Annotated in this window: 223 protein-coding genes and 4 pseudogenes (2 of these 227 cut by a window edge); 110 read left to right on the top strand and 117 right to left on the bottom strand. The window is 64.4% G+C overall.

Annotation, left to right across the window (positions count from 1 at the left end):
* A protein-coding gene (locus tag ACNJYD_RS21660; protein ID WP_439363251.1) for a tripartite tricarboxylate transporter substrate-binding protein crosses the window boundary here: on the top strand, positions 1–171 show its 3' end. It extends 795 nt beyond the left edge of the window; only the last 171 of its 966 coding nucleotides appear in the window; its start codon lies off the left edge, out of view; its stop codon occupies positions 169–171.
* Positions 172–306: 135 nt separating this feature from the next.
* Here ACNJYD_RS21660 and ACNJYD_RS21655 read toward each other — a convergent pair whose 3' ends face one another.
* From ACNJYD_RS21655 to ACNJYD_RS21645, 3 genes are all read right to left on the bottom strand, one after another.
* Complete coding sequence (locus ACNJYD_RS21655) at positions 307–2,166, bottom strand: ABC-F family ATP-binding cassette domain-containing protein (protein WP_439363250.1); 1,860 nt, start codon at positions 2,164–2,166, stop codon at positions 307–309.
* 46 nt (positions 2,167–2,212) lie between these two features.
* On the bottom strand, positions 2,213–2,386 hold the full coding sequence (locus tag ACNJYD_RS21650) for a hypothetical protein (RefSeq protein ID WP_172786477.1): 174 nt from the start codon (positions 2,384–2,386) through the stop codon (positions 2,213–2,215).
* 214 nt (positions 2,387–2,600) lie between these two features.
* Complete coding sequence (locus ACNJYD_RS21645) at positions 2,601–2,855, bottom strand: sulfur globule protein precursor (protein WP_172786478.1); 255 nt, start codon at positions 2,853–2,855, stop codon at positions 2,601–2,603.
* Between the two features lie 315 nt (positions 2,856–3,170).
* On the opposite strand from ACNJYD_RS21645, the gene ndk reads away from it, so the two are divergent.
* Entirely contained in the window at positions 3,171–3,593 is a 423-nt protein-coding gene (gene ndk, locus ACNJYD_RS21640) for a nucleoside-diphosphate kinase (RefSeq protein ID WP_025035862.1), read from the top strand.
* Between the two features lie 41 nt (positions 3,594–3,634).
* The gene (locus ACNJYD_RS21635) at positions 3,635–4,495 is read left to right on the top strand and encodes a TerC family protein (RefSeq protein ID WP_172786479.1); all 861 of its coding nucleotides are present in this window, start codon (positions 3,635–3,637) and stop codon (positions 4,493–4,495) included.
* A gap of 61 nt (positions 4,496–4,556) precedes the next feature.
* Here the strand turns inward: ACNJYD_RS21635 and ppx are convergent, their stop codons facing one another.
* The 4 genes from ppx to ACNJYD_RS21615 form a co-directional block, all read right to left on the bottom strand.
* Complete coding sequence (gene ppx / locus ACNJYD_RS21630; RefSeq protein WP_172786480.1) at positions 4,557–6,059, bottom strand: exopolyphosphatase; 1,503 nt, start codon at positions 6,057–6,059, stop codon at positions 4,557–4,559.
* Between the two features lie 15 nt (positions 6,060–6,074).
* Positions 6,075–8,264, bottom strand: a complete 2,190-nt coding sequence (locus ACNJYD_RS21625) for an RNA degradosome polyphosphate kinase (protein WP_172786517.1) — start codon at positions 8,262–8,264, stop codon at positions 6,075–6,077.
* Between the two features lie 144 nt (positions 8,265–8,408).
* Entirely contained in the window at positions 8,409–9,086 is a 678-nt protein-coding gene (locus ACNJYD_RS21620) for a chromosomal replication initiator DnaA (protein ID WP_439363249.1), read from the bottom strand.
* Between the two features lie 91 nt (positions 9,087–9,177).
* Positions 9,178–9,720: a CDP-alcohol phosphatidyltransferase family protein gene (locus tag ACNJYD_RS21615; RefSeq protein ID WP_172786482.1), complete on the bottom strand. Its 543-nt coding sequence runs from the start codon at positions 9,718–9,720 to the stop codon at positions 9,178–9,180.
* 155 nt (positions 9,721–9,875) lie between these two features.
* On the opposite strand from ACNJYD_RS21615, the gene purM reads away from it, so the two are divergent.
* On the top strand, positions 9,876–10,949 hold the full coding sequence (purM, locus tag ACNJYD_RS21610) for a phosphoribosylformylglycinamidine cyclo-ligase (RefSeq protein WP_172786483.1): 1,074 nt from the start codon (positions 9,876–9,878) through the stop codon (positions 10,947–10,949).
* Positions 10,949–11,602: a phosphoribosylglycinamide formyltransferase gene (gene purN / locus ACNJYD_RS21605; RefSeq protein ID WP_439363248.1), complete on the top strand. Its 654-nt coding sequence runs from the start codon at positions 10,949–10,951 to the stop codon at positions 11,600–11,602. Before purM ends, purN begins: the two co-directional genes overlap by 1 nt.
* Positions 11,603–11,822: 220 nt before the next feature.
* Here the strand turns inward: purN and ACNJYD_RS21600 are convergent, their stop codons facing one another.
* The gene (locus tag ACNJYD_RS21600; protein WP_024338088.1) at positions 11,823–12,029 is read right to left on the bottom strand and encodes a cold-shock protein; all 207 of its coding nucleotides are present in this window, start codon (positions 12,027–12,029) and stop codon (positions 11,823–11,825) included.
* A 378-nt stretch (positions 12,030–12,407) separates the two neighbouring features.
* Between ACNJYD_RS21600 and ACNJYD_RS21595 the strand changes: the two genes are divergently transcribed.
* Positions 12,408–13,565, top strand: a complete 1,158-nt coding sequence (locus ACNJYD_RS21595) for an autotransporter outer membrane beta-barrel domain-containing protein (RefSeq protein ID WP_439363247.1) — start codon at positions 12,408–12,410, stop codon at positions 13,563–13,565.
* An 18-nt stretch (positions 13,566–13,583) separates the two neighbouring features.
* Here ACNJYD_RS21595 and ACNJYD_RS21590 read toward each other — a convergent pair.
* A pseudogene (locus tag ACNJYD_RS21590) lies at positions 13,584–14,623 on the bottom strand (LysR family transcriptional regulator).
* Positions 14,624–14,694: 71 nt separating this feature from the next.
* Between ACNJYD_RS21590 and ACNJYD_RS21585 the strand changes: the two are divergent.
* The 5 genes from ACNJYD_RS21585 (at position 14,695) to ACNJYD_RS21565 (ending at position 18,290) form a co-directional block, all read left to right on the top strand.
* A complete protein-coding gene (locus ACNJYD_RS21585) occupies positions 14,695–15,312 on the top strand; it encodes a hypothetical protein (protein ID WP_439363246.1) in 618 nt (205 codons plus the stop codon).
* Positions 15,299–15,919: a GNAT family N-acetyltransferase gene (locus ACNJYD_RS21580; protein WP_439363245.1), complete on the top strand. Its 621-nt coding sequence runs from the start codon at positions 15,299–15,301 to the stop codon at positions 15,917–15,919. Before ACNJYD_RS21585 ends, ACNJYD_RS21580 begins: the two co-directional genes overlap by 14 nt.
* Before the next feature lie 25 nt (positions 15,920–15,944).
* A complete protein-coding gene (locus ACNJYD_RS21575; RefSeq protein ID WP_172786489.1) occupies positions 15,945–16,508 on the top strand; it encodes an isochorismatase family protein in 564 nt (187 codons plus the stop codon).
* 30 nt (positions 16,509–16,538) lie between these two features.
* Positions 16,539–16,709: a hypothetical protein gene (locus ACNJYD_RS21570; RefSeq protein WP_212257567.1), complete on the top strand. Its 171-nt coding sequence runs from the start codon at positions 16,539–16,541 to the stop codon at positions 16,707–16,709.
* A 198-nt stretch (positions 16,710–16,907) separates the two neighbouring features.
* Positions 16,908–18,290: an aspartate aminotransferase family protein gene (locus ACNJYD_RS21565; RefSeq protein WP_172786491.1), complete on the top strand. Its 1,383-nt coding sequence runs from the start codon at positions 16,908–16,910 to the stop codon at positions 18,288–18,290.
* Between the two features lie 118 nt (positions 18,291–18,408).
* Here ACNJYD_RS21565 and rnd read toward each other — a convergent pair whose 3' ends face one another.
* Positions 18,409–19,557, bottom strand: coding sequence for a ribonuclease D (gene rnd, locus ACNJYD_RS21560; RefSeq protein ID WP_439363244.1), 1,149 nt, complete (start codon positions 19,555–19,557; stop codon positions 18,409–18,411).
* 356 nt (positions 19,558–19,913) lie between these two features.
* Positions 19,914–20,813 carry a LysR family transcriptional regulator gene (locus ACNJYD_RS21555; protein WP_439363243.1) on the bottom strand — a complete coding sequence of 300 codons (900 nt, stop codon included), beginning with the start codon at positions 20,811–20,813 and terminating at the stop codon, positions 19,914–19,916.
* Between the two features lie 103 nt (positions 20,814–20,916).
* Between ACNJYD_RS21555 and ACNJYD_RS21550 the strand changes: the two genes are divergently transcribed.
* A complete protein-coding gene (locus ACNJYD_RS21550) occupies positions 20,917–21,906 on the top strand; it encodes a zinc-dependent alcohol dehydrogenase family protein (protein ID WP_439363242.1) in 990 nt (329 codons plus the stop codon).
* 131 nt (positions 21,907–22,037) lie between these two features.
* Here ACNJYD_RS21550 and ACNJYD_RS21545 read toward each other — a convergent pair whose 3' ends face one another.
* From ACNJYD_RS21545 to ACNJYD_RS21530, 4 genes are read right to left on the bottom strand one after another with little or no spacing between them, the layout of a single operon-like run.
* Positions 22,038–23,372: an ABC transporter substrate-binding protein gene (locus tag ACNJYD_RS21545; RefSeq protein WP_172786495.1), complete on the bottom strand. Its 1,335-nt coding sequence runs from the start codon at positions 23,370–23,372 to the stop codon at positions 22,038–22,040.
* A gap of 11 nt (positions 23,373–23,383) precedes the next feature.
* The gene (locus ACNJYD_RS21540; RefSeq protein WP_439363241.1) at positions 23,384–24,253 is read right to left on the bottom strand and encodes a carbohydrate ABC transporter permease; all 870 of its coding nucleotides are present in this window, start codon (positions 24,251–24,253) and stop codon (positions 23,384–23,386) included.
* Complete coding sequence (locus ACNJYD_RS21535) at positions 24,250–25,200, bottom strand: carbohydrate ABC transporter permease (protein ID WP_439363240.1); 951 nt, start codon at positions 25,198–25,200, stop codon at positions 24,250–24,252. The genes ACNJYD_RS21540 and ACNJYD_RS21535 overlap by 4 nt, the downstream gene beginning before the upstream one ends.
* Position 25,201: 1 nt before the next feature.
* Complete coding sequence (locus tag ACNJYD_RS21530; RefSeq protein WP_172786498.1) at positions 25,202–26,053, bottom strand: phosphodiesterase; 852 nt, start codon at positions 26,051–26,053, stop codon at positions 25,202–25,204.
* A 191-nt stretch (positions 26,054–26,244) separates the two neighbouring features.
* Between ACNJYD_RS21530 and ACNJYD_RS21525 the strand changes: the two genes are divergently transcribed.
* Both ACNJYD_RS21525 and ACNJYD_RS21520 read left to right on the top strand, forming a co-directional pair.
* A complete protein-coding gene (locus tag ACNJYD_RS21525; protein WP_439363239.1) occupies positions 26,245–26,778 on the top strand; it encodes an REP-associated tyrosine transposase in 534 nt (177 codons plus the stop codon).
* 322 nt (positions 26,779–27,100) lie between these two features.
* The gene (locus ACNJYD_RS21520; RefSeq protein WP_439363238.1) at positions 27,101–28,354 is read left to right on the top strand and encodes an IS110 family transposase; all 1,254 of its coding nucleotides are present in this window, start codon (positions 27,101–27,103) and stop codon (positions 28,352–28,354) included.
* Between the two features lie 212 nt (positions 28,355–28,566).
* Here the strand turns inward: ACNJYD_RS21520 and ACNJYD_RS21515 are convergent, their stop codons facing one another.
* Positions 28,567–30,039 carry a protein adenylyltransferase SelO gene (locus tag ACNJYD_RS21515; RefSeq protein ID WP_439363237.1) on the bottom strand — a complete coding sequence of 491 codons (1,473 nt, stop codon included), beginning with the start codon at positions 30,037–30,039 and terminating at the stop codon, positions 28,567–28,569.
* A 197-nt stretch (positions 30,040–30,236) separates the two neighbouring features.
* Here ACNJYD_RS21515 and aspS point away from each other — a divergent pair, with 197 nt between their 5' ends.
* Positions 30,237–32,009, top strand: a complete 1,773-nt coding sequence (gene aspS, locus ACNJYD_RS21510; RefSeq protein ID WP_439363236.1) for an aspartate--tRNA ligase — start codon at positions 30,237–30,239, stop codon at positions 32,007–32,009.
* 180 nt (positions 32,010–32,189) lie between these two features.
* On the opposite strand, the gene ACNJYD_RS21505 is transcribed toward aspS, so the two are convergent.
* A complete protein-coding gene (locus ACNJYD_RS21505) occupies positions 32,190–34,163 on the bottom strand; it encodes a hypothetical protein (RefSeq protein ID WP_439363235.1) in 1,974 nt (657 codons plus the stop codon).
* 246 nt (positions 34,164–34,409) lie between these two features.
* Here ACNJYD_RS21505 and ACNJYD_RS21500 point away from each other — a divergent pair, with 246 nt between their 5' ends.
* Positions 34,410–36,719: an NADP-dependent malic enzyme gene (locus ACNJYD_RS21500; RefSeq protein ID WP_172788477.1), complete on the top strand. Its 2,310-nt coding sequence runs from the start codon at positions 34,410–34,412 to the stop codon at positions 36,717–36,719.
* A 357-nt stretch (positions 36,720–37,076) separates the two neighbouring features.
* Entirely contained in the window at positions 37,077–37,529 is a 453-nt protein-coding gene (locus ACNJYD_RS21495; RefSeq protein WP_212257578.1) for a DoxX family membrane protein, read from the top strand.
* Positions 37,530–37,733: 204 nt separating this feature from the next.
* Here ACNJYD_RS21495 and ACNJYD_RS21490 read toward each other — a convergent pair whose 3' ends face one another.
* The 4 genes and pseudogenes from ACNJYD_RS21490 to ACNJYD_RS21475 form a co-directional block, all read right to left on the bottom strand.
* A complete protein-coding gene (locus ACNJYD_RS21490) occupies positions 37,734–38,285 on the bottom strand; it encodes a dihydrofolate reductase (RefSeq protein WP_439363234.1) in 552 nt (183 codons plus the stop codon).
* A gap of 7 nt (positions 38,286–38,292) precedes the next feature.
* The gene (locus tag ACNJYD_RS21485) at positions 38,293–39,312 is read right to left on the bottom strand and encodes a polysaccharide deacetylase family protein (protein ID WP_212257580.1); all 1,020 of its coding nucleotides are present in this window, start codon (positions 39,310–39,312) and stop codon (positions 38,293–38,295) included.
* Positions 39,313–39,478: 166 nt separating this feature from the next.
* Positions 39,479–40,026: pseudogene (locus ACNJYD_RS21480) on the bottom strand (glutathione peroxidase).
* 90 nt (positions 40,027–40,116) lie between these two features.
* The gene (locus tag ACNJYD_RS21475) at positions 40,117–41,679 is read right to left on the bottom strand and encodes a L,D-transpeptidase (protein ID WP_439363233.1); all 1,563 of its coding nucleotides are present in this window, start codon (positions 41,677–41,679) and stop codon (positions 40,117–40,119) included.
* Between the two features lie 208 nt (positions 41,680–41,887).
* Here ACNJYD_RS21475 and ACNJYD_RS21470 point away from each other — a divergent pair, with 208 nt between their 5' ends.
* On the top strand, positions 41,888–42,436 hold the full coding sequence (locus ACNJYD_RS21470) for a CreA family protein (protein ID WP_439363232.1): 549 nt from the start codon (positions 41,888–41,890) through the stop codon (positions 42,434–42,436).
* A 10-nt stretch (positions 42,437–42,446) separates the two neighbouring features.
* On the opposite strand, the gene ACNJYD_RS21465 is transcribed toward ACNJYD_RS21470, so the two are convergent.
* The gene (locus tag ACNJYD_RS21465) at positions 42,447–42,656 is read right to left on the bottom strand and encodes a hypothetical protein (RefSeq protein ID WP_439363231.1); all 210 of its coding nucleotides are present in this window, start codon (positions 42,654–42,656) and stop codon (positions 42,447–42,449) included.
* Positions 42,657–43,072: 416 nt separating this feature from the next.
* On the opposite strand from ACNJYD_RS21465, the gene ACNJYD_RS21460 reads away from it, so the two are divergent.
* On the top strand, positions 43,073–43,237 hold the full coding sequence (locus ACNJYD_RS21460) for a hypothetical protein (protein WP_172788485.1): 165 nt from the start codon (positions 43,073–43,075) through the stop codon (positions 43,235–43,237).
* Positions 43,238–43,268: 31 nt separating this feature from the next.
* On the top strand, positions 43,269–43,631 hold the full coding sequence (locus ACNJYD_RS21455) for a hypothetical protein (RefSeq protein ID WP_025035902.1): 363 nt from the start codon (positions 43,269–43,271) through the stop codon (positions 43,629–43,631).
* A 12-nt stretch (positions 43,632–43,643) separates the two neighbouring features.
* Here the strand turns inward: ACNJYD_RS21455 and ACNJYD_RS21450 are convergent, their stop codons facing one another.
* Together ACNJYD_RS21450 and ACNJYD_RS21445 are read right to left on the bottom strand one after the other, a co-directional pair.
* Positions 43,644–43,889 (bottom strand): DUF6719 family protein, encoded by a 246-nt coding sequence (locus ACNJYD_RS21450; RefSeq protein WP_172788486.1) that lies wholly within the window; start codon positions 43,887–43,889, stop codon positions 43,644–43,646.
* Positions 43,890–43,955: 66 nt separating this feature from the next.
* Positions 43,956–45,425 (bottom strand): PLP-dependent aminotransferase family protein, encoded by a 1,470-nt coding sequence (locus ACNJYD_RS21445; RefSeq protein WP_212257583.1) that lies wholly within the window; start codon positions 45,423–45,425, stop codon positions 43,956–43,958.
* 75 nt (positions 45,426–45,500) lie between these two features.
* Between ACNJYD_RS21445 and ACNJYD_RS21440 the strand changes: the two genes are divergently transcribed.
* The 7 genes from ACNJYD_RS21440 to ACNJYD_RS21410 all read left to right on the top strand — a co-directional run bounded on the left by ACNJYD_RS21440 (position 45,501) and on the right by ACNJYD_RS21410 (position 52,124).
* Positions 45,501–46,226 (top strand): pyridoxamine 5'-phosphate oxidase family protein, encoded by a 726-nt coding sequence (locus tag ACNJYD_RS21440; RefSeq protein WP_212257584.1) that lies wholly within the window; start codon positions 45,501–45,503, stop codon positions 46,224–46,226.
* Between the two features lie 54 nt (positions 46,227–46,280).
* Positions 46,281–47,558: an ArgE/DapE family deacylase gene (locus tag ACNJYD_RS21435; RefSeq protein WP_212257585.1), complete on the top strand. Its 1,278-nt coding sequence runs from the start codon at positions 46,281–46,283 to the stop codon at positions 47,556–47,558.
* A 345-nt stretch (positions 47,559–47,903) separates the two neighbouring features.
* Complete coding sequence (locus ACNJYD_RS21430; protein ID WP_212257586.1) at positions 47,904–48,713, top strand: alpha/beta hydrolase; 810 nt, start codon at positions 47,904–47,906, stop codon at positions 48,711–48,713.
* A gap of 34 nt (positions 48,714–48,747) precedes the next feature.
* Complete coding sequence (gene kynA, locus ACNJYD_RS21425; RefSeq protein ID WP_172788491.1) at positions 48,748–49,587, top strand: tryptophan 2,3-dioxygenase; 840 nt, start codon at positions 48,748–48,750, stop codon at positions 49,585–49,587.
* Between the two features lie 8 nt (positions 49,588–49,595).
* The gene (gene kynU, locus ACNJYD_RS21420) at positions 49,596–50,798 is read left to right on the top strand and encodes a kynureninase (RefSeq protein WP_212257587.1); all 1,203 of its coding nucleotides are present in this window, start codon (positions 49,596–49,598) and stop codon (positions 50,796–50,798) included.
* A 171-nt stretch (positions 50,799–50,969) separates the two neighbouring features.
* Positions 50,970–51,368 (top strand): PaaI family thioesterase, encoded by a 399-nt coding sequence (locus tag ACNJYD_RS21415; protein WP_212257588.1) that lies wholly within the window; start codon positions 50,970–50,972, stop codon positions 51,366–51,368.
* A gap of 150 nt (positions 51,369–51,518) precedes the next feature.
* Positions 51,519–52,124 (top strand): GNAT family N-acetyltransferase, encoded by a 606-nt coding sequence (locus ACNJYD_RS21410; protein WP_172788494.1) that lies wholly within the window; start codon positions 51,519–51,521, stop codon positions 52,122–52,124.
* A gap of 85 nt (positions 52,125–52,209) precedes the next feature.
* Here ACNJYD_RS21410 and ACNJYD_RS21405 read toward each other — a convergent pair whose 3' ends face one another.
* The 3 genes from ACNJYD_RS21405 to ACNJYD_RS21395 form a co-directional block, all read right to left on the bottom strand.
* The gene (locus ACNJYD_RS21405; protein ID WP_172788495.1) at positions 52,210–52,509 is read right to left on the bottom strand and encodes a hypothetical protein; all 300 of its coding nucleotides are present in this window, start codon (positions 52,507–52,509) and stop codon (positions 52,210–52,212) included.
* Positions 52,510–52,603: 94 nt separating this feature from the next.
* Complete coding sequence (locus ACNJYD_RS21400; protein WP_172788496.1) at positions 52,604–53,290, bottom strand: DUF2161 domain-containing phosphodiesterase; 687 nt, start codon at positions 53,288–53,290, stop codon at positions 52,604–52,606.
* 98 nt (positions 53,291–53,388) lie between these two features.
* Positions 53,389–54,069, bottom strand: coding sequence for an SDR family oxidoreductase (locus ACNJYD_RS21395; protein ID WP_260383456.1), 681 nt, complete (start codon positions 54,067–54,069; stop codon positions 53,389–53,391).
* A 118-nt stretch (positions 54,070–54,187) separates the two neighbouring features.
* Between ACNJYD_RS21395 and ACNJYD_RS21390 the strand changes: the two genes are divergently transcribed.
* Entirely contained in the window at positions 54,188–54,907 is a 720-nt protein-coding gene (locus ACNJYD_RS21390) for an SGNH/GDSL hydrolase family protein (RefSeq protein WP_439363230.1), read from the top strand.
* Between the two features lie 15 nt (positions 54,908–54,922).
* Here ACNJYD_RS21390 and ACNJYD_RS21385 read toward each other — a convergent pair whose 3' ends face one another.
* A complete protein-coding gene (locus tag ACNJYD_RS21385) occupies positions 54,923–55,681 on the bottom strand; it encodes a tyrosine-protein phosphatase (protein WP_439363229.1) in 759 nt (252 codons plus the stop codon).
* Positions 55,682–55,751: 70 nt separating this feature from the next.
* Here ACNJYD_RS21385 and ACNJYD_RS21380 point away from each other — a divergent pair, with 70 nt between their 5' ends.
* Positions 55,752–56,078, top strand: a complete 327-nt coding sequence (locus ACNJYD_RS21380; protein ID WP_439363228.1) for an MliC family protein — start codon at positions 55,752–55,754, stop codon at positions 56,076–56,078.
* A 110-nt stretch (positions 56,079–56,188) separates the two neighbouring features.
* On the opposite strand, the gene ACNJYD_RS21375 is transcribed toward ACNJYD_RS21380, so the two are convergent.
* On the bottom strand, positions 56,189–56,392 hold the full coding sequence (locus ACNJYD_RS21375) for a DUF2735 domain-containing protein (RefSeq protein WP_172788500.1): 204 nt from the start codon (positions 56,390–56,392) through the stop codon (positions 56,189–56,191).
* Between the two features lie 539 nt (positions 56,393–56,931).
* On the opposite strand from ACNJYD_RS21375, the gene ACNJYD_RS21370 reads away from it, so the two are divergent.
* The 5 genes from ACNJYD_RS21370 (at position 56,932) to ACNJYD_RS21350 (ending at position 61,445) form a co-directional block, all read left to right on the top strand.
* Positions 56,932–57,966, top strand: a complete 1,035-nt coding sequence (locus ACNJYD_RS21370) for a glutamine synthetase beta-grasp domain-containing protein (protein ID WP_172788501.1) — start codon at positions 56,932–56,934, stop codon at positions 57,964–57,966.
* A gap of 195 nt (positions 57,967–58,161) precedes the next feature.
* A complete protein-coding gene (locus ACNJYD_RS21365; protein ID WP_439367499.1) occupies positions 58,162–58,863 on the top strand; it encodes a GrlR family regulatory protein in 702 nt (233 codons plus the stop codon).
* An 18-nt stretch (positions 58,864–58,881) separates the two neighbouring features.
* Positions 58,882–59,565, top strand: a complete 684-nt coding sequence (locus tag ACNJYD_RS21360; RefSeq protein ID WP_439363227.1) for a substrate-binding domain-containing protein — start codon at positions 58,882–58,884, stop codon at positions 59,563–59,565.
* Between the two features lie 32 nt (positions 59,566–59,597).
* Complete coding sequence (locus ACNJYD_RS21355) at positions 59,598–60,419, top strand: tetratricopeptide repeat protein (RefSeq protein WP_439363226.1); 822 nt, start codon at positions 59,598–59,600, stop codon at positions 60,417–60,419.
* A gap of 321 nt (positions 60,420–60,740) precedes the next feature.
* Positions 60,741–61,445 (top strand): GrlR family regulatory protein, encoded by a 705-nt coding sequence (locus ACNJYD_RS21350; RefSeq protein ID WP_212257593.1) that lies wholly within the window; start codon positions 60,741–60,743, stop codon positions 61,443–61,445.
* A gap of 9 nt (positions 61,446–61,454) precedes the next feature.
* Here the strand turns inward: ACNJYD_RS21350 and ACNJYD_RS21345 are convergent, their stop codons facing one another.
* Positions 61,455–61,781 (bottom strand): hypothetical protein, encoded by a 327-nt coding sequence (locus ACNJYD_RS21345; protein WP_439363225.1) that lies wholly within the window; start codon positions 61,779–61,781, stop codon positions 61,455–61,457.
* 504 nt (positions 61,782–62,285) lie between these two features.
* Here ACNJYD_RS21345 and ACNJYD_RS21340 point away from each other — a divergent pair.
* The 7 genes from ACNJYD_RS21340 to ACNJYD_RS21310 all read left to right on the top strand — a co-directional run bounded on the left by ACNJYD_RS21340 (position 62,286) and on the right by ACNJYD_RS21310 (position 65,419).
* Positions 62,286–62,468: a hypothetical protein gene (locus ACNJYD_RS21340; RefSeq protein ID WP_172788470.1), complete on the top strand. Its 183-nt coding sequence runs from the start codon at positions 62,286–62,288 to the stop codon at positions 62,466–62,468.
* A gap of 125 nt (positions 62,469–62,593) precedes the next feature.
* Positions 62,594–62,854: a hypothetical protein gene (locus ACNJYD_RS21335; RefSeq protein WP_439363224.1), complete on the top strand. Its 261-nt coding sequence runs from the start codon at positions 62,594–62,596 to the stop codon at positions 62,852–62,854.
* 27 nt (positions 62,855–62,881) lie between these two features.
* The gene (locus tag ACNJYD_RS21330; protein ID WP_439363223.1) at positions 62,882–63,103 is read left to right on the top strand and encodes a hypothetical protein; all 222 of its coding nucleotides are present in this window, start codon (positions 62,882–62,884) and stop codon (positions 63,101–63,103) included.
* A gap of 231 nt (positions 63,104–63,334) precedes the next feature.
* Complete coding sequence (locus tag ACNJYD_RS21325; protein WP_439363222.1) at positions 63,335–63,703, top strand: hypothetical protein; 369 nt, start codon at positions 63,335–63,337, stop codon at positions 63,701–63,703.
* A 317-nt stretch (positions 63,704–64,020) separates the two neighbouring features.
* Complete coding sequence (locus tag ACNJYD_RS21320; RefSeq protein WP_439363221.1) at positions 64,021–64,506, top strand: hypothetical protein; 486 nt, start codon at positions 64,021–64,023, stop codon at positions 64,504–64,506.
* Between the two features lie 99 nt (positions 64,507–64,605).
* Complete coding sequence (locus ACNJYD_RS21315; RefSeq protein WP_212257625.1) at positions 64,606–64,878, top strand: hypothetical protein; 273 nt, start codon at positions 64,606–64,608, stop codon at positions 64,876–64,878.
* A 136-nt stretch (positions 64,879–65,014) separates the two neighbouring features.
* Positions 65,015–65,419, top strand: a complete 405-nt coding sequence (locus ACNJYD_RS21310; protein ID WP_212257597.1) for a VOC family protein — start codon at positions 65,015–65,017, stop codon at positions 65,417–65,419.
* A 192-nt stretch (positions 65,420–65,611) separates the two neighbouring features.
* Here ACNJYD_RS21310 and ACNJYD_RS21305 read toward each other — a convergent pair whose 3' ends face one another.
* The 9 genes from ACNJYD_RS21305 to ACNJYD_RS21265 all read right to left on the bottom strand — a co-directional run bounded on the left by ACNJYD_RS21305 (position 65,612) and on the right by ACNJYD_RS21265 (position 72,210).
* Positions 65,612–65,938, bottom strand: coding sequence for a GcrA family cell cycle regulator (locus tag ACNJYD_RS21305; protein ID WP_439363220.1), 327 nt, complete (start codon positions 65,936–65,938; stop codon positions 65,612–65,614).
* Positions 65,939–65,977: 39 nt separating this feature from the next.
* Complete coding sequence (locus tag ACNJYD_RS21300; protein WP_439363219.1) at positions 65,978–66,154, bottom strand: hypothetical protein; 177 nt, start codon at positions 66,152–66,154, stop codon at positions 65,978–65,980.
* Positions 66,155–66,298: 144 nt separating this feature from the next.
* Positions 66,299–66,610: a hypothetical protein gene (locus tag ACNJYD_RS21295; protein ID WP_172788510.1), complete on the bottom strand. Its 312-nt coding sequence runs from the start codon at positions 66,608–66,610 to the stop codon at positions 66,299–66,301.
* A gap of 143 nt (positions 66,611–66,753) precedes the next feature.
* Complete coding sequence (locus ACNJYD_RS21290; RefSeq protein ID WP_212257599.1) at positions 66,754–66,969, bottom strand: dodecin family protein; 216 nt, start codon at positions 66,967–66,969, stop codon at positions 66,754–66,756.
* A 271-nt stretch (positions 66,970–67,240) separates the two neighbouring features.
* Positions 67,241–67,411: a hypothetical protein gene (locus tag ACNJYD_RS21285; RefSeq protein ID WP_172788512.1), complete on the bottom strand. Its 171-nt coding sequence runs from the start codon at positions 67,409–67,411 to the stop codon at positions 67,241–67,243.
* Positions 67,408–68,727, bottom strand: a complete 1,320-nt coding sequence (locus ACNJYD_RS21280; protein ID WP_439363218.1) for an amidase — start codon at positions 68,725–68,727, stop codon at positions 67,408–67,410. The genes ACNJYD_RS21285 and ACNJYD_RS21280 overlap by 4 nt, the downstream gene beginning before the upstream one ends.
* A gap of 100 nt (positions 68,728–68,827) precedes the next feature.
* A complete protein-coding gene (locus ACNJYD_RS21275) occupies positions 68,828–70,351 on the bottom strand; it encodes a TRAP transporter large permease (protein ID WP_439363217.1) in 1,524 nt (507 codons plus the stop codon).
* Positions 70,348–71,043 carry a TRAP transporter small permease subunit gene (locus ACNJYD_RS21270; protein WP_306557873.1) on the bottom strand — a complete coding sequence of 232 codons (696 nt, stop codon included), beginning with the start codon at positions 71,041–71,043 and terminating at the stop codon, positions 70,348–70,350. Before ACNJYD_RS21270 ends, ACNJYD_RS21275 begins: the two co-directional genes overlap by 4 nt.
* 39 nt (positions 71,044–71,082) lie before the next feature.
* Positions 71,083–72,210 carry a TRAP transporter substrate-binding protein gene (locus ACNJYD_RS21265; RefSeq protein ID WP_439363216.1) on the bottom strand — a complete coding sequence of 376 codons (1,128 nt, stop codon included), beginning with the start codon at positions 72,208–72,210 and terminating at the stop codon, positions 71,083–71,085.
* 313 nt (positions 72,211–72,523) lie between these two features.
* Between ACNJYD_RS21265 and ACNJYD_RS21260 the strand changes: the two genes are divergently transcribed.
* The gene (locus ACNJYD_RS21260) at positions 72,524–72,658 is read left to right on the top strand and encodes a hypothetical protein (protein ID WP_439363215.1); all 135 of its coding nucleotides are present in this window, start codon (positions 72,524–72,526) and stop codon (positions 72,656–72,658) included.
* 77 nt (positions 72,659–72,735) lie between these two features.
* Here the strand turns inward: ACNJYD_RS21260 and ACNJYD_RS21255 are convergent, their stop codons facing one another.
* The gene (locus ACNJYD_RS21255; protein ID WP_439363214.1) at positions 72,736–73,074 is read right to left on the bottom strand and encodes an H-NS histone family protein; all 339 of its coding nucleotides are present in this window, start codon (positions 73,072–73,074) and stop codon (positions 72,736–72,738) included.
* Positions 73,075–75,686: 2,612 nt separating this feature from the next.
* Between ACNJYD_RS21255 and ACNJYD_RS21250 the strand changes: the two genes are divergently transcribed.
* From ACNJYD_RS21250 to ACNJYD_RS21240, 3 genes are all read left to right on the top strand, one after another.
* Complete coding sequence (locus ACNJYD_RS21250) at positions 75,687–76,037, top strand: PilZ domain-containing protein (RefSeq protein WP_172788517.1); 351 nt, start codon at positions 75,687–75,689, stop codon at positions 76,035–76,037.
* A gap of 955 nt (positions 76,038–76,992) precedes the next feature.
* The gene (locus tag ACNJYD_RS21245; RefSeq protein WP_172788518.1) at positions 76,993–78,273 is read left to right on the top strand and encodes an amidohydrolase family protein; all 1,281 of its coding nucleotides are present in this window, start codon (positions 76,993–76,995) and stop codon (positions 78,271–78,273) included.
* 336 nt (positions 78,274–78,609) lie between these two features.
* Complete coding sequence (locus tag ACNJYD_RS21240; protein WP_439363213.1) at positions 78,610–79,440, top strand: hypothetical protein; 831 nt, start codon at positions 78,610–78,612, stop codon at positions 79,438–79,440.
* Positions 79,441–79,546: 106 nt separating this feature from the next.
* Here the strand turns inward: ACNJYD_RS21240 and ACNJYD_RS21235 are convergent, their stop codons facing one another.
* Positions 79,547–80,278, bottom strand: a complete 732-nt coding sequence (locus tag ACNJYD_RS21235; RefSeq protein WP_439363212.1) for a DUF3750 domain-containing protein — start codon at positions 80,276–80,278, stop codon at positions 79,547–79,549.
* Positions 80,279–80,408: 130 nt separating this feature from the next.
* Here ACNJYD_RS21235 and ACNJYD_RS21230 point away from each other — a divergent pair, with 130 nt between their 5' ends.
* The gene (locus ACNJYD_RS21230) at positions 80,409–80,651 is read left to right on the top strand and encodes a hypothetical protein (RefSeq protein ID WP_439363211.1); all 243 of its coding nucleotides are present in this window, start codon (positions 80,409–80,411) and stop codon (positions 80,649–80,651) included.
* Between the two features lie 163 nt (positions 80,652–80,814).
* On the opposite strand, the gene ACNJYD_RS21225 is transcribed toward ACNJYD_RS21230, so the two are convergent.
* Complete coding sequence (locus ACNJYD_RS21225) at positions 80,815–81,708, bottom strand: LysR family transcriptional regulator (protein ID WP_439363210.1); 894 nt, start codon at positions 81,706–81,708, stop codon at positions 80,815–80,817.
* A 97-nt stretch (positions 81,709–81,805) separates the two neighbouring features.
* Between ACNJYD_RS21225 and ACNJYD_RS21220 the strand changes: the two genes are divergently transcribed.
* On the top strand, positions 81,806–82,285 hold the full coding sequence (locus ACNJYD_RS21220; RefSeq protein ID WP_439363209.1) for a GlcG/HbpS family heme-binding protein: 480 nt from the start codon (positions 81,806–81,808) through the stop codon (positions 82,283–82,285).
* A gap of 122 nt (positions 82,286–82,407) precedes the next feature.
* Positions 82,408–84,030 carry an ABC-F family ATP-binding cassette domain-containing protein gene (locus ACNJYD_RS21215; RefSeq protein WP_439363208.1) on the top strand — a complete coding sequence of 541 codons (1,623 nt, stop codon included), beginning with the start codon at positions 82,408–82,410 and terminating at the stop codon, positions 84,028–84,030.
* A 248-nt stretch (positions 84,031–84,278) separates the two neighbouring features.
* Here the strand turns inward: ACNJYD_RS21215 and ACNJYD_RS21210 are convergent, their stop codons facing one another.
* A complete protein-coding gene (locus ACNJYD_RS21210; RefSeq protein WP_439363207.1) occupies positions 84,279–85,370 on the bottom strand; it encodes a type II asparaginase in 1,092 nt (363 codons plus the stop codon).
* 357 nt (positions 85,371–85,727) lie between these two features.
* Positions 85,728–85,976, bottom strand: coding sequence for a hypothetical protein (locus ACNJYD_RS21205; RefSeq protein WP_172788524.1), 249 nt, complete (start codon positions 85,974–85,976; stop codon positions 85,728–85,730).
* A 203-nt stretch (positions 85,977–86,179) separates the two neighbouring features.
* On the opposite strand from ACNJYD_RS21205, the gene ACNJYD_RS21200 reads away from it, so the two are divergent.
* Positions 86,180–86,644 carry a cupin domain-containing protein gene (locus ACNJYD_RS21200; protein WP_212258436.1) on the top strand — a complete coding sequence of 155 codons (465 nt, stop codon included), beginning with the start codon at positions 86,180–86,182 and terminating at the stop codon, positions 86,642–86,644.
* A gap of 6 nt (positions 86,645–86,650) precedes the next feature.
* On the opposite strand, the gene ACNJYD_RS21195 is transcribed toward ACNJYD_RS21200, so the two are convergent.
* Together ACNJYD_RS21195 and ACNJYD_RS21190 are read right to left on the bottom strand one after the other, a co-directional pair.
* Complete coding sequence (locus ACNJYD_RS21195) at positions 86,651–87,613, bottom strand: alpha/beta hydrolase (protein ID WP_439363206.1); 963 nt, start codon at positions 87,611–87,613, stop codon at positions 86,651–86,653.
* A 108-nt stretch (positions 87,614–87,721) separates the two neighbouring features.
* Positions 87,722–87,886: a hypothetical protein gene (locus ACNJYD_RS21190; RefSeq protein WP_246571633.1), complete on the bottom strand. Its 165-nt coding sequence runs from the start codon at positions 87,884–87,886 to the stop codon at positions 87,722–87,724.
* 240 nt (positions 87,887–88,126) lie between these two features.
* On the opposite strand from ACNJYD_RS21190, the gene ACNJYD_RS21185 reads away from it, so the two are divergent.
* A complete protein-coding gene (locus tag ACNJYD_RS21185) occupies positions 88,127–88,330 on the top strand; it encodes a hypothetical protein (RefSeq protein ID WP_175422601.1) in 204 nt (67 codons plus the stop codon).
* 27 nt (positions 88,331–88,357) lie between these two features.
* On the opposite strand, the gene ACNJYD_RS21180 is transcribed toward ACNJYD_RS21185, so the two are convergent.
* The 3 genes from ACNJYD_RS21180 to ACNJYD_RS21170 all read right to left on the bottom strand — a co-directional run bounded on the left by ACNJYD_RS21180 (position 88,358) and on the right by ACNJYD_RS21170 (position 90,986).
* On the bottom strand, positions 88,358–89,479 hold the full coding sequence (locus ACNJYD_RS21180; protein WP_212258440.1) for an HD-GYP domain-containing protein: 1,122 nt from the start codon (positions 89,477–89,479) through the stop codon (positions 88,358–88,360).
* A gap of 68 nt (positions 89,480–89,547) precedes the next feature.
* On the bottom strand, positions 89,548–89,877 hold the full coding sequence (locus tag ACNJYD_RS21175) for a PilZ domain-containing protein (RefSeq protein ID WP_172788528.1): 330 nt from the start codon (positions 89,875–89,877) through the stop codon (positions 89,548–89,550).
* The gene (locus tag ACNJYD_RS21170; protein ID WP_212258442.1) at positions 89,877–90,986 is read right to left on the bottom strand and encodes a DUF2336 domain-containing protein; all 1,110 of its coding nucleotides are present in this window, start codon (positions 90,984–90,986) and stop codon (positions 89,877–89,879) included. Before ACNJYD_RS21170 ends, ACNJYD_RS21175 begins: the two co-directional genes overlap by 1 nt.
* A gap of 298 nt (positions 90,987–91,284) precedes the next feature.
* Here ACNJYD_RS21170 and ACNJYD_RS21165 point away from each other — a divergent pair, with 298 nt between their 5' ends.
* Both ACNJYD_RS21165 and ACNJYD_RS21160 read left to right on the top strand, forming a co-directional pair.
* Positions 91,285–92,232 (top strand): helix-turn-helix domain-containing protein, encoded by a 948-nt coding sequence (locus ACNJYD_RS21165; protein WP_439363205.1) that lies wholly within the window; start codon positions 91,285–91,287, stop codon positions 92,230–92,232.
* A gap of 50 nt (positions 92,233–92,282) precedes the next feature.
* The gene (locus ACNJYD_RS21160; protein ID WP_212258446.1) at positions 92,283–92,873 is read left to right on the top strand and encodes an NADPH-dependent FMN reductase; all 591 of its coding nucleotides are present in this window, start codon (positions 92,283–92,285) and stop codon (positions 92,871–92,873) included.
* Between the two features lie 7 nt (positions 92,874–92,880).
* Here ACNJYD_RS21160 and ACNJYD_RS21155 read toward each other — a convergent pair whose 3' ends face one another.
* Both ACNJYD_RS21155 and ACNJYD_RS21150 read right to left on the bottom strand, forming a co-directional pair.
* Positions 92,881–94,962 carry a methyl-accepting chemotaxis protein gene (locus ACNJYD_RS21155; RefSeq protein ID WP_212258448.1) on the bottom strand — a complete coding sequence of 694 codons (2,082 nt, stop codon included), beginning with the start codon at positions 94,960–94,962 and terminating at the stop codon, positions 92,881–92,883.
* A gap of 85 nt (positions 94,963–95,047) precedes the next feature.
* Positions 95,048–95,488 carry a DUF1810 domain-containing protein gene (locus ACNJYD_RS21150; RefSeq protein ID WP_212258450.1) on the bottom strand — a complete coding sequence of 147 codons (441 nt, stop codon included), beginning with the start codon at positions 95,486–95,488 and terminating at the stop codon, positions 95,048–95,050.
* A gap of 191 nt (positions 95,489–95,679) precedes the next feature.
* Between ACNJYD_RS21150 and ACNJYD_RS21145 the strand changes: the two genes are divergently transcribed.
* The 3 genes from ACNJYD_RS21145 to ACNJYD_RS21135 all read left to right on the top strand — a co-directional run bounded on the left by ACNJYD_RS21145 (position 95,680) and on the right by ACNJYD_RS21135 (position 98,167).
* Complete coding sequence (locus ACNJYD_RS21145; protein WP_246571668.1) at positions 95,680–96,630, top strand: DUF2778 domain-containing protein; 951 nt, start codon at positions 95,680–95,682, stop codon at positions 96,628–96,630.
* A gap of 66 nt (positions 96,631–96,696) precedes the next feature.
* Positions 96,697–96,954, top strand: a complete 258-nt coding sequence (locus ACNJYD_RS21140; RefSeq protein ID WP_036000273.1) for a hypothetical protein — start codon at positions 96,697–96,699, stop codon at positions 96,952–96,954.
* A gap of 121 nt (positions 96,955–97,075) precedes the next feature.
* Complete coding sequence (locus ACNJYD_RS21135) at positions 97,076–98,167, top strand: TRAP transporter substrate-binding protein (RefSeq protein ID WP_212258454.1); 1,092 nt, start codon at positions 97,076–97,078, stop codon at positions 98,165–98,167.
* 131 nt (positions 98,168–98,298) lie between these two features.
* Here the strand turns inward: ACNJYD_RS21135 and ACNJYD_RS21130 are convergent, their stop codons facing one another.
* The 6 genes from ACNJYD_RS21130 to ACNJYD_RS21105 all read right to left on the bottom strand — a co-directional run bounded on the left by ACNJYD_RS21130 (position 98,299) and on the right by ACNJYD_RS21105 (position 103,495).
* Positions 98,299–99,081 (bottom strand): ABC transporter ATP-binding protein, encoded by a 783-nt coding sequence (locus ACNJYD_RS21130; protein ID WP_212258456.1) that lies wholly within the window; start codon positions 99,079–99,081, stop codon positions 98,299–98,301.
* Positions 99,069–100,124 (bottom strand): dihydrodipicolinate synthase family protein, encoded by a 1,056-nt coding sequence (locus ACNJYD_RS21125; RefSeq protein WP_172788538.1) that lies wholly within the window; start codon positions 100,122–100,124, stop codon positions 99,069–99,071. The genes ACNJYD_RS21130 and ACNJYD_RS21125 overlap by 13 nt, the downstream gene beginning before the upstream one ends.
* 6 nt (positions 100,125–100,130) lie before the next feature.
* Positions 100,131–100,952, bottom strand: a complete 822-nt coding sequence (locus tag ACNJYD_RS21120; RefSeq protein ID WP_172788539.1) for a GNAT family N-acetyltransferase — start codon at positions 100,950–100,952, stop codon at positions 100,131–100,133.
* Positions 100,939–101,976 (bottom strand): NAD-dependent epimerase/dehydratase family protein, encoded by a 1,038-nt coding sequence (locus ACNJYD_RS21115; protein WP_172788540.1) that lies wholly within the window; start codon positions 101,974–101,976, stop codon positions 100,939–100,941. The genes ACNJYD_RS21120 and ACNJYD_RS21115 overlap by 14 nt, the downstream gene beginning before the upstream one ends.
* A 17-nt stretch (positions 101,977–101,993) precedes the next feature.
* Positions 101,994–102,764: an ABC transporter permease gene (locus ACNJYD_RS21110; protein WP_439363204.1), complete on the bottom strand. Its 771-nt coding sequence runs from the start codon at positions 102,762–102,764 to the stop codon at positions 101,994–101,996.
* An 83-nt stretch (positions 102,765–102,847) separates the two neighbouring features.
* On the bottom strand, positions 102,848–103,495 hold the full coding sequence (locus ACNJYD_RS21105; protein WP_172788542.1) for a TetR/AcrR family transcriptional regulator: 648 nt from the start codon (positions 103,493–103,495) through the stop codon (positions 102,848–102,850).
* Between the two features lie 100 nt (positions 103,496–103,595).
* Here ACNJYD_RS21105 and ACNJYD_RS21100 point away from each other — a divergent pair, with 100 nt between their 5' ends.
* The 5 genes from ACNJYD_RS21100 (at position 103,596) to ACNJYD_RS21080 (ending at position 107,178) form a co-directional block, all read left to right on the top strand.
* Positions 103,596–104,612 carry an ABC transporter substrate-binding protein gene (locus ACNJYD_RS21100; RefSeq protein ID WP_439363203.1) on the top strand — a complete coding sequence of 339 codons (1,017 nt, stop codon included), beginning with the start codon at positions 103,596–103,598 and terminating at the stop codon, positions 104,610–104,612.
* A gap of 392 nt (positions 104,613–105,004) precedes the next feature.
* Complete coding sequence (minC, locus tag ACNJYD_RS21095; RefSeq protein ID WP_439363202.1) at positions 105,005–105,703, top strand: septum site-determining protein MinC; 699 nt, start codon at positions 105,005–105,007, stop codon at positions 105,701–105,703.
* A gap of 21 nt (positions 105,704–105,724) precedes the next feature.
* A complete protein-coding gene (gene minD, locus ACNJYD_RS21090) occupies positions 105,725–106,540 on the top strand; it encodes a septum site-determining protein MinD (protein ID WP_036022837.1) in 816 nt (271 codons plus the stop codon).
* On the top strand, positions 106,537–106,818 hold the full coding sequence (minE, locus tag ACNJYD_RS21085; RefSeq protein WP_172788545.1) for a cell division topological specificity factor MinE: 282 nt from the start codon (positions 106,537–106,539) through the stop codon (positions 106,816–106,818). Before minD ends, minE begins: the two co-directional genes overlap by 4 nt.
* 174 nt (positions 106,819–106,992) lie before the next feature.
* On the top strand, positions 106,993–107,178 hold the full coding sequence (locus tag ACNJYD_RS21080; protein WP_172788546.1) for a hypothetical protein: 186 nt from the start codon (positions 106,993–106,995) through the stop codon (positions 107,176–107,178).
* Positions 107,179–107,199: 21 nt separating this feature from the next.
* Here ACNJYD_RS21080 and ACNJYD_RS21075 read toward each other — a convergent pair whose 3' ends face one another.
* Together ACNJYD_RS21075 and ACNJYD_RS21070 are read right to left on the bottom strand one after the other, a co-directional pair.
* Complete coding sequence (locus ACNJYD_RS21075) at positions 107,200–107,448, bottom strand: hypothetical protein (protein WP_212258781.1); 249 nt, start codon at positions 107,446–107,448, stop codon at positions 107,200–107,202.
* A gap of 113 nt (positions 107,449–107,561) precedes the next feature.
* Positions 107,562–107,954 (bottom strand): hypothetical protein, encoded by a 393-nt coding sequence (locus ACNJYD_RS21070; protein ID WP_212258465.1) that lies wholly within the window; start codon positions 107,952–107,954, stop codon positions 107,562–107,564.
* Positions 107,955–108,081: 127 nt separating this feature from the next.
* Here ACNJYD_RS21070 and ACNJYD_RS21065 point away from each other — a divergent pair, with 127 nt between their 5' ends.
* The gene (locus ACNJYD_RS21065; protein ID WP_172788548.1) at positions 108,082–108,864 is read left to right on the top strand and encodes an SDR family NAD(P)-dependent oxidoreductase; all 783 of its coding nucleotides are present in this window, start codon (positions 108,082–108,084) and stop codon (positions 108,862–108,864) included.
* Position 108,865: 1 nt separating this feature from the next.
* Here ACNJYD_RS21065 and ACNJYD_RS21060 read toward each other — a convergent pair whose 3' ends face one another.
* Positions 108,866–109,096, bottom strand: coding sequence for a DUF6894 family protein (locus ACNJYD_RS21060; RefSeq protein WP_025035960.1), 231 nt, complete (start codon positions 109,094–109,096; stop codon positions 108,866–108,868).
* 481 nt (positions 109,097–109,577) lie between these two features.
* The gene (locus tag ACNJYD_RS21055; protein WP_212258466.1) at positions 109,578–110,639 is read right to left on the bottom strand and encodes a hypothetical protein; all 1,062 of its coding nucleotides are present in this window, start codon (positions 110,637–110,639) and stop codon (positions 109,578–109,580) included.
* A gap of 344 nt (positions 110,640–110,983) precedes the next feature.
* On the opposite strand from ACNJYD_RS21055, the gene ACNJYD_RS21050 reads away from it, so the two are divergent.
* Positions 110,984–111,580 (top strand): L,D-transpeptidase, encoded by a 597-nt coding sequence (locus tag ACNJYD_RS21050; RefSeq protein ID WP_172788550.1) that lies wholly within the window; start codon positions 110,984–110,986, stop codon positions 111,578–111,580.
* Between the two features lie 47 nt (positions 111,581–111,627).
* Here ACNJYD_RS21050 and ACNJYD_RS21045 read toward each other — a convergent pair whose 3' ends face one another.
* Entirely contained in the window at positions 111,628–112,056 is a 429-nt protein-coding gene (locus tag ACNJYD_RS21045) for a COG4315 family predicted lipoprotein (protein WP_212258467.1), read from the bottom strand.
* A gap of 118 nt (positions 112,057–112,174) precedes the next feature.
* Positions 112,175–112,639, bottom strand: coding sequence for a MarR family winged helix-turn-helix transcriptional regulator (locus ACNJYD_RS21040; RefSeq protein ID WP_172788552.1), 465 nt, complete (start codon positions 112,637–112,639; stop codon positions 112,175–112,177).
* A gap of 103 nt (positions 112,640–112,742) precedes the next feature.
* On the opposite strand from ACNJYD_RS21040, the gene ACNJYD_RS21035 reads away from it, so the two are divergent.
* From ACNJYD_RS21035 to ACNJYD_RS21015, 5 genes are all read left to right on the top strand, one after another.
* On the top strand, positions 112,743–114,665 hold the full coding sequence (locus ACNJYD_RS21035) for an FAD-binding monooxygenase (RefSeq protein WP_439363201.1): 1,923 nt from the start codon (positions 112,743–112,745) through the stop codon (positions 114,663–114,665).
* A 143-nt stretch (positions 114,666–114,808) separates the two neighbouring features.
* Positions 114,809–115,861 (top strand): SH3 domain-containing protein, encoded by a 1,053-nt coding sequence (locus tag ACNJYD_RS21030; protein WP_439363200.1) that lies wholly within the window; start codon positions 114,809–114,811, stop codon positions 115,859–115,861.
* 167 nt (positions 115,862–116,028) lie between these two features.
* A complete protein-coding gene (locus ACNJYD_RS21025; RefSeq protein WP_172788569.1) occupies positions 116,029–116,310 on the top strand; it encodes a hypothetical protein in 282 nt (93 codons plus the stop codon).
* A gap of 129 nt (positions 116,311–116,439) precedes the next feature.
* Positions 116,440–116,646, top strand: coding sequence for a hypothetical protein (locus ACNJYD_RS21020; RefSeq protein ID WP_018322958.1), 207 nt, complete (start codon positions 116,440–116,442; stop codon positions 116,644–116,646).
* 47 nt (positions 116,647–116,693) lie between these two features.
* The gene (locus tag ACNJYD_RS21015) at positions 116,694–116,993 is read left to right on the top strand and encodes a hypothetical protein (RefSeq protein ID WP_246571638.1); all 300 of its coding nucleotides are present in this window, start codon (positions 116,694–116,696) and stop codon (positions 116,991–116,993) included.
* Positions 116,994–117,002: 9 nt separating this feature from the next.
* Here ACNJYD_RS21015 and ACNJYD_RS21010 read toward each other — a convergent pair whose 3' ends face one another.
* Positions 117,003–117,347 (bottom strand): DMT family transporter, encoded by a 345-nt coding sequence (locus ACNJYD_RS21010; protein ID WP_212258471.1) that lies wholly within the window; start codon positions 117,345–117,347, stop codon positions 117,003–117,005.
* A gap of 148 nt (positions 117,348–117,495) precedes the next feature.
* Positions 117,496–118,161 (bottom strand): O-methyltransferase, encoded by a 666-nt coding sequence (locus tag ACNJYD_RS21005; protein ID WP_439363199.1) that lies wholly within the window; start codon positions 118,159–118,161, stop codon positions 117,496–117,498.
* A 98-nt stretch (positions 118,162–118,259) separates the two neighbouring features.
* On the opposite strand from ACNJYD_RS21005, the gene ACNJYD_RS21000 reads away from it, so the two are divergent.
* Together ACNJYD_RS21000 and pdxY are read left to right on the top strand one after the other, a co-directional pair.
* The gene (locus ACNJYD_RS21000) at positions 118,260–118,892 is read left to right on the top strand and encodes a TetR family transcriptional regulator (RefSeq protein ID WP_172788556.1); all 633 of its coding nucleotides are present in this window, start codon (positions 118,260–118,262) and stop codon (positions 118,890–118,892) included.
* Between the two features lie 58 nt (positions 118,893–118,950).
* Complete coding sequence (gene pdxY, locus ACNJYD_RS20995; RefSeq protein WP_439363198.1) at positions 118,951–119,769, top strand: pyridoxal kinase; 819 nt, start codon at positions 118,951–118,953, stop codon at positions 119,767–119,769.
* 4 nt (positions 119,770–119,773) lie between these two features.
* Here pdxY and ACNJYD_RS20990 read toward each other — a convergent pair whose 3' ends face one another.
* Complete coding sequence (locus ACNJYD_RS20990; protein WP_439363197.1) at positions 119,774–121,084, bottom strand: hypothetical protein; 1,311 nt, start codon at positions 121,082–121,084, stop codon at positions 119,774–119,776.
* Between the two features lie 243 nt (positions 121,085–121,327).
* Between ACNJYD_RS20990 and ACNJYD_RS20985 the strand changes: the two genes are divergently transcribed.
* Complete coding sequence (locus ACNJYD_RS20985) at positions 121,328–121,531, top strand: hypothetical protein (protein ID WP_439363196.1); 204 nt, start codon at positions 121,328–121,330, stop codon at positions 121,529–121,531.
* 21 nt (positions 121,532–121,552) lie between these two features.
* Here ACNJYD_RS20985 and ACNJYD_RS20980 read toward each other — a convergent pair whose 3' ends face one another.
* Positions 121,553–121,903: a zinc ribbon domain-containing protein YjdM gene (locus tag ACNJYD_RS20980; protein ID WP_100234511.1), complete on the bottom strand. Its 351-nt coding sequence runs from the start codon at positions 121,901–121,903 to the stop codon at positions 121,553–121,555.
* A 403-nt stretch (positions 121,904–122,306) separates the two neighbouring features.
* Here ACNJYD_RS20980 and ACNJYD_RS20975 point away from each other — a divergent pair, with 403 nt between their 5' ends.
* From ACNJYD_RS20975 to ACNJYD_RS20955, 5 genes are all read left to right on the top strand, one after another.
* Positions 122,307–122,711 carry a VOC family protein gene (locus ACNJYD_RS20975; RefSeq protein ID WP_212258483.1) on the top strand — a complete coding sequence of 135 codons (405 nt, stop codon included), beginning with the start codon at positions 122,307–122,309 and terminating at the stop codon, positions 122,709–122,711.
* A gap of 45 nt (positions 122,712–122,756) precedes the next feature.
* The gene (locus ACNJYD_RS20970; RefSeq protein WP_439363195.1) at positions 122,757–123,404 is read left to right on the top strand and encodes a cell envelope biogenesis protein TolA; all 648 of its coding nucleotides are present in this window, start codon (positions 122,757–122,759) and stop codon (positions 123,402–123,404) included.
* Between the two features lie 128 nt (positions 123,405–123,532).
* Entirely contained in the window at positions 123,533–124,066 is a 534-nt protein-coding gene (locus ACNJYD_RS20965; protein WP_439363194.1) for a helix-turn-helix domain-containing protein, read from the top strand.
* Between the two features lie 242 nt (positions 124,067–124,308).
* On the top strand, positions 124,309–124,590 hold the full coding sequence (locus ACNJYD_RS20960) for a hypothetical protein (protein ID WP_172788634.1): 282 nt from the start codon (positions 124,309–124,311) through the stop codon (positions 124,588–124,590).
* A 321-nt stretch (positions 124,591–124,911) separates the two neighbouring features.
* A complete protein-coding gene (locus ACNJYD_RS20955; RefSeq protein ID WP_172788635.1) occupies positions 124,912–125,418 on the top strand; it encodes a hypothetical protein in 507 nt (168 codons plus the stop codon).
* Between the two features lie 184 nt (positions 125,419–125,602).
* On the opposite strand, the gene ACNJYD_RS20950 is transcribed toward ACNJYD_RS20955, so the two are convergent.
* Entirely contained in the window at positions 125,603–126,607 is a 1,005-nt protein-coding gene (locus tag ACNJYD_RS20950; protein WP_439363193.1) for a hypothetical protein, read from the bottom strand.
* A 236-nt stretch (positions 126,608–126,843) separates the two neighbouring features.
* Here ACNJYD_RS20950 and ACNJYD_RS20945 point away from each other — a divergent pair, with 236 nt between their 5' ends.
* Complete coding sequence (locus ACNJYD_RS20945; protein ID WP_172788636.1) at positions 126,844–127,134, top strand: hypothetical protein; 291 nt, start codon at positions 126,844–126,846, stop codon at positions 127,132–127,134.
* A gap of 140 nt (positions 127,135–127,274) precedes the next feature.
* Here the strand turns inward: ACNJYD_RS20945 and ACNJYD_RS20940 are convergent, their stop codons facing one another.
* From ACNJYD_RS20940 to ACNJYD_RS20915, 6 genes are all read right to left on the bottom strand, one after another.
* Positions 127,275–128,123 (bottom strand): phasin family protein, encoded by an 849-nt coding sequence (locus tag ACNJYD_RS20940; protein WP_439363192.1) that lies wholly within the window; start codon positions 128,121–128,123, stop codon positions 127,275–127,277.
* 9 nt (positions 128,124–128,132) lie between these two features.
* The gene (locus ACNJYD_RS20935) at positions 128,133–129,335 is read right to left on the bottom strand and encodes a calcium-binding protein (protein WP_439363191.1); all 1,203 of its coding nucleotides are present in this window, start codon (positions 129,333–129,335) and stop codon (positions 128,133–128,135) included.
* 280 nt (positions 129,336–129,615) lie between these two features.
* Entirely contained in the window at positions 129,616–130,944 is a 1,329-nt protein-coding gene (locus tag ACNJYD_RS20930) for an IS1182 family transposase (protein WP_212257604.1), read from the bottom strand.
* A gap of 223 nt (positions 130,945–131,167) precedes the next feature.
* On the bottom strand, positions 131,168–131,683 hold the full coding sequence (locus ACNJYD_RS20925; protein WP_439363190.1) for a ParB N-terminal domain-containing protein: 516 nt from the start codon (positions 131,681–131,683) through the stop codon (positions 131,168–131,170).
* A 224-nt stretch (positions 131,684–131,907) separates the two neighbouring features.
* Positions 131,908–132,804, bottom strand: a complete 897-nt coding sequence (locus tag ACNJYD_RS20920) for a hypothetical protein (RefSeq protein ID WP_439363189.1) — start codon at positions 132,802–132,804, stop codon at positions 131,908–131,910.
* A gap of 537 nt (positions 132,805–133,341) precedes the next feature.
* The gene (locus ACNJYD_RS20915; protein ID WP_439363188.1) at positions 133,342–137,112 is read right to left on the bottom strand and encodes a vitamin B12-dependent ribonucleotide reductase; all 3,771 of its coding nucleotides are present in this window, start codon (positions 137,110–137,112) and stop codon (positions 133,342–133,344) included.
* 768 nt (positions 137,113–137,880) lie between these two features.
* Here ACNJYD_RS20915 and ACNJYD_RS20910 point away from each other — a divergent pair.
* Positions 137,881–138,777: a DMT family transporter gene (locus tag ACNJYD_RS20910; protein WP_260383506.1), complete on the top strand. Its 897-nt coding sequence runs from the start codon at positions 137,881–137,883 to the stop codon at positions 138,775–138,777.
* 19 nt (positions 138,778–138,796) lie between these two features.
* On the opposite strand, the gene ACNJYD_RS20905 is transcribed toward ACNJYD_RS20910, so the two are convergent.
* The 5 genes from ACNJYD_RS20905 to ACNJYD_RS20885 form a co-directional block, all read right to left on the bottom strand.
* Positions 138,797–140,596, bottom strand: a complete 1,800-nt coding sequence (locus ACNJYD_RS20905; protein ID WP_212258504.1) for an adenylate/guanylate cyclase domain-containing protein — start codon at positions 140,594–140,596, stop codon at positions 138,797–138,799.
* Between the two features lie 8 nt (positions 140,597–140,604).
* Positions 140,605–141,576, bottom strand: coding sequence for an ABC transporter substrate-binding protein (locus ACNJYD_RS20900; RefSeq protein WP_212258512.1), 972 nt, complete (start codon positions 141,574–141,576; stop codon positions 140,605–140,607).
* A gap of 379 nt (positions 141,577–141,955) precedes the next feature.
* Complete coding sequence (locus ACNJYD_RS20895; protein ID WP_212258513.1) at positions 141,956–144,214, bottom strand: CHASE3 domain-containing protein; 2,259 nt, start codon at positions 144,212–144,214, stop codon at positions 141,956–141,958.
* Positions 144,211–144,627, bottom strand: a complete 417-nt coding sequence (locus tag ACNJYD_RS20890) for a response regulator (RefSeq protein WP_172788646.1) — start codon at positions 144,625–144,627, stop codon at positions 144,211–144,213. The genes ACNJYD_RS20895 and ACNJYD_RS20890 overlap by 4 nt, the downstream gene beginning before the upstream one ends.
* Before the next feature lie 230 nt (positions 144,628–144,857).
* Positions 144,858–145,592 (bottom strand): BA14K family protein, encoded by a 735-nt coding sequence (locus ACNJYD_RS20885; RefSeq protein ID WP_172788647.1) that lies wholly within the window; start codon positions 145,590–145,592, stop codon positions 144,858–144,860.
* A gap of 242 nt (positions 145,593–145,834) precedes the next feature.
* Here ACNJYD_RS20885 and ACNJYD_RS20880 point away from each other — a divergent pair, with 242 nt between their 5' ends.
* Positions 145,835–146,242 (top strand): NADH:ubiquinone oxidoreductase subunit NDUFA12, encoded by a 408-nt coding sequence (locus ACNJYD_RS20880; RefSeq protein ID WP_212258514.1) that lies wholly within the window; start codon positions 145,835–145,837, stop codon positions 146,240–146,242.
* A 435-nt stretch (positions 146,243–146,677) separates the two neighbouring features.
* Here the strand turns inward: ACNJYD_RS20880 and ACNJYD_RS20875 are convergent, their stop codons facing one another.
* Entirely contained in the window at positions 146,678–147,364 is a 687-nt protein-coding gene (locus tag ACNJYD_RS20875) for a DJ-1/PfpI family protein (protein ID WP_212258515.1), read from the bottom strand.
* Between the two features lie 103 nt (positions 147,365–147,467).
* Between ACNJYD_RS20875 and ACNJYD_RS20870 the strand changes: the two genes are divergently transcribed.
* Positions 147,468–148,406: a GlxA family transcriptional regulator gene (locus ACNJYD_RS20870; protein WP_172788650.1), complete on the top strand. Its 939-nt coding sequence runs from the start codon at positions 147,468–147,470 to the stop codon at positions 148,404–148,406.
* A 69-nt stretch (positions 148,407–148,475) separates the two neighbouring features.
* Here the strand turns inward: ACNJYD_RS20870 and bla are convergent, their stop codons facing one another.
* Positions 148,476–149,360 (bottom strand): class A beta-lactamase, encoded by an 885-nt coding sequence (bla, locus tag ACNJYD_RS20865; RefSeq protein ID WP_439367498.1) that lies wholly within the window; start codon positions 149,358–149,360, stop codon positions 148,476–148,478.
* A gap of 98 nt (positions 149,361–149,458) precedes the next feature.
* Between bla and ACNJYD_RS20860 the strand changes: the two genes are divergently transcribed.
* On the top strand, positions 149,459–150,355 hold the full coding sequence (locus ACNJYD_RS20860) for a LysR family transcriptional regulator (protein WP_439363187.1): 897 nt from the start codon (positions 149,459–149,461) through the stop codon (positions 150,353–150,355).
* 55 nt (positions 150,356–150,410) lie between these two features.
* Here ACNJYD_RS20860 and ACNJYD_RS20855 read toward each other — a convergent pair whose 3' ends face one another.
* The gene (locus tag ACNJYD_RS20855; RefSeq protein ID WP_439363186.1) at positions 150,411–151,418 is read right to left on the bottom strand and encodes a Na+-dependent transporter; all 1,008 of its coding nucleotides are present in this window, start codon (positions 151,416–151,418) and stop codon (positions 150,411–150,413) included.
* A 182-nt stretch (positions 151,419–151,600) separates the two neighbouring features.
* On the opposite strand from ACNJYD_RS20855, the gene ACNJYD_RS20850 reads away from it, so the two are divergent.
* Positions 151,601–152,650: a DUF2155 domain-containing protein gene (locus ACNJYD_RS20850; RefSeq protein ID WP_439363185.1), complete on the top strand. Its 1,050-nt coding sequence runs from the start codon at positions 151,601–151,603 to the stop codon at positions 152,648–152,650.
* An 11-nt stretch (positions 152,651–152,661) separates the two neighbouring features.
* On the opposite strand, the gene aat is transcribed toward ACNJYD_RS20850, so the two are convergent.
* The 10 genes from aat to ACNJYD_RS20800 form a co-directional block, all read right to left on the bottom strand.
* Positions 152,662–153,342: a leucyl/phenylalanyl-tRNA--protein transferase gene (aat, locus tag ACNJYD_RS20845; RefSeq protein WP_439363184.1), complete on the bottom strand. Its 681-nt coding sequence runs from the start codon at positions 153,340–153,342 to the stop codon at positions 152,662–152,664.
* Between the two features lie 56 nt (positions 153,343–153,398).
* Positions 153,399–154,514: a sensor histidine kinase gene (locus ACNJYD_RS20840; protein ID WP_439363183.1), complete on the bottom strand. Its 1,116-nt coding sequence runs from the start codon at positions 154,512–154,514 to the stop codon at positions 153,399–153,401.
* Positions 154,511–154,951, bottom strand: a complete 441-nt coding sequence (locus ACNJYD_RS20835; protein WP_172788656.1) for a response regulator — start codon at positions 154,949–154,951, stop codon at positions 154,511–154,513. Before ACNJYD_RS20835 ends, ACNJYD_RS20840 begins: the two co-directional genes overlap by 4 nt.
* Entirely contained in the window at positions 154,948–156,474 is a 1,527-nt protein-coding gene (locus ACNJYD_RS20830) for a sensor histidine kinase (RefSeq protein ID WP_172788657.1), read from the bottom strand. The genes ACNJYD_RS20835 and ACNJYD_RS20830 overlap by 4 nt, the downstream gene beginning before the upstream one ends.
* 104 nt (positions 156,475–156,578) lie before the next feature.
* Positions 156,579–157,937: an acetyl-CoA carboxylase biotin carboxylase subunit gene (accC, locus tag ACNJYD_RS20825; protein ID WP_172788658.1), complete on the bottom strand. Its 1,359-nt coding sequence runs from the start codon at positions 157,935–157,937 to the stop codon at positions 156,579–156,581.
* Positions 157,938–158,021: 84 nt separating this feature from the next.
* Positions 158,022–158,510 carry an acetyl-CoA carboxylase biotin carboxyl carrier protein gene (gene accB / locus ACNJYD_RS20820; RefSeq protein WP_212258524.1) on the bottom strand — a complete coding sequence of 163 codons (489 nt, stop codon included), beginning with the start codon at positions 158,508–158,510 and terminating at the stop codon, positions 158,022–158,024.
* Positions 158,511–158,545: 35 nt separating this feature from the next.
* Positions 158,546–159,013, bottom strand: coding sequence for a type II 3-dehydroquinate dehydratase (gene aroQ, locus ACNJYD_RS20815; protein WP_212258526.1), 468 nt, complete (start codon positions 159,011–159,013; stop codon positions 158,546–158,548).
* A gap of 225 nt (positions 159,014–159,238) precedes the next feature.
* Complete coding sequence (locus ACNJYD_RS20810; RefSeq protein WP_172788660.1) at positions 159,239–160,120, bottom strand: DUF1236 domain-containing protein; 882 nt, start codon at positions 160,118–160,120, stop codon at positions 159,239–159,241.
* Between the two features lie 208 nt (positions 160,121–160,328).
* Positions 160,329–161,096, bottom strand: coding sequence for a DsbA family protein (locus ACNJYD_RS20805; protein ID WP_172788661.1), 768 nt, complete (start codon positions 161,094–161,096; stop codon positions 160,329–160,331).
* Positions 161,097–161,192: 96 nt separating this feature from the next.
* Positions 161,193–162,593 (bottom strand): M48 family metalloprotease, encoded by a 1,401-nt coding sequence (locus ACNJYD_RS20800; RefSeq protein ID WP_212258531.1) that lies wholly within the window; start codon positions 162,591–162,593, stop codon positions 161,193–161,195.
* Positions 162,594–162,798: 205 nt separating this feature from the next.
* On the opposite strand from ACNJYD_RS20800, the gene ACNJYD_RS20795 reads away from it, so the two are divergent.
* The 3 genes from ACNJYD_RS20795 (at position 162,799) to ACNJYD_RS20785 (ending at position 166,053) form a co-directional block, all read left to right on the top strand.
* Positions 162,799–163,986 carry a pyridoxal phosphate-dependent aminotransferase gene (locus ACNJYD_RS20795; protein WP_439363182.1) on the top strand — a complete coding sequence of 396 codons (1,188 nt, stop codon included), beginning with the start codon at positions 162,799–162,801 and terminating at the stop codon, positions 163,984–163,986.
* A 90-nt stretch (positions 163,987–164,076) separates the two neighbouring features.
* Entirely contained in the window at positions 164,077–164,634 is a 558-nt protein-coding gene (locus tag ACNJYD_RS20790; RefSeq protein ID WP_172788700.1) for a biotin transporter BioY, read from the top strand.
* An 84-nt stretch (positions 164,635–164,718) separates the two neighbouring features.
* A complete protein-coding gene (locus ACNJYD_RS20785) occupies positions 164,719–166,053 on the top strand; it encodes a dicarboxylate/amino acid:cation symporter (RefSeq protein ID WP_172788664.1) in 1,335 nt (444 codons plus the stop codon).
* Between the two features lie 81 nt (positions 166,054–166,134).
* Here the strand turns inward: ACNJYD_RS20785 and ACNJYD_RS20780 are convergent, their stop codons facing one another.
* A complete protein-coding gene (locus ACNJYD_RS20780; RefSeq protein ID WP_212258535.1) occupies positions 166,135–167,367 on the bottom strand; it encodes an NAD(P)/FAD-dependent oxidoreductase in 1,233 nt (410 codons plus the stop codon).
* A 66-nt stretch (positions 167,368–167,433) separates the two neighbouring features.
* On the bottom strand, positions 167,434–169,770 hold the full coding sequence (locus tag ACNJYD_RS20775; RefSeq protein ID WP_439363181.1) for an Rne/Rng family ribonuclease: 2,337 nt from the start codon (positions 169,768–169,770) through the stop codon (positions 167,434–167,436).
* Between ACNJYD_RS20775 and ACNJYD_RS20770 the strand changes: the two genes are divergently transcribed.
* The 5 genes and pseudogenes from ACNJYD_RS20770 to ACNJYD_RS20750 form a co-directional block, all read left to right on the top strand.
* Entirely contained in the window at positions 169,705–170,652 is a 948-nt protein-coding gene (locus ACNJYD_RS20770; protein WP_349628430.1) for a hypothetical protein, read from the top strand. The two genes, ACNJYD_RS20775 and ACNJYD_RS20770, sit on opposite strands and share 66 nt — an antisense overlap.
* Before the next feature lie 615 nt (positions 170,653–171,267).
* A complete protein-coding gene (locus tag ACNJYD_RS20765) occupies positions 171,268–172,563 on the top strand; it encodes an N-acetylmuramoyl-L-alanine amidase (RefSeq protein ID WP_439363180.1) in 1,296 nt (431 codons plus the stop codon).
* Between the two features lie 291 nt (positions 172,564–172,854).
* Positions 172,855–175,362 (top strand): penicillin-binding protein 1A, encoded by a 2,508-nt coding sequence (locus ACNJYD_RS20760; RefSeq protein ID WP_172788668.1) that lies wholly within the window; start codon positions 172,855–172,857, stop codon positions 175,360–175,362.
* Positions 175,363–175,531: 169 nt separating this feature from the next.
* Positions 175,532–176,663, top strand: a protein-coding gene (gene prfB / locus ACNJYD_RS20755) for a peptide chain release factor 2 (protein WP_260383522.1) whose coding sequence is annotated in 2 segments (ribosomal slippage) — positions 175,532–175,600 and positions 175,602–176,663 — 1,131 coding nt in all. Because the reading frame shifts where the segments join, the coding sequence is not laid out codon by codon here.
* Positions 176,654–177,547, top strand: a pseudogene (locus ACNJYD_RS20750) (NAD(P)-dependent oxidoreductase); the annotation flags it as partial. The gene prfB and the pseudogene ACNJYD_RS20750, both read left to right, overlap by 10 nt.
* A gap of 455 nt (positions 177,548–178,002) precedes the next feature.
* On the opposite strand, the gene ACNJYD_RS20745 reads toward ACNJYD_RS20750, so the two are convergent.
* The 3 genes from ACNJYD_RS20745 to ACNJYD_RS20735 are packed head-to-tail and all read right to left on the bottom strand — an operon-like array spanning position 178,003 to position 179,329.
* Positions 178,003–178,323, bottom strand: coding sequence for a hypothetical protein (locus ACNJYD_RS20745; protein WP_439363179.1), 321 nt, complete (start codon positions 178,321–178,323; stop codon positions 178,003–178,005).
* Positions 178,317–178,811, bottom strand: a complete 495-nt coding sequence (locus ACNJYD_RS20740) for a hypothetical protein (protein ID WP_439363178.1) — start codon at positions 178,809–178,811, stop codon at positions 178,317–178,319. Before ACNJYD_RS20740 ends, ACNJYD_RS20745 begins: the two co-directional genes overlap by 7 nt.
* Entirely contained in the window at positions 178,808–179,329 is a 522-nt protein-coding gene (locus ACNJYD_RS20735) for a hypothetical protein (protein ID WP_439363177.1), read from the bottom strand. The genes ACNJYD_RS20740 and ACNJYD_RS20735 overlap by 4 nt, the downstream gene beginning before the upstream one ends.
* A 309-nt stretch (positions 179,330–179,638) precedes the next feature.
* Between ACNJYD_RS20735 and ACNJYD_RS20730 the strand changes: the two genes are divergently transcribed.
* Complete coding sequence (locus ACNJYD_RS20730; RefSeq protein WP_439363176.1) at positions 179,639–180,646, top strand: ABC transporter substrate-binding protein; 1,008 nt, start codon at positions 179,639–179,641, stop codon at positions 180,644–180,646.
* A 160-nt stretch (positions 180,647–180,806) separates the two neighbouring features.
* Here ACNJYD_RS20730 and ACNJYD_RS20725 read toward each other — a convergent pair.
* Both ACNJYD_RS20725 and ACNJYD_RS20720 read right to left on the bottom strand, forming a co-directional pair.
* Positions 180,807–181,467: pseudogene (locus ACNJYD_RS20725) on the bottom strand (SOS response-associated peptidase).
* 15 nt (positions 181,468–181,482) lie between these two features.
* On the bottom strand, positions 181,483–181,896 hold the full coding sequence (locus tag ACNJYD_RS20720; protein WP_172788674.1) for a hypothetical protein: 414 nt from the start codon (positions 181,894–181,896) through the stop codon (positions 181,483–181,485).
* Positions 181,897–182,252: 356 nt separating this feature from the next.
* Here ACNJYD_RS20720 and ACNJYD_RS20715 point away from each other — a divergent pair, with 356 nt between their 5' ends.
* Positions 182,253–182,693: a hypothetical protein gene (locus ACNJYD_RS20715; protein WP_175421760.1), complete on the top strand. Its 441-nt coding sequence runs from the start codon at positions 182,253–182,255 to the stop codon at positions 182,691–182,693.
* Positions 182,690–182,890 (top strand): hypothetical protein, encoded by a 201-nt coding sequence (locus ACNJYD_RS20710; RefSeq protein WP_439363175.1) that lies wholly within the window; start codon positions 182,690–182,692, stop codon positions 182,888–182,890. The genes ACNJYD_RS20715 and ACNJYD_RS20710 overlap by 4 nt, the downstream gene beginning before the upstream one ends.
* 179 nt (positions 182,891–183,069) lie before the next feature.
* On the opposite strand, the gene ACNJYD_RS20705 is transcribed toward ACNJYD_RS20710, so the two are convergent.
* From ACNJYD_RS20705 to ACNJYD_RS20685, 5 genes are all read right to left on the bottom strand, one after another.
* Positions 183,070–183,612 (bottom strand): hypothetical protein, encoded by a 543-nt coding sequence (locus ACNJYD_RS20705; protein WP_439363174.1) that lies wholly within the window; start codon positions 183,610–183,612, stop codon positions 183,070–183,072.
* The gene (locus ACNJYD_RS20700; protein ID WP_439363173.1) at positions 183,609–184,805 is read right to left on the bottom strand and encodes an MFS transporter; all 1,197 of its coding nucleotides are present in this window, start codon (positions 184,803–184,805) and stop codon (positions 183,609–183,611) included. Before ACNJYD_RS20700 ends, ACNJYD_RS20705 begins: the two co-directional genes overlap by 4 nt.
* 82 nt (positions 184,806–184,887) lie before the next feature.
* Positions 184,888–185,214, bottom strand: coding sequence for an ArsR/SmtB family transcription factor (locus tag ACNJYD_RS20695; protein ID WP_439363172.1), 327 nt, complete (start codon positions 185,212–185,214; stop codon positions 184,888–184,890).
* A gap of 266 nt (positions 185,215–185,480) precedes the next feature.
* Complete coding sequence (locus ACNJYD_RS20690; protein ID WP_439363171.1) at positions 185,481–186,836, bottom strand: peptidoglycan DD-metalloendopeptidase family protein; 1,356 nt, start codon at positions 186,834–186,836, stop codon at positions 185,481–185,483.
* A gap of 111 nt (positions 186,837–186,947) precedes the next feature.
* Positions 186,948–187,646, bottom strand: a complete 699-nt coding sequence (locus ACNJYD_RS20685) for a peroxiredoxin (protein ID WP_439367497.1) — start codon at positions 187,644–187,646, stop codon at positions 186,948–186,950.
* A 195-nt stretch (positions 187,647–187,841) separates the two neighbouring features.
* On the opposite strand from ACNJYD_RS20685, the gene ACNJYD_RS20680 reads away from it, so the two are divergent.
* Positions 187,842–191,648 (top strand): YhdP family protein, encoded by a 3,807-nt coding sequence (locus ACNJYD_RS20680; RefSeq protein WP_439363170.1) that lies wholly within the window; start codon positions 187,842–187,844, stop codon positions 191,646–191,648.
* Positions 191,649–191,775: 127 nt separating this feature from the next.
* Here ACNJYD_RS20680 and ACNJYD_RS20675 read toward each other — a convergent pair whose 3' ends face one another.
* The 4 genes from ACNJYD_RS20675 to tyrS form a co-directional block, all read right to left on the bottom strand.
* A complete protein-coding gene (locus tag ACNJYD_RS20675; RefSeq protein WP_439363169.1) occupies positions 191,776–193,470 on the bottom strand; it encodes a methyl-accepting chemotaxis protein in 1,695 nt (564 codons plus the stop codon).
* A gap of 359 nt (positions 193,471–193,829) precedes the next feature.
* Complete coding sequence (locus tag ACNJYD_RS20670; RefSeq protein ID WP_172788704.1) at positions 193,830–194,273, bottom strand: DoxX family protein; 444 nt, start codon at positions 194,271–194,273, stop codon at positions 193,830–193,832.
* A gap of 216 nt (positions 194,274–194,489) precedes the next feature.
* Positions 194,490–195,761, bottom strand: a complete 1,272-nt coding sequence (locus tag ACNJYD_RS20665) for an MFS transporter (RefSeq protein ID WP_439363168.1) — start codon at positions 195,759–195,761, stop codon at positions 194,490–194,492.
* A 56-nt stretch (positions 195,762–195,817) separates the two neighbouring features.
* Positions 195,818–197,071, bottom strand: a complete 1,254-nt coding sequence (tyrS, locus tag ACNJYD_RS20660) for a tyrosine--tRNA ligase (protein WP_172788683.1) — start codon at positions 197,069–197,071, stop codon at positions 195,818–195,820.
* A gap of 166 nt (positions 197,072–197,237) precedes the next feature.
* Between tyrS and ACNJYD_RS20655 the strand changes: the two genes are divergently transcribed.
* The 3 genes from ACNJYD_RS20655 (at position 197,238) to ACNJYD_RS20645 (ending at position 199,459) form a co-directional block, all read left to right on the top strand.
* Entirely contained in the window at positions 197,238–198,341 is a 1,104-nt protein-coding gene (locus ACNJYD_RS20655; protein ID WP_439363167.1) for an anhydro-N-acetylmuramic acid kinase, read from the top strand.
* A gap of 112 nt (positions 198,342–198,453) precedes the next feature.
* Complete coding sequence (locus ACNJYD_RS20650) at positions 198,454–199,131, top strand: glutathione S-transferase family protein (RefSeq protein ID WP_439363166.1); 678 nt, start codon at positions 198,454–198,456, stop codon at positions 199,129–199,131.
* Between the two features lie 4 nt (positions 199,132–199,135).
* A complete protein-coding gene (locus ACNJYD_RS20645) occupies positions 199,136–199,459 on the top strand; it encodes a DMT family transporter (RefSeq protein WP_172788686.1) in 324 nt (107 codons plus the stop codon).
* A 10-nt stretch (positions 199,460–199,469) separates the two neighbouring features.
* Here ACNJYD_RS20645 and ACNJYD_RS20640 read toward each other — a convergent pair whose 3' ends face one another.
* Together ACNJYD_RS20640 and ACNJYD_RS20635 are read right to left on the bottom strand one after the other, a co-directional pair.
* Positions 199,470–200,117 (bottom strand): alpha/beta hydrolase, encoded by a 648-nt coding sequence (locus ACNJYD_RS20640; RefSeq protein ID WP_025036034.1) that lies wholly within the window; start codon positions 200,115–200,117, stop codon positions 199,470–199,472.
* A 347-nt stretch (positions 200,118–200,464) separates the two neighbouring features.
* Positions 200,465–201,298 (bottom strand): LytTR family DNA-binding domain-containing protein, encoded by an 834-nt coding sequence (locus tag ACNJYD_RS20635; RefSeq protein ID WP_439363165.1) that lies wholly within the window; start codon positions 201,296–201,298, stop codon positions 200,465–200,467.
* 195 nt (positions 201,299–201,493) lie between these two features.
* Here ACNJYD_RS20635 and ACNJYD_RS20630 point away from each other — a divergent pair, with 195 nt between their 5' ends.
* From ACNJYD_RS20630 to ACNJYD_RS20590, 9 genes are all read left to right on the top strand, one after another.
* Positions 201,494–202,684 carry an acyltransferase family protein gene (locus ACNJYD_RS20630; protein WP_439363164.1) on the top strand — a complete coding sequence of 397 codons (1,191 nt, stop codon included), beginning with the start codon at positions 201,494–201,496 and terminating at the stop codon, positions 202,682–202,684.
* 52 nt (positions 202,685–202,736) lie between these two features.
* Positions 202,737–203,876 (top strand): cysteine desulfurase family protein, encoded by a 1,140-nt coding sequence (locus ACNJYD_RS20625; RefSeq protein ID WP_439363163.1) that lies wholly within the window; start codon positions 202,737–202,739, stop codon positions 203,874–203,876.
* Positions 203,877–203,989: 113 nt separating this feature from the next.
* On the top strand, positions 203,990–205,486 hold the full coding sequence (gene sufB / locus ACNJYD_RS20620; protein WP_172788690.1) for a Fe-S cluster assembly protein SufB: 1,497 nt from the start codon (positions 203,990–203,992) through the stop codon (positions 205,484–205,486).
* 67 nt (positions 205,487–205,553) lie between these two features.
* Positions 205,554–206,306, top strand: a complete 753-nt coding sequence (gene sufC, locus ACNJYD_RS20615; RefSeq protein ID WP_172788691.1) for a Fe-S cluster assembly ATPase SufC — start codon at positions 205,554–205,556, stop codon at positions 206,304–206,306.
* Between the two features lie 12 nt (positions 206,307–206,318).
* Positions 206,319–207,623, top strand: coding sequence for a Fe-S cluster assembly protein SufD (gene sufD / locus ACNJYD_RS20610; RefSeq protein WP_439363162.1), 1,305 nt, complete (start codon positions 206,319–206,321; stop codon positions 207,621–207,623).
* On the top strand, positions 207,620–208,867 hold the full coding sequence (locus ACNJYD_RS20605; protein ID WP_212258581.1) for a cysteine desulfurase: 1,248 nt from the start codon (positions 207,620–207,622) through the stop codon (positions 208,865–208,867). Before sufD ends, ACNJYD_RS20605 begins: the two co-directional genes overlap by 4 nt.
* The gene (locus ACNJYD_RS20600; RefSeq protein ID WP_063683732.1) at positions 208,864–209,235 is read left to right on the top strand and encodes an SUF system Fe-S cluster assembly protein; all 372 of its coding nucleotides are present in this window, start codon (positions 208,864–208,866) and stop codon (positions 209,233–209,235) included. Before ACNJYD_RS20605 ends, ACNJYD_RS20600 begins: the two co-directional genes overlap by 4 nt.
* Positions 209,236–209,345: 110 nt before the next feature.
* Complete coding sequence (locus ACNJYD_RS20595; protein ID WP_025036042.1) at positions 209,346–209,687, top strand: HesB/IscA family protein; 342 nt, start codon at positions 209,346–209,348, stop codon at positions 209,685–209,687.
* A gap of 167 nt (positions 209,688–209,854) precedes the next feature.
* Positions 209,855–210,274: a TfoX/Sxy family protein gene (locus ACNJYD_RS20590; RefSeq protein ID WP_439363161.1), complete on the top strand. Its 420-nt coding sequence runs from the start codon at positions 209,855–209,857 to the stop codon at positions 210,272–210,274.
* Between the two features lie 88 nt (positions 210,275–210,362).
* Here the strand turns inward: ACNJYD_RS20590 and ACNJYD_RS20585 are convergent, their stop codons facing one another.
* The 3 genes from ACNJYD_RS20585 to ACNJYD_RS20575 all read right to left on the bottom strand — a co-directional run bounded on the left by ACNJYD_RS20585 (position 210,363) and on the right by ACNJYD_RS20575 (position 214,383).
* Complete coding sequence (locus ACNJYD_RS20585) at positions 210,363–211,430, bottom strand: GGDEF domain-containing protein (protein WP_439363160.1); 1,068 nt, start codon at positions 211,428–211,430, stop codon at positions 210,363–210,365.
* A gap of 166 nt (positions 211,431–211,596) precedes the next feature.
* Complete coding sequence (locus ACNJYD_RS20580; protein WP_439363159.1) at positions 211,597–213,105, bottom strand: DEAD/DEAH box helicase; 1,509 nt, start codon at positions 213,103–213,105, stop codon at positions 211,597–211,599.
* A gap of 300 nt (positions 213,106–213,405) precedes the next feature.
* A complete protein-coding gene (locus ACNJYD_RS20575) occupies positions 213,406–214,383 on the bottom strand; it encodes a helix-turn-helix transcriptional regulator (RefSeq protein ID WP_439363158.1) in 978 nt (325 codons plus the stop codon).
* A 201-nt stretch (positions 214,384–214,584) separates the two neighbouring features.
* Here ACNJYD_RS20575 and ACNJYD_RS20570 point away from each other — a divergent pair, with 201 nt between their 5' ends.
* The 5 genes from ACNJYD_RS20570 (at position 214,585) to ACNJYD_RS20550 (ending at position 219,225) form a co-directional block, all read left to right on the top strand.
* A complete protein-coding gene (locus ACNJYD_RS20570; RefSeq protein ID WP_439363157.1) occupies positions 214,585–216,099 on the top strand; it encodes a caspase family protein in 1,515 nt (504 codons plus the stop codon).
* A gap of 93 nt (positions 216,100–216,192) precedes the next feature.
* Positions 216,193–216,408 (top strand): hypothetical protein, encoded by a 216-nt coding sequence (locus ACNJYD_RS20565; RefSeq protein WP_439363156.1) that lies wholly within the window; start codon positions 216,193–216,195, stop codon positions 216,406–216,408.
* Between the two features lie 77 nt (positions 216,409–216,485).
* The gene (locus tag ACNJYD_RS20560) at positions 216,486–216,878 is read left to right on the top strand and encodes a hypothetical protein (protein WP_439363155.1); all 393 of its coding nucleotides are present in this window, start codon (positions 216,486–216,488) and stop codon (positions 216,876–216,878) included.
* Between the two features lie 153 nt (positions 216,879–217,031).
* Positions 217,032–218,279, top strand: coding sequence for an FAD-dependent oxidoreductase (locus ACNJYD_RS20555; RefSeq protein WP_439363154.1), 1,248 nt, complete (start codon positions 217,032–217,034; stop codon positions 218,277–218,279).
* A gap of 178 nt (positions 218,280–218,457) precedes the next feature.
* Positions 218,458–219,225 carry an outer membrane protein gene (locus ACNJYD_RS20550; RefSeq protein WP_212258596.1) on the top strand — a complete coding sequence of 256 codons (768 nt, stop codon included), beginning with the start codon at positions 218,458–218,460 and terminating at the stop codon, positions 219,223–219,225.
* Between the two features lie 111 nt (positions 219,226–219,336).
* Here ACNJYD_RS20550 and ACNJYD_RS20545 read toward each other — a convergent pair whose 3' ends face one another.
* The 4 genes from ACNJYD_RS20545 to parE form a co-directional block, all read right to left on the bottom strand.
* On the bottom strand, positions 219,337–220,107 hold the full coding sequence (locus ACNJYD_RS20545) for an SDR family NAD(P)-dependent oxidoreductase (RefSeq protein WP_212258597.1): 771 nt from the start codon (positions 220,105–220,107) through the stop codon (positions 219,337–219,339).
* Positions 220,108–220,127: 20 nt separating this feature from the next.
* On the bottom strand, positions 220,128–220,313 hold the full coding sequence (locus ACNJYD_RS20540; RefSeq protein WP_172789131.1) for a hypothetical protein: 186 nt from the start codon (positions 220,311–220,313) through the stop codon (positions 220,128–220,130).
* 276 nt (positions 220,314–220,589) lie between these two features.
* Entirely contained in the window at positions 220,590–221,372 is a 783-nt protein-coding gene (locus ACNJYD_RS20535) for an outer membrane protein (protein ID WP_172789132.1), read from the bottom strand.
* Positions 221,373–221,810: 438 nt separating this feature from the next.
* Positions 221,811–222,782: the final stretch of a DNA topoisomerase IV subunit B gene (gene parE / locus ACNJYD_RS20530; RefSeq protein ID WP_260383545.1), read on the bottom strand. The gene runs 1,071 nt beyond the window's last position; the window shows 972 of its 2,043 coding nt (coding positions 1,072–2,043); its start codon lies off the right edge, out of view; the stop codon is at positions 221,811–221,813.

Below are 222,782 nucleotides of genomic sequence, written 5' to 3'. Positions count from 1 at the left end.
GCGCTGCAGACCGCGCTTAAGGATCCCGCGCTGATCGCCCGGTTCAACGACATCAACACCGAGCCGGTGCCGCAGGACAAGGCGACGCCGGAGGCGTTAGGTGCGATGCTGACGAGTGAGATCGACCGCTGGGCCCCGATCATCAAGGCGGCCGGGCAATACGCCGATTGAGCTTTTGCGACCCGCGAGGCTTGCCGGGCCGAGCGGGTAAAAAGCAGCTTGTTCAAAGGCTAGTTCGCCGGTGCCATAATGCCGGTACTGTGCATGGGGTTGTTTTGCACGTTTGGTTGGCGCGCGGTGGAGGCGCTAACCCGCCGCCTCGTCGAATTGCGCGCTCGCCTCCAGCCATTGCTCCTCGGCGCGCGCCAGCGCGTCGGCCGCGTTCGCGCGCGCCTTCGACAGCTGCGCGGCCTGCTTGGGATCACGCGTGAAGATGTCGGGCAGGGCCAGCGCCGTGTCGATCTTGGCGATGATCTCGCTGACGCGCGCGATCTCGGCCTCGGCTTCGGCGATGCGCTTCTTCAGCGAGCCGCGATTGTCCACTCTTGGACGCAGCGGCTTCTCAGGCGGCGCGCTGCGCTCGCGCGGGGCTTCGGCGTTGCGCGTCGACAGCACCAGGCGGCGATACTCGTCGAGATCGCCGTCGTAATTGGTGACGGTGCGATCGGCGACGATCCAGAGCCGATCGGCGCAGGCCTCGATCAGATAGCGGTCGTGCGAGACCATGATCACCGCGCCGGGAAACTCGTTGATCGCTTCCGCAAGCGCGCCGCGGCTGTCGATGTCGAGATGGTTGGTCGGCTCGTCCAGGATGATCATGTTCGGTCCGAAGAAGGTCGCAAGCCCCAGGAGGAGGCGCGCCTTCTCGCCGCCTGACAATTTGCCGGCCTTGGTGTCGGCGGCCTTGCCGGAGAAGCCGATCGCGCCGGCGCGGGCGCGCACCTTGGCCTCGGGCGCATCGCCCATCAGCTTGCGGACGTGATCGTAGGCAGAGGCGTCTTCGTTCAGCTCATCGAGCTGATGCTGCGCGAAATAGGCGATCGACAGCTTGTCGGCGCGCGTCACTTTTCCCGAGAAAGGCGCGAGCCGTCCGGCGAGCAGTTTCACCAGCGTCGACTTGCCGTTGCCGTTGGCGCCCAGCAGCGCGATGCGGTCGTCATTGTCGATGCGCAAGGTGACGCGGCCCAGCACCGGGCTCGCCGGATCGTAGCCGACCGAGGCGTTGTCGACGGCAATGATCGGCGGCGACAAGATCTTCTCCGGCGCCGGGAAGCTGATCTCCCGCACGTCCTCGGTGACCAGCGCCGTGATCGGCTTCAGCCGCTCCAGCATTTTCACGCGAGACTGTGCCTGCCGGGCTTTCGATGCCTTGGCCTTGAAGCGGTCGACGAAGGCCTGGAGGCGGGCGCGCTCGGCCTCCTGGCGCTTGACCGCCTTGGCATCGAGCAGCTCGCGCGCGGCGCGCTGCTCCTCGAACGAGGAATAAGACCCCTTGTAGAGCGTGAGCTTGCCGCGCTCCAGATGCAGGATCTGGTCGACCGAGCTTTCCAGGAGGTCGCGGTCGTGGCTGATCACGATCACCGTGCGCGGATAATGCGCGAGGTGATCCTCCAGCCACAGCGTGCCTTCGAGGTCGAGATAGTTGGTGGGCTCGTCGAGCAGCAGAAGGTCGGGCGCCGCGAACAGCGTTGCGGCGAGCGCGACGCGCATGCGCCAGCCGCCGGAGAATTCGGCGCAGGGGCGGAGCTGATCGGCGGCGGAGAAGCCGAGGCCGGAGAGAATCGCGGCCGCGCGGCTCGGCGCCGAGTGGGCGTCGATGTCGACGAGGCGGGTCTGGATCTCGGCGATGCGGTGCGGATCGGTCGCGTGCTCGGCCTCGGTGAGCAGCGCGTCGCGTTCGAGGTCGGCCTTGAGCACGACCGAGATCAGGCTTTCGGGGCCGTTCGGCGCTTCCTGCGCCAGGCTGCCGATGCGCCAGCGCGGCGGCAGGGTCACCGAGCCGTGCTCGGCCGCAAGTTCGCCGCGGATCACCTTGAACAACGTCGACTTGCCGGTGCCGTTGCGTCCGACCAGGCCGACGCGCGATCCGGGCGTGATCTGCACGGAACTCTGGTCGATCAAAAGGCGTCCGGCGAGGCGGATGGAGAGGTCGTTGATGGCGAGCATGCGGCCTTGTCACCGCAAGGCGCGTCGAACGCAACCCGTTTTTCCGTCAGTGCGTCTCGCGTTCACGCCGCCGCAGCTCGTTCAGGAGCTGCTCGAGATGGGTCGGAAGGCGCGGCTCGGGCCGGAGGCTCTGCTGCAGCCGTTCGCCCACGGCATCGCAAATCGAGCGGCTGGTGCGCCGGTCGATCTGTTCGCTGTCACTGGCAAAAGGCCCAGCCATCGCAAGGTTCCGTGTTCTCGAAGTAAAGACACGGTACCAAGTCATTGCCGGCGAAATGGTTTCGCCGGCTGTAGGGAATGCCGGACATTCTCGTAAAAATTGTATGAGCTGCGCCTTGTCCGCTCAAAGGCAAAGCCCCGGCGAGGGGGCGCCGGGGCTTCTCTTGGCAGGTACCGTGGGGGGCTTAGGTACCCTTCGAAAGGTGCTGACGGGTTCAGTAGCAGCGGTTGATCAGCCGCCAGCGGGGTCCCCAGGGGGTCGGGACCAGCCGGCGCACATAGCAGCCGCCATAACCGTAGGAGACGGGAGCATAGTAGCGCGGACCGCCCCAGCGGTAGCCGCCGTGCCAGCCGCCACCGCCATGCCAGCCCGGGCCGCCGCCATGCCAATGAGCGGAGGCCGAGGTCGGCGCCAGCGCGGCACCGAGCGCAACCGCGGCGACAGCGGCAAGCGAAAGTTTCCTCAACATGGTGATCTCCTCAAAACTGCCCGGCGCGGGGGAATCCGCGTCGATGGAAAGGCCTCCGAAACGGTCCGCCTGACGATCAGGCTTTGGTTTCGATGGAGCCACCTTACGCTGGCGAAGCTGAACCGGACCCTCACGGCGGTTTCAGATTGGGTTCATCTGGGTGAAATTGTTGTCATCCAAGCCGAAATCGGACGCCGGCCGCCTGCGGCGAAGCGCCTGTGAGGCCGTTTCGGCGGTCGCTTGCCGTCCGGCAAAGGCGCCGATATAAGCCCCGCAACTCGACAACCACCCGCCTTCTTCCCCAAGGACAATATTATGGCCATCGAACGCACGTTCTCGATCATCAAGCCCGACGCGACCGAGCGTAACCTGACCGGCGCGGTCAACGCCGTGATCGAGAAGGCAGGCCTGCGCATCGTGGCGCAGAAGCGCATCCGCATGACCAAGGAGCAGGCCGAGACCTTCTACGCCGTCCACAAGGCGCGCCCCTTCTTCGGCGAGCTCGTGGCGTTCATGACCTCCGGCCCGGTCGTGGTTCAGGTCCTGGAAGGCGAGGGCGCGATCGCCAAGTACCGCGAGGTGATGGGCGCGACCGATCCGTCCAAGGCCGCCGAGGGCACCGTGCGCAAGCTCTACGCCAAGTCGATCGGCGAGAACTCGGTGCACGGTTCGGATGCGCCGGAGACCGCCGCGATCGAGATCGCGCAGTTCTTCTCGGGCAACGAGATCGTCGGCTGATCCAGCCGGCAGGTTAGAAACAACGGGCGAAAGGACTCATTGTGGACTGGCTCTGGCAGATCTTCGATCCCGCTACGATCGGGGCATTCTTCACCCAGTTCCGCAACGAGATGGCTGCGCCGACCTTCTGGATCGCGGTCGGCAAGATCATCTGGATCAACATCCTGCTCTCCGGCGACAATGCGCTGGTGATCGCGCTCGCGTGCCGCGGCCTGTCGCCGCGGCATCGGCTGTGGGGCATGATCTTCGGTGCCGGCGCAGCGGTGATGCTGCGGATCATCTTCACCGGTATCGTCGCCACACTGATGGAGTTGCCGTATCTCAAGCTGGTCGGCGGCCTTGCGCTGATCGTGATCGCGGCCAAGCTCCTGGTGCCGGAACACGATGACGATGACGACGTCGACGCTGCCGCGCATCTGTGGCAGGCGATCCAGATTGTCGTGGTCGCCGACATCGTCATGAGTCTCGACAACGTCATTGCGGTCGCCGCCGCGGCCAATGGCAGCGTGCCTCTGCTGATCCTCGGCCTTGCCATCAGCGTGCCGCTGATCGTCGCCGGCGCGGCGCTGATCATGGCGCTGCTGGAAAAGCTGCCGGTCCTGGTCTGGGCTGGCGCGGCATTGCTCGGCTGGATCTCGGGCGAGGTGATCGCGACCGATCCCGGCGTCGCGCCGCGACTGCACGCGCTGTTCGAGGGCCCGTTCGGCGCCTCGCTCGACGCCATGCTGGGGGTATTCCGCATCCCGCCGCAATTCGGCCATGGCGGGGCCGGCCCCGAATTTCTCTGCGCCGCACTCGGCGTCCTCGTCGTGCTGGTGGTCGGCACCATCTGGCGCCGGCGCAGGCTGACCGCCGTCGCGCTGGCATCCTCCGAGCAGCACGCCAAGGCTTCGGCGGAATAGAGTTTTCCGAGGATTGCTGTTCAGCTCTCCCGCAGGGAGAGGCGAGCACTCGCCGCCATTGTCAGCGCCGCACGATCGATCCCGAGCGGCCGATCAGGCGGGCGAGCTGACGGAAGCGGCTGCCGACGCGATCGGCGACGAGGTCGCCGAGCCGGTGCTCGAACACCAGCATCAATTTGCGGCCCTGGCTGCGGAAATGCGTGGCGGGCAGCACGCCGGGACGTGCGGCCGAGATCAGATGCGCGACGCGGAATGCAGCGCCCAGGAGGCGCGCGCGTTCGAGTTGCGCCGGCGTCAGCAGCTCCTGCATGGTGGCCGGCGGCTGGTTCTCCTCGCTGAGGCCGGCATAGCGATAGAACACCGACAGGCCGACGAAGGCGCGTTCGGTGTGGGTGATCGCGCCGAAATTGCCGTTGACGACGAGGCTGAGCGTCTGTTCGCCGCGATGATCGGGATGCACGCGCCAGCCGATGTCGGAGAGCAGGCAAGCGGTGTGGCGGAGGCGACGGTCCTCTTCCGTCTCGCGCAGCTTGACGACGCGCACCAGGCGGTCGGTCCAGGCGATCAGCTCCCGCGCGTGTTTGGCTGAACGCGACAGCAGCTGGTTCAGCTCCTCGGCCGCGCAGATCAGCCCGTCCTTGGTCCGTTCGGACTCCGACAGCTTCTCGTGCAGCAGGCCCTCGCGCACGCCGAAGGTCGAGAACACGATCGTCTTGGGTTTTGCGACCCGGATGATGTGCTCGAGCACCAGCGCCGCATAGGTGAGGAGAGGGCGCCGCGCATCGGCGACGATCTCGATGTCGGCAAGCATGTTGGCGGCGGCGAGGCGCCGCAGGCGGCGCGAGAAGTCGAGCGCTTCAGCAGCCGGGATGGAATAGCCGTGCATCACCTGGAGCGGATAGCCGCTCTGGATGATGTGGATGCGCGCGAGCGCGCGCCAGGTGCCGCCGACGGCGTAGAAGGTGCGGCCGCGGCCTGCAGTCAGCTGCGGCACCTCGTCGATCTCCTCGCGCACGATGCGATCGGCACGCTTGAGCGATTTGTGCGCGAGATCCTGGAGCGCGAGACCGCCGAGCGGCAACGTCACGCCGCTGCGCACCGCGTTCCTGCGCACGTCGATCAGCTCCAGCGAGCCGCCGCCGAGGTCGCCGACGATGCCGTCGGGGAGGTGGATGCCGGAGATCACGCCGAGCGCCGAGAGCCGCGCCTCCCGCGGGCCCGACAGGATCTCGATCTTCACCGCGCAGATGCGCTCGGCCTTGGCGATGAAATCAGGACCGTTGGAGGCGTCGCGGCACGCCGCGGTCGCGATCGCGAACACGCGTCCGACCTGCATCACCCGGCAGAGCGCGCGAAACCGTTTCAGCGAGGTCAGCGCCTTGTCGACGGCGTCGGGCGCAAGCAGGCCCGTGCTCTGCACCTCGCGTCCGAGGCCGCACAGCGTCTTCTCGTTGAAGATCGGGATGAGGCTGCGCGCCAGCGCCTCGTAGACGACGAGGCGGACCGAGTTGGAGCCGATGTCGATAACCGCGACGCTCGAGCCGCGCTTGCGCGGCCGCTTCACGTCGCAAATCCCCGATCAGGATTGATGGCGTTCGTTCCGGCGCGTGAGACGACGCGGCGAGGATTCCTTGAGCGACTTTCCACGGCCAGACAGACTCGGATTCGTCATGAAGTAGTTGTGGACGTTGAAAGGCTCCTCGCCCTTCGCGGTCTTCATACGCGTTGAAGACCCATCCGGCAACAACTGCCAGCTCTGCTCATTGTCCTTCAGGTTCGCGACCATAATCTGTTCGAGAACCTGCTGATGCACCGTCGGATTTTGCAGCGGACACAGCACCTCGACGCGGCGGTCGAGGTTTCGCGGCATCATGTCGGCAGAGGAGATATACACAGCCGCTTTCGCGCTCGGCAGGCCCTGGCCCATGCCGAAGCAGTAGATTCGGCCATGTTCCAGGAAGCGGCCGATGATCGACTTGACGCGGATGTTCTCCGACAGGCCGGGAATGCCGGGCCTGAGGCAGCAGATACCGCGCACCACGAGCTCGACCTGGACGCCGGCCTGGGACGCCTCGTAGAGCGCATCGATGATGTCGGGGTCGACCAGCGCATTCATCTTCATCCAGACCGCGCCCGGACGGCCGTGCCGCGCATGCGCGGTCTCGCCCTGGATGTGCTCGATGATGCGCTTGCGCAAGGTCAGCGGCGACACGGCCATCTTTTCCAGATCGCTCGGCGCGGCATAGCCGGTGATGAAATTGAACACGCGTGCGGCATCGCGGCCGATGGTCGGGTCCGAGGTGAAGTAGGAAAGGTCGGTGTAGATGCGCGCGGTGACCGGGTGATAGTTGCCGGTGCCGGTGTGGACGTAGGTCGTCAGGCTGCCGCCCTCGCGGCGCACCACCATCGAGAGCTTTGCGTGCGTCTTCAGTTCGAGGAAGCCGTAGACGACCTGCACGCCGGCGCGTTCGAGATCGCGCGCCCAGCGGATGTTGGCTTCCTCGTCGAACCGCGCTTTCAGCTCGATCAGTGCAGTGACGGATTTGCCGGCTTCAGCCGCTTCGGCGAGCGCGCGCACGATCGGTGAGTTGTTGGAGGTGCGGTAGAGGGTCTGCTTGATCGCGACGACATCGGGGTCGCGCGTGGCCTGCTGCAGGAACTGCACGACGACGTCGAACGACTCATAGGGATGATGGACGATCAGGTCCTTCTGCCGGATCGCGGCAAAGATGTCACCGCCATGCTCGCGCACGCGTTCGGGATGGCGCGGCACGTAAGGGGTGAATTCGAGGTCGGGGCGGTCGAGCCGGGTCAGCTGCGAGAGCTCGTTCATCGCCTGCACGCCGTCGACCAGGAACACCTCGTCGTCGGCGGCCGAGAGCGCGTGCTGCACGAAGCTGCGCAGCTCCTCCGGCATCTTGGCGTCGATCTCGAGCCGGATCACCGATCCGCGGCGGCGGCGCTTCAGCGCGGTCTCGAACAGGCGGACGAGGTCTTCGGCCTCTTCCTCGATTTCGAGCTCGGAGTCGCGAATGATCCGGAAGGCGCCATGGCCGTGCAGATTGTAGCCGGGGAACAGGCGATTGATGAACAGGGCGGTGGCCTGTTCCAGCGAGATCAGGCGCACCGTGCCCTCCGCCGGCAGGCGGATGAAGCGGTCGATCTTGCCGGGCATGCGGATCAGCGCGTTCATCTGCTTGCCGTCGGCGGCGCGCGTGAGGTGCAGCGCGATGGTGAAGCCGAGGCTCGGAATGAACGGGAAGGGGTGGGCCGGATCGATCGCCAGCGGCGTCAGCAGCGGGAACACGTTGTTGAGGAAGTAGTCCTCGATCCAGGTCCGTTCAGCCTTGGTGACGTCCTTGCCGTCGACCAGCACGATGCCGACATCGGCCAGCGTGCCGCGCAGGTCGCGCCAGATCGCCTGCTGGTCGGAGGCGAGCTGGGAGACGGTGCGGTTGATCAGCGCGAGCTGCTCGGACGGCGTCAGGCCGTCGGGGCTGCGTTCGGCAATGCCCTCGCGCACCTGGGCCTTGATGCCGGCAACGCGGACCATGAAGAACTCGTCGAGGTTATTCGCCGAAATCGACAGGAATCGCACCCGCTCCAGCACGGGGTGGCTGGGGTTGACCGATTCCTCCAGGACGCGGCGGTTGAAATGCAGCCAGGACAGCTCGCGGTTGATGAACCGCTCGGGGCTGGACGCGATTGCCGGGAGGCCCTCGGTTTCCGGGGCTTTCTCTTTGGTTTCAAGAGCTTGCGCAGAGTCCATCAGAAGTCGGTCCATCCAGTTCACCCAATTGCGACTTAAGCGCAAAATCGGCGGGAGCATGTGTTAGAGCGATGACGTTTCGATGACATTGATGTTCCGCCGCCGCCCCGCGTCAAGCGGGCTTCAGGGAGGCCTGCGAGCCGGTCAGGCGTCCCGGAGCAGCTCGGCGGCCAGTGCCCGGGTGACGGGACGGCCGAGCCGCAGGGCTTCGCTGTCGAGCAACTCGATGGCCCGCCGGGCGGCGGCCGAGGACCGTTCCAGGCGGTTGGCGAGGTAGCCGACCACGCTCTCGTCCACATTGAGCTGGCGGTCGGCGCAGAACTTGACGATGAGGCCGCGGAACAGCTGGTCGTCGGGCAGCAGCAGCGTGACCACCGGAACGGCCCGCAGGCGCGAGCGCAGGTCGCGAAGCTCGATCTGAAGCGCGGCCGGTGCCTCGCGCCCGGTGAAGAGGAGGTAGGCGCCGTCCTCGCGGCCGAGATTCATCAGGTGAAACAGGGCGCGCTCGTCGAAGTCCCCAGCCTTGAGATCCTCGACCACTAGCGCGCCGGTGGCGAGCGCGCCGGGCACGGCCGCCGCGGTCAGCGCATTGGCGGTGGTCGAACGGGCGCCAGCGTCCTCGGCCCAGATCGCGGCGAGATGGCTCTTGCCGCTGCCCTCCGGGCCCGCCAGCCACATGATCCGGTTCGGCCATTCCGGCCAGCTGTCGATCAGGCCGAGACCGGCCGCGTTGGCGGGGCCTTCGAGGAAGTTGTCCCGGCTGAGGCTCTCCGCATGCGGAAGTGCAAACGCCAATTGTCGGGGATGAACGCGGCCTGCCACGCTTGCTTTGCTCCATGCCGGCGCGCCGGCCGGTTCGAAGAGAATTCGATTTGATCGAGCGGAGATGGCCTTTACGAGGCCGCTTCCACTTTCATTTGGCCTCGATCGTGCTCATGTGCCGCAGCCACTCGACGAGATAGAGCGACACGGAGGAGAGCGTGAGGACCGTGACGAGACCCATCAGGATGATATCATAGGGCGCGGGCTTGAAGCCGAAGGCAAGCGCCGCCAGCACCAGGGCTGCGAACGCCACTTGCGCGACCGTGTTGAGCTTGGACACTTTCGACGGCTTCATCTCGACCGGCCGGTCGAACAGCCAGGACACGATCACGGCGGCGACGATCATGATGTCGCGCGAGACCACCAGGATCACGATCCAGCGCGGGATCGCGCCCCAGATGCCGAGCGCCATGTAGATCGAGACCAGCAGCGCCTTGTCGGCGAGCGGATCAAGCAGGGCGCCCAGCTCGCTCGTCATGTTGAAGCGCTTGGCCAAGAACCCGTCCACGGCATCGCTGATGCCGGCGATGAGGAAGACGGCGAACGCGACCTCCATTTGGCTCGATACGATGGCCCAGACGATGATCGGGACCAGCATGATGCGGCCCAGGGTAATGATGTTTGGAATACTCACGCAGCGCTTCCCGGCACCGGTTCTGACCTCAAATCCGGCCCGTTGCAGGCTGAACCGGTTGATATGTCTACATAGTATAGCGGGGAGCGCCATGCGAGCCATTGCGCGTCCCCGGAATTCGACGTAACCAGCCGCAAACCCACTGGAAATCGGGCATGACCGACCGCAAAAACGGCCTCACTTACGCCGATTCAGGCGTCGATATCGACGCGGGCAACCGCCTGGTCGACCTGATCAAGCCGATGGTGCGCGCCACCGCACGGCCGGGCGCCGATGCCGAGATCGGCGGCTTCGGCGGCCTGTTCGACCTCAAGGCGGCCGGCTTCAAGGATCCGGTCCTCGTGGCCGCGACCGACGGCGTCGGCACCAAGGTCAAGATCGCGATCGAGACCGGGCTGCATGGCGGCATCGGCATCGACCTCGTCGCCATGAGCGTCAACGACCTCGTGGTGCAGGGCGCCGAGCCGCTGTTTTTCCTGGACTATTTCGCCTGCGGCAAGCTCGACCCCGAGGCCACTGCGGCGATCGTCGCAGGCGTTGCAGAAGGATGCCGCGAATCCGGCTGCGCGCTGATCGGCGGGGAAACCGCCGAGATGCCCGGCCTCTACAAGGACGGCGACTACGACCTCGGCGGCTTTGCCGTCGGCGCCGCCGAGCGCGGTACGTTGTTGCCGCGAAAGGACATCGCCGCGGGCGATGCCGTGATCGGTCTCGCTTCGTCCGGCGTGCATTCCAACGGCTTCTCGCTGGTCCGCAAGATCGTCGAGCAGTCGGGCCTCAGCTTCGAGGCGCAGGCGCCGTTCGCGCCGGTGATGACGCTCGGCGGCGCGCTGCTGACGCCGACCAGGCTGTACGTCAAATCCTGCCTGCGCGTTATCCGGGAGACCGGCGCGGTGAAGGGGCTCGCCCACATTACCGGCGGCGGCTTCACCGACAACATCCCGCGCGTGCTGCCCAAGCACCTCGGCGTCGGCATCGATCTGGCACGCCTGCCGGTGCTGCCGGTGTTCAAATGGCTGGCCGCGCAGGCCGGCATTGCCGAGCTGGAAATGCTGCGCACCTTCAATTGCGGCATCGGCATGATCGCGATCGTCGAGCCCGACAAGGTCGACAAGGTGATCGAGGTCTTCACCGACGCCGGCGAGACCGTGGCGCAGCTCGGCACCGTGATTCCGGCCGAGGGCGAGCACCGCGTCGTCTATAACGGCCATCTCGACATGGCGCTGTGATGAAGCGCCGCGTCGCCATCCTGATTTCCGGGCGCGGCTCCAACATGGCCGCCTTGATCAGGGCAGCCGCTGCCGCCGATTTTCCGGCGGAGATATCGCTCGTCATCTCCAACAAGGCCGATGCGCTCGGCCTCGAACGTGCCCGGGCGGGCGGCGTGACCACGGAGGTGATCGAGAGCAAGCCGTTCGGCAAGGACCGCGCCGGCTTCGAGAAGGTGCTGCAGGCCGCGCTCGACAAGCACGGCATCGAGCTGATTTGTCTGGGCGGCTTCATGCGCCTGTTCACGGCCGAGTTCACAAAAGCCTGGTATGGGCGGATGCTCAACATCCATCCGTCGCTGCTGCCGTCGTTCCCCGGCCTCGACCCGCACGGCCAGGCCCTGCGCGCCGGCGTCAAGCTGTCCGGCGCGACGGTGCACTTCGTCATCCCCGAGACCGATGCCGGCCCGATCGTGATGCAGGGCGCGGTTCCCGTCAGCGACCACGACACTGCGGAAACGCTGTCCGAACGCATCCTCGAAGTCGAGCACCGCATCTATCCCGAGGCGCTGCGGCTGCTCGCGACCGGCAAGGTCCGGATCGAGGGCGATGTCTGCAAGACGGCGGGAAGCGCGGCGTCGGAGAATTTCTTGGTTGCGCCGGTGGTGCGCTGAAGAGCCGCCCCGTCCCGTCATTGCGAGGAGCTCTTGCGACGAAGCAATCCAGAATCGCTCCGCGGAAAGATTCTGGATTGCTTCGCTTCGCTCGCAATGACGGAATATGTGGCGCGTGCGAGCCGAACCATGAACCTACGCGCAACGGGCGAGCCCCCAAACAAGATCCCCCGGCAGAGCCGGGGGCAACGTCATGATCGCTCGCTTGCCGCGAGAGACATCAGGAAACCTTGAGGTTTTCCGCGGACGACTTGCCGCGGTTCTCCACGAGGTCGAATTCAACCACCTGGTTCTCGTTGAGGGTGGAGAGTCCGGCACGCTCGACCGCGGAGATGTGGACGAACACGTCCTTGTCGCCGCCGTTCGGCTTGATGAACCCATAGCCCTTGGTCGGGTTGAACCATTTGACGGTGCCCTTTTGCGGCATCGCTCGTCTCCTCCACTAGATATAAAAAAGACGCGGCCGCTTTTCGCGTGCCACGCCACAAACGGTCTTCCGGAAGTCTGTTCGAGTCTTGAGGCGCAATGTCGCGAAACGCACAGCCAAGCGGCCAATTCCGATTGTGACCGATATTGCAACATGAAAATCGTCGCCTAGCAAGCCGCGCGGGGATTTCAAGACCAGGCCAGCTGCCTTCAAGCGCAATTTGCGACCTGTGGCAGCAGAACCACAATCAGTGCAATAGCCTTGGCCGTCATGCGCCGACCGGTTGACCCCTCGTGGCAGTTCGGCACAAATCGCCGCTAGCGCCGCAGACCGTGTTGCATTTTTGCGCGCCGCCACTTCGCTACGGGATTCATGGTCATGCGCTGCGCCGCGCAGCTCTCCGGGACACGGCAGACGATCGGGCTGGACCGCGTCCGCCGGATCGCCGCTGCGCTTGCGATGGCGTTTGCGCTGGTCGTGACCATGGCGGCGGTGAGCCCCAGCTTCGCGCAAAGCCCGACGCCGACACCCACCCCGACACCCACCCCGACGCCGACGCCGATTCCGTCGCCGACCTCGACCAATCAGGATCGGTCAGCCGGCAACAGCGCGCTCAATCTCGGCTCGGGCTTTCTGGAGCGGCTCGGCAACCAGGCATCCGGCGGCGTCAACCGGGCGTTCCGCACCAATCCGGGCGGCGGCGGTGCCTCGGCGGGCACGGAAGATCCCCGCTACCGCACCTGGTTCGAGGGCTACGGCCTCTCGGTCCGGACTGATGCGCAAGGCGATTTCGTCGGCGACAAGCGCAAGACCTTTGGCGGCGTCGCCGGTTTCGGCGCGCGGCTCGCACCCGGCGTCAACATCGGATTCTCGGTCGACCACAGCCACACCGACATCGACGTGCCGCTGGCGCTGCAATCCGCAACGCTCGACCTGACCCAGCTCGGCTTCAGCGGCTCGGTCGACAAGGGCCCGTGGACCTGGGCCTTTGCGGTGGTGCACGGCTTCGGCAAGGTCCATTCCAGCCGCGACACCGGCCTTGGCCTTGCGACCGCGGGCTATCGCGCCGCCGTCGACGGCGCGCTGACCGAGATCAGCTATTACTGGACCAAGGACCAGATGCGCATCGTGCCGAAGGGCGCGCTGGAATATGTGCGCGCCACCAGCGCCTCGTTCAGTGAGTCCGGCGGGCTCGACCCGCTCAACGTCGGCGCGACGGCGCTCTCGCGCGCGCGCATCATGATCGGGGCGGAGATCGGCCGCTACTTCATTATCGACCAGAAGATCCTGGACCTCTCGGCCTACGGCAAGTTCGTCGACAATTTCCACCAGGACCTGGGATCCATCCAGGTCAGCCTGGGCGCCCAGAACATCATCGTTCCCGGCATCGGCGAGAGCCGTTACGGCGCGGATGCCGGTGCCTCGGCTTCGCTCAGCCTGACCAACGTGGCTCGGCTCTACGTCAATTACGACGGCAAGTTCCGCAACGAGCTCACCTCGCACCAGGGCACAATCGGCTTCGAATACAAATGGTGAGCTGACGCTCGCCTGCGTTCAGGTCGGCGCCGTCGCCACATATCCCGTCAAGCCAAAGCCCTCGCGCGCCGCCGTCATCATCGGCACCAGCGCGTTCGGATGGATGAACTCGTCGCGGAAGCAGGGATAGGTCCTGGGATCGAAAATCTTCTTCAGCCAGTCGACCACGATCTTGTGGCGCTCGGAGGTGCGAAACTCCTTGTGATAGGTGAGCCAGAGATCGGCGTGGTGGCTGACGCCGAGGTCGACGGCAACGAGCGGCGCGCCGAGCGCGATCGACACCGTCGGCAGGAAGCCGATGCCGGCGCCGCGCTCCACCGCATAGAGCACGCCCACCGACGAATTGGTCTTGATCCCGACGATGCCCTCGAGCGACTTCAGCCCGAGCACGCGGGCATAGGCGCCGTCGTCGACCTGCGGCGCGCTCTGCTTGATGATGCGGTGGTTGTTCAATTCGGCGAGCGTTGCCGGCACGCCGTAGAGGCTTTCATATTCCTTGGAGACGAAGGGATAGATGTGAAGGCGGCCGAGCTTGGCGACGATCAGATCCGGATTGGTCGGCGGTTCGAGCTGGATTGCGATGTCGGATTCGAGCCGCGCGACGTCGGCCTGCTCCATTGCGCAGCGCAGATCGACGGTGATCTTGCGGTAGGTCTTCTGGAAATCGATCAGCCGCGGCAGGATCCAGAAATTGCCGGGGCCTTCCGTCACGGCGACGCGCACGGTACCCGAGGTGTCGTTCGATGTCCGGGCGGCGCGGCGGAAGACGTTGAAGGCGTGACGCTCCATATGCGTGACGTCGGCGATCATCGCATTGCCTTCATCGCTGAGCGTCAGCCCGCTCTGGTCGCGCAGGAACAGCTTGCAGCCGATGCTCTCCTCGAGCCGGTCGACGCGGCGCATCAGCGTTGTGGAGGTGAGGCCGAGCTCTTCGGCGGCATTCCGAAAACTTTATATTTTGCGCACGCTAAAAACAGCTTCAAATCATCCCAGGACGTGCCCAGGGCTTCTTCACGGTGCTGCATCATCGCAGCACCCCGGTGCAATAACTGCTGCATACTCCTGATCCCCAACCGCTAAGCTCGTCGTCATAGCGGGGCATGAAAGCCTTGAACGATAGAGGCGTGATATGAGTATGGAAAGGGGCTCGTTTGCCGCAAGACACGATTTCGATGCCCTGCCTCTGAGCCCGGACATCGACGTCCGCTGTGCGCAATTTTCCGAAATTGGGGCGCTTTCGGAGATGGCGCACCGGCTGGTGCCGGGCGTGCAGATCGGGACGGCGGAGCTTGCCAAATATTACCTTTTCGATCCCCAGAGCATCCTGACATTCAGCCGCAAAGGCAAGCTCGTCGGCGGCATGGCGTTCCTGTTCCTCAATGATCGCGGACACGACGCGCTGCTGCTCGACGAGATTTGCCTCACTGCGCCCGAGACGCGCTATCTCGCATCGGCGGACGACGACGTCGCCGCCATCTACATCTGGGCGATCGCGGCGACGGGCCGCGGCATCGCCGGTCTCGGCAAGGCCGCGGCGCATCTGCGGCAGATAAGGTTTCGCAGTGCGGACTGCTATGCGCAGCCGTCAACGGTGGCTGGACGCGACATCATGAAGGCGACAGGCTTTGCACCTGTTCCGAGCTTTCAACCCGACCTTTGGTGCTACGAGCGGCCCTGGCATCGACGGCCGCTGCGCATGCCGGGTGCGATCATCCAATCAAGGAGCTTTGCAGATGCACGGTACTAGGATTCCTGTCGCCACGCCCTGTTCCCGCGCCATCACCATCCGCCTCGCGCGCGACCCAAGCGATCTCATGCTGGTGACCGCCATCCGCTCGGCGGTCTATCTCGCCGAGCAGGATTGTCCGTTCGAGGAGGAGTTCGACGGCAACGACATGGTCGCCGCGCATTTCATCGGCTTCGTCGGCAACGAGCCTGCGGGCTGCCTGCGGGTGCGCTTCTTCGGCGATTTCGCCAAGGTGGAGCGGCTTGCGGTGCGTCACCAATATCGGCGCTCCCGCGTCTCCTTCAAGCTGGTGCACGCCAGCGTCGATTATGTGAAGCGCAAGGGCTTTCGCAAGATCTACGGCCAGGCGCAGGACCGGCTGGTCGATTTCTGGGCCCATTTCGGCGCCAAGCCGCTCGGTCACAACCGCAAGATCACCTTCTCGGATTTCTCCTACACGGAGATGCTGCTGGAGGTCGAGCCGGGCCCGGACGCCATCACGCTCGACAGCGATCCCTATGTGATCATCCGTCCCGAGGGCGATTGGGACCGGCCTGGCGTGCTCGATGCGTCGGCCGGGCGGGCAGTGACCTCACCGCTGCGGGACCTCGCTCTCGCCGACCGCTGAAATAGGTGCAGCTGCGCGCAACACGATGCTGGTTTCCATGCACGATGATCCGCCGATCCTGGTCTGTGCGGATCTTCAGGTCGAGTACCTGACCCCCGGCCGCCGCCACGTCATCCGTGACGGCGATGCGACGATGGCGCGCTGCCTGGAACTTCTGACGCTGTGGCGCAGCAATCTGTGGCCGGTGATGCATCTGAAGCGCATCGCGCAGGCGGCCTGGTTCAATCCGTCATCCAGGCTGACCGATTGGATCGCAGAGGCCAGGCCACGGCCGGGCGAGATGACGTTCGAGCACCCGCTGCCGTCCGCCTACAGCTCGTCGCGGTTTGTCGGCCACATGTCCGCTATCGGCGCCATGCGCTGCATTCTGGTCGGCTTTTCCCTGGACGAGACCATCCTGGCCACCGCCGTCGAGGGGTTTCACCGCAGCCATCGCTACCATGTGATCGATGACGCCGTGGCTTGCCGGCAGCCGGGCACGGACGATGCCGCCGCCTACCGGCATGCGGTGGTGAATGTCATCGCGAATTTTGCTACAATCCAGTCCAGCGCCGAACTGATCAGAACCAGCGGCGCCGTCGCGGTGTAGGCGTCCGCGGCCGGTCGATGGGGTTGAGAATTGTCGCGGGGAGACGAGCTCAAGGAGCTGGTGAGCGATCTGTCGCATGCCGCCGAGAAGGCGCGCAGGCTGGGGCTGCCCACGACGGTCTACTTGCTCTCGATGGCGCTGGTGGAGGTGAGGGAAGCCGTTGCCGCCAGCGACGAAGGGGACGACGGCGGCGCGGCGTGAAAGCTGCCCGGCCCGGCTTCTGCGATCCGTGGTGCCGTCATGTGCGGCTTTGTGCATCCCTGCTGAGCGCTTGCCGCCGACGAATTGGCGTTGCAAGTTTCGCGTCGTGGCAATAGCCACGTACTTAAGACAAGCACTTGCCATCGAGTGATGACGCCGGCCGAGCCGGCGGCGTGACGCTTTCAAGGATCTTCGCAAATGTCCATGCTGCCCAATTCGCAAGAGGCCCGGGATGTAGCCTATCAGCTCCATCCCTACACCAATGCGCGCACCCATCAGCAGGCCGGTCCCCTGGTGATCGAGCGCGGCGAGGGGCCCTATGTCTTCGACGCGTCGGGCAAGCGCTATTTCGAAGCGATGGCGGGCCTGTGGAGCGTCGGGCTCGGCTTCAACGAGAAGCGGCTGGTCGAGGCGGCGTACAAGCAGATGCAGGCGCTGCCGTTCTACCACACCTTCTCCGCTAAATCGCACGGTCCCTCGATCGACCTCGCCGAGAAGCTGGTCGCGCTCGCGCCTGTACCGATGAGCAAGGTGTTCTTCACCAATTCCGGCTCGGAAGCGAACGACACGGTGTTGAAGCTGATCGCCTATCGCTCCAATGCGCTTGGCCAGCCCCAGCGCAAGAAGGTGATCAGCCGCCTGCGTGCCTATCACGGCGTCACCATCGCATCCGCCAGCCTGACGGGCCTGCCGAACAACCACCGCTCCTTCGACCTGCCGCTGCCGAACATCCTGCATACGGGCTCGCCGCATTTTTATAAGGACGGTGCCCCCGGCGAGAGCGAGGAAGCCTTCGCCACGCGCCGGGCCGAGGAGCTCGACGCGCTGATCCAGAAGGAGGGGCCGGATACGATCGCGGCCTTCTTCGGCGAGCCGGTGATGGGGGCGGGCGGCGTCGTCGTGCCGCCGGCGACCTACTGGGACAAGATCCAGAAGGTGCTGAAGAAGTACGACATTCTCCTGGTCGCCGACGAGGTAATCTGCGGCTTCGGCCGTACCGGCAAGATGTTCGGCTGCGAGACTTACGGCATCGAGCCGGACGCGATGGTGGTCTCCAAGCAGATCACCTCGAGCTATTTCCCGCTGTCGGCGATCATCCTGAACGACCGCATGTTCGAGCCGATCGCGGACGAGAGCAACAAGATCGGCGTGCTCGGCCACGGCTTCACCGCCGGCGGCCATCCGGTCGGCTCGGCGATTGCGCTGGAAAACCTCAAGATCATCGAGGAGCGCGGCCTTGTCGCGCACGCGGCCGAGCTCGGCGCCTATATGCAGGGCCGCTTGCGTGAGCTTACGAGCCACCCGCTGGTCGGCGAGGTCCGCGGCGTCGGCATGATCGCCGCGCTTGAGCTCGTGCTCGACAAGGGGCGCAAGACCGCCGCCAGCACGCCGGGCGCCGTCGGCGGCATCGCCAGCCGCATGCTCCAGGAGCGCGGCGTGATCTCGCGCAACATGCTCGATGCCATCGCCATCTGCCCGCCGCTGATCACGACCAAGGCTCAGATCGATGAGCTGGTCACCGCGATCTCAGGCGTGCTGAACGACATGAAGAGCGAAGTGGCGAAGCTGACGCCGGCGTAGGGGCTCTCTCCCCGTCATTGCGAGGAGCCCTTGCGACGAAGCAATCCAGACTGCCACTGCGGAAAGATTCTGGATTGCTTCGCTGCGCTCGCAATGACGCTGTGGAAACAGCGGCCGCCTACGCCCGCTGCACCCCGATCACGCGGCCCTTCTCGATCGCCAGCGCCAGCTCGCCGCGCTTGAGCTTCAAGGCGGCGTCGCCGAACAGCTCGCGGCGCCAGCCGCGCAAGGCGGGGACGTCGGCCTCATCGTCCGCCGCGATCTCTTCGAGATCGTCGACGGTCGCGATCACCTTGCTTGCGACTGCGTGGCGTTCGGCGGTCATCCGCAAGAGCACCTTCAAAAGCTCGACGATGGCCGCGCCGTTGGAATTGTTGCGCGGTTTCTCCAGCTTGGGCAGCTTCGTGAAGTCCCGCGCGAGCCCACGCTCGACCGCGGCGATGATGTCCGCGCCCCATTTGGACTTCTCGAACCCCTTCGGCACCGAGCGCAGATGCGCGAGCTTCTCCAGCGTGGTCGGCGCGTGGGTCGCGATGTCGGTGACGGCTTCGTCGCGCAGCACGCGGCCGCGCGGCACGTCGCGGCTCTGCGCCTCCTGCTCGCGCCACGCCGCGACCTCCATCAGCACCGCGAGGTCCTTGGGCTTGCGGACCCGCGTCTTCAGCCGTTCCCAGGCGCGCTCGGGGTGGAAGTCATAGGTGCGGGGCGAGGTCAGGACCTCCATCTCGATGGAGACCCATTCGCTGCGGCGGCGTTTCTTCAGGTCGGCGTCGAGCGCGGCGAAGACGTCGCGCAAATGGGTGACGTCGGACACCGCGTAATGCATCTGCTCCTTGGTCAGCGGCCGGCGCGACCAGTCGGTGAAGCGGTGGGTCTTGTCCGGGCGGTGGCCGGTGACCTTCTCGACCAGCGCGTCATAGGCGATGCTGTCGCCGTAGCCGAGCACCATCGCAGCGACCTGGGTGTCGAACACCGGGTGCGGGATGATGCCCGCCTGGTGCCAGATGATCTCGATGTCCTGGCGGGCGGCGTGAAACACCTTCAGCACGCCCTCGTTGCCCATCAGCTCGAAGAACGGCTTGAGATCGATCCCCTCGGCCAGGGCGTCGATAACCACGGCTTCCTCGGCGCTGGCCATCTGCACCACGCACAGCAGCGGGTAATAAGTGGTCTCGCGCAGGAACTCGGTATCGACTGTGATGACGGAGTGCTTGGCCAGCCGGCTGCAGGCAGCCGCGAGGTCAGCGGTGGTGGTAATCAAATCCATGAACGGCCCATGACACTGAATACAGCCGTTCTGCCGAAAGTGCTGTGATGTCAAGGGGCTCTAAGCGAATTCGAGCCTTGCATCGGGCCGGAATCGTCCCTTTCCGACCAAATTCCTATTCGTAACGGACCCGCTGCGAGGGTTTTCGCGCGCAGGGCAGCGCCACCACGATCACGCACATGGCGACCAGCGCCAGTCCCAGGAACTCGAAAACCAACAGATCCACGGCGAAATCTCCAGAAACATGGATAGATTTGTCGGGGCTGCGTTGAGGGTCTGTTAATTCTCGTGGTTACCGGCGGCAGGCCGGGCCGGATGGTGGATGGAGGGTTAATGGCGGCGCGCCGCAGCCATGGTCATGCCATCAGCTTCGGCAGGCCGGCCGCGAGCATGTCCACGGCCGCGCGCACCTTCGGCGGCAGCCGGGGCGAGCGCGGCCAGAGCGCGTGGCACTCGTAGAGGAATTGCGGCTGACTGCTGAAGAGACTGACGAGCGCACCAGTATCGAGGCGCTCGCGGACCAGCCAATAGGGTAGCCACGCGAGGCCCATGCCTTGCGCCGCGGCATCGGCAATCGCCTCCAGATCGTCGAACCTCAGCCGGCCCGATGGCATGATCTCGCGCGGAATGCCGCCCTCCTGCGCAAACAGCCACGGCCGGACACGCCCCGAGCCGCGATAGATGATCGCTTGATGGTTGGCGAGATCGTCGAGCGATTTCGGCTTGCCGCTCGTGCGCAAATACGACCGCGCACCACACACCACCATGCGCTGGCTTGCGATGCGCCGCGCGATCAGACCGGACTGGTCGTCGAGATCGCCGGTCCGGATTGCCAGATCGTAGCCGGCCTCGACAATGTCGGCGATCGGATCGCCGAACGAGAGGTCGAGCTCGAGATGCGAATGTTTCCGCGCCAGCCTCATCAACAAGGGCGCGATGCAGTGCCGTCCCAGCAGGGCCGGCATGGTCACACGCAGTCGGCCGCGCGGCTCGGACAACTGGTCGGCAACGACGCTATCTGCGGCTTCGGCCTCGCTCAGCACCGCGCGGCAGCGTTCGTAATAGGCCTGGCCGGCGTCGGTCAGGCTCTGGCGCCGCGTGGTGCGGTTGAGGAGCCGTGCACCGAGGCGTTCTTCGAGGAAACGGACGTGCTTGCCCACCATCGGCCCCGACATCTCCAGGGCGTCGGCCGCGGCCGCGAAAGAGCCGAGGTCGACGGCCCTGACGAACACGGCCATGCTGGTCAGGCGGTCCATGATTGAAAACTCCTGGTTTCGACTGTTCAGTTGTTTGAGCGATTTATTCCTTTCGCGCGGACCGGCATAGCTCCATTCGGTTCAACTGTTTTGGAGTGCATCCATGGCCCGCGCCGTTCGCTTTCATCACCATGGTGGTCCCGACGTGTTGCGCATCGAGACCGTCGATGTCCCGCCGCCGGCATCGGGCGAGGTGCAGATTAGGGTCAGGGCACTCGGCCTAAACCGCGCCGAGGCCCTGTTGCGAAGGGGGACCTATATCGAGCGCGCGACTTTTCCGTCGGGGCTGGGCCTGGAGGCGACAGGCATCGTCGAAGCGGTCGGGGATGATGTGACCAGCTTTGTGCCAGGAGATGTCGTGAGCATCGTGCCGCCTCTGTCGATGGTGCGATGGCCGGCCTATGCCGAGCTCGCGACGTTTCCGGCCGAACTCGTCGTGAAACATCCGCCGGCGCTCGGCTTCGAAACGGCGGCTGCCGTGTGGATGCAGTATCTGACGGCCTACGGCGCTTTGGTTGAAATCGCCCGACTTGGCCGAGGCGACGTCGTTGCCATCACCGCGGCATCCAGCAGCGTCGGAATCGCGGCCATTCAGATTGCGAACCGGGTCGGCGCGACGGCGGTCGCGCTGACACGGACCTCGGCCAAGAGTGGGCCTTTGCGCGATGCCGGCGCTGCCCATGTCGTCGCCTCGGACGAAGACGATATTCGGGCGCGGCTGGAGGCGATCGCCGGATCAAACGGGGTCCGCGTCGTCTTCGACGCCGTCGGCGGTCCCGCGTTCGAGCCGCTGACCGCGGCCATGTCGCCGGGCGGAATCCTGATCGAATACGGCGGATTGAGTCCCGAGCCGACGCCGTTTCCGCTTCTCAACGTGTTGACCAAGAGCCTGGTGTTGCGCGGCTACCTCGTACACGAGATCATCCGCGATCCCGTGCGCCTTGCGCAGGCAAAGGCGTTCATTCTCGACGGGCTGTCGGATCGCACGTTGCAGCCGGTCATCGCCAGGACGTTCCGGTTCGAGGACATCGTCGAAGCGCATCGCTTCCTGGAGTCGAACGATCAGTTCGGCAAGATCGTGGTGACGATCTGATGAGGGGACCGTAAGGGTGATTAGCCGAAGGCGTAATCCACCGCTGTCCATATCCGCAGACGCGGAAGAGGTGGGTTACGCTGCGCGAACTGCGCTTCGCGCTTTCGCGCAGCTAACCCACCCTACGACGATCAGGGCAGCTTCAGCGACGTCTCCGCGTTGTACGGCTTCAGCGTCTCGTCGGCGGCCTTCTGGGCGGCGGCGAGGGCTTCCTTCGGCTGCTTCTTGCCGTTGAGGACCAGCATCACCTCGTCCTCGAGGTTCTTGCGGACCGGCACGGTCTTGTAGGTCGCAAACCACGGCTTGGCGACGTCGAGCTGCTCGACGGCGGTCTTGGCGTCCGGGTTCTTGCCCAGGAATTCGACCATCTCCGGCGTCTTGTAGGCGGCCATGTTCGGCGCGAAATAGCCGGTGGCGCGGCTCCACCAGCCGCTCTTTTCCGGCGAGGTCATCCACTTGATCAGCGTCCAGGCGGCCTTCTGCTTGTCGGCCTCGAGGCCGGCCGGCATGATCAGGGAGGCGCCGCCGATCGGCACCGCGTTGCGGACGTTGCGCGGAATGAAGGCGACCTTGTAGGCGAACTTGGCGTTGTCGCGCACATAGGTCAGCGAGCCGGTCGACAGCATCATCATCGCGGCGTTACCGGAGATGAAGGAGGTGCTGACGGCGGGGCCGGGCGTGGCGCCGGGCGTATGCACCTTGTGCTTATAGATCAGGTCGTTCCACCAGGAGAGCGCGCCCAGCATCGAGGGCGTGTCGTAATAGACCTCGCCGCCGAACTCCTCGTTGTAGTAGCGCCCGCCATTGCTCATGGTGAGCGTTTCCATCATCCAGCCGCAATAGTCGTAGGCGCAGGGGATCGCGATGCCCCATTGGGTGACCTTGTCGCCCTCGCGCTTGGTCAGCTTCTTGGCCCAATCGGTGAGCTCGGCCCAGGTCTGCGGCGGCTTGCTCGGATCAAGGCCGGCTTCCTTGGCCTTGTCGGCGTTGATGTAGAGCAGCGGCGTCGAATTGTGGAAGGGCACGCCGTAGACCGAGCGGTTGATCACCGCGTTGCCCTGCAGCGCCGGGAAGAACTGGCCGAGGAACTGCTCTTTGGTGATGCCGTCCGCCTTGATCAGCGCATCGAGGTTGGTGAGCTCGTTCTCGATCTGCATGTCGAGCAGGAAGTTCGCCGACATGATCACGGCTGCCGGCGGCTTGCCGGCCTTGATCGCGGCGCGCGTCTTGATCAGCGTGTCGTCGTAGGAGCCGGTGTAGACCGCGGTCGCCTTGACGTCCGGATGGGTCTCGTTGAACTCCTTGATCAAGGTGCCCATGTCGCGGGCGAGCTTGCCGTCGACGGGGACGGGGAAGAACAGGTCGACCTCGGTCGGACCTTCGCCGGCGAGAGCCGGAAAGGCGAGGGCGCCTGCCATTGAGCCGGCCATGGCGAGGCCAAGCACGATCCTGCGGGAGAACAGCATCGGAAAATCTCCTATTTGATGCCTGAGGTGACGAAAGAGCTGATGAAGCGTTTCTGGAAGATCAGGAAGGCGACGAGCAGCGGCGCAATCACCATCAGCGCGCCCGCGGCGATGGTGCCCCAGGCCTGCGTGCCTTCGGCGGTCTTGGTGAAGACGGAGAGGCCGACCGTAAGCGGCCGCTTGTCCGGCGAATTGATCACCATCAGCGGCCACAGGAAGTCGTTCCAATGGCTGGTCACGGAGATGATGGCGAAGGCCGAGAAGCTCGGCATCGACAGCGGCACGTAGATGTGGCGGATGCGCTGGAACAGGCCGGCGCCGTCGATCAGGGCGGCGTCTTCCAGCTCGGTCGGAATGGCTTCGAACGCCTGGCGCATCAGGAAAGTGCCGAAGGCCGAGGCGAAGAACGGCATCATCACGCCGGTGAGCGTGTCATAGAGCCCGAGCTGCGCCACCAGCGACAGGTTCGGCACGATCAGCAGCACCGGCACCAGCATCAGCTGCATCAGGAACAAATAGAAGATCAGCGTCTTGCCGGCGAATTCCAGGCGCGCGAAGGCAAAGCCGGCCAGCGTGATCGTGACGAACTGCACCAAGAGGATGCCGGTGCAGATTATCGTGGTGTTGATCGTGTAGCGCGGGAAATCGCCGATCTCCCAGGCATCCCTGATATTGTCGAGCGTCGGCTTCAGGCTCGGCATCAGTTCGGCCATCGTGTTGATGCCGTCGGAGGCCGGGCGCAGCGTCGCAACGCCCATCCACAGGAACGGGATGAGCCAGACCATCGCGAGCAGCACTGTCAGCGCAAAGCCGAGCTTGGGCGTGATCTCGCCGCGGGTGGCGAGCGGAGCGTCCTTCCACAGCGTATCGATCAGCTTCATGGCCCGCCCTCGCGGTTGGCCATCGTGCGGAAGGAGAGCGCGGTGAGGCCCATCAGCGCGGCGAGCGTCAGCAGCGTTGCCGCCGAGGCCTTGCCGATGTCGTAATGCTCGACCGCCTGCTGGTAGATGTAGAACAGCACGAGGTTGGTCGCGTTGGACGGCCCGCCCTGGGTCATGACGAAGACGTGGTCGACCTGCGTCACCGCATTCAGCGTGGCGATGACGGTGACGAACAGGAAGGTGGGCTTGAGCTCCGGCAGGATGATGTGGCGCAGGCGCATGTAAGGCCCGGCGCCATCGAGATGCGCCGCCTCCATCACGTCCTCGGGCACGGCCTGGAGGCCGGCGAGGAAGAACAGCATGTAATAGCCGGCATTCTTCCAGATCGTGATGACCATGATGGCGTAGAGCGCGATGTCGGGGTCGCCGAGCCAGTTCGGCAGCACCGGAAGCAGCCGGCCGATGTAATAATCGAGCAGGCCGACATTGGGCAGGAAGATGAACAGGAACAGCGCGGAGGCCGCGACCATCGGGATCAGCACCGGCAGGAACAGCGCGGCGCGCAGTGCGCTGGTCACGGCGTGGGTGCGTGACAGCGCCAGCGCGAACAACAGCGCAAGCGCGATGCTCGGCACCGCCGTGCCGAGGGCGTAGATCAAATTGTTGACGACGGCGCCGGTGAAGGCGGGGTCGGCGAGCACGGCGCTGATATTGTCGAGGCCGACGAAACGCACCGGCGCCTTGGGCGTCGCGCGCTGATAGAGCGCGTCGATGAGGACGCGTCCCATCGCGCCATAGGTGAACAGCGCGAGGAAGACCAGCGAGGGCAACAGCAGCAGATAGGCCGGCAGCGAGGTCTTGAAGCGCTCCATGAACCGCTTCAGGACGTTGAGACGCGGTGCCGCCGACGTCGCGACCGGGAGAGCCGCGGGTTCAGCGAGGCTCATCTCATCGCGCCGGGAAATTGAGTGCATAGTCGCGGCCGTCCACTCCTGCCGGTGGTTCGAAGGGGAAGCGCAGACTTTCGTCGAGGAAATCGTGGCTGTGCACGACGAGGTTCTCGTCGTCGATCAGCACGACGCCATAGGCCGGCGGCTCGTGGCTGGCGAGATGCTCGCTGGCCGCAACGTCGAGCTCGAACCAGACCTGGTGGTTGGTGCCGCGCAACGTCGAGAACGGGATCTTGCCGTAGCTGCCGAAGATCGGCCGGTGCACATGGCCGAAGAAGAGATGGCGGATGCGCGCGCGATAGGGCGCTATCACCTCGGCGAATTCGGCGCTCTGCTTCAGCGCGATTTCGTCCATGGCGTGGACGCCGACCGGGAAGGGCGGATGGTGCATGAACACGACGAATTCTTGCTCGGCGGGGGCGGCCGCGAGCGTATTCGCCAGCCAGCCGAGGCGCTTTGCGCACATCTCGCCGGCATGGCTGGTCTCGTCCAGCGTGTCCAGGAAGACGAACAGGCCATGCTCGGTGGTGCGCGTGCCCTGCACGAAGCCGTTGGCATCGCGCGGCGCGGCCTTCAGCGCGTCGAGGCAGATGACGCGCTTGTCGTGATTGCCGACCATCGCGATGTAGGGAATCTTCAGCGCCGCCATCGCCTCGGCGAAGTTGGCGTAGGACTCAGCCTCGCCCCAATGGGTGAGGTCGCCGGTCACGACGGCGAACGCAGCGTCGGACTGGTGCTTGTTGATGTCGGCAATCGCCGCATCCAGCCGGGCGCGCGGATCGAGCCCGTAGAGCGTCAAGCCGGGGTTCGCGAGGTGCGTGTCGGTGAGGTGGATGAACTTGAAGGGCATGGCGCGCCTGAGTCGGGACGGTTGGAGGATGGCGCCTCCGGCAAGACGGCGCTGTCAGCCCGTTAGAGCGCGTGTGTTTCAGTTTGATGACAGCGGTTCCCGTGTCCACAAGCGCCCGTGTCGTAGGGTGGATTAGCCGAAGGCGTAATCCACCACTGTGAGCCAACCTCAAGTTGTGCTATCGATGGTTGATGCCTGACTATCGCCGCGCATTCATCCCCGGAGGACGCTGGTTCTTCACCGTGAACTTGCTTGATCGGCGGAAATCTCTTTTGACCGAGGAGATCGAGAGCTTGCGGGACGCAGTCGCCGCAACCCGCCGGAGCTATCCTTTCGAGATCGATGCTTTCGTGGTCCTGCCGGATCATCTCCACGCGATCTGGAAGCTGCCGCCGGGCGATGCCAATTTTTCTGTGCGTTGGCGATTGATCAAGGCACGGTTCGTCAAAGCACTCCCGGCGACCGAGCGTCGGAGCGCAGTCCGTGCCGCGCGCAACGAACGCGGTATCTGGCAACGCCGGTTCTGGGAGCATGTCATTCGCGATGAGGCCGACTTCGCTCGCCATGTCGAGTATTGCTACTACAATCCCGTCAAGCACGGGCACGTGTCGAAGGTTTGCGACTGGCCGTACTCGTCGTTTCATCGCGACGTGCGGGCGGGATTGTTTCCGGAGGATTGGGGCGGGGACGTCAGGATCGCAGGCGAGTTCGGTGAGAGGGCATGATCAGCGTCAGTCTGTAGGGTGGATTAGTGAAGCGTAATCCACCTCTTCACTTTCTGCTCGGTGGGAATGTGGTGGATTACGCCTTCGGCTAATCCACCCTGTACCCTTGTGGGGTTCGTGGCGGCCTTCGGATGTAGACTGGCCGTCCGGGCCGATCCGCCGGGAGCAGCCTTGTCCACCTGTGCCTCGAGCACCGACGTAGGAACCGCGCCCCGGCGGAGCGACCGCGATCGAGATCCGGTAGGAGGTCGCGCCAAGAGCGCCGGTACAGGGACTGATCAGGATCGTGGTGGCCCGCCTTGCGAGCAAGGAGGTCTCAACAATGATCGAAGATGTACGCTGGTTCGTCGGGATCGACTGGGCAACGCGGAGCCATAGCGTTTGCCTGCTGGATGCCGCGGGAAGACAGGTTGCGCAGCACGAGTTCGACGATGGCGGCGCCGGGCTGACGGAGTTGCGTGACTGGCTGCTGGAGAAGACCAAGGCCGCACCGGGACAGATCGCCGTGGCGATCGAGATGCCGCACGGCCCGGTGGTGGAGATGCTGCTCGAGCACGGGTTTGCGGTGTTTGCCATCAATCCCAAGCAACTGGATCGCTTCCGCGATCGCTTCACGGTGGCCGGTGCCAAGGACGACCGCCGCGATGCTCATGTGCTCGGCGCCTCGCTGCGCACTGACCGTGCTGCTTTCCGTCGGCTTGTGGCAGACGATGCGGCGATGATTGAGCTACGGGAGTGGTCGCGCCTGGCGGACGAACTGCAGCAGGAACGCACGCGGCTTGCCAACCGCTTGCGTCAGCAGTTGTGGCGATATTATCCCCAGGCCACCAAGTTGACCGACGATGTCGCCGACGAATGGTTCCTGGCGCTTTGGCAGAAGGTGCCGACCCCCGCCAGTGCGGTCAAGGCCAGCGAGAAGGCCATCGCAGGTGTTCTCAGGGACTATCGTATCCGCCGTCTCAATGCGGCGACGGTGCTCGGGACTTTGCGCGAGGCACCGCTGTTCGTGGCCCCCGGCACGACGGAGGCAGCCTGCGCTCACATCCGCAGCCTGGCGGCACGTCTGCACCTGGTCAATCGGCAGATCAAAGAGGCTCATCAGAACCTGGACCGGCTATGTGCCGAGTTCGAAGGAGAGGAGAAGCCGTCGGGGCAGAGCTCGGAGCAGTGCGACGTGACGATCCTACGCTCCTGGCCAGGAATCGGCAGGATCAATCTCGCCACACTGCTCGCCGAGGCCGCAGAGCCCCTGCGCAGACGAGATTACCATGCTCTGCGCGCCTTGGCAGGGGCTGCGCCGGTGACGCGGCAAAGCGGCAAACAACGCTTCGTGATCCGCCGCCTCGCCTGCAACAGGCGGCTACAGAGCGCCGTCCATCACTGGTCGCGTGTCGCCATCCAACACGACGCTGCCAGCAGGCGACGGTATGATGCCTTGCGCAGAAAAGGACACGGTCACGCGCGGGCTCTGCGCAGCGTGGGAGATCGCTTGCTTTTTGCCCTGTGCACGACGCTCAAGCGACAGACCCCATACGATGCGGACCATAACGGCACAAAGAACTCCGCGAACGGGTGAGCCCCATTCCTTTGTTCGGCCGGGCGACCATTCCTTCGTCCCGACCTGCCGAGCGCCAGAGCGCCGCCCGCAGATGCTGTCCAGGATGCCGAAGGCACCGGCAAAGCCGGCGCGCAGCGTCCTGGACTGCATCGAGCACGGCGCTACCATATTGCCCTATAAGGACGTTCCCCTTGACCAAGGGTAGGAGGTCCTACGCACCGAGTTTGTCGCTACGTCCCGCAGAACGTCTGCAGCACCCGCTGGTCCGGCAGCGGCGGATCGGCGTAGGCCGCATACTCTGGCTGATCCTCGTAGGGCCTCACCAGCACCTTCACCAATTCCTCGAACGGCGCGTAATCGTCGTCGTTCACGGCGGCCTGGATCACGGCCTCGACGCGGTGGTTGCGCGGGATGAACATGGGATTGACCGCGTGCATGGCCGCTTGCCGTTCGGCGGCGCCTTGCGGCTCCAGCGCGATGCGCGCGCGCCAGCGGCCGGCCCATTCGTCGAAGGCTGCGGGCTCCATGAACTGCGCGCGCACGTCCGCAGCCTCATCACTAGCGGCATCACCCAGCTTGCGGAAGGTGAGGGTGAAGTCGGCCTGGTTCTTCGCCATGGCATCCAGCAGGTCCTGGATCAGCGCTTCGTCGCCGTCACGCTCGGTGAACAGGCCGACCTTTTTGCGCAGGCCGGCCTGATAGGCGGCGCTGAACTGATCGGAGAACGCGCCGAGAATATCCTGCGCCTCGGCGACCGCCTTCTCCTGCTCGTCCGAAAACAGCGGCAGCAGGCATTCGGCGAGCCGGGTCAGATTCCACAAGCCGATGCGCGGCTGGTTGGCATAGGCGTAACGGCCCATCTCGTCGATCGACGAAAAGACCTGCGCGGGATTGTAGGCGTCCATGAAGGCGCAGGGGCCGTAGTCGATGGTCTCGCCCGAGATCGAGCTGTTGTCGGTGTTCATCACGCCATGGATGAAGCCGACCAGCAGCCAGCGCGCGATGAGCTCGGCCTGGCGCGCGACGACTGCGGCGAGCAGGTCGTGATAGGGCCGCTCCGCATGCAGCAGGTCCGGGTAGTGGCGCGTGATGACGTGATCGGCGAGCCGGCGGATCGCCTCGGTGTCGCGGCGGACGGCGAAGAACTGGAAGGTGCCGACGCGGATGTGGCTGGCGGCGACGCGGGTCAGCACCGCGCCGGGCAGCGCGGTCTCGCGGATGACGTGCTCGCCGGTGACGACGGCGGCGAGCGAGCGCGTGGTCGGGATGCCCAGCGCATACATGGCTTCGCTGACGATGTATTCGCGTAACACCGGCCCGAGCGCCGCACGGCCATCGCCGCGGCGGGAGAACGGGGTGGGGCCCGAGCCCTTGAGCTGGATATCGCGGCGGACGCCGTCCTTGTCGATGACCTCGCCGAGCAGGATGGCGCGGCCGTCGCCGAGCTGCGGCACGAACTGCCCGAACTGGTGGCCGGCATAGGCCATGGCGATGGGATCCGCTCCGGCGGGAACCGTCTTGCCGGCCAGGATCTCGGCACCATCCGAGGTCTCCAGCCGATCAGGATCCAGCCCGAGCTGGACCGCCAGCGGCCGGTTCAGCTTGATCAGCCGGGGCGCGGCGACCGGGGTCGGCGCGACGCGCGCGAAGAAGTTTTCCGGCAGCGCCGAATAGGAGTTCTGGAAGGGGAAATGCACCGTCATGACCTCAAGATAGGGCTGGAACGGGCATCGGCAAAGGCTCCGGGCCCGATAAGCCAAAAATGGGCCCCTGAGGTCCAAATCAGGGCGTTCCCTTGGTTGCCGCCCCCGTCCTCCCGGGGTAAACCCTGCCGCAACTTCGGACCGGCCATCACGGGCCGTCCGATTCGCTTCCTTCAGACATCGATTTTGGGACGACCATGCATCGCTACCGGTCACATACATGCGGCGCGCTCCGCGAGAGCAACATCGGCGAGACCATCCGCATCTCCGGCTGGGTCCATCGCGTCCGCGACCATGGCGGCGTGCTGTTCATCGATTTGCGCGACCATTACGGCCTGACCCAGTGCGTGGTCGATCCGGACTCGCCGGCGTTCTCGCTGGCGGAAAAGCTGCGCTCGGAATTCGTGGTCAAGATGGACGGCAAGGTCCGCCGCCGCCCCGAAGGCACCGACAACGATGATCTGCCGACCGGCAAGGTCGAGGTCTATGTCAGCGAGATCGAGGTGCTGGGACCGGCCGGCGACCTGCCGCTGCCTGTGTTCGGCGACCAGGAATATCCCGAAGACATCCGCCTGAAGTACCGCTTCCTCGACCTGCGTCGTGAGAAGCTGCACCAGAACATCATGACCCGCGTCGAGATCATCAAGTCGATGCGCCGGCGCATGGAGGGGCAGGGCTTCTTCGAGTTCAACACCCCGATCCTGACCGCGTCCTCGCCGGAGGGCGCACGCGACTTCCTCGTCCCGTCGCGCATCCATCCCGGCAAGTTCTACGCGCTGCCGCAGGCGCCGCAGCAGTACAAGCAGCTGCTGATGATGTCGGGCTTCGACCGCTATTTCCAGATCGCGCCCTGCTTCCGCGACGAGGACCCGCGCGCCGACCGTCTGCCCGGCGAGTTCTACCAGCTCGACGTCGAGATGAGCTTTGTCACCCAGGAAGACGTCTTTGCGGCGATGGAGCCGGTGATCACGGGCGTCTTTGAAGAGTTTGCCAAGGGCAAGCCCGTCACCAAGGGCTGGCGCCGCATTCCGTTCGCCGAGGCGCTGCGCAAGTACGGCAGCGACAAGCCGGACCTGCGCAACCCGATCGAGATGCAGGACGTCTCCGAGCATTTCCGCGGCTCCGGCTTCAAGGTCTTCGCGCGCATGCTCGAAGATCCCAAGAACCAGGTCTGGGCGATCCCGGCACCGGGCGGCGGCAGCCGCGCCTTCTGCGACCGCATGAACTCGTGGGCGCAAGGCGAGGGCCAGCCCGGCCTCGGCTACATCATGTGGCGCGAAGGCGGCGAGGGCGCCGGCCCGCTCGCGAACAATATCGGGCCCGAGCGCACCGCCGCGATCCGCGCGCAGCTCGGCGTCAAGGAAGGCGATGCCGCCTTCTTCGTCGCCGGCGATCCCGACAAGTTCTGGAAGTTCTCAGGCCTTGCCCGCAACAAGGTCGGCGAGGAGTTGAACCTCACTGACAAGGAGCGGTTCGAGCTCGCCTGGATCGTCGATTTCCCGATGTACGAGTACAACGAGGACGACAAAAAGGTCGACTTCTCGCACAACCCGTTCTCGATGCCGCAGGGCGGCCTGGAGGCGCTGAAGTCGCAGGATCCGCTGACCATCAAGGCGTTCCAGTACGACATCACCTGCAACGGCTACGAGATCGCCTCGGGCGGAATCCGCAACCATGTGCCCGAAGCCATGGTGAAGGCGTTCGAGATCGCAGGTTACGGCGAGCAGGAAGTGGTCGAGCGTTTCGGCGGCATGTACCGCGCCTTCCAGTACGGCGCGCCGCCACATGGCGGCATGGCCGCGGGCGTCGACCGCATCGTGATGCTGCTCTGCGGCACCACCAATCTGCGCGAGATCTCGCTGTTCCCGATGAACCAGCAGGCCATGGACCTCTTGATGGGCGCACCGTCGGAAGCGACGACGAAGCAGCTCCGCGAGCTGCACATCAGGGTGAACCTGCCGCAGAAGTGAAGCTCTTACCTCTTCCTGCTTGTCCCGCCGAAGCTTCAGCGAAGGCGGATGCAGGGAGAGGCCACGCCCTCTCCACATCGTCATTGCGAGCGCAGCGAAGCAATCCTGAATCTTTCCGCGGAGGGACTCTGGATTGCTTCGCTGCGCTCGCAATGACGGGGAGAGAGCTGCGCTTCTCTCCTACAGCCCCGTCGAGGCCTCGATCCTGAACTGCGCCAGCGCGATGATCGGTTCGTGGTCGAGGACATCGACCAGCTGAAGCACCGGTAGCGTGCCGAGCGGTGTCAGCCTGATGCTCAGTGTTTGCCCCGAGGTCTCGACGAAACCGGCGAGTGCATCGACCGCGACCTTGGCATCGAGATTGGAGGCCGCGATCTTCTCGCCCTGGGCCCGGATCATCGCGACGATGGCGCTGCGCGCGGCGTCGCGGCTGACATTCTGCATGCGCGCGAACTGGGCCACGACCAGATCGACCACGCCGCGATCGCGCAAGGAGAGCTCGATGGCGCCGGTCTCGACCTGCGCCAACTGCTCCATAGCCTCGGACGGGTCCGTCGTGGTGAAGAGGTCGCGCGGCACCTTGGCAAGGGCCACGCTCAGCTGCGCCCTGGCGAGGTTGCCGAGATCGAGCGTGGCGGGGGCGAGCGCGAACGCGCCCGACGATTCCGTCCAGGCCGCGCCGAGATCGAGGTCGATCGCGAGCTTGTCCACGCCTGCCACGATCAGCGGCTGCAGCGCCGGATTGGCGGGATCGGTCGGCGTGACCATTTTCACGACCAGGCTGGCCCTGCTCGGGATCGATCCGACCAGCTGGCCCCAGTTCATGCTGATCGTGTCGATGGTGATGGGCTGCCGCGCGTTGTTATGGGGCGCCACCACGCCCTTGATCTCGGCGCCTTCGAGCACCCGGAACAGGCCCAGCATCTGATCGGGCGAGGGCGGCTGACCGTGCTTGCTGAGGCCGGCCGCCCAGCGCATCAGGTTTGCCGCGCTGAACGATTTCAGCGCGAAGCGCTCCATCTTGAACTGCCCTTGCGGAGACGGCGTGTCGACGCCTTCGACTGCGAATTCGCCGTCGCTATATCTGACCGCCTTGATCCTGGCCGTTCCCTGTGGAAGGCCCATCGACGTCGCGCCGATCTCGATCCGACCAATGCGAAGACCCTCATAGAACCCGGCGAGCTTCTCCATCATCTCGCGCGATTGCGCGGCGGTCGCGACGACCGACCGGTCCGTCGGCACGAGTGCAACGATCTCGGCCGGCCGGAATTTGGAGGGCTGCACCGCGATGTCCTCGAAATTGATCCCGTCGATCTCCATCCGCAGGCCCTTGGTCGATTTGAGCACATAGCGGCCGGCCGAAATCTGCCGGTAGATGCGGTGATAGCTGTCGTCGCCGGCTTTCTGCGGGTCGAGCGCGGCGGCGACCGCGGTCGCGTCGAAATCGTTGATGATGATGCTGGAGAGGTCGCCGGTCAGCTTGTCCTGCTTGCCCGGCTGCGGCACGTCGATGGTGAAGACGGCGCGATCGGCCTTCATCGCCTCGACCTTGCCGCGCTTGAGAGTCTGGACCGCCAGCCCGGAATAGGTGATTTCGCCGCTTCCAGCGGCGCTGCCGCTCGCGTCGAAGGTCATCGTCAGCGTCGGAGCCGTGACGGACGATGCCGTGATGCTCGAATATTGTTCGAGCACATAGCGATAAATGTCGATCAGGGAGCGGTCCGTCGGCGGATTGCCGCCGCGAATGGGGCCGGCATAGTCCCGCAGAGTGAGCTGCGGGATCTTGTAGGATGCCTTCAGCTTCGCGGCGCCGACCTGGTCCAGGGCGACTTCGAAACCGCCGACCTCGATGATGTCGGCCGAGAAGCTGGTATCGTCGATCAGGCGAACGCCGGTACCCTTGATGCCAGTAATCTTGATCTGCGCTTGCGGCTGGCCGGCGGGGGTGATGGCGATGTCCTCGATCGTCAGCGTCCGGGTCGCGAGCTCGAAGGTGATCTTGCCATGGCTCGCCTTGCCGCCGCCCGAGCGGATCTGCTCGAACGCCGCCTCGACCTCGCTGGTCGCCCGATGCTGGACATAGAGGTTGAAGCCAAACCATCCGCCCGCGCCGAGCACGGCTGCCACGATCAGGCCGATCAGGATTCGCTTCATTCCCAGCTCCAGTTGCTCATTTTGCACCGCGCAACCTGCCATATTCAGAAAAAGTCGCGCGGTCCAGGGAAAGCTATGCTTTTCAAATATTTGACGGCGCGCCCTGTTGATGGGGGCGCAATCGGATGTTGCCACCGAGGCGCCCGGCGTGCTTCATCGCCCTTCCATGACCCGGAAATACGGTTCGCTTGGACAGCGGCCCCGGATCATGCATTTTGAGGCCGGTAACGCGAGGCGAGACACCGCATGTCGTCCTATTCTGATGATCTCCACCAGGCGGCGCTCGCCTACCATCGTCTGCCGCGCCCTGGAAAGCTCGAGATCCAGGCAAGCAAGCCGCTTGCCAACCAGCGCGACCTCGCGCTGGCCTATTCGCCGGGCGTCGCCGCGGCCTGCACCGAGATCGCCAAGAACCCGGCTGAAGCCGCGACGCTGACCACCCGCGCCAACCTTGTTGCCGTGGTTTCCAACGGCACCGCGGTGCTCGGCCTCGGCAATATCGGCCCGCTGGCCTCCAAGCCGGTGATGGAAGGCAAGGCGGTCCTGTTCAAGAAATTCGCCGGCATCGACGTGTTCGACATCGAGATCGCCGCCGACACCATCGATCGCGTGGTCGAGACCGTGGCCGCGCTCGAACCGACCTTCGGCGGCATCAATCTGGAGGACATCCGCGGACCGGAATGCTTCGAGATCGAAGCGCGCCTGAAGGAGCGCATGAAGATCCCGGTCTTCCACGACGACCAGCACGGCACGGCCATCATCGTCGCCGCCGCCATCACCAACGGTCTCCGCCTGAACGGCAAGAAGCTGTCCGACGTCAAGATCGTGGCCTCGGGGGCAGGGGCGGCCGCGATCGCGACGTTGAACCTGCTGGTCTCGATGGGCGCGCAGCGCAAGAACATCTGGGTCTGCGACATCGACGGCCTCGTGCATGAAGGGCGCAACACCTCGATGGACCGCTGGAAGGCGGTCTATGCGCAGAAGACAGACAAGCGCACGCTCGCCGACGTCATCGGCGGCGCCGACATCTTCATCGGGCTCTCGGCACCCGGCGTGCTCAAGCCGGAGATGGCCAAGGCGATGGGCGACAAGCCGCTGATCATGGCGCTCGCCAATCCGACACCGGAGATCATGCCGGAAGAGGCGCGCAAGGCGCGGCCCGACGCCATGATCTGCACCGGACGCTCGGACTACCCGAACCAGGTCAACAACGTCCTCTGCTTTCCTTTCATCTTCCGCGGGGCGCTCGACGTCGGCGCCACCGCGATCAACGAGGAGATGAAGCACGCCGCCGTCGAGGCCATCGCGCAGCTCGCGCGCGAAGCGCCGTCGGATGCCGTCGCGCAGGGCTTCGACACCGGCGAGACGCAGGGCTTCGGTCCGGGCTCGCTGATTCCGAGCCCGTTTGACCCGCGCCTGATCCTCCGCATCGCGCCGGCCGTGGCGAAGGCGGCGATGGAATCGGGCGTCGCGACGCGGCCCATCACCAATTTCGACGAGTACAGGGCGCTGCTCGAGCGCTTCGCCTTCCGCTCCGGCCTCGTCATGAAGCCGATGTTCGCCAAGGCCAAGACCCAGCCGGTGCGCGTGATCTATGCCGAAGGCGAGGACGAGCGCGTGCTGCGCGCCACGCAAGTCGTGCTGGAGGAGAAGCTGGCGCGGCCGATCCTGGTCGGCCGTCCTTCGGTCGTGGAGGCGCGCCTCAAACGCTTCGGCCTCTCGATCAGAGCGGGCAAGGATTTCGACCTGGTCAATCCCGAGGACGATCCGCGCTACCGGTCCTACGTGCAATCCTATGTCGAGGTCGCCGGCCGCCGTGGCGTGACGCCGGATGCGGCGCGCACGGTGGTCCGCACCAACAATACGGTCATCGCGGCGCTTGCGGTGACGCGAGGCGAGGCGGACGCGATGCTCTGCGGCGTCGAGGGCCGCTATATGAGCCATCTGCGCCACGTCCGCGAGATCGTCGGCTTCTCGCCGGGGATCAGCGACTACGCGGCGCTGGCGCTGCTGATCACCAGCAAGGGCGCCTTCTTCATCGCCGACACGCAGGTTCGCCCCAACCCGAGCGCGGAGGAGCTCGCCGAGATCGCCTCGCTCGCCGCGGTCCACGTGCAGCGCTTCACCATCAAGCCCAAGATCGCCTTCGTCTCGCATTCGGATTTCGGCAGCTACGACACCGAATCCTCGCGCAAGATGCGGCGGGCGACGCAGCTCTTGAGAGAGAAGCATCCGGAGATCGAAGCCGACGGCGAGATGCAGGGCGACACCGCGCTCTCCGCCACTGCGCGACGAATGGTGCTGCCGCACTCCAAGCTCGAGGGTGAGGCCAACATCCTGATCATGCCGACCCTGGATACCGCCAACGTCGCCTATCAGATGATCAAGTCGCTGGCGGACGCGCTGCCCGTCGGCCCGATCCTGGTCGGCCCGGCGCGCCCTGCGCACATCCTCACCCCCTCGGTAACGGCGCGCGGCATCCTCAACATGACCGCAGTTGCCGTGGTGGAAGCGCAGGAACGCGCCTCGCGGCAGCAGCCGACGTTGTTCACGTAAGGGCCGGGCTCTCACGGCGCTGGAGGTGCAATCCCTTCTCCCCTTGCGGGAGAAGGTGGCATAGGCGGCCTTCGGCCGCCGTTCTCAAGGATGCCGAAGCGAAGCTTCGGCTATGGCGCCGGATGAGGGGTTGTTTCCGCGAGTCCGGATCTCGCGAGTTTCCCCCATGCTGATAGATACCCCTCATCCGTCTCGCCGCTTCGCGGCGAGCCACCTTCTCCCGCAAGGGGAGAAGGGAAGAAACCGCCACCTTTGAATTCCTTTCAGCTCGCCATTTCCCCGTTTGAAAAGCCCAAACGGACTCTCCATAATCCCTTCAAGCGTTCCGTGCGGTAGCGCTTTGCCAAGAGGCCGATCATGCCAGCGTTCGTGACTTTCGGGCGAATCCTGTTCGCCGTGCTGTTCATCTACACGGGCGCGACCAAGCTCTTTGCCATGCAGGCGACCGCCGACGTCATCGCCGCCAAGCTCGTGGTGCCCGACATCATCGCGCCTTACGCCAAGCAGATCGAGACGGCGACCGCCATGACGACGCCGCAGCTTTTGGCGATCGCGATCGGCGGGCTCGAGATCATCGCAGGGCTGATGATCGCGCTGAATTTCGGCGCGCGTTTCTTTGCCATGCTGCTGATCGTCTACGTCGCCGTCGCGACCGTCCTGTTCTACGATTTCTGGAACATGGCGGCTCCCGACAACGCCAAGATGCTGGTCGACGCGCTCAAGAACCTGTCGATCATCGGCGCGCTCTGCATGATCATCGGCTACGGCCGCACCACGCGTCCGGCCGAAGCGGCCTACGGCGACGTCTAGCGGTCAAATCCGCTCTCGGCGGCGCGCGGCGCGGGTGTGGCGCTGCAGGCGGTCTCGATATGGTGGGGGGGCGGCTCGGCTGATTCCGCACAAGAAAGCAGCAAGGTACGCAATGGTATTCTATTGCCGGTACTGTGCATGGGGTTGTTTTGCCAGTTTGAATCGGAGCCTTCGGTGTGAGCGACGTCGGGTAATCCCGAGAGGCTAACCCGGCCGCCACGGAGTCACGGTCACCTCATGCGCCGCGTCGAGCAGGTACGGCGCGCCCGGCTTCATCCCGTGCGCAGCCAGCACGTCATGCGGCGTATGCTGGGGCACGCTGATGAAGCATCCTTCGCCGCCGGGCAGCCGCACATGCGGAGCCTCCGACAGCCAGAACGTGTCGTAGCGGTCCATGAACATGTCGAACACGACCGGGCCGCCGATGATGGCGACCATGCCGGAGGCGACGTCGGCGAAGGCGCAGGCCTGTTCGAAGCTCGCATGCGCCGGATTCCACAGCGTCGCGTTCGGCATCTCCGGATCGACGGTGAGGTCCCTGATCTTGCGGGTCAGGATCAGCCGCTTGCGCTTGGCCGAGTTCGGCTGTTGCTCGTGCGAGTTGCGGCCGTGCACGATCAGCGCGGCGCGATCCAGCGCCTGCTCGAAGAACAGCTTGTCGCCTTCGAACTTCAGGCTGTCGGGCATGACGCGACCGGCGTCGGCAAGCATGCCGTCCGCCGAGACGATGACGTAGCCTTCGAAGCGGAAAGACAATGGCCTTCTATTCGGAAACGGTCGTCACCACGGAATTGACCGGGCGCTGGCTCACCGTCGGCAGCTTGATGTCCTTGAGCAGCTCCTGGTCGTATTCCGGCAGCGTCGAGACCGGGAACTTGGCGCGCATCGCCACCACCTTGTAACCGCCGGCCTTCAGCCGCTTGAGCAGCTCGGGCAGCGCCTCCGCGGTGTGCTTCTGGAAATCGTGCATCAGGACGATGCCCTTGCCCCTGGTCTCGAGCTTCTTCATCACGGTCTCGACCACCTTCTCGGGCTTGGAGGCCTTGAAGTCGAACGAGTCGATGTCGCAGGAGAAGATGCCGACATTGCGGTTGCCGAGATAGGTGACCATCTCCGGCGGATGCTGCAGCGCCGGGAAGCGGAAGAACGGCGCAGGCGAGATGCCGCCGAGCGCCCACTTCACCGCCGCAAAACCCTTCTCGATCTCGTCCTTGCGCTGCGCGTCGTTGAGCTTCTTGTTGTTGAGGTTGGCGTGCGACCAGGTGTGGGCGCCGACGGTGTGCCCGGCTGCGTAGACCTGCTTCAGGATCTCCGGCTCATAGGTCGCGTGCTTGCCGATAGTGAAGAAGATTCCGGTGGTGCATTCGTCCGCGAGTGCCTTCAGCACGGCGGGCGTGTTCTTCGGCCAGGGGCCGTCGTCGAAGGTCAGCACCACCTCCTTGTCGCGCAGGAAGTCGAGCTCCTTGAAATGCTCGAAGCCGAAGCCGGGACCGCCCGTGGTGTCGATCTCGACGGTGCGGGCGACGCCGAGCGCACCCGGTGTGTTGCAGGCCGCGCGGGCCGGCTGCGGCGCCTGTTTCGGCGGGGGCGGATTGACGAAGCCCGCTGGCGCCGCAGCCGCTGCTGCGGGCGCTGGAGCTGCAGGGGAAGTTGCAGCTGGTGTTGCCGCCGGCGCGGCTTGCGCTGCGGCTGCGGGCTTCGCGGCCGGCGTCTGCGACCATGCGGCGCCGGTCATCGCCACCGACACCGCACCTGCTAAAATCAGTCCTGCCGCCACACGCATGGTGTTGTCCTCGAGATTGATCCCGTTGTTCCGCCGCGGCTTTTCGCCTGCGGCCAAAACCGTCCTGCCCCAAACTCATCCTAGCCTAGATGGTGGGCCATCGCCATTGCAACGGCTGTTTGATGTCCCACCGCAATTGTGCCCAACCGGATGGCGTGCACCTGCGTCACGTGTCGGCCAGGGTTCTGGCAATGGCAGTCTTGATCCGCGTGTCGGCCGGCTCGACGGCGGATGGAAACACCTCGGCGATATAGCCGTCGCGGCCGATCAGGTACTTGTGGAAGTTCCAGCGCGGAACTTCCTTTGGTCGAGCCTCGGCGGCCCATTTGTAAAAGGGGTGCGCTCTCGCACCGACCACCGCCGCCTTGGCCGTGATCGGGAAGGTAACACCATATTGGTGGTGCGCGGTCTGCGTGATTTCGCTGGTACCGCCGGGCTCCTGGCCACCGAAATCGTTGGAGGGCACGCCGATCACGGTCAGCCCCCGCCCGCGAAACTCGTTCCAGATCTCCTGCAAACCGGCATCGAGGCCGTGTTCACCACCAGCAGCGGTTTGCCGGTGAACGCTGCGAGGCGGATGTCGTCGCCTGACAAAGCGGGGAAGGAGAACGCGTAGGCCGAGACCCGGCTCATCCCGCCATCAGCGAGGGCGCGCGTGACAGGCGCGAATGCGCCTGCAAGCGTGACGCTCAGCACGGTCCTGCGATTCATCATGACGGCGTCCCCCGAGACGATCCGAGGGCAGATTACTCCGCCACTGCGACCTCACGCGTCAACACCGCGTTATCGAGCGCTGCGTGCGGGCTAGTACAGGCGGACGATGAAGTCGGTGCCTTCGCCGGTCTCGCCCTGGTTGATGCCCTGGTCGGAAACGATGATTGAGCCGCCTGACGTCAGCATCTCGTTGATCTTCGCCATCGTCTCGGTGGGGACCGAGATGCGGTCGAGGGCTTCAGCCGGGCTGTCCGGCGTCACCGCCGGTTTTGCGGCAACGGGGATCACGGCTGCGCCGCGCTGGCGGCGCGCTAAGCGGCTGTCGTCCTCGCGCGCCGCGGAACGGGCGGAGACGGGCAGTGACACCACCGACCAGCGCAGCGCGTTGGCATCGGCCTTGTCGAGTTCGGCGGTGAACACATGCGTGCCGAGCGGCCGGTCGCTCGCGGCAATCGTGACGGGCACCTCGAACAGCGGCGCAAAATTCTGCCGCACATAGAGCTTGGAATCCTTGCGGCTGATGAAGACGGCAATCTGGCCGGCCCGCTTGGGCGCGTCCGTCTTCGCCGCCGCCGCAGGATCGGCAACGCGGCCCTCGTCCTTCTTCGCATCGGGTGCGGCGGCGAGCGCCGGTGCATTGGCCTGATTGGGCGTCTTCGCGGAGTCCACCGCCTCGGTCTTGGCCGGCTCGGTCTTGACGGTCTCGACCTTGTCGGCGGACTTGTCGTTGCTCGCCGGCTTGGCCGCTTCTTCCGATTGGGGCTTGGCCGCTTCGGATGCTTCGGCCGTCTTGACCTCGGCGGCCGGTGCGGCGGCTTGCTCGTGCGCAGCCGCATTGCCGGTGGTCACGTCCGACAACACGGCGTGGCCGACGGAGGTGCGCAGCTCGAGCACGCTCTCGGCGCTGGCCGTCTTGGTCTCGACCGGCTCGGCTTCGGCCGTGCCTTTATCGGCCTTGTCGGCGACATTGGTCTGCGGCGCGAGGCTCGCGGCGGGCTGCGGCGGCACGCGCATGGAGGCGAGCAGGGGATGGGAGAAGCTTTGCGGCGACATCTGGCCGGGCGCCACGATCACGCGCGCGCCCATCCTGGTCCAGTTCCACATCTTCATCGCGAACGCCATGGGCATGCGGATGCAGCCATGCGAGGCCGGATATCCCGGCAGCACGCCGGCATGCATCGCGACGCCGGACCAGGTGATCCGCTGCATGTACGGCATCGGCGCGCCGCTATAGATGTTGGAATGATGGAATTTGTGCTTCTGGATGACGCTGAACACGCCCATCGGCGTCGAGTGGCCCTTCATGCCCGTCGACACCGGTGATTCCGCGAACACGCCGGTCTTGTCGTAGACCGTCACCTTCTGCCGCTCGATCGAGACGACGATGACGAGCGGGCCTTGCGGCTTGGTGCCGGCTTCCTTCTCGACGACTTCCTTCTTGCTTGCGGCGCCGCGCTTTTGCGGCTTCTGGCGCGGTATTTCGGGAAGTCGCTCCTGCCGGGCGTAGTAGGACCCGTCGGAATAGTCGGTCCAATAATAAAATGCTGCGTCTGCCTGGCTGGTCGCGCCGATCGCGCCCGCCGCCGTCAAAATGGCGACCTGCCACAGCCGTACCGGCTTGGCAGAAGAACCCGACCCGTTCACGCTGTTCATCCTCGAATCCATAATCCAAATCAGACGTTAGTCTTCGCAAAGGGGATACGCGTTCACCAGCAGCGCGGTTCTGCCATCAGCTACTTTTGTTCAAGGCGTAGCAAAAAAGCCTCACGGAGCGGTAAACGGCGGCCGCGTCCCCCCTCCGCCGCCTTCCTGACCGCCGTTTGCGTTCCTACATTGCGGGGACTTGTTACCGGAGACCTTCATGTCATCTCGTTTCCCCGGTCTTTCCAGCATCCGCTTGAAAGCCCTCGCTTTATTCCTCCTGGCTTTGATCGCGCCAACGGCGTCGGCATCCGCGGCCGATGAGCCCGATCTGATCTTCCGCCGCTCCACCGTGTTCAAATGGGTGAGCCCGAATGACAAGCTCGCGACCTATGGTCTCGACGATCCCGAGGTCGAGGGCGTCGCCTGTCATTTCACGGTGCCGGAGAAGGGCGGCTTCAAGGGCTGGCTCGGGCTCGCCGAGGAGGTCTCGGACATCTCGCTGGCCTGTCGCCAGATCGGTCCGATCAAGTTCAAGCACAAGATGGAGCAGGGCGACGACATGTTCCGCCAGCGCCGGTCGCTGTTCTTCAAGAAGATGCAGATCGTGCGCGGCTGCGACACCAAACGCAACGTGCTGGTCTACATGGTCTATTCGGACAAGCTGATCGAAGGCTCGCCCAAGAACTCGACCTCGACCGTGCCGATCATGCCTTGGGGACCGGCGGACGCAAACGTCCAGAAGTGCGGCGAGTTCTTCACGCAGTGACGCGCGTCGTTCACTCCTGTGACGCGGTCGCGTTCACCCGGTGGCGATCGCGCGGCGCAGCAAGCCGCGACCCGGTCAGCCGCACAAATGTCTGCGGCGCCGCCTCGAAGCCCCGGCTCGATTGCAGTGCCATTGCGCCGGCGCTGCCGCGAATGATTGGTTGATCTCCGCGATCCGTCGGTGGATTTTCATCGCGCGGCGTTGCGCGATTTCCCGCCATCATGGCCATCCCTCACGTGAATGCGCCCGATGATCCGGGCGTCTCGGTTTCGATGGCTTGGGTCGTCGTTGAACCAACCCCGGTTCAACAGGATCCAGCCTTCTTTTGCCCGTCCTTTCACCAGAAAAACGTAAAATGCGTGTGAAGCGCGCGCGGCGGCGACATGACGACAGCTGCGCGGGGCGCATATCCGTACCGGCATCGGAACTTAGCGGGCGACTTTGACCTGCCGTGAGACCTGTCTGAAATAACTGGCATTTTCCGAGAATTGTTTCGTCGCCGCGGCCGGGACGAAACAATTCTCACGAAGACGAAACCATTTTCAGCTTTTCGCGCATCACGCGCGAAACCGCCCCTGGTTATCAGGCTCATAACGACGACGTTGCACCGCCGGCCACCGAATTGGAACACACATCATGCGCGCGCTCAGCTTCATCCTTGCTTTCGGTCTCGTTCTCGCCGGCCCCTCATTGGCGGGTGCGCCCGATGGCAATCTCCCCGGTGTCGGCACCTTCCAGTACAGCGGCTCGCCCGTTGCGGTTCCGGCCGCTCAGCCGATCATGATCGCTGCGCGCTTCTGACCGCACACAACAACAGCCGGCATAGCCCATCATGTTGCTTCGTCTCTGCGCCGCAGCGTTCGTGTCCCTTCTGACGATCAGCTCCGTTCAGGCGCAGGTCCGCTCACCTTCCAGGCTACCCGATCCGCGCGGCGAATTCGTTCGCCAGTGCGCGCCGCGCATGCTCGGCCGCTGGGAGCATCCGGAGGAGGTTTGTGGCTGCCTGCACGATCACGCCGCCGCGGCCGTCGAGGATCGCGATCTGCGCGAAGCGCTGCTGCGGGGCATCAGCGAGACCGGCGTGCCCACCATCGAGACCGATTGGGTGCCGGCCTCCAAGCAGAGCGAGATCGGCCCGACCTTCACCAAGATCGCCAAACCGACCCTGCAATGCATGTTCGATCCGGCGAAATAGCTTCCCGGATCCTCACTTCGTTTTCGGTCCGTGCCGCGGCACGCAGGAGCTCGTGCGCGAGACTCCCTTATCGGTCATCTTCGCGCCGCGCACTTCCCTGACCTGGCCGGCGGGGCAGGTTCCGTCATCCACGAGCACACGCTGGCCGAGCTTGAGATCGCCGATGTCCTGCTCGCGTCCGATGGTGGCGGCGCTTGCGGTCGAGGCAAGCGCGATGGCGATCAGCAACGAAAGGCAGGTCGCGTGGCGCAGCGGCATGATGTGAGGTCCCGGATCGATGCCGCAATCTAGGGAGCGGCGGGCGATTCTGATAGTGAAGCTTCGTCACGCGCGGCGGGCCGATTTTCCCCTTGCGCCCAATGCCGCGCGCGATTCCCTTGCGAGACGTTCGGCGGAGGCCACGAGCTGTGGCATGGGATGTCCGGAAAATCCCAGCACGAAGCCGGGGAGGGGACGCCCGCGCGAATAGGTGTCGGCCAATAGCCAGCCTTCGGCGCCGGCCGCCTGCTTGGCATGCGCCGCAACCGCCGGATCGACGGCAGGATCGAACCGGGCGACAAGATGCAGGCCCTGTGAGGGTACCGGCACCGAAAGCGCGCCGTCGGATGCGACTTCCAGCGTCTCGGCGAGCACGTCGCGAGCCTCGCGATACAGTTTTCGCACGCGCTTCAGGTTCGCGGCGAAGGCGCCGGAATTGAGCATGTCCGCCACCGCGCCCTCCATCAGTGTGCCGGGAAAGCGGTCGAGCGCCGCGCGCGCTGCCGTCACGTCTGCGATCAGACGTTCGGGCAGGGCGCAATAGCCGATGCGCAGGCCCGGAAACAGCGTCTTGGCAAACGTGCCGAGATAGATCACGCGCTGGAGGCGATCGATGCCGGCGAGCGACATCAGCGGCGCGCCGTCATAGCGGAACTCGCTGTCGTAATCGTCCTCGAGCACGAATGCGCCGGCCTGCTTCGCCCAGTCCAGAAGCTCGAGCCGCCGCGGCATCGACATCTGCACGCCAAGCGGAAACTGGTGCGATGGCGTGACGTAGGCCGCACGTGCGGACGGCGCCGCGATCCGGCCTTTGGCGACGCGCATCCCGTGCTCGTCCACCTGGACAGGCACGGTGCGATAGCCGCAATGGGCGATGGTTTTTCGGGCGGCGGGATAGCCCGGGTCCTCGCACCAGACCTGGTCGCTGGATTTCAGGATCGCGCTCAGCACGATGCGCAGCGCGTGGAGCGTGCCAGAGGTCAACATGATCTGGTCGGGATCGCAACGCAATCCGCGCGCGGACAACAGATGGTCGGCGATCGCCACACGCAGCTCGCGGCTGCCGCGAGGGTCGCCATAATGCAGGTGCTCCGATCCGAATGCGCGCATGCGGCGGCCGACGAAAGCGCGAAAGCGCTGCACGGCGCGTTCGTCGATATGGGTACAGCCGAGCGCAAACGCGCCCTGCTTTGGCGCTTCGAGAACCACCTTCGGCTTGTTGGGCTCGGCGGCGCGCTTGGGGATACGGGCCGCGACGAACGTTCCGGAGCCGACCGTTGCGTCGGCAAAGCCGTCGGCGATCAGGCGCTCATAGGCGGTGACGACGGCGTTGCGGCGGAAGCCGGTCTGCCTGGCCAGCGTCCGCGACGGCGGCAGCGGCTCGCCCGGCTTGACCAGACCGGAGACGATCATCTCGCACAGCGCCTGATAGAGCCGGTGCGCGGCGGATGCGCCGGCCGTGACGTGAGGGCCGGCGAGGTCGAGCGGAAGCTCGGGCTTGGCTCGGGAGGATGAATTGGTCGGAATTTTTTGCATGGAATTGGAACTATCGCAGACCAAATGCGCCGCTACAACTGCTCCGGATTTTCTTCCATCCGAGCAGGAGCGGCCGTGAGCCAGACCGAGACCTCGACTTCCTATCCGACATCGGCACGCAACCAGGTGAAGCGCCGGCACGACCGCGGCTTCTATGATCACGACACGGTTCATCGCATCCTGGATTCCTCGATGCTGTGCCACGTCTCCTACGCGATCGACGGCCAGCCCTATTGCACGCCGACTTTCTTCTGGCGGCAGGGCACCAAGCTCTACTGGCACGGATCGAGCGCCAGCCGCATGCTGCGCAACCAGAGCAGGGGCGAGCGCGTCTGCCTGACGGTCGCCCATCTCGACAGCCTCGTGCTGGCGCGCTGCGGCTTCAACCATTCCGCCGACTACCGCGCCGTCATGGCGTTCGGCACGGCCTATCTCGTCACCGACCCCGATGAGAAGGAGCGGGCGGTGATCGCGATGGTCGATCGCTTCTTCCCGGATCGCACCGCCGGCCTGCGACAGAGCACCACACAGGAAATCAAGGCAACGTCGTTCATCGCAATGGAAATCGAGGAAGCTTCGGCCAAGATCCGGAGCAAGGGTGTCGCCGACGACGATGAGGACTATGCGTTGCCGATCTATGCGGAGCGCATTCCGGTCCGCACCGTGCTCGGCGCCCCGGAACCGTGTCCGCGCCTGCTCGATGGTGTGAGCCGGCCTGCGACGCTGAACGGCTATTCCGAAGGCCGGCTGCTCGAAGATGCATTGCGGGATGCATATTTTCTGGAGTACCCGAACGGCTGAAATCGGCTAGTTTGCGCGCTCCTTGGGACCATTGGAATGTCTGGAGTCGCCCGAATGAATGCCGAAACGCAGCAGAGGATTCTTGACGCCGTCGACAACGGCTTCGAAGCTCAGCTTGCAACTACAAGCGATTTCGTCGCGATCCCTTCGACCCGCGGGGCGGAGGGACCCTGCCAGGACATGATCGGCGATCTCCTGCGCGAACGCGGCTACGAGGTCGACGACTGGCATATCGATGTCGAGGATTTGAAAGATCTGCGCGGCTTCGGCCCGATCGAGCACGACTTTTCGAAGGCGCGATCCGTGGTGGGCACTTACCGCCCGCGAACCAATGGCGGCAAGTCGCTGATCCTGCAAGGGCACTGCGACGTGGTGCCGGCGGGTCCGCTCGAATTGTGGGATACGCCGCCATTCTCGCCGGTCATCAAGGACGGCAAGATGTTCGGCCGCGGTGCCTGCGACATGAAGTCCGGGACGATCGGTGCGCTCTATGCGCTGGACGCGATCAAGGCGGCTGGCTTCAGGCCGACGGCGCGGATCCATTTTCAATCGGTGATCGAGGAGGAGAGCACCGGCGTCGGCGCACTGTCCACCCTGCAGCGCGGCTATCGCGCGGACGCCTGCTTCATTCCGGAGCCGACCGGCGGCAAGATGGTGCGATCGCAGGTTGGCGTGATCTGGTTTCGCCTCCGCGTGAAGGGACACCCGACCCACGTTGCCTTCGCAGGCTCCGGCGCGAATGCCATCATGGCGGCGTATCACCTGATCCAGGCGCTGCAGAAGCTCGAGATCGCATGGAACGAGCGCGCCAAGGCCGACCGTCACTTCAAGACGATCGACCATCCCGTCAACTTCAACGCCGGCGTCATCAAGGGCGGCGACTGGGCCTCCAGCGTGCCGGCCTGGTGCGATGTCGACTGCCGGATTGCGGTGTTGCCGGGCTGGTCGATCGCCGATCACCAGAAGGAGATCATGGCCTGCGTCGCCGCCGCTTCGCGCAACCACCGCTTTCTCGCCAACAATCCGCCGCAGGTCGAGTGGTCCGGCTTCCTCTCGGAAGGCTATGAGCTGACCAACGCTAGGGAGCCTGAGGCTGCGTTCGGCAAGGCCTTCAACGGGGTCTATGGCGGCACGCCAGAGGATCTCGTCTTCACGGCACTGACCGACACGCGCTTCTACGGCCTCAACCACGGCATCCCGAGCCTCTGCTTTGGCGCCAGCGGAGGCGAGATGCACGGCTTCAACGAGTTCGTCGATCTGGATTCATTGAAGAAGGCGACCAAGGCGATGGCGCTGTTCATCGCGGAATGGTGCGGGCTGGAGAAGGCGTAGGCCTCTCCGCCGTCATTGCGAGCGCAGCGAAGCAATCCAGCATCTCTCGGCGGCGGCAGCCTGGATTGCTTCGTCGCTGCGCTCCTCGCAATGACGGAACGGCGGTTAGGTCCTCATCCTGAGGAGCTTGCGGAGCAAGCGTCTCGAAGGGTGAAGGCACGGCCGGTGGCCTCGCCCTTCGAGACGCCGCTTCGCGGCTCCTCAGGTGAGGAGAAACATCTTGCCGCCCTGTGCCCGAAACACGGGCTTCGCCAACTCCTTTAAGCTTAAAAGAAAGACTAGGATAGCGGGCGTCCCGGTGGCAGACTGGCGTCCGGTTCGTCGGACGAGTCCTCGGGAGCAACGATGCGCGATTGGGATGACGCTTACGCCAATTCGGCCCATATCCCGGGCTCGGACAAGATGCAGGCGCTGTGGGCGGAGCGGGCGGCGGCCTACCGCGCCGGGCTGAAGGAATTTCGTCCCGACATCGCCTACGGCGCCGGCGAGCGCCAGAAGCTCGACCTGATCCTGCCTGACGGCGACAGCAAGGGCCTCGTCGTCTTCGTCCATGGCGGCTACTGGATGCGCTTCGACAAGTCGGCCTGGACCGACCTCGCCGAAGGTGCGCGCCATCATGGCTGGACGGTGGCGCTGCCGAGCTACACGCTGGCGCCGGCTGCACGCATCTCCGATATCACCGCGGAAATCACCGCCGCGATCGCCAAAGCCGCATCGCTGGTCTCAGGGCCGATCCGGCTCGCCGGCCATTCCGCCGGCGGCCATCTCGTCACGCGCATGCTGTGCGACGACAGCCGGCTCGAGTCTGCTGTCTTCAACCGTATCGCCGGCACGCTCTCGATCAGCGGTCTGCATGATCTGCGTCCGCTGCTCAAGACGAAGATGAACGACACGCTGCGCATGACCATGGAGGAGGCGAGCCTCGAAAGCGCGGCGCTGCATCTGCCGCGGGGGCATTCGCCCGTAACGGCCTGGGTAGGCGGCAGCGAGCGTCCCGAATTCATCCGCCAGTCCGATCTGATGGCCAATATCTGGACCGGCTTCGACGTGCCGACGCACCTCGTCATCGATCCCGGTCTCAACCATTTTACCGTGATTGACGGGCTGAAGGAGCCGTCCTCGCCGATCACTGCCCGCCTGATCGGCCTCGACTGAGCAAAGCCGGGAAGATCGATCGAAAGGACCCGCCATGACGTCCCGCGATTACGATCCTGCAAGCGAAGGCGCCGAGACCGATTTCGCCCGGCGCATGTCCTATGGCGACTACCTTGCGCTGGATGCGATTCTTGGCGCGCAGCACCCGCTGTCGGAGGCGCATGACGAGATGCTGTTCATCATCCAGCATCAGACCACGGAGTTGTGGATGCGGCTCGCCATCCACGAGCTCAGCGCTGCGCGCCGCGCGATCGCCAAAGACGAGGTTGCCCCCGCGATGAAGATGCTGGCGCGGATGTCGCGCATCTTCGAGCAGCTCAACAACGCCTGGGACGTACTCCGGACCATGACGCCCAGCGAGTATACCCGCTTCCGCTCGCAGCTCGGTCAATCCTCGGGGTTCCAGTCACGCCAGTACCGGCTGATCGAATTCCTGCTCGGCAACCGCAACCACGCCATGCTGAAGCCGCACGCGCACGATGCCGAGACGGTCAAGCTGCTCGAAGCCGAGCTCGCGACGCCAAGCCTCTATGACGAGGTGCTGCGGCTCGCCGACCGCAACGGGCTCAAGATGCCTGCGGCGGTGCTGGCGCGCGACGTTCGCGAGACGCACAGCTTCAACGAAGGCGTGCTGCAGGCCTGGCGTATCGTCTACGAGGCGCCGGAGACGCACTGGATGCTCTACGAGCTGGCCGAGAAGCTGGTCGATTTCGAGGACTATTTCCGGCGCTGGCGCTTCAACCACGTCACCACGGTCGAGCGGGTCATCGGCTTCAAGCGCGGCACCGGCGGCACCGGCGGCGTGAGCTATCTGAAGCGCATGCTCGAGGTCGAGCTGTTTCCCGAGCTCTGGCGCGTGCGTACAATTCTGTAGGGATGTCCATGACCAGGCTTCGCGTCTACGACGACACCAAAGCGTTGTTCCATCTGCCTGACGGCCTGATCTATCTCGACGGCAATTCGCTCGGTGCGCTGCCGCTGGGCGTTGCCGAGCGCGTCAACCGCGTGATCACCGAGGAGTGGGGCAACGAGCTGATCCGCGCCTGGAACACCGCAGGCTGGTATGTCCAGCCGCGCCATGTCGGCGATCGCATCGCGCGGTTGATCGGTGCGGAGGCCGGCTCGGTGATGGTCGGAGACACGCTGTCCCTGAAGGTCTATCAGGCTCTCGCCGCCGCGCTCGACATGACCCCGTCCCGCAAGATCGTCCTGTCGGACACCGGCAACTTCCCGACCGACCTCTACATGGCCGAGGGCCTGATCGCGACGCTTGGGCGCGGCCATCAATTGCGTCTGGTGGCACCTGAGGAGATCGAGGGTGCGTTGTCCGACGAGATCGCCGTTCTGTACATCACCGAGGTCGACTACCGCACCGGCCGTCGCCACGACATGGCAAAGCTCACCGCGAGAGCGCACGCGCTTGGCATCGTCACCCTCTGGGATCTCGCCCATTCCGCCGGCGCGCTGCCGGTCGATCTCGCCGGGAGCGGCGCCGATTTCGCCGCGGGGTGTACCTACAAATATCTCAACGCGGGCCCCGGTGCGCCGGCCTTCCTCTATGTCGCGCCGCGTCATGCCGACAGCGCGCGCGCCGCTCTGTCGGGCTGGATGGGCCACGCAAAACCGTTTGCGTTCGAGCTTGCCTATGCGGCCGCGGGCGGCGTCGAACGCATGCGCGTCGGCACCCCTCCGGTGCTCGCCATGGCGGCGTTGGAGGCCTCGCTCGATATCTGGGACAAAGTCGATATCGCGGAGGTTCGTGCGCGTTCGCTGGCGCTGGGTGATCTCCTGATCAGTGAAGTCGAGCGCCATTGTCCGCAGCTCAAGCTCGTCACCCCGCGCGATCATGAGCGCCGCGGCTCGCAAGTCTCGTTCGCCTTCGACGGCGGCTACGCCGCGATGCAGGCCCTGATCGCCCGTGGTGTCATCGGCGATTTCCGCGCGCCTGACATCATGCGGTTCGGCCTGACGCCGCTCTATGTCGGAGAGAATGAGATCATCCGGGCGGCGGAGATCATCGAAGAGGTGATTTCAGGGGAAGTGTGGCGACGGCCGGAGTACCAGGTGGTGAACGCGGTGACGTGAGGCGGTCTCGTGCCCCGGACGCAGCGCAGCAACGCTTCGCGTTGCTGCGCGTCCGGGACACGAGAGTATGGCATTGCGTGAGGACGTCAGCACCGCCATTACCTCGGACGTCATTGCTTCGCCGCGCGGGGCAATTCACGCTGAACCAACAACCAATTGGGAGCAGTTCCGATGACGCCGCTCGAGAAACTTAAAGCGATGAAGATGCCGTTCGCCGAGCTCAAGGGCGTCGAGTTTGTCGAGGCGGAGAAGGACCGCGTAGTGGCGCGGATGACCGTCCGGGCCGATCTCTGCACGCTGCACCACACCATCCACGGCGGGGCCGTGATGGCGCTGGCCGATTCCGTCGGCGCGGCGGCGACCGTGATCAATCTGCCCGAGGACGCCAAGGGGACGACCACGCTGGAGAGCAAAACTAATTTCATCGGCGGGGCAAAGGAGGGGGCCACAATCATCGCTACTGCCACCCCGGTGCACCGGGGCCGGCGGACCCAGGTCTGGACCACCCGGCTGGAAACCGAGGACGGCAAGCTGGTTGCGGTGGTGACCCAGACGCAGCTGGTGCTGTGACTACAGCATTTTGATTCTATTAACGAATTAGTCGCGTTGGTGCCCGAATCTTGGGCAGGTTCCCGTCTTGAAAATCATGGTGCGATGCACAATATTGGGGGCCTAGGGATTCGAACGCCTCCTCGAGGGACACCAAGAGGAGTTTCTGACGTGGTACTTGAAGACACCGTCCGTACCGTTCCCGGCTATGTACGGACCTTGATCCAGCAGGAAGAATTGCCGCTCCTGCGCGATCACCTGCTGAGGCTCGATGCCGCCAGCCGGCACGACCGTTTCAACGGCTTTCTCGACGACAGCTTCATCGAGCGCTACGCCGCCCGCTGCGCCGAGGACGGCACCGTGATCGTTGCCTATATGGTCGACGGCGTGGTGCGCGGTGCGGCTGAGCTGCATCCCCCGGAGGACGATTCCTTGCCGGAGGTCGCTTTCAGCGTGGAAGCCTCCGCGCGCCGCCAGGGCGTCGGCACCGTGCTGTTCCGCCGCCTGATCGCGGAGGCGCGCTGGAAGGGCTACAAGCGGCTGCGCATCACGACGGGTGCCGAGAATCACGCGATGCGGGCGCTCGCCAGGAAGTTCGGGGCCCATCTGGCTTTCCGCCACGGCGAATCGACCGGCACGATCGACCTCGCCAAGACGCCCGAGGCCGAGCTTGCCGATCTGGCGGCCTCGCCGTTCACGGCCGGACGCGCTCTTCTCAGCTTCAACAGCACGTGCTGGAAGCTGATCTCGAGCATGTACGGCAATCGGGCTGCATAGCCCGGAAATTGCGCACAGGAATCACAAAGCGGACCGGCCAGGCCGGTCCGCTTTCGTGTTCCGTGCGATGAGATGAAATGGATGCTCAGCTGCGTGTGGCGGCGCCGAAGCGGCGGACAACGCGGCGTTCGACCACCACGGAGCGCTGCGCGCCCTGTTCGCCGGCGATCACGCGCGTCGCCGTGATGCGGCTGTTGGCGCGGGCCTGCTTCTTCACCTCGGCCTGGACGACGTCGAGCGGCATCCCCATCAAGGCTGCGGCGATCTCGGCCTGCTGCGCCTGGTCGTCGGTGATGCCGATCGCAGCGAAGATCGCCTCGTCGAGGGTCGGAGGATCGTGGCGCACGCGCCGTGTGCCATATTTGGTATTCCAGTCTGCGCTCATAACGGCCTCATTTCGATGCCGGATACCTAGTGCCGCCAATGTTGCATTGCAATATGGAATCGGTGTGGCATCTCAGCTATGCACCGGTCTGGTGTCACAGCGGTGACGCAGCACCTGCGCCGACCTCCACCCGTTGCTGGGGCCAACGCTTCAGGGCGGCGTGTCCGGCTTCGGTGAGCCGGTAGATTCCCCGCTCAGCGCGTTCGAACCAGCCATACACATTGTTAAGCAAGATCTTGCCGGCATCGGGGCAGCGTTCGCGCAGCGCGCGCACCTGTTTCGGCCCCTCGGCAAGCGCCGCCGCGCAGGCCAGCGCCTGCTGGCGATAGGCCGTCATGATCGGTGCGCGGGTGCTGCCGCCAAGCACGGGATCGCCCTGGCGGCGCTGATGCTCGGCAACCAGACGCGAGCGCACCTTCGGCTCGCGGCGCGGCGCCGCGGTCGGCGGCTTCACTAGCACTTCGACCTGGCCGCGATCGGTCACGCCAAGCATGCCGAAGCCGAGGCGGCGGCAGAGATTGCGATAGCGCGCATCGCTCTCGCGCCCCTTGCCGCGCGCGGACATCTTCGCTGCGATCCAGACCTCGTCGCCGGCCGGCGCGCGATCGACCGCCTGCAGGATCAGCTCGAGATTGAAGGCAAGCTTGAGCTCGCCGATCACCACGACGGGTGGATCGCCGGCGCTGAGGCCGACGAGATCGCAGCCGCCGATCTCGCCCTTGACCGTGAAGCCGAGCTCTTCGAGGAAGCGTTTGACGGGGAGGTAAAGCGCGGTTTCCAAGGGACGTCCGATCGGAGAATCAGTTGCAGACAGTCTAGAGCCTTCTCGGCCCCTATTGAATCGGAGCCGATGTCTCTAACTGTCGGATCGGAACGCGATTAGACCCGGCCGCCGACCGGGACCAGCGCGCCGGTGACGCCGCTGGCGGCATCGCTGGCGAGGAACAGGATAACTTCGGCGAGTTCCTGTGGCGTCACCCATTTGGAAAAGTCCGCCTTCGGCATGTCGGCGCGGTTGGCCGCGGTATCGATGATCGAGGGCAGGACGGCATTGACGGTAACCTTGCCCTTCCACTCGTTGGCGAGCGCCTCGGTCAGGCGATGCACGCCGGCTTTCGACGCAGCATAGGGGCCCATGCCGCTGCCGGCCTGCAGTGCGCCCATGGCGCCGATATTGACGATGCGGCCGGCCGGGGACTTGGCAAGGTGCGGCAGCGCCGCGCGCGAGGCGTTGAGCGCCGTCAGGACGTTCAGCGCGTGCATGCGCTGCCACGTCGCGATGTCGCCGTCGCCGACGGTCTCGAAGGCGAAGCCGCCGGCGATGTTGATCAGCGCGTCGAGCCGGCCGAAATGCTTCGCCGCCGCATCGACGGCATTCTTCGCTTGCCCCGCGTCGGACAGGTCGACACCGCCCATCACGATGCGTTGGGGCGTCTCTGATAATTGCGAGGGCGCATGATCGATCCCGGCAATCCGCGCGCCGCGGGACCGTGCCATCTCCGCGACGACTCTGCCGAGTGCGCCGAGCGCGCCAGTCACGACAACTACTTTCCCCTGCACGATTGCTCTCCATCGTTATCCTTCACTGACTATTGCGCGGGGTGGATTGCGCTTGCAATGGCGGCAACATCAAGACTGGGCTACAAATGCAACTTTAGATCGTTGAGGAGGTCATTGCATGTCTGACAATTTGCCAACCGTCGAATTTCCCGCTGCGATCGTCGACCTGACATATCCGCTGATGCGGCTCCGACAGGCGTTGGGAGACAAGGGACCAGTGCGCATCGTCGCCATGGGCTCGTCGTCAACAGCCGGACGAGCCGACGTCGTCCCGTATCCCTATAGGCTGGAGATGTATTTGCGGCAGTATTTCAAGGATGTGGTGCCGCGGCCGGACATCCGGATTGACGTCCTGAACCGGGGCAAGGGCGGCGAAGAGGCAACCGAAGAGCTTGGACGCTTCGATGTCGATATTTTTCGTGATGATCCGGCATTGGTCATCTGGCAGGTCGGAACCAACGCGGTCTTTCATAACGACAAGTATGACTTGGATATCGTTGCTGGGGACATCAGGAAGGGTCTGGCGCAATTACGCGCTCGCGGCTTCGAGGTTCTGGTGATCGATCCGCAATACGTGACGAAGATGCTTTGGGATGACCGCGCCGAGCTCGCTGACAAGATGGTCCGGCTGATCCGCGAAGCTGCCAATGAGGCAAGTGTGAATTTGTTTCGGCGTTGGTCGCTGATGCGGCACTGGCACGTGCAGAACAATGTCTCGTTCGATCAATTGATCGACACGAGTGATCCCGACAAGCTGCACCAGAACGATTGGAGCACCCAACAACTTTCCTTGGCGCTCAAGAATGCCATCATCAAAGCCCTCGGGCCGATGGCCTGAGGCTACCGCCGCGGGTCACGCCTGCAGATAACGCTCCTTCAGTGCGGTGCGCTCAGCCGTGCCGAGCTTGAGCCCGTCGCGCAAATAGGTTTCGAGATCGCCATATTCGCTGCCGACCGCTTCGAAAGCGGCCGCCAGGTAAGAGGCCTCGACGCTGCCGATCGCGTCGAGGACATCGGCGGGCAGATCGGAGGCGTTCGACGGGTCGCGCTTGTAGTGCCGGTTGGTCAAGAGGTAGTCCTCCGCAATGACATCGTCCGCCACGCCCAGCGCGTGCAGGATCAGCGCGCTGGCAAAACCGGTGCGGTCCTTGCCGGCGGTGCAGTGGATCACGAGCGGCGCGCGGTCTTCCAGCAGATGGCCGAACAGCGCGCGGTAGCTGTGGGTGTTGTGGCGGACATAGTTGCGGTAGGACTCGCGCATGAGCTCGAGCGCCACGGCCGCGATCAGCGTGCCCTTCGCGAGCTCGGCGCGCAGCGCGGCCACGACGGTCGGCTCGATCGGCAGCGAATGCACCGTGATCTCGTTCACGACGCAGATGCCGGCCGCGCGCTCCTCGACACCGCGGAAATCGAAGGCGCTGCGCACGCCGAGCGCGCGGACGATCTCGACGTCGGCCGCGGTGAGCTGGCCGAGATGGTTGGAGCGGAAAATGTGCCGCCAGCGCGTGGTGCGGCCATCGGCGGTCGGGTAGCCACCGAGGTCGCGGAAATTGCTGGCACCCTGGAGGGCGAGATGACGGGCAGGGGAGTCCTTGAGGGAGGAGTCTTGCATGGGATCAGCTTGGGTTATGGTTCCACCGGATGCACGTTCGGCATCTTGCGGTCTATTACAGGGGGCGATCATGGGCCGGCACAAGGCCATTGTTTTGACGGTCAGCATGCTGGCGGGCGGAATGCTCGGTGGGCGGCAGGCCGATGCGCAGACCTTCCAAACCTATCGCTGCGCCGATGGTACGCAGTTCATCGTCGGGTTTTATGACGGCGACAAGCGCGCCTTTCTCCAAATCGACGGCGAGCCGGTCGCGCTCGCCAAGCGGCTGGCGGTTTCGGGGGCGCGCTATTCGGGGGCGGGAGTTGCGCTGAGGATTCCCAAGACCGGCCCCGCTACGGTCAAGCATCTGAAACGGCCGGTTACCGCCTGCGCGGTGGTCGAAAAGTCCGGGATCTAGCCCGGGGGCGCCTGGAATCGAAAAGGGCCGAAACGCCGTTGTTTCGACCCTTGTTCAAACTGTCGCCGGCCGCTTGCGAGAGCCTGGCACTGTCGGACCAGCAGCTGGCATCAGCGTTCCCATTTGGGCTTGGCTTCGTCCACCGCGTCCTGGTGGTACCAGCTATCGCTGCAGATCGAGACGTTCGCTGGCAGCGAAGCCTGATCGGCGGGAAAGCGGGTCTCGCCATAGCGGCGTCCCGCGAGGGCCGCACGGCCGCCGACGGGGAATTGATAGATCTTTGCAGATCCGTGACTCAGACCATTGTTCATCATTGCGATTCTCCTTGGTCGAAGCGCCTTGGCCTCCATGGTGCGCCCGACTCGTTCGATTGTGGTTACTGGAATCCCCATATCGGCCCCTCGTCCCGGATTGGAAAGTGCTGAAAAGGAAATCAGTTTCCGCCCAATTTGTAGGCAGGCAGCCTTCTGCATCCTCCAAGGCACGCTGCCGCTGACCAACGCGTGGGCCATTCCGAAGGTTGCTGGGGAGGGGTGGGGGAGTTTGCGAAAGTTACCGGACGTTGATGCGCGTTTCATCGGCAGCGCGCGGGGCGGTGTCAGCTGCTTCTGAATCGGGCGTTTTCCGCGGGATTTTTGCAGTGCAGCTTCACGTCAAGGTGCGCGGCTATGACGCACGGTGCCGTGGAGGCCTCGCCCGCGGCGAGGAGGAGCCGGAAGCAGTGGAAAACAGCCCGTTCTGCGGCCTTTTGGCACGCTAAATGCTTGGGAAGGGCCGGCCGATGATGGCCGGGTACAAAACGTGCGGGGGCCGCCAGGCCCCCAACCTTTCGCATCATCTACAGAGAGGCTCAATGACCAAGTACAAGCTCGAGTACATCTGGCTCGACGGATATACGCCGACTCCGAATTTGCGCGGCAAAACTCAGATCAAGGAATTCGCGTCGTTCCCGACGCTCGAGCAGCTTCCGCTCTGGGGCTTCGACGGCTCCTCGACCCAGCAGGCCGAAGGCCACAGCTCCGATTGCGTGCTGAAGCCGGTCGCCGTGTTCCCGGACGGTGCGCGCACCAACGGCGTGCTGGTGATGTGCGAAGTCATGATGCCCGATGGCAAGACCCCGCACGCCTCCAACAAGCGCGCCACCATCCTCGACGACGCCGGCGCCTGGTTCGGCTTCGAGCAGGAATACTTCTTCTACAAGGACGGCCGTCCGCTCGGCTTCCCGACATCGGGCTATCCCGCGCCGCAGGGCCCGTACTACACCGGCGTCGGCTTCTCGAATGTGGGCGACGTCGCCCGCAAGATCGTCGAAGAGCATCTCGACCTCTGCTTGGCCGCCGGCATCAACCATGAAGGCATCAACGCGGAAGTCGCCAAGGGCCAGTGGGAATTCCAGATCTTCGGCAAGGGCTCCAAGACCGCTGCCGACCAGATGTGGATGGCCCGCTACCTGATGCTGCGCCTGACCGAGAAGTACGGCATCGACATCGAATTCCACTGCAAGCCGCTCGGCGATACCGACTGGAACGGCTCGGGCATGCACGCCAACTTCTCGACCGCCTATATGCGCGAAGTCGGCGGCAAGGAGTATTTCGAGGCGCTGATGGCCGCCTTCGAGAAGAACCTGATGGACCACATCGCCGTTTACGGCCCGGACAACGACAAGCGTCTGACCGGCAAGCACGAGACCGCGCCGTGGAACAAGTTCAGCTACGGCGTTGCCGATCGTGGCGCTTCGATCCGCGTTCCGCACTCCTTCGTCAACAACGGCTACAAGGGCTATCTGGAAGACCGCCGTCCGAACTCGCAAGGCGACCCCTACCAGATCGCTTCGCAGATCCTGAAGACGATCTCGTCCGTGCCGACCGACAAGAAGGCCGCGGCCTAAGATCCTCCCGGCCCGGGCTGGGGGGCTGGCCCGGGTTGGCATTCAATCCGCCGGAGCGACAAGCTCCGGCGGATTTTTGCATTGTGATGACAGCTGTTCCTCTGCGTGTCGGCCCCGGCGCCGCGAAACTTGTCCATCGCCGCCGAAAGCGGGATAGAGTGCGTCCGGATGCGCGCAGAGCCGGGGACACGGCTGGTGTTTGAAGGCTTCTACAAGGTGAAATTTCAGCTCGGCGATTCCATCGGCCGCAGCGTAATGCATGCCGGCAATGGCAAGATGCTCGGCGGCAATTCGGCTTTCGCCCATATCGGCAGCTACGAGAAGACCGACAGCGGCGTCGACGTCGTCATCAAGACCGTCCGCCACAATCCCGATCCGAGCTACCGCGCCATGGCCGGCACCGACGATGCGACCCTGATCGCGAAGGGCTGGGCCGACGGCGATCTCTATCGCTTCAAGGGCGAGCTCAAGGAGCTGCCGGGCGTGCCGTTCCAGTCGCTGATGACGCCGATCACCGAGGAGGAGGTGCCGATCGCGGGCGGCGTCGGCGAAGCCGGCATCAGCGACGGTCTTTACTCCATCCACCTGCGCATGCTCGACGGCCTCGACGGCGGGCTCACCGGGGTGATGCTGCTCAACCAGGGCCGCATCCTCGGCGGCGATGCGGCTTTCTACTATCTCGGCAGCTACACCGCCGCGAAGGGCCGCTGGAAGGGCCAGATCCTCAACCAGGAGCACACGCCGGCCAAGGACGATCCGATCTTCGGCGGCCACGAGGTCGGCATCGGCTTCTCCGGCAGCTACGACGCGGAGCAGGCGGTGCTGGAGGCAGCGGCGCTGGCCGGCAAGCGATCCTTGCGCCTGACCGCTGCGCTCAAGCTGATGCATCGCGCCTGATCGCGTCTGGAGCTATCAATGGAAAATGTCCGCATGCTCTCGACGCTCGGCCTGATGGGCGCGATGCGGAGCCTGTCCACCGCCTTCGAGGCCATCAGCGGCATCCATGTCGATGCCGATTTCGCGCCGACGCTGGCGCTGCTCAAGCGGTTGCGCGCGGGCGAGGCCGCCGACCTCGTCATCCTCACCCGCGAAGGGCTCGACGAGATGATCGGCGAAGACCAAGTGGTGGCCGCGAGCGCAGCGGATCTGGCGCGCTCCTTCGTCGGCATCGCGGTGCGGGCAGGGCAAGGACACCCCGACATCGCCAGCGAAGCCGCGCTACGCCAGGCGCTGCTCGCCGCGCGGTCCGTCGCCTATTCGCGGCTCGGCGCAAGCGGCGTGTACTTCGCCCAGCTGATCGAGCGGATGGGCATCGCGGCAGAGATCAACGCCAAGGCCAGCATCGTCGAGCAGGGATTTACCGCCGAGCGGCTCGTGACCGGTGAGGCTGACCTCGCCGTGCAGCAAATCAGCGAGCTGAAGCAGGTCGGCGGCATCGAGGTAGTCGGCCCGATCCCGCGCGAGCTGCAGACGCCGGCCGTGTTCTCCGCCGGCCGCATGGCGAATGCGAAACATGCCGGCGCCGCGGACCGCTTGCTGCGCTATCTGGCATCGCCTGAGGTCGCCCCCGTCCTGCGCCAATCGGGACTCGAGCCTTGAATTTGCCGAGCCACAGACGCAACGTGACGATCATGCGGACTTACCTCCTTGCCATGCTGCTGGCCTTCGCCGCGCCCCTGACGGCGCAGGCGCAATCGGCCGATCTCGTGTTGTGCGACCGACTCGCCGCCGATCCCAGCGATCCCGACAAGCCGGCCGACGTGAAGGGCGTCGCGGAGATCGCGTCCGCCGACATCGCAACCGCGGTCAAATTCTGCAGGCAGGCGGCCACCGCCTCTCGCCGCGCGATGTTCGAGCTCGGGCGCGCTTATGCGGCCAACCGGCAGACCGCAGAGGCGATCGCGGCCTGGCGCAAGGCGGCCGACAAGGGATCCAGCGCGGCCATGGTCGAGCTCGGCGTGCTCTACGGCACCGGCGCCGGTGTCGCCAAGGACGAGGCGCAGGCGCGAAAGCTGTTCGAGAAGGCGGCGCAGGCCGGCAACCCGCGCGGCGTCAGCAACCTTGCCGCGCTCGGCAGTGCAGGCGGCGCGGCGCCGGCCGACCCCGCCCAGGCTCGCGCGCTGCTCGGCAAGGCCGCCGAGACCAATGCGGAGGCGCAGTACCAGCTCGGCCTGATGCTGTCTGAAGGCGATGGCGGCGCAAAGGACGACGTCGCGGCGCGCGCGCTGTTCGAGAAGGCGGCGGCGCAAAACCATCCCGGCGCGCTGGAGCGGATGGGGGCCTTCGCGCAGGAAGGCCGCGGCGGTCCGAAGGACAAGGACGCCGCCAAGGCCTATTACGAGCGCGCCGCAGCGCTCGGCGACGAGGACGCCAAGAAGGCGCTGGAGCGCATTCGCTGTCCCTATGCGATCAAGGACAAGCAGGGCAAGCTCGTCACCACGCTGTGCTTCTGATTGATCGCGCTCCCTTCAAGAGCGGCCAGTCGCAATGGGCGCGCATCGGGCAGGTGAACATCGGCCCTCATCCGGGCCGCTAAAAACAAAACTCCGAAAACAACCCCATGCACAGTAGGGCCCCCGCTGAAATCACAGCGAAATTCGCGCTTGCGGATTTTACGAAGTTCGTTTGACCCGTCGGGCAAAACAGGGGTATAGTGGTATCATGGCCACCGACGTTTTCGAGCAGGGCCCCTGCGCGGAAAGGCCGGATGGAATCGGTGCGGCAGCGGTGCTAGGTAGCCCTCGATTCCATATTGATTTTGCGGGCGAATTGCATTGCTGGACGGGCTCTACAAGGTTGAATACGGCGTCAACGATGCGTTCGGCTGCAGCATCATGTGCTTGCATGACGGCAAGATGCTGGGCGGCAATTCGGGCTTTGCGCATCTCGGCACCTATGTCGAGCGCGACGGCGAGATCATCGCCCAGGTCATCACCGAGCGGCACAACCTGGACCCCAGCTACAAGCCGCTGATGGGTGCCGACGTCGCCTCGATCCGGGCGCGCGGCCGGCTCTACGGCAACCAGATCCGTCTCGAGGGCGGCGCCGACACCATGCCTGGTGCCAGGTTCTGGGCCAATCTCACGCGCCTCGACGACGAGGGCTTGCCGCCGAGCGGTGCGGTCGGACCGGGCGGCATCGCCAACGGGCTCTATGGCATGAAGCTGAGCGCCCTCGACGGCGTCGATGCCGGATTGTCCGGCGTGATGCTGCTGATCGACGGACGCATCCTCGGGGGCGATGCGTTCTTCTACTATCTCGGCTCCTATTCCTCGGCGGACGGCCGCTGGAAGGGCGAGATGCTGAACCAGGAGCACACGCCGGCGAAAGGCGAGAACCCCGTGTTCGGCGGCCTCGAGGTCGGCATCGGATTCTCCGGGACCTGCACGGAAGACAGCGGCGAGCTCGAAGGCATCGCGCTCGCGGGAAAGCGAAGCTTGCGACTTGCGGCGTCGCTCAAGCTGATGCGAAGGGCGTAGGGCGCACACTCATTGGCATCGGATGTCCGCTTCGTGAGCTGCATGCCTCGGGTTGGCTAGGTGCGGGTAGACCCATTCCTTCCGCCCGTATCGCAGCAAGCTGTCGGTATGCCTTGCCTGGCGTCCCAGATCAGCTGCTAGATCAGCTTTCAGAACGGCGTCGTTCTCAACGGCAGCAAGCCGATCGAAGGCAACTGCTCTTTCAAGGTCAAGGCTCCAGTGCAGTGGCAATTCCTTGCTCGACTGGCGATTAACCTGCATCAGCAACTCTTCAAGAATGGAAGGAAAGCAGCAGTTCGCAAGGAACGGCTCGGAATAAGCCTTGTTGCCCGACATCGATGACACATGTCCCTCCCTCGACTAACCCGGCCAGCACTGCTGACCGGGTTTTTCCTGCATGGAGAGACCACCGACCCCTGCGGCTCTGCTGTCGCGCGGACTTTCTCGGTTAAGGGCGCGCTTGGTATCACCATCCCGCCGTCCGTCCTTGTGAGCGCCGAAGCCATCAATTGACATCTCCCCTTGGCTGGTGGCTGACCTCCGCTCTGCTCGTCGCATTGTCCGCTTCCGAGGTGAGCAGTGGCGTCATGCACACCGCGAGGCATCCTTTGTCGTCGCCTCGCTGTCCAGCACGTCGTTTTTCGGGCTGCTCTTTGGTTTAATTCTCGCCCCAAAGCACTTCACGGGAAGAATTATTTATCCTAGATTTAATACACGTTAATTATTGGGAATATTAAATACGGTAAATCACGAGCATACCCGAGGAACTTTTGGCCAGGGCGTTGCGCTTGCAAGTGCCCTAGGGCCCAAACTCGTTCTATTCGTACGGAGCCGGCTGGCATGGATCGAGAATACCTTGACGCGTTGTCCATGGATGAATTGTGGGCGCTGCACACGCAGGTCGATCAGATCCTCGCGGCGAGACTCGTTGCAGAAAAGCGCGAGCTCGAACGGCGGCTCGATCAGCTCGGCCAAGGAGCAAACTCGAACGAACCGGCGAAGAACTCCCCGGCGAAGCACTAGGACGCGAAGCCGGTTTTTAGCGGGACTCGGGGGTTTGTTATATTTAGTGATTGAACTCGATTAACTTTATTTAATTTACTCAGATTGGCGGACGTGTTTAATTGCAAGAGTCATGAGGAGGCGCGATGTCCTCATACGAACACGACGACCGGCGCGAGTTTTTGAAGACCTGCGGAAAATTCGCCGCCGTAACTCCTCCTGCCGTGACCATGCTGATGTCGACATCAACTCGGTCGCAGCGTCTGGCGGGGAGGGCGCGGGGTCCCACGAACACCATCATCACAAACACGGTGAGATTAGCTGAGGGTCGCTCCGGGGCGCGGCTTGCCGCTCCATCTCTTCTCGCGACGAAATCAGTGGGGAACGTGCTCAGGGTCGAACCCTAGGTACGTCGCCACGCGGAGGACCCGGCCATGGGTGGTCTCCACCATATCCAGACTTCCTCGTCGGCCCCGCGGGCCGATCTCTTCAAATCGGCCAAGGTGCCTGCGGGCAATCCTTGGGCGGATGCTGCTGCCGCTGCTGCTCTTCTTCGTCACCGTTTCGAAGCGCTCGCTTCTCAGCTCGCCGAACGGGAAGCGCTTCGCGTACGAGTGCTTGAGGCTGAGCAGAAGCACGACCCGAAATTGATCTGATGAAAGGCTGGGCCGGGCATCAGTAAGCGCCGTTTAGCGCATAATGAACTCGGCCACTTTCAGCTTCTGGCGACCTATTGGCCTCTGAAGAGTGTTGCCGCGCCAAAGAGTAGGGCGCATTGGAGGCAGATATGCTCAGGTCGGTGATCAAGTCTACGGTCATAGCAACGTTGTTGATCACCCTGATTGGCCCGCCGGTCATCACCCAGGCCTTTGGCCACGGGAGCGGTGGTGGTGGTGGCGGCGGTGGTGCCGGGGGCGCCGGCGGTGGTGCTGGTGGCGCTGGAGCTGGCGGTGGTGCCGGTGGGGCTGGTGGCGCTGGTGGTGCTGGAGCTGGTGGCAGTGGTGGCGGTGGCGCTGGTGGTGCTGGAGCTGGGGGCAGTGGTGCCGGCGGCGCTGGGGGTGCTGGAGCTGGTGGCAGTGGTGCCGTCGGCGCTGGTGGTGCTGGAGCTGGCGGCGGTGGTGCCGGCGGCGCTGGTGGTGCTGGAGCTGGCGGCGGTAGTGCCGGTGGTGCTGGTGGCAGTTATGGCGGGGGCCATCATGATGCTGGTGCATCCAGCTTGCCCTATTCCAGCCGGCTCGGCACGAACATGCAGCTGATTCAAAGGAGCAAGGCCCGGTCTGGTGGTGGCTGGATTCGTGAGGATACTTTTTATCCCTTCCGCGGACCCGCGCCCCGGCTGCGGTGGGATATGTGGAGGCACGCGGCGCCCGTGTCTGACCTCCACAGGCTTCACAAGGCTCAGCGAACAAGGGTCGGGCCGCACGACATGCGGAAGATTCTGTCGGGCCAGAAATCTGTGCAATCGTTCGGGACGCGAACCTCATTGGACGCGCGTCGCGGGGAGGGCGATGCGACGGCTAGCCGCCGACCGGTAAATCGTTCACGAGTCGAAGTACAGGTAGCGCCGCCATCCTTGATCGAGCGTAAGGAAGAGCAAACGACTGGCGCGGCGCCGGTAGATGCGTCGGCGGATGTGGTCAAGATCACCCCGCCAGCCGCGATCGAGCGCGAAAGCGAGCAAACGATCGGCGCGGCATTCGTAGATGCCTCGGCGGATGTCGCTCAAGTCAACCCGCCCTCCGTTATTGAACAGTACGACGCGTCGACAACGCTGTCACTCGACGGGCTGGTAGCGATGATGATGGCACTCGTCGCACTTGGTATCCCATTGCTCCTTCACCATAAGGATGCCCGACGCGTGTTGGCCTATGCTGCGACGCGTCGCTCCGAAGCACGGCTCGACGATGCTCGCCCCGTCTACTTACTGTGTCCACCGCGGATCGAAGCCGATCCCGATCTTGAATCTAATTGGGAAGCGTCCGTGAGAAACGTTCTCAACACAATAAAAGAGGCTGAGGTCGAGATGGCTTCCTCACGACAGCTCCGAAAACCCGCGTGAAGCCCTCCCTGAGTTTGTTGACGCTGATCGTGCCTTTGAGGTTTTGGGAGACCTACCCGTCGCCTAAACAGGTGCGTCGATGCCGGATTGTCCGGCGTGATGCTGCTGATCGACGGGCGCATCCTGGGAGGCGATGCGTTCTTCCACTACCTCGGCTCCTATTCCTCGGCGGATGGCCGCTGGAAGGGCGAGATGCTGAACCAGGAGCACACGCCGGCGAAAGGCGAGAACCCCGTGTTCGGCGGCCTCGAGGTCGGCATCGGAGTCTCCAGGAGCTGCACGGAAGACAGCGGCGAGCTCGAAGGCATCGCGCTCGCAGGGAAGCGAAGCTTGCGGCTGGCAGCCTCGCTCAAGCTGATGCGACGGGCGTAGGGCAAGTGCTCACGAACATCGGATGCCGGCGTCGTGAGGTGAAGCAGGCCTGATGGGTCGCCCTCGCCAATGTCAGCAAGCGGCCCGATGCCAAGTTCGGCCAAATTGAGAGATCGACTGAGCTTAGGAGAGAAGGATGCTATTGAAAGCGAAAGTGGCCGCCCGCCTTCCAGCCAAGGATCTGGATCGGGCTCGGGCGTTTTATTCCGAAAAACTCGGCCTTGAACCGATCGAACAGCGCGAAGGCGGATTGCGCTATGTCTGCGCAAATGGCGAGTTTGCGATATTCGTCTCAGCTGGCACGCAATCCGGCACGCATACGCAAATGGGCTGGGAAGTCGAGGATATCGAAGCAACAGTGCGCGAGCTTCGCGCGCGGGGAGTCAAATTCGAGGAATATGATCTGCCTGGTCTGAAGACGGTCGAGGGGATTGCCCAAATAACCGGGAACTACCCCAGCAAGGGCACCGGTGAGCGAGGTGCGTGGTTCCGCGACAGCGAAGGCAATCTTCTTGGGATCGGTCAGCCAATACGTTCCTGACGGGCGGCTGGTGCGTAGTTGGCGCTCGAGGCGATCGGCAGCGCGAGCGCTGCCTTCAACGAAGGGCGCGATGGCCCTAACAAGCCTGGCCAATCTCGCGGTGGGTATTGATCCGAGCGTTCGCAGAACGCGTCGTTGGTGGCTGCGGCGGGCCGGAGATTGACGGGAGCGCAAGGACTTCGCGGTGAGCTCTTAGCTAGTGTTTCTGACCGCCTCAGCCAGAACGGCGTAAAGCTGCTGCCTGCTGAATTCCTTTGTCTGCTTCCTCTCTGCTGTATTCGATGACACCTTCTGCGCGATTGGACGGGCGCAGGCTGCCGACGACGGCCTCAGCTTCGGGGCCGGCCTTATCTGGGGCCGTGCTGTGGGCGGCTTGTGACCGCGCTTCAGGCCCAGACGATTCAGCATACCGCAAACCGCGTTACGACTGCAGCCGAGATGGCGCGCAATCTGCGCCGCGCTCTGTCCTGCGGACCAGAGCCTTTTCAGAAGCGCTATGTCTTTCGCATCCCATCCCATGAAACATATTATAACACCGACTGCCGGACCCGGGCCAGTCTAGTCTTCTTCCGGCTCGCGCACGACCGCCGGTTCATCATCATCGTCTTCCTCCTCGTCGTCCTCGTCTTCATCGTCTTCATCGGGATCCCGGGGCGGCATCACGATGTGCATCAGCGTGAGTAGTGTCCAGCCGATCGCTCTGGTGGAAACTGCTTCGGAGGTGTGTTGCTTCATGCCTTTGTGCTCCTCGACAAATACGTGCGCTCGCAAATTCTTGGCCGGCTCATTCAGGTGGCAGGGCTCGATCGCCGCAAGCGCGATGCAGATCAGGTTGATTGCACCATCAGCGGGCGTCAGGCTAACCGGCAGCGTTTTCGGCTACTTGATGCCCGAGGACCCATTGGGCTCTATGTTCACCAAAACCTCGCCGGCAGAGATTTCGGGAACTCCAAGATCGAGGTCGGGTAGACTGGCTTGAACAAATGCCAGTATCTTGGCGTTCGCTGCGTTGGCGCTTTCGCGGTCGTCAAATATCATGACGGCGATGCCGACACCGTCGCCCGCATCCAGCACATGGTAAGATCTGAATCCCGGCGATTGCCTCAGGATCTCACCAACGCCGCTCTTTGCGCGACGAGCGGCGTCCGCTACCGAACGAACCTTGCTGTACTTGCGAATGACCATGTACATGGGGCACCACGTGCCATACGCCCAATCGCATCAAAGCATTTCGGTCGCGCTCGGACTAGTGCCAACTTCCGCGATGGACCTCGCGTCCGGCCGGGCGGACCGCGCAACGCGCCTTGCCAATGAGCCATCCTCGGTGCTGAGGCTCAGGAGCCCTCGAACTTGAACGATACGTTGAGCTTGGCGCGATAGGCCTCGACCTTTCCCTTGTCATCCAGTTGCATATCGAGCTTGACGACCTCTGCAACGCGAAGATCCCGGAGAGATTTAGCAGCTTGCTCGACCGCATTGGCGGCCGCCTTCTCCCATGAGTCGGTGCTGGTACCGATCAGTTCAATGACCTTGTAGATGCTATCGGGCATGTTCGTCCTCCTAATCGGCAGGAGCAGGAAGTGTAGCATCAGGAAATCGACGCTGATACGCCCAACGGATGCCGCGGAAAAGGTCCGACTGCCTGTCACTTTCCTGTTCGACCCAAGGAAGAACTCGGGTTGTCCTGGCGGGGATTGCGTTCGCATTTCAGCTCGTAGGATGGGGTGAGCCCTTGCGAAACCCATCATGCTTCGTCGCATATGGTGGGAGCGATGGGTTGCGCCGGCGCTCCACCATTCTACGCGCCGGCCAGACCGGCAGTCAGCGGAGACCGCCGTTCATCCGCAAGGATCGCACGAAATCGATCACTGCCAGCGCCATGACGCTGACAACAATGATGATGAGCGGGATGGCCTTGATCCAGGCCACCAGGATTCCAAGAAACGCCAGGACAAGCGCAAGGCCGATGATCCCGGTGATCACATTGGTCATCGCATCTTCCTTTTCGCCGCACCGGGAGCCGATTTCGCCCCGGCGCTCGGGACTTTGCACCGAGTGCCACTAGCCCTGACAAGCCAGTGCGCCGTGCGCAAGAGGCGGGCATCGTTTCCGCGGCGGCCGACAAGCTGAACGCCCAGCGGAAGACCGGTTTCGGAGCTCATCAACGGCAGGCTGATGGCGGGCACGCCGAGATAGGTCCAGAGCGTGCAGAAAATCGGGTTGCCGGTCGTCTCAATTCCGGGCGCCGCGCCGGGGGCTGCGGGCGTCAGGATGGCGTCGTATTCGTCAAAGATATGGTCCAGCGCCTGATTGAGCGGCGCAATCCCGGACAGTGCGTTGCAATAATCCACCGCGAGATGCGTGCGACCGCGCTCGATCGCCTGGCGCAGCCGGGTGCTCAGTCTGTCGCCGCCCCGTTCGTAGTCGCGCCGCAGATTGTGCGCCATGTCGACTTCCATGATGATGCCATGCATATCGACGGCCTTGGCGAAGCGAGGGCCAAGCTCGACTTCGCTCGACGCGTCACCCAAAATCTCGATGAGCTCGGCAAAGGCATCCCGCGTCACCGGCTCGGCCTGATCCCAGACCGGAGAGTGAACGAAGGCAAATCGCGGCGGTAACGGCGGCTCGCTCGCCGCTACGGCGGTGAATGGCGGACACGCAACGGGCCGGGTGTCCGGATCCTCCTGGTCGAAGCCGACCAGGACCTCGGCGAGCAGGGCCACGTCCTCGACGCTGCGCCCAAACACGCCGACATGATCGAGCGTGCGCGACAATTCGAGCGCGCCGCTGCGCGGAATCAGGCCATGCGTGGGCTTGAAGCCGACCACGCCACAGAAGGCGGCAGGACGGATCACGGAGCCGTTGGTCTGCGAGCCGATGGCACCTGGTGCCATCAGCGCCGCAACGGCCGCGGCGGAGCCCGAGGACGATCCGCCGGGCGTGTGAGCCGTATTGTGCGGATTTCGCGTCTTGCCGGGATTGTAGTACGCGTACTCGGTGGTCACCGTCTTGCCGAGGATCACGGCTCCTGCCGCCCGCAGACGCGCCACGGCCGCCGCATCGCGACGCGGCGTGCGTCCGGCCCACAGGTCCGATCCGAATTCCGTCGGCATGTCGCCAGTGTCGAAGATATCCTTGATGCCCAAGGGCACGCCATGCAGCGGGCCTACGGCCTTGCCGTGCTTGCGATGATCGTCGGCTGCCTCGGCCTGCCGCATCGCGTGGTCGCGATCGAGGAACGCCCACGCATGGATGTCGTGATCAACCTCATCGATGCGCTTGAGGCAGTCGCCGACAAGTTCCACCGAGCTGAACCGGCCCTCGCGGATGCCGGCCGCAGCTTCGGTGAGACGCAGCGCGCAGAGACTCATCTCGCCTCGTCCTCAATTCTGCGAAAGCTCGTTCTCATAGCCGGGACCAGTAGTTCGGCAGCCAAAGCGCCATGCCCGGAAAGATATACATGAGCACCATGAACGCCACCACGATCCAGATGTAGGGCATCACGCCCGAGAAGATCTGGTTGATCGTCACATGCGATGGCGCGACACCCTTCAGGTAGAACGGTGCCATTGCCACCGGCGGCGACAGGAACGAAGTCTGCAGGTTCAACGCGACCATGACGCCGAAGAACAGCGGATCGATGCCGAACTGCTTCAGGAGCGGCAGGAAGATCGGCAAGAAGATGATGATGATCTCCGTCCATTCCAGTGGCCAGCCAAGCAAGAAGATGATCAGCTGGGCCACCAGCATGAACTGCCACGCCGAAAGGCCGAGGCCGACGACAAATTGCTCGATATAGGCCTGCCCTCCCAGCAACGCGAATGCCGAGGAGAAGATCGCCGAGCCGACGAACAGCCAGCAGACCATTGCCGTGGTGCGGGCGGTGAGGAAAACCGACTCCCGCAGTTTATCCATGGTAAACGCATTGTTCGGAAGCAGCGCGCACATGACGAGGATCGTCAGGCCCGCGGCGGCGATAGGGACTGCGTTCAAGCGCGGCAGGCCGAAGTAGCGAACGCCGATCAGCCAGACGACAACGGCCGTCATGATCACGGCGTAGCTGCGCAGGATGAGCAGGTTGTGGCGCTTGGAATAGTCCGCGCCATAGCCGATCGCGAGCAGCAGCGCGCCGAAGGCGCCGATCGCCGCCGATTCGGTAGGAGTGGCCAGTCCTGCAAAGATCACCGCGAGCACGACGAAAGTCAGGATCGTCAGCGGCATGAACGATACCAGCACTTCGTAAAGCACGGTGCCAAGCGGCGCGCTACGCTCCTCCTTCGGCAATTTCGGCGCGAGCTCCGGTTTCCACGTCGCAAGTGCCATGATGTAGACGAGGTAGGCGGCGGTCAGGCCGAAGCCGGGAATGAAGGCGGCAAGATAGAGCTTGATGGGAGAAATGCCTGCGGTTGCGGCATACAGGATCAGCATCACGCTCGGCGGAATCAGGATGCCCAGGGTGCCGCCGGCGCAGATGACGCCCGACGCCAGCTTGTTGTCATAGCCTGCGCGCAGCATTGCCGGCATCGCCAGCAGGCCCATCAACACGACCACCGCACCGACGATTCCGGAGGCAATGCCCCATAGGGCGCATACCACCATGGTCGCAAGGGCAAGCGAGCCGGGCAGGCCGCCGATCGCAAGCTGGAGGGCGCGGAACATGCGATCGAGAATATTCGCCCGATCAATGATGTAGCCCATGAAGGTGAAGACCGGGACCGAGATCAGGACGTCGTTCGACGAAACCTCGAAGGCCTTCTGCACCAGCAGCGTAAATACGCGATTGGACGTGAGCTCCTGGCCTGGCACGTAGTACGCGTAGAAACCGAAGCTGACGCCCATCGCCATCAGCGTAAAGGCGATCGGGAATCCCAGCACGATCAGAAAGATGAAGATGATCAGCATCGAAATGCCGAGTTGGGGATCGGTCATGCCGAGCCCCCTGTGCGGACGGACGGAGCCTGCCGGTCATGCTCGGCCAGATATTGCTGTTGGTGCAGGATGACCGTTTCCATTTCCTCGACGTCATGCAGTCGCTGAGGCCATTGGCCGTCGCGGATGCAAAGGATGCATCGGATGATCTCGGCGACGCCCTGGATCAGGAGCAGCGTGCCGGCGAGGGGGATCAGTGCCTTGAGCGGAAAGACCGGGATGCCGGCCGGACTGAAGACGCTCACTTCGCGAAAGCGTACCGACATCGAGGCGTAGTTGAAGCCAGCATAGACCAGAGCGAGAACGCCCGGAAGAAAGAACAGGACGAAAAGAACGAGGTCGATCGTCGCCTGGGTGCGTGGCGCCCACGTCCTGTAGATGAAATCGCAGCGCACGTGATTGTTGCGCGCCAGCGCATAGGCACCCGACATCAGGAAGAGGCCGCCATAGGTGATGTAGCTGAAATCGAAAGCCCATGTGGTGGGTGCGTTCAAGGCATAGCGGACGAAGACCTCGTAGGTTACCGACATGCTGAGAATGAGGATCAGCCAGGCGAATGCCTTGCCGACCCAGGTGCTGAGTTCGTCGATGAAGAAGAGGAAATTTCTCATGCGAGCTTGGCCCGCGGCGAGTAGCACATCCGGATGTCCCCCAACCAATTTGGTGCCCGGGCGGCGCTTGCACAGCGCCACCCGTCATCATGCAGCGTCAGTGCTGCGCCGCCGAGGTCGTCACGCCTTGAGGACCCCCGGGAAGTGATGCTCGAAGGCGCCGCGGTAGTCCGTCGCGTTGTTCATGTTGTAGTAGACCACGCGGCGCACCCATTCCTTCTGCGAGTCCATGACCTTCTTCATGAACGGATCCGAGCCGAGCTGGGCGATCAGACCGTCCCACGCCTTGATCTGGGCGTCGAACACCGACTTCGGTGTCCGCTGGACGTTGACCTTGTCTTTGTTGATCAGCTCCTGCAGGTCCTTCGAATAGTAATCCATGGCTTTCCATTCGTTGGCGGAGGACACGGCTTCGGCGGCGTATTGCAGGTTCGCCTGCTGTTCCTTCGGCAGCGCGTTGAATTTCGTCCGGTTGAACATGATCTCGAAATATTCGGTCGCCTGATGATGGCTGCCCATCATGTAGTTCTTGGCGACATCCTGCGCGCCGAAGCGCCGGTCGGAGGTCGGATTGTTGAACTCGAACCCGTCGATCACGCCGCGCTCCATCGCGGGCACGATCTCGCCACCGGGCAGCTGCGCGACGGATGCACCCATCGCCTGGAAGAGGTCGGCGGCCAGGCCCACCGTGCGATACTTCAAACCCTTGAGGTCATCGGCGCTGGTGATGGGCTTCTTGAACCAGCCGAGCGGCTGGGTCGGCATCGGCATGGCGAAGAAGCTCTTGATGTTGACGTTCATGATCTTGGTCTGGAGCTCCTCGAACAGCTCCTTGCCTCCGCCGTTGTGGATCCAGCCGAGGCCTTCGTTGGCGTTGAAGCCGAACACCGGGCCGGTACCGAACAGCGAGGCGGCCTTGTGCTTGCCGTACCAGTAGACAGTGACCGTGTGTGCAGCGTCGAGCTGGCCGCCATGAACGCCATCGAAGACCTGGAACGGGTGCACGACCGAACCGCCGACGAGATAGTCGATGCGCAGCCGACCTCCGGCCATCTCGTTGACGCGCTTCACATAATCCTCGGCCATCTCGTTGAAGACATCGGCCTTGCCCCACGAGCCCTGCATCTTCAGGGCCACCGTTTGCGCCCGACTGACTTGCGGCATGGCAATGGTGGCGGCGCCGGCCGCGCCGGCCGTCAGCAAGAATTTGCGACGAGTGGTTCTGGTCTTCTCAGCCTTTGAGCTCATGGACGTCCCTCCCTGGCGGCCTGGTTGTTCGAACGCGCTTCAGTGCGCTTGTCGTTGTTAACCGCTGGAGGTATGCCGCATTCCAGCGACTTTGATCACAGTTTGGACGCATGGCCGGCGTCCGACAAGCGCACCGGTGTCGCACAATTGGTCTTAGGCGACTCCATTTCATCTGTTGGCAGCCGATATCCTCGCGCTTGTCGCAGCGCAGCAAAGATGCAGCCGGACGTCCGCCATTGGCGCGACCGGCGAAAGGCGAGAACCCCCGCGTTCGGCGGCCTCGAGGTCGGCATCGGATTTTCAGGAACCTGCAATGAAGACAGCGGCGAGCCTCGAAGGCATCGCGCTCGCGGGGAAGCGAGGCTTGCGGCTGACAGCCTCGCTCACGGCAAATCAGGTCCAGCACGCGCTGGGCACGCTGGGCGCATCAAAGGCCGAAAGTCGATAGGCGACTTTCGGAGGCGCAAGGCTGAAGAAGCAGTACTTCTTTGCGCTAGCCGTTTTTCAGCGCACGAGACCGCGGCGCTAAATTCGTCTGCCGCCTTTGAGCGAAGACCGCTCGATCAAGAAATCGTCTAATTTCCGGCCGCATCGAAGCTGCGGTTGCAGCCAGCGAGGTGGCCTACCGCGACCCGACCACGTTTCTGCGGGGTTGTTCGGATTACGATACTTGGGCCGGACCGGCGGGTAGGGACGACGCTTACGATCGAACCGTATGGCCTCGTTGGCGAGTCCAATCTTGTGGAGCCGTTCCTCCAATCGTGCTTTTTGCACCAGGATTTTCTCAGTAAGGCTGGCCGTAACCTGCTGGTGAACTATCCAGAGCTCGTCAAGCGAGAGCGAGTTGAATTGCGCGGCATTCATGGCACAGATCCGGTTCTGGTGAGAAGGCCAGTCACACAAGCCGTAAAATGAAGGGACAGACAACCCGACATTTAAAAATTAGCCGTACAATCCACATTAAAGTGCGAGGTAGCAGGGAGAAAGGCGCGACGGCGGTTATATCGTGGCGGAACATTTAATTGGGTGAGGACAAGGACGCGGGCGACGCTCGGCGCTTGCGGGTGGCTCGATTTCTTCGCTTTTGCAGCCTGCTAGAGCTGGACCGACCTATTAATTTGGATAGCCGAGGGCAAAATTAATCATCGCATCGCCCAATTTAAGCCGCATGAGAGCCCATCTTGCCGCGAAGGCTTGTGCCGGATGGGGGCAACACCGGGAGTTTTCGATGTCCGGTCATTTGCGATTCTGCTTTGCCAGTTTGGTTCTTGTTGGAGCTGTTTCGGCGGCACCTGCGTCCGCCAATCCCATCACCGACCTGTTCAATACTGGTCCTCGCGAGCCCGCTGCAACGTCGCCGGTGCAGCCAGAATGCTTGCTGCGGCCCGGCAACTCGTCTGGCCCACGCCAGCGCTGGATGTATCGGCGGGACGGCCATCGCAAGTGCTGGTTCCTGGCCGAGGGCATCGCAGTCGTGCGAAAGTCGGTTCGTGATCGCGCGGCGAAAGGCGGCGCCAGTCCCGACAGGAATGAGGCTGGGCGGCACAGGCAAGGCCCGGTGATTGATGCGCGCGCGGAGTTACTGAGGTCGGCACCGGCCGAGGGGACTTCGGCGACGCCGCCGGCGCTCGAACTCAAAGTAGCTGATGCCGCTTCGGAGCTCAGTACGCGCGCCGCCCCGACCTGGGCGGCTTCCATCGCGGAGCTCGCTGCGCCCGAACATTCAGTGCCTGGCCAAGCCGATGTAAAGCAGCCTCTCGCGGCGAGGCCCATCGCTGACGCAGGGCCTTCGTCGGATCCGCCGGCTATCGCGATCAGCGTGGTCGAGGAGGAGCGGAGCTCGGCGCTGCCCTGGTTAGGCGTGCTGCTGATGGCGCTGGGGGGCCTGTCAGTCTTAAGCTCGAGCCGCATACTTCGGGACGCGGTGCGATTGCGCCCACCGAGAGTGCGATACGCCGGGCACGTTACCTGACGCGCCGCCACGAGATCCATGATTCAGGAGTTCGAAGTCGAACGGGAATCCGTGCGACCGCTCCATCCTGAATTGACGGCGGATCTCGCCGCCGAGTTAGCTTGCGGCCCTTGCTCCGCGACCTAGTCCGACACGCCGCCTTCTGAGTGTTCTGGCCTCTACGCGTCGGAGCTTGCTTCGAAGCTTTTCAACCTCTCTAAGCTCCGCCACGAGTGCGTGGAGTCGCTCGCTCAAAACAGCACAAGTATAAACTTGACGCATACTGGACATGGCACGCCTCGAGGCAGTTCATAAAAAGAGAAAAGACAAAATTCAGTGGCCGAAGTTCAGTGAGTCAGAGCAGTGGCCGCCAAATGTTCCCAATACTCCGCCTCTGCGAGCAGCTTCCAGCTTCTCTCGGGATAGCGCGCGGCACTCTGTCGGCAAAGCAACGCCATTGCGCGAAACCGGCGGGCAACTTCCATTCCAACCTCCCATTATATTTTGTTTTCAACATATTGTTTAATGTTGTGCTGGAGTCATCATCATTATCGGTCATAATCAAAATTATCGTTTAAGGGCAGTCAACTAGGGTTCCTCAGGCGAATTAACGGGCATTTGTTTCGGTTCGGAGTTCAGATCGGTTTCGAATGCGACGTGCGACGTGCTGCGTTCGCGTTGCCAGTTGAAGCGCCTCGCCACGCGATTGTGCGCTCGTCAGGAGCCTGTGGCGCAACAACACAATTGTGTTGATCAGACTATCGGTCGGGTCTGCGCGAGTTCTCAGACAGCGGCGAGGCGAGGAGAGTGGGACCTCAGGTCGGGCACCGGAACAAAGTACTCCAAATTAGCCGACCCTCGTCAGCTCAATGCCACGCCGCCAGAGCGGCCTCCCTGGCCAGAAGCCTCCCGAAAATCCCGAGTCCGAGGTTTGCGGAAGCGTTCCACTGCTCCATGGCCTGAAACCATTTGGACAGCGAAATCGGAGACTTTGACACGCGCGAGCCGTTTGACTTGGACCTGCGAGGGATCCAATCGCAAGCCCAACCTCACGAACGCATGGCGTCGATCGCATGGGCGATTAGGACCGCTGCACTGACGCCGATGAGAACGACGAGCAAAAGAGTGAATAACACGTTCGCCTCCAATGTCTGGAATTGAACGCGCTCATTCGTGCACAGTCAAAATCAACCGGCCGAGATTATTAATTTCGGCTTTGGGCTGAGGATTCACGGTAACGCTTGCGTCCGTTGTCGGCCCTATCGATGGAATGCCATGAACAGAAGAACCCCGACAACGCACGCCGCGAGTGAGAGCAAGTAAATACCCACGGCAATCCCCGACTCATCACAAATCAGCATTTTGATTGGAACTCGCATCATTGCGCGGGTCAAGTGCGAGCGGCTCAACAAATTATTTAATCAATTAAATAATGCCGAAGTCAGCCGGATGTGATTTAATTTCAGGTCCCGACGTCGCGCGAGAAAGCGCATTTTAGGTTGGCTTCTTCATTCGGAGTCTCGCCATGATCGAACGTCGTGCAATGAAGCGGATAGCGATCAACCGGGCGGCGCGGCTGTCATTCGGTGAAATCATTGGGACTCATCCCTGCATGGTGCGGGACATCAGCGCCTTGGGAGCCTGCATCTCCACGCCGTACTACATATTCGCGAACGAATTTGCGCTGTCGTTCGACAGTCACTCCGGGATATTCGTCTGTCGCGTTGTTTGGAGGAAGGAGACGCTTTGCGGGGTCCGCTTTCTTCTGCGACACTGCTCGCCGAACTTAGAGAATGATTCCAGCATCACTGCACTCGCAGCGCGACTTGGCCCCCGGATGGTGTGCGGCAATGGGCCCGTTTCCGCTCACCTTTAGCGTTGCGCTGCACAGCACGCCTCTTTCGGACTTGAGAAGGCTTAGTCTCGATCAATCGTCGCAAGGCGCCGCTCGTGACCACGGATATTCGGCTCCGAAAAAAACCGGCCAGCAGTGCTGACCGGGTAAGTCAACTTGGGAGGAGAGCAAGGATCGCCATCGATCTCCGACAATGAGGCGAATTCCTCGTCGTTCCTGTACGGTTGCGGGGTTTCCACCGCCCGTGAAGGCTCCCTGATGCAGGTTAAGCTCTCCTCGGCCCCAGTCGGAAGACACACTTCTGCGACTCTGTATCGCCGATTTCGACCCGAAGCAGACGAAGGCGTGGAAAGGTACCCGAGGGCCGAGCCCATCGAGGGGGGCCTTGGAATTGACGGGAGCGCAAGGACGTTCGTGGTGAGCTCTTAGCCAGTGTTTCTGACCGCCTCAGCCAGAATGGAGTAGAGCTGCTGCCTGAAGCGACGGCACCGCGCAAGCATCAGCAGTCGCGCTCAAACATTGGGTGCCGGTAGTGGACACCATTGGGTTATTTCGAAGCCGAAGACCTCGTTTCGTGCTCGACGTCACTTTCGATTTCCAGCCATGGCTAGTCCAGGGAAGCGGCTGTTCGACGCTGTAAATGCGTTTGATGGCGATAAGAAGAGGGGCTGCTGTTCATAGAGTAACATTCGCCTGCATGTCGCCTCGTGGTCCATGCCTGACCTCCGCCGGATCGACGAAATGACTAGGCCCCGGTGCGAGCGCTCGCTTAGTCGATGCTTGTCGAAGAAGGTTCATCTGAGGATAGAAAAATTTCGCAGCTCCTCAACGCGGGCGTGTGGTCATAGGATTGGATCACCCGGGCGACGAGGCCCGAGCTCCAACGGCATCCTTTTTGGTTTCGGACGCGGCGCCGGTCGCCGATCCGCGCGTCAAGGTTTGCCTTTACCAACAAAAGCACAGAGGGGGGACCATCATGCCTGCGTTGTCACGCCGCGATTTCCTGGCACTCTCGACATCAGCCGCAGCCGTCGGGCTCGCCGCGCCCGCGCGCGGGACGATGGGGCCGAACGACAAGTACGACCTGGTGATCCGCGGCGGCGAGGTGCTCGACCCCAGCCAGTCGCTGCGCGCCAGGCGCGATATCGGCATCCGCTGGGGCGTGATCGAGGCCGTCCAGGAGACGATCCCCGCCGAGCGCGCGTTGAAGAGCATCGACGCCTCGGGCAAGCTCGTGATGCCCGGCCTGATCGATCTGCATTGTCACGTCTATCCCTACGGCTCGGCCATCGGCATTCCCGCCGACGAGCTGGTCCAGTTCCAGGGCACGACGACCGTCGTGTCGGCGGGCGATGCCGGCGTCAACAATCTGGCGGCGTTGCGCCGTTTCATCGTGGCCCAGACGCGGGCTCGGATGTACGCCTTCGTCCACATCGCCAATAACGGCCTGTCCGCGTTCCCCGTCGCCGAGCTCTACAACATCGACACCGCGCAGACCGAAGCCTGCGCCATGGCGCTGGCCGAGAATTCGGACTTCCTCCTCGGGGTCAAAGTGCGCATGTCGGAAAACGTGATCTTCAAGCACGGGCTCGAGCCGCTCAAGCGCGGCATCCAGGCCTGCGAGATGTGCGGCTGGCCGGCGAAGATGATGGTGCATATCGGCGGCGTCGAGTCCAAGGAGCTGATGTCGCAGATCCTCGACTTGATGCGCCCGGGCGACGTGCTGACGCACGCCTATTCGGGCGCCCCGAACATGTCGAGCGTCTTCACGAATATCGTCCAGGACGGCAAGCTGCTGCCTGCGGCCCTGGCAGCCAAGCAGCGTGGCGTGCTGTTCGACGTCGGACATGGCGGCGGCAGCTTCGATTTCACCGTGGCGGAAGTGGCGATCCCCGGCGGATGCGCTCCTGATACCATCTCGTCCGATATCCACGTCTTCTCCGGCAATTCGCCGGGCATTCCCTTCCTGCCCAACGTGATGAGCAAGTTCATGCTGCTTGGCTTCACGCTGGAGCAGGTCGTCGCAATGGCGACGACGGCGCCGGCGAAGATCATCAATCGCGCGCCGAAGATCGGAACGCTGCAGGTCGGTGCGCCCGCCGACGTCGCGATCATGGAGCTGGTGGAGGGACCGGTCAGCTTCGTCGACACGCGCAACAACAGGAGGGAAGGGAAAGCCCAGCTCAAGCCGATCCAGACCGTCATCAACGGCGTGCCCTTCGGGCGGCCTTATCAGGCGCCGTTCTCGGTGAGATAGAGTCGGCGCCGGTCTCGAGCCGCTTCGGGAAATGTCTGCACGTCGAGAACGGCAAGCCGCCGCTCAGCGCGGCGCACTGTTCGCCGTCGGGCACGGCGGCGGCAGTGTCGATTTCGCCGGGGCGGAACTGCTGAGGCGGCCTTGAGCGATAGCCGACTTTGGCGTTGAGCCGATTTGTTCCGGGTGCTATGTTCGAGCGACATCATTGCCCTTAGGGCTGATGGGACGGGCGGGTTATCAGGCTTACGGACTGCCGCCTGCCAATTTGGAAACTGGAATATTCTAGCCATAGGCCCCGCCTCCGGACGCATTTCAAAGTCGGCCGGAGAATGTTGATTGACGTCATTTTCCTCCGTTCTTCCCATTGACTCGGAGGCGGGCTTTTTTGTCCAACTAGAAAAAGCCATCGCCATGTCTACTTTCAGAAGCCGAGCCCGGTGCGCGGCAGGTAGTGGCCGTTCAAGCGCAAGGCGAGTTTGCAGCTACTTTTTGGCGTGCATACTCCAAGCCGCCTGCGTCGTTCCTTTCGCGAGTACCGCGTCCGCGCAATGCGCAGCCCGCGATGTCTTGCAGAACCGGCTGAAGCCCAAGTCGCACTCGGCCCCAGCGTCCGAACAGCCTATCAGGTCCGCTCGTGACGTTGCGACCTGGAAGACGATCACGATAGGTACCTTCGCCAACTCACTTACCTTGCGCAACGAGCTCGCTAGCAAGGGCTGCAGTGTCGGTGGTCAGGCTGCAGAAATCCTTGCTCGGCCGGCGTTCACCGTTAGCTCTCAGAAGACAAATGTCGAGCTCGTCCATTTATCACCTGCGCAGCTTGGGTTTACCTTCGACACCGTGACCCTGGCTAACGTATACGCACGCGCCCAGCAGGTCGGCCTTAAGCTTGCTGCGGCCGAAGTCGGCCCGCAATTGCGCATCCAATATTTCGACCAACCTGTCGGCGAATTTCTAATCATCGGAATGGAGCCGATCAAGACATGGAGCGGCGAGCCGATTATTCTGAATGTGGCAAATGGCGGCGCCGGATTGATCCTAATCGGCCAGGATGGTCGAGCCGAAGCGGATATACCCGTGACCTCTCGTTTCATTTTCGTCCGATCCCATCAACCGGCAGCTAGCAGCGAAGTCGTCGGATCAGTCGCAGCATTTTTGCCGCCGTGAACGGATTGAGGCCGCCTTAGTGTCGAATGACGGCTTATGATCCGTTGGCGAGTTTCGATGCTCCTAAAAATGGCCAGCTTGTTAGGCATCATGGGATCTCTGCCTCCTAGAGCCCAGGCGTCACCCCGAAGCGGCCAAGCCCAGGCAGCTTGAGCGCCGGGCGTCGGATATCGAGACCGAGCACGGCGCCGAAGAAATTGATCTCCAAGCCTTCGACCCAGCCGACGGAAAAGCCAACATATCCGGCAAGCGAAGCATAGATACCCGTGCCGGACGCCGTCAGGCCGACCCACTTACCCGTGTACGGGAAGTCCTTGCCGATCGCGGTCGGCGGCAGCACGGCCCTGAGCTCGGGGACGGCATCGAGGGCCGCCTGCACGAAGGTGTTCGAGTTGGGACCGGGCCAGACGCTATAATCTCCATAGGACCGAAACTGGTAGTTTTCGATCACGTATCGGATTTTGGGGATCAGCACCTCGGCGCGCTCTCCGTTGACGGCCACAATGGTTTCTGGCGCAGCGCCGAACCACCGCCCGTCCGGAGCGAAGCCGTTGGTGCGGATTGGTTCGCCCCACGCCGTGTAGTCATAGCGGGTGTAGGTCGGGGCATTTTTCTCCTTGACGACGATCCAGGTGTGAACCGCGAAGATGCTGCGCCACCGCACCGTTCGCGCCCCGAACACCCGTATGACGGCTTCGGGATGATCGGCAGCGGGAAGCAGAAGACCTGCGCTCGACCGATCGGCGGTTTGCCAATTCTGGCGGCCATCGCCCAGCCAGAAATATCTCACCGCCGACGCGGCCAGCGGTGCCAAGACAAGGAACAGAAAGATCAGCAAGGGCTTCTTCAAGGGAGTGATGCGGCGGACGTTTGACAAACCATATAGTTCGCATGAATGCCGCCGCCAGAGCCGAAGGCGCTGAGATCAGGTGGTTGTTCCGCAACCGCAGCAGGATTGGAGCACGCGCATGGACATGAAGGAAGCTGCGGCGATGACGGAAGCCTCCGGCTTGGCAGCCAATCAGGACGGCTTGGAGCAGATCTCAAGCCCGCGGCCAGGTTCCGGAGCGGCCAAGCCACAACCCGGCTCGCCTTCGCTGGATTCCGCCAGGCGATGGGCTGACCGGTTGCGCGAGGTCACGATGAAAGCGCCTCTACGGTCGCTGTTTGTCGCTTTCCTGGCCGGAGTGTGGATCGCGCGCCGGCGGTAGGAGCTATTAGGATGGGTAGAGCGCCAGCGAAACCCGTCGCGCTCCCTCATATGCGACGAAGCGTGATGGGTTTCGCAAGGGCTCAACCCATCTACGGGTTATTGGAATCAAGGTGAATTGTGGTGCACGGGTGCAGCGCCGGCCCTGCATCATGAGCCGCAACTCATATCCGCAGGGCAGACAGACGTGCTGCTAGGAAGTCCATCGTGGCGCGAATGCGCCGCGGCAACGCGCCGGCGCTCGGCTTGATCCAGACGATCTGGAGCGGAATCGGCGGCGGCTCGTGACCGACCAGGATTTGCTCGACGACGCCTTGCTCGATGAGCCTGCGCACCTGCCAGAGCGGAGCGAGGCCGATGCCGAGCCCGGACGCGACGGCCGCGTTGCGTGCCGCGGCACTTTCCGACCGAAAGCGGCCCTGGACCTCGATGGGTCTTCTGTTGCTGCCAAAAGCCCATCTGTCATCTTCGCTTGTCAGCAACACGCATTCATGGTGGATCAGGTCGCGCGGATGCTCGGGACGGCCATGGGCCGAGAGATAGGCCGGCGAGGCGAAGACAGCCCAACTCAAGCCACCGAGCCGGCGCGCCCGCAGGTTCGAGTCCGGCAGCGTGCCGATGCGGATGGCAAAATCCAGCTTCTCGGCGACGAGGTCGACACGCTCGTCAGACAGCACGAGTTCGATCTCGACGTCCGGATGTCGCGTCAGGAACTGGCTCACGACGGGTGCGACATATTCGGGGCCGAACAGGCTCGATGTGCCGATGCGGATGATGCCGGCAAGCCGTTGGTCGCTGGCGAGCAGATCTTCACGCGCTGCGTCGATGGCGGTGAGTGCCAGGCGGATGCGGCCGGCAAATTCCAGGCCGGTCGTGGTCGGACGCAGGCGCCGCGTCGTTCGCGACACCAGCTCGACGCCGAGGTCGGCCTCGAGCCGCGCCAGCGATCGGCTCACGGATTGAAGCGATTTGCCGAGACGCGTGGCTGCGGAGGTCAGGCTGCCCTCGTCGATGATGCTCAGAAACGTCGCGTAATCCGCAAACGAGGTCACGGTCATTCTCCCGGAAAGTGAGAGAATATATCAATCGTTCCGGACATTATCACGGCGGCCATGATGTGTTGTGAGAGGGCACCCGATGACCAGGAGCTCCGCCATGACGACACCAAACGCCTCTTCCGCAGCAGCGCCCCTCGCAGCCCTGACGCCTCTCTATGGCGCCCCGATCACGCTCGACGAGGCGAGGCTCGTCGCCGATGCCGCGCGCGCGGAAGCGCAACGTCATGGCTGGCCGATGGTAATCGCCATCGCCGATAGCACCGGCGAACTCGCTCTCTTGTACCGTCTCGATCAGGCCCAGCACGGCAGCGTGCTCGTGGCGCAGCAGAAGGCGAAGACGGCGGTCGATTTCAGGCGGTCGACCGCGGCTTTCGAATCCGCGCTGGCCGATGGCGGTCTTCACCTGCGGCTGCTGGGCATGACCAATCTGACGCCGTTGGAAGGCGGCCTTCCGATCCTGCGTGACGGCAGGGTGATCGGTGCGATCGGCGTATCGGGCATGCAATCAACCCAGGACGCGCAAGTGGCCGCAGCCGGTCTTGCGGCCATGCAAGCCGTCGAGGTCTCCAGGTCTTAAGCTTGGGCCGGATTGCAGCCATGTCGCGCTGGCGGGGGAAGAAATCCGTACCCCGCCGGGCTTCCCTTGGGCGGGGTCATGCCCTATGACGCTGCAACGCAAAAATCCCCCAAAAGACACTCATGATCCGCCTCGACAATGTCAGCAAGCAAGCCGGCCACCAAATCCTGTTCATCGAAGCCTCCGCGGCCCTCAACAAGGGGGAGAAGATCGGTCTCGTCGGACCGAACGGCGCCGGCAAGAGCACGCTGTTCCGGATGATCGCCGGCGAGGAACTGCCCGACGAGGGGCAGGTCTCGACCGATCGCGGCATCACCATCGGCTATTTCAACCAGGACGTGGGCGAGATGTCCGGCCGCAGCGCGGTGGCCGAGGTGATGAACGGGGCTGGTCCCGTCAGCGAGGTCGCGGCCGAGCTGCGCGCGCTCGAGGCCGATATGGCCGACCCCGACAAGGCCGACCAGATGGACGAGATCATCGCCCGCTATGGCGAGGTGCAGCACCGGTTCGAGGAGCTGGACGGCTATGCGCTCGACGGCCGCGCGCGCGAAGCGCTCTCCGGCCTCGGCTTCAGCCAGGAGATGATGGACGGGGACGTCGGCAAACTCTCCGGCGGCTGGAAGATGCGCGTGGCGCTGGCGCGCATTCTCCTGATGCGCCCCGACGTCATGCTGCTCGACGAGCCGAGCAACCATCTCGACCTCGAAAGCCTGATCTGGCTGGAAAAATTCCTGCACGATTACGAAGGCACGCTGCTGATGACCTCGCACGACCGCGAGTTCATCAACCGCGTGATCTCCAAGGTGATCGAGATCGACAGCGGCTCGCTCACCACCTACACCGGCGATTACGAATTCTACGAGCAGCAGCGGGCGCAGAACGAGAAGCAGCAGCAGGCGCAGTTCGAGCGCCAGCAGGCCATGCTCGCCAAGGAGATAAAGTTCATCGAGCGCTTCAAGGCGCGCGCCTCGCATGCGGCGCAGGTGCAGAGCCGGGTCAAGAAGCTCGACAAGATCGAGCGCGTCGAGCCGCCGCGGCGCCGCCAGAGCGTCGCGTTCGACTTCCTGCCGGCGCCGCGCTCCGGCGAGGACGTCGTGGCGCTCAAGAACGTGCACAAGGGCTATGGCTCAAAGCGCATCTATGACGGGCTCGACTTCATGATCCGCCGTCGGGAGCGCTGGTGCGTGATGGGCGTCAACGGCGCCGGCAAGTCGACGCTGCTCAAGCTGGTGGCCGGCGCGAGCGAGCCGGACCAGGGCACGGTGGCGCTCGGAGGCAGCGTCAAGATGGGCTATTTCGCCCAGCATGCGATGGATCTGCTCGACGGCGAGCGCACCGTGTTCCAGTCGCTGGAGGACGCGTTTCCGACCGCGGGGCAGGGCTCCTTGCGTGCGCTCGCCGGCTGCTTCGGCTTCTCCGGCGACGATGTCGAGAAGCGCTGCCGCGTGCTCTCGGGCGGCGAGAAGGCGCGCCTCGTCATGGCCAAGATGCTGTTCGATCCGCCGAACTTCCTGGTGCTGGACGAGCCCACCAACCATCTCGACCTCGCCACCAAGGAAATGCTGATCAATGCGCTGTCGGATTTCGAGGGCACCATGCTGTTCGTCTCGCACGACCGGCATTTTTTGGCGACGCTGTCGAACCGCGTGCTGGAGCTGACGCCGGAGGGCATCCACCAATATGGCGGCGGCTACACCGAATATGTCGCGCGCACCGGGCAGGAGGCTCCGGGGTTGCGGAGCTAGTGAGGGGGCCGCGGACCTTGCAATGACGGAGCTCTGGTAGGGTGGGCAAAGGCGCAATTCGCGCCGTGCCCACCATCTCATTCTGAGCTGCGGCAGATCGTGGGCACGCTTCGCTTTGCCCACCCTACGAAATCCGACTGTGTAGCCCGGATTTCGCGATCGCCTACCGCAAGATCTCGCGCAGCACTTCGCCATCAACGCCGTGCGGTCTGTGATGACCGCCGCTTCAAGCGAGCGTAGCCGACGCACTAGTAGGCGTAGAACATCCGCTGAATGTCCTTGGTGTCGGTCGTCTTGGTCAACGCCAGCATCAGCAAAATGCGCGCCTTCTGAGGATTGAGCGTATCCGAGACGACGAAGTCGTGCTCATCGTCCTTGGCCTCGCCATTGCGCGCGACGATGCCGTTGCCGACACGGCTGCTGCGAACGATCACAACGCCCTTCTTGCGGGCTTCGTCCAGCGCCGGCTCGACCGCGGGGCGGGCCAGGCTGCCGTCACCCACGCCGGCATGCACGACCCCCTTGGCGCCGGCGGCGACAAAAGCGTCGATCGCAACCCGGTTCATGTTGGCGTAGCCGTAGACGATGTCGACCTGAGGCAGGACATCGAGGTTGGACACGTCAAATTCGGAATCCGCCGTGTGCCGGCGGGTTGATTGCCGATAGAAATACGGCTTGTTGCCCTGCATGTAGCCGAGAAAGCCGAGTTCAGGCGTGCGAAAGGTGTCTGCCGTGGACGTGTTGTTCTTGGTGACGTCGCGCGCGGCGTTGATCTGATCGTTGAGGGCGACGAGCACGCCCTTGCCGACGGCTTCTTCACTGCCTGCGAGGATCACCGCATTGAAGAGGTTGATCGGGCCGTCCGCGCTGATCGCTGTCGACGGCCGCATCGCGCCGACGACGACCACAGGCTTCTTGCTCTTGACGACCAGATTCAGGAAATAGCTGGTTTCCTCGATCGTATCGGTCCCGTGCGTGATCACGATCCCGTCCACGTCGTCCTGCGCGAGGAGCGTATTGACGCGCTTGGCGAGCTTCAGCCAATAATCATTGTTCATGTTCTCGCTGGCGATCTGGAAGACCTGCTCGCCCTTGACGTTGGCCACCGTTTTCAACTCGGGGACGGCGTTCAAGAGGGTCTCGATGCCCACCGTGGCTGCGGTATACCCGACGACGGTGGTGCTGCTCGCCCCGCTGCCGGCGATCGTGCCGCCGGTTGCGAGAACCATGACGTTGGGCAGGCCAGGGCCTCTGGCGTTGGCAACGTCAACAATCATGAGCAGCGCAAAGAGCACGCTCATTGTCGCCATCATGTGATCACGCACGCGGAACTGCAACATCTCGCCCATCCTTTGCTGGAAGCCTCGTCGATGCGCCCCGGTTCGCTCAGCGTTGCATCATCCGTCAGCCGCTGCGTTCTGTCTAGGGTCGCGAGGAGTTTGCTTTACGCGCACGGCGCGTGCCGGAAAACTGGCGGCGGGGAAGGCACAAGAAGCAAATGGCCGGGAGGTCTAAAGCGCGATGCGATCGGGATGAATCGTCATCGCGCTTTAGCTTATTGTTTGAGCATGATCTTTTCGGAAAACCGCTACGCACTTTTTCGGATCATGCTCTCGCGCGAAGACGCGCTTCTGCCCGGCCATGACGGCATTTCGTTTGTGATGGCTCGCTGAAAAAGCCGGGAACGGACTGCGCGCTTACGCGCTGGTCTCGCACTTCTTCATGAAGCTGTTCTTGGCGGCGCCGGCGAGCGGCTTACCGTCGGAGCCGACGGCCTTGGGGGCGCAGGCATCTTCCTTGCACTTCTTCAGGAACGAGGTCTTGGCGGCGCCGGCCAGCGGCTTGCCGTCCTTGCCGACAGCCTTGCTTTCGCAGGTTTCTTGCGCAAGGGCCGAGCCCGCTGCAAAGCTGGCAACGATCGCAGCGAGGAAAATCCGCTTCATCATGGGGGTCTCCTAAGCCAGAAATGGCCGGGAGATTGGAGCCGCAAATCGTGGCGCAATCAAGCAGGATGAGCACCGGCCGCCCGCTCGCCCCGCTGATTTTTGCGCTTCGAGCGCGGAAGATGTCGCCTCTGTTGCACTGCTCGCTGACCTCATCGGGTGATCCTGCTAGCGTCGGTCCCTCGAGATGGAGAGGAAGCATCGTGATGGACGCCGCGATCCCGCACGACCAGGGCGCCGCTGAGCGGCATTCGCACCTCGTTCGCCCCCAGGACATGGATTGGCAGAAGACACGCTTTCCGGGCTGCGAGGCCAAGACGCTGCTGTTCGATCGCGGCACGGGGCTGATGACCGCCTTGATGCGCTTTGCGCCGGGATCGGTGCTGCCCGATCACGAGCATGTCGGCATCGAGCAGAGCTGGGTCATCGAAGGTGCGCTCGTCGACAAGGAGGGCCCGGCCAAGGGCATTGCCTGCAAGGCCGGCGAATTCATCTGGCGCGAGGCGGGCAGCCGGCACGCCGCCTGGTGCCCGGAGGGCGCGTTGATCCTGGCGATCTTCCAGGTGCCGAACAAGTTCTTCGAGGCCGACGGCCGCGTGGTCGATGCCGCCGGCCAGGATTGGGACGAGGTCTGGGGGCACACCGCGGCGCAGCGGGCGCAGAGCGCCTGATCGCCTTCACACGCCGCGCACGAGCAGCGCCTTGAAGTCGGCCCGCGCGCGCTGGGCTTCGGCGCGCGCGGCGTCGGAGGCGTCGCCCATGCCGAAATAGCCGTGGATCAGGCCGGGGCCCTCATGATGCTTGACGCGGACGCCGGCCGCTTCCAGCGCCCGCGCATAGGCCGCGCCTTCGTCGCGCAGGGGATCGAACCAGGCGGTGGTCACGACCGCGGGCGCGACGCCGGCCAGCGATGCGGCCCGCAGCGGCGAGACGCGCCAGTCGCCGGCGTGCGCGGGATCGGCGAGATAGTGGCCGCAGAACCATTCCATGGTCGCGCGTGTGAGGAAGTAGCCCTCGGCATTCTCCGCCCGCGAGGGATAGCGCGCGTTCTCGCGCGCATCGGCATAAGCGCCGACGACGTCGGTGACCGGATAGACCAGGAGCTGCGCGGCGAGCTTGATGCCGGCATCGCGGCAGGCGATCGCGGTCGTCGCAGCGAGATTGCCGCCGGCGCTGTCGCCGGCAACGCCGAAGCGCTTTGCGTCACCGCCAAATTCCGCGATGCGGCCAAACAAGTCGCTCACCGCGGCGAAGGCATCCTCGAAGGCGCCGGGAAAGCGCGTCTCGGGCGGACGTCGATAGTCGACGGAGACGACGACCGCGCCGGTCTCGATCGCAAGGTTGCGCGCCTGCCGGTCGTGGGTTTCGAGATCGCCCGCAACCCAGCCGCCGCCATGGAAGAACACCACCGTCGGTGCCGGCGTGGCGCCGACCCGGTAGACCCGCGCAGGAAGCGGACCGGCGCCGCCTTTCACCTTGATATCCTCGACGCTATCGACGGGCGGCGGCGGAATGGCCGCGCGCGAGGCAGCGAGTGCGCGCAAGGAATCGCGGGCGCTCTGTGGCGTCATGACCGTGGGATCGCGCATCGGCATGAGCGGAATGATCTGGGCGATGACGGGATCGAGCGGTGCGGCCATGGACTTCCTCACAGGGTTCTTGGTCTTGCTTGGTCATTAGCATAGGTTTTGCGCGCCGCATCGGCAACCGGTGGTCTGTCGCAACGCCGGACGAGCGGGCAGGGAGGTTCACGAGGTGGAATTCGAGACGCTGGTCCAGTCGCGCCGCAACGTGCGTGGCTTCAAAAACACGCCGGCGCCGCGCGCGGTGATCGCACCCGGCAGGTCGACATCGCCATGCGCTCCGACATTGTGCGCGAGGTCGCCAAGATTCCGGAAGGACGAGGTCATCATGAGCGTCGCGATGGGCTATCCCGACGACAGCTTTGCCGCGAACGCAGTTCGCTCGGACCGCGAGCACAACCACGAGTTCGTGCGTCACGTGGGTTTTGCCGATTAGCGCGAGCAAGAGGAGATTATTCTCTGGCGGAAATTTTTTTGGTGCGGCGTCGCGAGTGGCCTCTTGCAATCTCGAAGTTGCGGGAGGAACAATATGCGGACTGAGAGGTTTGTTGCTGGCGCGAGGGAATTGACATGCGGCGGCTGGCTAGCCTGGTTCGGCGGTTCTTCGGTCCGCGATTGCGGCACAAGATCGATGATGATCCAAGTCTTCCTTTCACACCCGAAGAGTTCGGCCGACTGATTCGCAGCGGCCGGCACGAGGACATGAAGCTGCTGGCCGACGGGCTGGCCTGCCGCTCCATCCCGCGCCGCGCCAGCTATCGTGCGACGCATTAAGGCGGCGTTCGAGACGGGGTACAGCGCTCACCGTGTGAGCGCGACCTGCTTGAACGAGCGGACCAGCGCCTTTTCCAGCTTGCCATTCATCCCGCACAGAACGTCGTAGGCCTCCGCGCGCGGCATGGTCGGCTTGTAGTGCCGGTGCTCGATCAGCGCTGCGAAGATGTCCGAGATCGTTAGAATCCTGACGATATCGCCAATGCTCTCGCCGCAGAGCGCATCGGGATAGCCGCTCCCGTCCAGATACTCGTGATGGTGGCGAACGGCATCGAGGATCTCCCGCGAGATTCCGTCATGGTCCTTGAGAAAGTCGTAGCCGGCGGCCGGATGCGTTTCGATCAGCGCGCGTTCCGTGGCATCGAGGCGACCAGGCTTGTCGAGCACCGCGAGCGGAATCTGCGCCTTGCCGATGTCATGGAACATGGCCGCCGAGTAGAGACGTTCCAGGTCGGCCCTGCCGACGCCAAGGCTCAGTCCGAAGTCGATGGCGAGACCGGTCACCAGTAGGCAGTGCTGATAGGTTCCTTCGTGGTGGCGCCGCACCGTCATGAGCCACTCGGTCAGGCCCTGCCGGGTGATGCGCTCGGCGATCTGGCGACCGGCCTCCTTGGCACCATCGACATCGAGCGGCTGGCCCAAGGTGACAGCCGCGAACATCGATGCGATCGCGGTCGCTGCGGTCTCGACGGCGTTGTCGGATTGCAGCGTATCGCCTGACGAAGCGGACGGCCCGTCGGCCGGATCGGCCAGTGCCGCCAGCAGCTTGGTCCGGCCGACCGTGCTGGGAAGGACCAGCGTCGCCCCGAGCGCATAGGCCTGGGAAATGCAGACGTGGGAGGTGTGCTCGAGCAGGAAGATGCGCTTCCCGACCTTCGCCAACTTGGCAGCCCGCTGCTTGATGGCGGCGATATTGTCGACGTCGCGCAGCTCCGCGCGAATGACGATGGCGACCGGTGTCTGCGACAGCCTGGAATCGGCATCGAGCCGCTCGCCTGCAATGGCGAACCTCTCCTGGAGGATCGAGCAGATGCCCGAGAGCTTGTCGGACGTGTCGGCCAGCACGTGCAGGAGGGGACGAGCCGTTGCCGTCGTTCGGATGCCGGCGTCACCATTGACGGAGCCGGATCTGGTTCGCGCGTCTTGCACGGTCTGACCTGGATTGCGACTATCTGGATGTGAAAACTGCGGGTGGAACCTTCGAATTCTATTTGCCTCTATTTGACCTGGACCGCGTTCTGCCCGGGCGCTGGTGCGCCGGCAGATTTCTTCTTGCCGTCAACGGTAATGAAATGGACGCCGGCGGTGGTGCCGTCGATCCAGACCAGCTCGCAGCGCCGGTAGGCGAGGCCTGTCGACGACAGCACCATGAAGAATTCCTTGGCCTTGAGCACGTCGAGCGTGCCCTCGACCTCGACCTTCGCGCCCGTCTGCGATACGTCGAGCAGGACGCAGCTGCGCCGCCAGGTGCCGTCGGACCCCATGAGATTGACCGGCTGCCTGTGGTCCAGCTTCACGCGGGCGGCTTTTCGACCGTCGAACTTCATCAGCTAACCCCCATGTTCTTTGCGTCCCGATGACCCCGACCGCTCTCCTTGGCGTTTGCAGCAATTTCGCCCCAACGCACCGTCCACTGGCTGGTCGACAGCAGCAACGTCTCGAAAATGTGCTGTGCGCGTCCGCGCTCGGCGAAGGAAAGCCGCGTGCCGCAGCGGTTGCTCAGGATGGCGAGCGTGGTCTGCCAGTTCAGCCGCGAGGCGCGGCAGGCCATGACGAGACCCTCGCAATCCTCGTCGGTGATGACATGCTCGACGATCTCGATGGGAGTCCCCGACAGCACCGACAGCGCCGTAACGAGGTTGGCAGTCTCGCCGCGAATGGCGAAGCGGTTTACCGTGGAATCGTTGAGCTTGCCGGTGCGGTTGAGCGCGACGATTTCCGGCCGCGCGCGTGCATAAGCGGCGGCGCAGGGCAGCCTGGCGACGTTCGGCGCGGCCGTTGCGGTCTGATGCGAGCCGATGGCCTTCGGCCCTGTGCCAGATTGCGGCGCTGGCAAGGCCGACAGCAACTCCCGCATGACCCTATCGGGCGTGTCCGGCCTGAGCGCCAGAGCTTTGGTCAGTTCGTCATCCGACAGGCACTTCTCAATCAACGCAACGTAGGCGGCATCGGAGAATCTTGCCTCCCTGTTGCCGATCAGTGCGAGACAAGCACTGGGGGCGCCACACTTGATCAGCGTCTCGATCACCAGTGGATCGATCGGCGCGCGGCCGGCGATCGCACATTGTTGTCGTTCGCCGCTCGCGGCTGCGACCGACTTGAGATCGGCCGTGGACAGTGATTGCGAGCGGAGCAAGACAGGGCAGGCGACTTCCGGATCGTGGTGTGAGGCGAGACGTCGCACGGTCTTCGGCGGAGCCACCTTGAGCTCTGCGAGCGCCGCGCTGACATCAATCAGCGTGCTGGCCTCAACCCGCTCGACCAGCCGCAGCAGGACGCCGTCGGCCATGTCAGCGAGTAATTCCTGAGATCGGTCGCGGCTGCTTGTGAGTAGTTGCAATATGCCTGAGAGGATGCGAGCACACCGGTCCAGCGGACATGTTGCAACCGCGTTCTCCAGATCGACCAGACTATCAGCAGGCGAATTTGCCATCATGGCAGGAGCCTGAAATTAAATAAATTGAACGATCAAACGACGGTCATTCCGCCTCAAAGGCGTTAATTTGAATTTTAATCGTCGCAGGCTGGGGTATTGGCGCACCGGCTGCCTTGTAGGAAACGTTATCGAAATTCGGCGAGGCAGGGTTGTCCCGGATTGTTCTTTCAACCGACCTCTCTCCATTTAATCAGGACATAGTTAGGATCGATTCTGACGAAATAATCTAAGGAGGAAGCGAACCGGCACCCCGCGGCCGGACGCACATCCAGAGCGGCGCGGCATTTTTTCTTGTTCCATGAACAGCATTGACGATGTGCCGAGGTCGGCACTCAAAACATTTCGCTTTTCAGACGTCGACGAATTTCGAAACGCCATACGCGGGCTGAACTTCGAATTCACCCCTTTTGTGCGGAAGATTTCGGCTGAGCAGACAATCCTCGCCTTGCCCGGCTGCGACGTGAATTTGACGCGCGCGTTTCCGCGGGTGGTTGACGCACAACTCGTGGAGAATTGCACTGCGATCGGCTTCACGATGGACGATCTCAACGTGCCGATTCGCTTCAACGGCTCGCAACGTGCGCGACCGGTCGTGGTCATAGGCAACCGCGGAGCGGCCTACACCACCATCGAGGAGGTCCAGCGGCAAATCGCCTCGGTGATTTTCCGGCCCGAGGTGAGGGATCGTGGTTGGCCGCTCACGCTCTCGAGCTTCAAGATTTTTGAAATCTCCACGGTCGGCTTGCAGCGGTTGCGCGGCGTGGTTCGCGAAGTGCTGGCCGAGGCGTCCGGCCCGGTCGAGGCGCAGGAGCTCTTGTTGAAGGGCGCGGCGATGAAGGAGTCCCTGCTCGGAGCCGTCGACGAGGCCTTTGCAACGATCGTTTCGGCCCGCTGGACCCTGGGTCCCAACGACGGACGGAATTTCAAGATGTTCCAGGACATCCGCGCGCTGCTGTCTGAGGACCTGTCGGAGCCGATTTATAGCGATGAGATCGCGCGCAAGCTCGGGCTGTCCGTTCGCACCATGCACGACGTCGTTCGCCGCTATCGCGGCATGAGCCTGCACCGCTACTTGCGTCTGCACCGGCTGTGGCTGGTTCGCCGGCGCCTTATAGCCGGGGCCGACAGCGTCAAGGCGGTGGCGCTGGCGTATGGCTTCTGGCATCTCAGCGATTTCTCCAGAAGCTACCGCGACCAGTTCGGCGAGACGCCGTCGCAAACGCTGGACCGCGGTCGCAGAAGGTAGCGCGACAAATCGGGTAGGGCTGGGCGCCGGTTTCGTGCTACCGTTCGGCCATGAGCAATCGCATTCTCGTTCTCTACGGTTCCTACCGTTCCGACCGCATGGGCATCCGCCTTGCGAATTTCGTCATCAACCGGCTGCGCGGCCGCGGCGAGGACGTCGAGTTCATCGACGCCAAGGCGATCGGGCTGCCGATGCTGGACCGCATGTACAAGGAACATCCCAAGGGCTCGGCGCCGGAGGCGCTGGAGAAGCTGGCCGGGCAGATCCGCGACGCCGACGGATTCGTCTTCGTCACCGGCGAGTACAATTGGGGCATCCAGCCCGGCCTGAAGAACCTCACCGACCACTTCCTGGAGGAATGGTTCTGGCGCCCGGCCGCGATCGTGAGCTATTCGGCCGGCCGGCTGTCCGGCGCCCGCGCGGCGACGGCCTGGCACGGCACGCTCTCGGAGATGGGCATGGTGGTGGTGTCGAGCACCATCGGCGTCGGCCCGATCGCGCAGACGCTGTCGGAAGCCGGCGAGCCGATCGGCGACGGCGGCAAGGCCCTGGAGCGCGCGTTCCCGCGCTTCGCCGACGATCTGGCCTGGTGGATCGAGGCGGCGAAAGCACAACGGGCGCGCAAGGCACCGCCGTATTGACGTCGCGCTACGCCGCCCGGACCTCGCCGAGGAAACGCTCGAATTGGCCGGCGAGATCGCGCGACTGGGTCGAGAGCTGCTCGGCTGCGCCCAGCACCTCTCTTGCCGCGGCGCCGGTGTCGTCGGCGGCGCGCTGCACGCCGGAAATGTTGCTGTTGACCTCCTGCGTGCCGCGGGCGGCCTCCTGAACGCTGCGGGCGATCTCCTTGGTGGCCGAGCCCTGCTCCTCGATCGCCGCCGCGATCGCGGTGCCGATCTGGTCGATCTCGGCGATGACGTCGGCGACGTTGCGGATTGCCGCCACCGTCTCGTCGCTCGCGGACTGGATCGCGGTGATCTGCTCGGAGATCTCGGTCGTGGCCTTGGCGGTTTGGCCGGCCAGCGACTTGACTTCGGAGGCGACCACGGCAAAGCCGCGGCCGGCTTCGCCGGCACGGGCAGCCTCGATGGTCGCGTTCAGCGCAAGCAGGTTGGTCTGCTCGGCGATGCTCTGGATCAGCGTCACGACGTCGCCGATCTTCTGGGCGCCCTCGGCGAGCGTGCGCGCGGTGTCGCCGGTGCGGCGGGCATTGTCGACGGCACGGGCCGCGATCTCGGTGCTTTGCGCGACCTGACGCCCGATCTCCGCGATCGAGGAGGTCAGCTCTTCGGTGGCGCTCGCGACGGTCTGCACGTTGGTCGAGGTCTGCTCGGAGGCGGCGGCGACCACGGCGGCCTGGCTGTTGGTCTGCGCCGCCGTCGAGGTCATCGACTGCGCGGTGCTTTCCATCGCCGCCGAGGCTCGCGAGAGGCCGCCGACTAGCTCGGTGACCTTGGCCTCGAAGGCGCGGGTGAGATCGTCGAGCGCCTGGGCGCGGCGCATCTTGCCGTCGTTCTCGGCCTGCTTCTCGGCCGCGAGCCGGTCGGCCCGGATCATGTTGTCCTTGAACACCTGAACGGCCGCGGCCATCGCGCCAATCTCGTCGGAGCGCTCGGCGCCGGGAATCTCTTCCGCAACCTCACCGTCGGCGAGCCGCGACATCCGCGTCGTCAGGCCGACGATCGGCGCGCAGACGCGGCGGCGAACCGTCACGATGAGCCCGGCGCTGGCCATCAGCACGGCGACAAGGCCGACGAGGGCGATCGTGAAGCTGGTGCGCGCGGCGGAGGAAGCCCCGGCGAGGATCTGCTCCGCGTTGTCGTAGAAGGCATCGCGGACCTCGATGACGGTGGACAGGCCGCGCTGCGTGGCGGCGTAGTAGGTATCCACGTCGTGCTCGTACTTGCCGGTGACGGCGCCGTCCTTCGCCAGCTTGAGCTCGCGGCCGAACTCCTCGACATAGACCGAATTGAACTTCTCCAGCGCCGCGGCGACGTTGGCGGGCGTTGCCGGATTGCCGCGCAATTCCAGCAGCGCCATCACGAGCTGGTCGTTGCGGCCCTGCGAGCGGCTGATGTCGGCCTTCTCGGCATCGGTCGCCGGCTTCTTCCCACCAACGAGATTCTTGTGCAGGCTCGAGTTGAAGCCGCCGACGTCGCGCAGCGTCATCGCCATATTGGCGTAGCTGGCCTGCCGGTAAGCGTCACCGTTCAGGATCGCCATGCGGCGGACCTGCTCGTTGAGCAGCGCGGTCACGCCGCCGTTGAGCACGGCATTGTCTGCGACGATCTTCTTGGCCGCGTCCTTGCGCGCATCGGCGGGACCTGCCAGCGCCTTGTCGATGGCCTCGCGCAACGCGATGAACTTCGCGTTGATGCCGTCGATGTTGCTGCCGATCGTGGTGCCGTCGTCGAACGGGCCGGGCAGCTCCTTGCGCAGCGCGTTCATCTTGTCGCGGGCGCTGTCGGTCTGCTTGCGCAGCTTGTCCTGCTCGGCCAGCAGCGCGGGGTCGATGGCCGCAGGCCCGTACAGGATGTTGGTGGAATAGCCGCGCTCCGGATTGAGATAGCGCGGGATGTCGCTGACCGCACGGACGATCGCGAGCCGCCCCTGCGCCTCGGTGATCCGCTCCATCGTCTGGTATTTCGTCACGGCAACGTAGACGGCGAGGCCGCCCCCGACGGTCGAGAGCGAGACGATGGCGCTGGTCAGGAGCGTACCGATTTTCATGGTCAGTCCGGCAAATAACGGAGAATTATTTTGCCCGGACGATAGGGCGGCCATGTTAATCTGCGGTTTACGCTACCTGGCCGGCTCAGCCGGATGTCCGCTCGAGCCTGGCAAGGATCTCCAGCGTGGCGCCGTCGCGCTCGCCTGCGAAATATCGGGCGAGCGCCTGATCGAAGACGGGCTCGTCGGATACCGCGCCGAACAGCGTCATCGACGAGCGGAATTTGGCGTCATCCGGCGCGCCGAGGATCGCGTTGATGGTCCGGCCCTCGACCGCGAGCACCAGCCTGGTGCATTCGATCAGCCGCCCGCCCAGGATGGGGTGGGTGAGATAGGCCTCGGCTTCAGTGCGGGAGCCGATGGCGTAGCGCTGCGACATGGCGCTGACGCCGAGACCTGCGATCTGGGGGAAGATGAACCACATCCAGTGAGTCTGCTTCCGGCCCCGGGCTAGCTCGCCCTGGACGTCGCGAAAAACCGGGTTTTGGGCGTGGACGAACCGTTCTAGGTCGAAAGTATCGGTCATCGGATACCCCCGAAGGTGTCCTACCGGCCCCGATTATGCCTAACTTTTGGCTCCCAATGTGGTAGCTGGTATAGAGTCTCCGGGTGGGGTGGGTAAGCCCCCGGGGTCGATTTGGGGATCTGATGGTTTCCGACGCAGCACACGCCGAAAGGCTGTTGTCGCGCCGCCGTGTCGGGCGGGCTGAAAGGATTCTGCTGTCTCTGGCAGGGATCGCGCTGGCGCTTGGCGCCGCCGCGTGGGTCGCCGACATCAGCGATTCGACCCCGCTTGTCTCCGCCGCGTTGCCGCCGGCTAGTGCCCCCTCATTCGAGGACCGTTTCGCTTCGGCCTCCGCCGGCCCGTCGCCGCGCGAGCTCGGCCTGCGGGTGTTGGAGCGCTCGGCGGTGAATGCGGTCCAGCTCAAGCTGCGGGACGCCAAGGCGATGCTCGCCCAGAAGCTCCAGGGCGACGACTGGCGCTCGATGCTGACCGAGGACGACCGGTCCGCGGCCGAGGAGGCGAGGTCCTCGCAGCGCGCCGACGCCATCCCGATGCCGCGCGCGCGCCCGGTCCAGGCGGACTTCTCCGCCCAGATCGCCTCCAGCCAAGCCTATGCGGACACCAACCTCAGGGTCGACAACCGCAATTTCTTCGAAAAATTCACCGACAAGATCAAGCTGGCCTCGCTGACGCCCGGCGACGGCCTGTTCAGCAAGGCGCCGGATCTCGCCGCTCTCGGCTACGATTCGCGCACGGCGGTCTACGATATCTCGGCCAAGGCGGTTTACCTGCCGAGCGGCGTGGCGCTGGAAGCCCATTCCGGCCTGGGCGCGCTGATGGACGACCCTGAACATGTCGACCGGCGGATGGTCGGCGCGACGCCGCCGGCGACCTACGACCTCAAGCCGCGCGAAAAGCCATTCCACGGCGTCCGTGCGCTGCGCATGACCCCGGTCGAAGGTACCAGCGCGCTCGGCCGCGTCGGGCTGCTCACCCACAACTACTTGCTCGGGCCGCGCGGCGATTCCAACGGCTGCGTCTCGATCAAGGACTATGATCGGTTCATCAAGGCCTACGACAATGGCGAGTTCAACCGCCTGGTCGTGGTGCCAAACCTGCGCGGAGCGGCGACCGCCTCGCAGCGCGCGAGCACCGATTCCTGAAATTCGCCTGCGACGGCGGGGCTGCCGTTTCCCCTTCGTTAAGCCGTCCTCGTCCAGAAGCAGCCCATGAGTGATCCATCCAATTCCGAAACCCCGCTGCGCACGACGTTCAAGATCAAGCTGAACGGCGACACGTTGGCGATCGCGACCGTCGGCCAGGCCTATCAATTCCTCACCAACTTCAAGTCGGTCGAGTGGATGGAATTTCGCTCGCTGCACGAGGATGCCGTCGCGGCCCTGGAAGGCGCCGCCGGTAACGCCATGCTGGCGGTGCAGGCAACCAACGCCGTGCGCGCGCTGTTCGTCAGCGCCAAGCTGCTTTGAAGCGAGCTACAGGCCGTTCTGTCGCATCTTGAACTCCGCTTTGGGAACGGGCAAACGGTCCGCGAAGACCGTTGCCGCGCAGCCGCATGTTTGAAAATTACTTCAAGGGAGAGTCCTCATCATGAAACGCCGTACATTCTTGAAAGGCGGCGCGGTTGCCGGCGCGACGACGCTGGTTGCTGCACCTGCGATCGCGCAGAGCGCGCCCGAGATCAAATGGCGCCTTACCTCGAGCTTTCCGAAGTCGCTCGACACCATCTACGGCACGGCACAGACCTTTGCGAAATATGTTGCCGAGGCCACCGACAACAAATTCCAGATCCAGACTTTTGCCGCCGGCGAGATCGTCCCCGGCCTGCAGGCGCTGGATGCGGTCAGCACCGCCTCGGTGGAGTTGGCGCAGACGCCGCTCTATTTCTACATCGGCAAGGAGCCCGCGCTGGCCTATGCCACCGGTGCGCCGTTCGGCATGAACCATCGCCATCAGGAATCGTGGTGGCATTTCGGCGGCGGCGCCGATCTCACCAACGAGGCGCTCAAGCCGTTCAAGGCGCACGCCATCCTCTGCGGCAATTCCGGCACCCAGATGGGCGGCTGGTTCCGCAAGGAGATCAAGACCGTCGACGACCTCAAGGGTCTCAAATTCCGCATCGCAGGCTTGGGCGGCCACGTGCTGGCAAGGCTCGGCGTCGTGCCGCAGCAGATCGCCGGTGGCGACGTGTATTCGGCCCTCGAGAAGGGCACGATCGATGCCGCCGAATTCGTCGGTCCCTATGACGACGAGAAGCTCGGTTTCCACAAGGTCGCCAAGTACTATTACTTTCCCGGCTGGTGGGAAGGCGGTGCCATGCTGCACATGGTGGTCAACGACGAGAAGTGGGCCTCGCTGCCCAAGCACTATCAGGCGATCGTCAACCAGGCGGGCGCGGCGGCCGGGGCCTGGATGCTCGAAAAATACGACAGTGTGAATCCGGCGGCGCTCAAGCGCCTGCTCGCAGGCGGCGCGGAGCTGAAGGCGTTCCCGCAACCCGTGCTGGAGGCCTGCTACAACGCGACGCAGGACCATCTGAACGAGCTCGCCGCCAAGAGCGACCTGTTCAAGCGGACCAAGGAGAGCCACGACGCGTATATGAAGGAGCTGTTGTTCTACACGCAGATCGCGGAGAATTTTTACGACAATTATCTGCTGAGCAAGATGCGCAACAAGAGCTGAGCGTATAGCTCTCGTAGGGTGGGCAAAGGCGCACTTGCGCCGTGCCCACCATCTTTCCGGGAATCGGATAGAGGTGGTGGGCACGCTTCGCTTTGCCCACCCTACGGGACTACGAGATCTGAGCGAGCGGCCTACGCCGCCCCCAGTCCCAGCTTCGCATAGATCCGCCGTGCATAGGCGCCGAACGCGTCCGTGGTCTTCAGCGGAAGGTCGCGCGGGAAGGGCAGGTCGATCGCGAAATAGTCGGCCATCTTCGCCGGGCCCGAGGTCAGCACGGCGCAATGCGACGACAGGAACACCGCCTCCTGGATCGAATGCGTGACGAAGATGATGGTCTTGCCGCTCTCGCGCCAGATCCGCAGCATCTCCAGATTCATCTGCTCGCGCGTCAGCGCGTCCAGGGCGCCGAACGGCTCGTCCATCAGGATCAGTTTTGGATCGTGAATGAAGGCACGCGCGATCGCGGTGCGCTGCTGCATGCCGCCGGACAGCTGCTGCGGATATTTCTGCTCGGAGCCGGCGAGCCCGACCAAGTTGAGCAGATCGCGCGCCCGCTCGCGCGCGGCCTTCATCGGCAGGCCGACGATCTCGGCCGGCAGCAGCACGTTGTCCAGGATCGTCCGCCACTTCAGCAGCAGCGCCTGTTGGAACACCATGCCGATGTCACGCGTCGGATCGAACGGGCTGTTGGCATTGCCTATCCTGACGCTGCCGCCGTCGGCGCCATGCAGGCCGGCCAGGATCTTCATCACCGTGGTCTTGCCGCAGCCGGACGGGCCGACCAACGAGACGAGTTCACCCTCAGCCACGTCCATGGTGACGTCGGATACGGCGAGAAATTCGGCGCCGCCGCTCCGATAGACCTTGCGGACGCCTTGCAGGCTGATGAACGGGTCTGAGCTCATGCCAGCCATTTGTTCAAGTTGGCGGCGACGAACTGATCATCGCTGAGGTCGGCGTGCTCGCGCGTGACGCGGTCGATCTCCTCCTTCTGGCCTGGGCTGAGGCCCTCGTTCGGATCGAGGCACCACAGGCTCCGCATCAGGCCCTGGCGCCGCAAGACTTCGTGGCAGCCGGCGATGCAGCCGTGAAAATTGTTGGCTACATCGAAGAAGGCGCTGTTGCAATCGGTGACGCGGGCATCGAGCGCGAGCAGGTCGGCGGGTACGCTGTCCTTGTGCCGCGCCGCCTTGCAGCGCTCGAACTGCTTGATCGCTTCGGCCGTCCATACCGACCAATGGCCGAGCAGGCCGCCTTTGAAATAGGTGCGGGTGGTCACGCCTTTGTCGCGAAGATCGAACGGCAGCACCAGGTCGAGCAGGATGTGATCGTCATTGCCGGTGTAGAGCGCGACGCGGTCGAGCGCGCTCGCCGCCGCGACGCCGCGCAGGACATCGAGCGTGCGGTAGCGGTTGAACGGCGCGACCTTGATGGCAATGACATTGTCGATCGAAGCAAAGCGTTGCCAGAACCGGCTGGACAGGATGACGCCGCCCACCGCCGGCTGGAGGTAGAAGCCGACCAGCGGGATTTCTGCGGCAACGGCCGTGCAATGCGCGATGATCTCGTCCTCGGAGGCGCTCTTCATCGCGGCGAGGCTGAGCAGGCCGGCGTGGTAACCGATATCGCGCGCGGTGCGGGCCTCGCTGACCGCTTGCTTTGTCGGACCCGCGAGGCCGGCGACCATCGCCAGCGGCCGCGTGGTCCAGTTCGCGGCGGTCTCGGCGGCGAGCTCGAGCACGGGACGGTAGAGGCCGACATCGCGGATCGCGAATTGCGTGGTGTGCACGCCGACCGCAAGGCCACCGGAGCCGGCGTCGATGTAATAGCGCGTCAGCGCGCGCTGGTGCGTCTTGTCGAGCTGGCGCTCGGCGGTCAGCGCGAGGGGATGTGCCGGCAGCACGGTGCCTTCGGCGATCAGCTTGCGGATTTCGCCATTGATCTGGCTGTGGTGCATGATGTCCTATCCGAATTCGGGGCCGGCGACGGCGAACGGCGTTTCGTCCGCAGCGATGGTAGTGGGGCCGAACCGCATGCGCTGAAACGGGCGCTCGATGGTCCAGCCGGAGGCGGTCAAGCCGTCCAGCAACGCGGTTTGCGAGGCGACCGCATCGAGCAGCAGCGGGCCGGTCTCGGTGCGCATGATCGCCTCGACCAGAGCCAGAGCTGCTGCGGCATCGTCGGCCAATAGCGGGCCGATATGGCGGGCGGTGCGGCCGTCGCGGACCAGCGCAATGGCGCCATTCGCGGCGAGGATGCGCGAGCCAGGACGCTGGGCGAAGGCAGAAAGAAGGGCGGTTCGGTCGAAGCCGGTGGCCCGCCGGTCGCGCGCACAAAGCGCATCGAGTGTTGCGGATGACGATGGCGCCGCTTCGGCACGTCCGGGCCTCGCCAGCTTCAGGCGGCGCAATTGCAGCGTCGGCGTAAACCCGAGCGGTCCATAGACGGCGGCGCCGTCGGGCGTGGCATCGAGCCAGCTCGTCAGGCCGTTCTTGCGCGCGGTTTCCAGGCAGGCATCGACCAGGCGCGTTGCAAGGCCGCGGCGGCGGTGCGTGCCTGATACCAGCACCATGCTGACCCAGGCGTTGTTGCCGGAATAGGGCAGCAGTGCTGCGGTGGCGACCAATCGCGCGCCGTCGCGGATGCCGAACACGACACCATCACGCAGGAAGATGCGCCAGTCCTCTTCGGTCTGGTTCCACTGCGCTTCCGTCGAGAGCGCCAGAGCGGCGATCGCATCCTGGACGCCGAGCTTGAGGATGGGTGGAGCGTCAGTAGCGTCCATCGCGCACCTCGTATTTGGTGGGCTTGCCGAGGCTCGGCATGGCACGAGAGACCCAATCCGCGGTCCAGGCGATCAACTGCTCGGTATCGACGACGGGCAGGCCGAACAGCTCGACCGCCTTTGACGTGTCGGTCAGCCACGCCGTCGGCTCTTCCTTGCCCGTCAGCACCGGCGCGCAGCCGAACCTTGCCCCGAATTTCTCGGCGAGATCGCGTACCGCCAGGATCTCGTGACCGCTGACATTGATCGGCGAGGTCGGCGTCGTGCAATAAGCGAGACAGCGCAGCGCCTGTGAGGACGCATCGCCCTGCCAGATGAAGTTGACGTGGCCCAGGCTGACATCGATCGGCGTGCCGGTCAGCACTCTTGTGGCGATATCGTGCAGCACGCCGTAGCGCATGTCGATCGCGTAATTGAGGCGGAACAGGCGGCCCGGCGTGCCGAATTTGCGGGAGAAATGTTCGAACATGCGCTCGCGGCCGACGCAGGACTGGGCGTATTCGCCGGGCGGGTTCGGCGCCATGTCCTCGGTCGAGCCCTGGCCGTCGACGGGAACGAACGGATAGATGCAGCCGGTCGAGAACGCGACGATGCGCGAGGACGGGAACGCCTGCGCGACCAGCGCCGGCACATGCGCGTTCATCGCCCAGGTCAGCGACAGATCGCCCTCGGCGCCGAACTTGCGGCCTGCCATGAAGACGATGTTCGGCGCTTTCGGCAGCGCCGCGATCGCCTTCTCGTCCATCAGGTCGCAATTGATGGTTTCGACCCCGCGCGCCTGCAGCCAATCCTTGACGCTCGCGTCGCTAAAGCGGGCGACGCCGATGATGCGGCGATCCGGCACGGCGGCTTTCGCGAGCCCCGCCAGCGTCGGACCCATCTTGCCGGCGACGCCGAGGATCATGATGTCGCCCTCGACCTTGGCGAGGTCGTCGATCAGCGCCTGGCTCGGCCGGCACAGGAGATCGTCGAGGGCTGCGACGTCGGGGATGGTTTTCGGCAACGTCTGGCGGGTCAGGAGCATGGATTCGTCCTTGGTCTTCAGGTCTGTCTCGCATCGCCGACCACGAACATGCGTTCGAGGGCGAGCACGAGGCCGTAGAGAGCGACGCCGAGCAGCGTCAGCAGCACGACCGCCATCACCATCGCGGGCGTGTCGAGCGAGGACTGCACCTGGATCATGAGGTAGCCGAGCCCGCGCTCGGAGGCGATGAACTCGCCGACGATGGCGCCTGCGACCGCCAGGATGGCGCCGACCTTCATGCCGGAGAACACGTAAGGCAGCGATCCCGGCAGCTGGATCTTGCGGAACAGCGTCCAGCGCGAGCCGCGCAGCGATTTGACGAGGTCGAGCAGGTCAGGCTCGACCTCGCGCAGGCCGCGCGCGGTGGTGAGCAGGATCGGGAAAAAGCAGATGCTGAAGGCGATCAGGATGTTCGGCACAATGCCGTAGGAGAACCAGACGATGAAGAGCGGGCCGAGCGCGACCTTCGGAATCATGTTCAGCGTCACGAACAGCGGCAGCAGCACGAGGCTCAGCAACGGCGCCCAGCTGAAGATCACCGCGAGCGCCACGCCGACGAATGCACCCAGTGCGAAGCCGCCGAGGATCTCGATCGCCGTCACCAGCGTGTTGGCGCCCCAGGCATAGCCTGTGGTTCCCAATGTTTGGATCGTCGCGAGCGGGGAGGGCAGGATGAATTTGGGCACGTGGAAGGCGTCGACCGCGACCTGCCACAGCACGAGCACGGCGAGGTGCACGATCAGGATGATCGCAAAGCTGCGCGAGGCGCGTGCGCTGTCTCCTGCCACCGACTGCTCCCGTTGTCGGCAGTCACCCTGCCGCCGGCTGCAAGCCTAGCCGTCCTCCAGGGAAGTTTCAACCAGGCGGTTGATTATGGCCGGAGCGACTGCAGCACGAGATCCGCGACATGCCGTCGCCGGGCGCGCCGTGCGCTGCGGCTCGACAGGTCCTTGCCGAAGATCGCCGACAGCGTCGGCGTGTTGGAGAAGAAGAAATAGCTGAGGCCCGCTATCGAGATATAGAGCTGGATGGGGTCGATCCCCTTGCGGAACACGCCCACGCGGACCCCTTCGTGGAGGATGTGCGAAACACTCTTCACGAGCGGTGAGTGCATCGCCTCCAGCCGGGTCGAGCCGCGGACGTGGCGGGCGCCGCCGCGGTTCTCGTCGTTCAAAAGCACGATGAAATCAGGGTTCGCCGCCAGGTGATCGAACGAAGCTTCGATCAGCTTGCGGATCGCCTTCTCCGGCGCCAGACCCTCGAGATTGAGTCTGCGCTCCTGCGCGCGGATGTCCTCATAGACCCATTCGAGCACAGCGAGGTACAGAGCGTCCTTGTCGCCGAAATAATGATAGACGAGCTGCTTGTTGACGCCGGCGCGCTCGGCGATCTCGTCGACGCGGGCGCCCGCAAATCCGTGCCGGGCGAATTCCTGGCGCGCCGCGGTCAGCAGCTTCCTGCGGGTGGCGACGGGGTCGCGGCGCTGCGGCACGGTGTCGCCAGATCGTTTTGCGGGCATTTCCAACCAAACAGTTGACAAGTGAAGGGCGGGCTTGTTGCATTGGTATCCTCACAAGGGGAGAGCGACAAGCCGGGTCGCGGCAACGAGGAGAGATGCGATGAAGCGTTTGCAGGCGGCGGGCTCTGCCCTGATCTTGGCCTTGGGGCTCGGTGTGTCGGTCGCGCCCGCGCATGCGGGAGAAGCCGTCAATCTGATCCTGAACTGGACGCCGACGGCCGACCACTCGCCCTATTATTTTGCCAAGGCGCAGGGCTGGTACGAGAAGGCCGGCATCGACCTCACCATCGAGACCGGCAAGGGCTCCGGCGTCTCCGCCGCCAAGGTCGGTTCGGGCGGCTCGCCGTTCGGCGTCGCCGATCTCGCCACTATGCTGGTGGCCAAGAGCAAGGGCGCCGACGCCGTTGCGGTGATGAGCGTCTATGCCAATACCGGCCAGACCTTCTATTGGCTGAAGAGCTACGGCGTGAACGGCGTGAAGGATTTTGCCGGGCACAAGATCGGCAATCCGCCGGGCGATGCCTCGCGCGTGATGTGGCCGGCCTTCGCCAAGGCCGCAGGGCTTGCGCCTGATTCCGTCGGCTTCGTCAATGTCGGACCGACCGCGAAGATCGCAGCGCTGAAGAGCCACACCGTGGACATCATCAGCGACTTCTACAACGAGCACGACCTCAAGGTCATCGAGTTCGGCCAGGACCTCGGCTACGTCAACTGGAAGGACATCGGGCTCAACCCTTATGGCAATTCGCTGATCGTCAACGGCGCTTACTTGCAGAAGAACCCGAAGGTCGTCGAAGACTTCGTGCGCGTTACGCAGAAGGCCTTTGCAGCCTGTGTCGCCGACGTCGCGCCATGCCTGAAGGCGCTGCTCGATCAGGTCTCCGGTCTCGACAAGGAGAATCAGGAGCGCCAGTGGGAGCGCATCAAGTTCCTGATGACCGACGAGTTCACCACGAGCAAGGGGCTCGGCTGGATCGACGGCGAGCGGATGAAGAAGGACTATGAGCTGGTCCAGACCTATCTCGGCATGGAGAAGCCGTTCGACGTGACGACGGCGTTCACGACCAGGATGCTGGACCAGAGCATCAAGATGGACGCGAGCAAGGTGAAGAAGTAGGGGGCAGTAGTCACCCCATACTCCGTCACGGCGAGCGCAGCGAAGCAATCCAGAGTCTTTCCGCGAAGGCAGTCTGGATTGCTTCGCTGCGCTCGCAACGACGGTGTGGAGAGAGTGTGCCTCGCCCTCCGCTCTGCCCCGGACGCAGCGTAGCGTCCCTTCGACGGCGCGCTGCAGAGCCGGGGCCCATTTCGCCGAGAGCGTAACCCGGGGCGGTTGGGTGCCGGCTCTGCGCAGCAGCGTTGCACGCTGCAGCGCGTCCGGGACACGAGACCGGCGCCAACCGATCTCCGGCTCACCCCCGTCCACATAACCCCACGGGACATTAACCAGCCGTTAACCATATCCGCCGCATCGTTAACCATTCAATAATAGGGAACGAGTCGGCCGCCATGGAGGCTGCAGCAAAAGTCCAACGCCAAATGGTGCGCCTGCGCGGGCGGTCCTATGTGGCTTTCGTGTTCACACCGACGGTTCCGGTCCAGGACTGGCTTCACGAGATCGATGCCACGATTGCGCGCTCGCCGGGCTTCTTCGCCGGCCGGCCCGTGGTGATCGACCTGTCCTCGGTCGATCTCAGCCAAGCCGGCATCGGCCATCTGCTCACCAGTCTGCAGGACCGCAACATCCGCGTGCTCGGCATCGAGGGCGTAGAGGAGGCGAGGCTGACCCCGACGATGCCGCCGCTGCTGTCGGGCGGACGTAGCTGCGTGGTCGAGCCGAGCGCGCCGAAGAAGGCCGACGTGAAGGCCGAGACCAAGCCGACCTCCCTGCTGCTCGATAGCCCCGTGCGCTCGGGCCAGACCGTGATCTTCCCGGACGGCGACGTCACCATCCTCGGCTCGGTCGGCTCCGGTGCCGAGGTCGTCGCCGGCGGCTCCATCCACGTCTACGGCGCGCTGCGCGGCCGCGCCATGGCCGGCGTCAACGGACACACCAGCGCGCGCATCTACTGCCAGAAGATCGAGGCCGAACTGCTTGCAATCGACGGGTTTTACCAGACTGCGGACGACATCGACGCCGCCTTGCGCGGCAAGCCGGCGCAGGCCTGGCTGCAGGGGAATACCATGCGAATTACAGCACTGAACTGACCAGCAAAGGAGACATTTCAGATGAGTAAGGTACTGGTCGTGACATCAGGCAAGGGCGGGGTCGGCAAGACCACGACGACCGCCGCGCTGGGAGCTGCCTTGGCGCAGCGCGGCGACAAGGTGGTCGTCGTCGATTTCGACGTCGGCCTGCGCAACCTCGATCTCGTGATGGGGGCCGAACGCCGCGTCGTGTTCGATCTCATCAACGTCGTGCAGGGCGTCGCCAAACTCCCGCAGGCGCTGATCAAGGACAAGCGGCTGGAGAATTTATGGCTGCTGCCGGCTTCCCAAACCCGCGATAAGGACGCGCTGACGGAAGAGGGCGTCGGCAAGGTCATCGCCGAGTTGCGCAGCCGGTTCGACTGGGTGATCTGCGACAGCCCGGCCGGCATCGAGCGCGGCGCCTCCATGGCGATGCGCTTTGCCGACGAGGCCGTGATCGTCACCAATCCGGAAGTCTCCTCGGTGCGCGATTCCGACCGCATCATCGGCATGCTCGATTCCAAGACGGTGCGGGCCGAGAAGGGCGAGCGCGTCGAGAAGCACATCCTGATCACCCGCTACGATCCCTCGCGCGCCGCGCGCGGCGAGATGCTGACCATCGATGACATCCTGGAGATCCTTGCCACGCCCTTGCTCGGCATCATCCCCGAGAGCCAGGACGTGTTGAAGGCCTCCAACGTCGGCACGCCCGTGACTCTGTCGAATGCCGATGGAGCGCCGGCACGAGCCTATATGGACGCGGCCAAGCGCCTCTGCGGCGAGAACGTGACGATGCACGTTCCTGCCGAGCGCAGAGGATTTATGGACCGCCTGCTGCGACGGAGGGCTGCATGAGCATGGGTCTGCTTCGACTTCTCCGCGGCAAGAAGGCCTCGGCACCCGTCGCGCGCGAACGCCTGCAGATCCTGCTTGCCCATGAACGCGGAATGCGCGGCCAGCCCGATCTGCTCGGTGTGCTGCGTGAGGAAATTCTCGCCGTCGTGTCCAAGCATGTGACGCTGGACCCGACCAAGGTCATCGTCCGGCTCGAGCGCGGCGACGAGGTCTCGACCCTCGAGGTCGATATTGAGGTGCCCAACGACATCGAGCGGAAAAAGGTGGCGGTCGCGTAGGGACGCGGCCGCAGCCTCCCGTCTTGGGGTGGGTGAGAAGGCGGTCCGCCGGGCATGGCGGGCCGCCTTTGTCTTGCCGCTCACATCGATGGGACGGAACGCGCCCCGCGCCTCGACCGTTGTATCAACCCGCGGCAGCGTTGCACCGCGGCCGGTCAGAACGGGAGAGCGCCCATGATGTCCGAGGTCCAGGTCCATACCGTTGCCAGGCAGATGCTCGAAAAGCACGGCTTTGCTGCGATCGCGAAGGCCGCGGAGCAGGCCCAGGCCTGCGAGGGCCGCGGCGAGGCCGACGAGGCGAGGGAATGGCGTCACATCGTGGACGCCATGAAGATCATGCGCGGCCCGCATCAGAGCTGACATTCGCACGCGCGAACGTCTTCAACGCTCCTCGCGATCGGCGCCTTGCTGCGACGTGCGATTTTGTGTCTGTGGCTGCGCGCGCTCGCCCGATTCCCTGCAGGGCAGCGGTTCCCACGTGCCGTCCGGCGCCTGCTGATAGGCACTGCAGGACGGCGAGGTGGACTTTTCCGCGGCCCTCTGGGCGTCGGAATTCCTCGCCAGGGCGGGCGCAGTCAGCACCGCGGCGGCTGCAATCGCGCCGGCGAAAACGAAATGGATATTCCGCATGAGGACCTCCTGTTCGAATTCGGAAAGAGGCCGCATGCTTTCGAGCATTGTGACGTTTTTGGGCCGCGGCAGAGGTTCCGTCGCGGCGTGCTTAACGCGGCAACGCCGGGGCGCTAGCCGCCCTTGCTCCGGATCAGGCCGGCGAGATTGGTCTTCTGGGCTTCGCACCAGCCGGACATGCCGAGGCGGCGCTGGTCCATGTCGGTCGCCTGGGTCGCAACCGCGACTTCCGCCATCAGATCGTCGTCCTGCTTCTCGCCCATCTTGCCGCCGGTGTGCATCCAGGCGATCGCCTTGCGCACTTTCTCGGTGGTGCCGTCGGGCAGTTGCATCTGCTGCGCCCTCTGCACGAGGTCCTGATAGACGAGATCGGTGTTGGGGCACTCGACCTTGGCGGCGAAGGCCTGCAACACCATCGTCACATAGGTCGCCCGCGGCGGCGCCTCGCCCGCGAGGGCCGGCGCGGCCAACAGCAACAGGGCCGTCATCAGAAAACCGGTGCGCATCCTTGGGACCTCCTCCGTTTTCCCGAGAGGCTAGCGTCCGGCGCGCCGCTCCGCAATGGTGCGCGGTGCGATTGTCGTCCGTCGGGGCGGTGGGCTAACCTGCTGCTTCCCAGCATCGGAGCGCGACATGAGCCTGTTCAGCACGCCGTTCGATCCCGCACGCGACACCGCGCTCGTCACCGGCGCGGGCAATGGCATCGGCCGCGCGATCGCGCTCGGCCTGGTCGGCGAGGGCGTCCGCACCGTGTTCGCGGATGTGAGCGCGGAGCGGGTGCGCGCCGCGATCGGCGCGAGCGAGAGGCCTGGTCTCGCCGTGCCCTGGGTCGGCGATCTCGCCAGCCTCGAGGCCTGCGATGAGCTGCTGACGGCCGCACACGCCGCGCTCGGCGAGGTCACGCATTTCGTCCACAGCGCCTCGCCGCCGCGACGCGAGGCCGATCATGCGCTCGCGGTCGATCGCAAGACCTGGCAGGAGATGCATGCCGTCAATCTCGATGCCGGCTTTCACCTCGCTCGCGCGCTGGCAAAGCGGCTGATCGCGGCGAAGCGGCCGGGTTCGTTCCTGTTTCTGACGTCGCTGCATGCGGGCACGCCGCGCAACCTGCCGCATTATTCGACGGCAAAGGCCGCCATGGCGATGCTGGCGAAGGAGCTGGCCAAGACGCTCGGACGTTACGACATCCGCGTCAACGCACTGGTGCCCGGCGCGATCGCAGCCGGCGGGTTCGTCGCCGATCCCGCGCTGGCGCGGCACATTCCGCTCGGGCGGCTCGGCGAGGCCAATGACCTCGCACCGATGGCGCTCACGGTGCTGTCGAACAAGCTGTCCGCTTACGTCACCGGCGCAGCCTTCGTCGTCGACGGTGGATTGTCGCTGACGAACTGGTTCGAGGCGCCGGCGCTGGATTAGCCTAGCGCTGCCAAGCCGGCACCGGATCGAGCGGCGTGCGATACAGCTCGTTGTGATCGCGATCGGTGACGCGCACCGCGCAGCCCTTCTGCTGCAGCTCCGGCTTCACCTGCGACAGCTCGCAAGCCAATTGATCGGCGCGATCGGAGGCAACCTCGATGTCTTCGAGGATGATTCCACCCTGGTTCTTGAACTCTTCACCAACCACGAGATCGAAATAGTAGTAGGGCATCCGAATTCCCCGGTGTGACGATCTGAGCTTCAGTGCAAGTCTCAACGCATATCGGATGATACCACTGAGTCGATATCTATCGAACGAACAGAGCGCGCAATCTCTGAGCTTATGGCGCAGAAATGATGTGCAGTGTGCGGGGTCGTTAGGAATTTATTAAATATGCCTGCGCAATCATTAAGGCATGGAATTGCAGCAGAACCGGGCTCCGGGAACCGGGAGCTGCAAGAGAAGGCCGCCGGCATAGATCCCGACGGCCTTTTCTCTTGAGCGTGAGATCGCTTCCCGTAATTCCCCGGAGTTAACGCATCGCATCGACTCGGACAGCGTACGCGAGCGCACGACAGCGAGGCCGCGGCGTTGCTCTAAAGCGCGATGCGATGAATCGTCATCGCGCTTCAGGTTAGTGTTTGAGCATGATCTCTTCGGAAAACCGCTACGCGCTTTGCGCTAACGCGGCCCTTCGGGTCCGGATCATGCTCTAACGCAGCGGCATCGGCGGGCGCACGATCGGTCCGTCGTCATCGGCAACGGCTTGCGTCGTCGGCGCAGCTGACGGCGGCGCGGCAGCGGCCTGCGATGGCGGCGGCGGAGGTGCGAGCGGCGAGGGCGAAGAGGCCGGCATGTAGGTCCGCGTCACAGGCGGCTTGGGCTTGCGAACCGGCGGCGCGACAGGCTGCGGCGCGACAGGCTGCGGCGGGAGCGCGGCGGCGCGTGCGCGCGGATCGACCGGCGGCCGCGCTTCGGTGACCGGCTTCGGTGCAGGAGGCCTAGCCATCTCACGCGCCATCTGCTCCTGTCCGGCCTTCAACTCGGCGATGTTGGCCTTGAGCTGATCGATCTGCTGCGCCATCGCGGCGAGATCGCGTGTCATCGATTGCACCTGCGCTGCATCGACAGGCTGTGTCGCTGCAGGCGCGGCCGCAGCAAGCTGAGCCGCGGGCGGGGTCGCAGCTTGATCCGCCGTTTGGTTGGGTGTGGCTTCGGCTGCGGGCGGCGCAGCCTCGGCGGCGGCGACCGGCGCGCTTTGCTGCGGTGTCGCAGACAGCAACGAGGTCGTCGGGAGCAGCGAGGTCAGCGCCGGCGTCCATTCGGCCAGCAACTGCTTTGCCGTGTCGCCGTGCTTCTCCCAGGCGAGGCTGGCGGCCACGCTGGCGCCGGCAAGCAGGAACGTGACGAACGCGCCGCGCAGCCATTTGCGGACCGAGGATCGCTTCTTCATCACGGGACCATCGCTGGAGGTGACGCGGACAGCTGTATCGATCGAAGGGGCCGCGGCGGATTTTCCGTAGACGACGTTGATGGTGGGCTCGGGCGCGCGCGCGGGCTCCAGCGTGAATTTCGGCATGAGCTTGGGCTCCGGGGCAAACTTGGGCTCCGGACGCCGCGCGATCTCCGGCGCCAGCGCAGGCGATGCGCTGGTGGGACGCGAGGCCAGCACGATCTCGGGCGAGATCTGGACCGCGTCGTGCGGATCGTTGTCCTTGACCGTGTCCTTCACGATCTCATCAACGATTTGCTTGGCGTTCAGCGTCGCGAGCATCGCAGCTCCTTTGAAGCGCAGTGTTCGAGGTTTAAGTCATCCGCATTGGCGCGGGGCTGATCCGAGGTGAGCCCATGCCGGTCCCCATGACGCACGAGTCCAGCCGGGTTTGACCAAAGCAAGGCGAGGGGATGGAGATGATGCGACAGTCTTCCGCCCTTTGTGGTGATGGAACCCAATTTGCCGAACACGCGCATGTGTTCCCGCACCGCCTTGTTTTCAGCATGATTTTGGCAATATCTGGCGCTGCTGGGGGCGCTGTTGTTCCGCTATTGGGGGGGCCGGCGGTGCCAAGATCTCTACTCGTTTTGTTCGTCGCAGCCCTGTTGCCGCTGGGCGGCTGCATGCAGACGACACTTTCGCCATCGACGGATGCGAGCATGACGCCGCGCGACCGTCAGTTGCTCGCGCACGCGCCTTACGCGAAGGCGAACGTGCCCGAGCAATATCTGCGTCACATCGTCGATTACCACCGCAAGGAGCAGCCGGGCACGATCCTGGTCGATACCGACGCGCGCTATCTCTATTACGTGCTGCCCGAGGGCAAGGCGATCCGCTACGGCGTTGCCGTCGGCGAGGAAGCCATGGCGTTCTCCGGCGTGGCGCGGGTCGGTCGCCTCGCGGAATGGCCTGACTGGGTTCCGACCGCGGATATCCAGGCGCGACTCGGCCCGTATCCGGCGCGCGTTCCCGGCGGTCCCGCCAATCCGCTGGGCGCGCGGGGCATCTATCTCTTTGTCGGCAACAAGGACACGCTCTATCGCATCCACGGCACCAACCAGCCCGAATATATCGGGCAGGCGATCTCGTCCGGCTGCATCCGGATGCGCAATGAGGACGTCATCGATCTCTACGACCGGGTGAAGCTCAATTCGATGGTCGTGGTGCTGCCGCCGGGGCAGAGCGCGCAGGCCGAGGCGGGCGGACGCTGGCGGGGGTAAGGCCGCGCGACCCGCTGCTCGCGTTCTCGGGGATTGTTTGTGCGCGGCTACTCAGGCCGGGCGACCCGCCATTGCAGCGTCGTGGCATTGCCGTTGGCGTCGCCCGGCGCCTTGTCGGCGGGCGAAGTATAGAGCGGGCGATAGCGATACGCCCACATCTTGCTGCCGTCGTTGCGGCTGATCACGGTGAAATCGCCGACGGCCTTGGCGTCTGCGGTCGCTGGCAGCGGGACCCAGCTCTCGGTGCACTTGCCGTTGCAGTTCGACGTCTTTCCGGTGGTGTCGTGCTCGTAATAGTAGAGCGTCATACCCTTGAGATTGACGAGCTTGGGACCTTGCTTGGTCAGGACCACCTTCGCCGGCGCAGTCGTCGCCTCGGGCTTCGGTGGCGGGGCATCGCCGCCGCCATGGCCGTTGGCGAGCGCGTGACCGGTCGAGAGCGCGATGGCCGCGGCTACAACGAGGAACCTGAACATCCGAAACTCCGCCCCGCAAAGTTAATCGCGCGTTAAGCGCCCAATGCGCGCCGACGTTAGCAGCCGAAGGTTAGTTCCTGGTTTCGTGCGCTGCGACAATTACGGACATGGTCCGAGATCAGAGCTGCGCATCGCGCAGCGGCGCGCGGCTGAGCTCGTTGCCGGCGGCGATGGCCTTGCGCAGCAGCCGCATCAGCTCCTCGCCCTCTTTCGCGCTGAGGCCTCGCAGCATGATACGCTGCGCAGATTCAACGGCCGGGGTGATCTTGCGCAGCGTGCGCCGGCCCTCGTCGGTGATCTCGAGCTCGCGCGCGCGGCGGTCGCGGCTGGACGGACGACGCTCCACGAGGCCCTTCTGGACGAGGCGATCGATCACGCCGGTGATGGTGGTGCGATCGTAGGCGATCAATCCGGCGAGCGTCACCTGGTCGAGCCCCGGATTGGCCTTGATGGTCGCAAGCGCAGCGTACTGCACCGGCGTAAGATCGAATCCGGCGTCCCCGACCTCGGCCAGGAACACCGCGACCGCGATCTGCTGAAAGCGGCGCGCCAGATGGCCGGGCATGTCGTTGTTGTCTTTCACCGAAATCTCCTCTGCGGGCAGGGGCGCCGCGGGTCGTTGACAAGCATACTGATAGTCAGCATACTGAGCAATATTCAAGCAGAAACTGGCGGGAGAGGTGCTCATGCAATTCCATCTCAATGGATTTCAGCCGGGCGACCCTGAAATCGCCGATCCTGCCGCGCGCGTTCAGGCATCGGGGGCGGCGGGCGCCGTGCCTGGCGAGGTCGATGTCCTCATCGTCGGCTGCGGGCCGGCGGGCCTGACGCTCGCCGCCCAGCTCGCGCAATTCGCTGACGTCAAGACCTGCATCGTCGAGCAGAAGCCGGACCGCCTGCTGGTCGGCCAGGCCGACGGCATTGCCTGCCGCACCATGGAGATGTTCCACGCCTATGGCTTCGGCGAGCGCGTGCTGAAGGAGGCCTATTGGGTCAACGAGACGACGTTCTGGAAGCCCGATGAAGGGACGCCGGAGAACATCGTCCGCAGCGGCCGGGTGCAGGACGTCGAGGACGGGCTGTCGGAATTCCCGCACCTCATCCTGAACCAGGCGCGCGTTCATGACTGCTTTCTCGACGTCATGCGCAAATCGCCGGGCAAGCTCGCGCCGTATTACAGCCGACGTGTGCTTGATCTGAATGTCGATCCGGCCGCCGCTGCCGACGATCATGCCGTGACCGTGCGCCTCGAACGCGTCGATGCCGCAAACGAGGGCAATGTCGAGACGATCAAGGCCCGCTACGTCGTCGGCTGCGACGGCGCCCGCAGCACGGTGCGCAAATCGATCGGTCGCGAGCTGCACGGGGATTCCGCCAACCACGCCTGGGGCGTGATGGACGTGCTGGCCGTGACCGATTTTCCGGACATCCGCTTCAAGTCGCTGATCCAGTCGGCGAAGGACGGCAGCCTGCTGATCATTCCGCGCGAAGGCGGCTACATGGTCCGCATCTATGTCGAGCTCGCCAAGCTCGATGCCGGCGAACGCGTTGCCAATCGCAACATCACGGCCGACGACGTGATCGCGAAAGCGCAGCGGATCCTGAAGCCGCATCGGCTCGAGGTGAAGGAAATCGCCTGGTGGTCGGTCTACGAGATCGGCCAGCGCCTCACCGACAAGTTCGACGACGTACCGGAAGGCGAGGTCGCTGCGCGCCTGCCGCGCATCTTCATCGCCGGCGATGCCTGCCACACCCACAGCCCGAAGGCGGGGCAGGGCATGAACGTCTCGATGCAGGATGCCTTCAATCTCGGCTGGAAGCTCGCGGCCGTACTGCGGAGACAGTGTGCGCCGAGCCTCTTGCATTCCTACTCGGCCGAGCGCCAGGCGGTCGCGAAAGAGCTGATCGATTTCGATCGCGAGTGGGCGGGGATCCTCGCCTCCGCCGCCAAGGCCGGCGGCGCCGATGCCGCCAAGACGCAGGACTATTTCGTCCGGCACGGACGCTACACGGCGGGTACGGCAACGCATTACAGGCCCTCGGTGCTGACAGGCGCGGCCACGCATCAGCATCTCGCGCAGGGCTTTATCGTCGGCAAGCGCTTCCATTCCGCGCCGGTGATCCGGCTGGCGGACGCCAAGCCGGTGCATCTCGGCCACGCGGCGCAGGCCGACGGACGCTTCCGCATCTACGCATTCTCGCCCGCTGAGAACCCGGTTGCGTCGGGCTCGGCCACTCGCGCCTTGTGCAATTTCCTCGCGGAGTCCCGGAAATCACCGATCCGTCGGTATACTCCTGTTGGAGCCGACATCGACAGCGTGATCGATTTGCGCTCGGTGTTTCAGCAGGACCATCGCGAGCTTGCCATCGAGGCGATGCCGGCGATGTTGCTCCCGAGCAAAGGCCGTTACGGCTTGCACGATTACGAGAAGATGTTCTGCCCTGACCTCAAGAGCGGCCACGACGTTTTCACGATGCGCGGCATCGATCGGACGGCCGGCTGCATGGTCGTGGTGCGGCCCGACCAGTATGTCGCAACCGTGCTGCGGCTCGACGATTTTGCCGGGCTCGCTTCCTTCTTCGACGCCTTCATGCTGCCGGTGGAGTGACGCCGAAAGCGCCGTGCCGATGAACGATGGATGAATATTGAACTTCGCGCGTTCGCGCGTTCTCAATCTTTCTGCTGATGCGATGATGACGGGCGGAACGCTCGTTCCGCCTGCGCGTTCCGTCGAAAGAGGAGGAACACGCCATGAAATTCAGAAGCGTTCTGGTTGCCGCATTGCTACTCGTCCCGACAGCCGCGCTGGCCGCGCCGGGCATAGTGACCATCTCGACCGGCTTGCGGGCCGGGCCGGGCACGGGCTTTCCCCTGGTCGATCGCATCCCCGGAGGCGCCCGCGTCAACATCCATGGCTGCCTGCGCGGCAAGGCCTGGTGCGACGTCAGCTTCTCCGACGATCGCGGCTGGGTGTCGTCGCAATATCTCGAATATCTCTACCGCAATCGCTACGTCTATCTCCCCGACTATGTCGACGAGATCGACGTGCCCGTCGTGCCGTTCGTGCTGACCTCGTACTGGTCGAGCTACTATGCGGGACGGCCCTGGTACCGCCGCCACGCTTATTGGAATAATTACTGGAGCTCGCACGAGCGCTTTGCGACGCGGCTGACGCTCGATCCGCGCGCAGCCCGCATCGGTCGCGCGGCGACGCGCGATGCGGCGGTCGCACTCGAGCGCAGCGGCGTGCGCGGCAAGGGCGAGGCCGCCATCTCCGGACGTGACGCCGTCACCGCGCGGCCGGACGCTGCGATCGCAAAACGCGATGCTGCGATCGGAAAGCGCGACGGCGCGATCGCAAGGCGCGACGCTGCGATCGGAAAGCCCGACGCTGCGATCGCCAAGCGCGACGCTGGAGTAGCAACCGACCGGACGCGCGCCGGCAGCAGCGAGCGCATCGCGCACGAGCGGGTCAATGCGCAGAGCCGCAATCCGCGCGATGCACAGGCGCGCATGATGCACGAGCAGGCTGCAGGCCGTGCTGCCGTCCGCACCCAGCCGATGCCGCGCGCGCATGAAGCACCGCGCGTGTCGGCCGCGCCGGCCGCGCGGCCCTCGATGCCGCATGCGGCGCAGCCGAGCGTCAGCCATGGTTCGCCGATGAACGCGCATGCGCAGACGCCGGCGCCGCGTGCCGCTGCGCCTGCCATGCCGCACGGCGGTGGCGGCGCTCCGCGCGTCAATGCCGCGCCGCATGGCGGCGGTGCACCGGCGGGCGGGCCCGGCGCGCACCAGAAGCGCTAGCTCCCACGAAAGCCCGGCCCTCGTGCCGGGCTCTCCGCTTGCGCGCCCTCCGGTTCCGTGCGCGTACAATTTAAGAAAGTTCTTCGCGGGCAGATTTCATCGATCGTAAGATGTCTATCCAAAGCTGTAAGCATCCACTCGGGGCAGCGGGGCACCGGAGGATGACGATGAGACAGAACCAAGCGGAGACGCGCCGTCAGCAAAATGTCGCGAAGCGGTCGATGACCAAGGAGGCCAAGCAGCTGGCCGGCTTGATTGCCGGACTGCGCGAATCCCTCGAGGAGATCCACAAGGAGCGGGCGGGTGCCAAGCTCTCGGGCGCAGAAATGGGACTACTCGATGAGCGTCGCAACAATCTGCTGCTCACCATCGCAGCCCTCAATGACCGCCTCTCGGCGGTGCAGGGCCTGATCAATCTCGGCCGCCCTCATATTATCCGCGTGCACTAGCGCCGATCCGAGGTCACGAGATCGGCTCTGTTGCGACGGCACGGGGCCGGCCACAGGCCTCGTGGACGGCACCAAATTGCCACGCTCCCGGCGAATTGCCGCCAAAGCCCGCTGCCACGAGAAGGCCGGGTGCAGGGCGACGCAAGGGGATGCGAATTGGCCTACAAGATGGTCGCAGAACGCGACAACGAGAAGTACAGTTTCGCCCGCGAAAGCCGGTTGCTCATCGTGGCGAAGGCGAAAGTGTGGGCGAGCGAAGGATGGCGGGTGGTCATCACCGACCAGGATGGCAAGGCCTACGCGCCGCCCGAATTCGATCAGCTGTCCGCAGCGTGATGGTGAGGCGGGGCCTGACTGCGCCTCTGCTCATTCTAACGGCCGCCATGCTGCCGGCGACGGCCGCCGTCGCGCAAAATCTGGATGCCGGCAAGTCGCCCGCGAAGCTGTTCGCCGAAGGCTGCGCGACCTGCCACCGCAGCCCGCGCGGCCTGGCCAAGGGACGCTTCAGCCTGACGCTGTCCTGGTTTCTGAGGGATCATTACGTGACCAGCTCCGATTCGGCGAAAGCGCTCGCCGCTTACCTGGCATCGGTTGATGAGCCGCCGCCCCGGGGGGCGGCCAAGCCCGGTGCCAAGGCGCCCCGGTCCGCCCCGCGTCCGCCCACGCCCGCTCAGAGCCGGTAACCGCGCGCGTCAACGCAACGTGGTCTCCGAGAACAGGTTGATGATCACGACTCCTGAGACGATCAGCGCAATGCCGACGAAGGCTGCGGCGTCCAGGATCTGACGGAACAGCACGAAGGAAACGGTGGCGGTCAGGATGATGCCGACCCCGCCCCAGATCGCATAGGCGATGCTCAACGGGATCACCCGGATCGCCACCGAGAGCGCGTAGAACGAGGCGACGTAGAACAGCACCATCGCCAGCGTGGGCCAGGGACGGGTGAACTGGGCGGATTGCTGCAGGAACGCCGACGCGGTGACCTCGAACACGATGGCGAGGGCGAGAGCCGTATAGGCGTTGAAGGCGGAGGTCATGAGCCTCTCGGCGTGAGGAAGATACCGCGCGGCTGTCGCGAATATCACGTGGGAATGACGAACCTGCGACATGGCCGACGGGCTGACGGGAGGCCGCCGCGCGACGATCGTGCGGCGGCTCGAGATGGCTCGATTCTTCGACCCGGCCCTAACTGATCCGCACCGAGAGCTCGACGTCTTCGGCAAAGGGAGTGGACATATAGCCGCTGCCGGGCGCGCGCACCCGTGCCAGATAGTCAGGGCTGTCGTCGGCATTGTCGGCGACGATGATCGCCCCCGGCCGCAGACGCCCTTCGACCAGATCCAGGATCTCGGGGTAGAGCGCCTTGGCACCGTCGAGCAGTACGAGATCGATCGTTTCGGGCAGGCCGGTGCTGAGCGTCTTCAGCGCGTCGCCTTCGCGGATGTCGACGAGATCGATCAAGCCGCCGGCCGAGAGGTTGTCTCGCGCCCGGGCAACCTTGGACGGCTCGAACTCGCTGGTGATGAGGCGCCCCCCGCCATTGTCGCGCAGGCCTGCGGCAAGGTGCAGTGTCGAGATGCCGAACGAGGTGCCGAACTCGACGATGGACCGGGCGCGGGAGCCGCGTGTCAGGATGTAGAGCAGCGCTCCGGTCTCGCGCGAGACCGGAAGCGGTGCGTCCTTCAGGCGTCCATAGAGATTGCGATATTCGGTTTTGCTCCGCATCATCCGCTCCCGCTCTGCGTCGGACAGGTCTGCGACTGCGGCTTCCGTTGCCTCGCTTGCTGCCTCGGCTTCGCCGAACAGGCGATCCAGCAGCGGCGCAAGCGAAGCGATGGTCGGGATGGTCATCGAAGTCTCCAGAGTTTGGCGAAAGAAGCGCGTGCTTGCGCGCCGATTGAAATACGACTAATTCGTCGCGTTTCCTATTCGCATTGCCCGAGCGAGCCATGGCCGACCGTCGAAGCCGTTCAATTTCTTCACGAAAACAGCCGCAGCAAGCTCGCTCGACGGAGCTGGTGGCGGCCATTCTGGATGCGGCTGTTCAGGTTCTCGCGAAGGAGGGCGCGCAGCGTTTCACCACGGCGCGGGTGGCGGAGCGGGCCGGGGTGAGCGTCGGGTCGCTCTATCAATATTTTCCAAACAAGGCCGCGATCCTGTTTCGTCTCCAGAGCGACGAGTGGCGGCATACGAGCGAGCTGCTGCGCGGTATCCTCGCGGATCGCGCCAAGCCGCCACCGGCGCGGTTGCGCGCGCTGGTCCATGCCTTCATCCGCTCCGAGTGCGAGGAGGCTGCGATGCGCACGGCCCTCAACGACGCCGCGCCGCTCTATCGTGACGCGCCCGAAGCGCGCGAGGCCCGGGCGGCCAGCAGGGGCATCGTCGATGTCTTCATGCGAGAGGCGCTGCCCAAAGCTTCCAATGCGACGCGCGGCCTCGCCGGCGAGCTGATCACGACCACGCTCAGCGAGGCCGGCAAGCGATTTTCGGAGACCCGGCGCAGCGAGGCCGAGATTGCGCGTCATGCCGACGGGCTGGCCGACATGTTCTGCGCCTATCTCGGGGAATTGGCCCGACGCTGAAGCGCGAGATCCGGGCGACACTTGCATCGCCCCGCGTTTGTCCGTACGGACCTCCTTCATGCTCGTCATCTCGATCCAGAGCCAGGTGGTCCACGGCCATGTCGGCAACAGCGCGGCCGCGTATGCCATGCAGGCGGAGGGCGTGAACGTTGCGGCGGTGCCGACGACGCTGCTGTCCAACCATCCGCGCTATCCGAGCCTGCGCGGACGGGTGCTGGAGACCGAGCTGGTCGCCGATCTCCTGAAAGGTGTCGAGGAGCGCGGCCTGGTCGACGAGGCCGCGGTGCTCGTCACCGGCTATCTCGGCTCGCCCGGCAATGCCAGCGTGATCGCCGATTTCGTCGAGCGGGCGCACACGCGGAATGCGAAGCTGGTCTATCTCTGCGACCCCGTGATCGGTGACGACGGCCGCGTCTATGTCGCGGACGGCATTTTGGACGTGGTCCGGCACCGGCTGCTGCCGGCGGCGAACCTGACGACGCCGAACCAGTTCGAGCTCGAGCTGCTCTCTGGAGCGACGATTGCAGATGCCGAGGGCCTGAGTGCGGCGTGTGCGATGCTGGCAGGGACGGGCCGCACCGACGTCGTCGCCACCGGCTGCACCCTCGCTGACACGGCGGCCGGGCAGGTGGAGACGATCCTGTGCAGCGACGGGCGATTGTCGCGCTTTGCGACGCCGCGCCTGCCGATCCGCCCCTACGGCACCGGCGATCTCCTCACAGGGCTGATCGCGGCGCATCTGGCCAAGGGCGAAGCGATGGGCTCGGCCGTGCGGCGCGCGGTCGACACGGTCTTTGCGGTGCTGGTGCGCACGCAGGACGCCGGCTCGGCCGAGATGCGGCTGGTGCCGCTGCCGACGGCGGAGCGCAAGCCGTAAACCGTCAGGTCGCGCGCTTGACGGCCGATTGCGCCGATTTCTGCGGCTTGGCCGGGCTCTTCTGCTCGCGCGCGGCGTGGGCCTTCGGCGGCTTGGCGTTGGCGATGGCGCGCGGCTTCTTCGGCTTGGCGCTGGCAACGTCCTTGCGATCGGAGGTGCCGCGCTTCGAGATATATTCCTTGCCGTCGATCGGGCCGACATGCGGCGGATCGCGGCCGAGATAGGGCCTGCCGATGCCGAACGCCTTGCCGTTGGCATCGACCCACTTCCACAGAATTTCGGTCGAGACCCAGCGCTGCGCCCGGTTATTGCCTTGCGTGCTGACGATGTCGGCGGCCATGCCGTGGCCATACCCGCCGCGCGTGCTGCCGCCGTGATAGGAGCGGTTGGACGCGGCCTTCAGGCCGCTTGCGATCGACTGGCGATAATCGTCGCGGAACGCGCTGGTGATGCCCGGCGACAGGCCGGCGGCTTCGGCCGCGAGCATCATGCGGAACAGCTTCTGCTTGAAGCTCTTGTCCATGCCGCCGATGACGTAGTCCATCATCGACATGCCGGCGCGATCGGCCGCGTTCGGATCCTTCCAGGTGAAGTCCTGATCGACCAGCTTGGTGAAGCTGCGCATCACCGTGACGGTCTTGCCCTTGCGCTTGATGGTGACCGCGCGCCGCTCCTGAACCTTGATCGTGTCTTCCTTGGCGGTGCGCTGATAGAGCGCCCAGAGATAGCGGTCGATGCAGGTATCCATGACGAAGCATTCGTCGAGCACGGCGACGGTGTCGGCGGGCGGAGACGCCTTGCTCGCAGGCGCGACAGGACCGCTCGCGATCGCCGCGGGCGACAATGCGTCCGTCGTCACGATCTCGGTGGGATCGGCGGATGCGAGCTTGACGGGGTCGGGCAGAGGGGCGGGGGCAATCTCGCTGACGATCGGCTCCGGTTCGGGGGAGATCTGCGGCGCGGGAGCAGGTTCCGCCGGCAGGATCAGCACCGGGTCGGCCGAGGCAAGCTTGACGGTGGAGGCGGGCTGCTCGGGCGTCACCTCTGCTGGCGCGGCAGGGGCCGCAGCGACGGCGGCAGCGATGTCGGCGGTCAAGACGAGGCCATCCTCGATGGTCGCAGCGCGCGGCACGTCGGCGAGGTCGATGCGGCCGTGATCCTTGGCGTGATCCTTGGCGCGCGAGATGGCGGCTGCATTGGCACCGCTGTTCTCGATCAGCGCAGGCGCATAGGCCGAGAGAGACAATGCGAGCCAGCCGGCGAGAACGGCCGAGGGACACGACACCGCCACCAGAAGAGACCGCCGATCGTTCATGATCCCTGCCTCCAAACGGTCTGTTCGAAGCATCTGGCTCGAACAGTGGTGATGCAAACAGTCTGACGAAACAGTCTTGCACGGAAAGGCACGCAGCACGCCCATTGTTCGGGCCACGTTGTGGCGGCGCAATGGCGCAAATCGGCGGTTGCGGGCTTTTCGAGGCAGGTGTTGCCGAGGTGCAACGCCCGGTTCCATGCGGCATTGCCGCAACTTTGTTGCTGCTGGTGCGTTGGAGGCGCCATGACGCATCCCTCGCTTCGTCCCATGGACGCCTTCGACCCCACCGAGCCCGCCATCCTGCACGATCGTCTCTCCGACACGATCATTACCTGGACCGCCGATCAGGCCGACGACTACCGCAGCGCCAGCCGGCCCGGCGCGGATGGGACTGTGGCCTGGAAGACCTATCTGTTCGATGGCTGGGGCAACGTGCTCGGTGGCTGAGCGCCGCCCCTGGAGCGCGAGCTAGGCCTTCCTCACGAACTCCGACTTCAGATTCATCGCGCCGATGCCGTCGATCTTGCAGGCGATGTTGTGGCCGTCGCTGGCGTCCTGCAGGCGGATGTTGCGCACCTTGGTGCCGCCCTTGACCACCGAGGACGAGCCCTTGATCTTGAGATCCTTGATCACGATGACACTGTCGCCGTCGGCAAGCACATTGCCGTTGGCATCGCGCACGCCCGCATCCTGCGCCGTGTCTGCAGCCGCTTCCGCTGCGCCGCTCCATTCATGGCCGCATTCCGGGCAGACCCAGAGATCGCGGTCCTGATAGGCGTGCTCGGAATTGCAGGTCGGGCATTTCATCGTGTCGGTCATGACGGGTCTTGTCTCGCGGGTTCGTTCGCGGCGCGACCGTAGAGGCGGGAACCGGGAAAGCAAGGAAAAGCTGCCAACGGCGTGGGCCGAGCGTTACCTGCCGGTGCGATATCACCGAGAAACGCGCGACGAACATGGCGAGTGAGGGCGCGGCCAAGCAAGAAGTTTTTCGAAAAACAACCCCATGCACAGTAGACATGCCTTTGGAATCCTGGGGCTTTGTTTATATTCGGTAATCCCGAACGAAACATTTGACCCGTCGGGCAAAACAATGGCATGATGCCATGGTGGCGTTCGTCCGTTGCGGGGGGATTCATCACGGCCGTCGGGTGCGGCACCATCCCGGATTACGCTTGCGCTCCATCCGGGCTAGGCTCGCTTCGCAATCTGCGACGAGCCCCTCATGAGCTTCCTTCTCAACATCGATGTTCCCGACGTGGCGAAAGCCACGACGTTCTACACCGAAGCCTTTGGCCTCACGGTCGGCCGCCGCTTCGGCGCCGACTTCGTCGAGCTCAACGGCTGGCCGGCGCCGGTGTATCTCCTGACCAAGCAGGCCGGCACGGTCGGCGCCGGCGGCGATCGTCGCCGCTATGAGCGGCACTGGACGCCGGTGCATATCGACGTCGTCGTCGACGATGTCGACGCAGCCGTCGCGCGTGCGCTCGCTGCGGGTGCGATCCTCGAGGTGGGCGCGCGCGATGCGCCCTATGGGCGGATCGCGATGCTGGCCGATCCGTTCGGGCACGGCTTCTGTCTGCTGGCGTTCAGCGCGCAAGGCTATGATGCGCTGCTTGGAAGCTCGTAGTGCGGGCTACATCGCTGGCGAGCGGCGAGCTACGATCGGGGCGAGATGGCAAAACAGCTGAAAAGAAAACTGAAGACCTACCAGACCTCGCTCGGCTTCTACGATCAGGCGATCGCCGCGCCCTCCATGAAGGCGGCGCTTGCCGCCTGGGGCGCCAGCTCCAATCTGTTCCATCAAGGCGTTGCCAAGGAGACGGACGACCCCGACATCGTCGCCGCGACCATGGCAAAGCCGGGTGTCGTGCTCAGGCGCCCGGTCGGCTCGGATGGCCCGTTCACCGAAAGCGCGGAGCTTCCGACCGATCTCGGCGAGGGCGAGACGAGGCCCAGGAGAAAGTCGAAGATCAAATCGGGATCGCAGAAGGGTCCTGCCAAGGCGGCCCGGACAGCATCGCGCGCGATCGATGATGCGGCGGCCCGCAAGGCCGCGGCGGCGTTCGAGAAGGAGGAGCGACGGCGCGAGGCAGAGCGTGCCAAGGAAGAGGCCGCCCGCGCCAGGGAGCGCGCACGCCGCGACAAGGCGGTTACTGCTGCGGAAGCCGCGCTCGACAAGGCAAGGCGCGAGCATGACGTTAAGGCCGAGGCGATCGAAGCCGAGCGCGCCGCGCTCGATGCGCGCGCCGAGGCCGAGCAGGAGCGCTGGGACAAGCAGAGGAAGAAGCTGGGAGAGGCCCTGCGACGCGCGCGCGAGTGACTTTCGCAGGTGGGGAGGAATTTCTTTACCATGCCGTCCGGTCCCCGCCGTTTCGCCCGACGTTTAGGAGTTGAGCCAAAATTCCGCGCTATCTTCGCCCCGATAAGAATTGCGCTTCGGGAGCCGTCATGAGCGATCATCGCGCCGCAGTCAGGCATCACACGCTGAGGACCGGTATCGTCGAATTCGACAATGGCAGCGGCAGCACCGTCACCGTGCCCTGCACGATCCGCGACGTCTCCGGCACGGGCGCGCGGCTGGAGCTCAACGCGTCGCTGTGGGTCGCCGAGCAGTTCACGCTGATCTTCAGGAGCGGCCTGCGCAAGGGCTGCCGCGTCGCCTGGCGCAAGGGCCGGCTGATCGGCAGCGCGTTCGCGGACGGCTATGCGAGCGCGGACGAGCAGGCGGTGATGATGACGACGGACGAGCAGGCCCGGCACCGCCGCGGCATCGGCGCGCGCGTCAAGGCTACGCGCGAGGCCCGCGGCTACACCACGGCCCAGCTCGCCGAACACCTCAGTGTCACGCCGGCCTTCGTGGCGTCGGCCGAGCAGGGCGAGGCGGACATTCCGCTGTATCAGCTGATGCACATCGCCGATCTCTTGATGGTCGGCCTCGACCGGCTGGTGGCGGGGGCGGCGGAGGAGATGGATGCGGCGTAGGGTTTCGTAGCGGCATCGGTCGCCGTCTGCACTACGCTCGCCGCTCTATTCCCGTCATTGCGAGCGAAGCGAAGCAATCCAGACTGTCTCCGCGGAGGGACTCTGGATTGCTTCGCTGCGCTCGCAATGACGGGGAGAGGTCGGAGCGCCAAAGCCGACAGCCATGATGTCCGCACCTCGCGCGAAATTTGCTTGCCTTGCGTGGCATCCTTTTGCACTCTTTGAGCGAAGGAGACCAACGCATGACAAAGATGACCGCCGCCTTTGCGCTCGGAACGGCGCTCGTGCTGAGCAGCCTTGCAACATCGGGTGCGGAAGCGAGGGCGCGGAAAGCCGTCGTCGTTCGCGCCCCACAAGAGCGGCTCATCGTCACGGCGCCCGTGCTGAGGCCGACGCCGTGGGATTACAACATCGTCCCGCGCTATCGCTATCGCCCCGAGGACGACAAGGTCGATCCCTACGGCCCGCCCTTCGTGCCGTCCTACGTGCGCTATGAGGGATGGCGCTGGCCGTATTGGTGGTAGGCGACAATTCGCAGGGTGGGCAAAGCGACTTGTCCGCCGTAGCTCGAAGAGCGAAGGCGGAAGCGTGCCACGCGTCTGGGGCCGGATCGGAAGATCGTGGGCTCGGCGCGAGGGCGCCTTTGCCCACCCTTACGGCACAACGTCATTTGGTACACGGGAAAATTGAAGTTTGATGCCTGCCCATCTCTGCGTGCAGAGTTTGCGATTGGGCAAAAATGGCAAAGTGGAGACTGTCAAGAATACATAGAGGTAGAACGGCACTTATCCCCGTAATAAACCCAATGCTGCTTGGGGTTCTGGGCGCGTATTGGGAGAACAGTCATGGCAAGTGTCGAACAATTGCACAGACGGGACGGAGTGAACTTGGTCCAACTCGAAGCCGATATCAGTTCGATCCGGTCGGGAAGCTCCATTACTTCAATTAATCTGCCTGATTACGTTGAGCACACCGCGGGCGTGTCGCGCGTCGGTGCGCTCAGTGCCGAAGCGGTCATTCGCGACTATGAGTCCGCTGCGAAAGAGATCGAGGCCATGGGCACCGAGTTGATCGACGCCGCGCAAAAGTGCGAGGCGCTGACGGCCCAGGTTCATGATGCGATCGCCTTCATGCGGGAAACGGCGGCAGGTTATCGGGAAGAAGGACGGAAGATCTTCAAGCGTATCGAAGAATGCGCGCTGTTCACCGAAGACGTTCGCAAGACCTGCGAACAGGTCAAACGCAGAATGACTGACGTCTCGTTCGGCCCATCTTCCGATGAGGAGCTGGCGCCGCAAGAGCCCGAGCTGACGGGGATCGCGGCCAAGGTGACGATGAGCGAAGTCCGGTGAGGGGAGCGTAGGTCCGTAAGGGTGGGTTAGCCCTGTGATTGCGCGAAGCGCAATCACAGGGCGTAACCCACCATATCTGCCTCCGCGGAAATCGCGGGTTACGCCAGCGGACTGCGCTTCGCGCCGCCGCAGGCTAACCACCCTACGGCACTTCAAATCCAATCGCGCCCTTCGCGAAACGGGCTCACCAATCCGGATCGCCGTAATAGGGGCCGGCCATATAGGGCGGCGGCATCCAGGGGCCTCGCGGCGGCCTGGCGCGCCGTGGCGGGGCGTCTGGTACGTGCGCCCGGGCACGCGCATCGTTGTTCACGACGCTGCGCACGACGGGCTTGGCGGCCGCAGAGGCGGATGAGGCCGATGTTGCGCTCAGTTGCGTTTGCAGCGCCTGGACCTGGGCGGCGAGGCGCGCATTGTCCGCCGCATCCTTCTCCTGCGCGCCCCTGAGCTGCTCGATGGTGGCGGCTTGGTCGCGCAGGGTCTGCTCGCTGCGGCTCTTCAGCTGCTCGAGCTTGCCGCTGATGTTCGCAAGCTCGCTCGTGATGGTCTTGAGCGATTGCGCGAGCTCGGACGATGACGGCTCGGCCGCCGCGGCGGCAGGCCTGGAAGCGCTTTCCGCGTCCTTGGGCGCCGGCGGCGCAGGCACCGGGCTCGGCTCATCCGCGGCCGCCAGCAGCACCGTCGCCGGCTGCGCCGGATTGTCCGCCGCGGACGCCTGTGGGGGTGTGCTCGCGGCCGGCGGAGCCCATCGCGCCATGATCGACTTGCCGATCGATGTCGCCTCGTCGCTGTATTGCGAGGCGACGGCGGCACCGAGCAGGCCGATCGCCAGCACGAGAATGACCAAAGCGCGCATCATGGCCTTGTCTCCCCTCAGGCCCTGATCGCGAGGCTTGGTGCTTAGAGGCTTGGTGTTGAGAGGCTTGGCATCAGGCCCCGCCGCCTTGTTTGCGGACGTGGCGGCTGCGGTGGCGGCGGCGCTTGCGTGCGAGGTCCGCGGGGCTTCGCTGCTGCGTTCCATTCCGGAAACCAGCCGGTCCAACCGCGCAAGATCTTCTTCGGCGCTCTTGATCCGGTCGTAGGCCCGAGTCAGCCCGCTGTCGGCACGTGCCTCGTCCGGCTTGGCGGTTTCAAGCTTGGCGTCATCGGTCTTGCCGGTCTCGGGTTTGGGGTCGTTCGTGTCAGGCATCGATGCGCTCTCCATCCGGTCGGGCGTCAATGGGAGGCAGTCCGATCAAGGATAGGTCTCGCCGCTGTCCGACACAACGCGTGTGCAAAGGAGAAATTATGGCGGGCCCGGCACATGATGCGCGACAGGGCGGTGTCGTGCGATCGCCTTGCTGGTCTCACCATGAGCGTTCGCTGAGAGGAACGGGCGCTGGTCCATTCCGTTTCCTTTGAGGGGGCTTGTTCGAGGAGGACAACATGAAAGCAAGGATCATCGCGCTTTCGGCTGCCGTTGTCATGGCTACAGCCCCAGCCGTGTTTGCTCAGGGTGTATCGAGCAAGACGCCAGGTCAGGAGATGCAGCAAATGGGTTCCCAGAAGGGCGAGCCAGGCGCTTCCAGCTACGCTCCTGGGCATAAGAAGAAGCATCAGGCGAAGGCCTCGAAGAGCACCAAACCCGGCGCGTCGAGCTACGCTCCAGGACAAACCACAGGTCAAACCACCGGCGCGAGCACGAGGCCGACCACCGGCACGAAGTCAGGGTACTGAACTCCAGGCGGTCCTCAAGCGGGTAGGGTGGGTTAGCTCCGCGACGGCGCAAAGCGCAGTCGCGTAGCGTAACCCACCTCTTTCGTCTCGGCGCGCGGAGAGCCGGAGGGTTACGCCGGCGCCGCAATACGCAGCTACCGTTAGTGGCGTAGCGCGCGGATTTCGAGCGTCGTCTGGGTGAGCTTGGCCACGAACCCCTCAAGATGCATGACCCTTTGTCTGGTCAATTGTTCATGCAACTCGGTGATCTTCTGGGATTCGGCGACAAACGAGTCGCACGCCTGCTTCGCGTACGCCATCTGAATCTCAAACGCCTCGACGGGTGAGCGCGCCGTCGCGAGCTTTCCCAGGAAGCTCCAGGCTTGCTCGAGTGACGTCCTGAGGTAGTCGCTATAGGCGTCGGCAATCGCCTGCGTGCTGGCCTCCAAGGGTTCGACCGGTGCGACGGGCGGGCTTGCAGCGATCTCCATCCCGGAAGCCTCGTCCGGCAAGGCTGCAGCCGACGGTATCTCCGCACTGATCTGTCGGCGCGGCTCTTGCTCGGTCTTTTGCTCGGTCTCTTGCCTGTTCTCCGCCGAGGTATCCGGCAATTGATGCGCTGCACTTGCGCGTTGCTCGCCGGCCCCGGTCCGATGTCCCGACTTCTTCTTGCCGCCGCGCCGGCCGGATTTTCCGGTTGGCTTGTTTCCCACCGCACTCAACATTGCAAATGGCTCCCGAATATCGATGAAGCCGCGAGCCTCCGTCGCGTTTGCGCTGAAATCGCGATTGTGGGCTGTCGCCCGCGTGGCGGCCATGTGGTGAGATTTTGCCGCTGCATCTTCGATGCATCCGGCAAAGAGTCGCCGATCGCGATACCTGCGGATGGCCGCCTTTGTTGCCACATCCCACGAGCTCTTTTGCCGAACGCGTAATCCACCATTCTTGCTTCTGCGGAGGCGGGCTACGCCGAGCAGACGCGCTTCGCGCGTCTGCTCGGCGAAATCCAACCTGCGCGCTCAGATGAGGAAGTCGGTCGCGTGCAGGCTCGCAGCGTGGACGCCGTCGAGGGTGATGGTGTCGTTCGCCGAGAGGTGAACCACGGCATCGCCGGCGGCATTGTCCTTGATCTGGCTCGACAGCGCCGTCCAGTCAGCAAAGCCGTAATCGTGCACGTCGATCAAATCGTGCTCGGTCGCGGTGCTGCCCATCGCCTTGTTGCCTTGGTCGAAGTCGTTGAGCGTGTCGTTGCCGGAACCTTTGTTGAAGACGAAGATGTCGCCGTTTCCTCCGCCCCAAAGCTGGTCGTCGCCGGCGCCGCCGTTCAGCGTATCGTTGCCGCCGGTGATCGAGCCTGGTGATGCAGGCGTGTAGATCCGCGCATCGCCATACATGAAGTCCCGGCCGGCGCTGCCGTTGAGAATATCGTTGCCGCCGTGGGCGTGACCCGCCATGATCGGCGCGTCGCCGAACACCGACGAGCTCGCATCCGCGTACTGGCCGGCCATCTTGACGGTCAAGATATCGTCGCCGCCTTGGGTCAGATCCATCAGTGAGGTCGACGAATCCCCCGATAGGCTGGCGCCGGATATCGGGCTGTCGCCGTCCAGGGTGGCGGTCAGATTGTCGTTGCCGCCTTGCGCAAGGCCGCGCATGGCGCCGATCGCGTCGCCGCTGACGGTTGCTCCGCCATCGATGGTGAGAACGCTGACATCGATCGTGTCATTGCCGCCGTGCGAGGTGTCGATCATGGAACCGCCGGCATCGCCCGCGAACAAATTGGCGCCGCCACGCCACCCGATCGAGCCGGTGATGTCGTCATTGCCGCCCCGCGCGTTGCCCGACATGTCGCCCGCGACGTCGCCGAAGGCCGAAACGGTGGTGTAGACGGTGCCATAGGCATCCGCGACGGTGGTGTCGTGGCCGCCTTTGGCGTCGTCGATCATCGATTGGGTGTCGCCCACCACGAGCGCGGTGTTCCAGCCACCGCCGATGTCGGCAATGAGCGTGTCGTTTCCGCCTTGCGAGTGACCAAGCAGCGTCGTGTGGTCGTCGCCGAAAACAGTGAGTTGCGTATTGCGCTCGGTGACGGTGGCCGTCACGGTGTCGTTGCCGCCGACGACGTCCGTGCTTGAAGGAAAGCCGGGGTCTCCGTACACGGTCGCGATTTGACCAAACTGGTCGAGGGTGACGTCGAAGGTGTCGTTCGGCAGATGCTGCATGGCGTAACTCCCAGTTCCATTGTCGGAAGCGGGCCCGCGTGCAGATTTTCTTGCAAGTCGCGTTGTTGACCACGCTTCACCGGCAGCATTCTACCTTTGGTCGATGGCAGAGATTTGTAGGAATTCGGGAGAGAGTTTGATCGTGAGGCTGGAACTGCGGGCGCGAGCGTGGAGATGGTGCGTAGAGCCTGTGAGCCAATTCGTTTTGTTTCGGCTTCGGCATCAAGGGGTGGTATCGCCCCTTGATGGGGGAAGCCGGCGGCGTCAGGCTGTTGGTTATCTATGCTTTTGCGAGACGATGCCCTTGCAGGATGTTGTTGGTGAGGGCGTACCAGAGCACGACGGCACGGACCTTCTCGATGCCGCGCACGGTCAGTTGCCTGAGGTCCCAGTTGCGCCAGCGGGCATGGATGCATTCGCAGATGGTACGGGCCTGGTACTGTGCCTTGCCGGCTTCGCTGGCCATGCGAGCACGCCAGGCCGCTATGCCAGGACCGTCGCTGCTCCGGGGTAAGAAGGGATCGACACCGCTCCTGGATTGGGGCGGTGGACAGTAAACCTCGATGCCCTCGCCATGCGCCCATTCGATGTCGTCGCCAGTGCAGAACCCGCCATCGGCGAGGTAGCGGCGTGGCAAGCGCTTCAGCCGAGCGCGCGTTCGCTCCAGCATCGGGCGCATCAAGCCACGATCTGAGCCGCTGTTGTCGACATCGATCGCGACCACGATCAGTTCGCCAGCCGCGCTAGCCACCTGCACATTATAGGCCGGACGGAAGCCGGCATCGGCCATCTTCATCACCCTGGCCTGCGGGTCGGTGGTGGAGGCCCGAGGCTCCTTCGGCTTCTTGCCATTGCCGCCCTTGTCGTCGAGCTGTTTTCGCTTGCGCTTGATCTCGGCCAGCGCGGCCTGCGCGGCTTGCACCCGCTCGCTGCGTTCGCGCGCCGCCCGCTCTTTGGCGGCCCGGATCCGCCGATTGCTGGCTTCCGGGTCCGCATCGACCTCGCGCTTGAGCTCTTCCACAATGGCCTCGGCCTGCGCCATCTGCCGATCCAGCGTCGCCTCCCGCCGGAACGATCCGGTCCCGGCATTCGCTCGTATCCGCACCCCGTCCTGGGTCAGCTTCTCCAGATCGACCAGCCCTGCCTCGTTCAGGGCCACCAGATGTTCAACCAGCAAACGGTCGAGCAAGTCGGCACAGCCGACCCGGAAGTCCGACAGCCCGTGATGGTTCAACGACACGCCACCGCAGAGCCAGCGGTAGACGTCGTGGCTGTCGCAGAGCCGGTCCAGCGCCCGCGCGCTGCCAACGGCATCGCTCGCGGCGTACAGCCAAAGCGCCAGCAACAACCGTGGCGATGGCGCCGGATGGCCCGGCCTGTTTTCCCGTGCCTTGACGCGATCTTCCAGCTCGCTCAGGTCCAGCCCTTCGACATAAGCCCAGATCACCCGCGCTGGATGATCCTGCCCGATCAGGCTGTCGATATCGACCGCTCGCAATTCGACCTGATTGCGCACAGGCTCGCGCAGCCGAGGTGCGCCTTGCGGCACCGCTTCGGTTCGTGCCGACTGCTCCGGCAATTCACCAAAAAGTCCGTCGTCAGCCATCATCCTCTCCAGCAGATCAGTCTGCCCAGAGAATCACATTCGTCTGACGCGCGGTACAAAAGATTCACAGTCTCGTAGGGTGGGTTAGCCCCGCGACTGCGCGAAGCGCAGTTCGCGCGGCGTAACCCACCGCTTCTGTCTCTGCGGATACGAACAGAGGTGGGTTACGCTGCGCTAACCCACCCTACAAGCTACGAGCTATCACCAGAGATTCTGGCGACGACAATCAATAACGCCCGCCGCTGCTCTTCTGCTGCGTGATCCAGTCCGACAATGATTTCGGTGTCGATTTCGCCGTCCGGTCCGCTGATGCCTTCGGATTGTCGCGAGCGCCTTTCGCCGAACGGCTGCGCGGCGCTTGCGTTGCGCCGACGCCCTTCAAGGCAGCCATCGAAGCCTCGGCGGCTTCCTTCTCCAGGCGCAGCTGCTTCAATCGCGCCATCTTGATGCGCTCTGCCTCGACTTCGGGGCGTTCGGCTAGCTGCGGCTTGTGTTGAGCAAGCTCGGCCGGGACCAGGACGCCGAGAATGGTCGTCTCGCCGAGCGCCTTGCAGGCCTCTAACCGATGCAGCCCCTCGACCAGAACCAGGCGGTCTCCGTCGCGCCAAACGGAAATGGGGGCCTGTTGTCCGATCTCCAGAATACTTTCCGCGATCTCCGCGACGGTCTCGGGGTTGATGGTCTTCTTCTGCTTCGTGGGAACGAAGATCTTTTCGATCGGGAAGCTTTCCGGTTTGGGCATAAGTTGACTCCGCTTCTACCGGGCCCGTCGGAACTCATGCCGGCGGTGGAGGTAGTTTAGGAGGGAAGTGCTCGGCCGCAAAGGCAATTTCGGCGGTGGGTATTGATGAGCAGCGCCGATCTCCGATGCGAAGACAACTCATAGGATGGGTAGAGTGAAGCGAACTCATCGCCATACGCGCGGACAGATGATGGGTTTCGCACGGGCTCTACCCATTCTACGGGCTACTCGGTCGCCTGGGCGATTTCACCTAAGAAAAGGTAGGTGTGGATCACAGCTAGGCGAGCTTCTTCCTCGGTCACGGTTACGTGGACCCCCTTCGACACCTTGCTATTCACTGCGTCTAAGCGGGCGGCCAGGTGTTCCAGACCGGATTCGATTAGTGCTCGTGAGCCTGCGCTTGCTGCGCTTTGTTCGAGATAGGCTAAGAGGCGATTTTTGTAACTTTCGTAGCCCACGTCACGTGATTTTCCTCTCCCATCGATATACGGCTCGGACCGAGCGGGATATATCGCGTCAGCGATTGTGAGCAGGAGTCGTCGACAAGTCGTGAGGGCATGGGAAAAGGCCTCAGCTGAATCGTCTGCCATTCGCTCGTTTACGGCTATGATCTGTTCTGCGGCCTTCGGAGCGTAGGATCTGATAAAGTTGTCAACCCGATTCCTCGCTTGCTCAAAAATGTCCTGGGCTGCGTCACCTAACTCGATGGATATATAAACGTCCGTAGCGTAGCTGTGAACCGAGTCTCGAAGGGCCACCACTAGAGCGTGGTGGTCGTTGTATAGTTTTCGAGCGGCAATCTGTTGCTTGGCACGATTTGCAAGGAAATCTTCGGTCGCCTTTTTTGCCAGAAAATCCTCTATCACCACAGACTTATCAGCAGGCTTATTGAAGGCGTCAGCCCGCTCTTTGTATCCTTCCCCAATCGCTTCGAGTTGAGGCAGGCTTGGCACGTAGTATTTGCCTCCGGAATCGACTCGTCCCGATTTGGTTGCGTATTTCTCGCACGTGCCCAAGCTGGAAGTTTTGAAGGAGTCTTTTGGGTAGCCCGAGGTCTCCAACTCCAGCCAATATTGCGCATCCGAGTCGCGCATTAGACGTGCCAATCGTTTGGCCTTCATCAGAATTCCTTCGGTTCTGACCGTGACCGTTTCAAGGTCGTCTAGGAGCGTTCGTACTGTCTGCCGTGCTTCGTCGAGCCGATTTGACACTGCTTCAATCCTCGAAGTGTGGGCCCTTATCAATATCTTGCGCTAATAACTTGCGAAGCTACCAGTTTCGTTCGTCTATGGGCGATGGGTATCGCTTCGCTCCCATCCCAGCTTTTCAAAAAGCTAAAGCATGCGGAGTATGTCGCTCCATCTCGGGTACCGCGTCCTCTGATTAGATCATGTCTTCAAATGCTCACCAAATCGAGCGTCGCATCTGAAGATATAGACGTAAGGAGCGTAGCAGCGGTGGCGGCAATCGAATGGACGCCTGACCACTACTTCGAGCGTGCCTTAGTACAGCCAGCACTTCGGCGTTCTCGTAATGCAATAGTCCCTTCGCGGAGATGTCTGAGAAGTCGTTGCTATCGAGATAAGTCGTCTTCATTGCAGAAATGGGCGGCTTAATAGCCGCCCATGCCTTTTACGTTGCCCTAAGAAAGTTGTACCTCAGGAACACCCCGTCGTACTTCCGCACGTATCGCACTTCATACACGTCCCATTCCGCACCAGCGTGAAGTTGCCGCACTCGCTGCACATCTCGCCCTCGTAGCCCTTCGCCTTCGCCTCGGCGCGGCGCTCGGCCTTGGTGGGGGCTGCGGTCGCGGCGGTGCCGGCCTTGCTCCATTGCAGCTGCTCGAGCTTCTCCGTCGGCGACAGGTCGTGCTGGGCTTCCTGCTTCAGGGCGACGGCGCCTTCGATGGTGTCACTGAGGCGGGACGAGGTGCCGTGGGCGGCCAGCGCCGTGACGCGGCTGCCGCCTGAGGGTGCGCTGTCGTTGCCTTGGCTGACCGCGGTCGAGCCGCCGCGCATCACGACGAGGTTGTCCGTGCGCGAGCGGGTGAGGCCGCGCGAGACCAGCTTGGTCGCGTGGTGGCCGCCGTCCTCGTCCGGCTCCTTGCCTTCCTCGACGCCCTTGCCGAGCGCGTCAAAGCCCGTCTCGTTGGGATCGACGTGGGCGAGGTCGAAGCGCGAGAGATAGCTCACCGCGAGCTCGCGGAAGACGTAGTCGAGGATCGAGGTCGCGTACTTGATGCTGTCGTTGCCCTGCACGGGGCCCGCCGGCTCGAAGCGGGTGAAGGTGAAGGCGTCGACATATTCGTCGAGCGGCACGCCGTATTGCAGGCCGAGCGACACCGCGATGGCGAAGTTGTTGATGAAGGAGCGCAGCGCCGCGCCTTCCTTGTGCATGTCGATGAAGATCTCACCGAGACGGCCGTCATCGTATTCGCCGGTGCGCAGGTAGACCTTGTGGCCGCCGACGACCGCCTTCTGGGTGTAGCCCTTGCGGCGATCCGGCATCTTCTCGCGCTCGCGCATCACGACGATGCGCTCGACCAGCTTCTCGACGACCTTTTCGGCCACATGCGCGGCGCGCGCCGCCATCGGCTTCTCGTGCAGCAACTCGACCGCATCGTCCTCGTCCTCATCGTCGCTGATGAGCTGCGAGTTGAGCGGCTGGGAGAGTTTGGAGCCGTCGCGATAGAGCGCGTTGGCTTTCAACGCCAGCTTCCACGACAGCATGTAGGCGGACTTGCAGTCCTCCACCGTGGCGTCGTTCGGCATGTTGATGGTCTTGGAGATCGCACCCGAGATGAAGGGCTGCGCCGCCGCCATCATGCGGATGTGGCTCTCGACCGAGAGGTAACGCTTGCCGATCTTGCCGCACGGGTTGGCGCAGTCGAACACCGGATAGTGCTCGGCCTTGAGGTGCGGGGCACCTTCCACCGTCATCGCGCCGCAGATGTGGACGTTGGCCGCCTCGATCTCGCGCTTGGTGAAGCCGACGGCCTGGAGCAGATCGAAGCCCGGAGCCGCAATGGCTTCAGCGCCGATGCCGAGCTGGTCGCGGATGAAGTCTTCGCCAAACGTCCACTTGTTGAAGGCGAACTTGATGTCGAAGGCGGTCGGCAGGGCCTTCTCGACCTTGGCGATGGCTTCATCGGTGAAGCCCTTTGCCTTGAGGGTCGAGGCGTTGATGCCGGGGGCGTTGGAGAGCGAGCCGTGGCCGACGGCATAGGCTTCGATCTCCGCGATCTCGCTCTCGCGATAGCCGAGCGCGCGCAGCGCGGCCGGCACCGCGCGGTTGATGATCTTGAAGTAGCCTCCGCCGGCGAGCTTCTTGAACTTGACCAGCGCGAAGTCCGGTTCGATGCCGGTGGTGTCGCAATCCATGACGAGGCCGATCGTGCCGGTCGGCGCGATCACCGTGGTCTGGGCGTTGCGATAGCCGTGCTTCTCGCCGAGCTCGAGCGCCGCATCCCAGGCCGCCTGGGCATGGCCCACGAGATCTCCTTGCGGGCAGGAGACGAGGTCGAGCGGCACCGGGTTGACGCTGAGCGCTTCATAACCGGAGGCCTCGCCGTGCGCGGCGCGGCGGTGGTTGCGGATCACGCGCAGCATGTGCGCGGCGTTCTTCTTGTAGCCGGGGAAGGTGCCGAGCTCGGCGGCGATCTCGGCCGAGGTCTTGTAGGTGATGCCGGTCATGACGGCGGTCAGCGCGCCGCAGAGCGCGCGGCCTTCCTTGCTGTCGTAGGGCAGGCCCATGGTCATCAGCAGGCCGCCGATATTGGCATAGCCGAGGCCGAGCGTGCGGAACTCGTAGGAGAGCTCGGCGATCGCCTTCGACGGGAACTGCGCCATCATGACGGAGATTTCCAGCACGATGGTCCAGAGCCGGCAGAGGTGCTCATAGCCCTCGACGTCGAAGTGCTTGGTGTCGGTGTTGTAGAACGTCAGCAGGTTGGCCGAGGCGAGGTTGCACGCCGTGTCGTCCAGGAACATGTATTCCGAGCACGGATTGGACGCGCGGATGTCGCCGGACGCCTTGCAGGTGTGCCAGTCGTTCATCGTGGTGTTGAAGTGCAGGCCCGGATCGGCCGAGGCCCAGGCGGCGTAGCCGATCTTCTCCCAGAGGTCGCGCGCCTTCAGCGTCTTCGTCACTTTCTTCGAGGTGCGGGCGTTGAGATTCCAGTCGCCGTCGGTTTCCACCGCGCGCAGGAAGTCGTCCCTCAGCGAGACCGAGTTGTTGGAGTTCTGCCCCGAGACGGTGAGGTAGGCTTCGCTATCCCAGTCGGTGTCGTAGGTGTCGAACTGGATGTCCTTGTAGCCTTGCTTGGCGAACTGGATGACGCGCTTGATGTAATTGTCGGGCACGAGGCTGCGGCGCGCGAGCTTGATCTCGCGGCGGAGCGCCGGGTTCTTCTCGGGGTCGAAGCAATCGTCGCCCGAGCCTTCGCAGTTGACGCAGGCCTTCAGCACCGCCTTGAGGTGCTTCTGGTTGATCTTGGAGCCCGTGACGAGGGCGGCGACCTTCTGCTCCTCCTTCACCTTCCAGTCGATATAGGTCTCGATGTCGGGGTGATCGACGTCGACGACGACCATCTTGGCGGCTCTACGCGTCGTGCCGCCCGACTTGATCGCGCCGGCAGCGCGGTCGCCGATCTTGAGGAAGCTCATCAGGCCGGACGAGCGGCCGCCGCCGGAGAGCTTTTCGCCTTCGCCGCGCAGACGCGAGAAGTTGGAGCCGGTGCCGGAGCCGTACTTGAACAGGCGCGCCTCGCGGACCCAGAGGTCCATGATGCCGCCCTCGTTGACGAGGTCGTCACCGACGCCCTGGATGAAGCAGGCATGCGGCTGCGGATGCTCGTAGGCCGACTTGGACTTGGTCAGCTTAGCCGTGAAGGGGTCGACGTAATAATGGCCCTGGCCGGGGCCGTCGATGCCATAGGCCCAATGCAGGCCGGTGTTGAACCATTGCGGCGAGTTCGGCGCGACCATCTGCATGGCGAGCATGTAGCGGAGCTCGTCATAGAAGGCCTGGGCGTCGTCGTCGCTCGTGAAATAGCCGCCCTTCCAGCCCCAATAGGTCCAGCAGCCGGCGAGGCGGTCGAACACCTGCTTGGCCGAGAGCTCGCTGACATAGCGCTCCTTCTCGGGCAGCGCATTGAGCGCGTCGGTGTCGGGCACGGAGCGCCACAGGAAGGAGGGGACGGATTCCTCCTCGACCTTCTTCAGGCGCGCGGCAACGCCGGCTTTGCGGAAATATTTCTGGGCCAGCACGTCGGAGGCGACCTGCGACCACTCGCTCGGCACCTCGACATTGTCGAGCTTGAACACGACCGAGCCGTCGGGATTGCGAATCTCCGACGTGGTCAGGCGGAAGTCGATTCCCGCATAAGGTGACTGTCCTTGGGTGGTGTGGCGCCGCTCAATCCGCATTGTCTTGCCCCGTCCTTTTCTTTGACCGGTCCCGCCCCTCGTTGTGGGCGTGCCGGGTCGTCATTGCATCTCGCGGGCGCCTTCAGCCGTTCGGCCTTGGGGCACCGCAGTTCAGCCGGTGGATCCGGCCCTGTTTTTTCCCGGCACGACCCCGATGCGTCGCATCGATCATCTTGCCGGCATGTCCACACCCATCCGCCCCCAAGGGGATGCGTGCGACATGCGTTCAACGCCCCACAACGTCACTTCGTCTTCGATGCCATCCGAGCCTGTTGCCGGCCCGTTCTGGCGCCCGAAGAGCCTGCATTCCGAGGGCAGACAAGCCCTCATCCGCAGCCTTTGGCCGGCTGGCGGAGCGGAGATTTGCGAGACCCTTTGGGGGAGTGCCGGCGGGACGCAAACTCACTCGCGCCGAACGGACCGAAAGCTAGGACTCTCCGTTGCGCCCGTCAAGAACTAGTGCGAGTTCCTGAATCAAATACTAAATATGGTGGATTGTGGGGGATAACAGGGGTCAGCGCCGCGCCTGTTGTGGACCCAAGTATCAGTGAGTCCTCAGGGATTCCCAACCGAAAAAATTTGCATCCCGTGATGATGCGGAAGCTTCATCCCGCTGTTCACAGGGCAGCTATATTTTTGAGCAATGGGATTGCGTCAGCAGGACTCACGTAGCCCTACGGAAGGTGAGGGCAGGCATGCCCGCCGAAGTGGTGGTGGGACCTGCGAATCCGGGCCAAGCTGACCGTCGATTTTGCCGGACTACCTGACATGCTTGATTCGACGACGCCGGGCGTGCGGCCGCGCATCGCCCCGGCCGGCCTGATGTTCCTTGCGATCACCTCGGTCGGCTGGGGCTTCAACTGGCCGGTGACGAAATTCCTGCTCGCCGAGCTGCCGCCTTTGACGCTGCGCGGGGTCACCGGCGTGCTCGGCGCGCTGCTGCTGGCGCTGCTTGCGGTGATCCGCCGGCAAAGCCTGCAGGTGGAGGGCGCGATCTGGCCGCGCCTCCTCACCTCGGCCGTGCTCAACGTCACCGGCTGGATGGTGCTGATGGGGCTGGCGCTACTCTGGCTGCCGGCGAGCGAGGCGGCGCTGATCGCCTACACCATGCCGGTCTGGGCTTCGGTCATCGCCTGGCCGGTGCTCGGCGAGCAGCCGACGCTGTTGCGCACGCTGGGGCTGCTGCTGGCCTTCGCCGGCCTTGCCACGATCATGGGCGGCAACGGCTTTGCCGCCAGCGTCGAGAAGCTGCCGGGCATCGTCATGGCGCTCGTCGGCGCATTCGGCTTTGCCGTCGGCACGGTGTTCTCGAAGAAGTACCCGATCCGCCTGCCGCCGCTCACCGCCGCAGCCTGGCAGATCGGGATCGGCTGCCTGCCGGTCTCGATCGTCGGCCTCCTGGTCGAGACCACGCATCTGTCGCAGGTGACGCCGCTCGGCTGGTGGCTCCTGGTCTATTCGGTCGTCGGGCAGTTCTGCATCGCCTATGTCAGCTGGTTCGCAGCGCTCGCGCGCCTGCCGGCCTCGGTCGCGGCGATCGGCACCATGGCGGTGCCGGTGATCGGCGTCGTGACCTCGGCGGTGGCGCTGGGCGAGCCGCTCGGGGCAGGGCAGATCGCCGCGCTGCTGCTCACGCTGGCCGCCGTGGTGATGGCGACGCGTTAGCCGTCCGGACGCCGGGGTATCAGTGGTCCTGAAGCTCTTTCTCTCGCCGGCGTTGTGCCGAGCCCGGCGGTTTCAACGGCAGGTCAGCAGGTGCGACAGCAAAGACTTCGAGAGCCTGGTCGTAGCCTTTGATGCTCCGCTGTCCGAGCGAGGCCAACGGAACGCTGTCCCTTACCCTTCCGGCGATCGTGGGATCGGCCAGGATCTGCGCGTCCTTCGCGAGATTGCAGAGCCGCGACGCCAGATTCACCACGGCTCCCATCGCCGTGTAGTCCAGCCGACCGTTATAGCCAACCGTTCCTACCGTTGCCGGACCCATGGCAACGCCCACACCAAAGCCGATCGCGTGGCCGGCGTCACACCATTTGCCGGCAAGGGACTGCACCGTCATTTGCAGGTCGATCGCGAGCCGGACCGCTTGCGTTGCCGGCTGTTCGCATGCGATCGGGGCATTGACCAGGAGCATGACTCCGTCGCCATCAAAGCCGATGAGCGTTGCCTCGTGACGAGTCGTCACGGCGCCGACGGCCTCGTAGTACTCTCGCATCACGGCCATGATGACATCGGGTTCATTTCGCGTGGAGAACGCCGTGAAGCCGCGCAAGTCGCCAAAAATGACAGCCACTTCGCGTCGCTGCCCTTCGAGCAGTTCATGAGAATGCTCGACCAATTCGGCGACCTGTGACGGCAGGAACTGCTTCAGCCGTTCGATCCGCGCAGATTTCTGCTGCGAGATCGCCAGTTCAGAAGCCATTTCGTTGAAGCGCAACGCCAGTTGCTGCAACTCGTCACCGCTGAAGATCTTGATGCGATGCTCGAATTGTCCGGTTCTGATCCGCTCCACGCCCTCCTCCAGTTGCTTGATCGGACCGGACATTCTGTGCGCGCGCCAATAGGCGAGCGCCAGCGCGATAAGAACACCAAACGCAATGAGAATTGACGAGCGCCACAACGCCGCGCGAATTGATGCAAAGGCTTCCGAGGTCGGCTGCATCGCGATCACCGTCCATCCCACATCGGCGGCCTGAACGGATAGCGCCACCACCGGGTTGCCTCGTTCCCCGGTTATCACCGCCGCTCCGCTCGTCGCGCCAACGAGATGCTTGATCGGGCCAAAACTGCCGGAGCTGGCGCGGCCGCGCAGAACCCGACTGATATCGGGATGTGCGATCAGATGACCGGAATCATCGACAACTATGGCGTAGCCGGTCTCGCCAATTCTAATGGCTGCGATGACATCCCAGATCAGCTTCAGATTGACCTCGGCGATCGCAACCCCCGCGGCCGGCAGGCTCCCGGCAACCGCGATCCTCATATAGGGCTCTGAATCTCGCCGGTACTGAACCGGTCCGTACCAGACTTCGTTGGCGCGTGCGCCCAGAACAGCGGGATCCGTCGACATATCAATGCCGCGCCCGGTCCTGTTCAGAAGCAGCCTGGAAACAAAGACCCGTTCGGTGCCGGTCTCATCAAGAAGCGAAACCGAGACGATTGCAGGGACCTGCTGCAGGAGGCGCAAGGCATCGATCTTATGTTGCGCATCGCCTCCGGCAGACCAGGGAAGCTGCACCACCCAACCCAGCTGATCTCGGATGCCATCGGTGAACGCCTCGATCCTGTCGGACGCAGCGCGAGCATCGGCCTGCAGCACCGCGCTGATCTGGCGGCGCTGGTCCCGGTACCCGAAAGAAGCCTCGACGGCCGCGCCGAGTATCAGAGGCACGACCGCAGCGACAAACAACGTCGCGAAGTACTTGCAGAACAGCGAGCGACGCGGAGGCATCGTGCACGAAGAGGACTGCGCAGCACCGTCCGTCATGACTACTCTCAGGAGATCACCTTGCTGGCGCGAAACAGGATCGACGACACATCCAGCTCGATACCCAGAAGCCTGGCTGTCTTCAGATTGACTGCAAGTTCAAACTTGTCGGGACGCATGACCGGAAGATCTGACGGATCTTCACCGCGCAGGATGCGATCGGCATAAGTGGCAAGCCGAAAATAGGTCGTGCGCTGGTTTGCGCCGTAACTCAAGAGGCCTCCAGCGTCACAATATTCAGACCAGCCAAACATCGAAGGCAGCCGGTGCGCGATTGCAAGCTCCGCAATCTTCGCACGATGCACCAGCGTCACAGCGTCGGGAAACACGAGGAGAGCATCCGCGTCCACCTTGCCGGCAGCCATCAACCCATTCTCGATTTCGCGAGCGCCGGAGAACGGAACGTAGGCTGCCTCAATGCCAAGATTTCGGCACGACTCCAAAGTCGCGCGCCATTCCAGTGGCTCTCCCGGGTGATCCGTGTTCGAGAACACCGCCAGTTTTCGCAGCTTTGGATAAATGTCCTTGAGCAGCTCAACGCGCTTTCCTGCCAGCTCGAGCGACAGGAATGTGCTGCCGGTGAAATTGGTGCCGGGGTGAGCAAGGCTCTTCACCACACCCAAAGCGACGGGGTCACCGCTCAATGCAAACAGCACGGGGACTTCGGTCACCGCAGTCATGACGCGCGTCGCCGGACCGCTCGAGACCACAAGGTCGACATCCCCTCGTTGCAACTCGGAGACGATCTTGCGCAGTGCCTGCGGGTTTTCAGGGGCATAATGCGTCTCGATTGTTACGGTCCTGCCCTCGACGTATCCCAGCGCGCGCATTCCCTCGCGAAAGCCGTCCAGGAAGGGATCCGGTCCGGACTGAGTCGAGACCCAGAAGATACGATGCAGCTTGGCTCCGCCCTGCGCCCGTGCGATCGCAGGCCAGGCCAGCCCCCCGCCAATCAACAAGATGAACTCTCGTCTTTTCATGCGAGCACCTGTCGAAGCTGCGCCGTCAATTCCGGCCGCAGACCAAGATCCTAGCTGTGCATCTGATGACTGCGCTCGGTACTGCGCTCCGCAAGCGGACTGTCGCGACACCGGCTCCTACATTTGTCGCCGAGAGCATGCTCAGAGACTGGTCTGGCGAGACGATTTGTCCTTGAGGTGCGCTTGATTTTTGCTTGAGACCGACCCGATGACGATCAAAACGGCCTTACGCGGTGCATAGCGCGGTGTCAGATTACCTCCGGGGCGGATCCGGGCGAGCCTACGGCGTCTCAAGAGGACAATTGGAACTCACATCCTGAGGCAGTGCCCTCGGCCTCATCTATGGTGTGACTGCAGCGCGCCTTCGGCAGTTCACGCACTAGCTCGCCGCCATCCCGCTGCCGTTCAGCGCCTTGCGTATCATCTCGGCGAGCTGGTTGCGGCGGTAGGGCTTGGTCAGCAGCAGCACGCCGTCATCCAGCTTGCCGTGATGGACGATGGCGTTGTCGGTGTAGCCGGAGGTGTAGAGCACCTTCACGCCCGGCCGACGCCTCGCCACCTCCTCGGCGAGCTCGCGGCCGCTCATGCCGCCGGGGATGACGACGTCGGTGAACAGCAGGTCGAAGCTCTGGCCGGCCTCGATCAAGTCGAGCGCAGCCTTGCCGTCGGACGCGGCCACCGTCTTGTAGCCGAGGCTCTGCAGCTGCGCGGTGACGAAGTTGCGCACCAGCGGATCGTCCTCGACCACGAAAATGGTCTCGGCGCCGCCTTCGGCCTGCGGCGTGACGCCAGCTGCGACGTCCGCGCCGCCTTCGCCCGGCGGCAGATAGAGCTTGATCGTGGTGCCGTGGCCTTCCTCGCTGTAGATCTTGATGTGGCCGCCCGACTGCTTGACGAAGCCGTAGACCATGGAGAGGCCGAGGCCGGATCCCTTGCCGACCTCCTTGGTGGTGAAGAAGGGCTCGAACGCCTTCTGCTGGATCTCCACGGACATGCCGGTGCCGGTGTCGCTGACCGCGAGCATGACATAGGGTCCGGGTGTCACGTCGGCATTGGCCTGCGCATAGGCCTCGTCGAGCGCGACGCGGTGGGTCTCCAGCAGCAGCTTGCCGCCGTTCGGCATGGCGTCGCGGGCGTTGATCGCCATGTTGAGCACGGCGTTGGTGAGCCTCGACGGATCGATATGCGTCGTCATCGGCCCCTGTTCCAGCACGGTCTCGATCTGGATCTGCTCGCCGAGGGTGGGGCGCAGAAGCTTTGCGATGTCGGAGATCGCGGCGTTGATGTCGACGTTGCGCGGCTCGAGCGGCTGCCGGCGCGCGAACGCCAGCAGATGCTGGATCAGCTCGGCGCAGCGCTCGGCGGCATCGTCGATCAGCCGCGCCGTGCGCTGCAGCTCGGGCTGGTCCTTCAGGCTCTCGACCAGCGTCTCGGTGTTGCCGGAGATGACGGTGAGCATGTTGTTGAAGTCGTGCGCGACGCCGCCGGTCAGCTTGCCGATCGCATCCAGCTTCTGCGACTGGTGCAGCTGCCGCTCGGTTTCGCGCGAGGTCGTCGCATCGTGATAGACCAGGACCGCCCCGGAGACGTTGCCTTGCCCGTCCCGCATCGGCCGGCCGCTGACCATGAGTTGGCGTGGCGGGTTGCCGCTGTGCGGGCGGACGATCATCTCCAGCTCTTCGAACTGCTCGCCGCGCAGCACGCGCGTCGACGGCAGCTCGTCGGCCAGAAGCGGCGTGACGCCGTCGCCGTGAAACACGTCCGACAGCGCGCGCAGATTGCCGACGTTCATGCCGGTACGATGCAGCAGCATGCGCTCGGCGGCCGGATTGGACAGCAGCACCATGCCCTCGGCGTCGATGACCAGCACCGCCTCCGCCATGCTGCGGAACGTGCTCTGGAGCACGTTGACCGACAGGCGCAGCTCGTCATGGGCGGCGACGAGGTGCTCGGTGCGCTCGGCCACCGCCGCCTCGAGAGCGGTCTTGGCGGCCTGGGTCTGCTCGAGCGAGCTCTGGAGCTCACCCGTCGTGCGGCGACTTTCGCGCATCACCAAAGCGACCAGGAGCAGGATCAGCACGGCGCCGGCGACGTCGATGCCGAGCAGCACGATTCCGGTGCGGCGCGAATCCTGGGAGCGGGCGGCGAGCAGGCGTTCTTCCTCCGCGCTCAGACGGTCGAGATTGCCCATGACCGTGTCCATCAGCCCTCGGCCCTCGGCCTTGCTGTTGAGCGCGGCAATGCCGGCCTGGTCGTTGGCGGCGCGCAGGCGCATCGCGGTGGCGGCGATCTCGATCCGGCGCAGCGCCAGCGGCTCGGTGCCCTCCAGCAGCGCGACCTGATCGGGACTGTCGTGCACGTCGCGCTTGAGCTCGGCGAGGGCCGGCGCGATCTTGGCGTGCACCGCCTGGAATTCGTCGCTGAAGCCCTGGCTGCGATAGAGCTCGTAGCCGCGCGCGGCGCTCTCGGCCCGGCGCAGCAGCACGCGCAGATCGGAGATCTTCCTTTGCACCTGGACGGTGTGGTTTAGCCGCGCCGCGTCGGACCGCGACTTGACGTCGAGGGCGATCGAAGCCGCGGTGATGATCAGGAGGATGGCGAGTCCAACACCGAGAATGACGCGTTGCGTTGGAATCAAGGGGCTTCTTTCTGGTCCTTCGGCGGCGCGCTCGCGCCGGCGAGGCATTCCCGGATCGTGGTCAGCAGCGCTTCGGGCGTGAACGGCTTGCGCAGGCAGCGCGTTGCGCCGAGTTCCAGCGCCATGCGGAGAAAATCGGGAGAGGGCGAGGCAGACGAGGCGAAGGCGTAGCCCGACATCGCGATCAGCGGCGTGGCCGGGGCGCGCTCGTGAAAGATGCGGATGGATTCGAAGCCGCGCATATGCGGCATGAAGATGTCGACCAGCATCACGTCGAAGGCGTGCGATTCCAGCGCAGCCAGTCCTGTTTCGCCGCCGTCGGTGAGCGTGACGTCGAAGCCCTGACGTTGGAGGAGGACCTCGATGGTCGCGCCGACCATCGGATCGTCATCAACCACGAGAATACGCGGCATGACACTTCCCAGTAGATCGAAGTCCCCACTGTGGTTTGTGATATCCGCGAATCGTGGGTCGGGTCAATTTGGGATTGGATCGCGAAGGATATGCACGGTTCGGTGCATAAAGGTCCATTTGCATCGATTTGTATTTATCCTTGCACGTGCGAGCCGGTGAGGAAGACGCCGATTGCGAAAAAGGCGCCGCATCGCTGCGACGCCTTCTGCCTCACGCTTAGGCGATCCGATTACGGGCAGGGATGCCGCAGGCCGTCGTAACCGAGATAAGTGCCCGAGGCCGGGTCGTACGATTTGTAGCGCTGCGCGCAATAGGCAGCGGAGTCGCCGCCGCTATCGGGCACCACCGCAACCGTCGGCTCGTCATAATAGCTGTCGTAGTAGTAGGGATCGTCATAGTAGCCGTACCCGCCGCCGTAATAGGCGTAGGAGCCGAGGCCACCGATCGCGGCGCCGGCCGCAAAGCCCGGCCAGAAACCGCCGCCGCGACGATGGTGATGGTGGCGCCAGCCGCCGCTCCAGGTGCCGCCGCTGCCGCTCCACGTGCCCGGCGAGGCGGTCGCGACGCTGCGCGTGCCGCTGAAGGTGGGCGAGATGCCGGGGCGGGCCGCCACGCCGCCTACAAAGCTGCCGCCGCTCGGACGGACCGCAGGGGCGGCCGCGAAACTGCCTCCGCTCGGACGCATCGCGGCGCCGCCTCCGAAACTGCCGCCGCTTGGGCGCATAGCGCCGCCGCCCGCCGCGAAATTGCCGCCGCCGCCATGGAAGGCCGCGCCGCCGCCACCCATGCGCGCGCCGCCACCGAAGCCGCCGCCGCCGATGTGAGCACCGCCGCCACCGCCGCCGACATGGGCGCCACCGCCCGCTCCGACCGCGGCGGCACGACTCTGTGCAAAGCTCGGGCTCGCCAAGGGAAGAACCAACGCCGCTGCTGCGGCAGCACTCAACAATTTCAGACTGTTCATGGTCAAACTCCTTTCCCGGAAAGCAAACCCTATGAATGCATTGGGGTTCCTGGGATCACGCCGGTTTGCGCGCGAATGGAGCCTCAGGCCCTGCTGCTGTACGGGGCATGAATGAATCGCGTCCGCTTTGCGGCAGGGGCGTGCGCGGTAGGCGGATTTGCGGGGGCGCCGGCGCGCCTGCCGAACTGGACATTTCGCCCCCCGGATGGCATCAGGACCCGACGAAGCAGGGCCCTTGCCGCATGAAACAATTCTTCCTCAAGTTCTTCACCTGGTGGAGTGGCCAGACGTTTGGCACCCAGCTCTGGACCAAGCGGTATGGCGAGCTGGTTGGGGAGGACGAGCAGGGCAACCGTTACTACCGCACGCGGGGCGGGGCGATCGATCCGACGCTCGGCTTCGAACGGCGCTGGGTGATCTATAACGGCTACGCCGAAGCGAGCCGGATTCCGCCGGAATGGCACGGCTGGATCCACCACGTCGTCGACAAGCCGCCGACCGAGATCGACTACCAGCCGCGCGAGTGGGAAAAGCCGCACCAGCCGAATCTCACCGGCACGGCCATGGCCTATCGTCCCTCCGGCTCGACGCTCGCCAGCGGCAGGCGCCCCAAGGCGACCGGCGACTATCAGCCCTGGACGCCCGGCTAGCCTTTTCGGCGCACCCACGAACCACCATCGTCCAAAGCGGATGCACCTGCATCCGCGCCGCGCCGCTGTGGACAACGGGAACAGCGGGGACGCTGCTTGCGCAGGCGTTGCCTCGAGGCGGGCGATGCGGCTCAATGATCCCATCTTACGGAGATGGGAGACCATCGCGTTCGGTTCGGGCAACAGTTCGCGACTGTCCCGAGATGCAGCGGCCGCCGAGGAAGGACTCGATCGGGAGATAGGCCCCCGGTCTGGAAGCTCCGACATCGCCCGATGTGAATGTGCAGCCACCGTGAGACAGGAAAGGCCGCTCGGGAAACCGAGCGGCCTTTTTCTGTTGGGGCCCATTCTGCTGCGTGCTGTGTGGCTCCCTGGGTCCCGGCTCTGCGCCGCATCGCTGCGCGCTGCAGCGCGTCCGGGACACGAGAGTGGAGTCTAGTTCACCCGCTCAGCCGCGCGCTGCACCGCTTCGAGACGCCGCGCCTGGTTCTGCGCGCCGCGCTCCCTCAGCAGCGCCAGCACCTCGGCGGGCGCGGTGTCGGGCGAGCCCGCATTGAACGGCGGGGCTGGATTGTATTCCATCTGGAGCTGGATCGCTTCGGCCGTGGTGCGATTGACCATGATCGAGACCAGCGTCAGCGCGAAATCGATCCCGGCGGTGACGCCGCCGCCGGTGATGCGGTTGCGATCGACGCAGACGCGTGTCTTCGTCGGCGTTGCGCCGAACTGTGCGAGCATCTCCATTGCGCTCCAATGGGTGGCGGCGCTGTAGCCCTTCAAGAGGCCGGCGGCGCCGAGGGCCAGCGATCCCGTGCACACCGAGGTGACGTACTTGGCGCCTGCCGCCTGCTTGCGCAGGAATTCCAGCACGTCCTCGTCGTTGAGAAGGTCGTTGGTGCCCTGGCCGCCGGGCACGCAGATAACATCGAGCTGGGGGCAATCCGCGAACGTCGTGGTCGGCGTCAGCGTCAGCACGGAATCGCTCGGCACCGGCTCGATCCGCTTCCAGATCAGGTGCAGTTTTGCGTCCGGGACCATGGCGAATACCTGCAAGGGGCCGGTGAAATCGAGCTGGGTGACGCGTGGAAACACCAGGATTCCGAACTGGAGCGGTGACGACATGGGAGCCTCCGACAATGCGCTTGACGGCGGCAGAATGGCATGGTGCCCTGCTGTCAGAAATGGCATAATTCCCTCGCTTTCGGACATACCTGCGGCCTGGCCCATGATCGGCATCCTGATCTTCCCGGACTTCCAGCTGCTCGATGCGGCAGGCCCGATCTCGGCATTCGAGATCGCAGCGCGCTGCATCGGCAAGGCGCCGGCCATCCGCGTGCTGGCGGCCAAGCCGGGGCTGGTGCGCAGCTCGTCGGGCGTCGAGATGATGGCGCGTGACTTCAAGACGGCGAACGCGATCACGACGCTGCTCGTGGCCGGCGGCAGCGGCGTCGCGGAGGCCGCGCGCTGCGAGATCACGCGGGCCTTCGTGCAGCGGCTGGCAAGGCGCGGCGTGCGGGTCGCGAGCGTCTGCTCGGGCGCCTTCGTGCTCGCCGAGGCGGGACTTCTCGACGGCCGCCGGGCCACCACGCATTGGGGGCGGACGCGCGAGTTCGTCGCATGCTTTCCCAAGGTCAAGTTCGAGCCGGACCAGATCTTCACCCGCGACGGCAATGTCTGGACCTCGGCCGGCATCTCCGCCGGCATCGACCTCGCGCTCGCGATGGTCACCGAGGACCATGGCGAGGAGATCGCGCAGGCGACCGCACGCCAGCTCGTGCTCTATCACCGCCGCAGCGGCGGGCAGTCGCAATTCTCGTCGCTGTTGGAGCTGAAGGCGCCGAACGGGCGCTTCGGCGCACTGTTATCCTGGGCACGCGAAAATCTCGACGCGCCGCTGACGGTGGAGGATCTCGCCGACCGCGCCGGCATGAGCGCCCGGCATTTTGCTCGCGCGTTTGCCGCCGAGACCGGCACGACGCCCTCCAAGGCGATCGAGCGGCTCAGGCTCGAAGTCGCGCGCGAGCGCGTGCAGTCCTCGCGGGAGGCGATCGAGCGCGTGGCGGAAACGACTGGCTTCCGCGATCCCGAGCGCATGCGGCGCGCCTTCATCCGCGCGTATGGCCAGCCGCCGCAGGCGCTGCGGCGGGCGGCGCGGGCGGGGTAGGGCGCCCGGCACAAGCCTCCACTTGAAGGGGCTCTGCCGGGCTTTCGGGGTGAACGTCAGCTTGCGCGGTCAGCCGAATTCCTTGCCGACCTCTCGTCCGACGGAGGCAATCACCTCGTTTTGCGCGCTCATGGCGACAGAGGCGCCCGTGAGATAGACTGCGACGATGAGCGCCGAGCGCTGAGGTGGCCATACGATCGCAACGTCGTTGTTGGTGCCGCGGCCGCCCGCTCCAGTCTTGTCGCCCACGCGCCAGCCCTGCGGCAGACCGGCGCGCAATCGGCTGTCGCCTGTCTTGTTTGCGATCATCCATTTGGACAGCTGCTCCCGACCTGCCGGCGGAAGCATGTTGCCCAGCACCAGACGCCTGTAATTCTCAGCCATCGCGTTCGGGCTTGTCGTGTCGCGAGGATCGCCTGGCGCAGCTTCGTTCAATTCGGTCTCGATGCGGTCCAATCGGGTCACGTCGTCACCGAGGCTGCGCGCAAAGGCGGTCAAGCCGGCGGGGCCTCCTATTTCCCTGAGAAGCAGGTTGCCGGCCGCGTTGTCGCTCCTCGTAACGGCGGCCTCGCAGAGTTCCCGCAGCGACATGCCGTCCGGTCCCACATGCTCACGGGTGACCGGCGAATATTCGACAATGTCGGATTGATCGAAGCGAACGCGTCGATCGAGGCCGTCCAGCTTCTCTCCTACCTGTTTCAATATTGCTGCGGACGCGAGCACCTTGAAGGTGCTGCACATCGGAAATCGTTCGTCTCCCCTATGTTGAATCGACGCTCCGGTTTGCGTGTCGAGCACGGTGACGCCGAGCCGACCGCCGCTTTTGCTTTCAAGTTGCCTGATGGCCTCCAACAGCCGTGTTGTTTCAAGTGTCGAAGCACCCGAGACTTTCGAGAGGAAGAGCTGTGCTGAAAGGACAAGTGTGGATGATCCGAACTGACGTCGCGTTAGCATCGTGAACTCCGATTGAACGTGCGCTTTTTTGCTGCGTGCTGCCGCGATTGACAAACGATGCTTCGTAAGGCCATCCATAAGTAAAACTTGGATCAGACGTGGCCCGCCGACCTCCCAACGTTTCCAGTCTTCCGCTGAACGCGCTCCGCGCGTTCGAGGCGGCAGCGCGTCACCTCAGCTTCACCAAGGCCGGCCTGGAACTCCGGGTGTCGCAGGCCGCCGTGAGCCAGCAGGTGCGAACTCTGGAGCGAAGCCTGCGTGCGGATTTGTTCAGGCGGCTCACGCGCGGGCTTGCCCTGACAGAGGAAGGCGAGGCGCTGTTGCCTGCGATTTCGGATGCTTTCGGTCGGATCAACCAGGTGCTGGACCGTTTCGAAAACGGCCGCATGCGGGAGACGCTGATGATCGGCGTCGTCGGAACGTTCGCGGCAGGCTGGCTCGTTCCTCGCCTCAAGAGTTTCACCTCGATCCACCCGCAGGTCGATATCAAGGTTTTTGCCAACAACAATCGTGTCGACCTCGGCGCCGAGGGCTTGGACTACGCCATTCGATTTGGCGACGGCGCCTGGCACGGTACCAACGCAGAGCGTTTGGTCGATGCTTTCTTCACCCCGATGTCCACGCCAACGATAGCGAAGCGCCTCAAAGACCCGATAGATCTCCATCAACAGGTGCTGCTGCGTTCCTACCGATCCGGCGAGTGGACACAGTGGTTCGAGGCGGCGAAATGCCGGCAGCCTCGCATGACGGGCCCGACGTTTGATTCATCGGTCTCCTTGGCGCACGCTGCAGCTCAAGGAGGCGGGGTCGCACTTTTGCCGGTCGTCTTGTTCTCGGAGGATGTAGCCCGGAAACGCCTGGCCTGTCCTTACGACACCCGCGTCCATCTTGGATCGTACTGGCTCACGTCCCTGAAATCAAAGCGGCACACGCACGCGATGCAGGCATTCCGGCAGTGGATATTGGCTGAATGCAAGAAGATGAAAGTTGAATGAGCATGGCGCATCGAGATGGCCTTGCTCAAAGGCATCGCGGCGCGGCGAGCGCTGGCTAGGTGATGTGGCCCGTGGCTGCCCCGCCTGACGTATCGGCGCGCACTCTCAGCCGCCGCGCGATCGGCATCAGCATGTACGGCGCGAGGTGAATCGGAAACTGCGTCAGCGCGAAATAGAGCCAGGTGGTGGGCGGCAATGCGCCGGCGGTGGCCGCCAGCATCAGGCCCAGATTGCGCTGTGACACCATCAGGCCGATCGCAAAGGCGCGCTCGCTGCCGGCGCGGCGAAAGATGAATGTCGTGACGGCGAGCAGGGTGAAATAGACCGCGAAGGCAAGCAGTGCGACGCCGGTCGCAAACAGCGGATCGGCGAGGAAATCGTGCACCACGTCGCCCATGACGGCGGATGCGAACACCAGCAGGATGAGGATGTTGAAGCCGTCGATCGGCCGCCTGTGGCGCTGGATCGCGTCGGTGCCGAACAGGCGACGGATGACGGTCGCGGCCAGCAGCGATGCGGCGAGGATGCCGAGCAGCTTCAGGCCGAGCGCGAGCGGCGAGATGCTGAGCATGCCGCCGAGAAAGAGGCTCGCGAACAGCGAGGCGGTCAAGGGCACGAGCGCGGTCGCGGTGACCAGCGTGACCAGCGGCAGCGTGGCGTCGAGGCCGATCAGCGCGGCGAGCGCGGGTGCTGCCATCATCGGCGAAGCCATGCCCTGGAGCATCAGCGCAAGGAAGAGACCGGGTGAGCTTCTGTCGAGCCCGCTTCCATGGGCGATGAGGCCGACGATCAGCGGCACACCGATCGTGGTCCAGGCCGTGGCGGCCCCGACCAGCGCCGGCCGGCGCAGATGTCCGTACAGCGCGACGAGATCGACGCGCATGAAGGAGATGCAGAGCAGAAGGAAGATCGCTTCGGTGACATAGGGGCGCAGCAGCGCGCCGAGCGGCGGCACCGCGACCGCGATGAAGGCGATCGCCGCCACCGCGCGCGTGCCCTGGCCGCCGAGCCAGCTCAGGGCACGCAGGGGAAGGGCGAGGGCGGCTTCGAGGAGGGAGGGCATCTCTGTCGGGATTGTCCGGTTCGGGGGCATTCCCGCTTTCGGCCCCGGGGAGGGGCTCACGACTATCCCATCCGGGAGCTGGCCTTGCCAGACCGCGCCGGGAAGGGCTGGGTTGCCGCCCTTCCCCCGCCGTATTCGGCGTGTTAACCGGAGAGCCTGCGAGCGGCGGTATCCCCTGTAGAATGTCCAACGAGCCCGATTCGCTGTTGAAGCCGCGCGAAATGTTCAAAATCTTTTCCCTGACCGGTCTTGCGGCGCTTTTGGCCGCCACCGCACTGACGGCTGCGACGCCGGCAAGTGCGCAGATCGGCACGATCTTCTCCGATCCGCCGCCGCTGCGGCCGCCCGGCAGCATTCCGCGCGGCCAGCCCCAGCCGCAGCCGATGCCCGAGGACGACGAAGAGGTGCCGGAGCTGCCGCCGCAGGGCCGGGTGCTGCCGTCGCGCCCGATGCCGCCGCCGGGCCGGCAGGGCAACGTGATGCCGGGGCCGGTCGAGACTCAGCCTCTGGCGCCGCCGCCGGGCTCGACCCTCGCGCCGCCAAACCAGCCGCCCTCCGCCGCGATCGCTCCGCCGGGGCCGCAAGGCGCGCCGGGTGCGCCCGGTCAGCGCCAGCCCCAGCAGAAGGGCGGGCCGGGCGGCGCCGTGCCACAGACCCCGGCCAGCCTGCAGCCGGGCGACGAGGTCGTGACCGAGCCGCCGGCCCAGAAGATCGTGAACAAGAAGGCGACCTTCTCCGGCCTCGACAAGATCACCGGGCGCATCATCAATTTCGACGAGGAGATCGGCGAGACCGTCCAGTTCGGTGCGCTCCGCGTCAAAACCAACGCCTGCTACACGCGTCCGGCGACTGAAGCGGCCAACACCGACGCCTTCGTCGAGGTCGACGAGATCACCTTGCAGGGCGAGGTGAAGCGGATCTTCTCGGGCTGGATGTACGCGGCAAGCCCTGGCCTGCACGGCGTCGAGCATCCGATCTACGATATCTGGCTGACCGACTGCAAAGAGCCGCAGCAGACCGTCGCCACGGCGGCACCGGATCCGGCCGCGGCAAAGCCGCCGCCACCGCCGCCTGCACAGAAAAAGGCCGCCCCCAAGCAGGTGCAGCAGCGCCCGCCGCAGCCGCTGCCGCCGATCCAGCAGCAGCAGCAGCAGCAACAGCCGGCACCGCCACCGCCGCCCCCACCGGAGCAGCGCCCAGGCCTGTTCGGCATTCCCGGATTCGGCCGCTAACGAGCTGTTCGTTATTGCCGCGAAGCGATGATCTCCAGGGCGCGTGCGCCCGGGATCGCTTCGCCGGCGGAGAGCTTCAGGAAATCGCCGGCATCGCCCGCCAGCGCCTTGTCAAGCAGCGCGGTGTAGCGTCGCCGCGAGATCTCGACTGCGCCGAAGCTCTTCAGGTGCTCGGTGACATATTGGGTGTCGAGCAGCTCGAAGCCGCCGTGAATGAGCCGCGCGACCAGATGCACCAGCGCGACCTTCGAGGCATCGCGCACATTGTGGAACATGCTCTCGCCGAAGAAGGCCCGCCCCAGGCTGACGCCGTAGAGACCGCCGACGAGATCGTCGCCCTGCCAGGCTTCGACGCTGTGGCAATGGCCGAGCTCGAAGAGCCCGCCATAGAGGTCGCGGATGCGCTTGTTGATCCAGGTGTCCTCGCGTCCCACTTGCGGCGCAGCGCAGCCGGCGATCGTCGCCTTGAACGCGGTGTTGACGGTGACGCGAAACTGATCCGAGCGCACCGTGCGCGCGAGGCGCGAGGCGACGCGGAAGCCGTCGAGCGGGATGACGCCGCGCAGCTCCGGCTCGACCCAGAACAAGGTCGGATCGTCGGCGCTTTCCGCCATCGGAAAGATGCCGCAGGCATAGGCGCGCAGCAACACGGCCGGCGTGATTTCAGACGGGGCGGAGTCGCGCGAAGTCATGGCTTGCCATCATAGCAGGATCGCAACGCAGTTGCGATGGGTGGCGGCCGGACCGCTCAGCTCGCCGCAGCGGTGCTGGTCTTGGCGACGCTTGCGGGCAGACGGCCGAACTTCAGCACGACCCGGGTTCCGGAATGCGTGGGATCACGCTCCACCGTGGCGTCGAGCTTGGTGGCCATGGCTGCGACGATGCGCTGGCCCATGCCGGTGGAGCGCGGATCGGCCTTGACGTTGTCGCCGACGCCGTCGTCGGTGATCGAGAGCAGGAGATCGTCGCCTTGCGAGATCAGCTCGACATGGATCGGGCCGGCGCCGTCCGGATAGGCGTATTTCACCGCGTTCATCACCAGCTCGTTGACGATGATGCCGACGGCGACCGCACGGTCCGGATCGATCTCGATCGGCTCGGCCTTCAGCGTCAGGCGCGACATCCGGTTGCCTTCGGCGGACCGCCTGAGATCCTCGAGCAGCGAGTCCAGATACTGATTGAGGACCACGCTCTTGAGGTCCTGCGAGGTGTAGAGGCGGCGGTGCACCTGCGCCACCGCGGCGACGCGGCCCATCGCATTGGTCAGCGCCGCCTTGACCTCGTCCTGCGCTGCGGAGCTCGCCTGCAGGTGCAGCAGCGAGGCGATGATCTGGAGCGAGTTGCCGACGCGGTGGTTGACCTCGCGCAGCAGGAGCTCGCGTTCGGCGGCGAGCGCCGCGTAGCGGTCGCGCGAAGCGTGGATCTCGGCCTCGGCTTCCTCGCGCGCCCGCTGCAGCTCGGCCTGGCGCAGCGCGCCCTCGGCGGCGACGTGGAGGAGCGGGATGAAGTCGCCCTGGACGTCCTTGACCAGATAGTCGGCCGCTCCCGCCTTGAGCGCGGTCACCGCGATGCTGGAATCCTGCGAGGCGGTGACGAACACGACCGGCGGCGCGTCCGGGATCGCCATGATCTGCTCGAGCGTCTCGAGCCCGTCGAGGCCCGGCATGTACTGATCGAGCGCGACGACGTCGATGCCGCCTTCGGCGCTGTTCAGGGCGGCGGCGCGGCGGATGCGCTCGAGGCCTTCCTCGCCGCTTGCGGCATGGACGACCCGGAAGCCGCGCCGCGTCAGGCCGCGATCGACCAGGCGCGCCAGCGCCTCGTCGTCGTCGATGTAGAGCAGTGTCGGCGTGCGCTGGTTCATGTGGCGGCGGGCGGGACCTGGATGACCGAGAAGAACAGCCCGAGCTGCCGGATGGCGTTGGCGAAATTCTCGTAGTTGACGGGCTTGGTGATGTAGACGTTGCAGCCGAGCTCGTAGCAGCGCTTGATCTCCTGGGAATCGTCGGTGGTGGTCAGCACCACCACGGGCGAGGCCTTAAGATACTTGTTCTCCTTGATCTGCCTCAGGATGTCGATCCCGGTCATGTCGGGCAGGTTGAGGTCGAGCAGGATCAGGAGCGCGTTGCCCTTCTGCACGAGCCCGGAGCCGTCGGCGCCGAACAGGTGCCGCATGGCCTCGGTGCCGGTGGCGAAGGAGACGATCTCGTTGTTGACGCCCGAGCGGCGGATGTTGCGCTCGATCAGGCGGGCATGGCCCTCGTCGTCCTCGATCATGATGATGGTGACAGGCTGGGTCATCGATCTCGGTTCCGGTTGCTCACGTTCCAGGCGATCGGCAGCGTGATCGTGAAGGTGCTGCCCGCATTAAGTTCCGATGATACCGACATGGTGCCGCCGAGGCGACGCACAAGTGCACGCACATGCGCAAGGCCGATACCCTGGCCAGGCTTATCCTGGGTTCCCGCGCGGCGGAACAGGTCGAATATCCGCTGGTGGTCCTTCGGATCGATGCCGCGGCCGTTGTCGCTGACCTCGAAGATAGCGTAGCCGAGCTTGGTCCGCCCGCGGATTCTGATCTCGCCGGGCACGCCGGGCTTGAGATATTTGATCGCGTTGTCGATCAGGTTGGAGAAGATCTGCTCGAGGGCGAGGCGGTCGCTCACGAGGTCCGGCAGGGGCTCGAGATGGATCTCGGCCTGCGCCTCGGCCGCCTGGTGCGCCAGCGTCGTCGCGATGGCCTCGATCAGCTCGCGCGTGTCAACCTTCACCGGCTGGAATTCACGCCGGCCCTCGCGGGTGAGGTTGAGGATGGCCGAGATCAGCCGGTCCATCTTGGCGATCGACGATTTGATGAAGCCGAGCGCTTCGGAGAAATCCTCCGAGAGCTGCTTGTCGGCGCCTTCGAGCGCGATCTCGCCCGGCGCGGCAGGCGCGAGCGGCGCTGCCCCCGCGGGGACATGCGCGAGGCTGCCGATGCGGCGGAAGATGTCGCCGCCGAGCTCTTCGAGCTCGCTCGTGAAGCCCATGATGTTGACGAGCGGCGAGCGCAGATCGTGGCTGACGATATAGGCAAAGCGCTGGATTTCGTCGTTGGCTTCGCGCAGATCCGCCGTGCGTTCGTCGACGACGGCTTCCAGATTGAGGTTGGCATCGCGCAGGCGCGCCTCGGCCTCGTCGCGCACGCGTGCCGAGCGCCGCACCAGCCAGATCGAGATCAGCGCCAGCACCACCACGAGGCCGGAGCCGATACCAGTCATCGAGGCGGCCAGGGTCTGGCTGTGGTCGGAGTTGGTCGTGCGGAGGCGGAACAGGCGCTCCTCCTCCTGGATCATCGCGTTCGCGACGCTGGTGATCCTGGTTGTGGTGTCCTGCGCCGCGGCCTCGCGAACCAACGCGGTGGCCCTGTCCGGCTGGCCCTGCTGCATAAAGATCATTTCCTGCGCAAACTGACCGAGACGGATTTCGATCGCCGCGCTCAGCTTCTCGACATTCGCGCGTTGCTGCGGATTGTCGGCGCTGAAGCGCGTGAGCTTGTCGAGGGCCGGAATGATCGCCGAAACGGCCTTTTCATGGTCGACCCTGAAGTTGTCCCCCTGGGTCAGCAGAAAGCCTCGGGCGCCGCTCTCGGCGCGCCGGATCTCCAGCAGCAGGGCATTGATCTGGTTCTCCACCTCGATGGTGTGAAGCACCCATTTGCTGTCCTCGCGCGCCTTGTTGACGAGGTAGACGGAGCCGGCGCTGATCACGGTCAGCACCAAAATGCCCGCCGCGAACAGCAGGACCTGCCAGAATGCCCGCCGTCGCTGGCCTTCAGCCGTCACGACGGTTCACCTGTCTGCGTGCGATGGAGTTCAAAACGCCCCCTTGGAATTGGCCCCAACCCTCCAGAACGCGATCGGGGCCAAAGGGTTCCAAGGGGACGAGGTTATCGCGGGGCGGGTTCCGCCTTGCCGGCCAGGTACTGCTCCAGCCAGTGGATGTGGTAGTCGCCATTGATGATGTCGGCCTCGCGCACCAGCGCACGGAACAGCGGCAGCGTGGTCTCGATGCCCTCGACCACCATCTCGTCCAGCGCCCGCCGCAGCCGCATCAGGCATTCGGCCCGGGTCTTGCCGTGCACGATCAGCTTGCCGACGAGGGAGTCGTAATAGGGCGGGATCGTATAGCCTTGGTAGACGGCGGAATCGATCCGCACCCCAAGGCCGCCGGGCGGATGATATTGCAGGATCCGGCCCGGCGAGGGGCGGAAGGTCTGCGGATTCTCGGCGTTGATGCGGCACTCGATCGCGTGGCCGATGACCTGGACCTCGTCCTGCCTGGCCGGCAGGTCGCCGCCGGCGGCGATGCGGATCTGCTCCAGCACGAGGTCGATGTCGGTGATGCTTTCGGTGACGGGATGCTCCACCTGGATGCGGGTGTTCATCTCGATGAAGTAGAACTCGCCGTCCTCGAACAGGAACTCGATGGTGCCGACGCCGAGATATTTCATCTCGCGCATGGCTTTGGCGCAGGTCTCGCCGATCTTGGCCCGTGCGGCGGCAGCGAGGACGGGCGAGGGGCCTTCCTCCCAGACCTTCTGGTGGCGGCGCTGCAGCGAGCAGTCGCGCTCGCCGAGATGGATCGCGCCGCCGCGGCCGTCGCCGAGGATCTGGATCTCGATGTGGCGCGGCTTCTGCAGATATTTTTCCAGATAGACGGAGGCATCGCCGAAGGCGGATTTGGCCTCGTTCGCTGCCGTCGACAGCGCCACCTGCAGGTCCGCCTCGCTGTGCGCGACCTTCATGCCGCGGCCGCCGCCGCCGGCCGCCGCCTTGACCAGCACCGGGAAGCCGATCTTCCTGGCGATCGCCAATGCATCGTCGTCAGGACCGACGGCGCCGTCCGAGCCGGGCACCACGGGGATGCCGAGCCGCTTGGCGGTCTTCTTGGCCTCGATCTTGTCGCCCATCAGGCGGATGTGCTCGGCCTTCGGACCGATGAAGTGCAGATTGTGCTCGGCGAGGATTTCCGCAAAGCGCGCGTTCTCGGAGAGGAAGCCGTAACCGGGATGCACGGCATCGGCGCCGGTGATCTCGCAGGCCGCGAGCAGGGCGGGCACGTTGAGATAGCTGTCCTTGGACGCCGGCGGTCCGATGCAGACGCTCTCGTCCGACAGCCGCACATGCATGGCATCGGCGTCCGCGGTGGAGTGCACGGCGACGGTCGCGATCCCGAGCTCCTTGCAGGCCCTGAGGATGCGAAGGGCGATCTCGCCGCGATTGGCTATGAGGATCTTGTCGAACATGTTGTCCTGCAGCGAATGGCGAAGTGGCGAATGGCGAGTAGGGAAGGCTGACGCCATTCGCTATTCGCTATTTCCCCATTCGCGTCACTCAATGATCACCAGCGGCTCGCCGTACTCGACCGGCTGGCCGTCCTCGACCAGGATCTGTGTCACCGTGCCGGCGCGCGGCGAGGGGATCTGGTTCATCGTCTTCATGGCTTCGATGATCAGCAGCGTCTGGCCGACCGAGACCTTGGTGCCGACATCGATGAACGGCTTTGCGCCCGGCTCCGGCGCCCAATAGGCGGTGCCGACCATCGGCGAGGTCACGGCGCCGGGATGCTTCGACAGATCGGGCGCGGCAGGGGTTGCGGGGCTTGCCGCCAGCGGCAGGGCGGCGGGAGGAGCCGTCACCTGCATCGGCATGGTCGCGGCAACGCTGATGTTGCGGGCGACGCGCAGGCGCAGGCCCGCCCGCTCGATCTCGATCTCGGTGAGGCTGGTCTCATCGAGCAGAAGTGCCAGCTCGCGGACGAGCGCGGAATCCTCGCTGGAAAACTTTGCGGCTGCTTTGTCGTCTGGCTGGCGCGCCATGTTGTTTGATCCGAATGTTCTGATTGAAGGGGGCGTCAGGCGTTGGGCTTGATGCCGAGCTTGGCGGCAAGGCCCTGGATGGCGAGGCGGTAGCCCTCGATGCCGAAACCGCAGAGCGAGGCGAAGGCCGCGCGTGCGGTGTAGGAATGGTGACGAAAACTCTCGCGGGCGTGGATGTTGGTCACATGCACCTCGACCGTCGGAATCTGCACGGCGAGCAGCGCATCGTGCAGTGCGATCGAGGTGTGGGAATAGCCGCCGGCATTGATGATGATGCCCTTCATCTTGCGCCGATGCGCCTCGTGGATGAAGTCGATCAGCTCGCCTTCGCGGTTGGACTGCCGGCAGTCCGCCTTCAGGCCGAACGTCGCGGCCGTCTCCCGGCACAGCGCCTCGACGTCGGCCAGCGTCGCCTGGCCGTACTTGTCGGGCTCGCGGGTCCCCAGCATGTTGAGGTTCGGCCCGTTCAGGACGAGGATCGTGTCGGTTGCAGGTTCGGCCATTCCAATCCCGGGAGAGGTGTTTCGGCGTGGCGGGGGTTATAGGTAACAAAGCGCTTGAGGGGAAGCCTTGAAGGGCCTCGAGGGCAGCTTCAAGCACCTCATCCAGTGCGCAAAAACCTGTGCGGAAAGTACGGAAATTGCTTGTTAACCAGGCCGAAGCATGGCTGCCGGGCGCATGCAAAGGGGCGGGCATCGCTGCCCGCCCCCGATTGCCGTGGTTCTGCGTCAGACGTTCAGGACGGCCACGATCTCGTAGGTGTCCGGATTGATGATGACGATCTCATCGCGGACCAGTACGTACTTGTAGGTCCGCCACTCCGGATAGATGGTCACGACCCGGGACGGCAGGGCGTGCAGGGTAATGCCCTCGCGCGGGATGCGGGTGCCGACCGAGATCGAGAAGTTCACGTTCGTCACGGGGGCGACGCGCTCCTCGCGGATCACGGACGTGATCTGTGTCCGCTGCTCGGTCGAAAGCTTGGCAGCGGCGCCGGCCTGGCCAACCGTGGTCGAGCTCTGGCCCTGCACGTTCTGGGTCGAGCTGGTGCCGGTCTGACCCTGCGCGTTCTGGTTCGTGGTGCCAGTCTGGCCCTGAGCATTCTGGTTGGTGCTGGTGCCGGTGCCCTTCTGGGTCTCGGCGTTGTTGGTCGAGGTGCCGCTCTTGCTGCCCTCAGCCTTCATGTCCTTCTGGTCCTTGCTGCCGGACTTGCTGGTGTCCTGGCTCATGCTCTTGGACTTGTCCTGCTGGGACTTGTCCATCTGACCCTGCGCGCGCTCGTCGGTGCGCTGGCCCTTGGTGGCGCCGGCCTTGTCTTCGGCCGCGTTCTTGTGCATCGCGCCGCCCGAGCGGTCGTCCTTCATCGCGCCGGACTTGTCTTCGGACTTGGTCGCGCTGGAGCCGCCGGCCTGGCCGACAGTGCCCTTATCGTGGCTCATGGAATCGCGACCCATCGCGCCGCCGCGCTCGGCGCCGCCGCCGGAGGGCTGGGAATGCTGCATCTGCTGCGAGCCAGCGCCAGTGTCGCGGCCCTTGTCTTGTGCGTTCGCCAGACCGGTGCCCGCGACGAGTGCGACTGCGGCAACCGAAATCATAAAGCGGTTCAACATCGAAATTCTCCTCACGTGTTCATTCGCGTCATTGCCCGCGCCGACAACGAAAGGAGATTTGAGTTGTTCCGGAACTTCGACTGTTCCACGGCATTTGTTTGTTGAATGCCAGATGAATGACTTGGCACGAAGGCGCCAACGTTCCGCGCAACAAAAAAGGCCGGCAGATCCGCCGGCCTTTGCTGTTCTCGCTAGCGTCAACGTGTGATCAGCAAGTCGCCTTGCCGCAACGGGCAATGCCGATCTTTTCCTTCAGGCTTTCGACGCCGACGGCGCCGATCACGATCTGCTTGCCGATCACATAGCTCGGCGTGCCGTTCATGCCCATCGCTTCGGCGAGCTTGAAATTCTCCTCGATGGTGGCGCGCACCTCGGGGCTGGCGATGTCCTTCTCGATGCGAGCCGTGTCGAGACCGGCTTCCTTGGCGGCCTGCATCGCGCGGGCCTTGTCGGCGGCGCCGCGACCGCCGAGCAGCTTCTGGTGGAAGTCGAGATATTTCTTGCCGGAGGGATCCTGCATGCGCACGGCGACCGCGACCTGCGCCGCTTCGACCGAGCCCTGGCTCAGCACCGGAAACTCCTTCAGCACGACCTTCAGCTTCGGATCGCCCTTCATGATGGTCAGCATGTCGTCCATCGCGCGTTTGCAATAGCCGCAATTGTAGTCGAAGAACTCGACGAAGGTGACGTCGCCGTCCCGGTTGCCGAGCACGACCTGGCGCGGCGAGTTGAAGATCGCCTCGGCGTTCTGCGCGATACTGGCTTCGTGCTTCTGCGTTTCGGCCGCGGCCTGCCGCTTGCTGAGCTCGGCCATGGCCTCCTCGAGCACCTCGGGATGGCTGACGAGATAGTTCTTGATGATCTTCTCGATGTCGGTGCGCTGGCTGTCGGAGAAACTGTCGGCGGAGGCGGGCACGGCCGCGCCGAACATGGCGAGCGCGAACAATGCGGGAGCGAGCAGGCGCAGCGAAGGCATAGTCAAATCCTCTTATCCAAAGCAGGTTTCGAGAAACGTCCCGGCGGATTCAAGCCCGGTGTCGTGACGTCGTGGTCGGCCGTCGTTCGAGTTGCGTCAATTGCGCGGCGGCTTCGCCGCAACGATGTCGTCGGCCTTGACCCATCCGGGCGTGCCGACAGCGAAACGGGTTTTCGCGCGCGTCGCAAGCTCGCGGGCGGTCTTGTTGTCGCCGCGCAAATAGGCGGCCTGGGCCGAGGCGAGATCTGCCTCCGCATAATCTCCCTTCCGGCCATAGGCCATCGCGAGCTGGGTGTAGCCGAGCGCCGCCTCGGGCTCCCGGGCCACCGCGGCGCGGAGAATCCGAACGGCCTCGTCGGTGTAGGCCTTATTATCGGTTCCGACCAGAGCCTGCCCAAGTAACATCTCGATGAGGGGGGCGTTGTTGGAGAGGGCGACGGCCTTGCGCAAGGGAGCGATCGCTTCGGCCGCCTTGCCGCTTTCCAGGAGCGCCTGGCCGCGCACCTCGTAGAAATACGGGTTGTTCGGCTGCACCTGGATCAGCGCGTCGATCTGGGCGAGCGCGCTGCGTAGATCGCCGTGGAGGTAGGTGCTGATGGCGCGGGCATAGCGCGCCGGCAGGCTGTCGTTGGTCTGGGGATAGCGGCGGTACACCGTCTCCGGCCGCTCCATGAAGGCGGAGATCTTGGCACGGACCATGTCGTGCCGAAGCTGGAGCGCGGGATCGTCTTTCTTGTTCCAGTACGGGCTGGAGCCTGCGAACTCCTGCAGCGCGGCGACGCGCTCGGCCGGCATCGGATGCGACTGCAGGTAGGGATCGGCACCGCGCGCGGCGAACAGGCTCTCGCTGGTGAAGCGCTTGAACGTCTCGTACATGCCCTTTGGCGATTGTTGGGTCTCCGTCAGGAATTTCACGCCGGCACGGTCGGCGTTCTCCTCCTGCTGGCGCTGATAGGACAGTAGCGTCCGGCGGATCACCTCCTGCGGCGCGGCAATCGCGGCGGCGCCGGCATTGGCGAGCCCGTTGTTGCCTGCGCTGCTGCGCTGGGTGCTGCCGGCCGCAATCGCGCCGGCGCCGAGCAGCATCGCGATGATCATCTGGGTCTGGGCGGCGGCGAGCTGCTCGCGCAGCTTGGACAGATGGCCGCCGGCCAGATGTCCGGTCTCGTGCGCGAGCACGCCGATGATCTGGTTCGGCGTCTCCGATTGCAGGATGGCGCCCCAATTGACGAAGATGCGGCGGCCGTCCGCGACGAAGGCGTTGAACGAGCCGTCGTTGATGATCACCATCTGGATGTTCTGCTTCTCCAGACCGGCAACGCGCAGGATCGGGCGCGTGTATTCGCGCAGCAGTTGCTCGGTCTCGGTGTCGCGCAGGACCGGCGGCCCCTTGGCCTGCGCGTGCGCGGCCGAGAACGGCGTCAGCGCGATCGCCGTGGCCGTGACGAGGGCGGTGAGGGCGGAGGCCTTCTTGCGCAATGCGATCTGGAGCGACATCAAGCGGTCTTGGTCAAACGGGCTCGGTCAAGTGTTCTTGGTCAAGCAGTTTCGTGATTGGTTTTGGTGATTGGCGGCGGACCGGATACGCGATATGCCCTTGTGAGCGTTGCCCTTATTGAGCCGTACAATGCGGCCAGTCTGGGGCGCAAGCGCCTCGTTTTCGGACCGGACGGACCGGTTCGCCAGCCAATAGCAGAAATCGATGCACGATGCGACATTGAGGAACCGGTTGGGGCAGTGGCTCGAGCCCTCCCGCCGCAGCGATGTTCCCCCGTTCATGGTGATGGACGTCATGGCCGCGGCGGCCCGAATCGAGGCCGCCGGTGGTCATGTCATCCACATGGAGGTCGGCCAGCCCGCGGCCGGCGCGCCCAGGACCGCGATCGCGGCCGCCCATGCGGCGCTCGAGGCTGGACGGATCGACTATACCTCGGCGCTCGGCATCCCCTCCTTGCGCGCGCGCATTGCGCGCCATTATCGCGACACCTATGGCAGCGACGTGAGCCCCGATCGGATCGTCGTGACGACGGGCTCGTCGGGCGGCTTCATCTTGGCGTTCCTGTCGATGTTCGAGCCCGGTGATCGCGTCGCCGTGACGGTGCCGGGCTATCCGCCGTATCGACACATCCTGACCGCGCTCGGCTGCGAGCCTGTGCTGATCGAGACCACGAACGAGACTCGGCACGCGCTGACCGGCGAGGCGCTGCTCGCGGCCCATCGCAAGGCGCCGCTGAAGGGCGTTCTGGTCGGCAGCCCCGCCAATCCGACGGGCACGATGATGTCCCGCGACGCGCTCGCCGGCCTGATCGCGGCGGCGGAAGACGCCGGCATCCGCTTCATCTCGGATGAGATCTATCACGGGCTCGATTACGCGTTTCCAGCCGTGACGGCGGCGGCGCTGTCCGAGCATGCGCTCGTGATCAACTCGTTCTCGAAGTATTTTTGCATGACGGGCTGGCGCGTCGGCTGGATGGTGGTGCCCGAGATCTTGGTGCGGCCGATCGAGCGGCTGCAGCAGAACCTCTCGATCTCGGTGCCCTCGCTGTCGCAGATCGCGGCGGAGGCTGCATTCGACGGCACGGCCGAGATGGAGGCGATCAAGCACGGCTATCAGGAAAACCGGCGTGTCCTGATCGATGGTTTGCCCAAGGCCGGATTGACGAGATTCCTGCCGGCTGACGGCGCCTTCTATCTCTATGCCGATGTCTCGGACTTCACCTCGGACAGTTTCGAGTTCGCCAAGCAGATGCTGGAGCAGGCGGGCGTGGCGGCAACGCCCGGCCTCGATTTCGATCCCATCCATGGCCGTTGCTTCATCCGCTTTTCCTATGCCCGCTCGCTCGATGAGATGCGGGAGGCAGTTGACCGGATCGCTCACTGGCTTAAATAGCCGCCAGTTTTAGACAGCCTTCCGGAGTTCGACGTGCCTGACCGTTCCGCCCCGTCCGCCGCTACGCCACATTCTTCTCTCGCCGCATTGATGTGGCCGACCCGACCGGGCGAAGCCGTCGGCACGCTGCGGGCCGTCGTGCTGATTGCGCTCGGCACCGCGTTGATGGCGCTGTCAGCCAAGGTGAATCTGCCGCTGCCCTACGTGCCGATGACGCTGCAGACGCTGGTGGTGCTGATGATCGGCGCCGCCTATGGCTGGCGCCTTGGCAGCGCAACCATGATCGCTTACCTCGCCGAGGGCGCGATCGGGCTGCCGGTGTTCGCCGGTCCCGTGGGTGGCATCGCACCGCTCGTCGGCCCGACCGCGGGCTATCTGTTCGGCTTCGTATTGGCTGCGTTCGTGACCGGCTGGCTCGCCGAGCGCGGCTGGGATCGCAGCGTGACGCTGCTGTTTGCGGCGATGGCTGCGGGCCACATCGTCATTCTCGCGACCGGGTTCGGCTGGTTGGCATTCGGCCTTGGTCTCGGCGCCGCCAAGGCCTGGCAGGTCGGCATCGTGCCGTTCATCGCGGCCTCACTGGTCAAGAATGCGCTCGGCGCGACCCTGATGCCGGCGGCGCGCCGGCTCGTCGAGCGCCGCGGGTAAAACGCGCCAACACGAGCAGTTCCAATTGACAGGGCCGGCCAAGTTGATCTTGGCTGGCCCAATGTTGTGAGGGGAGTGAAACTGATGACGACGACAACGATGGCGGGGGCGCCGGTCGCGCCGCCCGTTGCCAAGCCGTGGTACAAAGTCCTCTACGTCCAGGTGCTGATCGCCATCGTGCTCGGCGCCATCGTCGGATGGCTGTGGCCGACCGTCGCCACCAACGAATGGATCAAGGCGCTCGGCGACGGCTTCATCAAGCTGATCAAGATGGTGATCGCCCCGATCATCTTCTGCACCGTGGTCTCCGGCATCGCCCACATCCAGGACGCCAAGAAGGTCGGTCGTATCGGCGTCAAGGCGCTGGTCTATTTCGAGGTCGTCTCGACCTTCGCGCTGGTGATCGGTCTCGTTGTCGGTAATCTCGTCAAGCCGGGCTCCGGCTTCGGCAATGCGGCGGCAAACGAGGCAGCCGTTGCCAACTACGCCAAGCAGGCGGCCGGCCAGAAGTCCGTCGACTTCGTGCTGCACATCATTCCGGACACCGTGGTCGGCGCCTTCGCGCAAGGCGAGATTCTCCAGGTGCTGCTGTTCGCAGTGTTGTTCGGCTTCGCCTTGATGAGCCTCGGCGAGCGCGGCCACACCATCCGCAGCTTCATCGACGATGCCGCGCACGCGGTGTTCGGCGTCATCTCGATCGTGATGCGCGCGGCGCCGATCGGCGCGTTCGGTGCGATGGCCTATACGATCGGCAAGTTCGGCACCGGCGCGATCCTGAATCTGGTCGGCTTGATCGCGACGTTCTACGTCACGGCTGCGCTGTTCGTGTTCGTCGTGCTCGGCCTCATCGCGCGCATGGCGGGGTTCTCGATCTTCAGGTTCCTCGGCTACATCAAGGACGAGCTGCTGATCGTGCTCGGCACCTCGTCCTCGGAAAGCGCGCTGCCGTCCTTGATGGAGAAGCTGGAGCGACTCGGCTGCTCCAAGTCGGTGGTCGGCCTCGTCGTGCCCACCGGTTACTCGTTCAACCTCGACGGCACCAACATCTACATGACGCTGGCGACGCTGTTCATCGCGCAGGCGCTCGGCGTCGAGCTCTCCTTCGGCCAGCAGATCACCATCCTCGTCGTGGCGATGCTGACCTCGAAGGGCGCCTCCGGCATCACCGGCGCGGGTTTCATCACACTGGCGGCGACGCTCGCCGTGGTCGATCCGCGGCTCGTGCCGGGCATGGCAATCGTGCTCGGCATCGACAAGTTCATGAGCGAGTGCCGCGCGCTGACCAATCTGTGCGGCAACGGCGTCGCCTGCGTGATCGTCGCCTGGTGGGAAGGCGAGCTCGACCGCGACAAGCTCAAAGCCAACCTCGCCAAGGAGATCGATCCGACCGACATGGAGACGGCGATCACGACGGACTGATCCTTGCAGCGCGAGCTGCGCTGTCAGAGCTCGAAGTAATAGGGCTGGTCGAGATCCTCGATCAGCCCTTTTTCCTTGAGGCTAGAACCGCTCCGGCCGATACGGCGTAGGATCGACCGCCGGAGTTTCGCCGCTCATCATCTCCGCGAGCAGGCGTCCGGTCGCCGGTCCCAGCGTGAAGCCCTGATGGCCGTGGCCGAAATTCATCCAGAGGCCGGGGTGGCGCGGGGCGGGGCCGAGCACCGGCAGCATGTCGGGCGTGCAAGGCCGCGTGCCGAACCACGGATCCGGCTCGGCCCGCTTGCCGAGGTCGATCAGCTCGCGCGCGGAGGCTTCGGCGCTGGCCAGCTGCACCGGCGTTGCCAATGCGTCCGCGCCCGTCAATTCCGCGCCGGTGGTGATGCGGATGCCCTTGGCCATCGGCCCCATGGCGTAGCCGCCGCTTTTGTCGATGAGGGGCAGGTCGAGCGAAGCGCCGCCGCTGTAATGCATGTGGTAGCCGCGCTTGCGCACCAGCGGGATGCGATAGCCGAACTTGTACAACAAATCGGGCGACCACGGCCCGAGCGTCACGACGGCGTGGGCCGCGTCGATGCGCCCCTCGTCGGTGTCGACCGACCAGCCGGTCGCGGTCTGCCGCAAGCTCTGCGCGTCACCGAGCACGATCCTGCCGCCGAGGCGCGCGAACAGCTCGGCATAGGCCGTGACCAGCGCGCCGGGGTCGGACACGGTCCAGGTGTCGAGCCAGTGGATCGCGCCCGGAAGATCGTCGCGCAAGATCGGCTCGGCCCTGGCAAGCTCGCTGCCCGACAGCACGCGATAGTTCACGCCGAATTCGCGCTGATCTTCCTCGGCGGCCTTGATCGACAGATCCAACGAAGCGCGATCGCGAAACAGCGCTCGGTAGCCGGCGCGGCGGATGAGATTGTCGGCATGCGCCTCGCGGATCAGGATGTCGTGCTCGGAAGTTGCGTAGGCGATCAGCCGTGCCCACGCCTCGATCGCCTCGCGATGCCGCTTCGGCGCCGAATGCCACCAATAGCGGAGCAGGGGCTCGATGTGCAGATGAAGCGAGGAGAGGCTGTAGCGCACGTCGTTGGTGCGGCCGGTCGCGATCTTCAGGAGCGAGGCGAGGTCGCGCGGCATCGGATAGGGGCGCACCGCTTCGGCCTGGATCATCCCGGCATTGCCGTAGCTGGTCTCGCGGCCCGGCTCGCGGCGATCGACCAGCGTCACCGACCAGCCGCGCTGCTGCAGATGCAGCGCGGCGCCCACGCCCACCATGCCGCCGCCGAGAATGATCGCGCTTTGCATTGCTGCTGACCTCATCAAAATCAAAACCGCCCGGTTTGGCCGGGCGGTTTCAACTCTTTTGTCCCTTTACTCGCCGCCGCCGAAACGGCGTGACCACCAGCCAGCCCGGCGCGGAGCGGTCGGGCTTTCGCTTGCCGCCTCCGGTGCGGGCTCAGCTGCCGGCGCGGGCGCAGCGACCGGCTCGGTCGCCTCCGCTGCCGGCGTTGCGGGCTCCGGCTGGCTGTTCAGCAGGAAGCTGACCTTTTCGCGCACGGTGGAGCGGCGCCGCGCGGCCCTGTCGCCGGCAGGCTCTTCGTCCGGCGTTGCGGCCGTCGTGGCGGGAGCCGGCTCCGGCTGCTGGGCCGGCGCCTCGGTCTGCATCTCCGCGCGCGGCTCGGGCTGCGCAACTTGCGGCTCGGTGCTGGGCTCGGCTTGCGCGATCGAGGGCGAAGCCTGGCCGCCGAAACCGTCGAAATCGGCGACTGCGTCGACAGCTTCCGGCGGCTGGCCGGTGCCGAGCTCGTCGCTGATGGAGCCGGCAAGACCTTCCTCGCCGCCACCGCGACGGCGGCGTCCGCCGCGGCGACCACGCCGGCGCCGGCGATCACTGCTGCCCTGCTGTTCGCCGCGGGCCGCCTGTTCCTCGCCTTCCTCACCGTCCTGCTCGGACTCGGTCTCGTCCTCGCCTTCGGCGGCGACCATCGCGGGCTCGGGCAGGGTCGGCGCCGTATCCTCGCGCAACTCACCCTCGCGCTGGCCACCGCGACCACGCCGACGGCGACGGCGCTTGCGGCGCTGGCCGTCCTGCTCGGAGGCTGCCTCACCGCCGGCTTGCTCGTCAGCAAGACCTTCGGTCTCGTCGGTCTCGACCTCGGATTCAGTCTCCAGGTCGAAGCCGTCCTCGTCGTCGTAGACTTCTTCGGCCAGCGGCGGCGGGCTCGCCGCGGCTTGGGCTGCAAGCAGCGCCTTGGCGGCTTCGAGCGTATGCACCTGCTCGCCGCGGTCGATCACATAGGCCTGCGGGCCGCTGACGCTAGCGTCGGCGATCACCGACAGCGTGACCTTGAAGCCGTTCTCGAGGTCGCGCAGATGGCCGCGCTTGTGGTTCAGCACATAGAGCGCGACGTCGGTGCGGGTGCGGACCACGAGATTGTGGGTCGCGCCCTTCATCAGGATCTCTTCGAGGCCGCGCAAGAGCTGCAGCGCCACCGAAGACACCGAGCGGACATGGCCGGTACCGCCGCAATGCGGGCACGGATCGGTCGAGCTCTCGAGCACGCTGGCGCGGATGCGCTGGCGCGACATCTCGAGCAGGCCGAAATGCGAGATGCGGCCGACCTGGATGCGCGCGCGATCCTGCCTGAGGCAGTCGGACAGCTTACGCTCGACCGCGCGGTTGTTGCGCTTCTCGTCCATGTCGATGAAATCGATGACGATCAGGCCGGCGAGGTCGCGCAGGCGAAGCTGGCGGGCGACCTCTTCGGCCGCTTCCAGATTGGTCTTGAGCGCGGTGTCCTCGATATGGTGCTCGCGGGTCGAGCGGCCGGAGTTGACGTCGATCGAGACCAGCGCCTCGGTCTGGTTGATCACGATATAGCCGCCGGAGCGCAGCTGCACGGTCGGCGAGAACATCGCGTCGAGCTGGCTCTCGACGCCCATGCGCGAGAACAGCGGCTGGCCGTCGCGATACTGCTTCACCGCGCTGACATTGGCGGGCATCAGCATCTTCATGAAGTCGCGGGCTTCGCGGTAGCCGGCTTCGCCGGCGACCTGGATCTCGTCGATCTCCTTGTTGTAGAGGTCGCGCAGCGAGCGCTTGATCAGCGAGCCTTCCTCGTAGACGAGGGTCGGGGCCTGCGACTTCAGCGTCAGGTCACGCACCGTCTCCCACATCCGGATCAGATATTCGAAGTCGCGCTTGATCTCGGGTTTGGTGCGGGAGGCGCCTGCGGTGCGCAGGATGATGCCCATGCCCTCGGGCACGTCGAGATCCTGCACCACTTCCTTCAAACGAGAACGGTCCTGCGCGCTGGTGATCTTGCGGCTGATGCCGCCGCCGCGTGCGGTGTTCGGCATCAGCACGGCATAGCGGCCGGCGAGCGAGAGGTAGGTCGTCAGCGCCGCGCCCTTGTTGCCGCGCTCTTCCTTGACCACCTGCACCAGCATTACCTGGCGGCGCTTGATGACTTCCTGGATCTTGTACTGGCGGCGCGGACGGAAGGTGCGCTCCGGCACTTCCTCCAGCACGTCGTCGCCGCCGACGGATTCGACGACTTCCTCTTCGGCATCCTCGCCGTCTTCCTCATCCTCGTCGTCGTCCTCACCGGCTTGTTCTTCACCGGCTTGGGTGGCCTCGGCATGCGGCGCTTCAGTGCTTTCGCCGGCGGCGTAAACGGCATCGGCCGGCTCGGCGGCCGACGTCACGGCTTCGGCCAGAGGCTCTGCCTGCGCTTCGGCGGCTGGAGCTTCGGAAGCGGGAACGTCGAAGGTCGGGGCCGGCTGCGGCTCGGCAATTGTCTCGACCGCGGGCTCGGCGCCGACCGCCGCGACAGGCGCGGGCGTCTCGCCGGCGCGATCATGGTCATGATGATCGCGCGCGTCCTCATGGCCGTGGGCGTCATCGTGAGCGTGATGGTGCTCGTGATCATGATGATGATCGTCATGATCATGGTCATGGTCGCCGTGATCGTGATCGTGGCCCTCGTGCTCGCCGTGATGCTCCGTAGCGGCGTGCAGATGCTCGCCCTCGGCATGCTCCGGCAGTGCGGCACCTTCGACCGGCTGGGCGGCGGGATCGGCGCCGGCCTCGAGGCCCTCGACGATGTCGCTGCGCACGCGCTCGCCATGACCGCGTCGGCGGGCGTTGCGGTGGCGCGAGCGGCGGCGCCCGTGCGAGCGATTCTCGCTCTCTTCCTCGGCCTCGCGATGGGCCTGTTCCTCGGCTTCGATCAGCGCCTGCCGGTCGGCGACCGGGATCTGGTAGTAATCGGGATGGATTTCGCTAAAGGCGAGGAAGCCGTGGCGGTTGCCGCCATATTCGACGAAGGCGGCCTGGAGCGAGGGTTCGACCCTTGTGACCTTGGCGAGGTAGATATTCCCGCGCAGTTGCTTGCGTTGCGCGGTCTCGAAATCAAACTCTTCGACGCGATTGCCGCGGACCACGACGACCCGGGTCTCTTCCGGGTGGGTGGCATCGATCAACATCTTGTTGGGCATGTCTTAACTCTTGGCGGCGGCGGGCGCGATAAGCCGTGGGCGCGTATCGCGCCGCCGGGTGACGCGACGGTCCACCTGATTCGGGGGTGAGGGGAAGGCCGAAACGCCGTCTCTCGCGCCTTGCCGAACCGGAAGCTTCAGGACCATTGCGACGCGCGGGATTGTCACTCCGCAGCGTCGCGAATGCTCCTTCAGATTTCGTCGGCACAGTCTGGCGCATCAAGCGTCGGCCCGTATGAAACACTGGGCGGCGAGGCCGCCCTTCAATCAGTTGCTGCTGGCCAGGCACGGCGCGAGCGCGCTCGCCTTGGGGATCACGAACCGCCCCCTTGGGATCAAGGGACCGGGTAATGGGTTACGCCGCTGTCAGAACCGTCCCGGTAACATGAGTGGTAACCCGAGACCGTCCGCCGCCGGGGCTTGACCCGCTCCACCTCGCTGCCGCGCACCGCGCTGGTCTTAGAGGGAAACGGAAAACGCTGGAATTCCCAAACCTTGAGATTTCCGGCGCTGCACCGGGAGGCTGAATGCGACACAACCGGAAATATCGGCCGTCAGCATTCCGTACATACGAGGAATGAGCCATCGGTGCAAGGGAGCGTCGCACGGCGGTCACAGTCGGAGAGTTTCGCGTTTCCGTCATTAAGGATCGATTAACCCTGTGGTTTTATTGCGTTAAGAGAGCTGCTCGGAGGCACGGAATTGGTGGCGAGCCGCACAAATCGACGGATTCTGCTGGGGGGCGTGTTGCTGTGCATCGCGGCATTGCCGTGTGCCGATTCCTCGCGCCTGATCGCCGCCGAAAGCCGGCCGCAACCCGCTGCCGTCGCAGCGAATTTTCCGGTCGCCTCGGCCGCTCGGCTGGCCGGCGACGGCAAGCAGACCCGCTTCATCCTCGACCTCGACCAGACCGTTACCTTCCGCGCCGTCACGCTGGCCGACCCCTATCGCGTGGTGGTGGACGTGCCGCAGATGAATTTTCAGCTGCCCGCCGGGATCGGAAGCGGGGGGCGGGGGCTGGTGAAGGCCTTCCGCTACGGGCTCGTCATGCCCGGCGGCTCGCGAATCGTATTCGACCTGACCGGGCCGGCGAAGATCGCCAATTCCTACGTGCTGGAGGCGGCCAACGGTCAACCAGCCCGGCTCGTGCTCGAGCTGGAGGAGGTCGACCGCACCGCCTTCGTGTCGTCGCTGCCGGTCGAAAACCGTCCTGAGCTGCGGCCCGCGATCGCCGAAGCGCCGCCTGCCACGGTTCCGAGCGCGCCGGCCCCGGATGGCACGCAGCAGAAGCCCGACGGTCGCCCGGTGGTGGTGATCGATCCCGGCCATGGCGGCATCGACAACGGGACCCAATCGAGCGGCGAGAGCGAAAAGAACCTGGTGCTGGCCTTTGGCCTCGCGCTCCGCGACAAGCTGGAGAAGGCCGGCAAGTACCGCGTGGTGATGACGCGGGACGACGACACCTTCATTCCGCTCAATGACCGCACCAAGATCGCCCGCAATCTCAAGGCGGCCTTGTTCGTTTCGATCCACGCCGATGCGCTGCCGCGGGCCGAGGGCGATGCGCAGGGCGCGACCATCTATACGCTCTCCGACAAGGCGTCCGACGCCGAGGCCCAACGGCTGGCCGATGCGGAGAACCGCGCCGATGCGATCGCCGGCTTCAACCTCGCGGAGGAGCCGACCGATGTCGCCGACATCCTGATCGACCTCACGCAGCGCGAAACCCGCACCTTTTCAAACCGTTTTGCCCGCCTTTTGATGAGCGAAATGAAGCAGACGGTGCGGATGCACAAGCATCCCCTGAAGTCTGCCGGCTTCCGGGTCCTGAAGGCGCCCGACGTGCCCTCGGTGCTGGTCGAGATCGGCTACGTCTCCAACAAGGCGGATCTCGGGCACCTTGTCTCCGAGGGCTGGCGGTCTCGTGCCGTGGGCTCGATGGCCCAGGCGATCGACGGATTTTTGACCAAGCGGATGGCCACGGCCGGATCGTCAAATTGACGACCGCCGGATCGTCAAATTGACGACCGGGGGGACGTCGAACTGAGCCGGCTTGTTCCTCCTGAGCCAAAGGCCCTAGTTTGGCCACAGCGGACGCTTTATAGAAAACCCGTAGAGGGTTCCGGAATCGGCGAGAATCCTGTTCGGCAAGCGTCTTAAGTCCGGCCTTGATGTGATTGCGTAAGCCGGTGAATTCGCGATGTGAGGTTGGCGCCAGTTTTGGGGTGCCAGTTTTTAGGTCCCATGGGCTGAATACTGGGCTGATCCAGAGTTTGAACGGATAAACAGATAATGCGCTTGCTGGTGCGGTTCATGGGCTTCCTGTTCGCCGCGGGAACAGTGGTGTTCCTTGTCGGTGTCGGGGCCGTGGCAGGCCTGATCTGGCATTTCTCCAAGGACTTGCCGGACTACTCTCAGCTTCAGGATTACGAGCCGCCGGTGATGACGCGTGTGCACGCGGTCGACGGTTCGCTGGTCGGCGAATACGCCAAGGAGCGACGGCTGTATCTACCGATCCAGGCAGTGCCAAAGCTCGTCATCAACGCGTTCCTCGCGGCCGAGGACAAGAATTTCTACGAGCATGGCGGCATCGACTACACCGGCATGGCACGCGCAGGCCTGCTCTATCTCCAGAATTACGGCTCCAACCGGCGTCCGCAGGGTGCGTCCACGATCACCCAGCAGGTCGCCAAGAACTTCCTGCTCACCAACGAGGTCTCCTTCGCCCGCAAGATCAAGGAAGCCTTGCTGGCGATGCGCATCGAGAAGACCTATTCGAAGGACAAGATCCTCGAATTGTATCTCAACGAGATCTATCTCGGCCTCGGCGCCTACGGCATCGCGGCGGCCTCGCTGGTCTATTTCGACAAGTCGGTGAACGAGCTGACGGTGGCGGAAGCGTCCTATCTGGCGGCGCTGCCGAAGATGCCGGCGACGCTGCATCCGGTCCGCAACCGCGACCGCGCCATCGAGCGCCGCAATTACGTGATCGACCGTCTGGTGGAGAACGGCTGGATCAAGCAGGCAGACGCCGACAAGGCGCGCAAGGAGCCGCTCGCCGTCACCAGCCGCTCCAACGGCGCCCACACCTTCGCCGGCGAATATTTCGCCGAGGAAGTCCGCCGCGACATTTTCGAGCGCTACGGCGAGAAGAAGCTCTACGAGGGCGGCCTGTCGGTTCGCACCACGCTCAATCCGAAGATCCAGGTCATGGCGCGCAAGGCCATGGTCACCGGTCTCGTCAACTATGACGAGCAGCAGGGTTATCGCGGCGCCATCAGCAAGCTCGACATTTCGGGCGACTGGGGCGTGAAGCTCGCCGAGATCAAGTCGCTGTCCGACATCTCACCGTGGCGCATGGCGGTGGTGCTGGAGACCAGCGACCAGTCGGCGCGCATCGGCTTCCAGCCGAGCCGGGAGCTTGGCGGCGCCGTCAGCAAGCAGCGCGAGACCGGCATCGTCACGCTCGACGGCGTGCGTTGGGCGAGGGCCGCGCAAGGCAACGCCAAGGGCAAGACGCCGACCTCGGTCGCGCAGGTGCTTGCGCCCGGCGACGTGATCTATGCCGATCCGCTCTATTCCAAGGAGGGGCAGCCGGTCGAGGGCCAGTACCGTCTTCGCCAGATCCCGGAAGTCTCGGGCGCGATGGTGGTGATGGATCCCTGGACCGGCCGCGTGCTCGCGATGGTCGGCGGTTTCTCGTTCGACCAGAGCCAGTTCAATCGCGCCACGCAGGCCTATCGGCAGCCGGGTTCGTCGTTCAAGCCGATCGTCTATTCGGCCGCGCTCGACAACGGCTATACGCCCTCGACCGTCGTGCTCGACGCGCCCATCGAAATCGACCAGGGCCAGGGTGCCGGCGTGTGGCGGCCTGAAAACTTCTCCTCCGGCAAATTCCAGGGACCGGTGACGCTGCGCAATGCGTTGCGGCAGTCGCTCAACACGGTGACGGTGCGCCTCGCGCAGGACATCGGCATGCCGCTGATCGGCGAATATGCCCGCCGCTTCGGCGTCTATGACGAGCTGCCGAACTATCTCTCCTACGCGCTGGGCGCCGGCGAGACGACGGCGATGCGCATGGTCACGGCTTACTCGATGCTCGCCAATGGCGGCCGTCGCGTGAAGCCGACGCTGATCGACCGTATCCAGGACCGCTACGGGCGCACCATCTTCAAGCACGACCAGCGCGAATGCCGCGGCTGCGACGCGCCCGGCGGCTGGAAGAACCAGTCAGAGCCGCAGCTGATCGACCGCCGCGAGCAGGTGCTGGATTCCATGACCGCCTATCAGATCACCGAGCTGATGGAAGGCGTAGTCCAGGCCGGCACCGCGACCGTGATCAAGGAAGTCGGCAAGCCCGTCGCCGGCAAGACCGGTACCACCAACGAGGCCAAGGACGCCTGGTTCGTCGGGTTCTCGCCCGACGTCGCGGTCGCCATCTACATGGGCTACGACAAGCCGCGTCCGCTCGGCAAAGGCAACGCCGCAACCGGTGGCCATCTGGCCGCTCCGATCGCGCGCGATTTCCTCAAGCTCGCGCTCGCCGACAAGCCCGCCGTTCCGTTCAAGGTGCCGGCCGGCATCAAGCTCGTCCGCGTCGTCGCCAAGACCGGCATGCGTGCCGGCCCCGGCGAGACCGGCGGAATCATCCTCGAAGCCTTCAAGCCGGGCACGGCGCCGCCGGATAATTACTCCGTCATCGGCGTTGCGGATGCCGACGGGCGCGGCGGCATGCCGGCTTCGCAACAGCAGCCGGATTCCGGTTTCCTCATGCGGCCGGGCACCGGCGGGCTGTGGTAGCGGATAACGCCGGATACGGACGAGGGGGGCGGTTGCGCTTTCGCGCCGCCGCCGTTACATCCCCAGCGCGGTGAGATGAACTGCATCGCGTCAGATTTTTGTTTGCGCATGATGCTTTCGGGAAAGCGCTGCACACTTTCCCGGAGCATGCGCTAGACCAGAGAACAACATGCGCGCCGAAATCGAACGGTTGGTAGAAGAGATCAAGCAGTCAGTCGGGCTGCTGAGGAGGCATCTTTGACGTCGAGAAATCGACGGCGCGCCTCGCCGAGCTGAACAAGCTCGCAGAAGATCCCAATCTCTGGAACGACCCGCAGAAAGCCCAGAAGCTGATGCAGGAGCGCACCTCGCTGGAGGATGCGCTGTCGGGCATCGGCAAGGTCGAGCAGGAGCTCGAAGACGACATCGGCATGATCGAGCTCGGCGAGGCCGAGGGCGATGACGGTGTCGTTGCCGAAGCCGAAGCTGCGCTGAAGAACCTCAAGAAGGAAGTGGCGCGGCGCGAGCTCGAGGCGCTGCTGTCGGGCGAAGCCGACCGCTTCGATTCCTATCTCGAAGTCCATGCCGGCGCCGGCGGCACCGAGAGCCAGGACTGGGCGCAGATGCTCCTGCGCATGTACACGCGCTGGGCCGAAACGCATGGCTTCAAGGTCGAGTACCTCGAAGAGTCCGAGGGCGAAGAGGCCGGCATCAAGTCGGCGACCATCCAGGTTTCCGGGCACAACGCCTATGGCTGGCTGAAGACCGAAGCCGGCGTGCACCGCCTCGTGCGCATCTCGCCGTTCGATTCCAACGCACGGCGGCACACCTCGTTCTCGAGTGTGCAGGTGTTCCCCGTCATCGACGACAGCATCAAGATCGACATCAAGGAATCCGACGTCCGCGTCGACACCATGCGCTCGGGCGGTGCCGGCGGCCAGCACGTCAACAAGACCGAATCCGCGGTGCGCCTGACGCATATCCCGACCGGCGTCGCCGTGGTCTGCCAGGCCGGCCGCTCCCAGCACAAGAACCGGGCGCAGGCCTGGGACATGCTGCGCGCGCGTCTCTACGAGATCGAGCTGAAGAAGCGCGAGGAGAAGGCTGCCGCCGACCAGGCCGCCAAGACCGATATCGGCTGGGGCCACCAGATCCGCTCCTACGTGCTGCAGCCCTATCAGATGGTGAAGGATTTGCGCACGGGCGTGCAGACCTCCGACACTTCGGGCGTGCTCAACGGCGAGCTCGACGAGTTCATGGCCGCGACGCTGGCGCAGCGCGCCTTCGGCACCACGAGCGGCGACATCGAGGACGTGGACTAGCCATGCCCCGCGTCGCCTTCATCGGGCTTGGGCGGATGGGCCACGGCATGGCCGGCCGCTATCTCGATGCCGGCTTCACGGTGACGGTCTGGAATCGCAGCAAGGCAAAGGCCGAGGACCTGATCGCGCGCGGCGCGATCTGGGCGACCTCGCCGGAAGATGCCGCGATCGATGCCGACGCGGTCGTGACCATGGTCGCCGACGACGAGGCTTCGCGCGCGGTCTGGCTCGGGCCGCAAGGAGCGGCCAAGACGGCGAAGGCCGGCACCATCGCGATCGAATGCTCCACCGTCTCCTATGACCATGCCCGCGAGATGGGCCGCGAGCTCAACGCGCGCGGGCTGATCTATATCGATTGCCCCGTGACCGGATTGCCGGACGCGGCGGCGGCCGGGAAGCTGACGCTTCTGGTCGGCGCCGATGCGGCCGATCTCGAGCGCGCGCGGCCCTATCTCGAACCGATCGGCTCGACCATCCGCCATTTCGGCGCGGTCGGCTCCGGCACGGTCTACAAGCTCATCAACAATCTCATGGGCGCGATCCAGATCGCCGGCCTCGCCGAGGGCCTTGCGATGGCCGAGCAGGCTGGGCTCGACATGAACCTGGTGCTGGAATCGATCCAGGCCGGCGTCGCCGCAAGCCCGCAGGTAGCGCGTCATTCCAAGCGCATGGTCGCCCGCGATTTTTCCGGCGCGACCTTTACGGCGGCGCTGCGGCACAAGGACGCCGCCTATGCCGTGAAGCTCGCCGAGAGCCTGCTCGCGGGCAAGCCGCGGGTCGCGCGCGCTGCGGTCGAGGCCTATGCGCAGGCGAAGGCGGTGATGGCTGATGAGGATGAAGGCAAGATGATCGAGCTGGTGTCGCGGCCGAAGAAGCCGGCCTAGGACGTGTATTCATCAACTTCAGCTTGGCAACCCAAAGCGGAAGTCTTCGAGCATGAAAGCTGTTCGGCTTCTGGACCCGAAGCGGACTCCCCGTCGAGGTCGGGCCGCGTCGCGAACAGAGCATCAATTTCGCTGCAAGCAAGTGTTACTTTGAATGCCATCGGCCCGTGCCGGTCTCAGAGCAAGGGCCGGCCGTAGTCCTAATCGCGCCGGGATTTGGCGAGGCGTATAGCTCCTTTCGCCCCCGCCACTCCACCTATTCCGAAGCACGCCAGCGTTCCGAAAAACACGACCAAGGCCCAATCGCTGTGAATACCCCCATCTGTGCGGGCGAGAAACGACATCCCGATCAACAGCGCCGCGAATGCAAGTATAGCTCCTCCAGCGGTTTGGACCGCCGATTTTGACCCGAAGCGGACCTTGCTGTCCCAGCACGTTTTCCGCAAGATCAGTGATCAATCCAAATTCGCAGCCTCGGCAGTCCTGGGCGGGTTCATCAGAACGGTATCGATGGTCGCTTCGTATTTGGACCATTCCCTTCCCGAGTTCTCGATGCTGATCTTCGGAATATCCAGCTCTGTGTAAAGCCGGTCAGTGAGCTTGCGATAATGACGGTACAGCTCGATGAGCCCGTCAAGGCCAACGAGGTCATGCCTGACGGCATAGGGCGAGGTCAGTTTCCAGTCGACCTGATATTTCACCCATGCATCGCCACGCTCGGCAGCAACCGTTCTGATCGCCCGGTCGACGTCATCCTGATTAAAGTAGATCAGCAAGGGACGTAGTGGCTTGATGCAGCCACCACCTCATGAATGTAGCCACGAATCAGGGCTGTGTCGGCATCAAGCAGGAACAGTGACGTCAGATTGCCATGGAAAAGTTGTCCATCGACAACCGTGATGCGCTCTGCCATCTGCGCCGAATTGGCGTAGGCCCGCCATCGTGCGGCGGCTGATTTCGCCACTTGCGTTGCCGGCATGTCCGCCCACGGCAAATCCCAATCGAAGCGGATCGGATGTGGACTGACGCCTTCGGTGATGCCGAGGGCGGCGATGCCGGATCGGTTCAATCGATCGGCGATTCGCCGTACGCTCGTCGACTTGCCGGATCCCATGATCCCTTCGACGATCACAAGTCCAGAGCGGATGCTGCAAACAGACCGGGTCATACCCAGGCAACGATAGCCTGTCCCATGCTCCTCCACCAGCGAAGCTTCTTCTGCTTCTGGACCCGAAGCGGACATGTCAGGCGGCCCGTTGGTCATTGATTGTCGCCAGTTTCAGCTTGCGTGGCCGCTACCAGCATGCGCTCTACAAGGCCGTCGAATTCGTACTTCCCGATTGAATCGGTCGCAGCAAGTTCATCGTAAGACTTGCTGTATTTGCTCGGCCAACCATGACGTAGTGCTTCATGAAGGACGCGCGCAGCAGCTTCGACCGCTTTTGCCGTCGGCGCTTCGATCAACGCAACCGCGGATTTACCGGCGCGCTCTCTCGTTAGCTGACTGTTTGCAGGAAGTGCGAGTTCTAATAGATGCTCCCTTAGGGCGGCGTCTGAATTGTAGTCGATGTCGTTGCGAGACACGATCAAATTAGCCCAGCGTTCGACGTCATGACGGCTCAAATCGCCGTCGCAATAACGACGAAGGATCGATGCCACATGCCTTCGTTGTAGGAGAACTAGAGGGAAGCTATCCCGTTCCAAACGGTCGAGAGTGAGCAGGATCTCCTCCAGCGGCTTTTTAAGCTCAAGCAGCTCGTGCAGCGCTGATTTTCTTTCCATGTACAAAAGCCCGGCTTCGGGTCAATGATCCAGTTGTAGCAGCCAAGGTTATCAATGTCAGCTTCTGGCCCGTTGCTGCCATGCTGGGTTGCCGGTTGGATGTCCGGGGTTGGCGGTGAACCAGACGTAACCAGCCGTAACCAGCCGTCGGTTCAAGGTCTCAGTTCGACCCTTAGCGGTCATGGCGCAACGCAGAATAGAGGGTTGCCGCGCTCGACTGCGCCTCCAACACCCGGGACTCCCATGCCGCGATGTGGTAATGCTTCGACCTTGGATTTAGCGTGGTCCTGAGCCTCTTTGGAGGGCTGCATGAGACGGCGCGATTTCATCAGTCTTTTTGGCGGTGCGGCGGTGGCATGGCCGCTCGCTGCGGCGGCACAGCAGAACACCAATAAGAAACGTCTTGCCATCTTCAGCCCATCAGAGCCAAGCGCGGACTTGTATGAGAATAGCGAAAGCAAATTTTCTCGAACCTTATTCGCCGAGCTTCGGCGGTTGGGGCAGATCGAGGGAAAAAACGTCAAGGTCGAGCGTTACGGCCGGGAGCAAAACACGTCCGGCCCCGAAGCCTTGGCGACAGAAATCGTTCGAAGCGACCCGGACGTCATCTGGGTTGTTGGCCCGGGCGCTGTCATCTTCAAAAAGCTAACATCGCGTATTCCCATCGTAGCGATAACTGGTGACCCCGTTAAGCAAGGGATCGCCGACAGTCTGGCTCACCCGGGCGGCAATTTCACGGGAGTTAGCGTCGACGCCGGTCCATCCCTTTATGGAAAACGGATCGCACTGCTGCGCGAGATGTTTCCAACGATGTCGAAACTTGGCTGTCTCATTCTTGGATTGCAATGGAATGGACCAATTACAGGTCCCGCAATCCGCGCGGCGGCCGAAACGACAGGCCTCCCTCTCGCGGTGTCTTTGCTAGAAATCGGTACCAGCGAAGCAGGCTATCGGGTGGCGGTCGAAAGCATCTCCCGCGAAGGTGCAGATGCGGTCATGGTCGTCGAGTCGCCTGAGCTCTTTCAAAACGCCGCTCTGATCGCCAAGTTGGTCGGCGAGGCGAAGCTTCCGACGATTTTTACACATCCTGAAGCCGTCGAAGCTGGGGGCTTAATGGCCTACTCCTTCGACCTGATCGAATTGTATAAGCGCGCCGCCAACACTATCGACGCAATTCTCCGAGGAGCAAACCCCGGCGACATCCCGATCTACCAAGTAACCAAACACGAGTTGTCCATCAACCTCAAGACAGCCAAGCAGCTGGGGCTTTCCGTACCTCCTGCGCTCCTCGCGAGCGCCGATAAGGTAATTGAGTGAACAAGCAAACGTCCGCTTCTGGCCCTTCTCGGACCTCACGCATTGTCTGCTTTCGCGCCGCTATCGGGAGGTAAGCGGACATAGCGGATCTTGTAAGTAGATTCGCTGACCATCGTTTGACACGTCGGGCAAAACACCGGCAGAATGGTATCATCTGGCGCTAGGCGATCACGTCTTCCTTTTCAGCCCCTCGCGCCACGATTTTCAATATGTTGTCTCCAAGCGGCCGCTGCAACGCCTTGGCTTCATCCCAAGGGGCCCGCAGCCACACGTCCCATTCCTCCGCGCGCGTCAGGATCACCGGCATCGCCTTGGGATGGATCGGTTCGACGACTGCGTTCGGGCTCGTCGTGAGAAACCCGTAGACCTGATGTTGTCCCGGAACGGGTTTGGACTTCGTGCCGCGCTCGCCGTTGAACGTCGTCCAGATGCCGGCGAAGGCGTACAGCGGTCGCGCGTCCTCCAGCGCAAACCAAACGATATCCTTTTTCTTGGTTTCGGGGTTCGGCTCGGGCGCGTACTCGGCGAAGCTATTGGCCGGCACAAGGCAGCGGTGCTCGGGCTTGAGCCAGGCGCGCCAAATGCGGCGACGAGGTGTTGCGGATGTTCGTGACCGGCGGCCCGCCAGTGCGGGGCGGCGGCGGCATGCCCCAGCGCATCATCACCAGCTCGCGCTCGCCGCCGGCATCGCGAATGACAGGGGCGGGGTAATCCGGAAAGACGCCGGGCATCGGCGGCAAGTTGCCTTCGTAGCGACGGACGACACAGAAGAGATCAGCGATGGCCGCCTGATTGGTCGTGATCGAATACAGATTGCACATGGGTGAGATTGTCTCTTATCGCTCGCCGGGCCACCAGGTTGTGGGCGGTTGGCTGGCTGAAATCTTTGTCGGCCGCAGTGCCACAAGCTCGCTGCGCTTGTAGGGACGCCCCCGCAGCTGCGAGCAATCCTTGCAGCGCATGTAGCGTTCGAGTTCGTGGATCGGAGTCGTTTTTGGCCGCCGAATGATCTCGAGCGCTATCGTCTGATTGGTATCGCAGCCATGACAGCGGACCTCGAGGTATGGATATCCTCCGTTGATCGCATCGCCGATCGTCGGCGAGGGCTGCGCCGGTCCCTTGTAACCGAGCATGCGGCTGTTCCAGGCCACGCAGGCGAGCTTGTCAGCTTCCTTGCGCGCCTCCCTGGCGCGCTCGGCTGACATCTTGATCTGAGTGCCGAAGAGATATTGGCGCGACTTCGTGGACATGCGGTCATCAAAGGCATGAGCCGGCAGGGTTTGGCAAATTATCGATTCCTAGTAGGCGAGGAAGCCGGCGAGCTACTGCCTCTCGTGGCTGTGGACAAAAAGGCTGTCAGATGCTCACCAACTGTCGGCCGGTGCCTTTATGGACATTCGGTTGCCGGCTAGCCTCAGCCCGTCCAATCCACTGGTAGAGCAAGAAGTCGCTTGCAGGAGCCGATTGGCATTGACCCGTCGGGCAAAACACTGGCAGAATAGCATCATCGAGACGAGTTTGTTTGCACCCGCGCCGGTTCTCCCGCCGCGGGTTTTTTGCGTCTCGATCCAAGATGATCGGAGTAAATTTCAGACGGATTTTCCAAATGACTGAAGTGGTGAACTACAACCTTCTTTCCCAGAATGCTCTCGCGAGGGCGGCGGCCCGCCGCGCTCTAAAGCAGCGCACGCTAACCGAGATCAAATCCCTGGCGCGAACTCACACGAATGTCGCCATCAAGACCCTCGTGCAGATCGTGCGCAACAAGGACGCTCCCGCCCATGCCCGTGTGATGGCCGCCAACGCCATTCTCGATCGGGGATGGGGCAAGCCGTTGCAGCCGATTGCGAGCGAAGACGAGAACCCCATCAGGTTCGTGCACCGCATTGAACGGGTGATCGTGCATCCCGGCGACGACGTGACGATGGAGGCACATATCGAGGAGAGCGTGCGAGCACCGATCAGTGTGCTTGGCAGCCTCGGCGGGGTGCGCGATGAGGATGCCGATTATGAAGAGCTTTGGCTGGAGTCGCAGGAGCAGGCATGAGCGATATACTTCAACAGTTGCTTCAAACGCGGGTTGAGCCAGGGCCGAAACCCGAATGGCCGCGATGGATCGCCGACGCACTTGCTTACAAGCCTGAGAGTGCGGCGCTGGTGGACGCCTCGCCAACCAAGCCGGTCTCATTGCGAACCGAGGAGCGGCGCAATATTCGGGTATTGACCCGCGTATCGAACTCTTGAAGCTCAAGCCCGCGGGATACCGCGGGCTTTAGACAGCCGATGTCGGCTGCTGGGGTTCGAGTGGACATGTTCTAAGGGCCAGAGCATTTCGGCTTCTGGACCCGTAGCGGACTTGAAAGACCCCAATACGCCGCAGTCACGAACCGCTGCGGTAGGGCTCGACGGCGTGCAATCGAAGACTATCGCATCAAGTGGAAATCATGACGGACTGGCGCCAACGGCGGCCTCAGAAGTGCGCGAACGATGAGCGGGATACCAACCGCCAAAGGTATCAGCCAGTACATGAAATGAGGCAGCTCCTTCCAAAGCGGCAACTGCTTTCCATTGTCGACGTAAAAGGCAACCAGCATTAGGACATACGACAGGCCCATCCCCGCGATATGAAGCCTGACCCAGTTCCGCCATCGATGCCGGAGCGCTGAGCGCCCGAGCCAGGCGCAAGCGAACGACAACGCCCCGAGAATGAACAAGTGATAGTTTTCGTCCCAGCGCATAAGCGACAGGAACGTCGCGGAAGCGCTGAGCGCCAGCAGGCACCAGAAATAGTTCGTTCCGAACTTCGAATGGCGTCCGCGACGCTTCTCGCTCAGCATTGCGATCGCTCCGATCGCAACACAGGCGATACCCAATGGGATATGCACTCCGAGAACCACCGCGAGAAACACGGGATCGGTCGATGGAATTTCAATGCCCGCCACAATGGTCGTTTCACCGCCGGTCATGGCGCCAGTTCCAGCTTGCAATTGACCATCGACTTCGCTGACGAGGACGGGCGTTTGACAGCAGATGCTGCGGCGGCGCACACGACGCAAAGCACACAGCAGCCAGCGAGGACGGCGGCATAGCTCCCCGTCCAATCGACGCTTGCCGCGAAAGGCAGCGGCCCGAATGCGGCGCCGGAAATGCCGAAGACGAACGACACTCCCCTGATCGCGCCAAGATGGTCGCGCCCGAAATACTGCGCGTAGCCGGCGGCGTTGATAGCTTGCTGCGAGCCGTACGCTCCGCCCAGACTCAGCGCATACAGCACGCTGACGGCGATTCCACTTCCAAACGCCGGGAGAGCTGACGCCAGCGCAAGCATGAACATCGCAAGCGGGACCAGGTGCCGGGGTTCATACCGATCCACCAGAAATCCGGTGCCGAGCGTAGCAACGGCCTGAACGCCGGCAAGCAGCGATAGCAACAGCAATGCGTCGCCGTATGCGATCCCGGCCGTCTCCATGATTGAAAAGTGATTGAGCAAGAGCGCGGTGCCGATGGCGTTGGTCAGAAAGCCTGTAGCGCAGAGCAGCCAGAAGACGCCGGTACGTAGCGCTTGCTCGCGTGTAAACGATGGCTCCTCCCGTAGCTCTTTTGCGGCAGGCGCCAACCCGGCGTCCGTGCTGAGGCCGAACTTTTCCGGCCGATCACGAAACAGCGCGGCAGCGACCGGCAGAATGGTGAGGGCGACAAGACCGGCAACGGCAAGATAGGCGCCCCGCCAGCCGTAGTGCGAGATGAATCCATCGAACAGCTTCGGGAAGATCAAAGAACCGGCCGCGAGCCCGAGACTTGCCGCCGCAGCGGCAATCCCCCGCCGACGCACAAACCACAGATTGACGACCTGCTGGCTGACAAGGCTAAGGCCGCCGATCGCGGTGCCACGCAACAGCGCGAAGCCCACGAGCAGCATCATTGCGGATTGAACGGTCGCCATGAAAACGCAGGCCAGGGCGAGGCCACCGGCGATTATGGTCGCCGTCAGGCGAGGCCCACGCCGGTCGATCCAGCGGCCGATCACGGGTGCCGGCAGGATTCCCGCGAGCGTTCCAACTGCATAAGCAATCGAGGCCGCTGTGCGTGAGATGCCAAGATCGGCAGTGATGGGGTCGAAGAAAACTGAAACCCCTGCCGTTTGACCGGGCAGCGTCATGAATGAGCCGAAGGTGCCGGCCCCCAATACGATCCAGCCATAATGGAAAGCCGACGTTCGGGGGCTCACCATTCGCAAGTGATCAACTCGCCCGGCGCGTGGCGCCTGCCGCCAAATCACCCTCAAATCCCTCGCAGCAATGTTCGCGCAAGAACTCGATGACTCCGTCCATACGATCGTATTGAGCGCGGCAGATAACCGTGCGCCCATTTCTTTCCTGGGCAACCAGGCCCGCGCCGACCAGCCCGCGTAGATGGAAGGCAAGCGTGGAGGCCGGTACGTCGAGACGGGTCTGGATATCGGTGATGTTAAGGCCGGGCGGCCCGGCCCGAACCAGCAGCCGATAAATGTCCAGGCGGGTCAAGTTGCCCAATTCGGCCAAGCAGCGCGCAGCGATCTTGCGGTTCATGCTTCCACATACCGCAACCTCAAAAACATTACAACTATAATCCTAGTTTTATGGTTTTCTGAGTCTCATCGAGTATTCAAGGGTAACAACCACCACTTCCCCGGCGATGGCAGTTAAGAGCAAATCGATGTCGGCTGTTGGCCCATCGCTGCCGCGTCCCGCAGCCGAGGATATGTCGGCTATCAAGGGCAGACCCGACTATCTCAAACGGCATCACCGGCGAGGTCGGCCACGAGCGCAGCCAGTGATCGTCAGCGCTGCCCGCGCTAGCCCGCGCTGAGCCGCACGCCGGCGCGCAGGAATTTTTGCGGATCCACCGCTTCACCTTCGATGCGGGTCTCGTAGTGCAGGTGCGGGCCGGTGGAGCGGCCGGTCGAACCGACGAGGCCGATGACCTGGCCGATCTTCACGACCTCGCCGACCTTGACGTTGATCTCGGAGAGATGGCCGTAGCGGGTCGAAAGCCCGTTGCCGTGATCGACCTCGACCATGCGGCCATAGCCGCCGGACCAGCCGGCGGAAACCACCTTGCCGTAGGCGGTGACGCGGACGGGGTCACCGCTGGCGGCGCGGAAATCGAGGCCGGTGTGCATCGCGGGCCGACCCAGGAAGGGATCGCTGCGCACGCCGAAGCCGGACGTGAACTCGACCTCGCCGATGACGGGCTTGCGGTACGGCACCAGCGCCAGCGTGCGGTTGAGACGGTCCATCTCGGCGCGCGTGGTGTGGATGCGATAGAGCTGCTTCTCGAACGGTCCGGCATTCGCCGTCAGCTTGACGGGGACGAACGGTCCGCCCATCGCACTGCGCGGCACGGCGGCTTCGAGATGGGAAAGGTTCAGGCCGAGATCGCTGACCACGCTGCGCATCCGGCGCATGCGCGAATCCATGCTCTCTTCGACAGCGCTGAGCGTCGCCATCTGGCGCCGCTCGACCTGATCAAGCGAGGTCGTGAGCCGGACCAGCACGTTGTCGAAACCCTGGTTCTTGGCGAATTGGCTGGTCGGCGCTGCCACAACGCTCGGCGCGCGCGATTCCAGGCGCGCTTCGCGATCCGGCGGCGCCACGAAGATCACGGTGTCGCTGATCGGCGACGGTTTGGGCGTGCTCGGGCTTGAATCGCTCCGCTGCGGGGCGGCGCGGGGTATAGAGCCGGTCACGTCGGGCATGGCGCCGAGCGCCGTGGCCCGGGACTCCAGCGCCGTCTGGCGCTTCATGATCTGGTCGAGCTTCTGGTCGAACTGTTCCTGGTCGAGCAACTGGCGGCTGGTGGTGCGGTCGACCTTGGCGCGCAGCTCGGCGATGCGGTCCTCATAGGCGTATTGCATCTCGGCCTGGCGGGCGATCAGCCGGGTCAGGACGTCGTCACGGAACGCGAAATAGGTGGCAGTGGCTGCCGACCACAGCCCGAGCAGCACCACGGTGCCGACCACGATCCAGAACACCACAGGCCCGAATCGGACCTGCTTGCCGGCATGGACGATGGTGTAGGCATCATCGGTGGCGGGCAGGGGAATCGCGGTTGCCGGCGCCGGGACACCCAGGCGACGCTGGAAGGCCCGTCCGTGGTCGTGGGGATGATGTTGGGGGTACTGCGAATATTGGGCAGAACTTTTCGACATCGGCACTCCCGCGCCGGTCGGATGGGTTCCTTGCGGCTCAATTGCCGCAGCAATCTGGGCCGGTCATGGTTAATTTTCCGCAAATGGGAACGCGCGAATTTAAAGGATTGGTTAAAGGCTCCTTGCCGCTTCGAGCACCTGGTCGGCATGGCCGTCGACCCGGACGTTGCGCCAGATCCGCGCGACCTTGCCGTCGGTCCCGACCAGGATCGTGGTGCGAAGAATCCCAAGGAAGCTCTTGCCATACATGGACTTTTCGCCCCAGGCGCCATAGGTCTCCAGCATCTCATGCGTCTCGTCCGAGATGAGGGGAATGCCGAGCTTGTGCTTGTCGCGGAACTTCTCCTGGGCCTTTAACGGATCGGCGGAGATGCCGAGCACCGCAGTGCCGGCGGCGGCGAAGGCGTCGGCCAGGCGGGTGAAGTCGATCGCTTCTCTGGTGCAGCCGGGCGTGTCGGCCCGCGGGTAGAAGAACAGGACCAGCTTTTGGCCGGCATAATCCGCCAGCGTGACCACGTCGCCGCCATCCCGCGGCAGGCTGAAGGCGGGGGCCTTCTGGCCCTCGGCCAAGCCGGACTTCAAGCCGGACTTCGCCGCAGCCGGAGAGGCGAATTTGGAGGATTTTAACTGTTTCGATGCGGCCTTATGTGATGCTGCTTTTGCTATGGTCGCGGCTGATTTGCGTGCCGGTGTCCGCTGCGTTTTCGCGGACCTTGTTTGAAGAGATGCCCGCGTTTTTGCGGTCTTCTTTTTGGCGGTCGGACTGCCGGAGGGCGTTTTGGACGATTTCTTTCGGGATTTCTTGGACATACGCCTTCCTTTCGACGCTTTCGGCAGGTCAACCGAAGCGGTATTGCAGCTCTTGTCTGGCGAGCCGGAATCGCGCCCTTGGCTGGGCAAGTCTGACGACGCCGGAGTATGGTTACAAGGAATTCCACGCACCACCCCACTGCTCGTTGAACGCGCTCCCGGGGCGAAATGACGAACAGCAGGAATATTCGAGGTATGGCGGCAGTGCCGGCGCAGGGAGCGTCACTTCCCGCGAACGGCTGCGGTCCCGGCGGCGCTCAATCCTATGACGGGCGCCTGTATCGAGAAGCAATGGCAAGGAATACGTCGCCCCAGGACTACAACCGGGATCTTGATCGGCGCGGCGGCCAAGTTGAGCCGCAGGAATGGGACGACGCCGACTGGGATCCGGATCAGGAAGCGGCGGCGCGCCATCGCGCGCGCCGGCTGCTGGCGCGTTCCGGTTCGGGCTTCCTCCGCATCGGTGACGGATTCGGCGCGTTGCGCCGCCGGGCAGGTGGGGGGCGCTGGCTGAAGCGCACGGCCGTGGTTGTTGCCACCATCATCGTCATTTTCGTCGGCTGTTTCGGTGCGCTGTGGTGGCGGCTCGGCGCCGGTCCCATCAATCTGGACATCGCAACGCCCTGGCTCGCAGCCGCGATCGAGGACAATATCGGCCACGGCAACACGGTCGAGGTCGGCGGCACGCAGATCGAGCGTGCCGGGCGGGTTCGCATCGCCGTGCGCATCCGAGACATCATCGTTCGCGACCGCGATCATGCCGTCGTCGCCAGCGCGCCGAAGGCCGAGGTGAAGCTGTCGGGTGCGGCCCTCCTGATGGGGCACCTGCGGGCCGAGAGCCTCAACCTGGTCGATGCCGAGCTCGCCATCCGCATTGCGCCAGACGGCACCGTCACCGTGTCCGCCGGCGACACCGCAAAGCCGCTGGCGACCGGTGTCGCGTCCAAGAAGGACGCGGGCCTGCCGCCGACATTCCCGCGCAGCGGCGTCCCTCCGCCGCCATTCGCGACCGCGCCTGCGAACCCGGACGCCTCGCAGGCCGCACCGCAGGCGACCGCGCAGAGCGGCATCCTTCAGGGCCTCGACTGGCTCGACAGCCTGAGCATGACGGGCCTCGACGGCCAGAACCTCAACGAGATCGGTCTGAAGAACGGCGTCCTGATCGTCGACGATCAGCAGCGCGGCAGCAAATGGTCGTTCGAGAACATCACGCTCAGCCTGCGCCGGCCGAGCCGCGGCGGCGTCGCGCTCAGCCTCGGCGAGGAGGGCGCGCGCCCGTGGATGCTGCGCGCCACGATCGGCCCGGCCGAGAACGGCGTGCGCTCGGTCGACATCAAGGCCGACAAGGTCTCGACCTCCAACATCCTGCTGGCGCTGCGGGTCAAGGATCTCACCTATACCGCCGACCTGCCGCTGACGGGCGAGCTCAAGGGCGAGCTCGGCCGCGACGGCGTGCCGACCTTCTTCCGCGGCAAGATCGCGGTCGGCGCCGGCAACATCATCGATACCGACACGCCCGACTACCCGATGGCGATCGACTCGGCCGAGATCAATGTCGAGTGGGATGCGAACCGGCGGGTGCTGGTCGCGCCGTTCAAGATTCTCTCCGGCGCGAACCGCCTGACGCTGCTGGCGCACCTGGAGCCGCCCAACGGCACCACCAATGACTGGCAGCTCGGCTTCAGCGGCGGTTCGATCCTGCTCGGCGGCATCGACAACGAGCCGCCACTCGTCTTCAACCGCATTGCGATCGGCTTCCGCTTCGACACCGACCACAAGCGCATCCTGCTGACGCAGGCCGACGTCTCCAACGGCGAGATCGGCGTCGCCGGCACCGGCGCGCTCGATTATTCGGGCGAGCCGCGGCTGACCCTCGGTTTTGCGGGCACGCCGATGTCGGCCTCCGCCCTGAAGCGGATGTGGCCGACGCTGATCGTCCCCGAATTGCGTGAATGGGTGATCGAGAGGATCGAGCGCGGAACGCTTCAGCGCATCGAGATCGGCGTCAACTCGCCGACCAGGAACCTGCCTCGCAAGGGCCCACCCATTCCGGACGACGGCCTGTCGGTCAATATCGTGGCGAGCGGCGTTGCGGTCCGGCCCGTGGATGGCATGCCGGTGGTGCGCGATGCGGATCTGAAGGCGCGCGTGACCGGGCGCACCGCGACCGTCAACATCGGGCAGGGCATTGCCGATACGCCCGCGGGCCGCAAGGTCACCATCTCCGACTTCGTGTTCGAAGTGCCCGACATGGCGCCCAAGCCGTCGCCGTCGCGGAGCAGATTCCGTGTCGAGGGCCCGGTGCCTGCGGCCGCCGAAATGCTCGCCAATGATCGGCTGAGCGACCTGTCGGCGACCGTTGTCGATCCCAACACCAGCAAGGGAACGTTCGCGGCGAACATCCAGCTCGGCATGCCGGTCAAGGGCGAATTGACCAAGGCCGACACGACCTATGCCGTCACCGCCGATCTCAACGGCTTTGCCGCCGACAAGCTGGTGATGAACCAGAAGCTGGAAGCCAACAACCTCAAGATATCAGCCAACAACCAGGGCTACCAGGTCAAGGGCGACGTCAAGATCAACGGTCAGGCGGCCTCGCTCGATTATCGCAAGCCGGCCGAGGGCGACGCGGACGTCAGGTTGCAGGCGACGCTGGACGATGCCAGCCGCTCGCGGCTCGGCTTCGATCTCAGCCCCGCCGTCAGCGGATCGTTGCCGATCAAGCTGTCGGGCAAGATCGCGAGCGGCGCGGATCAGACGACGAAGCTCGGCGTCGAGGCCGACCTGACCTCGGTCCGGCTCGACAATATCCTGCCCGGCTGGGTCAAGCTGCCGGGCAAGTCCGGCAAGGCCAGCTTCAAGGTGGTGCCGACGGCGCAATCGACGCGTTTCGAGGACATCGTCATCGAAGGTGGCGGCGCTTCGATCAAGGGCTCGCTCGAGCTCGACGCGAACGGCGATCTCGTGAACGCGAACTTCCCGACCTACGCGCCGTCCGACGGCGACAAGGCGTCGTTGAGGGTCGAGCGCAGCCAGGACGGTGTGGTGCGCGGCACCATGCGTGGCGACGTCTTCGACGGCCGCGGCTTCCTGAAATCGGCGATCTCAGGCAATTCCAAGGACGACAAGAACAAGTTGAAGAATCTCGATTTCGACATCGACGTGAAGCTCGGTGCCGTCGCGGGCTTCAACGGCGAGGCCATGCGCAGCGTCGACGCCAAGATGTCGAAGCGCAACGGGGCCATCAAGGCGCTCACGCTGAGCGGCAAGATCGGCCGTGACACGCCTGTCGCGGCAGATCTGCGCGGTGGCCGCGCCCAGGGCAACCGCGAGGTGATCTACCTGCAGACCAATGACGCGGGCGCGCTGCTGCGCTTCACCGACACCTACACCAAAGCGGTCGGCGGCCAGATGGTGGTGGCGATGGAGCCGCCGTCTTCCGAGCCGAACACGGCGCGCGAGGGACTCATCAACGTGCGCGACTTCACCGTGAAGGGCGAGGCGCAGCTCGAGCGCGTGGCCGCCGGCGCCCCCAACGGCACCGGGAATGGCGTCTCCTTCAGCGCGCTGCGCGCCGAGTTCACCCGGCAGAACGGCGCGCTGACGATCCGCGACGGTGTGGTCAAGGGGCCGATGATCGGCGCCACCATCGAGGGCTCGATCGACTATCCCGGCAACCAGGTGTGCATGAGCGGCACCTTCGTGCCGATGTATGGCGTCAACAACATCTTCGGCCAGATCCCGCTGTTCGGCATCTTCCTCGGCGGCGGCAACAATGAGGGGCTGATCGGCGTGACCTACGAGGTCGTCGGCACGCCGGCCGCGCCCGTGATGCGCGTCAATCCGATCTCGGCGATGGCGCCGGGCCTGTTCCGCAAGATCTTCGAGTTCAACACCGGCAAGCAGAACTCGCCGTTCGAGGAATTCCCGTCGCAGTCCAACGACGGCTCGACCGGATCGACGCGCCAGCTGTCGAGCGGCTGCACCGTCGCGCGGCGGTAACCACCTACATTCCCAAGTGCTCGTCATTCGTGCGGCGCGGCCAAAAACGTGGATGGCCGGGACGAGCCCGGCCATGACGAATGTGGCGACGCTTTTGCGCCGATCGTCTCGACTCTCAAGCGGCGTGTTACGCCGCGCGCACGCCCTTCAGGAACGTTCCGACTTCGCCGGAGAGCTGCTCGGCCTGCTTGGACAGGTTGCTGGCTGCCGTGAGCACCATGCCGGCGGCGTTGCCGGTCTCGTTCGCCGCCGTAGAGACGCCTCCGATATTGGTGGTGACCTCCTTGGTTGCCTCCGCGGTCTGCGAGACGCTGCGGGCGATCTCGGCGGTGGCGGCGCCTTGCTCCTCGATGGCAGCTCCAATCGAGGTGGCGATGCGGCTGACCTCCTCGATGGTAGCGGTGATGCCGCCAATCGCATCGACCGCTTCCTTGGTCGCGCCCTGGATCTGGGCGATCTTGTCGCCGATCTCGCGGGTGGCTTCCGCGGTCTGGCTCGCCAGCGACTTCACCTCGGAGGCGACGACGGCAAAGCCGCGGCCGGCTTCGCCGGCACGCGCGGCCTCGATGGTGGCGTTGAGCGCGAGCAGGTTGGTTTGCGCCGCGATGTTGGAGATCAGCTCGGCGACGTGCTCGATCTGCTGGGCACCGTCGGACAGCGCGCGCACGATGGTGTCGGTGCGGCGGGCGCTGTCCACCGCGCGGCCGGTGACTTCGGCGGATTGCGCGACCTGCCGGCTGATCTCGGTGATCGAGGAGGAGAGCTCCTCGGCGGCGGAGGCGACGGTCTGGACGCGCTGGCTGGCCTCGTTGGCGGCCGAGCCGACCAATGCGGCGCGGCGGTTGGTGCCTTCGGCGGTCGACGACATCGACTTGGCGGTGGTCTCCAATTCACCGGAGCCGGAGGCCATCAGGCCGACGAGCTGGCCGACGGAGGCATCGAAGCGGTCGGCAAGAGCGATCAGGGCCTCGCGCTTCTCCTGCTCGCTGCGAGCCTTGGCCGCGACCTGCTCGGCCTCGAGCGTGCGGGCCGTGAGCGCGGTCTGCCTGAGGACTTCGAGCGTCTCGGCCATGCGGCCGATCTCGTCGCCGCGGTCGGTCTCCTCGACCGGCTTGTCGATGGCGCCTTCGGAAATCGCCTGCATGCGGTTCTTCTGACGGTCGAGCGCGCCGAGCACGTCGCGCGCGATCAGCCAGGACAGCGCCGCCATCAGCAGCATCAGGCCGACGCCGACCGCAGCGAGCTCCAGTGTCAAGGCGCGCACGTCGGCGTCGATGTCGTCGACATAGAGGCCGTAGCTGATGGTCACGTTCCAGGGCGCGAATTTGCGCGCGAACACGGTTTTGCGGAGCGGCTCGGTCTGGCCCGGACGGGGATAGAGATAGGAGGTGACGCCACCCTGCGCGGTCTCGTTGCCGGCCTTGATGATGGCGTCGGCGATCAGCACGCCGTTGGAATCCTTGGCGCCGGTGATCTTGCCTTCGAGCTGCTGATTGGCGCCGTTCACGACGAGCGAGCCGTCCTGATTGTACACCACCGGATAGCCCTGGTTGCCGTTGAAGTTCATGCGACGGCCGCGCTGGTGAAACAGGCTCTTGGCCTCGGCCTGCGTCAGCTTGCCGGCGGCCACCTCGTCCTGGAGCGCCTGGGCGTAGTTGTAGAGGAGCTCGACGGCGGTCCGCATCTGCTGGACGCGGTCCTCCATCATGCGGCTCTTGCTGAGCACGGCCGATACGCCGATGATGGCTGTGACGGTGAGCGCCGCAAGGCAGACCATGCTGGCAAGCTTGGTGCGGATCTTCAGATGGCTCAGCAGCTTCATCACAGCCCCTACGGAATGGTTGTTATTGCTCGCACCGGTAGCATGAAGTTCTTACCAATCATGAATGGAGGCGTGCGACGGCCTGCCGCGCGGACAGCGTTCGCAGGCGCGTGCGCAATGGTGCAGGCAAATTGCTCTGCCAGCGGGCTCCAGCCCATCTGAGGAAGGGAATCGATCTTGGATTTTGGTGGCTATGGAGTGGAGCCGGACGCGCAATGAATCGATTCGTTCATCGCATCATCATGTCCGTGCTGCTCGTCGTGGCCCTGGTTCTCATGTGGAACGTGCTGGGGACGCGTTGAAACGGCACCGGCGGGCCCGCCGGTGCCGTCCTGCTTGCGAAGTGATCCGGAGGCGCCTCAGCGCCGCGCGAACGCGCCGCCGGCTGCGCCGCTCTCCTTGCCCATCGCGGCATCGACGCTGATCGGACCGCCGCCGGCGGCCGACAGGTAGAGGCAGGCGAAGCAGAACAGGATCGCTGCGGTACCGCCATTGAGCAGCGGCAGGAACACCGGCGCATCGCCCCTGAACATGTGCCCCATGAAGTAGGCGAAGGCCATTTCACCCGAGAGGATGAAAGCGGAGAGGCGCGTGAACAGGCCGATCATCAACAGCCCGCCAACCACCAGTTCGATCGTGCCGGCCGCGCCGTAGAGCGACATCAGTTCGACCTTCGCGAACATCGGCACAGCCGGGAACTTGAACAGCTTGGCAATGCCGTACTGGAACAGCAAGAGGCCGGTGATGAAGCGAAACAGGCTCAGCAGAACCGGTTGAAAGCGAGAGAGAAAAGAAAAGTCCATTTTGGTTTGCCCTCCATCCAGCGACTTGGACCGCATTCGGTTCCTCCTCGCAAGCCACCCAAGATTGATTCTGCGCTGACATTTTCGTCATGTCGGACATAACACCGCAGGCCGGGGTTTCGGCCGCGTGTGATCCGCATTTTTTGCGCGTATTCGTGCCGGTCCCACCCGTAATTTTCCGGTGACACGAATGCGATCAGGTTACCCCTGAGATACCTAGCGCCGCAAGGCGGGCACGATCAGGAATGGAATCATTCCGAGGATCACGCTCGCAAGTGCGAAGGCGAGCAGGGCGTTGTAGCCGTGCGTCGCGTCATGGATCAGGCCGCCGCTCCAGGAGCCGAACGCCGAGCCGAGGCCGCTGCCGATCGAGATCGTGCCGTAGATGGTGCCCACGCGCTTGCCCTGGAAGATCCGCATCGCGGTCGCGCTGATCAGCGGGCCGCGCGAGCCCATCATGCTGCCGAAGCAGACGATGAAACCGGTGAGCAGCAGCATGTTCGGGGAATATTGCAGCAGCCAGAGCAGGGCGATGCCGAGGATCGAGATCGCGTAGCTCAAGAGCACGGACGGCCTTCGCCCGATCAGGCCGTCGAGCGCAGACACACCGAGCATGCCGAACACCAGCACGACGCCGGAAAAACCCCAGGCGGTCGCGGCCTGGAGCGGGGGGAAGCCGGCATCGATCAGATACGCCACGATCTGCGCGGCGATCGCGTACATGCCGACGGCGGTGAAGAAGAACGTCGAGAACAGCGCCCAGAAGGCGTGGTGACGCATCGCGCGGAGCAGCGTCCAGCCGTTGTCGACGAAATCAGGATCGGTCTTCTTCACGACATGCGGCGAGCCCGCGGCGAACAGCCGCCACGGCAGCAGCAGTAGCGGGACCAGGAGGCCCAAGGCGGCGAAGCCGAACAGCTGGTAGGTGCCGCGCCAGCCGATGTGATCGATCAGCAGCTGCGAGGCCGGCAGCAGCACCAGCACGCCGCCGCCCATCGCCGAATACACCACCGACATCGCGGTCGGCAGGCGCGGCCCGAACCAGCGGCCGAGCAGGATCGAGTTCGGCACGATGCCGATGAAGGCGATACCGACGCCGACGCAGAGGCCGATCGAGAGCTGGAACTGCCACAGGCGCTGCGCGTGCGCCGCGATCAGGAAGGCGGCGCCGAGCAGCAAAAGGCCGAGCGCATAGACAATGCGCGGTCCGGAATGATCGAACAGGCGTCCGACGAAGGGGGCGGTAAGGCCGCTCGCAAGCCAGGTGAGTGAATAGACCGAGACGATCTGCGCGCGGTCCCAGCCAAAGCTTTCCGAGATAGGCTTCAGGAATACGGTAAAACTGTCGCCGAGCCCGCGGCCCAGCACGGCCAGCGTGAAGCAGAGTGCGAGCACGGTGAGCGCGACGCGCGCGACGCCTTGCGGTGTCGCCGCGACGCCGTCACGGTGCGTATCCTTGCTCGCTTGCCTGGGCGTGTATTGTTTCATTGCCGTCAGGGAGCGCGCATCTGTGCGCCCTGACAAGCAGTGAAAAGCTCATACGCCTATGCAGGCTTGATGAGCACGTGCTTCTTCTTGCCGAAGGACAGCTTGATCACGCCTTCCGGCGTCAGATTGCCTGCTGACAGCGCCATCTTCTCGTCGGTGACGGGCGCATCATTGACGCGCAGGCCGCCACCTTTGATCTGGCGCCGCGCTTCGCCGTTTGAGCCGACGAGGCCTGCCTTGACGAAGGCGTTGAGCACGCCCAGGCCGGCGTCGAGCTCGCCGCGCGGAATTTCCACGGTCGGCAGGCTTTCGGCGAGCGCACCTTCCTCGAAGGTGCGGCGCGCGGTCTCCGCGGCTTCGCGCGCGGCGTCGCGGCCGTGCAGCAGCGCGGTCGCTTCGGTCGCGAGCACCTTCTTCGCCTCGTTGATCTCCGAGCCGCCGAGCGCCTCGAGCTTCTTGATCTCGGCCATCGGCAGCGTCGTGAACAGTTTCAGGAACTTGCCGACGTCGGCGTCCTCGGTGTTGCGCCAGTACTGCCAGAAGTCGTACGGGCTGAACTGGTCGGCGTTGAGCCACACCGCGCCTTGCGCGGTCTTGCCCATCTTCGCGCCCGAGGCGGTCGTCAGCAGCGGCGTCGTCAGCGCGAACAGCTGGTGCGTGCCCATGCGGCGGCCGAGATCGACGCCCATGATGATGTTGCCCCATTGGTCCGAGCCGCCCATTTGGAGGCGGCAGCCGGTGCGCTTGGCCAGCTCGACGAAGTCGTAGGCCTGGCAGACCATGTAGTTGAACTCGATGAAGCTCATCTCCTGCTCGCGCTCGAGGCGCAGCCGCACGGAATCCATGGTCAGCATGCGGTTGACCGAGAAGTGTCGGCCGACGTCACGCAGCATCTCGATCCAGTTCAGCTTGGTCAGCCATTCCGCATTGTCGAGCATGACGGCGTCGCTCTTGCCTTCGCCGTAGCGCAGCACCTTGGCGAACACGCCGCGGATCGATTCCTTGTTGGCCTCGATCTCGGCAATGGTGCGGATCGCGCGCGTCTCGTCCTTGCCGGAGGGATCACCCACCATGGTGGTGCCGCCGCCCATCAGCGTGATCGGCTTGTTGCCGGACTGCTGCAACCAGTACAGCATCATCATGGTCAGATAGTTGCCGATGTGCAGCGAGCGGGCGGTGCAATCGTAGCCGACATAGGCCGTGGCCTCACCCTTGGCGGCGAGCGCGTCCAGCCCCTCGAAATCGGAGCACTGGTGGATGAATCCACGTTCCTGCAGGGTGTTGAGGAAATCCGATTTAAATGCAGTCATCTGTCGGCGTACCTGACAATTCTTGGTTTACCGTTTTGGGGGCAATTTAAGGGTCTTCCGCGGGAACCCGATTGGCCGCCCGCCACTTGGCGCGTTGGCATTATAAGATGTGTCCCTCTGGCACAAGATCGGCATGCCAGGGCGGGTTTCTTGAGGACGCTGGTCCATGATGTTGACGGCACTCGGTTTGATGAGCGGCACCTCGCTGGACGGGGTGGATGTCGCGCTGATCGAAACCGACGGAAAGCAGGTGAAGGCATTCGGGCCATCCGGTTACCGGCCCTACGGCCCGGCCGAGCGCAACCTGCTGCGCCAGGCGTTGAGCGAGGCCGTGCATCTGCAGCAACGCGAGGCCCGCCCGGGCATTCTGGGCGATGCCGAGCGTGCGGTGACGCAGGCCCATGCCGAGGCGGTTGCGGCCTTCCTCGCCCAGAACCGGATGAGGGCGGAGGACATCGACATTGTCGGCTTCCACGGCCAGACCGTGCTGCACCGGCCCGAAAGACGGCTGACGGTTCAGATTGGCGACGCGCCGGCGCTGGCAAGGACCATCCATATTCCGGTGATGCACGACTTCCGCGCCGCCGACGTCGAGGCCGGCGGGCAGGGCGCGCCGCTCGTGCCGGTCTACCACCGCGCGCTCGCCCATTCGCTGGAGCGCGAAGGGCCGATCGTCGTGGTCAATGTCGGCGGCGTCTCCAACATCACCTATATCGACGGCAACGATACGCTGATCGCCTGCGACACCGGCCCCGGGAACGCGTTGCTGGACGATTTCATGTACCGCACCATGAACCAGGCGTTCGATGCGGAAGGAAAGTTCGCCGCGCTCGGCAAGGTGGATGAAGCCTGGATCGCGCGGGCGCTGGAGCTGCCGTTCTTCGCAAGCCCCCCGCCGAAATCGCTCGACCGCAATGATTTTGCTGCCCTGCGGCTCGGCGAGGTGGCGCCGGCCGACGGCGCGGCGACGCTGACCGCCTTCACCGCCGCCGCGATCGCCCGTGTCATTCCGCTGTTGCCGCGCCGGCCGCGGAGCTGGATCGTCTGCGGCGGCGGCGCCCGCAACCTCACCATGCTGCGGATGCTGCGGGAGCGGGTGGGCTCGGCGACGGTCGAGGCGGCCGAAACGCTCGGCTGGGCCTCCGACGCCATCGAAGCGCAGGCCTTCGGCTTTCTCGCCGTCCGCGGCATGAAAGGCCTGCCACTGTCCTATCCCGCCACCACGGGCGTGCCGATGCCGATGACGGGCGGGGTGATTGCCAGGCCCTGAAGATTACTGCCTGACGATCACGCCCGGTTGATGCAAATGCATTGACCTTGACGGGTAGATGCAGCTGCATTTATATTTGATGCAGTTGCATCTAACCGCCGGGATCGTTGCCATGACCGCTTCACTGAAACTGATCAGCCACAAGCTTTGTCCCTATGTGCAGCGCGCGGTGATCGCGCTGAAGGAGAAGGGCGTGCCGTTCGAGCGGATCGACATCGATCTCGCCAACAAGCCGGACTGGTTCTTGAAGCTCTCGCCGCTCGGCAAGGTGCCGGTGCTGGTGGTGACGACCGAGAGGGGCGAGGTCGCGCTGTTCGAGAGCAACGTGATCTGCGAGTACATCGAGGAGACGCAAGCAGGCAGCAGGCTGCATCCGGCGGATCCGTTGCAGCGGGCCGAGCACCGTGCCTGGATGGAGTTCGGCTCGGCGATCCTCGGCGACCTCTGGGGCCTGGAAACGACGACCGACGCGGCGACGTTCGAAAGCAAGCGCCAGGCGCTGGTCGCAAAGTTCGCGCGTGTCGAGGCCGCGCTCGGCGCGGGGCCGTTCTTTGCCGGTGACGCCTTTAGTCTCGTCGATGCCGTGTTCGCGCCGGTCTTCCGCTATTTCGATCTGTTCGACGAATTGACCGAGCACGGCATTTTCCGCGACGTGCCGAAGGTGCGCGCCTGGCGCGCCGAGCTCGCAAAGCGTCCGAGCGTGCGCGGCGCGGTTGGCGTGGACTATCCGCAACTCTTGCGCGCCTTCCTCGTTCGCCACGACGCGCATCTGCTCAAGCTCGCGGCCTGAGCGCATGTCGCAATCCCTGGCCTGGCTGTTGCTGGTGATCGCCGGCGCGCTCGATGTCGGCTGGGCGATCTCGATGAAGTACGCGGAAGGCTACACGCGGACAGGCTGGAGCGTTGTTTCGCTCGTGCTGCTCGCTGCTTTCGTATTCCTGCTCGGACGCGCCTTGAAGGTGCTCGAGGTCGGCGTCGCCTATTCGGTGTGGACCGGCATCGGTGCGGCCGGCACCTTCATCATGGGCGTCGTATTGTTCGGCGAGACCTTGAGCGCGATGAAGCTTGCCGGCATCGCGCTCGTCTTGATGGGGATCGTCGCGCTCAAGCTCGCTTGAGCCGCAGCCTTCACCGCACGTTGGCGAGGCGCATGTCGAGATAGGCCGTGATGGTTTCCATCAGCGGCTCGAGCTTGGAGTCGAAGAAGTGGTTGGCGCCGGGGATGATCTGCTGGTCGATCACGATGCCCTTCTGCGTCTTCAGCTTCTCGACCAGCGTGTTGACGTCCTTGGGCGGCACCACCGCGTCCTTCTCGCCGTGAACGATCAGGCCTGAGGACGGGCAAGGCGCGAGGAACGAGAAGTCGTAGAGGTTGGCCGGCGGCGCGATCGAGATGAAGCCCTCGACCTCGGGGCGGCGCATCAGGAGCTGCATGCCGATCCAGGCGCCGAAGGAGAAGCCGGCGACCCAGCAGGCGCGCGCCTCGGGATTGATGGTCTGCGCCCAGTCGAGCGCGGCGGCTGCATCCGACAATTCGCCGGTGCCATGGTCGAACGAGCCCTGGCTGCGGCCGACGCCGCGGAAATTGAAGCGCAGCACCGAGAATCCGCGATGCGCGAAGGCGTAGTAGCACTGGTACACGATCTGATGGTTCATCGTGCCGTGGAACTGCGGATGCGGATGCAGGATCATCGCGATCGGCGCGTTCTTCTGCTTGGCCGGGTGATAGCGGCCCTCGAGGCGGCCGGCAGGGCCGGTGAAAATGACTTCAGGCATCGATGATCTCTGATTTAAGTCCCTTGGAGGTGATCCCTGCGCAATCGTCGATTGTGGCTGTCGCAGCGTTGCCGCCGACGAGAGCACGGATGAAAGGTGGAGAGGCGCGCCCTCGGATGATGCGCGAGTGGCGCGCGGGTGAACTGACGCGCGCTTCTAACACGAGGCCAGGGTCAAAAAGCAAGCTTCTTCGACATCTCTCAATCAGCTCAACAGCTTAGCCGGTCATTGTGCTGTCATCTCCGGCCCGCCTCCCAGGATCAGGGACCTGCCTGAATCAACCGGAGCCGGCAGGGGTTGCCCGCTGCGCCGGAGGGCAGCGCTCAACCGATTGGAATCACGATTGTTTATTGATCGCCGGTGGCGCTTCCCGCCGGGGCGGTTCGGCTTCCGAGCGCGGCGACGGTCGACCGGTAACGCCGGCTGCCGCCGAGGGTCTGGCCGTTGTCGAAGGCAAGCTCGAAATCTCCTGACGGCTTGAGGTCCACGCCGCGCACCCGGTCGAGATTGGCAAGCTTGGTCCGATGAACGCGAACGATGGAAAAGCGCGCCAGCTCGCTTTCCGCCGCCGCCAGCGTGCCCCGGATGAGATGCTGGGTGCCGTCGGCGAGGCTGTATTCGATGTAGTTGCCGGCGGACGCCACCCAGAGGATGTCGCGCGGCACCACGCGAATGCGGCTGGTGCCGTCACGCAGCCAGATCAGATCGGGAGACGGGGGCTGCGGGGCGGGCGGCGCTGACGAAGCGATCGCGGCCCTCTTCAGCTCACGCCGGCTTTCGAGCAGCCAGATCGTGGCGCCGATCAGGACAACGGCCACGGCGTCTTTCCGGAATTCGTACAGGACGGTCGCGAGCGAGAAACGGAAATCGTAGGCGCCGCCGGCGAGCCATAGCGCGAGCTTTCGCACCCAGACCATGCCGGTGATGTGGAGGGTGGAGAAGCCGAGCAGGGCGATCGCCCCGATTGCCGCCTGTGCAGCGAGGCCCGGTGTCCGGCGCATGCGGCGGACCGCCAAGATCAGGATCGGCAGCAACAGCAGGATGACGGCGATGCTCGACATCTCCCAGAACAGCCGACGGCCGATGTCGTAGCTGTCGCCACGCCAGGCCGCGTCCTGCGCGCCGGAAAACGCATTGACGATTCCGATCGCGAGCGCGACGGCCGCAATCGCTGCGAACATCATCCGGTCGCCGCCGCTGATCCCAAAAGACCCGCGACTCGTCCCAGCTGCCGGCGGCTCATCCCCTCGCGTCCGATTCTGATCCCAAACCGGCTCGACGCGCGCCGCAGGCGGAGCATTTTCGGTGTCAGCCATTTTCGATGTCAGCCCTGGCCCCAAAACCGCGTTCGTCGTCCCGTCAAGGAGCAGAAAACCATGACAACACCACAGCAATTCCAAAGCTCGGAAAGACGTATCGACCTGGACTGGGTGCGGATTTTAGCCTTCGGGCTCTTGATCTTCTACCACGTCGGCATGCTCTACGTGTCCTGGGGATTCCACATCAAGAGCGCGCACCGGCTAACCTGGCTGGAACCGGTGATGCTATTCCTCAACCCCTGGCGGCTGTCGCTGCTGTTCCTGGTGTCCGGGGTTGCCACCCGCTTCATGCTCGGCAAGTCCAGCCTGGCCTCGCTCGCGGCTGCGCGATCGGCGCGGCTCCTGATCCCGCTGATCTTCGGGATGCTCGTGATCGTGCCGCCGCAGGCCTATCTCCAGATCGTCGAAAGCCTCGGCTATCCCGCCGGCTTCCTCGATTTCTACACCAGGCACTACTTTGCCTTCGGCCCGCAGTTCTGTCCGAACCCGTGCATCGTGTTGCCGACCTGGAACCATCTCTGGTTCGTGGTTTATCTCTGGGTCTACACGATGGCCTTGATCGGCGTGCTCGCGCTGTGGCCGGCGGGAGCTGACTGGATTGGCCGTAAGCTTGCTGGCATGCTCGCCGGGCCATGGCTGCTGATCGGGCCCTGCCTGCTGTTTGCGGCCTGGCGCCTGGTGCTGTTCCCGGCTTTCCCGTCGACGCACGCGCTGTTCGGCGACTGGTATAACCACGCGGATCACGCGACGGCCTTCCTGATCGGTTTCCTGCTGGCCCGGCAGGAGGGAATCTGGCGCGAACTGGAGCGTCAGCGCTTCGTGGCCCTGCTGGCGGCCGTCGCCTGCTTCTCTGCCTTCATCCTGGTACGCGCGGGCCTGTTTGCGCCGTCGCCTGCGCTGAAGTGGGCCGCGGCCTCGGCCTATGGTTGCTATCAATGGCTCGCGATCGCCGCCGTGCTGGGCTTAGCGCGGCGCCATCTCACCGCCGACAGCCCGGCGCGGCGCTATCTCACCGACGCGATCTTCCCGTATTACATCGTGCACCAGACCGCGATCATCGTGATCGCGCACCAATTGCACGACAGCGGTCTGCCGGCCGGGACCGAAGCGCTGATTGTCATCGCTGGGACCGCGCTCACATGTGTGGCGACCTATGAGATTGTCCGGCGCGTTGCCTGGCTGCGGCCGCTGTTTGGATTGCGGGCGGTGCCGCGAACGGTGCGAAGGGTGGAACGGCAGCCGGCCTGACGAGTGCCCACCCTCCGATTGGCCGGACGACAAAAGGTGCTAAGAGGGCGAGATGCCGAACCGTGTCTATCTCGACTGGAATGCGACCACGCCGCTGCGCGCCGAGGCGCGGGCGGCGATGGTTGCGGCCTTCGACCTGGTCGGCAATCCCTCCTCGGTCCATGCCGAGGGGCGGGAGGCGCGGCGGCTGGTCGAAGAAGCTCGCGCGACGCTTGCGGCCGCGGTGGGGGCGCAGCCGCGCAACGTCGTCTTCACCTCAGCTGGAACCGAGGCCAATGCGCTGGCGCTCTCGCCGGGCTTGCGGGGTCCGTCCGGCGGACCTGTCGCGCGGCTGCTGGTCTCGGCGGTTGAGCACGCCTCGGTGCTGGCCGGCGGCCGGTTCCCGGCGGACAAGATCGGCCTGATCCAGGTCACGCGCTCCGGCGTGGTCGACCTCGATCAGTTGAAGCGGGAGCTGAAGGACGGCCCGCCAGCCCTGGTCTCGATCATGGCCGCCAACAACGAGACGGGCGCCGTTCAGCCCGTCACGGAGGCTGCGAGCATCGTCCACGAGGCCGGCGGCCTCCTGCATGTCGATGCGATCCAGGCGCTGGGAAAAATGCCCTTCAATATCAATTCGGTAGGCGCCGACCTTGCCACCTTTTCTGCGCACAAGATCGGCGGTCCCAAGGGGGTCGGCGCCCTGGCGCTGACCGAGGGGATAAGCGGCCTTGAGCCGGTGCTGCGGGGCGGCGGGCAGGAGCTCAACCGTCGGGCCGGAACCGAGAACATTGCCGGGATCGCCGGCTTCGGGGCCGCGGTAAAGGCTGCGCTTCAGGCTCTGCCGGAGGATGTGAAGCGCATGGCAAGCCTCAGAGATCGTTTGGAAAATGGCCTTCGTGACGTACCCGGGACGACCGTCTTTGCGACAGAGGTGGCGCGGTTGCCAAATACCGCCCTTTTCACCGCGCCGGGCTTGAAGGCCGAAACCGCCGTGATCGGGTTCGATCTGGAGGGAATCGCGGTGTCCTCCGGCTCCGCCTGCTCCTCCGGAAAGGTCCAGCCGTCTCACGTCCTGTCGGCGATGGGCTATGATCCCGCGGTGGCCCAGGGAGCGGTGCGTCTCAGTCTGGGCTGGTCCACGGAACCGGAGGACATCAATCGGGCGTTAGAGGCTTGGCGAAAGCTTGGTAATACCCTACTTAAGAGATGAGCGACGAAACACGGCTTGAACGGTTCTAAGCCCGTGCTTTCCGCGGAGAAATATCGTAATACTCGTCCAAGTTTGATCCACCGCGGTCCTTGAAACCGCGAGCGGAGGATGGAATGCCAGCCGTACAAGAGACGGTCGAGCGCGTGAAGCGCATCGACGTCGACCAGTATCGTTATGGGTTTGAGACCCTGATCGACACCGAGAAGGCCCCGAAGGGGCTGTCGGAAGAGATCGTAAAATTCATCTCGCAGAAAAAGAACGAACCCGCCTGGATGCTGCAGTGGCGGCTGGAGGCCTATCGGCGCTGGCTGACCATGACCGAGCCGACCTGGGCCCGCGTCGACTATCCCAAGATCGACTTCCAGGACCTCTATTACTACGCGGCGCCGAAGCCGAAGAAGACGGTCTCCTCACTGGACGAGATCGATCCGGAGATCCTGAAGACCTACGAGAAGCTCGGCATCCCCTTGCGGGAAGTCGCCATGCTCGAAGGCGTCGAACCCAAGCCCGGCGAGGAAGACCCGGCCCGCCGCAAGATCGCGGTCGACGCCGTGTTCGACTCGGTCTCGGTTGCGACCACGTTCAAGGCCGAGCTGAAGAAGGCCGGCGTGATCTTCATGCCGATCTCCGAGGCGATCCGCGAGCATCCTGAGCTGGTGCAGAAATATCTGGGTTCGGTGGTTCCGACCTCGGACAATTTCTATGCGACGCTGAACTCGGCGGTGTTCTCCGACGGCTCGTTCGTCTACGTGCCGCCGGGCGTGCGCTGCCCGATGGAGCTGTCGACCTATTTCCGCATCAACGAGCGCAACACCGGCCAGTTCGAGCGTACGCTGATCATCGCCGACAAGGGCTCCTACGTCTCCTATCTCGAGGGCTGCACCGCGCCGCAGCGCGACGAGAACCAGCTGCATGCCGCGGTGGTCGAACTCGTCGCGCTCGACGATGCCGAGATCAAATATTCGACGGTGCAGAACTGGTACCCCGGAAATTCGGAAGGCAAGGGCGGCATCTACAATTTCGTCACCAAGCGTGGCGACTGCCGCGGCGCCAATTCCAAGATTTCCTGGACCCAGGTCGAGACCGGCTCTGCGATCACCTGGAAATATCCAAGCTGCATTCTCCGCGGCGACAACTCCCGCGGCGAGTTCTACTCGATCGCGATCTCGAACGGCTTCCAGCAGGTCGATTCGGGCACCAAGATGATCCATCTCGGCAAGAACACGTCGAGCCGCATCATCTCCAAGGGCATTGCCGCCGGCAAGTCGCAGAACACCTATCGCGGTCTCGTCACGGCGCATCGGAAAGCGACCGGGGCGCGCAACTTCACCGCCTGCGATTCGCTGCTGATCGGCGACAAATGCGGCGCGCACACCGTGCCGTACATCGAGGCCAAGAACTCCTCGGCGACGTTCGAGCACGAGGCGACGACCTCGAAGATCTCCGAGGACGTGCTGTTCTACTGCATCCAGCGCGGGCTCAGCCAGGAAGAAGCGGTCGGCCTCGTCGTCAACGGCTTCGTCAAGGACGTGCTGCAGCAGCTGCCGATGGAATTCGCGGTGGAAGCGCAGAAGCTGATCTCGATCTCGCTCGAAGGGTCGGTCGGCTAATCGCCGATCCTCGCGGCGCGCGCCTCGCGCACCAACATCAATTGAATTGAATAGACTGGATACCAAGATGGCTTTGCTTGAAGTGAAAGACCTCAAGGTTCGTGTCGAGGAGCGTGAGATCCTCCACGGCCTGACGCTGACCGTGAACGAGGGCGAGGTGCACGCGATCATGGGGCCGAACGGCTCCGGTAAGTCGACGCTTTCGCACGTCATCGCCGGCAAGCCCGGCTACGAGGTCACCGACGGCCAGATCCTGTTCAGGGGCGAGGACCTCTTGGAGATGGATCCGGACGAGCGCGCCGCCAAGGGCGTGTTCCTGGCGTTCCAATATCCGGTCGAGATTCCCGGCGTCACCACCATGAATTTCCTGCGCACTGCGCTCAATGCGCAGCGCAAGGCGCGCGGCGAGAGCGAGCTGATGGTGCCGGACTTCCTGAAGAAGGTCCGCGAAGTCTCGAAGTCGCTGAACATCCCGCAGGACATGCTCAAGCGCGGCGTCAATGTCGGCTTCTCCGGTGGCGAGAAGAAGCGCAACGAGGTGCTGCAGATGGCGCTGTTCGAGCCGAGCCTGTGTATCCTCGACGAGATGGATTCCGGTCTCGACATCGATGCGCTGCGGATCGCGGCCGACGGCGTCAATGCGCTGCGCTCGCCGGGGCGTGCGATGGTCGTCATCACCCACTATCAGCGGCTGCTCAACTACATCGTGCCTGATTTCGTGCACGTGATGTCGAGGGGCCGCGTCGTGAAGAGCGGCGGCAAGGATCTGGCGCTGGAGCTGGAAGCCTCCGGCTACGCCCAGTTCGAGGATGCCGCGTAAGGAATTTTCAAGATGAACGTTGCTGTGGCAAAGACCGGGAGCGGCCGCGCGGTGAGCGATCTCTTCGCCAGCGCCGAGGGCCGCTTGCCGGGTTCGCCTGATGTGGCAGCAGTGCGCCGCGAGGCGTTCGAGACCTATGAGCGTCTCGGCCTGCCGCACCGCCGGATCGAGGAATGGAAATACACCGACCTGCGCGCGCTGGTCGGCGAGATGCTGCCGCTGGCAGCCGCGCCCGATTCCGCCGCGCTGAAGCGCGCCGCGGACGCGGTCAAGGCGCATGCCATCGCGGGCGCCCGCAAGCTGGTGCTGGTCGACGGCGTGTTCGCAGCCGAGCTTTCCGACGTGAAGGCGCTCGTCGCCGAGGCGGGCTTTGAGACTTCGCATGAGGCGCTGGAGAAGGACGCTAGCCTCCTGAAGACCGCATCCACTGATGCGGTGATCGCGCTGAACGCAGCAATGGCGACCGACGGCGTCGTGTTGTCGATTGCGGATGGCGCCCAGCTGTCCGCGCCGATCCAGATCATCCACATCGCGACCGCCGCGTCGACCTCGGCGTTCACCCGCTCACAGATCGCAGTCGGGAAGGGCGCTCGCGTCACCATCGTCGAGACTTTTGTTGCGGCGGAAGCCAAGGCCTACCAGGTCAACGACGCCGTCATCGTCTCGGTCGGCGACAACGCCGACGTCGCACATATCCGCCTGATGGACGACGCGCCCGACGCGGTGAACGTCACCTCGCAGTTCGTCACCATCGGCGCCAATGTGAAGTTCAATTTCTTCAACATGACCACGGGCGCCGCGGTGAGCCGTCTTCAGGGCTTCATCACGCTGGCCGGCGAGGGCAGTGAGCTCTCGGCCAACGGTGTCAACTTGTTGAAGAAAACCGAGCACGGTGACACCACGCTGGTGGTCGACCATGCCGTGCCGAATTGCGTCAGCCGCGAGATCTTCCGCGCCGTGATCGACGACCGCGCCCATTCGGTGTTCCAGGGCCGCATCATCGTCCGCCCCGACGCGCAGAAGACCGACGGCAAGATGATGACCCGGGCGCTGCTGCTGTCGGACGAGGCCGAAGCGGACAACAAGCCCGAGCTGGAAATCTTTGCCGACGACGTCTCGTGTGGCCACGGCGCGACCGCCGGCGCGCTGGACGAGAGCCTGCTGTTCTATCTGAAGGCCCGCGGCCTGCCGGAGAAGCAGGCCCAGGCGCTGCTGATCCAGGCCTTCGTCGGCGAGGCGATCGAGCAGATCGCCGATGATACCTTGCGCGAGCACGTGATCGGCATCGCCGAGCGCTGGCTGGAGCGGCGGTCATGAGCACGCATCCGGCGGTCAAGAACGGGGCCTATGACGTTGCGCGCGTGCGCCAGGATTTTCCGGCGCTCGCCATGCAGGTCTACGGCAAACCGCTCGTGTATCTCGACAACGCCGCCTCGGCGCAGAAGCCGAGCGCCGTGCTGGACCGCATGACGCAGGCCTATACGTCCGAATACGCCAATGTGCATCGCGGCCTGCACTACCTCGCCAATGCCGCGACAGAGGCCTATGAAGGCGGCCGCGCCAAGGTGGCGCAGTTCATCAACGCTGCGCGCACCGAGGAAGTGATCTTCACCCGCAATGCGACCGAGGCGATCAACCTGGTCGCGTCCTCCTGGGGTGGCCCCAATATCGGGGAAGGCGACGAGATCGTCATTTCCATCATGGAGCACCACTCCAACATCGTACCCTGGCACTTCCTGAGGGAACGCCAGGGTGCGGTGATCAAGTGGGCGCCGGTCGACGACGAGGGCAATTTCCTCATCGACGAGTTCGAGAAGCTCTTGAGCCCGAAGACCAAGCTGGTCGCGATCACGCAGATGTCGAACGCGCTCGGCACCATCGTGCCGGTCAAGGACGTCGTCAGGATCGCCCATGCCCGCGGCATTCCGGTGCTGGTCGACGGCAGCCAGGGCGCGGTGCATCTGCCGGTCGACGTCCAGGACATCGGCTGCGACTTCTACGTCTTCACCGGCCACAAGGTCTATGGCCCGACCGGCATCGGCGTGCTCTGGGCCAAGTACGACCACCTCGTCGCGATGCGTCCCTTCAATGGCGGCGGCGAGATGATCCGCGAGGTCTCGCGCGAGGTCGTCACCTATGGCGATCCCCCGCACAAGTTCGAGGCCGGCACGCCGGCGATCGTCGAGGCCGTCGGCCTTGGCGCCGCCATCGACTACGTCAATTCGATCGGCAAGGAGCGCATCGCCGCCCACGAGGCCGATCTCACCGCCTACGCCCAGGAGAAGCTGCGCGAGATCAACTCGCTGCGGCTGATCGGCACGGCGCGGGGCAAGGGCCCGGTGATCTCCTTCGAGCTCAAGGGCGCGCATGCCCACGACGTCGCCACCGTGATCGACCGCCAGGGCATCGCGGTGCGCGCCGGCACCCATTGCGTCATGCCGCTTTTAGAGCGGTTCAACGTCACGGCCACCTGCCGGGCCTCGTTCGGCATGTATAATACGCGGGAAGAAGTCGATCATCTGGCACAGGCGCTGCTGAAGGCGCGGGATTTGTTCGCATGAGTGACACGGCCGAAATCAAAGCCAATCCGATGGAGACTCATTCGGCGCTGCCGCCGGAGGAGACCGAGCGTCTCACCACCGAGATCATCGCCGGGCTCAAGACCGTGTTCGATCCGGAAATTCCGGCCGACATCTACGAGCTCGGCCTGATCTACAAGGTCGAGATCAAGGACGACCGCTCGGTCGACGTCCAGATGACGCTGACGACGCCGAACTGCCCGGCCGCCGGCGAGCTGCCGACCATGGTCGAGAACGCGGTCGCCAGCGTCCCCGGCGTCGGCGTGGTCGACGTCAAGGTCGTCTGGGAGCCGCCGTGGTCGCCCGAGCGCATGAGCGACGAGGCGCGCCTCGTGCTGAACATGTGGTGACGGCCTCGGCCCGCATTGAATTCGCTCCGCAACGGGACCACATAGACAACATGACCCAGGCGACATCAGCATCCTCCACTCCGAAGCCGCGGCGGCCGCGCCCGCAGGTGATGCGGCTGACGGACGCTGCTGCCCAGCGCATCACCGAGCTGACCCAGCGCGCCGATTCCGAGATCGTGGGCCTGCGCGTCGGCGTCAAGAACGGCGGCTGCGCCGGCCAGTCCTACACGGTCGAATACGCCCACGAGATCCGCCCGACCGACGAGGTCGTCGAGGACAAGGGCGTCAAGATCCTGGTCGATCCCAAGGCCGTGCTGTTCCTGCTCGGCACCGAGATGGACTACAAGGCCGACAAGATGCAGGCCCAGTTCGTCTTCAACAATCCCAACCAGATCTCCGCGTGCGGCTGCGGCGAATCGGTCGAGCTGCGGCCGGCCAAGATCGACGGGTAATCTCTCCACCGTCATTGCGAGGAGCCCGCGACAAAATTGCGAAGCAATTTTGCGCTGGCGACGAAGCAATCCAGACTGCCTCCGCGGCGGAAGTCTGGATTGCTTCGCTTCGCTCGCAATGACGGAAATGCTATGAAGGCTCACTTGCTTGCGCAGGGTAGCCTCCGATGGACCGCGAATTCCTGATCGACCTGTTCGCCGATTTCGGCCCGGTCACCATCCGAAAAATGTTCTCGGGCTTCGGCATCTCCGCCGACGGCGTCAATTTCGCGCTGTCACTGCGCGCCGGCCTGTTCTTCCGCGCCGACGAGACGACCATTCCCGATTTCGAAGCCGAAGGCTCGAAGCCGTTCCAGTATTCGACCCGCGCCAAGACCGTGGTGGTGAATTCCTACTGGGAGCTGCCGGCGCGCCTGTTCGATGATTCCGCAGAGCTGGCGCAATGGGCGAGGGCGGCGCTCGCCGCGGCGCAGCGCGCCAAGGTGAAGAAACGACCGAAGGCGAAGAAGCCGGCGGCGAAGAAGGTTGCGCCGAAGAAGCGTCTGGCGAAGAAGGTTGCCAAGAAGGCGCTGCGTAGGGTGGGTTAGCGCAGCGTAACCCACCACTTCATCCATCTTGATAGACAAGAGGTGGGTTACGCTGCGCTAACCCACCCTACAAATGCGAGGATGAACGTCACGCCACCCGGCTGTGGCTCTCGATCGCAAATTCCGGATCGGCTTCGCAGATCACGCGGTTGCGGCCGTTGCGCTTGGCGGCGTAGAGGCAGGCGTCCGCACGCTCGATCAGCGCGTCGGTGTCGTCACCATCCCTCAGCATGGAAACGCCGACGGAGATGGTGACGCGGCCGAGGATCTCGCCGGTCGATTTCTTCTTCAATTCCTTCGCCATCACGGCGCGGCGGATGTGATCGGCCACCGTGAGCGCCTGGCGCATCGCGGTGTTGGGCAGCACCACCGCAAATTCCTCGCCGCCGTAGCGCGCGGTGATGTCCTGGCCCTTGATGGTCTGCTTGAGCGAAAGGCCGACGAGCCGCAGCACCTGGTCGCCGGTGAGATGGCCGTAGGAATCGTTGAACGACTTGAAGTGATCGATGTCGAACAGCAGCAGCGACAGCGGCTCGCCCGAGGCGAGCGCGCTCTGCACGGCCATGCCGATCATGCGGTCGAAATATTTGCGATTTCCCAGGCCCGTGAGCGGATCGGTCAGGCTCTCGGCGCGGATCGCCTCCAGGCTCTGCTGGAGATTGCTGATCTCGTTCTTCGACAGCGTCAGACGGTCTTCCAGCGCCTTGTTGGCCTCGCGCATCTCGCTGGTCGAGCGCAGCAGGGTCTCGACGATCGCCTTGATCTGGTCGCGGCTCTCGGCCGACGACAGTTTCTCGGTCGCACCCGAGAGGCTGGTATCGTAGGCCCCGGTCATGCCGAGCGCCTCGCCGAGCACCTTCACCACGTCGTCGATCTCGCCGACGACGCGCGCGCCGACCTTGTCGATGCGGTCGGTGGTCTTGATGTGGGAGAGATAGGTCTCGTAGATCTGCTCGAGATCGGCTTCGGTCAGCTTGCCGCTGCGCGCCAGCGTCTCATTGATGATCTTGTTGAGCGGTGCGTTGTAGCCGGTCGCGTAGACGTACCAAATCTCGTAATTGCGGGGAATGGCGGTCTGTCGCAGCGATCGGATCTGGCCGAGCGCCACCTCGGCGAACGCCATCGTGCGTTCGTGTTCGTCGAGCACCTTGATCACGGAACATCCCCACAGCGGCCGACGCGCCATCGACCGCAGCAATGCTTAAATTATGTTCGTAGGCTAACGGACGATTGTGAACACCCCGTAAATATACGTTCACGGGCGCATCCAGATAATTGCAAAGCGAGGATTTTCAACCGAAGTCAGGTAGTACCGGCGCGCGTCAGGCGCCGGCGGGGGAGCGGACCGGCCGTAGCAGAAAAGCCGGCAGATGCGAGTGATCGCCCGGCTCGGTATCGACCTCGCGCTGGCGGCGCGGCTCGGGACGGCCGATCGAGGGCACATGCGACGAATTCGCTTGCGGGCGCGCACCATTGCGCGGCTCGGATGGTTGCCTGGCTTCGCGCGAAGGCCGTGCCTCGTGTGCGGGCCTCGCCTCGGGAGCCGGCCGGGCCTCGCCACGTGCCTCGCGCGGCTCGTGGCCGCGTTCGCGGTCATGACCGCGCCGCTCGCCGCGCTGCGGCTTGCCGCGTCCGCCGCGTGAACGCTCGCGGCCGCGCTGTTCGCGCGGACGCTCGCCTTGTTCGCCCGCTTCGGCGAGGACGTCATAGTCGCCTTCGGCGCGCGGAATGCTCTGGCCGATCAGCTTCTCGATCGCCGCCATCGATTTCTGGTCGAGCGGTGTCACGATCGAGATCGCGGTGCCGGTTCGGCCGGCGCGGCCGGTGCGGCCGATGCGGTGGACGTAGTCGTCGGCGTGGTGGGGAACGTCGAAATTGAAGACATGGCTGACCTCGGGAATATCGAGGCCGCGGGCGGCGACGTCGGAGGCGACGAGGAGGGGCAGCTCACCCTTGCGGAACTGGTCGAGTGCCGCCATGCGGGCCGGCTGGTCCATGTCGCCGTGCAGGGCGCCGACGCTGAAGCCGTGCTTCTGCAGCGATTTGTGAACGATCGCGACCTCGCGCTTGCGATTGCAGAAGATGATCGCGTTCTTGAGGTCTTTCGCCTCGCGCAGCAGGCGGCGGAGCAATTCGCGCTTCTCGTGCGCCTCGCGGCCGGCGGGCACTTGGGCCTGCGTCACGGTGACGGCGGTCGTGGCGGGCCTGGAGACCTCGACCTTCTGCGGATTGTGCAGGAAGGCCTCGGTGATGCGCCGGATTTCCGGCGGCATGGTCGCGGTGAAGAACAGGGTCTGCCGGGTGAAGGGGACGAGCTTGCAGATGCGCTCGATGTCGGGGATGAAGCCCATGTCCAGCATGCGGTCGGCTTCGTCGATGACGAGCAATTCGACGCCGGTGAGCAGGAGGCCGCCGCGCTCGGTATGGTCGAGCAGGCGGCCCGGGGTGGCGATCAGCACGTCGACGCCGCGCATCAGCTTGGCATCCTGGTCGCCGAACGAGACGCCGCCGATCAGGAGGGCGACGTTGAGTTTCTGGCCGGCGCCGTAGCGGTCGAAGTTTTCCTTCACCTGGGCCGCCAGCTCGCGGGTCGGCTCGAGGATCAGCGTGCGCGGCATGCGCGCCCGGGCGCGGCCCTTTTCGAGGATGGTGAGCATCGGCAGCACGAATGCCGCGGTCTTGCCGGTGCCGGTCTGGGCGATGCCAAGCACGTCCTTGCGTGCGAGGACGTGGGGGATCGCCTGTTCCTGAATGGGGGTGGGGGTGGTGTAACCGGTGGCCGCCACTGCGGCGAGGACTTTTTCGGACAGTCCGAGATCTGAAAAGGACATTGAGCCTCTGGTCGAAACCGCCGTTCGGAATCGAGGGTAATAAGGCTGTCGCGTTCCACCCCGAAACGGCGCGCTCTCAAAGAAGCTGGGGGTGCTGACTCACGCGGACAAAGCGCAAGGCTCAGGAATCGCTCTTCGATCTGAGCCGCGTCGCCCCGGAACATAGGCGGGAATTGGCCAAAGTCAATGGAGCGGGCGCGGGAAGAGCCTAAAAAACCTGAGGTTTTTGCCCAAATCACGGGCGCGGCTCGGGTTTTCCCCCGAGGACCTCAGCCCGCCCGCCCGCGCCCAAGACGGCAGCTAACGCCCGTCCGTGCCCTTGTCAGTCCCCTTGGCCCGGAAGTCGCCAGGAGCCATGCCATAGGCGGCGTTGAACACCCGGTAATAGGTCGCGAGGCTTTCGAAGCCGCACGAGGCCGCGATGTCGGCGATCAGCCGCTCCGGCGCCTCGCGCAGGAGGCGGCGGCTCTGATTCAGGCGCTCGTCGGTCACCGTCTGGGAAAAGCTCTTCTCCGCCATCTCGAACAGCATGTGCAGGTGACGCACGGAGACGCCGAGCTGGTCGGCCACCATGGCCGGCGCCAGATTGGGGTCCTCAAGGTGGCGCACGATCAGCCGCCGGGCTTGCGAGAGGCGGGCGGTCCGCAGTGCCTCCTGTCCCCGGCGGCTGCCGGGCCGCACGACGCCGCGCTCGATCAGCGCCAGATGGGCCAAAGCCTGGACCAAGGAGGTCTGGACGGCAGAGGCCGCATCGTCCGCGGCGATCTCGCCCAGATCGGCAAAGCAGGCCGCGAGCAGGGATGCCAGGGCCGGATCGTTGAAGGTCCTGGGCGCAAGCTCGCGCATGCGCTTGTCCTGCACCGGAATGCTGCTCACGGGGATCTTGAGGATCCGCAGGTGGAACCCCCCGGTGCCCAGCGGCGCGGTGCGGTAGGGCAGGTCGGTATGGCTGGTGGCGAAGCTGCCATTGGCAATCGCAAAATCGCTCGTGCGCATGCCGCCGAACCAGCCACCGCTGCCGAGCTGCTGGTAGACGCAGATCGCCTCGCCCGGGGCGTAGGCGATGTCCGACGCGCTGCGCTCGACCGCGTAGGGCGAGGCTTTCAGCTCGACGAGGCCGGCGCCGCCCAGCCGACGCAGCGAGAATTCGCCGAAAAAGTCCGCGCGCCGTTCGCGCGCGAGTTCGGCGGTGACGCCGAACAATCCCCTGGCGCGCACCTCGCGCCAATAGTCGAACCGATCCTTCGGGTCGACCTCGTCCGTACACCAGTGCAACACGGCAGTCCCTCGCTTGCGGCGAAATTATCCAAAAAGAAACAGATTCCAGCGAAATCGGCCATAGCCGGATCGCGCAACCGGTGCCCCAGGTCCCTTGAACCGTGGTCTGGTCTCGGCCGACTATCACACAGCGGCGGGGGGTCCCATGAACTGCCGTTCGAAGATCGGCGGCAGGGCCGGTTCTACAGCAGGAATTTTGCGATGACGCGTCGGCTTTTCAGAATTCTGGCGGCCCTTGGCCTCGCAGCAAGCCTGAGCGGCTTCGCCGCGCCCGCCTGTGCCGAGAAGCGCGTCGCGCTCGTCGTCGGCAACAACGACTACAAGAACGTGCCGAAGCTGCTCAAGGCCGTCAACGATGCCCGCACCATGGGCGACACGCTGAAGCAGCTCGGCTTCTCGGTGATGGTCGCCGAGAACCAGAGCCGGCAGCAATTCTCCGAGACGCTGCTCGCCTTCGACAAGGCGATCGAGCCCGGCGACACCGCGTTCTTCTTCTATGCCGGCCACGGCTTCGAGATCGCCGGCCAGAACTATCTGCTGCCGACCGACGTGCCGGCGGCGACCGAAGGGCAGGAAGAGCTGGTGCGCGACGCCTCGATCCTGGCCGACCGCATCGTCGAGCGGCTTCAGAACAAGAAGGCACGGACCTCGATCCTGGTGTTCGATGCCTGCCGCAACAATCCGTTCGAGCGCAAGGGCACCCGCGCGGTCGCCGGCGGCGGCGGGCTCGCGCCGATGACGCAGCTGCCCGAGGGCGTGTTCTCGGTGTTCTCCGCGGGTCCCCGCCAGACCGCGCTCGATCGGCTCTCCAATGACGACGCCAATCCGAATTCGGTGTTCACGCGAACTTTCGCCAAGGAGCTGCTCAAGCCCGGCGAGAACCTGGTGCAGGTGGCGCAGCGGACCCGCCGTGCCGTCAGCGAGATGGCCGATACCGTGAAGCACAGGCAGGTGCCTGTGTATTTCGACCAGATGGTCGACGATGTCTTCCTCAGCGGCCTTGCCAAGGACGCCGTCGCGCGTTCGGACGATCCGCCGCCGCAGAAGCTCGCGGCGCTGCCGCCGGTGTCGGTGCCGAAGATGCCCAAGGAGGAGACCCTCAACGCGCCGATCGCGAGCTTCTCGCGGCACAATGGCGGCTGGAGCGTGACGTTCTCTTTCGCCGATCCGACGCTCGGCATTTCCTGGCGCATGGCCGGCGCGGGCGATTTCCGCGAGACCGGCTTCATCGACACGCTCGATCCGCGCACGCGTAAGCGGATGCCGAACCCGTCGATCGAGCTGCCGCCGGATGCGCAGGCCGGCACCATTGAGGTCCGCTACGTCGACCAGTCCGGCGACATGCAGGGCCCATTCCCGATCAGGTTCGATCCCGAGGCCGCACTGATCCGCGACCAGCGCAAGATCCTCGACATGACCTCGACGAGCTGGCTGTCGTTCCGCGAGTTCAACGGACTGCTCGTCTATTACACCCATCTCGTCTCCTATCGCTGCGCCATCCGCGAGGTGCGCATCGGCATCGACACCGCCGTGCCCAACCAGGTGCTGAAGATGCCGCCCTGCGACATGCGCGACCCCAGCGCGGTCAGCGCCGGCATGCCGCTCTACATGAAGCTCGCGCCAAGCACGAAATCCGTCTCGGTCGAGCTGACCTATCGCGACGGCAGCGTCTCGGAGATCAAGAGCTTCAGGAGCGCGAACCGGAGCAACAATTGATGCGCTGTTCGGCCGGCGGATTGTGACAGGATCACCTTACGGCGTGAACGAAGTTAAATCGGACAGGTCAAGGTGAAAGTGCTAGAGCCGGGGATGACAAAATTCATCATCGCAGCGTTCCTTACGACGCTTCCGGTTCTGGCCCAAACGACTGCGACCCCCGGCGCGCCGCCACTCACCGACCGCGAACGCGTCCAAGCGGATCGTGCGAAAGCCGCTGAAGAAGAGAGGGTCGCTCCGATCACCCGACCCTGGGATCGCGACGCTGACGGCAAGCGCCCGTGGGAACGGAAGTCGCAAAAGCCCTGAGGCAAGCGAACGTCGTTTCTCTCGGAAGGAACTACTCCTGCTGACTCGGATTGTCTGCCAAACCAGGGAGACGATCCATGATCCGCAAATCCATTCTCGTGATGATCGCTTGTGCTGCAGTCTCGACGACCGCCCTTGCTCAAGGCGGAGGTGGCGGCGGTGGTGCGGGCGGTGCCAGTGGTGCCAGCGCGGGATCTGCGGCAAGCTCAGGTGCCGGAACGGGCACGTCGTCCAGCAGCGCCAATTCGGGACCGTCGGCTCCGTCCGGAATGGGGACCCAGGGAACCACCACCGGAGCGAACGTCAAGACCAACAACAGCCCGAACAATCCGAATGTTCAGCCACCGACCGCGAACGGTAAGTCGCCTGCTGCCGCCCAGGCCGAGCGAAACTCCGGCGTCGGTCATGCGCCCAATGGCATGCCGATCGGCAGTCCGGGGTCCGGGACCAGCAACGAAGACCAGAAATAGTCATCCCCGCATCAAGCAAAGGCCCGCGCTCCTGCGGGCCTTGTATGCTGCGAACGGCCCGCGCGGGCTGTCGCTGCAAATTGAGACCGTCTCGCCGTGAATCGCGCTAGTATCGTCAGGTATTTCTTTATCGATAGCTAGATCGCGGCGGCAATGACATCCGATCAACAGGCAAAGCGGACCATGAAAGTCCGCTGCTGCATCGTCGGCGGCGGACCTGCCGGCATGATGCTCGGCTATCTCCTGGGCCGCGCCGGCATCGACGTCGTGGTGCTGGAGAAGCATGCGGATTTCTTCCGCGACTTCCGCGGCGACACCGTGCATCCCTCGACGCTTCAGGTGATGGACGAACTCGGCCTGATCGACGACTTCCTGAAGCTGCCGCACCAGCGCCTGCAGAAGATGGACGGCCTGTTCGGCGGCACGCCGGTGCGCATTGCCGATCTCAGCCGGCTCAATACCAAATACCCCTTCATCGCCTTCATGCCGCAATGGGACTTCTTGAATTTTCTGCGCGAGGCCGGCCGGCGCTTTGCTTCCCTCGAGGTGATGATGAGCACGGAGGCGATCGATCTGATCCGCCGTGGCGAGACGATCGCCGGCGTGCGGGCGAAGACGCCCGACGGCATCATCGACATCGAAGCCGATCTCACCATCGCCTGCGACGGCCGGCATTCGACGGTGCGTGAGCGCGCTGGGCTTGAGATCGAGGAGATCGGCGCGCCGATGGATGTGCTCTGGTTCCGGGCCGGCCGCAGGCCCGACGAGACCGAGAACGTGTTCGCGCGGGTCGAGCCCGGCAAGATGATGATCACCTTCGACCGCGGCGATTACTGGCAATGCGCCTATGTCATCGCCAAGGGGCAGTACGAGGCGGTGAAGGCGAGGGGGCTGCCGGCGCTGCTCGACGACGTCGTGCGGATGGCGCCGATCCTCCGCTCCGGCATCGCCGAGGTGAAGAGATTCGACGACGTCAAGCTGCTCACCGTCGCGATCAACCGTCTGGCGCGTTGGACGCAGCCTGGCCTTTTGTGCATTGGCGACGCCGCGCATGCGATGTCGCCAGTCGGCGGCGTCGGCGTCAATCTGGCCGTGCAGGATGCGGTTGCGACCGCGAACATCCTGGCGGACAAGCTGCAGCATGGCTGCCCGTCCGAGCACGAGCTCGATGCCATCAGGCGCCGTCGCGAGTTCCCGGTGAAGATGACGCAGCGCATGCAGGTGGTCGTGCAGAACAACATCATCAGCGGCGCGTTGCAGGGCGGCGGCGGCCCGCTGAAGGTGCCGCTGGTCGTGCGCCTCATCACCGCGCTGCCATGGCTGCAGGGCATTCCGGCGCGCCTGATCGCGCTCGGCGTGCGGCCGGAGCACGTGCAATCGCGGGCCGCACCGGTATTTTAGCGTAGGACTTCGGTAGGGATAACGTTGCGTGAAATCGCGCGCGGCGCGTTGCGCGCCTGCAACAGCGCTACCGGATTGACGCCACGGTGCACGTTCAACCGCCACGTTAACCGTGTTGATTTCAATTTTAGTAAGGGCCGTCTGTGACCGTGCGCCCATCAAGGACACGGGGTGTACCATGCGTAATAAATTGATTGCCGCCTTCGCCTGCACGACCGCTCTGGTTTCGACGGGTGCTGCTTCCGCCGCCGATCTCGGTGCGCGCTACACGAAGGCGCCCGCTTACGTCGAGCCGCTGTTCAACTGGACCGGCTTCTATGTCGGCGGCCACATCGGTGGCGCATGGACCAACGAACAGTTCATCAACAGCGGCAACACGACGGCGTTCGGCGATCTCGCTCCGGGCCAGGGCTATCGGCAGCGTGGTTCTGGCCTCATGGGCGGCGCCCAGATCGGCTACAACTGGCAGGCCAACAACTATGTGTTCGGCGTGGAAGGCACGATCTCCGGCCTCGACAACAAGGGCTCGTTCACGAACACCGCGTTTGGTGCCGGGGATGACGTGTTCTCCTGGCGCGCCAACGTGCTCGCGACCGTCGTGGGCCGTGCGGGCTTCGCCGTGCAGAACAACCTCTTCTACATCAAGGGCGGCTATGCCGGTGTGAACAACCGCCTCTCGGTCGCCGACACGGTCGCTCCGGCGACGGGCTCCGGCGGTCAGACCCACTGGGCCAACGGCTGGACCGTCGGCGCTGGATGGGAATACGGCGTCACCCGCAACTGGATCGTCGGCCTCGAATACAATTACGCGGCCTTCGGCAGCCAGACCTATCAGCTCGGCGGCACCGGCGGCAGCTACACCTTCGATGCCAAGCCGCGGGACATTCAGTGGGCCGTCGTGCGCGCGAGCTACAAGTTCGATGCCCCCACCATCGCCCGCTACTGAGCACGTCGACGCAACGCGACCAACGATCAAGAAAAGCACTGCCTCAATTAAAAGCCCCGGCCTTGTCCGGGGCTTCTTTTTTTGCGCTCTCGGCGGGCGGGCGGGCGGGCCTCAGGCCATCACCGAAAATCCGCCGTCGACCGGGATCGCCGTGCCCGTGACGAAATTCGACGCGGGCGATGCCAGGAACACGGCGATGCCGGCGAAGTCGTCGATGTCGCCCCAGCGGCCCGCGGGCGTGCGCGCCAGCACGCGCTCGTGCAGCCCCGAGACCTGCTGCCGTGCGCCGCGGGTGAGATCGGTGTCGATCCAGCCCGGCAGGATGGCGTTGACCTGGATGTTGTCGGGCGCCCAGGCATTGGCGCAGGCGCGGGTGTACTGCACGATGCCGCCCTTGCTGGCCGCATAGGCGGTCGCGAAGCTCGCGCCGAAGATAGACATCATCGAGCCGATGTTGATCACCTTGCCGTTGCCGGACGCCTTCAGCGCGGGATAGGCCAGCTTCGAGCACACGAAGGCGCTGGTGAGGTTGGTGTCGATCACCTTGTTCCACTCGTCGAGCTCGAGCTCGTGCGGCGGTTTGCGGATGCTCATGCCGGCATTGTTGACGAGGACGTCGATGCGGCCGAGCTCCTTGACGACGCGCTCGATCATGGAGGCGACCGCCGCCTTGTCGGTGACGTCGGTGGCGACGGCGATCGCCTTCACGCCGCGCTGCCTGAGATCGGCCACGGCGGCCGCGGACTTGGTCTCGTTGCGTCCGACCACGGCGATATCGGCGCCGGCATCGGCAAGGCCCCGCGCCATGCCGAGCCCGATGCCGCCATTGCCTCCCGTGACGATCGCGACCTTGCCGCGGAGATCGAACCGGCTGGATGTCATGCTTGTATTCCCTGGTTTCTTTATTGGTTGCTCTGCCAGATCAGCACCAGACCGAACCCGGCCATGGCTGCGCCATAGCCGGCCCATTGCAGCTGGTCGACCATGAAGCTCGATCGGGGCCACGGAACCGTGCCGGTGCCCTGTCCGATCCAGAGCAGCCCGAGAGCGGTGGCAAACAGGCCTGCCACCAGCAGAAATCTGCGCATGCCTTCCTCCCATCGGTCCGCTTCTGTCGCGGTCCACGGCATTCAATGAATGCCGCAGCCACGAAAACTTGGCGCCAGACTAGCCGTAGCTCTGGTGCGGATACAATGGGCGGTGGCCGCAAGGCCGCGCGGAGGACGCATGTCGATGCGCAAGATCGTCCAGGGGGCGCCCGGCTCGCCGGCGCATATGAAGCGCTCAACAGTGTCGGACGATAGAACCTCAAACGAAAAAGCCCCGGCGATGCCGGGGCTTTGACGCTTGATCGTGAGATCAGATCAGTACTTCGCGACGACCGGACCGGTCCAGTTGAAGCGGTAGACCAGCGAGGTCGAGATCGTCTGGTTCCAGCTGTTGGCGCGGATGCTGTTGCCGACCGGAAGGTTGCTGACGTCGAACAGTTCGTCCTGAGTCTTGGCATTGTAGAAGGCCGAACGATACTCGGTCTTCATGAACCAGCCGGGCGACGTGATGCCGAAGATGTTCAGGCTGTTCTCGACGCCGCCACCCACGAACCAGCCATGCCGATCGTAGCTGCTGAGATGGACGCCCACGGGAGTGCCGCCCAGCGTCGTGAAGTTGGTCTGGCCGAAATGAGCGCCGGAGTAACCGCCGTTGACGTAGGACAAAACGTTCGGGGCGACCAGCCAACCGAGGCGAACACCCGCAGCCCAGGAGGTTTCCAGCTTCTGGTTGCCAGTGATGCCGAGGGTCGGATCCTGGATGGTGGCGCGGATGCTGCCGAACTGACCGTCGGCGAACACACCAGCGACCCAAGTGCCGCTGAACTGCCAGTCGTAGCCGGCGCCAACCGTGCCGAACCAGCCCGAGCCGCCCTGGCGCTGAGTGATCGTCAGCGGGGTACCCGTGCCGGTATCGACAACGCTCTGGTCAGCATTCGAGAGACCGCCGCCGCCGCCGCCGAAGACGTAGAAGCCGGTCCAGTTGGCGACGGGCGCCGGCATCGGGGCCTTCGCGTAGGGACGGGCAGCCAAGTCGGCAGCCGAGGCCGAACCGGTCATCGCCGCGACCGCGGTCAGAGCGAGCAAAATCTTCTTCATGTTAAAATCCCCAAACCTTGTCGGCGCGAGCGCACTGAAGTCCGTGTCATCTGATGCCCGAACTATAGACGGTTCTCGCCGAAATGCTGTTGCAGGGCAGGCACAGTCGCCGGAAAACGCCGGTGCGGAGGTATTTGCGGCGTTGTCGCGGGAATCTGTAATATCGATTGCATTTCAATAACTTGAGCGAATTCCGGCGTTTCGATTTTGGTAACGTCTCGTTAGCAAATTCGGCTTTGTCCGAAATGGAGGCAAACATGCCTCGGTCGCGGCATCCGTTGAGTCGCTGGCCGAGTCGCCTTGAGACGATCCGGGAATCAACGAAATACCGGCAGTCCACCCGGAAAGCCGGCCGGATCGGGCACCCGCTCCTCAAACGACACAGCCCCGGCTTAGGACCGGGGCTGTGATTGGCGTATGGCCGGTTGGGTTGCCGCCTCAGACGTCCAGCAGCTCGTCGCTGGCAAACTCGGCCTTGTCCGAGATGAAGGCAAAGCGCGCCTCGGCCTTGGTGCCCATCAGCCGCTCGACCGAATCCGCCGTGGTGTCGCGGTCGTCGGCCAGCAGCACCACCTTGAGCAGCGTCCGCTTGGCCGGGTCCATGGTGGTCTCCTTGAGCTGCGCCGGCATCATCTCGCCGAGACCTTTGAAGCGGTTCACCTCGACCTTGGCGTTGGCGTTGAACGCGCTCTTGAGCAGCGCCTCCTTGTGGGCGTCGTCGCGGGCGTAGACCGACTTCGAGCCGTGGGTCAGCTTGTAGAGCGGCGGCACTGCGAGGAAGAGGTGGCCTTCGTCGATCAGGCGCGGCATCTGGCGGTAGAAGAAGGTGATCAGGAGCGAGGCGATGTGGGCGCCATCGACGTCGGCGTCGGTCATGATGATGATGCGCTGATAGCGCAGATCCTCTTCGCGATATTGCGCGAGCGTACCGCAGCCGATCGCCTGCACGAGATCCGAGAGCTGCGCGTTCGCCGTCAGCTTGTCCTTGCCGGCGGAAGCGACGTTGAGGATCTTGCCGCGCAGCGGCAGCACCGCTTGCGTCTTGCGGTCGCGCGCCTGCTTGGCGCTGCCGCCTGCCGAGTCGCCCTCGACGATGAAGAGCTCGGAGCCGTCGGTGCCGGCATCGGTGCAGTCGGCGAGCTTGCCGGGCAGGCGCAGCTTCTTGCCGGCGGTTTTCCGCGCGGTCTCTTTCTCCTGCCGCCGCCGCAGGCGCTCCTCGGCGCGGTCGATGACGAAATCGAGCAGCCGGTTGGCCATGTTCGGATTGCCCGACAGCCAATGGTCGAACGGATCCTTCATCGCCTGCTCGACGATGCGCTGCGCTTCGGCGGTGGCGAGGCGATCCTTGGTCTGGCCCTGGAATTCGGGCTCGCGCACGAACACCGAGAGCATCACGGCGGCGCCCACCAT

The organism is Bradyrhizobium sp. SPXBL-02 (genome assembly GCF_051853065.1).
Classification (GTDB): Bacteria; Pseudomonadota; Alphaproteobacteria; order Rhizobiales; family Xanthobacteraceae; genus Bradyrhizobium.
Note: the sequence above shows the minus strand (reverse complement) of the source record. Positions and strands in the feature narration are given on the sequence as shown.

Coding starts and splice junctions, on each gene's coding strand:
- ACNJYD_RS21655 (WP_439363250.1), bottom strand. CDS start 2,166: ATGCTCGCCATCAACGACCTCTCCATCCGCCTCGCCGGACGCCTTTTG.
- ACNJYD_RS21650 (WP_172786477.1), bottom strand. CDS start 2,386: ATGGCTGGGCCTTTTGCCAGTGACAGCGAACAGATCGACCGGCGCACC.
- ACNJYD_RS21645 (WP_172786478.1), bottom strand. CDS start 2,855: ATGTTGAGGAAACTTTCGCTTGCCGCTGTCGCCGCGGTTGCGCTCGGT.
- ndk (WP_025035862.1), top strand. CDS start 3,171: ATGGCCATCGAACGCACGTTCTCGATCATCAAGCCCGACGCGACCGAG.
- ACNJYD_RS21625 (WP_172786517.1), bottom strand. CDS start 8,264: ATGGACTCTGCGCAAGCTCTTGAAACCAAAGAGAAAGCCCCGGAAACC.
- purM (WP_172786483.1), top strand. CDS start 9,876: ATGACCGACCGCAAAAACGGCCTCACTTACGCCGATTCAGGCGTCGAT.
- purN (WP_439363248.1), top strand. CDS start 10,949: ATGAAGCGCCGCGTCGCCATCCTGATTTCCGGGCGCGGCTCCAACATG.
- ACNJYD_RS21600 (WP_024338088.1), bottom strand. CDS start 12,029: ATGCCGCAAAAGGGCACCGTCAAATGGTTCAACCCGACCAAGGGCTAT.
- ACNJYD_RS21595 (WP_439363247.1), top strand. CDS start 12,408: ATGCGCTGCGCCGCGCAGCTCTCCGGGACACGGCAGACGATCGGGCTG.
- ACNJYD_RS21585 (WP_439363246.1), top strand. CDS start 14,695: ATGAGTATGGAAAGGGGCTCGTTTGCCGCAAGACACGATTTCGATGCC.
- ACNJYD_RS21580 (WP_439363245.1), top strand. CDS start 15,299: ATGCACGGTACTAGGATTCCTGTCGCCACGCCCTGTTCCCGCGCCATC.
- ACNJYD_RS21575 (WP_172786489.1), top strand. CDS start 15,945: ATGCTGGTTTCCATGCACGATGATCCGCCGATCCTGGTCTGTGCGGAT.
- ACNJYD_RS21565 (WP_172786491.1), top strand. CDS start 16,908: ATGTCCATGCTGCCCAATTCGCAAGAGGCCCGGGATGTAGCCTATCAG.
- rnd (WP_439363244.1), bottom strand. CDS start 19,557: ATGGATTTGATTACCACCACCGCTGACCTCGCGGCTGCCTGCAGCCGG.
- ACNJYD_RS21555 (WP_439363243.1), bottom strand. CDS start 20,813: ATGGACCGCCTGACCAGCATGGCCGTGTTCGTCAGGGCCGTCGACCTC.
- ACNJYD_RS21550 (WP_439363242.1), top strand. CDS start 20,917: ATGGCCCGCGCCGTTCGCTTTCATCACCATGGTGGTCCCGACGTGTTG.
- ACNJYD_RS21545 (WP_172786495.1), bottom strand. CDS start 23,372: ATGCTGTTCTCCCGCAGGATCGTGCTTGGCCTCGCCATGGCCGGCTCA.
- ACNJYD_RS21540 (WP_439363241.1), bottom strand. CDS start 24,253: ATGAAGCTGATCGATACGCTGTGGAAGGACGCTCCGCTCGCCACCCGC.
- ACNJYD_RS21535 (WP_439363240.1), bottom strand. CDS start 25,200: ATGAGCCTCGCTGAACCCGCGGCTCTCCCGGTCGCGACGTCGGCGGCA.
- ACNJYD_RS21530 (WP_172786498.1), bottom strand. CDS start 26,053: ATGCCCTTCAAGTTCATCCACCTCACCGACACGCACCTCGCGAACCCC.
- ACNJYD_RS21525 (WP_439363239.1), top strand. CDS start 26,245: ATGCCTGACTATCGCCGCGCATTCATCCCCGGAGGACGCTGGTTCTTC.
- ACNJYD_RS21520 (WP_439363238.1), top strand. CDS start 27,101: ATGATCGAAGATGTACGCTGGTTCGTCGGGATCGACTGGGCAACGCGG.
- ACNJYD_RS21515 (WP_439363237.1), bottom strand. CDS start 30,039: ATGACGGTGCATTTCCCCTTCCAGAACTCCTATTCGGCGCTGCCGGAA.
- aspS (WP_439363236.1), top strand. CDS start 30,237: ATGCATCGCTACCGGTCACATACATGCGGCGCGCTCCGCGAGAGCAAC.
- ACNJYD_RS21505 (WP_439363235.1), bottom strand. CDS start 34,163: ATGAAGCGAATCCTGATCGGCCTGATCGTGGCAGCCGTGCTCGGCGCG.
- ACNJYD_RS21500 (WP_172788477.1), top strand. CDS start 34,410: ATGTCGTCCTATTCTGATGATCTCCACCAGGCGGCGCTCGCCTACCAT.
- ACNJYD_RS21495 (WP_212257578.1), top strand. CDS start 37,077: ATGCCAGCGTTCGTGACTTTCGGGCGAATCCTGTTCGCCGTGCTGTTC.
- ACNJYD_RS21485 (WP_212257580.1), bottom strand. CDS start 39,312: ATGCGTGTGGCGGCAGGACTGATTTTAGCAGGTGCGGTGTCGGTGGCG.
- ACNJYD_RS21475 (WP_439363233.1), bottom strand. CDS start 41,679: ATGAACAGCGTGAACGGGTCGGGTTCTTCTGCCAAGCCGGTACGGCTG.
- ACNJYD_RS21470 (WP_439363232.1), top strand. CDS start 41,888: ATGTCATCTCGTTTCCCCGGTCTTTCCAGCATCCGCTTGAAAGCCCTC.
- ACNJYD_RS21465 (WP_439363231.1), bottom strand. CDS start 42,656: ATGGCGGGAAATCGCGCAACGCCGCGCGATGAAAATCCACCGACGGAT.
- ACNJYD_RS21460 (WP_172788485.1), top strand. CDS start 43,073: ATGCGCGCGCTCAGCTTCATCCTTGCTTTCGGTCTCGTTCTCGCCGGC.
- ACNJYD_RS21455 (WP_025035902.1), top strand. CDS start 43,269: ATGTTGCTTCGTCTCTGCGCCGCAGCGTTCGTGTCCCTTCTGACGATC.
- ACNJYD_RS21450 (WP_172788486.1), bottom strand. CDS start 43,889: ATGCCGCTGCGCCACGCGACCTGCCTTTCGTTGCTGATCGCCATCGCG.
- ACNJYD_RS21445 (WP_212257583.1), bottom strand. CDS start 45,425: ATGCAAAAAATTCCGACCAATTCATCCTCCCGAGCCAAGCCCGAGCTT.
- ACNJYD_RS21435 (WP_212257585.1), top strand. CDS start 46,281: ATGAATGCCGAAACGCAGCAGAGGATTCTTGACGCCGTCGACAACGGC.
- ACNJYD_RS21430 (WP_212257586.1), top strand. CDS start 47,904: ATGCGCGATTGGGATGACGCTTACGCCAATTCGGCCCATATCCCGGGC.
- kynA (WP_172788491.1), top strand. CDS start 48,748: ATGACGTCCCGCGATTACGATCCTGCAAGCGAAGGCGCCGAGACCGAT.
- kynU (WP_212257587.1), top strand. CDS start 49,596: ATGACCAGGCTTCGCGTCTACGACGACACCAAAGCGTTGTTCCATCTG.
- ACNJYD_RS21415 (WP_212257588.1), top strand. CDS start 50,970: ATGACGCCGCTCGAGAAACTTAAAGCGATGAAGATGCCGTTCGCCGAG.
- ACNJYD_RS21405 (WP_172788495.1), bottom strand. CDS start 52,509: ATGAGCGCAGACTGGAATACCAAATATGGCACACGGCGCGTGCGCCAC.
- ACNJYD_RS21390 (WP_439363230.1), top strand. CDS start 54,188: ATGTCTGACAATTTGCCAACCGTCGAATTTCCCGCTGCGATCGTCGAC.
- ACNJYD_RS21385 (WP_439363229.1), bottom strand. CDS start 55,681: ATGCAAGACTCCTCCCTCAAGGACTCCCCTGCCCGTCATCTCGCCCTC.
- ACNJYD_RS21380 (WP_439363228.1), top strand. CDS start 55,752: ATGGGCCGGCACAAGGCCATTGTTTTGACGGTCAGCATGCTGGCGGGC.
- ACNJYD_RS21375 (WP_172788500.1), bottom strand. CDS start 56,392: ATGATGAACAATGGTCTGAGTCACGGATCTGCAAAGATCTATCAATTC.
- ACNJYD_RS21370 (WP_172788501.1), top strand. CDS start 56,932: ATGACCAAGTACAAGCTCGAGTACATCTGGCTCGACGGATATACGCCG.
- ACNJYD_RS21360 (WP_439363227.1), top strand. CDS start 58,882: ATGGAAAATGTCCGCATGCTCTCGACGCTCGGCCTGATGGGCGCGATG.
- ACNJYD_RS21355 (WP_439363226.1), top strand. CDS start 59,598: ATGCGGACTTACCTCCTTGCCATGCTGCTGGCCTTCGCCGCGCCCCTG.
- ACNJYD_RS21345 (WP_439363225.1), bottom strand. CDS start 61,781: ATGTCGGGCAACAAGGCTTATTCCGAGCCGTTCCTTGCGAACTGCTGC.
- ACNJYD_RS21340 (WP_172788470.1), top strand. CDS start 62,286: ATGGATCGAGAATACCTTGACGCGTTGTCCATGGATGAATTGTGGGCG.
- ACNJYD_RS21335 (WP_439363224.1), top strand. CDS start 62,594: ATGTCCTCATACGAACACGACGACCGGCGCGAGTTTTTGAAGACCTGC.
- ACNJYD_RS21330 (WP_439363223.1), top strand. CDS start 62,882: ATGGGTGGTCTCCACCATATCCAGACTTCCTCGTCGGCCCCGCGGGCC.
- ACNJYD_RS21315 (WP_212257625.1), top strand. CDS start 64,606: ATGCTGCTGATCGACGGGCGCATCCTGGGAGGCGATGCGTTCTTCCAC.
- ACNJYD_RS21310 (WP_212257597.1), top strand. CDS start 65,015: ATGCTATTGAAAGCGAAAGTGGCCGCCCGCCTTCCAGCCAAGGATCTG.
- ACNJYD_RS21305 (WP_439363220.1), bottom strand. CDS start 65,938: ATGGGATGGGATGCGAAAGACATAGCGCTTCTGAAAAGGCTCTGGTCC.
- ACNJYD_RS21300 (WP_439363219.1), bottom strand. CDS start 66,154: ATGAAGCAACACACCTCCGAAGCAGTTTCCACCAGAGCGATCGGCTGG.
- ACNJYD_RS21295 (WP_172788510.1), bottom strand. CDS start 66,610: ATGTACATGGTCATTCGCAAGTACAGCAAGGTTCGTTCGGTAGCGGAC.
- ACNJYD_RS21290 (WP_212257599.1), bottom strand. CDS start 66,969: ATGCCCGATAGCATCTACAAGGTCATTGAACTGATCGGTACCAGCACC.
- ACNJYD_RS21285 (WP_172788512.1), bottom strand. CDS start 67,411: ATGACCAATGTGATCACCGGGATCATCGGCCTTGCGCTTGTCCTGGCG.
- ACNJYD_RS21275 (WP_439363217.1), bottom strand. CDS start 70,351: ATGACCGATCCCCAACTCGGCATTTCGATGCTGATCATCTTCATCTTT.
- ACNJYD_RS21265 (WP_439363216.1), bottom strand. CDS start 72,210: ATGAGCTCAAAGGCTGAGAAGACCAGAACCACTCGTCGCAAATTCTTG.
- ACNJYD_RS21260 (WP_439363215.1), top strand. CDS start 72,524: ATGAAGACAGCGGCGAGCCTCGAAGGCATCGCGCTCGCGGGGAAGCGA.
- ACNJYD_RS21255 (WP_439363214.1), bottom strand. CDS start 73,074: ATGAATGCCGCGCAATTCAACTCGCTCTCGCTTGACGAGCTCTGGATA.
- ACNJYD_RS21250 (WP_172788517.1), top strand. CDS start 75,687: ATGATCGAACGTCGTGCAATGAAGCGGATAGCGATCAACCGGGCGGCG.
- ACNJYD_RS21245 (WP_172788518.1), top strand. CDS start 76,993: ATGCCTGCGTTGTCACGCCGCGATTTCCTGGCACTCTCGACATCAGCC.
- ACNJYD_RS21230 (WP_439363211.1), top strand. CDS start 80,409: ATGGACATGAAGGAAGCTGCGGCGATGACGGAAGCCTCCGGCTTGGCA.
- ACNJYD_RS21225 (WP_439363210.1), bottom strand. CDS start 81,708: ATGACCGTGACCTCGTTTGCGGATTACGCGACGTTTCTGAGCATCATC.
- ACNJYD_RS21220 (WP_439363209.1), top strand. CDS start 81,806: ATGACGACACCAAACGCCTCTTCCGCAGCAGCGCCCCTCGCAGCCCTG.
- ACNJYD_RS21215 (WP_439363208.1), top strand. CDS start 82,408: ATGATCCGCCTCGACAATGTCAGCAAGCAAGCCGGCCACCAAATCCTG.
- ACNJYD_RS21210 (WP_439363207.1), bottom strand. CDS start 85,370: ATGTTGCAGTTCCGCGTGCGTGATCACATGATGGCGACAATGAGCGTG.
- ACNJYD_RS21205 (WP_172788524.1), bottom strand. CDS start 85,976: ATGATGAAGCGGATTTTCCTCGCTGCGATCGTTGCCAGCTTTGCAGCG.
- ACNJYD_RS21200 (WP_212258436.1), top strand. CDS start 86,180: ATGGACGCCGCGATCCCGCACGACCAGGGCGCCGCTGAGCGGCATTCG.
- ACNJYD_RS21195 (WP_439363206.1), bottom strand. CDS start 87,613: ATGGCCGCACCGCTCGATCCCGTCATCGCCCAGATCATTCCGCTCATG.
- ACNJYD_RS21190 (WP_246571633.1), bottom strand. CDS start 87,886: ATGATGACCTCGTCCTTCCGGAATCTTGGCGACCTCGCGCACAATGTC.
- ACNJYD_RS21185 (WP_175422601.1), top strand. CDS start 88,127: ATGCGGCGGCTGGCTAGCCTGGTTCGGCGGTTCTTCGGTCCGCGATTG.
- ACNJYD_RS21175 (WP_172788528.1), bottom strand. CDS start 89,877: ATGAAGTTCGACGGTCGAAAAGCCGCCCGCGTGAAGCTGGACCACAGG.
- ACNJYD_RS21170 (WP_212258442.1), bottom strand. CDS start 90,986: ATGATGGCAAATTCGCCTGCTGATAGTCTGGTCGATCTGGAGAACGCG.
- ACNJYD_RS21165 (WP_439363205.1), top strand. CDS start 91,285: ATGAACAGCATTGACGATGTGCCGAGGTCGGCACTCAAAACATTTCGC.
- ACNJYD_RS21160 (WP_212258446.1), top strand. CDS start 92,283: ATGAGCAATCGCATTCTCGTTCTCTACGGTTCCTACCGTTCCGACCGC.
- ACNJYD_RS21155 (WP_212258448.1), bottom strand. CDS start 94,962: ATGAAAATCGGTACGCTCCTGACCAGCGCCATCGTCTCGCTCTCGACC.
- ACNJYD_RS21150 (WP_212258450.1), bottom strand. CDS start 95,488: ATGACCGATACTTTCGACCTAGAACGGTTCGTCCACGCCCAAAACCCG.
- ACNJYD_RS21140 (WP_036000273.1), top strand. CDS start 96,697: ATGAGTGATCCATCCAATTCCGAAACCCCGCTGCGCACGACGTTCAAG.
- ACNJYD_RS21135 (WP_212258454.1), top strand. CDS start 97,076: ATGAAACGCCGTACATTCTTGAAAGGCGGCGCGGTTGCCGGCGCGACG.
- ACNJYD_RS21130 (WP_212258456.1), bottom strand. CDS start 99,081: ATGGCTGGCATGAGCTCAGACCCGTTCATCAGCCTGCAAGGCGTCCGC.
- ACNJYD_RS21125 (WP_172788538.1), bottom strand. CDS start 100,124: ATGCACCACAGCCAGATCAATGGCGAAATCCGCAAGCTGATCGCCGAA.
- ACNJYD_RS21120 (WP_172788539.1), bottom strand. CDS start 100,952: ATGGACGCTACTGACGCTCCACCCATCCTCAAGCTCGGCGTCCAGGAT.
- ACNJYD_RS21115 (WP_172788540.1), bottom strand. CDS start 101,976: ATGCTCCTGACCCGCCAGACGTTGCCGAAAACCATCCCCGACGTCGCA.
- ACNJYD_RS21105 (WP_172788542.1), bottom strand. CDS start 103,495: ATGCCCGCAAAACGATCTGGCGACACCGTGCCGCAGCGCCGCGACCCC.
- ACNJYD_RS21100 (WP_439363203.1), top strand. CDS start 103,596: ATGAAGCGTTTGCAGGCGGCGGGCTCTGCCCTGATCTTGGCCTTGGGG.
- minC (WP_439363202.1), top strand. CDS start 105,005: ATGGAGGCTGCAGCAAAAGTCCAACGCCAAATGGTGCGCCTGCGCGGG.
- minD (WP_036022837.1), top strand. CDS start 105,725: ATGAGTAAGGTACTGGTCGTGACATCAGGCAAGGGCGGGGTCGGCAAG.
- minE (WP_172788545.1), top strand. CDS start 106,537: ATGAGCATGGGTCTGCTTCGACTTCTCCGCGGCAAGAAGGCCTCGGCA.
- ACNJYD_RS21080 (WP_172788546.1), top strand. CDS start 106,993: ATGATGTCCGAGGTCCAGGTCCATACCGTTGCCAGGCAGATGCTCGAA.
- ACNJYD_RS21075 (WP_212258781.1), bottom strand. CDS start 107,448: ATGCGGAATATCCATTTCGTTTTCGCCGGCGCGATTGCAGCCGCCGCG.
- ACNJYD_RS21070 (WP_212258465.1), bottom strand. CDS start 107,954: ATGCGCACCGGTTTTCTGATGACGGCCCTGTTGCTGTTGGCCGCGCCG.
- ACNJYD_RS21065 (WP_172788548.1), top strand. CDS start 108,082: ATGAGCCTGTTCAGCACGCCGTTCGATCCCGCACGCGACACCGCGCTC.
- ACNJYD_RS21060 (WP_025035960.1), bottom strand. CDS start 109,096: ATGCCCTACTACTATTTCGATCTCGTGGTTGGTGAAGAGTTCAAGAAC.
- ACNJYD_RS21055 (WP_212258466.1), bottom strand. CDS start 110,639: ATGCTCGCGACGCTGAACGCCAAGCAAATCGTTGATGAGATCGTGAAG.
- ACNJYD_RS21050 (WP_172788550.1), top strand. CDS start 110,984: ATGCAGACGACACTTTCGCCATCGACGGATGCGAGCATGACGCCGCGC.
- ACNJYD_RS21045 (WP_212258467.1), bottom strand. CDS start 112,056: ATGTTCAGGTTCCTCGTTGTAGCCGCGGCCATCGCGCTCTCGACCGGT.
- ACNJYD_RS21035 (WP_439363201.1), top strand. CDS start 112,743: ATGCAATTCCATCTCAATGGATTTCAGCCGGGCGACCCTGAAATCGCC.
- ACNJYD_RS21030 (WP_439363200.1), top strand. CDS start 114,809: ATGAAATTCAGAAGCGTTCTGGTTGCCGCATTGCTACTCGTCCCGACA.
- ACNJYD_RS21025 (WP_172788569.1), top strand. CDS start 116,029: ATGAGACAGAACCAAGCGGAGACGCGCCGTCAGCAAAATGTCGCGAAG.
- ACNJYD_RS21015 (WP_246571638.1), top strand. CDS start 116,694: ATGCTGCCGGCGACGGCCGCCGTCGCGCAAAATCTGGATGCCGGCAAG.
- ACNJYD_RS21010 (WP_212258471.1), bottom strand. CDS start 117,347: ATGACCTCCGCCTTCAACGCCTATACGGCTCTCGCCCTCGCCATCGTG.
- ACNJYD_RS21005 (WP_439363199.1), bottom strand. CDS start 118,161: ATGACCATCCCGACCATCGCTTCGCTTGCGCCGCTGCTGGATCGCCTG.
- ACNJYD_RS21000 (WP_172788556.1), top strand. CDS start 118,260: ATGGCCGACCGTCGAAGCCGTTCAATTTCTTCACGAAAACAGCCGCAG.
- pdxY (WP_439363198.1), top strand. CDS start 118,951: ATGCTCGTCATCTCGATCCAGAGCCAGGTGGTCCACGGCCATGTCGGC.
- ACNJYD_RS20990 (WP_439363197.1), bottom strand. CDS start 121,084: ATGAACGATCGGCGGTCTCTTCTGGTGGCGGTGTCGTGTCCCTCGGCC.
- ACNJYD_RS20985 (WP_439363196.1), top strand. CDS start 121,328: ATGACGCATCCCTCGCTTCGTCCCATGGACGCCTTCGACCCCACCGAG.
- ACNJYD_RS20980 (WP_100234511.1), bottom strand. CDS start 121,903: ATGACCGACACGATGAAATGCCCGACCTGCAATTCCGAGCACGCCTAT.
- ACNJYD_RS20975 (WP_212258483.1), top strand. CDS start 122,307: ATGAGCTTCCTTCTCAACATCGATGTTCCCGACGTGGCGAAAGCCACG.
- ACNJYD_RS20970 (WP_439363195.1), top strand. CDS start 122,757: ATGGCAAAACAGCTGAAAAGAAAACTGAAGACCTACCAGACCTCGCTC.
- ACNJYD_RS20965 (WP_439363194.1), top strand. CDS start 123,533: ATGAGCGATCATCGCGCCGCAGTCAGGCATCACACGCTGAGGACCGGT.
- ACNJYD_RS20960 (WP_172788634.1), top strand. CDS start 124,309: ATGACAAAGATGACCGCCGCCTTTGCGCTCGGAACGGCGCTCGTGCTG.
- ACNJYD_RS20955 (WP_172788635.1), top strand. CDS start 124,912: ATGGCAAGTGTCGAACAATTGCACAGACGGGACGGAGTGAACTTGGTC.
- ACNJYD_RS20950 (WP_439363193.1), bottom strand. CDS start 126,607: ATGCCTGACACGAACGACCCCAAACCCGAGACCGGCAAGACCGATGAC.
- ACNJYD_RS20945 (WP_172788636.1), top strand. CDS start 126,844: ATGAAAGCAAGGATCATCGCGCTTTCGGCTGCCGTTGTCATGGCTACA.
- ACNJYD_RS20935 (WP_439363191.1), bottom strand. CDS start 129,335: ATGCAGCATCTGCCGAACGACACCTTCGACGTCACCCTCGACCAGTTT.
- ACNJYD_RS20930 (WP_212257604.1), bottom strand. CDS start 130,944: ATGATGGCTGACGACGGACTTTTTGGTGAATTGCCGGAGCAGTCGGCA.
- ACNJYD_RS20925 (WP_439363190.1), bottom strand. CDS start 131,683: ATGCCCAAACCGGAAAGCTTCCCGATCGAAAAGATCTTCGTTCCCACG.
- ACNJYD_RS20920 (WP_439363189.1), bottom strand. CDS start 132,804: ATGAAGGCCAAACGATTGGCACGTCTAATGCGCGACTCGGATGCGCAA.
- ACNJYD_RS20915 (WP_439363188.1), bottom strand. CDS start 137,112: ATGCGGATTGAGCGGCGCCACACCACCCAAGGACAGTCACCTTATGCG.
- ACNJYD_RS20910 (WP_260383506.1), top strand. CDS start 137,881: ATGCTTGATTCGACGACGCCGGGCGTGCGGCCGCGCATCGCCCCGGCC.
- ACNJYD_RS20905 (WP_212258504.1), bottom strand. CDS start 140,596: ATGACGGACGGTGCTGCGCAGTCCTCTTCGTGCACGATGCCTCCGCGT.
- ACNJYD_RS20900 (WP_212258512.1), bottom strand. CDS start 141,576: ATGAAAAGACGAGAGTTCATCTTGTTGATTGGCGGGGGGCTGGCCTGG.
- ACNJYD_RS20890 (WP_172788646.1), bottom strand. CDS start 144,627: ATGCCGCGTATTCTCGTGGTTGATGACGATCCGATGGTCGGCGCGACC.
- ACNJYD_RS20885 (WP_172788647.1), bottom strand. CDS start 145,592: ATGAACAGTCTGAAATTGTTGAGTGCTGCCGCAGCAGCGGCGTTGGTT.
- ACNJYD_RS20880 (WP_212258514.1), top strand. CDS start 145,835: ATGAAACAATTCTTCCTCAAGTTCTTCACCTGGTGGAGTGGCCAGACG.
- ACNJYD_RS20875 (WP_212258515.1), bottom strand. CDS start 147,364: ATGTCGTCACCGCTCCAGTTCGGAATCCTGGTGTTTCCACGCGTCACC.
- ACNJYD_RS20870 (WP_172788650.1), top strand. CDS start 147,468: ATGATCGGCATCCTGATCTTCCCGGACTTCCAGCTGCTCGATGCGGCA.
- bla (WP_439367498.1), bottom strand. CDS start 149,360: ATGCTAACGCGACGTCAGTTCGGATCATCCACACTTGTCCTTTCAGCA.
- ACNJYD_RS20855 (WP_439363186.1), bottom strand. CDS start 151,418: ATGCCCTCCCTCCTCGAAGCCGCCCTCGCCCTTCCCCTGCGTGCCCTG.
- ACNJYD_RS20850 (WP_439363185.1), top strand. CDS start 151,601: ATGTCCAACGAGCCCGATTCGCTGTTGAAGCCGCGCGAAATGTTCAAA.
- aat (WP_439363184.1), bottom strand. CDS start 153,342: ATGACTTCGCGCGACTCCGCCCCGTCTGAAATCACGCCGGCCGTGTTG.
- ACNJYD_RS20840 (WP_439363183.1), bottom strand. CDS start 154,514: ATGAACCAGCGCACGCCGACACTGCTCTACATCGACGACGACGAGGCG.
- ACNJYD_RS20835 (WP_172788656.1), bottom strand. CDS start 154,951: ATGACCCAGCCTGTCACCATCATCATGATCGAGGACGACGAGGGCCAT.
- accC (WP_172788658.1), bottom strand. CDS start 157,937: ATGTTCGACAAGATCCTCATAGCCAATCGCGGCGAGATCGCCCTTCGC.
- accB (WP_212258524.1), bottom strand. CDS start 158,510: ATGGCGCGCCAGCCAGACGACAAAGCAGCCGCAAAGTTTTCCAGCGAG.
- aroQ (WP_212258526.1), bottom strand. CDS start 159,013: ATGGCCGAACCTGCAACCGACACGATCCTCGTCCTGAACGGGCCGAAC.
- ACNJYD_RS20810 (WP_172788660.1), bottom strand. CDS start 160,120: ATGTTGAACCGCTTTATGATTTCGGTTGCCGCAGTCGCACTCGTCGCG.
- ACNJYD_RS20805 (WP_172788661.1), bottom strand. CDS start 161,096: ATGCCTTCGCTGCGCCTGCTCGCTCCCGCATTGTTCGCGCTCGCCATG.
- ACNJYD_RS20800 (WP_212258531.1), bottom strand. CDS start 162,593: ATGTCGCTCCAGATCGCATTGCGCAAGAAGGCCTCCGCCCTCACCGCC.
- ACNJYD_RS20795 (WP_439363182.1), top strand. CDS start 162,799: ATGCACGATGCGACATTGAGGAACCGGTTGGGGCAGTGGCTCGAGCCC.
- ACNJYD_RS20790 (WP_172788700.1), top strand. CDS start 164,077: ATGTGGCCGACCCGACCGGGCGAAGCCGTCGGCACGCTGCGGGCCGTC.
- ACNJYD_RS20785 (WP_172788664.1), top strand. CDS start 164,719: ATGACGACGACAACGATGGCGGGGGCGCCGGTCGCGCCGCCCGTTGCC.
- ACNJYD_RS20780 (WP_212258535.1), bottom strand. CDS start 167,367: ATGCAAAGCGCGATCATTCTCGGCGGCGGCATGGTGGGCGTGGGCGCC.
- ACNJYD_RS20770 (WP_349628430.1), top strand. CDS start 169,705: ATGCGGCGCTTCAGTGCTTTCGCCGGCGGCGTAAACGGCATCGGCCGG.
- ACNJYD_RS20760 (WP_172788668.1), top strand. CDS start 172,855: ATGCGCTTGCTGGTGCGGTTCATGGGCTTCCTGTTCGCCGCGGGAACA.
- ACNJYD_RS20740 (WP_439363178.1), bottom strand. CDS start 178,811: ATGACCAACGGGCCGCCTGACATGTCCGCTTCGGGTCCAGAAGCAGAA.
- ACNJYD_RS20735 (WP_439363177.1), bottom strand. CDS start 179,329: ATGGAAAGAAAATCAGCGCTGCACGAGCTGCTTGAGCTTAAAAAGCCG.
- ACNJYD_RS20730 (WP_439363176.1), top strand. CDS start 179,639: ATGAGACGGCGCGATTTCATCAGTCTTTTTGGCGGTGCGGCGGTGGCA.
- ACNJYD_RS20720 (WP_172788674.1), bottom strand. CDS start 181,896: ATGTCCACGAAGTCGCGCCAATATCTCTTCGGCACTCAGATCAAGATG.
- ACNJYD_RS20715 (WP_175421760.1), top strand. CDS start 182,253: ATGACTGAAGTGGTGAACTACAACCTTCTTTCCCAGAATGCTCTCGCG.
- ACNJYD_RS20710 (WP_439363175.1), top strand. CDS start 182,690: ATGAGCGATATACTTCAACAGTTGCTTCAAACGCGGGTTGAGCCAGGG.
- ACNJYD_RS20705 (WP_439363174.1), bottom strand. CDS start 183,612: ATGACCGGCGGTGAAACGACCATTGTGGCGGGCATTGAAATTCCATCG.
- ACNJYD_RS20700 (WP_439363173.1), bottom strand. CDS start 184,805: ATGACGCTGCCCGGTCAAACGGCAGGGGTTTCAGTTTTCTTCGACCCC.
- ACNJYD_RS20695 (WP_439363172.1), bottom strand. CDS start 185,214: ATGAACCGCAAGATCGCTGCGCGCTGCTTGGCCGAATTGGGCAACTTG.
- ACNJYD_RS20690 (WP_439363171.1), bottom strand. CDS start 186,836: ATGTCGAAAAGTTCTGCCCAATATTCGCAGTACCCCCAACATCATCCC.
- ACNJYD_RS20685 (WP_439367497.1), bottom strand. CDS start 187,646: ATGTCCAAGAAATCCCGAAAGAAATCGTCCAAAACGCCCTCCGGCAGT.
- ACNJYD_RS20680 (WP_439363170.1), top strand. CDS start 187,842: ATGGCGGCAGTGCCGGCGCAGGGAGCGTCACTTCCCGCGAACGGCTGC.
- ACNJYD_RS20675 (WP_439363169.1), bottom strand. CDS start 193,470: ATGAAGCTGCTGAGCCATCTGAAGATCCGCACCAAGCTTGCCAGCATG.
- ACNJYD_RS20670 (WP_172788704.1), bottom strand. CDS start 194,273: ATGGACTTTTCTTTTCTCTCTCGCTTTCAACCGGTTCTGCTGAGCCTG.
- ACNJYD_RS20665 (WP_439363168.1), bottom strand. CDS start 195,761: ATGAAACAATACACGCCCAGGCAAGCGAGCAAGGATACGCACCGTGAC.
- tyrS (WP_172788683.1), bottom strand. CDS start 197,071: ATGACTGCATTTAAATCGGATTTCCTCAACACCCTGCAGGAACGTGGA.
- ACNJYD_RS20655 (WP_439363167.1), top strand. CDS start 197,238: ATGATGTTGACGGCACTCGGTTTGATGAGCGGCACCTCGCTGGACGGG.
- ACNJYD_RS20650 (WP_439363166.1), top strand. CDS start 198,454: ATGACCGCTTCACTGAAACTGATCAGCCACAAGCTTTGTCCCTATGTG.
- ACNJYD_RS20645 (WP_172788686.1), top strand. CDS start 199,136: ATGTCGCAATCCCTGGCCTGGCTGTTGCTGGTGATCGCCGGCGCGCTC.
- ACNJYD_RS20640 (WP_025036034.1), bottom strand. CDS start 200,117: ATGCCTGAAGTCATTTTCACCGGCCCTGCCGGCCGCCTCGAGGGCCGC.
- ACNJYD_RS20635 (WP_439363165.1), bottom strand. CDS start 201,298: ATGTTCGCAGCGATTGCGGCCGTCGCGCTCGCGATCGGAATCGTCAAT.
- ACNJYD_RS20630 (WP_439363164.1), top strand. CDS start 201,494: ATGACAACACCACAGCAATTCCAAAGCTCGGAAAGACGTATCGACCTG.
- ACNJYD_RS20625 (WP_439363163.1), top strand. CDS start 202,737: ATGCCGAACCGTGTCTATCTCGACTGGAATGCGACCACGCCGCTGCGC.
- sufB (WP_172788690.1), top strand. CDS start 203,990: ATGCCAGCCGTACAAGAGACGGTCGAGCGCGTGAAGCGCATCGACGTC.
- sufC (WP_172788691.1), top strand. CDS start 205,554: ATGGCTTTGCTTGAAGTGAAAGACCTCAAGGTTCGTGTCGAGGAGCGT.
- sufD (WP_439363162.1), top strand. CDS start 206,319: ATGAACGTTGCTGTGGCAAAGACCGGGAGCGGCCGCGCGGTGAGCGAT.
- ACNJYD_RS20605 (WP_212258581.1), top strand. CDS start 207,620: ATGAGCACGCATCCGGCGGTCAAGAACGGGGCCTATGACGTTGCGCGC.
- ACNJYD_RS20600 (WP_063683732.1), top strand. CDS start 208,864: ATGAGTGACACGGCCGAAATCAAAGCCAATCCGATGGAGACTCATTCG.
- ACNJYD_RS20595 (WP_025036042.1), top strand. CDS start 209,346: ATGCGGCTGACGGACGCTGCTGCCCAGCGCATCACCGAGCTGACCCAG.
- ACNJYD_RS20590 (WP_439363161.1), top strand. CDS start 209,855: ATGGACCGCGAATTCCTGATCGACCTGTTCGCCGATTTCGGCCCGGTC.
- ACNJYD_RS20580 (WP_439363159.1), bottom strand. CDS start 213,105: ATGTCCTTTTCAGATCTCGGACTGTCCGAAAAAGTCCTCGCCGCAGTG.
- ACNJYD_RS20570 (WP_439363157.1), top strand. CDS start 214,585: ATGACGCGTCGGCTTTTCAGAATTCTGGCGGCCCTTGGCCTCGCAGCA.
- ACNJYD_RS20565 (WP_439363156.1), top strand. CDS start 216,193: ATGACAAAATTCATCATCGCAGCGTTCCTTACGACGCTTCCGGTTCTG.
- ACNJYD_RS20560 (WP_439363155.1), top strand. CDS start 216,486: ATGATCCGCAAATCCATTCTCGTGATGATCGCTTGTGCTGCAGTCTCG.
- ACNJYD_RS20555 (WP_439363154.1), top strand. CDS start 217,032: ATGACATCCGATCAACAGGCAAAGCGGACCATGAAAGTCCGCTGCTGC.
- ACNJYD_RS20550 (WP_212258596.1), top strand. CDS start 218,458: ATGCGTAATAAATTGATTGCCGCCTTCGCCTGCACGACCGCTCTGGTT.
- ACNJYD_RS20545 (WP_212258597.1), bottom strand. CDS start 220,107: ATGACATCCAGCCGGTTCGATCTCCGCGGCAAGGTCGCGATCGTCACG.
- ACNJYD_RS20540 (WP_172789131.1), bottom strand. CDS start 220,313: ATGCGCAGATTTCTGCTGGTGGCAGGCCTGTTTGCCACCGCTCTCGGG.
- ACNJYD_RS20535 (WP_172789132.1), bottom strand. CDS start 221,372: ATGAAGAAGATTTTGCTCGCTCTGACCGCGGTCGCGGCGATGACCGGT.